The 230686-nt window shown below is 70.4% G+C and carries 210 protein-coding genes and 1 pseudogene (1 of these 211 running past the window's edge); 117 read left to right on the forward strand and 94 right to left on the reverse strand.

Features of this window, described 5'->3' with window-relative positions:
• Window positions 1-178 precede the first annotated feature (178 nt).
• Window positions 179-919, reverse strand: coding sequence for an IclR family transcriptional regulator (locus tag WA670_RS23940; protein WP_238607105.1), 741 nt, complete (start codon window positions 917-919; stop codon window positions 179-181).
• A gap of 127 nt (window positions 920-1046) precedes the next feature.
• Here WA670_RS23940 and WA670_RS23945 point away from each other — a divergent pair, with 127 nt between their 5' ends.
• Together WA670_RS23945 and WA670_RS23950 are read left to right on the forward strand one after the other, a co-directional pair.
• Window positions 1047-2228, forward strand: a complete 1182-nt coding sequence (locus WA670_RS23945) for an acyl-CoA dehydrogenase family protein (protein ID WP_238607106.1) — start codon at window positions 1047-1049, stop codon at window positions 2226-2228.
• Window positions 2228-3427 (forward strand): CaiB/BaiF CoA transferase family protein, encoded by a 1200-nt coding sequence (locus WA670_RS23950; protein WP_238607107.1) that lies wholly within the window; start codon window positions 2228-2230, stop codon window positions 3425-3427. The genes WA670_RS23945 and WA670_RS23950 overlap by 1 nt, the downstream gene beginning before the upstream one ends.
• Window positions 3428-3479: 52 nt before the next feature.
• Here the strand turns inward: WA670_RS23950 and WA670_RS23955 are convergent, their stop codons facing one another.
• The 4 genes from WA670_RS23955 to WA670_RS23970 all read right to left on the reverse strand — a co-directional run bounded on the left by WA670_RS23955 (window position 3480) and on the right by WA670_RS23970 (window position 10845).
• The gene (locus WA670_RS23955) at window positions 3480-3758 is read right to left on the reverse strand and encodes a hypothetical protein (RefSeq protein WP_238607108.1); all 279 of its coding nucleotides are present in this window, start codon (window positions 3756-3758) and stop codon (window positions 3480-3482) included.
• A 24-nt stretch (window positions 3759-3782) separates the two neighbouring features.
• Entirely contained in the window at window positions 3783-7667 is a 3885-nt protein-coding gene (locus WA670_RS23960) for a Pls/PosA family non-ribosomal peptide synthetase (protein ID WP_336158920.1), read from the reverse strand.
• Between the two features lie 272 nt (window positions 7668-7939).
• A complete protein-coding gene (locus WA670_RS23965) occupies window positions 7940-9373 on the reverse strand; it encodes an LCP family protein (protein ID WP_336158921.1) in 1434 nt (477 codons plus the stop codon).
• A gap of 134 nt (window positions 9374-9507) precedes the next feature.
• A complete protein-coding gene (locus tag WA670_RS23970) occupies window positions 9508-10845 on the reverse strand; it encodes an MFS transporter (RefSeq protein WP_336158922.1) in 1338 nt (445 codons plus the stop codon).
• 97 nt (window positions 10846-10942) lie between these two features.
• On the opposite strand from WA670_RS23970, the gene WA670_RS23975 reads away from it, so the two are divergent.
• The 7 genes from WA670_RS23975 (at window position 10943) to WA670_RS24005 (ending at window position 17605) form a co-directional block, all read left to right on the forward strand.
• A complete protein-coding gene (locus tag WA670_RS23975; RefSeq protein ID WP_037819777.1) occupies window positions 10943-11428 on the forward strand; it encodes a MarR family winged helix-turn-helix transcriptional regulator in 486 nt (161 codons plus the stop codon).
• Window positions 11429-11489: 61 nt separating this feature from the next.
• Window positions 11490-12410 (forward strand): hydroxymethylglutaryl-CoA lyase, encoded by a 921-nt coding sequence (locus WA670_RS23980; RefSeq protein WP_336158923.1) that lies wholly within the window; start codon window positions 11490-11492, stop codon window positions 12408-12410.
• A gap of 21 nt (window positions 12411-12431) precedes the next feature.
• Complete coding sequence (locus tag WA670_RS23985; protein ID WP_037819786.1) at window positions 12432-13148, forward strand: enoyl-CoA hydratase/isomerase family protein; 717 nt, start codon at window positions 12432-12434, stop codon at window positions 13146-13148.
• Window positions 13145-14335, forward strand: coding sequence for a CaiB/BaiF CoA transferase family protein (locus WA670_RS23990; RefSeq protein WP_037819787.1), 1191 nt, complete (start codon window positions 13145-13147; stop codon window positions 14333-14335). Before WA670_RS23985 ends, WA670_RS23990 begins: the two co-directional genes overlap by 4 nt.
• Window positions 14335-15075 (forward strand): enoyl-CoA hydratase/isomerase family protein, encoded by a 741-nt coding sequence (locus WA670_RS23995; RefSeq protein ID WP_134731913.1) that lies wholly within the window; start codon window positions 14335-14337, stop codon window positions 15073-15075. Before WA670_RS23990 ends, WA670_RS23995 begins: the two co-directional genes overlap by 1 nt.
• Window positions 15072-16643 (forward strand): AMP-binding protein, encoded by a 1572-nt coding sequence (locus WA670_RS24000; RefSeq protein WP_336158924.1) that lies wholly within the window; start codon window positions 15072-15074, stop codon window positions 16641-16643. Before WA670_RS23995 ends, WA670_RS24000 begins: the two co-directional genes overlap by 4 nt.
• Complete coding sequence (locus tag WA670_RS24005; protein ID WP_336158925.1) at window positions 16640-17605, forward strand: NAD(P)H-dependent flavin oxidoreductase; 966 nt, start codon at window positions 16640-16642, stop codon at window positions 17603-17605. The genes WA670_RS24000 and WA670_RS24005 overlap by 4 nt, the downstream gene beginning before the upstream one ends.
• A gap of 29 nt (window positions 17606-17634) precedes the next feature.
• Here WA670_RS24005 and WA670_RS24010 read toward each other — a convergent pair whose 3' ends face one another.
• Both WA670_RS24010 and WA670_RS24015 read right to left on the reverse strand, forming a co-directional pair.
• Complete coding sequence (locus WA670_RS24010) at window positions 17635-18516, reverse strand: SDR family oxidoreductase (RefSeq protein WP_037819800.1); 882 nt, start codon at window positions 18514-18516, stop codon at window positions 17635-17637.
• Between the two features lie 31 nt (window positions 18517-18547).
• Window positions 18548-20176 carry an AMP-binding protein gene (locus WA670_RS24015; RefSeq protein WP_442893122.1) on the reverse strand — a complete coding sequence of 543 codons (1629 nt, stop codon included), beginning with the start codon at window positions 20174-20176 and terminating at the stop codon, window positions 18548-18550.
• A gap of 213 nt (window positions 20177-20389) precedes the next feature.
• On the opposite strand from WA670_RS24015, the gene WA670_RS24020 reads away from it, so the two are divergent.
• Entirely contained in the window at window positions 20390-21220 is an 831-nt protein-coding gene (locus tag WA670_RS24020) for a LuxR C-terminal-related transcriptional regulator (RefSeq protein ID WP_336158926.1), read from the forward strand.
• Between the two features lie 90 nt (window positions 21221-21310).
• On the opposite strand, the gene WA670_RS24025 is transcribed toward WA670_RS24020, so the two are convergent.
• The 15 genes and pseudogenes from WA670_RS24025 to WA670_RS24095 all read right to left on the reverse strand — a co-directional run bounded on the left by WA670_RS24025 (window position 21311) and on the right by WA670_RS24095 (window position 45882).
• Window positions 21311-22312, reverse strand: a complete 1002-nt coding sequence (locus WA670_RS24025) for a 3-deoxy-7-phosphoheptulonate synthase (protein WP_336158927.1) — start codon at window positions 22310-22312, stop codon at window positions 21311-21313.
• Window positions 22313-23623 (reverse strand): DHA2 family efflux MFS transporter permease subunit, encoded by a 1311-nt coding sequence (locus WA670_RS24030; RefSeq protein ID WP_442893127.1) that lies wholly within the window; start codon window positions 23621-23623, stop codon window positions 22313-22315.
• 41 nt (window positions 23624-23664) lie between these two features.
• Window positions 23665-33498 carry an amino acid adenylation domain-containing protein gene (locus WA670_RS24035; RefSeq protein WP_336158929.1) on the reverse strand — a complete coding sequence of 3278 codons (9834 nt, stop codon included), beginning with the start codon at window positions 33496-33498 and terminating at the stop codon, window positions 23665-23667.
• A 16-nt stretch (window positions 33499-33514) separates the two neighbouring features.
• Window positions 33515-34291 carry an ABC transporter ATP-binding protein gene (locus tag WA670_RS24040; RefSeq protein WP_336158930.1) on the reverse strand — a complete coding sequence of 259 codons (777 nt, stop codon included), beginning with the start codon at window positions 34289-34291 and terminating at the stop codon, window positions 33515-33517.
• On the reverse strand, window positions 34288-35310 hold the full coding sequence (locus WA670_RS24045) for a FecCD family ABC transporter permease (protein ID WP_134731925.1): 1023 nt from the start codon (window positions 35308-35310) through the stop codon (window positions 34288-34290). The genes WA670_RS24040 and WA670_RS24045 overlap by 4 nt, the downstream gene beginning before the upstream one ends.
• The gene (locus WA670_RS24050; RefSeq protein ID WP_037819824.1) at window positions 35307-36290 is read right to left on the reverse strand and encodes a FecCD family ABC transporter permease; all 984 of its coding nucleotides are present in this window, start codon (window positions 36288-36290) and stop codon (window positions 35307-35309) included. Before WA670_RS24050 ends, WA670_RS24045 begins: the two co-directional genes overlap by 4 nt.
• A complete protein-coding gene (locus WA670_RS24055; protein WP_336158931.1) occupies window positions 36287-37288 on the reverse strand; it encodes an ABC transporter substrate-binding protein in 1002 nt (333 codons plus the stop codon). The genes WA670_RS24050 and WA670_RS24055 overlap by 4 nt, the downstream gene beginning before the upstream one ends.
• A gap of 27 nt (window positions 37289-37315) precedes the next feature.
• Window positions 37316-38170, reverse strand: a complete 855-nt coding sequence (locus tag WA670_RS24060) for a siderophore-interacting protein (RefSeq protein WP_134666576.1) — start codon at window positions 38168-38170, stop codon at window positions 37316-37318.
• Window positions 38167-38409: a phosphopantetheine-binding protein gene (locus tag WA670_RS24065; RefSeq protein WP_134666574.1), complete on the reverse strand. Its 243-nt coding sequence runs from the start codon at window positions 38407-38409 to the stop codon at window positions 38167-38169. The genes WA670_RS24060 and WA670_RS24065 overlap by 4 nt, the downstream gene beginning before the upstream one ends.
• Window positions 38406-39068 carry an isochorismatase family protein gene (locus WA670_RS24070; protein WP_043833362.1) on the reverse strand — a complete coding sequence of 221 codons (663 nt, stop codon included), beginning with the start codon at window positions 39066-39068 and terminating at the stop codon, window positions 38406-38408. Before WA670_RS24070 ends, WA670_RS24065 begins: the two co-directional genes overlap by 4 nt.
• A 3-nt stretch (window positions 39069-39071) precedes the next feature.
• The gene (locus WA670_RS24075) at window positions 39072-40670 is read right to left on the reverse strand and encodes a (2,3-dihydroxybenzoyl)adenylate synthase (RefSeq protein WP_336158932.1); all 1599 of its coding nucleotides are present in this window, start codon (window positions 40668-40670) and stop codon (window positions 39072-39074) included.
• A gap of 207 nt (window positions 40671-40877) precedes the next feature.
• On the reverse strand, window positions 40878-42251 hold the full coding sequence (locus tag WA670_RS24080; protein ID WP_336158933.1) for an isochorismate synthase: 1374 nt from the start codon (window positions 42249-42251) through the stop codon (window positions 40878-40880).
• Between the two features lie 152 nt (window positions 42252-42403).
• Complete coding sequence (locus WA670_RS24085; protein WP_238608372.1) at window positions 42404-43165, reverse strand: 2,3-dihydro-2,3-dihydroxybenzoate dehydrogenase; 762 nt, start codon at window positions 43163-43165, stop codon at window positions 42404-42406.
• A gap of 246 nt (window positions 43166-43411) precedes the next feature.
• A pseudogene (locus tag WA670_RS24090) lies at window positions 43412-43570 on the reverse strand (SDR family NAD(P)-dependent oxidoreductase); the annotation flags it as partial.
• A gap of 77 nt (window positions 43571-43647) precedes the next feature.
• Window positions 43648-45882: a heavy metal translocating P-type ATPase gene (locus tag WA670_RS24095; protein ID WP_134731931.1), complete on the reverse strand. Its 2235-nt coding sequence runs from the start codon at window positions 45880-45882 to the stop codon at window positions 43648-43650.
• A gap of 189 nt (window positions 45883-46071) precedes the next feature.
• Here WA670_RS24095 and WA670_RS24100 point away from each other — a divergent pair, with 189 nt between their 5' ends.
• Complete coding sequence (locus WA670_RS24100) at window positions 46072-46305, forward strand: hypothetical protein (protein WP_134731933.1); 234 nt, start codon at window positions 46072-46074, stop codon at window positions 46303-46305.
• A gap of 159 nt (window positions 46306-46464) precedes the next feature.
• Here the strand turns inward: WA670_RS24100 and WA670_RS24105 are convergent, their stop codons facing one another.
• Together WA670_RS24105 and WA670_RS24110 are read right to left on the reverse strand one after the other, a co-directional pair.
• On the reverse strand, window positions 46465-48342 hold the full coding sequence (locus WA670_RS24105; protein ID WP_238607126.1) for a cytochrome c oxidase assembly protein: 1878 nt from the start codon (window positions 48340-48342) through the stop codon (window positions 46465-46467).
• Window positions 48343-48811: 469 nt separating this feature from the next.
• Window positions 48812-49381, reverse strand: coding sequence for a sigma-70 family RNA polymerase sigma factor (locus WA670_RS24110; RefSeq protein ID WP_106961353.1), 570 nt, complete (start codon window positions 49379-49381; stop codon window positions 48812-48814).
• A 100-nt stretch (window positions 49382-49481) separates the two neighbouring features.
• On the opposite strand from WA670_RS24110, the gene WA670_RS24115 reads away from it, so the two are divergent.
• A complete protein-coding gene (locus WA670_RS24115; protein WP_051729750.1) occupies window positions 49482-50222 on the forward strand; it encodes a zf-HC2 domain-containing protein in 741 nt (246 codons plus the stop codon).
• Between the two features lie 510 nt (window positions 50223-50732).
• Here the strand turns inward: WA670_RS24115 and WA670_RS24120 are convergent.
• Both WA670_RS24120 and WA670_RS24125 read right to left on the reverse strand, forming a co-directional pair.
• On the reverse strand, window positions 50733-51236 hold the full coding sequence (locus tag WA670_RS24120; RefSeq protein WP_336158934.1) for a DUF5134 domain-containing protein: 504 nt from the start codon (window positions 51234-51236) through the stop codon (window positions 50733-50735).
• 101 nt (window positions 51237-51337) lie between these two features.
• Complete coding sequence (locus tag WA670_RS24125; protein ID WP_336158935.1) at window positions 51338-53056, reverse strand: PepSY-associated TM helix domain-containing protein; 1719 nt, start codon at window positions 53054-53056, stop codon at window positions 51338-51340.
• Window positions 53057-53247: 191 nt separating this feature from the next.
• Here WA670_RS24125 and mftA point away from each other — a divergent pair, with 191 nt between their 5' ends.
• Genes mftA through mftD form a run of 7 tightly spaced genes read left to right on the forward strand, consistent with a single transcriptional unit; the run spans window position 53248 to window position 58897 of the window.
• Window positions 53248-53352 (forward strand): mycofactocin precursor MftA, encoded by a 105-nt coding sequence (gene mftA / locus WA670_RS24130; RefSeq protein ID WP_037819541.1) that lies wholly within the window; start codon window positions 53248-53250, stop codon window positions 53350-53352.
• Window positions 53342-53635: a mycofactocin biosynthesis chaperone MftB gene (gene mftB, locus WA670_RS24135; RefSeq protein WP_043833371.1), complete on the forward strand. Its 294-nt coding sequence runs from the start codon at window positions 53342-53344 to the stop codon at window positions 53633-53635. Before mftA ends, mftB begins: the two co-directional genes overlap by 11 nt.
• Window positions 53635-54828, forward strand: coding sequence for a mycofactocin radical SAM maturase (gene mftC / locus WA670_RS24140; protein ID WP_043833372.1), 1194 nt, complete (start codon window positions 53635-53637; stop codon window positions 54826-54828). The genes mftB and mftC overlap by 1 nt, the downstream gene beginning before the upstream one ends.
• A gap of 1 nt (window position 54829) precedes the next feature.
• The gene (mftE, locus tag WA670_RS24145) at window positions 54830-55519 is read left to right on the forward strand and encodes a mycofactocin biosynthesis peptidyl-dipeptidase MftE (protein WP_336158936.1); all 690 of its coding nucleotides are present in this window, start codon (window positions 54830-54832) and stop codon (window positions 55517-55519) included.
• Window positions 55516-56304 (forward strand): mycofactocin-coupled SDR family oxidoreductase, encoded by a 789-nt coding sequence (locus WA670_RS24150; protein WP_336158937.1) that lies wholly within the window; start codon window positions 55516-55518, stop codon window positions 56302-56304. The genes mftE and WA670_RS24150 overlap by 4 nt, the downstream gene beginning before the upstream one ends.
• Complete coding sequence (gene mftF / locus WA670_RS24155; RefSeq protein ID WP_336158938.1) at window positions 56301-57728, forward strand: mycofactocin biosynthesis glycosyltransferase MftF; 1428 nt, start codon at window positions 56301-56303, stop codon at window positions 57726-57728. The genes WA670_RS24150 and mftF overlap by 4 nt, the downstream gene beginning before the upstream one ends.
• Entirely contained in the window at window positions 57725-58897 is a 1173-nt protein-coding gene (gene mftD, locus WA670_RS24160) for a pre-mycofactocin synthase MftD (RefSeq protein ID WP_336158939.1), read from the forward strand. The genes mftF and mftD overlap by 4 nt, the downstream gene beginning before the upstream one ends.
• 11 nt (window positions 58898-58908) lie before the next feature.
• Here the strand turns inward: mftD and WA670_RS24165 are convergent, their stop codons facing one another.
• From WA670_RS24165 to WA670_RS24175, 3 genes are all read right to left on the reverse strand, one after another.
• Window positions 58909-59661, reverse strand: coding sequence for an alpha/beta fold hydrolase (locus tag WA670_RS24165; RefSeq protein WP_336158940.1), 753 nt, complete (start codon window positions 59659-59661; stop codon window positions 58909-58911).
• Between the two features lie 65 nt (window positions 59662-59726).
• Window positions 59727-60311 (reverse strand): nuclear transport factor 2 family protein, encoded by a 585-nt coding sequence (locus WA670_RS24170; RefSeq protein WP_336158941.1) that lies wholly within the window; start codon window positions 60309-60311, stop codon window positions 59727-59729.
• Window positions 60312-60375: 64 nt separating this feature from the next.
• A complete protein-coding gene (locus WA670_RS24175; protein WP_037819530.1) occupies window positions 60376-61068 on the reverse strand; it encodes a helix-turn-helix transcriptional regulator in 693 nt (230 codons plus the stop codon).
• Between the two features lie 269 nt (window positions 61069-61337).
• Between WA670_RS24175 and WA670_RS24180 the strand changes: the two genes are divergently transcribed.
• The 3 genes from WA670_RS24180 to WA670_RS24190 all read left to right on the forward strand — a co-directional run bounded on the left by WA670_RS24180 (window position 61338) and on the right by WA670_RS24190 (window position 63551).
• Entirely contained in the window at window positions 61338-62165 is an 828-nt protein-coding gene (locus WA670_RS24180) for a MerR family transcriptional regulator (protein ID WP_336158942.1), read from the forward strand.
• Between the two features lie 83 nt (window positions 62166-62248).
• Complete coding sequence (locus WA670_RS24185; RefSeq protein WP_037819528.1) at window positions 62249-63178, forward strand: hypothetical protein; 930 nt, start codon at window positions 62249-62251, stop codon at window positions 63176-63178.
• Between the two features lie 7 nt (window positions 63179-63185).
• Window positions 63186-63551, forward strand: coding sequence for an RNA-binding S4 domain-containing protein (locus tag WA670_RS24190; RefSeq protein WP_199818137.1), 366 nt, complete (start codon window positions 63186-63188; stop codon window positions 63549-63551).
• Between the two features lie 83 nt (window positions 63552-63634).
• Here WA670_RS24190 and ctaD read toward each other — a convergent pair whose 3' ends face one another.
• The 4 genes from ctaD to WA670_RS24210 all read right to left on the reverse strand — a co-directional run bounded on the left by ctaD (window position 63635) and on the right by WA670_RS24210 (window position 66913).
• Window positions 63635-65341, reverse strand: coding sequence for an aa3-type cytochrome oxidase subunit I (gene ctaD / locus WA670_RS24195; protein WP_336158943.1), 1707 nt, complete (start codon window positions 65339-65341; stop codon window positions 63635-63637).
• Window positions 65342-65444: 103 nt separating this feature from the next.
• Window positions 65445-65696, reverse strand: coding sequence for a hypothetical protein (locus WA670_RS24200; protein WP_037819525.1), 252 nt, complete (start codon window positions 65694-65696; stop codon window positions 65445-65447).
• A 5-nt stretch (window positions 65697-65701) separates the two neighbouring features.
• A complete protein-coding gene (locus WA670_RS24205) occupies window positions 65702-66124 on the reverse strand; it encodes an SPW repeat domain-containing protein (protein ID WP_336158944.1) in 423 nt (140 codons plus the stop codon).
• A gap of 24 nt (window positions 66125-66148) precedes the next feature.
• Window positions 66149-66913: an acetate uptake transporter family protein gene (locus tag WA670_RS24210; protein WP_205670122.1), complete on the reverse strand. Its 765-nt coding sequence runs from the start codon at window positions 66911-66913 to the stop codon at window positions 66149-66151.
• 199 nt (window positions 66914-67112) lie between these two features.
• Between WA670_RS24210 and WA670_RS24215 the strand changes: the two genes are divergently transcribed.
• The 4 genes from WA670_RS24215 to WA670_RS24230 all read left to right on the forward strand — a co-directional run bounded on the left by WA670_RS24215 (window position 67113) and on the right by WA670_RS24230 (window position 70546).
• The gene (locus WA670_RS24215) at window positions 67113-68207 is read left to right on the forward strand and encodes a calcium:proton antiporter (RefSeq protein ID WP_037819523.1); all 1095 of its coding nucleotides are present in this window, start codon (window positions 67113-67115) and stop codon (window positions 68205-68207) included.
• A gap of 203 nt (window positions 68208-68410) precedes the next feature.
• Window positions 68411-68701: a hypothetical protein gene (locus WA670_RS24220; protein WP_134666550.1), complete on the forward strand. Its 291-nt coding sequence runs from the start codon at window positions 68411-68413 to the stop codon at window positions 68699-68701.
• Complete coding sequence (locus WA670_RS24225; RefSeq protein WP_336158945.1) at window positions 68698-70137, forward strand: MDR family MFS transporter; 1440 nt, start codon at window positions 68698-68700, stop codon at window positions 70135-70137. Before WA670_RS24220 ends, WA670_RS24225 begins: the two co-directional genes overlap by 4 nt.
• 4 nt (window positions 70138-70141) lie before the next feature.
• Window positions 70142-70546 (forward strand): hypothetical protein, encoded by a 405-nt coding sequence (locus WA670_RS24230; protein ID WP_336158946.1) that lies wholly within the window; start codon window positions 70142-70144, stop codon window positions 70544-70546.
• Between the two features lie 594 nt (window positions 70547-71140).
• On the opposite strand, the gene WA670_RS24235 is transcribed toward WA670_RS24230, so the two are convergent.
• The 3 genes from WA670_RS24235 to WA670_RS24245 form a co-directional block, all read right to left on the reverse strand.
• Window positions 71141-72733: an FUSC family protein gene (locus tag WA670_RS24235; RefSeq protein WP_336158947.1), complete on the reverse strand. Its 1593-nt coding sequence runs from the start codon at window positions 72731-72733 to the stop codon at window positions 71141-71143.
• An 839-nt stretch (window positions 72734-73572) separates the two neighbouring features.
• The gene (locus WA670_RS24240; RefSeq protein WP_336158948.1) at window positions 73573-75735 is read right to left on the reverse strand and encodes an ATP-binding protein; all 2163 of its coding nucleotides are present in this window, start codon (window positions 75733-75735) and stop codon (window positions 73573-73575) included.
• 62 nt (window positions 75736-75797) lie between these two features.
• Entirely contained in the window at window positions 75798-75941 is a 144-nt protein-coding gene (locus WA670_RS24245; RefSeq protein WP_205670120.1) for a hypothetical protein, read from the reverse strand.
• Window positions 75942-76348: 407 nt separating this feature from the next.
• Here WA670_RS24245 and WA670_RS24250 point away from each other — a divergent pair, with 407 nt between their 5' ends.
• The gene (locus tag WA670_RS24250) at window positions 76349-77308 is read left to right on the forward strand and encodes a hypothetical protein (RefSeq protein ID WP_107051229.1); all 960 of its coding nucleotides are present in this window, start codon (window positions 76349-76351) and stop codon (window positions 77306-77308) included.
• A gap of 282 nt (window positions 77309-77590) precedes the next feature.
• On the forward strand, window positions 77591-78241 hold the full coding sequence (shbA, locus tag WA670_RS24255; protein ID WP_336158949.1) for an RNA polymerase sigma factor ShbA: 651 nt from the start codon (window positions 77591-77593) through the stop codon (window positions 78239-78241).
• Window positions 78242-78358: 117 nt separating this feature from the next.
• Here shbA and WA670_RS24260 read toward each other — a convergent pair whose 3' ends face one another.
• Complete coding sequence (locus tag WA670_RS24260) at window positions 78359-78775, reverse strand: STAS domain-containing protein (RefSeq protein ID WP_009076775.1); 417 nt, start codon at window positions 78773-78775, stop codon at window positions 78359-78361.
• A 258-nt stretch (window positions 78776-79033) separates the two neighbouring features.
• On the opposite strand from WA670_RS24260, the gene WA670_RS24265 reads away from it, so the two are divergent.
• Window positions 79034-79741, forward strand: coding sequence for a S1 family peptidase (locus WA670_RS24265; RefSeq protein WP_037819510.1), 708 nt, complete (start codon window positions 79034-79036; stop codon window positions 79739-79741).
• Window positions 79742-79790: 49 nt separating this feature from the next.
• Here the strand turns inward: WA670_RS24265 and WA670_RS24270 are convergent, their stop codons facing one another.
• The 4 genes from WA670_RS24270 to WA670_RS24285 are packed head-to-tail and all read right to left on the reverse strand — an operon-like array spanning window position 79791 to window position 85861.
• The gene (locus WA670_RS24270; protein WP_336158950.1) at window positions 79791-82988 is read right to left on the reverse strand and encodes an ATP-binding protein; all 3198 of its coding nucleotides are present in this window, start codon (window positions 82986-82988) and stop codon (window positions 79791-79793) included.
• A complete protein-coding gene (locus WA670_RS24275) occupies window positions 82985-83617 on the reverse strand; it encodes a hypothetical protein (protein ID WP_238607136.1) in 633 nt (210 codons plus the stop codon). The genes WA670_RS24270 and WA670_RS24275 overlap by 4 nt, the downstream gene beginning before the upstream one ends.
• A gap of 60 nt (window positions 83618-83677) precedes the next feature.
• Window positions 83678-85282, reverse strand: coding sequence for a tyrosine-protein kinase family protein (locus WA670_RS24280; protein ID WP_336158952.1), 1605 nt, complete (start codon window positions 85280-85282; stop codon window positions 83678-83680).
• Between the two features lie 3 nt (window positions 85283-85285).
• Complete coding sequence (locus WA670_RS24285; protein ID WP_336158953.1) at window positions 85286-85861, reverse strand: TIR domain-containing protein; 576 nt, start codon at window positions 85859-85861, stop codon at window positions 85286-85288.
• Between the two features lie 180 nt (window positions 85862-86041).
• On the opposite strand from WA670_RS24285, the gene WA670_RS24290 reads away from it, so the two are divergent.
• Entirely contained in the window at window positions 86042-86995 is a 954-nt protein-coding gene (locus WA670_RS24290) for an SEFIR domain-containing protein (RefSeq protein ID WP_336158954.1), read from the forward strand.
• A gap of 278 nt (window positions 86996-87273) precedes the next feature.
• On the opposite strand, the gene WA670_RS24295 is transcribed toward WA670_RS24290, so the two are convergent.
• Together WA670_RS24295 and WA670_RS24300 are read right to left on the reverse strand one after the other, a co-directional pair.
• The gene (locus WA670_RS24295; protein ID WP_275291823.1) at window positions 87274-88179 is read right to left on the reverse strand and encodes a serine hydrolase; all 906 of its coding nucleotides are present in this window, start codon (window positions 88177-88179) and stop codon (window positions 87274-87276) included.
• Window positions 88169-89107 (reverse strand): LysR family transcriptional regulator, encoded by a 939-nt coding sequence (locus tag WA670_RS24300; RefSeq protein ID WP_442893128.1) that lies wholly within the window; start codon window positions 89105-89107, stop codon window positions 88169-88171. The genes WA670_RS24295 and WA670_RS24300 overlap by 11 nt, the downstream gene beginning before the upstream one ends.
• Window positions 89108-89212: 105 nt before the next feature.
• On the opposite strand from WA670_RS24300, the gene bla reads away from it, so the two are divergent.
• The 8 genes from bla (at window position 89213) to WA670_RS24340 (ending at window position 94445) form a co-directional block, all read left to right on the forward strand.
• On the forward strand, window positions 89213-90109 hold the full coding sequence (gene bla / locus WA670_RS24305) for a class A beta-lactamase (protein WP_336158956.1): 897 nt from the start codon (window positions 89213-89215) through the stop codon (window positions 90107-90109).
• Window positions 90106-90627, forward strand: a complete 522-nt coding sequence (locus WA670_RS24310) for a D-alanyl-D-alanine carboxypeptidase family protein (protein WP_336158957.1) — start codon at window positions 90106-90108, stop codon at window positions 90625-90627. The genes bla and WA670_RS24310 overlap by 4 nt, the downstream gene beginning before the upstream one ends.
• Window positions 90628-90765: 138 nt before the next feature.
• Window positions 90766-91530 (forward strand): hypothetical protein, encoded by a 765-nt coding sequence (locus WA670_RS24315; RefSeq protein ID WP_336158958.1) that lies wholly within the window; start codon window positions 90766-90768, stop codon window positions 91528-91530.
• Between the two features lie 143 nt (window positions 91531-91673).
• Window positions 91674-91931, forward strand: coding sequence for a hypothetical protein (locus WA670_RS24320; RefSeq protein WP_051729747.1), 258 nt, complete (start codon window positions 91674-91676; stop codon window positions 91929-91931).
• Between the two features lie 108 nt (window positions 91932-92039).
• Window positions 92040-92774, forward strand: coding sequence for a hypothetical protein (locus WA670_RS24325; RefSeq protein WP_134666524.1), 735 nt, complete (start codon window positions 92040-92042; stop codon window positions 92772-92774).
• A 40-nt stretch (window positions 92775-92814) separates the two neighbouring features.
• Window positions 92815-93540 (forward strand): maleate cis-trans isomerase family protein, encoded by a 726-nt coding sequence (locus WA670_RS24330; protein ID WP_134666522.1) that lies wholly within the window; start codon window positions 92815-92817, stop codon window positions 93538-93540.
• A 65-nt stretch (window positions 93541-93605) separates the two neighbouring features.
• Window positions 93606-93968 carry a VOC family protein gene (locus tag WA670_RS24335; RefSeq protein WP_336158959.1) on the forward strand — a complete coding sequence of 121 codons (363 nt, stop codon included), beginning with the start codon at window positions 93606-93608 and terminating at the stop codon, window positions 93966-93968.
• A gap of 21 nt (window positions 93969-93989) precedes the next feature.
• Window positions 93990-94445 carry a MarR family winged helix-turn-helix transcriptional regulator gene (locus tag WA670_RS24340; RefSeq protein WP_308196559.1) on the forward strand — a complete coding sequence of 152 codons (456 nt, stop codon included), beginning with the start codon at window positions 93990-93992 and terminating at the stop codon, window positions 94443-94445.
• Here WA670_RS24340 and WA670_RS24345 read toward each other — a convergent pair whose 3' ends face one another.
• Entirely contained in the window at window positions 94446-95042 is a 597-nt protein-coding gene (locus WA670_RS24345) for a hypothetical protein (protein ID WP_336158960.1), read from the reverse strand.
• Between the two features lie 117 nt (window positions 95043-95159).
• On the opposite strand from WA670_RS24345, the gene lexA reads away from it, so the two are divergent.
• Window positions 95160-95813 (forward strand): transcriptional repressor LexA, encoded by a 654-nt coding sequence (lexA, locus tag WA670_RS24350; RefSeq protein WP_043833424.1) that lies wholly within the window; start codon window positions 95160-95162, stop codon window positions 95811-95813.
• A 44-nt stretch (window positions 95814-95857) separates the two neighbouring features.
• Here lexA and WA670_RS24355 read toward each other — a convergent pair whose 3' ends face one another.
• Both WA670_RS24355 and WA670_RS24360 read right to left on the reverse strand, forming a co-directional pair.
• Entirely contained in the window at window positions 95858-97117 is a 1260-nt protein-coding gene (locus tag WA670_RS24355; protein WP_037819491.1) for a Bcr/CflA family multidrug efflux MFS transporter, read from the reverse strand.
• A 105-nt stretch (window positions 97118-97222) separates the two neighbouring features.
• On the reverse strand, window positions 97223-100360 hold the full coding sequence (locus WA670_RS24360) for a GH92 family glycosyl hydrolase (protein ID WP_336158961.1): 3138 nt from the start codon (window positions 100358-100360) through the stop codon (window positions 97223-97225).
• Between the two features lie 210 nt (window positions 100361-100570).
• On the opposite strand from WA670_RS24360, the gene WA670_RS24365 reads away from it, so the two are divergent.
• From WA670_RS24365 to WA670_RS24385, 5 genes are all read left to right on the forward strand, one after another.
• Window positions 100571-100879, forward strand: a complete 309-nt coding sequence (locus WA670_RS24365) for a cupin domain-containing protein (RefSeq protein ID WP_336158962.1) — start codon at window positions 100571-100573, stop codon at window positions 100877-100879.
• A 79-nt stretch (window positions 100880-100958) separates the two neighbouring features.
• Window positions 100959-101786: a hypothetical protein gene (locus WA670_RS24370; protein ID WP_037819487.1), complete on the forward strand. Its 828-nt coding sequence runs from the start codon at window positions 100959-100961 to the stop codon at window positions 101784-101786.
• Window positions 101787-101843: 57 nt separating this feature from the next.
• Window positions 101844-102662: an LLM class flavin-dependent oxidoreductase gene (locus WA670_RS24375; protein ID WP_336158964.1), complete on the forward strand. Its 819-nt coding sequence runs from the start codon at window positions 101844-101846 to the stop codon at window positions 102660-102662.
• 59 nt (window positions 102663-102721) lie between these two features.
• Complete coding sequence (locus tag WA670_RS24380; RefSeq protein ID WP_238607147.1) at window positions 102722-102949, forward strand: hypothetical protein; 228 nt, start codon at window positions 102722-102724, stop codon at window positions 102947-102949.
• Between the two features lie 70 nt (window positions 102950-103019).
• Window positions 103020-104042, forward strand: a complete 1023-nt coding sequence (locus WA670_RS24385; protein ID WP_238607148.1) for an NADPH:quinone reductase — start codon at window positions 103020-103022, stop codon at window positions 104040-104042.
• Here WA670_RS24385 and WA670_RS24390 read toward each other — a convergent pair.
• Entirely contained in the window at window positions 104035-104889 is an 855-nt protein-coding gene (locus WA670_RS24390; RefSeq protein ID WP_336158965.1) for an SDR family NAD(P)-dependent oxidoreductase, read from the reverse strand. The genes WA670_RS24385 and WA670_RS24390 overlap by 8 nt on opposite strands.
• Window positions 104890-104956: 67 nt before the next feature.
• On the opposite strand from WA670_RS24390, the gene WA670_RS24395 reads away from it, so the two are divergent.
• Entirely contained in the window at window positions 104957-105565 is a 609-nt protein-coding gene (locus tag WA670_RS24395; RefSeq protein ID WP_051729751.1) for a TetR/AcrR family transcriptional regulator, read from the forward strand.
• Here WA670_RS24395 and WA670_RS24400 read toward each other — a convergent pair.
• Window positions 105549-106115, reverse strand: a complete 567-nt coding sequence (locus tag WA670_RS24400) for a TetR/AcrR family transcriptional regulator (protein ID WP_037819484.1) — start codon at window positions 106113-106115, stop codon at window positions 105549-105551. The two genes, WA670_RS24395 and WA670_RS24400, sit on opposite strands and share 17 nt — an antisense overlap.
• 83 nt (window positions 106116-106198) lie before the next feature.
• On the opposite strand from WA670_RS24400, the gene WA670_RS24405 reads away from it, so the two are divergent.
• Window positions 106199-107116 (forward strand): NADP-dependent oxidoreductase, encoded by a 918-nt coding sequence (locus tag WA670_RS24405; RefSeq protein ID WP_336158966.1) that lies wholly within the window; start codon window positions 106199-106201, stop codon window positions 107114-107116.
• A 335-nt stretch (window positions 107117-107451) separates the two neighbouring features.
• Entirely contained in the window at window positions 107452-107880 is a 429-nt protein-coding gene (locus WA670_RS24410) for a DoxX family protein (protein ID WP_037819481.1), read from the forward strand.
• Window positions 107881-107892: 12 nt separating this feature from the next.
• Here WA670_RS24410 and WA670_RS24415 read toward each other — a convergent pair whose 3' ends face one another.
• Window positions 107893-108918 (reverse strand): LacI family DNA-binding transcriptional regulator, encoded by a 1026-nt coding sequence (locus tag WA670_RS24415; protein ID WP_238607150.1) that lies wholly within the window; start codon window positions 108916-108918, stop codon window positions 107893-107895.
• 118 nt (window positions 108919-109036) lie between these two features.
• Between WA670_RS24415 and WA670_RS24420 the strand changes: the two genes are divergently transcribed.
• From WA670_RS24420 to WA670_RS24435, 4 genes are read left to right on the forward strand one after another with little or no spacing between them, the layout of a single operon-like run.
• Entirely contained in the window at window positions 109037-110473 is a 1437-nt protein-coding gene (locus WA670_RS24420) for a purine-cytosine permease family protein (RefSeq protein ID WP_336158967.1), read from the forward strand.
• Between the two features lie 20 nt (window positions 110474-110493).
• Window positions 110494-111558 (forward strand): C45 family autoproteolytic acyltransferase/hydolase, encoded by a 1065-nt coding sequence (locus WA670_RS24425; protein WP_238607152.1) that lies wholly within the window; start codon window positions 110494-110496, stop codon window positions 111556-111558.
• Complete coding sequence (locus tag WA670_RS24430; protein ID WP_238607153.1) at window positions 111555-113147, forward strand: amidohydrolase; 1593 nt, start codon at window positions 111555-111557, stop codon at window positions 113145-113147. The genes WA670_RS24425 and WA670_RS24430 overlap by 4 nt, the downstream gene beginning before the upstream one ends.
• A 32-nt stretch (window positions 113148-113179) precedes the next feature.
• Complete coding sequence (locus WA670_RS24435) at window positions 113180-114037, forward strand: LLM class flavin-dependent oxidoreductase (protein ID WP_037819562.1); 858 nt, start codon at window positions 113180-113182, stop codon at window positions 114035-114037.
• A gap of 266 nt (window positions 114038-114303) precedes the next feature.
• Here the strand turns inward: WA670_RS24435 and WA670_RS24440 are convergent, their stop codons facing one another.
• From WA670_RS24440 to WA670_RS24465, 6 genes are all read right to left on the reverse strand, one after another.
• The gene (locus WA670_RS24440) at window positions 114304-114762 is read right to left on the reverse strand and encodes a MarR family winged helix-turn-helix transcriptional regulator (protein ID WP_037819471.1); all 459 of its coding nucleotides are present in this window, start codon (window positions 114760-114762) and stop codon (window positions 114304-114306) included.
• Window positions 114759-116117 (reverse strand): MFS transporter, encoded by a 1359-nt coding sequence (locus WA670_RS24445; RefSeq protein WP_336158970.1) that lies wholly within the window; start codon window positions 116115-116117, stop codon window positions 114759-114761. Before WA670_RS24445 ends, WA670_RS24440 begins: the two co-directional genes overlap by 4 nt.
• A gap of 141 nt (window positions 116118-116258) precedes the next feature.
• Window positions 116259-116813: an SMI1/KNR4 family protein gene (locus WA670_RS24450; protein WP_238607155.1), complete on the reverse strand. Its 555-nt coding sequence runs from the start codon at window positions 116811-116813 to the stop codon at window positions 116259-116261.
• A 60-nt stretch (window positions 116814-116873) separates the two neighbouring features.
• The gene (locus WA670_RS24455; RefSeq protein WP_238607156.1) at window positions 116874-118187 is read right to left on the reverse strand and encodes a M14 family zinc carboxypeptidase; all 1314 of its coding nucleotides are present in this window, start codon (window positions 118185-118187) and stop codon (window positions 116874-116876) included.
• A gap of 109 nt (window positions 118188-118296) precedes the next feature.
• Window positions 118297-118956: a hypothetical protein gene (locus tag WA670_RS24460; RefSeq protein ID WP_037819464.1), complete on the reverse strand. Its 660-nt coding sequence runs from the start codon at window positions 118954-118956 to the stop codon at window positions 118297-118299.
• A 149-nt stretch (window positions 118957-119105) separates the two neighbouring features.
• On the reverse strand, window positions 119106-119963 hold the full coding sequence (locus WA670_RS24465; RefSeq protein WP_037819461.1) for an NAD(+)/NADH kinase: 858 nt from the start codon (window positions 119961-119963) through the stop codon (window positions 119106-119108).
• 64 nt (window positions 119964-120027) lie between these two features.
• Here WA670_RS24465 and WA670_RS24470 point away from each other — a divergent pair, with 64 nt between their 5' ends.
• Complete coding sequence (locus WA670_RS24470) at window positions 120028-121269, forward strand: FAD-binding protein (protein ID WP_336158971.1); 1242 nt, start codon at window positions 120028-120030, stop codon at window positions 121267-121269.
• A 35-nt stretch (window positions 121270-121304) separates the two neighbouring features.
• On the opposite strand, the gene WA670_RS24475 is transcribed toward WA670_RS24470, so the two are convergent.
• Entirely contained in the window at window positions 121305-122651 is a 1347-nt protein-coding gene (locus tag WA670_RS24475; protein WP_275291845.1) for an aminotransferase class I/II-fold pyridoxal phosphate-dependent enzyme, read from the reverse strand.
• 187 nt (window positions 122652-122838) lie between these two features.
• Between WA670_RS24475 and WA670_RS24480 the strand changes: the two genes are divergently transcribed.
• From WA670_RS24480 to WA670_RS24490, 3 genes are read left to right on the forward strand one after another with little or no spacing between them, the layout of a single operon-like run.
• The gene (locus WA670_RS24480) at window positions 122839-123669 is read left to right on the forward strand and encodes an ABC transporter ATP-binding protein (RefSeq protein ID WP_336158973.1); all 831 of its coding nucleotides are present in this window, start codon (window positions 122839-122841) and stop codon (window positions 123667-123669) included.
• 28 nt (window positions 123670-123697) lie between these two features.
• Window positions 123698-124708, forward strand: coding sequence for an iron-siderophore ABC transporter substrate-binding protein (locus tag WA670_RS24485; RefSeq protein ID WP_336158974.1), 1011 nt, complete (start codon window positions 123698-123700; stop codon window positions 124706-124708).
• 4 nt (window positions 124709-124712) lie between these two features.
• Entirely contained in the window at window positions 124713-126806 is a 2094-nt protein-coding gene (locus tag WA670_RS24490) for an iron ABC transporter permease (RefSeq protein WP_336158975.1), read from the forward strand.
• On the opposite strand, the gene WA670_RS24495 is transcribed toward WA670_RS24490, so the two are convergent.
• Window positions 126803-128218 (reverse strand): FAD-dependent monooxygenase, encoded by a 1416-nt coding sequence (locus tag WA670_RS24495; RefSeq protein ID WP_336158977.1) that lies wholly within the window; start codon window positions 128216-128218, stop codon window positions 126803-126805. The genes WA670_RS24490 and WA670_RS24495 overlap by 4 nt on opposite strands.
• Before the next feature lie 59 nt (window positions 128219-128277).
• On the opposite strand from WA670_RS24495, the gene WA670_RS24500 reads away from it, so the two are divergent.
• Both WA670_RS24500 and WA670_RS24505 read left to right on the forward strand, forming a co-directional pair.
• Window positions 128278-128898 (forward strand): TetR/AcrR family transcriptional regulator C-terminal domain-containing protein, encoded by a 621-nt coding sequence (locus WA670_RS24500; RefSeq protein WP_336158978.1) that lies wholly within the window; start codon window positions 128278-128280, stop codon window positions 128896-128898.
• 75 nt (window positions 128899-128973) lie between these two features.
• Window positions 128974-130176, forward strand: a complete 1203-nt coding sequence (locus WA670_RS24505) for an FAD-dependent oxidoreductase (protein WP_336158979.1) — start codon at window positions 128974-128976, stop codon at window positions 130174-130176.
• Window positions 130177-130495: 319 nt separating this feature from the next.
• Here the strand turns inward: WA670_RS24505 and WA670_RS24510 are convergent, their stop codons facing one another.
• Window positions 130496-132034 carry a choice-of-anchor A family protein gene (locus WA670_RS24510; RefSeq protein ID WP_336158980.1) on the reverse strand — a complete coding sequence of 513 codons (1539 nt, stop codon included), beginning with the start codon at window positions 132032-132034 and terminating at the stop codon, window positions 130496-130498.
• 187 nt (window positions 132035-132221) lie between these two features.
• Between WA670_RS24510 and WA670_RS24515 the strand changes: the two genes are divergently transcribed.
• Window positions 132222-132893 carry a FadR/GntR family transcriptional regulator gene (locus WA670_RS24515; RefSeq protein WP_336158982.1) on the forward strand — a complete coding sequence of 224 codons (672 nt, stop codon included), beginning with the start codon at window positions 132222-132224 and terminating at the stop codon, window positions 132891-132893.
• On the forward strand, window positions 132890-133696 hold the full coding sequence (locus tag WA670_RS24520) for an ABC transporter ATP-binding protein (protein WP_134734599.1): 807 nt from the start codon (window positions 132890-132892) through the stop codon (window positions 133694-133696). The genes WA670_RS24515 and WA670_RS24520 overlap by 4 nt, the downstream gene beginning before the upstream one ends.
• 76 nt (window positions 133697-133772) lie before the next feature.
• On the opposite strand, the gene WA670_RS24525 is transcribed toward WA670_RS24520, so the two are convergent.
• Window positions 133773-134996, reverse strand: coding sequence for an MFS transporter (locus WA670_RS24525; protein WP_336158983.1), 1224 nt, complete (start codon window positions 134994-134996; stop codon window positions 133773-133775).
• A gap of 107 nt (window positions 134997-135103) precedes the next feature.
• Here WA670_RS24525 and WA670_RS24530 point away from each other — a divergent pair, with 107 nt between their 5' ends.
• The 3 genes from WA670_RS24530 (at window position 135104) to WA670_RS24540 (ending at window position 137314) form a co-directional block, all read left to right on the forward strand.
• Window positions 135104-136009: a LysR family transcriptional regulator gene (locus tag WA670_RS24530; RefSeq protein ID WP_037819436.1), complete on the forward strand. Its 906-nt coding sequence runs from the start codon at window positions 135104-135106 to the stop codon at window positions 136007-136009.
• Between the two features lie 79 nt (window positions 136010-136088).
• Window positions 136089-136586 carry a peptide-methionine (S)-S-oxide reductase MsrA gene (gene msrA, locus WA670_RS24535; RefSeq protein ID WP_043833708.1) on the forward strand — a complete coding sequence of 166 codons (498 nt, stop codon included), beginning with the start codon at window positions 136089-136091 and terminating at the stop codon, window positions 136584-136586.
• Window positions 136583-137314, forward strand: coding sequence for a DUF427 domain-containing protein (locus tag WA670_RS24540; RefSeq protein ID WP_336158984.1), 732 nt, complete (start codon window positions 136583-136585; stop codon window positions 137312-137314). The genes msrA and WA670_RS24540 overlap by 4 nt, the downstream gene beginning before the upstream one ends.
• Here the strand turns inward: WA670_RS24540 and WA670_RS24545 are convergent, their stop codons facing one another.
• A complete protein-coding gene (locus WA670_RS24545) occupies window positions 137315-140221 on the reverse strand; it encodes an MGDG synthase family glycosyltransferase (RefSeq protein WP_442893123.1) in 2907 nt (968 codons plus the stop codon).
• Between the two features lie 16 nt (window positions 140222-140237).
• Window positions 140238-141221: a DMT family transporter gene (locus tag WA670_RS24550; RefSeq protein WP_235146774.1), complete on the reverse strand. Its 984-nt coding sequence runs from the start codon at window positions 141219-141221 to the stop codon at window positions 140238-140240.
• A 98-nt stretch (window positions 141222-141319) separates the two neighbouring features.
• On the opposite strand from WA670_RS24550, the gene WA670_RS24555 reads away from it, so the two are divergent.
• Together WA670_RS24555 and WA670_RS24560 are read left to right on the forward strand one after the other, a co-directional pair.
• Entirely contained in the window at window positions 141320-141985 is a 666-nt protein-coding gene (locus WA670_RS24555) for a VC0807 family protein (RefSeq protein ID WP_037819429.1), read from the forward strand.
• On the forward strand, window positions 141985-142734 hold the full coding sequence (locus WA670_RS24560) for an SDR family NAD(P)-dependent oxidoreductase (RefSeq protein WP_336158985.1): 750 nt from the start codon (window positions 141985-141987) through the stop codon (window positions 142732-142734). The genes WA670_RS24555 and WA670_RS24560 overlap by 1 nt, the downstream gene beginning before the upstream one ends.
• A 123-nt stretch (window positions 142735-142857) precedes the next feature.
• On the opposite strand, the gene WA670_RS24565 is transcribed toward WA670_RS24560, so the two are convergent.
• A complete protein-coding gene (locus WA670_RS24565; protein ID WP_051729736.1) occupies window positions 142858-144054 on the reverse strand; it encodes a PucR family transcriptional regulator in 1197 nt (398 codons plus the stop codon).
• A gap of 150 nt (window positions 144055-144204) precedes the next feature.
• Here WA670_RS24565 and hpnC point away from each other — a divergent pair, with 150 nt between their 5' ends.
• The 9 genes from hpnC to WA670_RS24610 all read left to right on the forward strand — a co-directional run bounded on the left by hpnC (window position 144205) and on the right by WA670_RS24610 (window position 155729).
• Window positions 144205-145071: a squalene synthase HpnC gene (gene hpnC, locus WA670_RS24570; RefSeq protein ID WP_442893124.1), complete on the forward strand. Its 867-nt coding sequence runs from the start codon at window positions 144205-144207 to the stop codon at window positions 145069-145071.
• A gap of 5 nt (window positions 145072-145076) precedes the next feature.
• Complete coding sequence (hpnD, locus tag WA670_RS24575) at window positions 145077-145937, forward strand: presqualene diphosphate synthase HpnD (protein WP_107051225.1); 861 nt, start codon at window positions 145077-145079, stop codon at window positions 145935-145937.
• Window positions 145934-147271, forward strand: a complete 1338-nt coding sequence (gene hpnE / locus WA670_RS24580) for a hydroxysqualene dehydroxylase HpnE (protein WP_336158987.1) — start codon at window positions 145934-145936, stop codon at window positions 147269-147271. Before hpnD ends, hpnE begins: the two co-directional genes overlap by 4 nt.
• The gene (locus WA670_RS24585) at window positions 147268-148299 is read left to right on the forward strand and encodes a polyprenyl synthetase family protein (protein WP_336158988.1); all 1032 of its coding nucleotides are present in this window, start codon (window positions 147268-147270) and stop codon (window positions 148297-148299) included. Before hpnE ends, WA670_RS24585 begins: the two co-directional genes overlap by 4 nt.
• Window positions 148299-150203, forward strand: coding sequence for a squalene--hopene cyclase (gene shc, locus WA670_RS24590; protein WP_336158989.1), 1905 nt, complete (start codon window positions 148299-148301; stop codon window positions 150201-150203). Before WA670_RS24585 ends, shc begins: the two co-directional genes overlap by 1 nt.
• Window positions 150200-151669, forward strand: coding sequence for a 4-hydroxy-3-methylbut-2-enyl diphosphate reductase (gene ispH, locus WA670_RS24595; RefSeq protein ID WP_336158990.1), 1470 nt, complete (start codon window positions 150200-150202; stop codon window positions 151667-151669). Before shc ends, ispH begins: the two co-directional genes overlap by 4 nt.
• A gap of 3 nt (window positions 151670-151672) precedes the next feature.
• Entirely contained in the window at window positions 151673-152674 is a 1002-nt protein-coding gene (hpnH, locus tag WA670_RS24600; RefSeq protein ID WP_037819406.1) for an adenosyl-hopene transferase HpnH, read from the forward strand.
• A gap of 234 nt (window positions 152675-152908) precedes the next feature.
• Window positions 152909-153934 carry a phenylalanine--tRNA ligase subunit alpha gene (locus WA670_RS24605; protein ID WP_336158992.1) on the forward strand — a complete coding sequence of 342 codons (1026 nt, stop codon included), beginning with the start codon at window positions 152909-152911 and terminating at the stop codon, window positions 153932-153934.
• A gap of 13 nt (window positions 153935-153947) precedes the next feature.
• Window positions 153948-155729, forward strand: coding sequence for a hypothetical protein (locus tag WA670_RS24610; protein WP_336158993.1), 1782 nt, complete (start codon window positions 153948-153950; stop codon window positions 155727-155729).
• Window positions 155730-155732: 3 nt separating this feature from the next.
• Here the strand turns inward: WA670_RS24610 and WA670_RS24615 are convergent, their stop codons facing one another.
• Both WA670_RS24615 and WA670_RS24620 read right to left on the reverse strand, forming a co-directional pair.
• Window positions 155733-156155, reverse strand: a complete 423-nt coding sequence (locus WA670_RS24615) for a PPOX class F420-dependent oxidoreductase (protein ID WP_336158994.1) — start codon at window positions 156153-156155, stop codon at window positions 155733-155735.
• The gene (locus WA670_RS24620; protein ID WP_336158995.1) at window positions 156155-157357 is read right to left on the reverse strand and encodes an MFS transporter; all 1203 of its coding nucleotides are present in this window, start codon (window positions 157355-157357) and stop codon (window positions 156155-156157) included. Before WA670_RS24620 ends, WA670_RS24615 begins: the two co-directional genes overlap by 1 nt.
• A gap of 84 nt (window positions 157358-157441) precedes the next feature.
• On the opposite strand from WA670_RS24620, the gene WA670_RS24625 reads away from it, so the two are divergent.
• Window positions 157442-158374, forward strand: a complete 933-nt coding sequence (locus WA670_RS24625; RefSeq protein ID WP_336158996.1) for a LysR family transcriptional regulator — start codon at window positions 157442-157444, stop codon at window positions 158372-158374.
• A 350-nt stretch (window positions 158375-158724) separates the two neighbouring features.
• Here the strand turns inward: WA670_RS24625 and WA670_RS24630 are convergent, their stop codons facing one another.
• A complete protein-coding gene (locus tag WA670_RS24630) occupies window positions 158725-159150 on the reverse strand; it encodes an Ohr family peroxiredoxin (protein WP_037819396.1) in 426 nt (141 codons plus the stop codon).
• Between the two features lie 276 nt (window positions 159151-159426).
• Between WA670_RS24630 and WA670_RS24635 the strand changes: the two genes are divergently transcribed.
• The 3 genes from WA670_RS24635 to WA670_RS24645 all read left to right on the forward strand — a co-directional run bounded on the left by WA670_RS24635 (window position 159427) and on the right by WA670_RS24645 (window position 163048).
• On the forward strand, window positions 159427-159996 hold the full coding sequence (locus tag WA670_RS24635) for a CGNR zinc finger domain-containing protein (RefSeq protein WP_078870763.1): 570 nt from the start codon (window positions 159427-159429) through the stop codon (window positions 159994-159996).
• 1172 nt (window positions 159997-161168) lie between these two features.
• A complete protein-coding gene (locus WA670_RS24640; RefSeq protein ID WP_134669873.1) occupies window positions 161169-161687 on the forward strand; it encodes a lytic polysaccharide monooxygenase auxiliary activity family 9 protein in 519 nt (172 codons plus the stop codon).
• Between the two features lie 188 nt (window positions 161688-161875).
• On the forward strand, window positions 161876-163048 hold the full coding sequence (locus WA670_RS24645) for a glycoside hydrolase family 64 protein (protein WP_238607179.1): 1173 nt from the start codon (window positions 161876-161878) through the stop codon (window positions 163046-163048).
• 40 nt (window positions 163049-163088) lie between these two features.
• Here the strand turns inward: WA670_RS24645 and WA670_RS24650 are convergent, their stop codons facing one another.
• Together WA670_RS24650 and WA670_RS24655 are read right to left on the reverse strand one after the other, a co-directional pair.
• Window positions 163089-164216 carry a mandelate racemase/muconate lactonizing enzyme family protein gene (locus WA670_RS24650; protein WP_134734296.1) on the reverse strand — a complete coding sequence of 376 codons (1128 nt, stop codon included), beginning with the start codon at window positions 164214-164216 and terminating at the stop codon, window positions 163089-163091.
• A complete protein-coding gene (locus tag WA670_RS24655; RefSeq protein ID WP_134734295.1) occupies window positions 164213-164848 on the reverse strand; it encodes a TetR/AcrR family transcriptional regulator in 636 nt (211 codons plus the stop codon). The genes WA670_RS24650 and WA670_RS24655 overlap by 4 nt, the downstream gene beginning before the upstream one ends.
• An 80-nt stretch (window positions 164849-164928) precedes the next feature.
• On the opposite strand from WA670_RS24655, the gene WA670_RS24660 reads away from it, so the two are divergent.
• On the forward strand, window positions 164929-165822 hold the full coding sequence (locus WA670_RS24660; protein WP_336158997.1) for an NAD(P)H-binding protein: 894 nt from the start codon (window positions 164929-164931) through the stop codon (window positions 165820-165822).
• Window positions 165823-165828: 6 nt separating this feature from the next.
• Here the strand turns inward: WA670_RS24660 and WA670_RS24665 are convergent, their stop codons facing one another.
• Window positions 165829-166548 carry a TetR/AcrR family transcriptional regulator gene (locus tag WA670_RS24665; RefSeq protein ID WP_336158998.1) on the reverse strand — a complete coding sequence of 240 codons (720 nt, stop codon included), beginning with the start codon at window positions 166546-166548 and terminating at the stop codon, window positions 165829-165831.
• 83 nt (window positions 166549-166631) lie between these two features.
• Between WA670_RS24665 and WA670_RS24670 the strand changes: the two genes are divergently transcribed.
• Window positions 166632-167474, forward strand: a complete 843-nt coding sequence (locus tag WA670_RS24670) for an alpha/beta fold hydrolase (RefSeq protein ID WP_037819385.1) — start codon at window positions 166632-166634, stop codon at window positions 167472-167474.
• A gap of 506 nt (window positions 167475-167980) precedes the next feature.
• On the opposite strand, the gene WA670_RS24675 is transcribed toward WA670_RS24670, so the two are convergent.
• Window positions 167981-168718: a TetR family transcriptional regulator gene (locus WA670_RS24675; RefSeq protein WP_336158999.1), complete on the reverse strand. Its 738-nt coding sequence runs from the start codon at window positions 168716-168718 to the stop codon at window positions 167981-167983.
• An 86-nt stretch (window positions 168719-168804) separates the two neighbouring features.
• Here WA670_RS24675 and WA670_RS24680 point away from each other — a divergent pair, with 86 nt between their 5' ends.
• Window positions 168805-169263, forward strand: a complete 459-nt coding sequence (locus tag WA670_RS24680; protein ID WP_336159000.1) for a hypothetical protein — start codon at window positions 168805-168807, stop codon at window positions 169261-169263.
• Between the two features lie 1059 nt (window positions 169264-170322).
• On the opposite strand, the gene WA670_RS24685 is transcribed toward WA670_RS24680, so the two are convergent.
• On the reverse strand, window positions 170323-171237 hold the full coding sequence (locus tag WA670_RS24685) for a hypothetical protein (RefSeq protein ID WP_336159001.1): 915 nt from the start codon (window positions 171235-171237) through the stop codon (window positions 170323-170325).
• A 50-nt stretch (window positions 171238-171287) separates the two neighbouring features.
• Window positions 171288-172157, reverse strand: a complete 870-nt coding sequence (locus tag WA670_RS24690; protein WP_336159002.1) for an EamA family transporter — start codon at window positions 172155-172157, stop codon at window positions 171288-171290.
• A 69-nt stretch (window positions 172158-172226) separates the two neighbouring features.
• On the opposite strand from WA670_RS24690, the gene WA670_RS24695 reads away from it, so the two are divergent.
• The 3 genes from WA670_RS24695 (at window position 172227) to WA670_RS24705 (ending at window position 174957) form a co-directional block, all read left to right on the forward strand.
• Window positions 172227-173108, forward strand: coding sequence for a LysR family transcriptional regulator (locus WA670_RS24695; protein WP_037818684.1), 882 nt, complete (start codon window positions 172227-172229; stop codon window positions 173106-173108).
• Window positions 173109-173366: 258 nt separating this feature from the next.
• Complete coding sequence (locus tag WA670_RS24700) at window positions 173367-173834, forward strand: HNH endonuclease (protein ID WP_336159003.1); 468 nt, start codon at window positions 173367-173369, stop codon at window positions 173832-173834.
• 22 nt (window positions 173835-173856) lie between these two features.
• Entirely contained in the window at window positions 173857-174957 is a 1101-nt protein-coding gene (locus tag WA670_RS24705) for a helix-turn-helix domain-containing protein (RefSeq protein WP_336159004.1), read from the forward strand.
• Window positions 174958-175006: 49 nt separating this feature from the next.
• On the opposite strand, the gene WA670_RS24710 is transcribed toward WA670_RS24705, so the two are convergent.
• The 3 genes from WA670_RS24710 to WA670_RS24720 all read right to left on the reverse strand — a co-directional run bounded on the left by WA670_RS24710 (window position 175007) and on the right by WA670_RS24720 (window position 176490).
• A complete protein-coding gene (locus tag WA670_RS24710; RefSeq protein WP_037818677.1) occupies window positions 175007-175954 on the reverse strand; it encodes an alpha/beta hydrolase in 948 nt (315 codons plus the stop codon).
• Window positions 175955-176071: 117 nt separating this feature from the next.
• A complete protein-coding gene (locus tag WA670_RS24715; protein ID WP_205669949.1) occupies window positions 176072-176215 on the reverse strand; it encodes a hypothetical protein in 144 nt (47 codons plus the stop codon).
• Window positions 176212-176490 carry a hypothetical protein gene (locus tag WA670_RS24720; RefSeq protein ID WP_043833512.1) on the reverse strand — a complete coding sequence of 93 codons (279 nt, stop codon included), beginning with the start codon at window positions 176488-176490 and terminating at the stop codon, window positions 176212-176214. Before WA670_RS24720 ends, WA670_RS24715 begins: the two co-directional genes overlap by 4 nt.
• Before the next feature lie 67 nt (window positions 176491-176557).
• On the opposite strand from WA670_RS24720, the gene WA670_RS24725 reads away from it, so the two are divergent.
• The 4 genes from WA670_RS24725 (at window position 176558) to WA670_RS24740 (ending at window position 180954) form a co-directional block, all read left to right on the forward strand.
• Entirely contained in the window at window positions 176558-177193 is a 636-nt protein-coding gene (locus WA670_RS24725; RefSeq protein ID WP_275295771.1) for a TetR/AcrR family transcriptional regulator, read from the forward strand.
• Between the two features lie 62 nt (window positions 177194-177255).
• Window positions 177256-177696 carry a Fur family transcriptional regulator gene (locus WA670_RS24730; RefSeq protein ID WP_037818672.1) on the forward strand — a complete coding sequence of 147 codons (441 nt, stop codon included), beginning with the start codon at window positions 177256-177258 and terminating at the stop codon, window positions 177694-177696.
• Window positions 177693-179219, forward strand: coding sequence for a catalase (locus tag WA670_RS24735; RefSeq protein WP_037818670.1), 1527 nt, complete (start codon window positions 177693-177695; stop codon window positions 179217-179219). The genes WA670_RS24730 and WA670_RS24735 overlap by 4 nt, the downstream gene beginning before the upstream one ends.
• 115 nt (window positions 179220-179334) lie before the next feature.
• Window positions 179335-180954: an ABC-F family ATP-binding cassette domain-containing protein gene (locus tag WA670_RS24740; RefSeq protein ID WP_336159005.1), complete on the forward strand. Its 1620-nt coding sequence runs from the start codon at window positions 179335-179337 to the stop codon at window positions 180952-180954.
• On the opposite strand, the gene WA670_RS24745 is transcribed toward WA670_RS24740, so the two are convergent.
• Window positions 180951-181448, reverse strand: a complete 498-nt coding sequence (locus tag WA670_RS24745; RefSeq protein ID WP_238607192.1) for a putative immunity protein — start codon at window positions 181446-181448, stop codon at window positions 180951-180953. The two genes, WA670_RS24740 and WA670_RS24745, sit on opposite strands and share 4 nt — an antisense overlap.
• A 94-nt stretch (window positions 181449-181542) precedes the next feature.
• Between WA670_RS24745 and WA670_RS24750 the strand changes: the two genes are divergently transcribed.
• On the forward strand, window positions 181543-181806 hold the full coding sequence (locus WA670_RS24750; protein WP_336159006.1) for a hypothetical protein: 264 nt from the start codon (window positions 181543-181545) through the stop codon (window positions 181804-181806).
• 4 nt (window positions 181807-181810) lie between these two features.
• Here WA670_RS24750 and WA670_RS24755 read toward each other — a convergent pair whose 3' ends face one another.
• Complete coding sequence (locus WA670_RS24755; RefSeq protein WP_078870726.1) at window positions 181811-182863, reverse strand: YeiH family protein; 1053 nt, start codon at window positions 182861-182863, stop codon at window positions 181811-181813.
• A gap of 97 nt (window positions 182864-182960) precedes the next feature.
• Between WA670_RS24755 and WA670_RS24760 the strand changes: the two genes are divergently transcribed.
• Entirely contained in the window at window positions 182961-183737 is a 777-nt protein-coding gene (locus WA670_RS24760) for a GntR family transcriptional regulator (RefSeq protein ID WP_051729615.1), read from the forward strand.
• Window positions 183738-183769: 32 nt separating this feature from the next.
• Entirely contained in the window at window positions 183770-184150 is a 381-nt protein-coding gene (locus WA670_RS24765) for a hypothetical protein (RefSeq protein WP_037818664.1), read from the forward strand.
• Window positions 184151-184159: 9 nt separating this feature from the next.
• On the opposite strand, the gene WA670_RS24770 is transcribed toward WA670_RS24765, so the two are convergent.
• Window positions 184160-184951, reverse strand: a complete 792-nt coding sequence (locus WA670_RS24770) for a thioesterase family protein (RefSeq protein ID WP_238607194.1) — start codon at window positions 184949-184951, stop codon at window positions 184160-184162.
• Window positions 184952-185156: 205 nt separating this feature from the next.
• Here WA670_RS24770 and WA670_RS24775 point away from each other — a divergent pair, with 205 nt between their 5' ends.
• Genes WA670_RS24775 through WA670_RS24785 form a run of 3 tightly spaced genes read left to right on the forward strand, consistent with a single transcriptional unit; the run spans window position 185157 to window position 187219 of the window.
• Window positions 185157-185555, forward strand: a complete 399-nt coding sequence (locus WA670_RS24775) for a YciI family protein (protein WP_336159007.1) — start codon at window positions 185157-185159, stop codon at window positions 185553-185555.
• Entirely contained in the window at window positions 185555-186796 is a 1242-nt protein-coding gene (locus WA670_RS24780) for an RNA polymerase sigma factor (RefSeq protein WP_336159008.1), read from the forward strand. The genes WA670_RS24775 and WA670_RS24780 overlap by 1 nt, the downstream gene beginning before the upstream one ends.
• Window positions 186797-186826: 30 nt before the next feature.
• Complete coding sequence (locus WA670_RS24785; protein WP_336159009.1) at window positions 186827-187219, forward strand: Imm1 family immunity protein; 393 nt, start codon at window positions 186827-186829, stop codon at window positions 187217-187219.
• 21 nt (window positions 187220-187240) lie between these two features.
• On the opposite strand, the gene WA670_RS24790 is transcribed toward WA670_RS24785, so the two are convergent.
• Entirely contained in the window at window positions 187241-188074 is an 834-nt protein-coding gene (locus tag WA670_RS24790) for an SDR family oxidoreductase (protein WP_336159010.1), read from the reverse strand.
• A 172-nt stretch (window positions 188075-188246) separates the two neighbouring features.
• On the opposite strand from WA670_RS24790, the gene WA670_RS24795 reads away from it, so the two are divergent.
• The 3 genes from WA670_RS24795 to WA670_RS24805 all read left to right on the forward strand — a co-directional run bounded on the left by WA670_RS24795 (window position 188247) and on the right by WA670_RS24805 (window position 193009).
• Window positions 188247-189455 (forward strand): hypothetical protein, encoded by a 1209-nt coding sequence (locus tag WA670_RS24795; RefSeq protein WP_336159011.1) that lies wholly within the window; start codon window positions 188247-188249, stop codon window positions 189453-189455.
• A 494-nt stretch (window positions 189456-189949) separates the two neighbouring features.
• The gene (locus tag WA670_RS24800) at window positions 189950-190708 is read left to right on the forward strand and encodes a S1 family peptidase (protein ID WP_336159012.1); all 759 of its coding nucleotides are present in this window, start codon (window positions 189950-189952) and stop codon (window positions 190706-190708) included.
• 1104 nt (window positions 190709-191812) lie between these two features.
• The gene (locus WA670_RS24805; RefSeq protein ID WP_336159013.1) at window positions 191813-193009 is read left to right on the forward strand and encodes an MFS transporter; all 1197 of its coding nucleotides are present in this window, start codon (window positions 191813-191815) and stop codon (window positions 193007-193009) included.
• Between the two features lie 47 nt (window positions 193010-193056).
• On the opposite strand, the gene eno is transcribed toward WA670_RS24805, so the two are convergent.
• Window positions 193057-194331, reverse strand: a complete 1275-nt coding sequence (gene eno, locus WA670_RS24810) for a phosphopyruvate hydratase (RefSeq protein WP_037818651.1) — start codon at window positions 194329-194331, stop codon at window positions 193057-193059.
• A gap of 295 nt (window positions 194332-194626) precedes the next feature.
• Between eno and WA670_RS24815 the strand changes: the two genes are divergently transcribed.
• The 3 genes from WA670_RS24815 to WA670_RS24825 all read left to right on the forward strand — a co-directional run bounded on the left by WA670_RS24815 (window position 194627) and on the right by WA670_RS24825 (window position 197747).
• Window positions 194627-196162 carry a fibronectin type III domain-containing protein gene (locus tag WA670_RS24815; RefSeq protein ID WP_336159014.1) on the forward strand — a complete coding sequence of 512 codons (1536 nt, stop codon included), beginning with the start codon at window positions 194627-194629 and terminating at the stop codon, window positions 196160-196162.
• Window positions 196163-196315: 153 nt separating this feature from the next.
• Window positions 196316-197536, forward strand: coding sequence for a cytochrome P450 family protein (locus tag WA670_RS24820; protein ID WP_336159015.1), 1221 nt, complete (start codon window positions 196316-196318; stop codon window positions 197534-197536).
• Between the two features lie 46 nt (window positions 197537-197582).
• Window positions 197583-197747: a hypothetical protein gene (locus WA670_RS24825; protein WP_205669951.1), complete on the forward strand. Its 165-nt coding sequence runs from the start codon at window positions 197583-197585 to the stop codon at window positions 197745-197747.
• Here the strand turns inward: WA670_RS24825 and WA670_RS24830 are convergent.
• Window positions 197744-198838, reverse strand: coding sequence for a CaiB/BaiF CoA transferase family protein (locus WA670_RS24830; RefSeq protein WP_336159016.1), 1095 nt, complete (start codon window positions 198836-198838; stop codon window positions 197744-197746). The two genes, WA670_RS24825 and WA670_RS24830, sit on opposite strands and share 4 nt — an antisense overlap.
• A 208-nt stretch (window positions 198839-199046) precedes the next feature.
• Here WA670_RS24830 and WA670_RS24835 point away from each other — a divergent pair, with 208 nt between their 5' ends.
• Window positions 199047-199481 (forward strand): antitoxin, encoded by a 435-nt coding sequence (locus WA670_RS24835; protein ID WP_336159017.1) that lies wholly within the window; start codon window positions 199047-199049, stop codon window positions 199479-199481.
• A gap of 576 nt (window positions 199482-200057) precedes the next feature.
• Here WA670_RS24835 and WA670_RS24840 read toward each other — a convergent pair.
• The 4 genes from WA670_RS24840 to WA670_RS24855 are packed head-to-tail and all read right to left on the reverse strand — an operon-like array spanning window position 200058 to window position 202493.
• On the reverse strand, window positions 200058-200690 hold the full coding sequence (locus WA670_RS24840; protein WP_336159018.1) for a class I SAM-dependent DNA methyltransferase: 633 nt from the start codon (window positions 200688-200690) through the stop codon (window positions 200058-200060).
• 32 nt (window positions 200691-200722) lie between these two features.
• Entirely contained in the window at window positions 200723-201835 is a 1113-nt protein-coding gene (locus WA670_RS24845; protein ID WP_336159019.1) for a DUF1648 domain-containing protein, read from the reverse strand.
• Window positions 201832-202101: a hypothetical protein gene (locus WA670_RS24850; RefSeq protein WP_336159020.1), complete on the reverse strand. Its 270-nt coding sequence runs from the start codon at window positions 202099-202101 to the stop codon at window positions 201832-201834. Before WA670_RS24850 ends, WA670_RS24845 begins: the two co-directional genes overlap by 4 nt.
• On the reverse strand, window positions 202098-202493 hold the full coding sequence (locus WA670_RS24855; RefSeq protein ID WP_336159021.1) for a GntR family transcriptional regulator: 396 nt from the start codon (window positions 202491-202493) through the stop codon (window positions 202098-202100). The genes WA670_RS24850 and WA670_RS24855 overlap by 4 nt, the downstream gene beginning before the upstream one ends.
• A gap of 57 nt (window positions 202494-202550) precedes the next feature.
• Here WA670_RS24855 and WA670_RS24860 point away from each other — a divergent pair, with 57 nt between their 5' ends.
• Genes WA670_RS24860 through WA670_RS24870 form a run of 3 tightly spaced genes read left to right on the forward strand, consistent with a single transcriptional unit; the run spans window position 202551 to window position 204561 of the window.
• Window positions 202551-202898: a hypothetical protein gene (locus tag WA670_RS24860; protein WP_336159022.1), complete on the forward strand. Its 348-nt coding sequence runs from the start codon at window positions 202551-202553 to the stop codon at window positions 202896-202898.
• Entirely contained in the window at window positions 202895-203776 is an 882-nt protein-coding gene (locus tag WA670_RS24865; RefSeq protein WP_336159023.1) for an ABC transporter ATP-binding protein, read from the forward strand. Before WA670_RS24860 ends, WA670_RS24865 begins: the two co-directional genes overlap by 4 nt.
• Window positions 203773-204561, forward strand: a complete 789-nt coding sequence (locus WA670_RS24870; protein ID WP_336159024.1) for an ABC transporter permease — start codon at window positions 203773-203775, stop codon at window positions 204559-204561. Before WA670_RS24865 ends, WA670_RS24870 begins: the two co-directional genes overlap by 4 nt.
• Here the strand turns inward: WA670_RS24870 and WA670_RS24875 are convergent.
• Window positions 204554-205459, reverse strand: coding sequence for an ornithine cyclodeaminase family protein (locus WA670_RS24875; protein ID WP_336159025.1), 906 nt, complete (start codon window positions 205457-205459; stop codon window positions 204554-204556). The two genes, WA670_RS24870 and WA670_RS24875, sit on opposite strands and share 8 nt — an antisense overlap.
• Window positions 205460-205530: 71 nt before the next feature.
• On the opposite strand from WA670_RS24875, the gene WA670_RS24880 reads away from it, so the two are divergent.
• The 3 genes from WA670_RS24880 (at window position 205531) to WA670_RS24890 (ending at window position 211004) form a co-directional block, all read left to right on the forward strand.
• Window positions 205531-206169: a GntR family transcriptional regulator gene (locus WA670_RS24880; protein ID WP_037818639.1), complete on the forward strand. Its 639-nt coding sequence runs from the start codon at window positions 205531-205533 to the stop codon at window positions 206167-206169.
• Window positions 206166-207389, forward strand: a complete 1224-nt coding sequence (locus WA670_RS24885) for an MFS transporter (protein WP_336159026.1) — start codon at window positions 206166-206168, stop codon at window positions 207387-207389. Before WA670_RS24880 ends, WA670_RS24885 begins: the two co-directional genes overlap by 4 nt.
• Window positions 207390-207632: 243 nt before the next feature.
• Complete coding sequence (locus WA670_RS24890; RefSeq protein WP_336159027.1) at window positions 207633-211004, forward strand: S8 family serine peptidase; 3372 nt, start codon at window positions 207633-207635, stop codon at window positions 211002-211004.
• A gap of 60 nt (window positions 211005-211064) precedes the next feature.
• Here the strand turns inward: WA670_RS24890 and WA670_RS24895 are convergent, their stop codons facing one another.
• Window positions 211065-212009 carry a LysR substrate-binding domain-containing protein gene (locus WA670_RS24895; protein ID WP_336159028.1) on the reverse strand — a complete coding sequence of 315 codons (945 nt, stop codon included), beginning with the start codon at window positions 212007-212009 and terminating at the stop codon, window positions 211065-211067.
• Entirely contained in the window at window positions 211985-212938 is a 954-nt protein-coding gene (locus WA670_RS24900; protein WP_336159029.1) for a LysR family transcriptional regulator, read from the reverse strand. Before WA670_RS24900 ends, WA670_RS24895 begins: the two co-directional genes overlap by 25 nt.
• A gap of 227 nt (window positions 212939-213165) precedes the next feature.
• Between WA670_RS24900 and WA670_RS24905 the strand changes: the two genes are divergently transcribed.
• The 6 genes from WA670_RS24905 (at window position 213166) to WA670_RS24935 (ending at window position 222223) form a co-directional block, all read left to right on the forward strand.
• Window positions 213166-213849: a tRNA-dependent cyclodipeptide synthase gene (locus tag WA670_RS24905; protein ID WP_134663441.1), complete on the forward strand. Its 684-nt coding sequence runs from the start codon at window positions 213166-213168 to the stop codon at window positions 213847-213849.
• A complete protein-coding gene (locus tag WA670_RS24910; RefSeq protein ID WP_442893126.1) occupies window positions 213846-215528 on the forward strand; it encodes a cytosine permease in 1683 nt (560 codons plus the stop codon). The genes WA670_RS24905 and WA670_RS24910 overlap by 4 nt, the downstream gene beginning before the upstream one ends.
• A 10-nt stretch (window positions 215529-215538) precedes the next feature.
• Window positions 215539-216003, forward strand: coding sequence for a thioredoxin family protein (locus WA670_RS24920; RefSeq protein ID WP_037818633.1), 465 nt, complete (start codon window positions 215539-215541; stop codon window positions 216001-216003).
• A gap of 61 nt (window positions 216004-216064) precedes the next feature.
• A complete protein-coding gene (locus WA670_RS24925) occupies window positions 216065-217234 on the forward strand; it encodes a S8 family peptidase (RefSeq protein WP_336159030.1) in 1170 nt (389 codons plus the stop codon).
• 359 nt (window positions 217235-217593) lie between these two features.
• On the forward strand, window positions 217594-218748 hold the full coding sequence (locus WA670_RS24930; RefSeq protein ID WP_336159031.1) for an MFS transporter: 1155 nt from the start codon (window positions 217594-217596) through the stop codon (window positions 218746-218748).
• Window positions 218749-218923: 175 nt separating this feature from the next.
• Window positions 218924-222223, forward strand: a complete 3300-nt coding sequence (locus tag WA670_RS24935) for a protease pro-enzyme activation domain-containing protein (protein ID WP_336159032.1) — start codon at window positions 218924-218926, stop codon at window positions 222221-222223.
• A 45-nt stretch (window positions 222224-222268) separates the two neighbouring features.
• Here the strand turns inward: WA670_RS24935 and WA670_RS24940 are convergent, their stop codons facing one another.
• Together WA670_RS24940 and WA670_RS24945 are read right to left on the reverse strand one after the other, a co-directional pair.
• On the reverse strand, window positions 222269-223186 hold the full coding sequence (locus tag WA670_RS24940; protein ID WP_336159033.1) for an XRE family transcriptional regulator: 918 nt from the start codon (window positions 223184-223186) through the stop codon (window positions 222269-222271).
• An 83-nt stretch (window positions 223187-223269) separates the two neighbouring features.
• On the reverse strand, window positions 223270-224331 hold the full coding sequence (locus WA670_RS24945; protein ID WP_336159034.1) for a TetR/AcrR family transcriptional regulator: 1062 nt from the start codon (window positions 224329-224331) through the stop codon (window positions 223270-223272).
• 52 nt (window positions 224332-224383) lie between these two features.
• Between WA670_RS24945 and WA670_RS24950 the strand changes: the two genes are divergently transcribed.
• From WA670_RS24950 to WA670_RS24960, 3 genes are all read left to right on the forward strand, one after another.
• Complete coding sequence (locus WA670_RS24950) at window positions 224384-225565, forward strand: cytochrome P450 (RefSeq protein ID WP_336159035.1); 1182 nt, start codon at window positions 224384-224386, stop codon at window positions 225563-225565.
• Between the two features lie 88 nt (window positions 225566-225653).
• Window positions 225654-226247 carry an HdeD family acid-resistance protein gene (locus tag WA670_RS24955; RefSeq protein WP_336159036.1) on the forward strand — a complete coding sequence of 198 codons (594 nt, stop codon included), beginning with the start codon at window positions 225654-225656 and terminating at the stop codon, window positions 226245-226247.
• A 44-nt stretch (window positions 226248-226291) separates the two neighbouring features.
• Window positions 226292-226837: a DUF6069 family protein gene (locus WA670_RS24960; RefSeq protein WP_037818625.1), complete on the forward strand. Its 546-nt coding sequence runs from the start codon at window positions 226292-226294 to the stop codon at window positions 226835-226837.
• Window position 226838: 1 nt separating this feature from the next.
• On the opposite strand, the gene WA670_RS24965 is transcribed toward WA670_RS24960, so the two are convergent.
• From WA670_RS24965 to WA670_RS24980, 4 genes are all read right to left on the reverse strand, one after another.
• On the reverse strand, window positions 226839-227585 hold the full coding sequence (locus WA670_RS24965; protein WP_336159037.1) for a hypothetical protein: 747 nt from the start codon (window positions 227583-227585) through the stop codon (window positions 226839-226841).
• Window positions 227582-227746: a hypothetical protein gene (locus WA670_RS24970; protein WP_158714566.1), complete on the reverse strand. Its 165-nt coding sequence runs from the start codon at window positions 227744-227746 to the stop codon at window positions 227582-227584. Before WA670_RS24970 ends, WA670_RS24965 begins: the two co-directional genes overlap by 4 nt.
• 16 nt (window positions 227747-227762) lie before the next feature.
• Window positions 227763-228119 carry an ArsR/SmtB family transcription factor gene (locus WA670_RS24975; RefSeq protein WP_037818621.1) on the reverse strand — a complete coding sequence of 119 codons (357 nt, stop codon included), beginning with the start codon at window positions 228117-228119 and terminating at the stop codon, window positions 227763-227765.
• 88 nt (window positions 228120-228207) lie between these two features.
• Window positions 228208-229059, reverse strand: a complete 852-nt coding sequence (locus WA670_RS24980; protein WP_336159038.1) for an NAD(P)H-binding protein — start codon at window positions 229057-229059, stop codon at window positions 228208-228210.
• Window positions 229060-229147: 88 nt separating this feature from the next.
• On the opposite strand from WA670_RS24980, the gene WA670_RS24985 reads away from it, so the two are divergent.
• Both WA670_RS24985 and WA670_RS24990 read left to right on the forward strand, forming a co-directional pair.
• The gene (locus tag WA670_RS24985; protein WP_134663452.1) at window positions 229148-229555 is read left to right on the forward strand and encodes a winged helix-turn-helix transcriptional regulator; all 408 of its coding nucleotides are present in this window, start codon (window positions 229148-229150) and stop codon (window positions 229553-229555) included.
• Window positions 229556-229599: 44 nt separating this feature from the next.
• Window positions 229600-229938 (forward strand): hypothetical protein, encoded by a 339-nt coding sequence (locus WA670_RS24990; RefSeq protein WP_336159039.1) that lies wholly within the window; start codon window positions 229600-229602, stop codon window positions 229936-229938.
• A 110-nt stretch (window positions 229939-230048) separates the two neighbouring features.
• Here WA670_RS24990 and WA670_RS24995 read toward each other — a convergent pair whose 3' ends face one another.
• Window positions 230049-230686 carry the 3' portion of an acyl-CoA dehydrogenase family protein gene (locus WA670_RS24995; protein ID WP_336159040.1) on the reverse strand. The gene runs 517 nt beyond the window's last position, so 638 of the gene's 1155 nt are visible here — the last part of the coding sequence; the start codon falls outside the window, past its right edge; the stop codon is at window positions 230049-230051.

A 230686-nucleotide genomic window follows, 5' to 3' on the forward strand; every position in this document is an offset into this window, starting at 1 on the left:
GGAACTGGGGCACAGGCGAGCGGAAGCCAGCCGGCGCGCGCCGTTGCGTGCGTATTTGGGAACGCATGATGCGTATATCCGGATGCTAAGAGGCCGCAGGGTCGGCGGTCAAGGGGGTGGATCGAGGGTCGTGCGTGTTGATCACGGTTCTAGCCGCGCCCAACACGCACGCGGTGAGTCAGCTCTGGCGCGCGGCTTCCCAGCGCTTCACGACCGCTGCGGTGATGCCGGCGAGCGCGTCGCCGATCTCCGGCAGGCGGCCGGAAATCCGCGTGGTCGGGCCCGCGACCGCGATCGCCGCGACGACCTCTCCGTCGACCAGGATCGGCCGCGCCGCCGCGCTCACGTCGGGCAGGGTTTCGCCGCGGTTGAGCGCGACGCCCTCGGCGCGGACGGTGTCGAGTTCGTCCATCGCGGCCCGCACGCGCTCGGCGTCCGGGAGCACTGACTTCAGGTACGCCTCGCGCCGGCGCGCCGACCAGTACGCGAGAACGATCTTGCCCGCGCTCGGCGGATACAGCGGTCGCCGCGTGCGGAGCGGTGCCGAGTAGCGGATCGGCTGCTCGGACTCGACCGCGTCCACGTAGATGAGCGAATCCCCGACCTCGGCGCCGAGCATCACCGTCTCGCCGAACCGGCGGCGCAGCTCCTCCAGGGCGGGCCGGGCCGCGGTCGCGATGCCGGGCAGGCCGCCGGTGAGCAGGTTCCCCAGCGCCGGGCCGAGCCGGTAGGCACCGTCGGCCTCGACCAGGTAGCCGGTTGACACCAAGCCTTTGACCAGGCCGAACACCGAGGATTTGGGCGCGTCGAGAGCGACCGACAGCTCGTGCAGCCGCATCCCGGGCTGCCGCGCGACGCACTCGAGGATGCTGGTGACGCGGCCGACCGTCCGGTGCGCCTTGGCGCTCGACTCGGTCATGACAGCCTCCCCTGCGTTCGCAGATACGAACCCTATCGCGCCGACCGCCCGGAACGGCGCTTGACCCGAACCGCGCGCCGCCTTACGTTGGACGTATATCCGAACTTAGCGTTCTCATATACGCACGATGGAGAGCAGCACTGTGGACTTCCAGCTGAGCCAAGACCAGGAGGACATCCGGCGCGCCGTGCGCGAGCTGGCCGCCCGGTTCCCCGACGAGTACTGGGCCGAACGCGACGAACGGGCCGAGTTCCCGCGCGAGTTCTACGACGCGTTCGCCTCCGCGGGCTGGCTCGGCATGGCGATCCCGGAGCAGTACGGCGGCGGCGGGCTCGGCATCCTCGAAGCCGCGCTGCTGCTGGAAGAAGTGGCCGCGTCCGGGGCCGGGATGAACGGGTGCAGCACGATGCACCTGACGATCTTCGGGCTGAACACGATCGTCAAGCACGGCAGCGAGGAAATGCGCCGGGAGATCCTGCCCGGCGCGGTCGACGGGTCGCTGCACGTCTGCTTCGGCGTGACCGAGCCGGACGCGGGCACCGACACCACGCGCATCTCCACCTTCGCCCGCCGCGACGGCGATTCCTACGTGGTGCACGGCCGGAAGGTCTGGATCACCAAGGCGGGCCAGTCGCAGAAGATGGTGCTGATCGCCCGCACCACGCCGCGCGAAGAGGTGGAGAAGCCGACCGACGGCATGTCCCTGTTCGTAGTGGACATCGAGTCCGACGCGGTGCAGCTGCGCGCGATCCCCAAGCTCGGCCGCAACGCGGTGTCCTCCTACGAGGTGCTGATCGACGGGCTGCGGGTGCCGGAATCGGCGCGTGTCGGCGAGGAGGGCAAGGGCTTCCGGTACCTGCTCGACGGGCTCAACCCGGAACGCATCCTGCTCGCCCACGAAGCGCTCGGCATCGGCCGCGCCGCCCTGCGCCGCGCGGTTCGCTACGCCGGGGAACGGCAGGTGTTCGGCCGTCCGATCGGGCAGAACCAGGGGCTGGCGTTCCCGCTGGCCGAGGCCGCGACCCGGCTCGACGCGGCGGAGCTGATGGCGCGCAACGCCGCCTGGCGCTACGACCGCGGTCTGCCGGCCGGCAAGGAGGCGAACATGGCGAAATGGCTGTGCGCGGACGCCGGGTTCCAGGCCGCCGACCAGGCGATCCAGACCCACGGCGGGATGGGCTACGCGCGGGAGTACCACGTCGAGCGCTACTTCCGCGAGGCGCGGCTGCTGCGGCTCGCGCCGATCAGCCAGGAAATGGTGCTGAACTACGTGTCCCAGCACGTGCTCGGGCTGCCGAGGTCCTACTGATGGGCGCGCTCGACGGGCTGCGGGTGCTGGACCTGTCGCGGGTGCTGGCCGGGCCGTACTGCACGCAGATGCTGGCCGACCACGGGGCCGAGGTGATCAAGGTCGAATCGCCCGCCGGGGACGAGACGCGGGGCTGGGGTCCGCCGTTCCTGTCCGAAGGGACCAGCGCGTACTACGCGAATCTCAACCGGGGCAAGAAGAACATCGTGCTCGATCTGTCCGGTCCGGACGGTCGTTCGCTGCTCGGCACCCTGCTCGCGGGAGCCGACGTGGTGGTGGAGAACTTCAAGGCGGGCACGCTCGCGCGCTGGGGCTGGCCGGACGAGACGATCCGGGCGGAGTATCCGGCGCTGATCCATTGCCGCATCACCGGGTTCGGCACGGACGGACCGCTCGGCGGGCTGCCCGGGTACGACGCGGTGTTGCAGGCCTATGGCGGGCTGATGAGCGTGAACGGCGAGGCCGACGGGCCGCCGTTGCGGATCGGCGTGCCGGTGGTCGACGTGGTGACCGGGGTGCTCGGGTTTTCCGGGATCCTGCTGGCACTGCACGAGCGGGCGCGGTCCGGGCTCGGGCAGCTGGTGGATTGTTCGTTGCTGGACACGGTGATCAGCTTGCTGCATCCGCATTCGGCGGCGTGGCTGGCTGACGGCGCGGTGCCGCAGCGGACAGGGTCCGCGCATCCGTCGATCGCGCCTTACGAGACTTTCTCGACGGCGGACGGGCTGTTCTTTGTCGGCGCGGGGAATGACCGGCAGTTCGCGGCGTTGGTCGACGTGCTCGGTGCGCCTGGGCTGGCTTCCGATCCGCGGTTTGCTTCGAATGCCGACCGGGTCAGCAATGTGGGTTCGTTGCGGGCCGAGCTGAGTGTCCTCATCAGACAGTACAAACGGGACTCCTTGACCGAGTTGTTGCTGGCGAAGGGAGTTCCGGCTTCGCCGGTGCACGATATCGCGGAGGCGATGAACGCGCCGCAGGTACGGCACCGGGAAATGGTCGTGGAACGGGACGGGTATCGCGGGGTCGGGGTGCCGGTGAAACTCGGCCGTACGCCGGGGTGCGCCGCGGAATCGCCGCGACCGCCGGGAGCGGATACCCGGGAGGTGCTTGCCGCGGCGGGGCTGTCCGCAGAAGAAGTCGATGCCGCGCTCTCCATCGGTGCGGCGCATACGCAGCTCAAGCCGCAGCGGTCTGACTGAGTGGTGGCAGTTCGGCTTCACCCGCGATGCCAGGGCTGGGCTTTGCGCCAGGTCAGGTACTCGTCGAAGATGGCCGCCGTCCCGCGGGGCTGAGCCTGCTTCTCGAAGAACTCGTCCAGCAGCGAGAAGAGCAGGTCGTTCGCGGTGTCCCGGCCCGCACCGGCGGCTTCGTCGCGCCAGCCCTCGTGCGGTCCGGGAAGCCTGTGAGCAGCTGCCCGCCGTTGCCGGTGTCGACGCCGAGGAGGAACGTGCAGTAGTCGTGATAACTGCCGTCCAGCCCGTAAAGCCCCGGGTATCGGCGGATCTCGCCGAACAGTTTCCGGTAGTCCATGGTCCGCCCAGGCTAGTGGTTGGCTCACCGCCAGGGACGGACCGGCGTCCCCCGCCATCGGGTGCGTGGCGGGACCGTCTCCCCCGCCATCACCAGCGAACCCGAACCGACCGTCGCGCCGTCGGAAATTCCGCTGCCCGGCAGTTGGAACGCGCGCGGCCCGAGGGTCGCTCCAGCACCGAGGCGCACCGGATCCAGCCGCATGACGCGGTCGTGGAACAGGTGTGTTTGCAGCACGCAGCCACGGTTCACCACGGCACCGTCGCCGAGGTGGACGAGGTCCGTTTCCGGCAGCCAGTAGCTCTCGCACCAGACGCCGCGGCCGATCCGGGCACCGAGGGTGCGCAGCCACCAGTTCAGCACCGGCGTGCCGAGGAACGATCCGGCGAACCACGGCACCGCGAGCGTCTCGACGAACGTGTCGTACAGCTCGTTCCGCCACACGAACGCGCTCCACAATGGATGCCGTCCCGGCCGGAACCGGCCGACCAGCGTCCATTTCATCAGCGTCGTCAGCAGCGCGGCGAAGAGACCGGCCGAGACGAACACCGCGGGCGCGAGCGCGGCGGCGATCCAGAAGCCGTCCGCGATGTCCACTCCGGTCAGTACCGCGCTCACGGCGAGCCCGAGCAGGCCCGCGATCAGCAGCGGCGCGATCCGGCAGGATTCGACCAACGCGCGGGCGAGTTTCAACCGGCGCGGCGGCGCGAAGGTGCGGGCGGGATCGGCGGTGTCGGCGGTCCGGCGCAGCTCCAACGCGGGGCGGCCGAGCCAGGACGTGCCGTCGGGGACGTCTGCCGGGGTGTCGGACAGGACGCCGACCAGCGCTGCCGAACCGAGCGTCCGGTCCGGGCCGACGACGGCGGAGTTGCCGACGAACGCGCGTTCCCCGACTTCCGAGACGCCCAGCCGGACCCAGCCGCGGTCCAGTTCGTACGGTGCGGCGAGGACGTCGTCGGCCAGGAACGCGCCGTCCCGCACTCGCAGCAGTGACGGCAGACTGAGCACAGTGGACAGTTCCACGCCGCGGCCGATTCGGGCGCCCAGCAGTCGCATCCAGACCGGCGTCGCCAGCGCGGCGTAGAGCGGGAACAGCTGCCGCCGGGCGATTTCCAGCAGTTCGTGCACGAACCAGGCCGACCAGCCCGCGCGGCTGAGCACCGGATAAACCCCCGGTCGCACGGCCAGGCTGGCCAGCCGCACGAGCAGGACGATCGTCAAGGCGTACACGACGATTCCGGCGAGGACGAGCAACGGCGTCCACGGCAGGATCGCCAGTGCGGCACCGCGCGGATCGTCCGCCGCCGGAATCAGCAACAATGCGACCACGATCAGCGGGATCGCGGACACCAGCATGAACATCGATCGCACCGTGCCGCCGAGCGCGAAGGCCAGCGAATACCGCTTCGCCCGCGGTGCCGCCACGGTCGGCCGCGATGGGCGTTCGCCTGAGGGCCCGGCCGGGGAGCCGCCCCAGACCGCGCCGTCCGGTACGCGGGTGTCGAGTGTCGAGCCCGGCAACAGCACCGATCCGGTGCCGAGATCCGTGCCCGGCAAGAGCGTGCTGCGGCCACCGACGCGGGCACCGGCTCCGACCCGGACGCGGCCGATCCGCAGCACCGGGCCGTCCAGCCACCATCCGGCCAGGTCCGCTTCGGGCTCGATCGCGCAGCTGTCGCCGAAGTCGGCGAGGCCGCTCACCGGGGGCGGCGAATGCAGGTCCACACCTCGGCCGACCCGATTGCCGAGCAACCGCGCATACGGCGCGGCGAGCGGGGTTCCGGCGACTCCGGGCGGGCCGGCCACCGCGGCGAACCGTTCCGCCGTCCACAGTCGCATGTGGACAATGCCGCCGCGCCGGTACTCCCCCGGCGCGAGCTTTCCGCGCAGCACCCGCACGCCGCCCGCGGCGAGCAGCATCCGGCCGGGCGGGCTCAGCAGCACCAGCCACGCGGGCACGAGGATCCACCACGACATTCGCGGCAGCCACTGCAACGGCAGCCCCAGCGAAACCAGCGAGCCAAGCAGCGACACCGAAAGCAGCCACCGCGTTCCGGACAGGGCCAGCAAAACCAGCTGCACCCCGGCCTGCCACCAGCCGCTGCCGCGCACCGGAGCGACCTGCGGCTCTTCCGCCGCGACGGTTTCGACCGGCGCTCCGGCGAGGCGTTCGTACAGCTCCCGCGGCGTCGGGCAGGAGTACACATCGGACACTGCCGCGCTCGGATACCGCTCGCGCAGCACGGAAACGAGCCGCGCGGCGGTCACGCTCGAGCCGCCGAGGTCGAAGAAGTCGTCGTCCGGACCGGCCGTGGTCCCGAGGTGTTCGCTCCACACCTGCAACAGCCAAGCCAGCTTCGGATCGGACGGCACCACCGGCACGGCGGCCGGTTCCTCCAGCGGCCACGGCAACGCGTCGCGGTCGAGCTTGCCCGACGCGCGCACCGGCAGACCCGGGACCAACGCGAGCCGGGGCACCAACGCCGCGGGCAACCGGTCCCGCAGAAGACTGCGCGCTGCGGTGCGATCGAGGCTCTCGCCCTCCGGCACCACGTAGCCGACCAGCACCTGCGCGCCGCTGTCCGTGCGCTGCACGACCGTCGCGGCGGCCGCGACACCGGGCAGCGCACGCAGCGCGGCGTCGATCTCGCCCAGTTCGACGCGTCGTCCGCCGATCTTGACCTGGCCGTCCGCGCGGCCGACGAACTCCAGCCCCTCCGGCACCGCGCGCACCAGATCGCCGCTGCGGTACGCGCGGCTCCAGCCGAGCCCCGGCAGCGGCACGAATTTCTGCGCGTCCTTCGCCGCGTCCAGGTACCGGGCGAGGCCAGCACCACCGATCACCAGTTCCCCGCTGCGGCCCCACGGCACCGGGATGCCCGCCGGGTCCTCGGGGTCGACGACCGCGAGTTCCCAGCCGTCGAGCGGCAGCCCGATCCGCACCGGTTCGCCCGCGCGCAGCCGTTGTGCGCACGCGACGACGGTGGTTTCCGTTGGGCCGTAGGTGTTCCAGATTTCCCGTTTGCCGTCGTCGAAGCGCGTCACGACCTCCGGCGGGCACGCTTCGCCGCCGAGGATGAGCAACCGGACGCTGGCCAGAGTGTCCACTGGCCACAGCGCGGCGAGCGTCGGCACCGTGGACACGACCGTGACGCCCCGCTCGACCAGCCACGGTCCGAGGTCGGCACCCGCGCGGACGAGCGAGCGCGGCGCCGGGACCAGGCACGCGCCGTGCCGCCACGCCAGCCACATCTCCTCGCACGACGCGTCAAACGCGACACTCAGCCCGGCCAGCACACGATCGCCCGGGCCGAGCGGCCGTGCGGTGCAGAACAGCCGGGCTTCAGCGTCCACAAAGGCCGCAGCCGCGCGATGCGTGACCGCGACGCCCTTGGGTTTGCCGGTGGAGCCGGAGGTGAAGATGATCCACGCGTCGTCCTGCGGCTGCGGACGGACTCGCGGCCACTGCGGTCCACGCGACGCCGGCACTCCCGCATCGGTCAGGACCAGGCTTATCTGAGCTTCCGTCCACACGGTCTCGGCGCGGTCGGCCGGATCGTCGGCGTCGACCGGGACATAAGCCGCGCCAGTGGAAAGAACGGCGAGAATGCTGCGGTACAGAGCCGCCGTGCCGGAGGTCATCCGGATGCCGACGCGGTCGCCCGGCATGACCCCGGCGGTGCGGAGGCGTCCGGCGAGTTCTTCGACCTGTGCGGCGAAATCGCGGTACGTCGCGCGCTCGGTTCCGTCGTCCAGTGCGAGCGCGTCCGGGTGGTTGCGCACCGTTTCGGCGAAAATGTCGTAAAGCGTGCGCACGGCGGGCGCGGGGCCCGCCTGGTAAACCGCCGTCGCCTTTTCGGCGAGCCTCTCGGGCGCGACGATGCGCGCCCGATCCGCGTCCAGCGTCACAGGAAAACCTCTTTCCAGGAGAACACGAGTCACGAAACCGGCCGGAAACCACTCAACAATGGGCGGCGTGAGGCCGGGCTGAAGCAGCAGCGCCGTTCCCGGACGCTGAAATCGGAACAAGAACAGATATCGGGCAATCCCCCCGGCCGCTGCTGTGCGGCTCGTCACGCGAGTCCGGACATTAGCGGACGCAGTGCCGCCGGCGTCACTCGGCAGAGTTAATTTCGGAATTCGTTCTCAACCGGTTCACAGGATCTTTGTGCTTCTCCCGTTCACCGCACGCAGGGCACCCCGCCTCCGGACAATTCGTCGGCGGGCGAAACCGGGGCGACCGGCACCGGAACGGCCTCGCCGGCCTTTTCCCGGAAATCAGTGCCCAGCACCAGCTTCAACTCCCCCGCCGCCAGCGCGCCGTCGTAGCCCACGCCGTACCCGCCGCCGAGGGCGGCCACGAGCTTCGCCGCCGACGCGGAATCTCCGCGCCCGTAGCGGACGACGGTGCGGCGCGTGTGCCGCGCGTTGGACGTGCGCCCGGCGCGGTATCCCCGCGACGGGAGAGTCTTCAGCACCCGAGCGGCCGCGCCCTCACGGCCGCTCGCGTTCACCACGTCCACCGCGGGCCCGGCCGTCGCGGCGGGCGGCGGCGGGACGGTCCGGCCGAGCAGCCGGGCCGCGGCGGCCCGTATTTGCACCGGATCGACGATATTGACGTCTTCGCCGCGCGCGTCTTTTTCGAACCGTTCGACTGGAAGCGACGCCAAGGTCAGATCCCCGCCTGCGAACGATTCCGCCTGCCGCGCCAGCGCGTTGAGGTCGAGCCCGGAATCGATCGCGACATTCTGCCGCGCGACCGAAACCAGCTGCCCGAGTTTCCCCGGGTCGCCGAACACCCCGCCTTCTTCCAGCTGATGCGCCAGCGAAACGAGAAACGCTTGCTGGCGCCGTTCCCGGTCCAGGTCGGTGAACTCGTGCTGCGAATCGCGCCGCTGCCGCACGAACGCGAGCGCCTGCGCCGCGGAAATCGACTGCTGCCCGCTCGGGAAATCCGCGCCCGAGTAACTGTCGTGGGCGGCCTCGGTCAAACACACCGTGATCGGCTGCACGACCTGCGCCAGCTGATAGAACGCGACCAGGGTGACTTCGACGAAATGGTCCACCGCGACTCCGCCGAGGAACTGGCGCACCGTAGCGACTTCTGCCGCGCGGCCGGCGTCCCGGGACCTCTGTTCGCGAGCCGCCTTCTCGGTGACACCTTGCGCGGCAAGACGTTTGGCTTCCGCGGCGAACGCGTACCCGTAAGCCTCCTTGATCCGGCCCTGGCACACCCCGTCCGGACAGCCGGCGAGATCGGTGTAGTCGTCGCGCGGGATGGAGATGACCGTGGGATGCCCGCCGTCCGCCGGAACGTGCAGCAGCATCAGCACATCGGTGTTGTACCCGCCGACGTGCTGGTCTCCCGCGTGCAGCTGTTCGTACAGCTCGGCGGGAAGCGGTTCGCCCCGTTCGTCGAGCCGCGAATCGAGTCCCATGACGAGGATGTTGGTGTCCCCGCCCGGCCGGGCCTGCCCGTCGAGCGCGGTCGACGTGGTGACCCCGGACAGCAGCGCGCGCAGCTCGGCCCACCCGTAGGCGGCCCCGCCCAGCAGGACCGCGACCAGCGCGACCACGCCGATCCGTTCGGCCCAGTGCCCGTTCGCGCGCTCCATCGCTCACCGCTCCTCCCTCCGGCGGCACCCGGTCTACTCCAGGGTTCCTGTGAGAGCGATGAGAGAGAGGACCGGCCGGGCAGCCCGCCGAGGTCGGACGGGCTGCCGCGTGCCGAAAGGCACACTTTGGAGGGTCAGCGCCGCCGTTCGCGAAGATCGCCGGGGCGGACGCCGACCAGCAGCACCACGACGGCGAGCAGGATGATGCCCGCGCTGATCTGCAGCCCCAGCGACAGGCTCCCGGTCGAGGATTCGATGAACCCGAGCAGCGACGGCGAAGCGGCGGCGGCGAACGAGCCCATCGACGTCACGACCGCGATCCCGGTCGCCGCGGCCCGGTCGGTCAGATAGATCGACGGGATCGAGTAGAACACCGTCAGCCCCGAGTAGTGCGCGGCCGCCATCACCGCGAGCAGCAGGATGACCACCACGACGTTGCCGCCGGACACCGAGATCGCCAGCATCGCGAACACCGCCACGATCCAGCTCGTCGCCGCGTGCCAGCGCCGTTCCAGGGTGCGGTCGGAATGCCTGCCGACCAGCAGCATCACCACGATGCCGAGCAGCGGCGGGATCGCCGAGAAGAAGCCGAGGTTCAGCACGTTGCCGACGCCGGCGTTGGCGATGATCCGCGGCGTCCAGTACGAGACGGCGTTCGCCAGGGTGTACGCGCCGCACGCGCAGAGCCCGAGGATCCAGACCTTCGGGTCGCGCAGCGCGAGCAGCAGTCCGCTGTGCTTCTGCTTCGTCTCCCCTTTGTCGCGCAGGTCCGCGTCGAGGTCGGCGCGCACGGCGGCCTTCTGGTCCGCGGTGAGCCACTTCGCCTGCTCCGGGCCGTCGGTGACGAAGAGCAGCACGAGCCCGGCCAGCAGGATCGGCGGGATCCCTTCGATCAGGAACAGCCACTGCCAGTCCGCGAGCCCGCCGACGCCGCCGAGCGAGTGCATGATCCAGCCCGACATCACCGACCCGAGCGCGCCGGACACCGGGATGCCGATGAAGAACACGGCCGTCATCCGCGTCCGCCGCGACGACGGGAACCACAGCGACAGCAGGTACAGCGCGCCGGGGAAGAACCCGGCCTCCGCGACGCCGAGCAGGAAGCGCGCGGCGTAGAACATGATCTCGTTCTGCACGAACAGGGTCACCACGGTCATCACGCCCCAGGTGGCCATGATGCGGGCGAGCGTCTTGCGCGCGCCGATGCGGGCGAGCAGCGCGTTGCTCGGGACTTCGAAGAGGATGAAGCCGACGAAGAACAGCGTGACGCCGAGCCCGTACACCGCCGGGCCGAAGCCGAGATCCCGTTTGAGGCCCTGCTGCGCGATCCCGATGTTGGTGCGGTCGATGTAGCTCACGACGTAACACAGCACCAGCAGCGGCATGACGCGCCGGGCGATCGTGCGATAGGTCGCTTTGCGGTCGACGGCGGCGGTTGCCGGAGCGCCGGTGACAGCGGATGGTTCGGCCACGGCTGAGACTCCTTCGTCCGGATCGGGCGAGTGGCAGTCTCCGCATCGAGTGTTGAGTTTGTCAACACCCAGCGGGTAACGGCTACGATGCACGGCCATGGCCGAACGCGCAGACGGACACGACCTGGTCCCCATCTCCGGACTGCTGTCCTACCGGCTCTCGCGCACGTCGTCGGCGATGTCGCGCAGCGCCGCGGTGCGCTACCGGCGGGACTTCGACGTGAGCCTCGGCGAATGGCGCGCGATCGCGCTCATCGCGGCCGACCCGACGCTCACGCTCAACCGGCTGGCCCGCCGCGCCGGACTCGACAAAGCGCAGATGAGCCGCGTGGTCAGCCGGCTGACCGACCGCGGGCTGGTGAACCGCACCGCCGGGTCAGGGCGCACGTCGCAGCTGGCGCTGACCGCCGAGGGCACCCGGGTGTACCGCGGCCTGATCACCGCCGCCAACGAGCGCGACGCGGACTTCCTCGCCACCCTGACCGGCGAGGAGGCGCGCGTGCTGGACCGCGCGCTGGACAAGCTGGCCGAGCACGCGCTGGCCGTCGAGGAGAGTGAGCGGGCTCACCCGGCCGCCGAGTAGTGTTGACTTTATCAACACCCTCGCGTACTTCTGGATCCACCGACGAGGAGGTGGGCCCAGGATGTCCGACGCCGTCACGATCTGCGAGTGCTTCGCCCGCGACGGGCTGCAGCACGAGCCGGAGCCCGTGCCGACCGCGACGAAGATCGCGCTGCTGAACGCCTTCGCGCGCACCGGTTTCCGCCGGATCGAGGCGACCAGCTACAGCCATCCGGCGCGGGTGCCCGGGTTCTCCGACGCGTCCGAGGTGCTCGCCGGGATCGACCGGCACCCGGGCGTCGCGTTCAAGGCGACCTGCCCGAACCCGCGCGCCGTCGAACGCGCGCTCGCGGACCTCGAGGCCGGGCACGGTGCCGAAGAGCTGAGCCTGCTGGTGTCCGCCACCGAAGCGCACACCGAGCGGAATCTGCGCACCACGTGCACTGGTCAATGGGAGCGCGTGACCGAGATGGTCAAGCTCGCCGACGGCCGGTTTCGCCTGGTCGGAGTGGTTTCGGTGGCGTTCGGCTGCCCGTTCGAGGGCAAGGTCGACCCGGGCCGGGTGGCCGAGGACGTCGCGCGGTTCGCCGACCTCGGCGCGAGCCTGGTGACCTTGGGCGACACCACCGGCGTCGCGACCCCGGGTTCGGTGCGCGCGCTGTACACCCGGTTGTCCCGCGAACACCCGGACCTGCCGCTGGTCGCGCACCTTCACAACACGCGCGGGACCGGCATCGCGAACGCCGTCGCCGCGCTGGAAGCCGGGTGCCGGCATTTCGATTCCGCGATGGGCGGTGTCGGCGGGCATCCGGCGAAGATCGGCTACGGGGCCGGGCTCACGGGCAACGTGTGCACCGAGGACCTGGCCAGCCTGTTCGCCGCGATGGGCGTCGAAACCGGCCTCGATCTCGACCAGCTCGCCGCGGCGTCCGCGGCCTGCGAAGAAGCGCTCGGCCGCCCGCTGCACAGCATGGTCGCCCGCGCCGGCTTCGCGTCCGCCTGACTTTTCTTTGGGGAGAAACCTGTGCTGCTGACTGAAAATCACGAGGCCGTCCGCGTCCTCACGTTGAACCGGCCGGACAAACTCAACGCGCTCGACACCGCGCTCACCCGGGCGCTCGACACCGCGCTTGACGAAGCCGGCCGAGACCCGCGCGTCCGCGCTGTCGTTTTGACTGGGGCCGGGCGCGGGTTCTGCGCCGGGGCCGATCTGAACGAGTTCTCGTCGCTCACGCCGGACCAGCCGGAGGCCGTTCTCGAGCGTGCCGCGCTCACCGCCCGGTTGCAGACGCGCATGCAGCAGCTGCCGGTTCCGGTCGTCAGCGCGGTGCGCGGGGCGGCGGTCGGCGGCGGTGCCGGTCTCGCGATCGGAGCGGACCTGGTTGTCGCCGGGTCGGACCTGAAATTCGGCTACCCCGAGCTGAAGCATTCGATCGTGCCCGCGCTGGTGATGACCGGGCTGGTCCGGCATCTCGGCCGGAAGCTGGCGTTCGAGCTGGTCAGCACCGGGCGGCTGCTCACCGCCGCGGAAGCCCTGTCGTACGGGCTGGTGAACCAGGTGGTCGAACCCGCCGAGATCGTGCCCGCCGCGCTCGCCGTCGCGCAGCGCTGGGCCTCGGTCGAACCTCGGGCGCTCGCTGCCGCGAAGGACCTCTTCTACCGCGTCGCGGACCTGCCGACGGACGCCGCGATGCGCGCCGGCCAGGACGTCAACGCCCTGATGCGCGGGTTCCGCTCATGACCGGCCCGCTCGCCGGAGTCACGGTCCTGGACCTCTCGCGGGTCCTCGCCGCGCCGCTGGCCACCCAGATCCTCGCCGAACTCGGCGCGACCGTGATCAAGGTCGAACGCCCTGGCACCGGCGACGAAACCCGCGGCTTCGAACCCCGGCTGCCGCACGGCGAGAGCGCGTACTTCTTCGCGTTCAACCGCGGCAAGCAATCGGTCACTGTGGACTTGAAGGACCCGCGCGGCCGCGACGTCGTCCGGAAGCTGGCCGCGCGCGCCGACGTCGTCGTGGAGAACTTCCTGCCCGGCACGCTCGACCGGCTCGGCCTCGGCTACGCGGAATTGTCCGCGGCGAACCCGGACCTCGTGCTGGTGTCCGCGACCGGCTTCGGCCAGACCGGGCCGGACGCGCACCGCAAGGGCTACGACACGGTGTTCCAGGCGCTGTCCGGCGTGATGGCGATGACCGGCGATCCCGCTGGTCCGCCCGCGAAAACCGGGGTGCCGGTGGCGGACCTGACGTCGGGGCTGTGGGTGGTGATCGCCGTGCTGACCGGGCTCGCCGGGCGTTCGTCCGACGGTCGCGGCCGGCACCTCGACGTGGCCATGATGGACGTCCAGCTCAGCCTGCACGCCTTGAACGCGGCGCGGCTGTTCGCGCTCGGCGAGGACCCGGTCCGCACCGGGACCGAGCATCCGGGGCGGGTGCCGTCGGCGGCGTTCCAGGCCGGGGACGGCGAATGGCTGCACATCAGCGGCAGCGACCAGCATTGGCAGCCGCTGTGCACCGTGCTCGGATTGTCCACTTTGGCCGCTGACCCTTCGCTGGCGCACAACGCGGGTCGCGTCGAACATCGCGCGCGCGTCATGAAGGCGCTGCGCGGGGCGATCGCCCAGCACGACCGGGATCAGCTGGTCAAAGAACTACAGGCGGCCGAGGTCCCCGCTGGCGCGGTGCGTTCGGTCCGCGAGGCGCTGGCCGATCCGCACGCCGTCGCGCGCGGGGTCGTCGGGGAGTTCACGCATCCCGTCGAAGGCTCGTTCCCAGCGCTGCGCACGCCGTTGCGCGAGACTTCCGGAGACGCTCCGGCACCGGGAACGCCTCCGGTGCTCGGCGCGGACACCGACGTCGTGCTGCGCGACCTGGCGGGACTGTCGGACGACGAGATCGAGGGCCTGCGGGCCGCGGGAGTGATCTGATGAACGAACGCGTGACGCTGGATGTCACCGACGGAATCGCCCGCGTCGAACTGGCCCGCCCGTCGGCGCGCAATGCCGTGGACCTCGCGATGTGCCACGCGCTGAAGGAAGCCTTCGACGCCGTTGACATCTCAGACGCCCGGGTTGTTCTGCTCAGCGGTGCCGGTCCGGTCTTCTGCGCCGGGGCGGACTTGAAGGAACGGACCGGCAAGGACGCCGCCTGGGTCCGCCGCCGCCGAGTCGCGTCCTTCGCGGCTTACGCGGCGATCGAGGCCTGCCGCTGTCCCGTTGTCGCGTTGGTGCACGGAACTGTCGTCGGCTCCGGCGGGGAAATCACCCTCGCCGCCGACTTCGCCCTCGCCGCCACGGGCACCGTTTTCCGGTTCCCTGAACCGCATTGGGGCACGGTCGGCGCGACCCAACGGCTTCAGCGAGCCATCGGCAAACGGCGGGCCAAGGAACTGTTGTTCACCAACACGCCTTTGCCCGCCACAGAAGCCGCTGCGCTCGGCCTGGTCAACCGCGTCGTCCCCGACCTCGCTGCCGCCGGAACCGAGGTCGCCGCCGCCATCGCCGCCGCCCCGCCCGGCGCGATCGCCCTGACCAAACGGGCGGTGGACCTGGGTTCGGAAACCGACCTGGACCGCGGCATCCGGATCGAAATGTCCGCCATCGAACAGAACCTCGCCGACGGCAGCTGGCGCGACGGCGTCGCCCGGTTCACTGGAGAGACCCGATGACCGACCTGCGCACCGACTGCCCGCTCACCGTCCAGGACGCCCTCGCCCGGGCCGCGCTCCTGGCCCCCGACGTCGAGGCCGTCGTCACCGCCGAGGCCCGGATCACCTACCGGGAACTGGCCACCGAGGTCGCCCGGGTGCGCGGCGCGCTGGCCGCCGCCGGGATCGGCCGGGGTTCCCGCGTCGGGCTCTGCCTGGGCAATACACCCGAGTGGGTCACGCTTTTCCTGGCATTGGGCTCTCTTGGCGCGCTAGTCGTCCCGGTGAACACGCGCTTCACCGCCGACGAAGTGCATTACACGCTTGCGCACTCCGGCGTCAGCACACTGTTCGCCGCCGAGCGCGTCTTGAACGTCGACTTCCCCGCGCTGTTCTCCGACGCCGGTATTGAACCCGGCTGCGCGACTCTGCCTTCTTTGCAGCGGATCATCATCCTGGGCCAAGACAGCTGGACCGATTTCCTGGCCGCCGGTTCTCCCGCTGAACCCGTTGCCACGCCGGACGATCTCCTTCTCGTGCAATACACCTCCGGCACGACGTCGCGTCCCAAAGGCGTCCTCCTGACCCACCTCAGCATGTGCGCCGACGCTTTCTTTTCCGGCGCCCGCATGGGTTTGCGCCCCGGCGACCGGTTCCATTCCGCGCGCCCGTTCTTCCACGTCGCCGGAAGCACCCTGTCGGTGCTGGCTTCCCTGCAGCACGCCACCACCTTGGTGACGATGCCGAAATTCGAGCCAGCGGAAGCGTTGCGCTTGCTGGAAGCCGAGCGCTGCACGCACTTCTCCGGCAACGACACCATCGCCCTGCTCCTGCTCAACCACCCCGACCGCCCGCGCCGCCGCCTCTCCCTGCGCGGCGCGTGGGTCGCCGCGTCCCCCACCGTCGTCCGTCGCGTCATCGACGAACTCGGCGCGCGCGAATGCGTTGCCGGATACGGACTTTCCGAGGCGTCTCCGAATGTCGCCCAATCCGCGTGGTGGGAACCGGAAGAAATCCGCGCCTCCGGAGCCATGGCCCCCGAACCCGGCGTGGAAATCCGCATCCGGTCCCTGGACGACACCCGCGACTGCGCCCCCGGCGAACCCGGCTCGGTGCTGGTGCGGGGCTGGAACGTCATGCAAGGCTACCTGGACGACCCCGTACGGACCGCCGAAACCATCGACGCCGAGGGTTGGCTGTCCACCGGAGACGTCGGTCTGCTCGACGACTCGGGCCGGTTCCATTTCACCGGCCGCACCAAGGAAATCATCCGGGTCGGCGGGGAGAACGTCGCGCCCGCCGATGTCGAGGACGTACTGCACCGGCATCCCGCTGTCCGCCAGGCCGCAGTCGTCGGCGTCCCCGACGAGCGATTGATCGAAGTGCCCTTCGCTTTCGTTGTCCTGACTGCGCCGGGCGTTTCGGAGGACGACCTGCTCTTATGGGCGAAAGAACGTTTAGCAGGCTTCAAAGTCCCACGGCATCTGCGCATTGTGGACGGTTTCGAGGCGATCGGCATGACCGCCAGCGCCAAGGTGCAGAAGAACCAACTGGCTCGCTATGCCCGAGCCCTGCTGGAGAACTCATGACGCGGCTGCGTACTTCAGTCACCGATCTGCTGGACCTAGACCTGCCCATCATCCAAGCTGGCATGTCGTGGGCCTCGTCGTCCTCGGCGCTCCCCTTGGCGGTGTCGAACGCCGGAGGCCTGGGCGTCGTCGCCGCCGGTCCGATGCGCTTGCCCGATCTGGCGCGGGTACTGGACGAAATGGCCGCCGGAACCGACCGTCCGTGGGCAGTGAACCTGCCGCTCTACCGGGCTGGCGCCGATGAGGTGATCAACCTCCTGCTCGCGCGCCGCCCTCCAGTGCTGATCGCCTCCCAGGGCGGCCCGCGGCGGTATCTCGATCGGTTCCACGCTGTCGGCACCCGGTGCCTGCACGTCGTCGCCGGGGTTTCGCATGCCTTGAAGGCCGCTGCCGCCGGTGTCGACGGTTTGGTGGTAGTCGGCGCCGAGGCGGGCGGACACCCGCCGCCGGGGATGGTCACGACGCAGGTTTTGGTGCGCGCTGTGGTCTCGGCCGTGCCTTCGCTCCCCGTGATCGCCTCCGGCGGGGTCGCCGATGGCGCCGGTCTGGCCGCGATGCTGGCTTTGGGCGCCGGTGCGGCCCAGTTCGGAACCCGGTTCCTGGCGAGTTCCGAGGCTACTGTGCACCCTGCTTATCAGGAGGCCGTGGTGGCTGCCGGTGTCGATGACACGCGGACGGTTGGTCATGGGCTCGGGGTGATTCGCGCACTGTCGAACGATTTCACCGCACGGATGGCTGAGCTGGAAGCTTCCGGTGCTGAGGAGGAATTGCGGCGCAAGGTTTTTCAGGCTTCGTCGTTGAAGGATGCCGCCCTGCACGGTGATGTCGCCACGGGGAAGGTGGAGGCCGGACAGTCGGCCGGGCTGATCACGGAAATCCTTCCGGCGGCCGAGATTGTCTCGCGGATCGCGGAGGAGTATGCGGCCGTAGTGCGCGGCCTGCCGAGACTCGCTGGTGCCTGACCGCCACCGGATCTGGTGTCGTGAGGATGTCACCAGCTGTCCGGCTGCCGCCCGTCCACATCCGTCACCCCGTACTCCCGCGCCAGCTCCGCCGAACTCACCGACCGCTGATTCCACCGTTCCCGCGCCGGATCCGCCGCCATCGCCGCCACCCCACGCCCCACATACCGCGGCGATTCCGACTCCGCGAACCCGGGAGGAGCCCCCGTCGCCAAAGCCGAGCGCCAGTTTTCCTCAGTGACCCCGTAAGCGTCGAGCATCATCTCCGACCGCAGCCACCCCGGCGTCACCGCGACAGCCGTCCCGCCGTAAGCGGCGAGTTCATGGCCCTGCGAGAACGCCAGCCGGTTCACCGAAGCCTTTGCCAGGTCGTAAAACACCGAAATCCGATAGCGCGAAGCATTGTGCGCCGAAGTCCCGTCGGTCACCTCGACCACCAGCCCGGCCGGCTCGCGGATCACCAGCGGCAGCAGGAAATGCGACGTCACGAGATGCGTCTCGACCCCCAGCCGCAGAATCCGCAAACCCGCGTCGAGATCGTGTTCCCACACCGGCGTGTTCCAGTCCGCCGGGCCGCCTTTGAGCCGCTCCGCGCCCCAGATGTCGTTGACCAGCACGTGAAGCCGTCCGTATTCAGCACGGACGAAAGCGGCCAGCCGGCGGACGTCGTCGTGGTCCAGGTGATCGGCGACGAACGGAACGCCGACCCCGCCGAGCTGGGATACCAGTGAAGCGGTTTCCTCGACCGTCTCCGGCCGGGCGTAATCCGAGCGCCTCAGTTCGAGACGGCTGCTGCGTCCGGTGCAGATCACGGTCGCACCGGCCTCGCCGAGCGCGGCGGCGATGCCCCGCCCGGCACCGCGGGTCGCCCCCGCGACGAGGGCGACCCGGCCGTGCAGATCAGGCGGCATCGGGCCAGTGTGGCACCGGCCGCCGGAAAACTCAGCTCGAAGCGGTGCTCAGCTCCCGGCCTCGCAAGGCGAAGCGCTGGATCTTGCCGCTCGGCGTCTTCGGCAGTTCCGCCACGAAGTGGATGCGCCGCGGATAAACATGCGCGGCCAGGCGGGTTTTGACCGTCTGCTTCAGCTCGTCGACCAGCTCGTCCGACGCCTCGGCACCGGGGTTCAGCACGACGTAAGCCACCACCAGTTCCCCGCGCAGCTCGTCCGGCGCGCCGATCACCGCGGCCTCCGCGACGGCCTCGTGTTGCGTCAGCGCGCTTTCCACCTCGAACGGGCCGATCCGGTAGCCCGCCATGAGAATCACGTCGTCGTCGCGGGAGCCGAAGGTCAGGTAGCCGTCGCGGTCGCGGGCGGCGATGTCGCCGGTGTAGTACCAGCGGCCGTCGGCGCTGAAGCGTTCCGCGGTCCGCTCGGGGGCGTCGCGGTAGCCGGAGAACGGCATCAGCGGACTGGCGGACACGTCGATCGCGACGCGGCCGGTCTCGCCGACCTCCGCGATCTCGTCGCTGCCCGCCTTCAGGACCTCGACGGCGAACCCGGGCAGCGGCCGTCCCATCGAGCCGGTCTTGACCGGCGCGATCAGGTGCGGATGCCAGGCGTTGCCGACGACCATGCCGGTTTCGGTCTGGCCGTAGTGGTCGCGCACCGGGCAGCCGAGGACCTCCTCGGCCCAGGTCACGACGTCCGGCGTCAGCGGCTCCCCGGCCGACGAGCAGTGCCGCAGCCGCAGGCCGGCCGGCACCGGCAGGCCCGAGCTGCGCAGCGCGCGGTACACCGTCGGGCCGGCGGTGAAGTTGGTGACGCCGAAGCGCTCGAGCACCTGCCAGGTCAGTTCGGGGCTGAACCCGGCGTGCAGCAGGATGCTGCGCCGTCCGGTCGCGAGCGGGCCGAGCAACGCGAAGTACAGCCCGTACGCCCAGCCCGGGTCGGCGGCGTTCCAGAAGACGTCCTCGTCGGTCTGGTCGAGGCCGAACTCCTGGTAGGAGTGGATTCCGGCGAGCCCGCGCAGCGGCACCGGCACCGCCTTCGGGGTGCCGGTCGTGCCGGAGGTGAAGATCTCCACCAGCGTGCCGTCGCCGCCGACCGCGACCGGGTCGGGCAGCGGGTGCGGTTCGTCCAGCAGCGCCTCGAACGACAGATCGCCGCCGGACGCTTCGCCGGTCGTCACGATGATCCGCGACGGGTCGGCGGGCAGGTCGTCGCTGGGGTCGAGTTTGGCGCGCTGACCTGCGTCGACCACGACGACGCGGGTCCCGTTGCCGACGATCCGCTGCGCGATCGCGGGCGGCGCGAACGCGGTGAACAGCGGCACGTGGACCGCGCCGAGCCGCCAGATCGCGAGCAGCGCGGTGACCAGTTCGGCGGACTTGCCCATGAGCGTCGCGACCCGGTCGCCGGGCCGCACGCCGTGCGCGGCCAGCGCGGCGGCGAACCGGGCGGAAGCGGCCTCGAGCTGGCCGTACGTGAGGTCGCGGCTGCTCAGGTCGGCCTCGACCAGGGTGAACGCGACGGCGTCGGCCGGATGCCGCCCGCACAGCAGGCGGGTCGCGTCCGCGTCCGGCGCGGCATAGGTCTGCAACAGGTCGAACATGGTGCGTTCAGGGCTCACGGGGCTGCTCCACGGTCATCGTCGGCCGGTGTCGGCACATCGTCACCGCAGGTCAGCCAGCCGACCACCCCCGAACAGGGGTGGTCGCGCCAGCCGGCGCGCCGGTGCTCTGACCAGGCGTTTCGACCCGTGGACGGCGACAACGGCGGTGCCGCTGGGTAGAATCGCACCTCCTGCCGGAGCCTCCCGTGCCGCCGAAGTGGGGTGCCTGCCGTGACGAGTGCCGCCGAGACCACCGCCGAAGTGCGCCGCGCCCTGGCCCGGCTGCGCAGCGCGGCGGGCGTGCCGCTGTCGTTCGGCGGCGAGGTCGTGGACGGCAAGCGGCTGCGGATGACCGAACTGCTCGGCAACACCACCACGTCGCTGCTCGGCCTCGTCGTCGCGGAGGGCAAGGGCCTCGGCGGGCGCGCGATCGGCGTGCGGAAACCGGTGGTGCTGCCGGACTACTACACCAGCGACGCGATCAGCCACCACTTCGACCGGGCGGTCAAGGCCGAGGGCGTGCGCTCGGTGATGGCGGTGCCGGTGATCGTGCACCGGACCGTCCGGGCGGTGCTCTACGGCGCGGTCCGCGAGCACGTCCGCTTCGGCGACCGGTCGGTCACCGCGATGGTCGAAGTGGCCCGTGACCTGGAGCAGGAGCTGGCGGTGCGCGCCGAAGTGCGCCGGCGGCTAGAGCTGCTCGCCCCGGAGCCGGAAGCCGCGCCGTCCGGGAAACCGGCCGAGCTGGAAGCGCTCCGGGAAAGCCACGCGGAGCTTCGCCGGATCGCCGCCGCGATCGCAGACCCGGAACTGCGCTCCCGCATCGACGCGGTGTGCCAGTCCCTGACCGGCGACCCAGTCCGCGGGCCGTCCTTGTCGGCGCGCGAATTGGATGTCCTCGAAGGGGCCGCGGCGGGGCAGACGAACGCGGACATCGCGGCGGCGCTCGGCTTGGGCCCGGAGACGGTGAAAAGCTACCTGCGCAACGCGATGCGGAAGCTGGACGCGAAGACCCGCCTCCAGGCCGTCAACGCCGCCCGCCGAGCCAATCTGCTGCCCTGACCCGCCCGGCCGCGCGAAAGGTCCGTGAAGGACTCCTTGGGGGAATCTGATTCCCTCAAGGAGCCCTTCACGGACCGTCCTCCGCGGCGTTCACACCCGTACTGCCCGATCGCGGGCGGCCAGAGCCAGCGTCTCCAGCAGCGGCACCGTCCGCTCCCACCCGAGACAAGCGTCCGTCCGGCTCACCGCGGGGTCGGCGGGCACCCGTTCCGGATCCTGTGCCCCGTCCCGCAGATACGACTCGATCATCACCCCGGCCACCGCCGCCCCGTCGCGCACCTGTTCCGCCACGTCGGCCACCACGCCGGGCTGCCGGTTGTGGTCCTTCCCGCTGTTCCCGTGCGAGGCGTCGACCACCGCTCTTCGCGGCAAGCCCGCCTCCCCGAGCACCTTCATCGCCTCGGCCACCGACGCCGCGTCGTAGTTCGGCGCCGGGCCTCCGCGCAGGACCAGGTGCGCGTCCGGGTTTCCGGTGCTGCGCAAGGTTTTCATCCGTCCGTCGACGCCGAGTCCCGGGAACGCGTGCGCCGCCCCGGCCGCGCGGATCGCGTCCGCCGCGGGGCCCAGCCGTCCGGACACGCAGTTCTTCATCCCGATCGGCATCGGCAACCACGACGCCAGCTGCCGGTGCGGCTGGCTGGCGACCGTCCGCGCCCCGATCGCGCCCCAGCTCACCGTGTCCGCGACGTACGGCGCCAGCACCGGATCCACGAACTCGTACGCCAGCGGCAACCCGGTCGCGGCCGCGTCGAGCAAGAACTGCCGTCCTAATCGGACCCCGGTGGCGAGATCGCCTTTGCCGTCCAGCGTCGGGTCCGGCAGGAAGCCGGTCCACCCGGTCACCGACCGCGGTTTCTCCAGATATGCCCGCAACACCACCACGAGATCGTCGGCGTACCGAGCTGACATACCAGCGAGCAGCTCCGCGTATTCCAGCGCCGCCGAGGGATCGTGCACCGAGCACGGACCCACGATCACCAGCAGCCGCGGATCGCGCCGGTCCAGCACCGCCGAGACCGTTTCGCGGTGCCGGGCGACGTCCGGCGCGACCCCTGCCGTCACCTCCACCGGGCTGGGCAACGTGTCCTGCATCTACCGGCTCCTTTCCTTGGGCAGCCTCGCCGCCCCGGCAACCGCCACCACGACCAGCCCGAGCACCCACCAGAACGTGTCCGCGAAGGCCGCCGCGACATCCGCGCCCCGTGCGGCCAGCCGGTTCTGCAATACCAGCGCGAGCACAGCGGTCCCGACCGAACCGCCCAGAGTGTTCAGCAAATTCAACGCACCAGCCGCTTTCGGCAGCTGGGTTTTCTCCAGGCTGCGATACACCAGCGCCAATACCGGCGCACTGATCATCGCCGCCCCGAATCCCCGCAGCAACAAGGAAATGACCAACACGACATCCGGAAGTTCGGGACCCAGCTGCGTGAATGCCGCGGTTCCGAGCGCCACGAAGCCGATTCCGGACACCACGAGCGTCCGCGGTGCCAGCCGATCCACCAGGCGATGCACCAGCACCGACCCCGCGGCGGCACCGATTCCCTGTGGTACCAACAGCAATCCGGTGTCCCACGCGCCCAATCCGGCACCGCGGCGCAGATACAACGGCAGCAGGAACATCGTCCCGAACACCGAAGCGCCCAGCACGACCAGCGCCAGCGCCGCGGCTCCGAATGGCGGCCGCGTAAACAGACGCGGGTCCAGCAATGGTGCCCGCACTCGCAATCCGTGCCGGACGAACGCAGCCAGCATCAGCAAACCCAGCACGACCGCCGTGGTGGAAAGCCATTGCGGATATCCGTCGGAGAATCCGGTCAGCCCGAACACCACGGCGGCCAACCCCGGGGAAAGCAAAGCGGCGCCACGGAAATCGAACGGCTCTCGCGGATCAGTCGGCTCGTCCGCCGCGACATACCGCAGCCCCAGCAGAACAGCGACGGTGCCGACCGGCAGGTTGACGTAGAACAGCCACGGCCAGTCCGCGACGTCGAGAATCGCCCCGCTCGCCAGCGGGCCCAGCACCGGCGACAGCAACGGCACCACGCCGACGACGCTGATCAGCCGCCCGATCCGCTCCGGCCCGGCCGCGCGCGCCAGCAGCGCCTGTCCGGTCGGCGGCAGCAACCCGCCTGCCAGCCCTTGCAGCACCCGGAACGCGACCAGCATCGGCAGCGAACCCGCCATCCCGCACAACAGCGACGCCGCCACGAACACGACCACCGCGGTCAGCCAGGTCCGCCGCCCGCCGAACCGCGCGGCCAGCCAGCCGGACGCGGGCACGGCGGTCACCACCGCGAGCAGATACGCCGTGGTGACCCACTGGACCTCCGTGACGGACGCGTCGAACCGCTCCGCCAGCGTCTCCACGCCGACCGAGACGATCGTGCTGTCGAGCGTCGCCATGAACGTGCCCAGCACGAGCACGAACGCGGTCCGCCACAGGTTCAGCGCAGCCACTCGGCCGCGTCCTCGTCCAGCCGCGCCGGAAGCTCGCCGAGGAACCGCAGCAGGTCCGCGACCAGCGACTTGGCTTCCGCGGCCGAGAGAATCCCTGCCTGGTAACCGAAAATGCCGGACCAGCCGCCCGCGAGTTCGGGGACCACGGTGACTGTCATCGGGTAATGCGTGCGCTCGCGGAACCGGGTCCCGGTGATCGCCAGCCCGGGAGCCGGTTCACGCAGTTTCGCCGGGTCCACCGGGTAGTTCTCGAACACGACGAGGCTGTCGAACAACCGGTCCTGACCGGTCAAGGCAGCCAGCTCGGCCAGTCCGACGTGCTGGTGCGCGAGCAGTTCCTGTTGCCGGGCCTGGGTTTCCACCAGGGTCTCCCCCACGGTTCCGGCGAACCGCACCCGCACCGGAACCGTGTTGGCGAGCAGCCCGAGGATCTCCTCGACACCGTCCACTTCGGACGTCCGACCGGAAACCATCGCGCCGAAAGCAACATCGGTGACCCCGGCCCGAGCCGCGAGCACTGCAGCCCAAGCGCCCTGTAACAACGTTCCTGCCGTGACCCCGTGTCGGGCACCGGCTTGCGTCAACGAAGCGACGAGCGCAGCGTCCACAGTGAACAGTTCCGGCTCGACCGCCGCGGGCTGCCCGGTCAGGAGTTTCCGCGACGGCAGATCAGCCAGTTCCGTCCGCCACGCGTGCCCGCTGACCGCGTGGTCGCGCACCGCGAGCCACCGCGTGTACCGCGACACCGGCACCGCCTCCGGCAGCGGCTCGCCGGAGTACCCGGCGAACAACTCGGCCAGGATCCGCGGCGCCGACCAGCCGTCCGACAGCAGGTGATGGCTGGTGAGCACGAGTTCGTGCCGGTCCGGACCGTGCCGGAGCACGGTGACCCGCAGCAGCGGCCCCGCAGCGAGGTCGAACCGCTCGGCGAGGTCTTCCGCGAGCAGCTGCTCGACGTTCCCGGACACCTCGCGCACCCGGAAGCCGACCGACGGTTCCGCAGGCAGCACCTGCACCTCGTGCCCGTCCGGGAAGACCGCGCCCAGGTTCGGATGCCGCCGCACCAGCGCGTTCGCCGCGGCCGCCAACGCGGCCAGGTCCAGCGCTCCGGCCAGCGAAAACGCCGCCTGCACCGGGTACGGATCCTCGTCGGCTGCCCGCGATTCGCGCAGGATCAGCTCCTGCAGCGGCGTCAACGGCAGCAGCTCGCCAGCCGGTACCTCGGCGGCCAGCGCCGCGAGTTCCGCCTGGAACGCCGCTCCCAGCGCCGCGATCTCGTCCGCGCTGAACTCCGAGGACGGCCAGGTGAACCGCGCCGCCAGCCGCTCGTCGCGCACCATCGCGTTCACCATCAGCGCGTGCCCGAGCGGCCCTCCCGCGGAGCCGAGCGGATCGGCGTCCGGCGGCCGCTGCCACGGCGTCTCCGCCTGCGGCGCTGCCTCGAAGCGGCCAAGGTAGTTCCAGCTGACGTCCGCTCCGGTCGAGGTTCCGCCGAGGATCCCGAACCCGAGCCCGTCGCCCGCGGCCCGGAGCTGGTCGCGGACCGCGGCGATCGCCGTCTCGCCGGCAGGCGGCGCGATCCGGGCGGGGTACATCGCGGTGAACCAGCCGACCGTCCGGGACAGATCGACGGTTCCGGCGAAGTCCGGCGTGTGGTCCGGACGGCCGTGGCTCTCCAGCGCGACCAGCAACTCCGAACCGCGCCAGGCACGGTAAGCCCGCGCGAACGCGGTGAGCAGCACCGCGTCCGGACCCGTCCGGTACGCGCTCGGCAACGTCGTCAGCACCGCCTGCGTGATCTCTTCCGGCACCTCGATCTCGTGGTGCCGCGCAGTCCCGCTGACCGGGCGGGCCGTCGCCGCGATCCGTTGCCAGTGCAGGCTTTCCACCTGCCGCGCCGGTTTGGCCGCGACGAGCGCGCGTGCCCAGCCGAGGAACGACGGTCCGCGATCCGGGAGCTGGCGGCCGAGATACGCCTGTTCGAGGTCGTCGAGGAGGATTCGCCACGACACCGCGTCCACCACGAGATGGTGCGCGACCAGCGCGAGCCGTCCCGGCCGCGACGGACCGGCGTCCACCCAGACCGCCCGCAGCATCGGCCCAGTTCGCGGATCCATCGCGGACCGGACAGCCGCGATCTGCTCGTCCAGCAGCGCCCGCAGATCCGCGTCCTCGCCCGCCGGGACGACCATCAGTACGTCCGCCCCGGTCACTGTGCATGGTTCCGGAACGCGCAATACGTCGCCGGCCAAGTGCGACCGCAGCACGTCGTGTCGTTCGAGGACCGCGTCGAGCGCCGCCCGCCACTTCGGCACGTCGCCGCCGGACGGCACGCACACTTCGACCCACTGGCAGAAGCTGTCGGCGTCCGAGCCAGCGCGTTCCAGCAGCTGACGCATGATGGGCGTCAGCGGCGCGTCCCCGACCGCAGGTGTGAGATCCGGCGACACCACCACGGTTTTCTCGCTGCACCGCGCCGCGATCCCGGCGATCGTGCCGCCCTCGAAGACGTCCCGTGCGGTCAGGTGCAGGCCCTCGCGGCGAGCACGCGCGACCAGCCGGAGCGACGCGATACTGTCGCCGCCGGCGTCGAGGAACCCGTCGTCGATCGTGACGTCCGGGCCGAGCAGCTCCCGAACTACCTGCAGCAACACGGTTTCCGCTTCCGTCGCCGGTTGCCGCGCCGCGGCGACATTCCGCGGACCGGGCGCGGGCAGCGCGGCCCGGTCAAGCTTGCCGCTGGGCCCGAGCGGCAGCCGTTCCAGCGAGAGCACCGCCGACGGCACCATATGCGCGGGCAGTTCGGCAGCCAGGTACTCGCGCAGCGCGGCGGGATCCGGGTCCGCGCCGTCGACCGGCACGACATAGCCGACCAGCCGCCGGTCCCCCGGCCGGTCCTCGCGGACGAGCACGACCGCGGCCCGCACGTCCGGATGCCGTGCCAGCGCCGATTCGATCTCGCCCGGTTCGATCCGGAAGCCGCGCAGTTTGACCTGGTGGTCGGCGCGGCCGAGGAACACCAGTTGCCCGTCCGGCCGCCAGCGGACGAGGTCGCCGGTGCGGTACATCCGGTCGCCGGGCGCGCCGAACGGGTCGGCGACGAACCGTTCGGCGGTCTGTCCCGGCCGGTTCACGTAGCCGCGGGCGAGCTTCGGCCCGGCGAGGTACAGCTCGCCGGTGACGCCGGCCCCGACCGGCCGCAGCCCCGCGTCCAGCACATACGCCCGCACCTGCGGGTCCGGCCTTCCGATCGGCAGCGGACCCGGATCGTCGGCGGAGTACACCCAGGTCACGGAGTTGATGGTGACCTCGGTCGGACCGTAGGCGTTGAACAGCGCGCGCCGGTCGCCCCAGCGGTGCGCTAGCTCCGGGTCGAGCCGTTCGGCGCCGACCACGAAGAACACCTCCGGGTCCACCGTCGCGTCGTCCGGCATCGCGGACAGGAACGACGGCAGCAGGTTCAGCCCAGTCACGCGGTGTTCGGCGGCGTAGGCGAGCAGATCGTCGCCGGACCCGCGGACCTCCTCCGGCGCGATCACCGAGGTGCCGCCGGACAGCAACGGCAGGAAGAACTGCCAGTAGGAGACGTCGAAACTCGTGGACGCGAAGTGCAGGTACCGCTCGCCGTGCCGGATGCCGACGATGTCCTCCTGCAGCGCGACGAGGCTCGGAATGCCGCGATGGGTGACCGCGACGCCCTTCGGCTTTCCGGTGGTGCCGGACGTGTAGATCACATACGCCAGCGAGTCCGGCGACGGAACGACGTCGTCCCAAGTAGACGGTCCATTGAGGACCCCCGGATCGATCATCGGGATGCCGAAGCCGGGATCCGAAGTGGACACCACCGCGGCGGGCGCGCTGTCTTTCACCAGATGTGCCAGGCGTTCCGCGGGGTACGTCGGGTCCATCGGCACGTGCACCGCACCGGCCTTGAGCACGCCGAACAGCGCAAACACCAGGTCGATGTCGCGTTCCAGCAGCACCGCGACCGGGTCCTGTTCCCGCACCCCGGCAGCGCGCAAGGCGTGCGCGAGCTGGTTCGCCTTCCGGTCCAGTTCCGCGTAAGTCAGGCGGCGGTCTCGGCACACGACGGCTTCGGCGTCCGGAGTTTCCCGCACCCAGCGGGCGAATTCCTCCAGACAGGTACCGGCTTCCCGCCGCGGCTCAGGTCCGGTTCCTTGCCGCAGCAGAGCCGCTTCCTCTTCCGTGTCAAGGGAACGCAGCCGCGCGACCGGTTGCTGCGGGTCGGCCACGAGCTCGTGCAGCAGCGTCGTCAGCCAGCGGCCGTAGGCCTGCACAGTCAGCTCGTCGAAGGCCTGCGGCTGGTAGCCGAGGCCGATCGAGATCTCGTCGCCGGGCAGCACGATCACGGTCAGCGGATAGTGCGTCGCGTCGGTGATGTCGACGCCGGCGAGGTCGAGCCCGGGCGCGAGCGGTTCGCGTTCCCGGCTGGAGAGCGGGAAGTTCTCCATGACCAGCATCGTGTCGAACAGATCGCCGACGCCCGCCGCGCGCTGGATGTCCGGCAGCCCGAGGTGATGGTGGTCGGTGAGCCGCGCGTTCTCGTCCTGCACGCGCGTCAGCACCGCCGACGCCGGATCCGACGGGGCGAACGCCACGCGCACCGGGATGGTCGTGCCGAGCTGGCCGATCATCGCTTCCACGCCCGGAACGTCGGACGGACGGCCGGACACCGGACAGCCGAACACCACGTCCTGGCGTCCGGTGAGCCGCGCCAGCAGCACGCCCCACGCGGTCTGGAACACCGCCGTCGGCGTCACGCCGCGTTCCCGCGCGAAGCCGCGCAGCCGTTCGCTGAACTCGGCGCCGAGCCCGACCCAGATCCGTTGTGGACGGTCCGAAGCGGACTCCGCGGTCGCCGGGGCGAGCCGCGTTCCTTCTTCCAACCCAGCCAACGCGGTCTGCCAAGCCTCGACCGCCGCGTCGTGATCGCGGGCGGCCAGCACCCGGTGGTACTCGGCCAGCGGCGGCGCGACCGGAGCGGCCGGTCCGCCGTCCAGTCCGGCGTAATTGGCCAGCAGGGCGCGGCCAACGAGCGGCATCGACCAGCCGTCGAGCAGCGCGTGATGGATCGTCAGCACCAGCCGATGGTCGGCCGGGCCGAGGGTGAGCAGCAGGAACCGGATCAGCGGCGGTACCGCCGGGTCGAACGGCCGGGCCAGCTCGGCCGCGCATTCGTCCTCGGCGCTCTCCGGGTGCTCGACGTGCCGCCAGTCCAGGTGCACGTCGGCAGGCACGACCTGCACGACCTCGCCCGCCGCTGTCGTGTGCAGGTGGACGCGCAGCGCCGGATGCCGTCGCAGCAGCTCCGCGGCGGCGGCTCGCATCCGTTCCGGAGCAAGCCGTCCTTCGAGGTGGGTCACCGCTTGCACGGTGTAGACGTCGGGCCCGCCCCGCGTCAGCGTGTGGAACGACAGCCCGGCCTGCAGGGGCGTCGCGGGCAGGACGTCGGCGACCGGGCCCTGCTGTTCAAGCGCGTCGATATCGTGCTGGGTGAGCGTGACGAGCGGAAGGTCCGACGGAGTGAGCCCGCCGGTGTTCTCCCGCGCGTGCGCCGCCAACGCGGCCAGCGCGGTCGACCAGGCTTCCTGGAGGCGTTCGACCTCTTCCGGCGGCAAAACCCGGCTCGCGGCGGTCCATTCGACGGCGATCCGCGGCACGCCTTCCTCGCGGACGAAGCAGTTCAGCGCCAGGACCTGCTCCAACGCCTTGGCGGGCGGCTCGATCACGGCGAACGGATCCTCGTCCGGCAGCTGCCAGCCGCCGGACAGCGGACTGAACCGGCCGAGGTAGTTGAGCAGGACGTCCGGCATCTCCGGCGCGGACCCGGCCCCCGGGTCCAGGTACCGCAGGATGCCGAACCCGATCCCGCCGTCCGGCACCGCGCGCCGCGCTTCCTTGACCGCGCGCAGCAACCGGTCGAGCGTGTCCACACCGGACAGCTCAATGTGGACCGGGTATTCGGCGGTGAACCAGCCGACGGTCCGGGCGAGGTCCAGCCCTTCGCGGCCGTGGCCCTCCATCGTGACGGTGAGCACGTCTTCGTCGCCGCGCAGGGTCAGCACGAGCGCGGCGAGCAGCACCTCGTCGACACCCGCACGGTAGGCGGCGGGCAGCGTCGTGAGAATCGCCGCGCTTTCCTCTTCGGTGGCGACGGTGACCGAACGATGCGCGGTGGTAACGGTGTCGCGCGTCGGGTCGAGCTTGCTCTTCCGCGTCGACCGCCAGTAGTCGAGTTCACCGCGCCGCGCGCCACTCGTCCCTTGTTCAGCGAGCGCCAACACGTGTCGTCGCCAGGAATTGCGCACGGGCTCGAGCACTCCACCCTCGCACGCCGTCTGCAGATCAGGTAGCAAGATGCGCCACGAAACCCCGTCGATCGCCAGGTGGTGCACGACGATCACCAACTGGTCCCCGACCAGCGCGACGCGCAGCATCTCCCCGGCGCGCGGGTCCAATTCGGACGCCAGCCGTTCGGCTACTTCAGCCGGACTCCCTGTCGCCTCGCTGACCGACGCCGAGACTGCGCCCCGCGGCCGGATCACCAACGATCCATCAGGTTCGACGCGAAGCCGCAACACGTCGTGGTGGTCAAGAATCGCCTGCACGCCTTCGCGCAGCCCCGGCACCGGGCCGTCCACGCGGAGCACTGTCCACTGTGCATAGCCGACAATCGCGTCCAGATCCGGATTCAGGTCGAACAACGTCCGCACGATCGGCGGCGCCGGAACCTCGCCGATCGGCTCGTCCGGTTCACTGTCCGGTTCGGACAGATCCCGGCTCGCCGCCGCCAACGCCGCGAAACTGCGCCGCGCCAGCAAATCCCGCGGCCGGAGGTCCAGCCCGTGCGCCCGCAGCCGGCTGCTCACGCTGATCGCGGTGATGCTGTCGCCGCCGAGGGCGAAGAAATCGTCGTCGACCGCGACCCGCTCCACGCCGATCACCTCGGCGATCGCCGCGCACAGCAACCGTTCCCGTTCGGTCCGCGGTTCCCGTCCGCCCTCGGCCGCCGCAGGCGCGGGCAGCGCGGCCCGGTCGAGTTTTCCGTTGCTGGTCACCGGAAGTTCGTCCAGCACCACGACCGCGGCCGGAACCATCGCCTCCGGCAACCGCTCCGCGAGCGTCGCCCGAACGTCCTCCGCAACCAGCCCTGAGCCCACGACATACCCGACCAGCCGGGGTCCGCGCACCGCCGCCGCGGCCGCCCGCACGCCGGGAACCGCACCGAGCGCGCCCTCGACCTCGCCCAATTCCACGCGGTGGCCGCGAATCTTGACCTGGCCGTCGCGCCGCCCCAAATACTCCAGCCCCCGGCCCGGCACCCAGCGCACGACGTCGCCGGTGCGGTACATCCGTTCCCCGGGCGGCCCGAACGGATCGGCGACGAACCGCTCCGCCGTCCCGCCCGGACGACCCAGGTAACCACGCGCCAGATGCGGTCCGGCGAGGTACAACTCGCCGCGGCTGCCCGGCAGCACCGGCCGCAGCGCGGCATCGAGCACGTACGCCCGCGTCCCGGGCACCGCGAACCCGATCACCGGCTCGTCTCCGGTGATCGGCGCACTCGCACCGTCCACAGTGGCCTCAGTCGGACCGTAGATGTTGCGCGCGCGGATTCCGGACGAAGCGACCCGCTGCCACAACGCCGGTGACGTCGCCTCGCCGCCGAGCACCAGCAACGCCGGGTCGAGCGACCCCGCGTCGAGCAACGGAGCCGCCATCGACGGCGTCGTGTCGATGACGTCGATCTGGTCGCGCACGAAAGCGGCGTGCAGCGCATCGACGTCGCGCGCGGTTTCCGTGTCGTAGACGTGCAATTCGTGCCCGCACAGCATCCACAGCAGCTGTTCGATCGCCGAGTCGAAGGCGAAGGAGTACGTGTGCGCGACGCGGAGCCGCCGCCCCTGCGCGGTCTCGGCCACCGTGGTCGCGCGATGGTTCCGCAGCAACGTCTCCAGCCCGCCGGACCGGACCAGCACGCCCTTCGGCTGCCCGGTGGAACCCGAGGTGAAGATGACGTACGCGAGGCTTTCCGGATGCCGGTCTACCTGCTCCCCCACCGCCGAGTACCCGGCGATTTCCTCCCGTACCGCCGGATCGTCCAGCCGAAGCTGCGGCACGTCCGGCAGCAGGTCCGAATCCGTCACGGCGAGTTTCGGGGTCACCTCGGCGACCAGCGAGCGCAGCCGTTCCGCCGGATGCGCCAGGTCCAGCGGCAGGAACGCCGCCCCCGCGTCGAGCACCGCCAGCAGCGCCACCACCAGATCGACCGACCGCGGCAACGCCAGCGCCACCACGTCGTCCGCTCCGACGCCCCGCGCCCGCAACGCCCGCGCCAGCCGGTGCACCCGGTCCCGCACCTCGTCGCCGGTGAGCCGCTCGTCCCCGCAGACCAGCGCGGTCTGCCCGCCGAGCCCGTCCAGGAACCCTTCTCCGGTCGGGGAAACCGCGGGAGTCGACCATTCGGCAAGCAAGGCGTCGACGTCCGGCACCAGGTCCACCCCGCCGACCACCGGCGCGTCCGCACTGGTGAACGCGGAGATCATCGCCTTCAACGCGGTGAGCTGCGCGTCGACGCCAGCCTGGTCCTGCGAACGCGCGTCGACCTCGAAGCCCAGCAGCAGCCCGCCGCCAGCGGTCGGGAGCACGCTGAGCCCCATGTCCTCCGGCGGCCCGCCCGCGACGTTCCGCATCGTCCCGCGCGCCTCGCCGAACGCCAGCTCCAGATCGAACGCCTTCAGGTTGATCCCGCGCCCGTGCAGCAGCGCACCCGCGCCGGGCACCGCCAGATCCTGCGGCAGATTTTCGCCCCGGTACCGCTGGTGCGCGCGCATCTCCCGCAACGCCTGCGCGACCCGCGCGGTCAGCTCCTCCGGACGATCGCCCGGCTGCACCTGCACCCGCAACGGCAGCACGTTGACCGCCATCGCCGGGGTCCGCAACGCCGCGCCGACCCGGCACATCAACGGCACCGCGAACACGACGTCCGCCGTCCCGAGCACCCGGTGCAGGAACGCCGCGTAACACGCGATCAGCGCGTCGCCCCAGGTCGTCCCCGCGCGCTTCCCCAGTTCGCCCAGCCCGGCGACCTCGTCCGCGGTGAGTTCGGCGCGCGCGGTGAACGTCGCTTCCGGCAGCCCGGCCGCGCTCGCGTCGTCGGCCAGCTCCGGCATCGGCGTGAACCGATCGCACCAGTACGCGCGGTCCTTGGCGAACCGTTCGCTCATCCGGTACTCGCGGTCGGCTTCGACGAGATCCGCGAACCGGCCGAACGTGGACGGCGACGCCTCTTCGCCCCGCACCGCCGCGGTGTACCGGGCAGCCGTGCGGCGAGCGAGCATCGCGGCGGTGTAGCCGTCGAACACCAGGTGGTGGCCGAGCTGGGTGAACCACACTTCCGTGTCGGAAAGCCGGAGGATCACGTGCGAGAACAACGCCCGGTCCAGCATCCCGCGGCACGCCTCGGCCACCCGCTGCCGCTCCGCCGCGACCCGCGCGTGCGCCGCGGCGAGCGGATCCGGTTCCCCTTGCAGATCAACGACTTCCGGCAACGGCACCGGCTCAGCGGACACGGTTTGCCGCGGCCCGTCCGGGGTGTCGTGCACCCGCAGCCGCAGGCTTTCGGCCTCCTCGGCGGTCGCTCGGATCGCCTCGGCCAGCGCCGCGAGGTCGACCGGCGTGCCGGAGATTTCCACGACGTCGCCCACGACGTAGTACGGCGAATCCGGTTCCAGCCGCTGCGCGTTCCAGATGCCCAGCTGGGCGCTGGTCAGCTCGAGAGCGGCGAGTGCGGTGCTCAACTGGTGACTCCCGGGGTCAGAGCGACGGCACGACCATCGGCGTGCCGGTGACCGGATCGGGCACCACGACGCTCGGCAGGTCGAAGACTTCCTTGATCAGCGCGGCGTCCACGACGTCGCCGGGCTCGCCCTCGGCCACGACCCGGCCGTCGCGCATGGCGACGACGTGGTCGGCGTACCGGCAGGCCTGGTTGATGTCGTGCAGCACCGCGATCACCGTGCGGCCCTCGTCGCGCAGCCGCTTCAGCAGCTCCAGCACCTGGTACTGGTGCGCGATGTCGAGGAACGACGTCGGTTCGTCGAGCAGCAGGTACGGCGTGCGCTGCGCGAGCACGACCGCGATCCACACGCGCTGCCGCTGCCCGCCGGACAGCTCCTGCACCGGACGGTCGGCCAGCCCGGCGACGCCGGCCGCGGTCATCGCGCCGACCACCGCGGTCTCGTCCTCCTCCGACCACGACGACAGCAGCGACTGGTGCGGGAACCGCCCGCGCGCGACCAGCTGCCGGACGCGGACGTCCTCCGGAGCGGACGGATCCTGCGGCAGGAAGCCGAGTTCCCGCGCCAGCGCCTTCGCCGGATACGCCCCGACCTCGCGGCCGTCGAAGGTCACGCCGCCGTCGGACGGGCGGAGCAGCCGGACGAACGCGCGCAGCAATGTCGATTTGCCGCACGCGTTCGGGCCGACCACCGCGGTGAACGCGCGGTCGGGCACGTCGAGCTGCAACTGCGTCGACACGACGCGGTCGCCGTAGCGCAGGGTGAGGTCCCGCGCGGTCAAGCGGGCGGTCACTTCCGCCGCACCTCCTTGGTGAGCAGCCAGATCAGGTAGCAGCCGCCGATCGCCGTGCTGACCACTCCGACTGGCAGCGAGACCGGGGCGAGCAGCATCTGCGCGACGAGGTCGGCACCGGCGAGCAGCAGCGCACCGGTCAGTGCCGCGGGCAGCAGCGGGATGCCGGGCGCGCGGGCGAGCCTGCGGCCGATCTGCGGCGCGGCGAGCGCGACGAACGCGATCGGCCCGGCTACCGCGGTGACCGTCGCCGTGCAGGCGACGCCGATCACGACCAGCTGCAGCCGCAGGGATTCGTGCCGGACGCCGGTCGTCACCGCGAGTTCCGTGCCGAGCGCCGCTTGGTGCAGCGCGGGCGCGCGGGTCAGCAGCACCGCGAACAGCACGGCCAGCACCCCGAACGGCACCGCGACGTCGCTCCAGCCGATGCCGTTGAGCGAACCGGCGCTCCAGCCGACCGCGGCGATCGCCACTTCGAGGTCGGCGCGCAGCACGATCCACGAGTTCAACGCGGTCAGCATCGCGTTGATCGCGATCCCGATGACGATCAGCCGCAACCCGGACCGGCTGCCGCCCATCGACAGCAGATAGACCGCGGCCGCGGTGATCAGCCCGCCGACCACCGACGCGAACGTCAGCTGCGCCGACGACCCGGACAGCACCGTCATCGCGATCAATGCGCCGGTGTAAGCACCGGAGTCGAGACCGATCACGTCGGGGCTGCCGAGCGGATTCCGCGTGACGTTCTGAAAAATCGCCCCGGCCAGCCCGAGCGCGGCCCCGAACACCAGCCCGGCCGCCACGCGCGGCAACCGCCATTCGCGGATCACCACGCCCGGTCCGCCGCCGGACCCGCCGAGCGCGGCGAACACCCGCGCCGGACTCGCCCAGGCCGCGCCGTAGCAAAGCCCCAGCAACGCGAGCCCGGCGAGAACGACGCCGAGCACGGCGACGAGAACGACCGTGCGACGCTCGACCCGCAACGAAATCCGCCCTCGGCGGAACACGAACGCGGTCATAACGCGGCCGTCCCGTACTTGCGGACCGCCCAGATCAGCACCGGGCCGCCGACGAACGCCGTCACGATCGCGACCGGCACCTCGCCGGTCGGCAGCAGCACGCGCGAGCCGATGTCCGACACCAGCAGCAGAATCGGGCCCAGCACCACCGCGAACGCGGTCAGCCACGGCACCGACGCGCCCGCTGCTCGGCGCGCGAGATGCGGCACGATCAGGCCGACGAACAGAATCGGCCCGGCCACCGCGGTCGCCGCTCCGGCCAGCAGGGTGATCAGCAACAGTGTCACCGCACGGATCCGGGCGACGCGCGCGCCGAGAGTGTGCGCGACGGTGTCGCCCAGCGCAAGCGCATTCAACTGGCGGCTCAACAGGAACGCCGCGACCACGCTCACCGCAATGACGATCAACGGAACCGTCAGCGGAGCCTGTTCCCGACCAGCCAGCGAGCCGACCGCCCAGAACCGGTACCGATCGAAGGTGTCCGGCAGCAGCAACCGCAGCCCAAGCGAAACGCCGCTGAGCACGAACGTCAGCGCGGTGCCGGTCAGCACCATCCGCAACGGCGACCGCCGGCCGACCGCGTACACCAGCAGGGTCGCCAGCACCGCGCCGAGCACCGCGAACAACAACTCCCCCGACGCGGAAACGGCGATGCCGAGCGCGGAACCGATCGTGATGGCGAACCCAGCCCCGGCGGTCACCCCGAGCACACCAGGTTCGGCCAACGGGTTGCGAGACAACACCTGGACGAGCACCCCGGCCACCGCCAGCGCCGCGCCGACCCCGACCGCCAGCAGCGCACGCGGCGCGCGGACGTCGCGCACCACCGCCTGATCCGCCGGATCGCCGTGCCCGAAGATGGCCTGGAGCACCTCCGCCGGCGCGATGCCGTGCGCGCCGACGCCCACGCTGACCACGGCCACCGCCGCCAGCAGGACGACGGCGGCGGCCAGCAGCGCGGTCCGGCTGCGCGCGGTCACTTCTTCAGCAGCGGCGCGAACGCCTGGTCCACCGCGTCCAGCGTCTTCATCGCCGCCCGGTAGGTGGCCGCTTCGGTGTAGCGGAAGGCGAAGGTCTTGCCCGCCTTCACTGCGGGAAGTTCCTTCCACAGCGGCGAATCGAGCACGTACTTCACCGCGGGCGGCACCGAGCCGTCCGGCTTCACCGAGTAGGTGATCGCGTCCGCCTGCGCGAACTCGGTCGGCAGCTCCTCGATCGACGGGTACTCGCTGACGTCCTTCGAACCGCCGCCCTTGACCTTCACCTGGCCGAAGTAGTTCGCGCCGATGTCCTGCGCGACGTTGGTGCCCCAGGAATCCTTGAACTCGCGCTGGAAGTTGCCCTTCGCGACCTCGCCGTACGCGCCGACGTGCCCCAGTTTCAGCTGCGGCAGCACGGCTTTGTACTTGTCCGCGAGCTGCTTCGCCTTCGCCTCGTACTCCTGGCGCGCGGCGTCGAACCCGGCCAGCGCGCCGGCCGCGTCGGACTGCTTGCGCGAAAGCTCCCGCCACGCCGACGGCACCGACGGGCCGATCGCCACGACCGGCGCGATCTCCTGCAGCCGCTTGACGTCGATGTCCGCGAGCACCGGCTTCGGCACGCCGATCACGATCAGGTCCGGATCGGCCTGCGCGATCGCTTCGTAGTTCGTCTCGGCGGCCTGCTCGCCCGCGACCTTCGGCAGCTCGTCGTACTTCTTGCGGTCCTCGGTCGTCATCATCGGCAGGCCGCGCTTCCACGTCGAGATCCCGACGAGCGGCGCCTTCGCCTCGAGCAGCGCCGGAACCGCGTAACCGGTCGCGATCACGCGCTTCGGCTTGACCGGGATCTTGATCTCGCCGTTGTCAGCGGCGAACACGCGGGTCGGGGCGTCGCTCCCGCTGCTGCTCTGCGCGTCGCCGGAGCCGCAGCCCGCGACGACGGTGAGGGCGACCGCGAGCGCGGCGGCAGCGAGACGGGTCTTTCTGGTGACGGTCATGCGAGGGTCCTTGCTGTTGCTGATGAATCAGTGGTCGTGCTCGTCGTCGAAGTCCGCGACGCCGCGTTTCCAGTAGCCGGTCACGTCGTAGTCCTCGCGGGCGAGCCCGAGGTCGTCGCGCAGCCAGCGGCGCAGCGGCTTGATCGCGCCCGCTTCCCCGGCGATCCACGCGTAAAGCCGTTCGCCTTCCGGCACTTTGACTTCGCGCACGGCGTCGGCGAGCAGCTCGACGCTGCCCGGTGCGGCGGTTCCGCGGTGCAGCCAATGGACTTCGACGCCGTCCGGCGCGTCGAGGTCTATCTCCTCGCTCGCGTCGGCGACCTCGGCGAACGCCCAGCCCGCAGCGGTCCGCGGCAGTTCCTCCAGCCAGCGCGCGAGGGCGGGCAGCGCCGTGATGTCGCCGGCGAGCAGGTAGCGGTCGTAGTTGTGCGGCACGATCAGCCCGCCCGGCGGACCGGCGACGTGCACGGTCTCGCCCGGCCGCACCGCGCGCGCCCAGTCCGAGCCGAGACCGCCGTCGTGCAGGGCGACGTCGAGGTCCAGCTCGCCGGACGCCGGGTCGTAGCGGCGGACGGTGTACTCGCGCGAGACCGGCGACGGCTTCGGCCAGCGGAGCATGTCGCCGTTCGCCTCGGGCAGCCGAAGCTCGCCGTCGGCGTCCGGGAAGAGGATCTTCACGTGCTCGTCCGGCGAATGCGCCTCGAACCCGGCCGTGCCCGGCCCGCCGAGGGTGACGCGCAGCAATCCCGCGCCGACCGCGCTGGTTCGCACGACCTCGGCGCGCCGGATCCGGATGGGGTACGGCACTTTCTCGGCCTGCCGCCCCGCGCGGACCTCCGCGATCCGGGCGGTGTGGCGGTGCCGGTGGGTATCCCGGCTCACTGCGAGCCGCCGGTGAGCAGCTTCGTCCAGTGCCCGAGCCGCGGGTCCTCGGCGAGGTCGGCGAACTCCAGCTGGGGCGCGCCCGCGCCGCGCCACTTCTCGACCAGGCTCATGATCCGCATCGAATCGAGGCCGAGGTCGGCGAGATCGGTGTCCGGGGTCAGCTCGTCGAGGCCGCAGCCGAGCAGGTCGGCGACGTCGGCGTTGACCTGCTCGGCAGTCAGTCCGGGGGTGCTCATCGAGGTGCTCCTGCGGGAATCGGCGCCGACAGCGCGGCGAGCGCGTCGGCGGTGGTGGTGACGACGCCGCAGCGTTGCGCGACGTACTCGCACGCCTGGTCGTGCCGGGAGCGGTCGAAGTCCGCGACCGCGTCGCTGATCAGGAACGGCCGGACGTCGCGCATGAACGCCTCGACCGCCGTCGTCTGGCAGCCGATGTGCGCGTACACGCCGGTGATCAGCAACTGGTCGCGGTCGCCGAGCTGCTCGCGGAAAGAGCTGCGCTGGAACGCGCTGTAGCGCCATTTGTCCAGCACGGTGTCGCCCGGCCGCGGAGCCAGCTCGTCAACGATGTCCGCCGCGCGCGGGTCGTCGTCGATCACCGCGCCGATGCCGTCGCCCCAGAATTCGGTGAGCAGCCCGCGATCGGCGGCGGGCTGCTTGCCCGGCTGCGCGGTGTAGAACACCGGCATGCCGTAGCTCCGCGCCTTCTCGGCGAGCTCCGCGATGTTCGCCACCATCTCCGGAATCGGCGAACCCTCGTACGGGGCAAGGAAATACCGCTGGACGTCGTGCACGAGCAAAGCCGCCCGCGCCGGGTCGGGCCGCCACCCGACCCGGCCCGCGGGCAGGTCCGCCGCCGTCGGCAGCGGGTACGCCCGGATTCTCGGCAGGGACACGCTTCACCTCTCCTTCGCCAGGGCGGCCAGCGCCGCCCGCAGTTCGCGTTTGCTGGTCTTGCCCACGCCGGTGACCGGGAACTCCCCGACCACCTCCACCAGATCCGGCACCTTGAACGCGGCCACCCCGCGCCCGCGCACGAACCGGCGCAGTTCCGCCGCGCTGGGCTGCTCCCCGTCCGCCGGAACGACGTACGCACAGGTCCGCTCGCCGAGGTACTCGTCCGGCACCGCGACGACGGCGGCGTCGAGCACGCCCGGATGCGCCATCAGATGGTTCTCGACCTCTTCCGCAGCGACCTTCTCCCCGCCGCGGTTGATCTGTTCCTTCGCCCGCCCGACGACCTCGAGGTGCCCGGATTCCTTTTGCCGCACCAAATCGCCGGTGCGGTAAAACCCGTCCTCGGTAAACGCGGTCTTATTGTGCTCAGCGGCGTTGTAGTACCCGCGAATCGTGTACGGCCCGCGCGTAAGCAACGCACCGATTTCGCCCGGCTCGACAAGATCGTCCGACTTCGCCAGCGGATCGTCCGGGTTCACGACGCGCACCTCGTCGTCCGGCGAAATCGGCCGCCCCTGGGTGCTGAGCACGAGGTCCGCCGGATCGTCCAGCCGGGTGTAACAGACGAGCCCCTCCGCCATGCCGAACACCTGCTGCAGCCGGCACCCCAGCGCCGGACCGATGCGTTCCGCGAGCTCCCGGCCGCACTTGGCCCCGCCGACCAGCAGAACGTCCAAAGAGGACAGATCCCGCTGGGTCCGCGCCGCCGCCTGCACCCAAGCCGCCGCCAACGGCGGAACGACCCCGCTGATCGTGACGCCCTCAGCCTCGATCAGCCGAAACGCGGTGTCAGCGTCCGGCCGTGGCGCCATCACCGTGGCCGCCCCCGCGTGCAGCGCACCGAGCAACCCAGGCGAACTGAGCGGAAAATTATGCGCGACAGGCAACGCCGCGAGATACACGCTTTCCTTCTTGAGCCCGCAAATCCGCGCACTTTCCCGCACGCTGTACAGATAATCGTCGTGCGTCCGCGGAATCAGCTTCGGCAACCCAGTGCTGCCACCGGACAGCTGCAGAAACGCCATCCCCTCCGAATCCGGCTCCGGCAACTCCCGCGGCGCGGTCTCCGCCAACGCCGCGAATTCCGGTTCCCCGACGACGAAGACTTTCCGCTGCTGCGCGACTTCCCGCGCCATCTTCGCGTGATCATGCCCAGCATGCTCGCCGACGGTAAGGATCGCTTTCGCGTCGCTCTGCTCGGCGAAGTGCCGCAACTCGCTGTCCCGATGCGCAGGCAACGCGAACACCGGCACCGCCCCGGCCCGCCACAACCCGAAGACGACCGACACGAACTCCGGAATATTCGGCAACTGCACGACGACCCGATCGCCCTGCCCGATCCCGCTCGCGACAAACCCGGCGGCCAACCGATGAGCCCGCTCGTCCACCTCGGCGAACGTCCAGCGCTGCCCTTCGCCGACCACCGCCGTGCGGTTCGCGTACGCCTCCTTGAGCGAGGTGAGCAAGGCTCCGAATGTTTGTCCCCGCCAGTAGCCACTGGCCCGGTACTGCGCTGCGGTTTCCTCTGGCCACAAGCTCATGCGTCGCCCTCCGCGCTCAGCAACGTCCGGTCTCGTCGACACCCGCTTGCCGCGGCTTCCCGCCACAAACTCACGCGACTTCCTCCGCACCCAGCAGCGTCAGCCCTCGCAGACACCTACTCGCCCGATACCGCGCCGCCGTCTCCTCCGCGCTCAGCAACGTCCTGCCTCGCCGACATCCGCTCGCCGCGGCTTCCCGCCACAAACTCACGCGACCCCCTCCGCACCGAGCGCACGCAGCAGCGTCCCGAACTTCGCACTGGTCTCCGCCAATTCCGCCGCCGGATCAGACCCGGCGACGACCCCCGCCCCCGCGAACAACCGCGCGGTCTTGTCGGACACCTCGGCACACCGGATCGTGACGACCCATTCGCCGTCCCCCGCGAGATCGGTCCACCCGACCAGTCCCGCGTAATACCCGCGATCCTCCGGCTCGAGCCGCGCAATCGTGTCGCGCGCCAGACCGACCGGCACCCCGCACACCGCGGGCGTCGGATGCAACGCCTCAGCCAACTCCAACGACGACGGCCCATCCGCCCCCACGCGCCCGGTGATCCGGGTCGAAAGGTGCCACATCGTAGGCGTGCCAATCACTTCCGGCTCTTCCGGAACGTCCAGCTCGGTGCAGTAGCGCCCCAACACCTCCGCTACCTGCGCGGCGACGAGGGCATGCTCATTGAGGTCCTTTTCGGACACTCGCAGCTCCGAAATCGCCTGCGCGTCCTGCGCCGGATCCCCCGTCCGCCGCCGCGACCCGGCAAGCGGATTCGCGGTCACGACGTTCCCCTTGCGAGACACCAGCAACTCCGGACTGGCCCCGACGAGCGTCCGCGGCGCCGGATCCCCAGGCGCACTGACGTCGACAGCAAAGGCATGCGCCGCAGGATCCGCCACGACGAGGTTGCGGAGGAGTTTCCGCACGGAAACCCCTTGCTCGCCCACGAGATCCAGTGCCCGGGCGAGGACGACCTTACGAAGTTCCCCGTCACCGATGAGATTGACCGCCCGACGGACGCTTTCGGCATAAACCTCGGGCGCTGGCTGCGGGATTACGGTCCAGGAGGTGGCGGCATCGATGCCGTCGACGCCTGAACCGCTACGCGATCCGGCGACGGCCGCACTCTGGTTCCCATCAGGCTCCACCGCACTGCTCGCCACCTGCGAACGCCCGCCTGCGTTCCCGCCGAACTCGGCCGCCTGCGAACACTCACCCGCGTCCCCGCCGGACTCCGCCGCATCGCCCACGACCCGCGAACTTTCCCCCATTCGCAGGCCGCCGTCGCCCGGCATCTCGGCCCGCCGCACCACCGCGGGCACGATCAAGCTGCTCCCGGAATCCGGCCGGAACCCGATCGCCCCCACCACGACCGGATTCGCGACCCCCGCCAGCACCGCGGCTTCCAACGCCTCGGCAGCCGCCGCGGCCCGGTTGCCCGTCGTGCCGCGGACGTGCGAGTGCACCCCGTCGGCGAGCAGCACCCCGCGGGCCGACGAGTAGTAGAACGACCCCGGCAGGTACGCGGCCAGGAGATCCGCCGCCCGGTGGACCGGCCGCGGACGGGCCGGAGCAGGTGAGGACACGAGGTGAATTCCCTTTCGCACACGCGCAGGCGGCCGAGCCGCCCCGTCCGTTCCTGCACAAGGTCCGGACCTTGACTGTTCGGTTAGCCTAACCTAATGGACAGTAACGTATCCGGACGAAAAGGAAAAGCCGCCCGGCGGATCGACCCGGGTCACGCGCGAAGCGTGGCCCCGCCGTCGACGTAGAGGTTCTGCATGGTGATGTGCCGGGCCCGGTCGGACGCGAGGAACAGCACCGCGTCCGCGATGTCGGCGGGATCGGCGATCCGCCCGAGCGGAATCCCGACGCGGAACTGCTCCGGATTCCCTGCGATAACCCGGTGTTCGCCGGAGTCGTCCGTCCACAGTAGACGTTGCATGTCGGTGTCCGTCGACCCCGGCGAGACGATGTTGCACCGGATCCCCGACCCGGCGAGCTCCAGCCCGAGACAGCGGGTGAGCATGGTCGCCGCGGCCTTCGAAGCCGCGTAAGCCGCCATCCCGGTCCGCGGGACACCGGCCGCGTTCGACCCGACGGTGACCAGCGCCCCGCTCCCCCGCGGCTGCATCCTCCGGGAGATCTCGCGCAGCACAGTGAAAACCCCGGTCGAGTTGACCGCGAAGGTCGCCGCCCAGTCCTCGTCGCTGGTCTCCCCCACCGACCCGGGCCGCAGCACCCCCGCGACCGAGACCCCGATCCCGATCGGCCCCAACTCCCGCTCGACGTCCGCCACGACCCGCGCGACCGCCGCCGGATCCCCGACATCCGCCACGAACGGCACCACGTGCCCACCGGCCGACGGCTGGACGTCAACCGGCCGCCCGGCGTCGCCAGCCGCGTGAGCCCGCGCCGTATCAACGCCGCCGTCGGCTACCAGCGCAGCGACCACCTCCGCTGCCCCATCAGCAGAAGTCGGCACTGCACCGCTCGACAAATCCCCTTCAGCCGCAACCCCGGAAGGCCGTGCGCCATCGCCACCCGCCGCCGCAGAACTCCCGGCGACGTCGCCACCCGCGAGTGTCCCCGCCGGGACACCCCCAGAAACTCGCTCGCCAGCACGCGCCGCGGACGCTTCCACCGCAACAGAAGCCCGCACAGTATCTTCACCGGCGCCGGCGTCCGAATCACCTCGGACATCCGCCCGGCCCAGCCCCGCGCCGTAGTCCCGCGCCGCGACCTCCCGCAACCCCTCCTCGTCGATGTCCACCGCAGCCACCACGGCACCGGCTCGGGCGAGCGCCCCCACGACGGCCGCCCCGATCCCGCGCGCACCGCCGGTCACCAGCGCGATCCGCCCTTCGATCCCGGCTCCCGCGTCCCGCGTCACCGCGCACCTCACCCTCCGTCGCCGACTGATTAGGCAAACCTAACCTAATCGAGTGAGCGTCGGCCAGGGTGATCCCGCCCACCCCGGGCTCAGCGACCCGGCGCGAAGTTCCGCAATCGCAGGCTGTTGGCCACCACCAGCACCGACGACAGCGACATCGCCGCCCCCGCGATCAGCGGGTTCAGCAGTCCGCACGCGGCGAGCGGCAGCGCGGCCACGTTGTACCCGAACGCCCAGACGAGATTCCCCCGAATGGTGCGCAACGTGCGTTGCGCGAGACGGATCGCGTCCGGAAGCACCGAGAGGTCGTCGCGGACGAGGATGATGTCGGCTGACCGCAAGGCGAGATCGGTCCCCTCGGCGACTGCCAGCCCGAGATCAGCGGTCGCCAGCGCCGGAGCGTCGTTCACCCCGTCGCCGACCATCGCCACCCGATGCCCCTTGTCCTGCAACGCAGACACCGCCGCCGCCTTCTCGCTCGGCAAGACTCCGGCGAGCACGTCGGGAATCCCGACCTCCGCGGCGACCGCCTGGGCCGTCACCTCGTTGTCGCCGGTCAGCAGCACTGTTTTCAACCCCAGCCGATGCAATTGCGCGACCGCCGCCCGCGCCGAAGGCTTCACCTCGTCCCGCACGGCGAGCATGCCCGCGACCTGACCGGCCGCCGACACGAGCACCACCGTCGCCCCGCCGGCCTCCGCCGACGCCACCGCGGCTTCGACCTCAGGGCCAACCGAAATCCCTTCGTCCGCCAGCAACCTCGGCCGCCCGACGACCACCGCCGTTCCCTCAACCACACCGCGGGCACCCAGCCCGGGCAGTGCCTCGAATTCAGCAGCCGGAAGCACCGCCGGGCCAGCAGCGACAATCGCCGCGGCAATCGGGTGTTCTGACGACGCTTCGACCGCGGCCGCGAGATGAAGCACCTCCGTCGGCGAGAACGATCCGAACGCCCGGGTCTCGGAGAGAGTCATCCGCCCCTCCGTTACGGTGCCGGTCTTGTCCAGCACGACGGTGTCGACCGTCCGGCTCGCCTCGAGAGCATCCGGCCCCTTTACGAGGATCCCGAGCTGGGCACCCCGCCCGACGCCGACCATCAGCGCGGTCGGCGTCGCGAGCCCCAACGCGCACGGGCACGCGATGATCAGCACGGACACCGCCGCGCCGAACGCGTCCCTCACCGGATTCCCGGTGAGCAACCACCCCGCGAGGGTGAGCACCGCCAACGCCGACACCACCGGGACGAAGACCGCGCACACCCGGTCGGCCAGCCGTTGCACCGCCGCCTTCCGCTCCTGCGCGCGCTCGGCGAGCGCACTCATCTGCGCCAGCTGCGATCGCGCTCCCACGGCCTCCGCACGCACCACCAGCCGGCCGTTCAGGTTGATGCTCCCGCCGATCACCCGGTTTCCCGGCCCGACCTCCGCCGGAACGGGTTCGCCCGTGATAGCGCTGACATCCACTGTGGACAGACCGCTGTCGACGGTTCCGTCCGCGGCGATCTTCTCCCCCGGTCGCACCACGAACCGGTCACCTACCGCCAGTTCGCCGATTCCGACCAGCTCTTCACCGTCCGCGCGCAGAATCCGCACGTCCTTCGCCGCCAGCGCGTCCAGCGCGCCGAGCAGGTCCGCCGCACCACGCCGGGACCGCGCCTCGAAGTACCGGCCGGCGAGCAAGAACGTGGTCACTCCGGCCGCGACGTCGAGGTACACCGAATCCGCGCCCGGCGCGGTCGCGCCGAACCCGATCCAGTAGCCCGCCTCACTGCCCGATCCGATCAGCACCGAAACCGCCGACCACAGGTAGGACGCCAGCATGCCCAAGGAAACGAGCGTGTCCATACTGGACGACCGGTGCCGCAGATTGCGCAGCGCGGCCCGGTGGAACGGTGCCGCCGACCAGAACACGACCGGGGTCGCGAGCAGCAGGCACACCAGCTCCCACAACGGGAATCGCAGCGACGGCACGAGCGCGAGCGTGATCGAAAGGTTGCCGAGCGGGACGGCCAGCACCGCCGCCACGATCAGCCGGCGGCGCAGGTCGCGGACCCGCGCGTCGCGGTTTTCCGGGGTCGCTTCGCCGCGGACAGCCGCGGTGTAGCCCGCGCGTTCGATCGTCGCGACCAGCGAAGCGGGGTCGAGGTCAGGCGGATAGTGGACAGTCGCGCGTTCGGTCGCGTAGTTCACCGTGGCGCGGACGCCGTCGAGTTTGCCAAGGGATCGCTCGACGCGCGCCGCACAGGCGGCACAGGTCATCCCGCCGACGGCGAGATCGAGTTGACGGGTCGGGGTCGCCGCGGGGGCGGCGGTCTGCGTAGACATGGTTCTCCGGATTCCAGGACGGGCACGAAGTCGGTGGCAGTGCCGGGCCGGGGAAGGCGGACCGATTTCCATCGTACGCCTGTTTTTCCGCCGCCACTCCTTCGGGTGACTTGGGAACCTTTCGGCTCTCCCCGACGACTATCCGGATGGTGGCAGTGCCCGACCCAACCCGATCAGACAGGAGCGAAAATGTCCGAAACCCTTGGCTCAGCAGGAAACCTTCAGCACGTGACCACGTTCTGCGGCAACTGCGACTGCGGCTGCCCGGAGCTGTTCCTCGACGACGCCGCCCCGCCAGAGCGTCGCGTCGTGCTGACCGACGACTTCGGGCAGCGAGTGCAGATGAGCTTGGCACAGCTGAAAGTTCTCGTCGACGACGTCAAAGGCGGAGCCTTGGACAAGGTGGTGACTGCGGTGGTCTAGCGGCGGAATCGGCTCGGTGCAACGAGATCTTCGCCGCGAGCGGCAACGCGGGCACGAGATCTGCGGGCGGCCGGATTCAGCGGCCGACGGACCGATGCCGGTCGTGTGGAACTCAGGGGCGGCCGACCCTGATCCGCACCGGCGGGCATCGGGCCTCGGTTACTGCCTTCTGGCCGCCAGGTTGGCGAGCATCGCGTTGTAGGCGGCGAAATCGTCGTCGTCGCCTTGGTCGAAGCGGCGGTCCAGCCGGGCGGCTTCGCGGTCGTCGTGGCGGCCCCACTGCACCAGCAGCGCCACGACGACCACGATCATCGGGATTTCCCCGGTGGCCCAGGCGATTCCGCCGCCGAGACGTTGATCCGAAAGGAGGTCAGGCATCCACGGCAGGGAGAGGTAGCGGTAGAACGTCTCGGCGATCACGGTCTGCTTGTTCATCAGGATCACGCCGAAGAACGCGTGGAACGGCATCACCGCGAACATCATGCCGAGCCGCGCGAGATGCGGCATCGAACGCGGCGGGCGGTCGACGCCGATCACCAGCCAGAAGAAAACGTAGCCGGACACAAGGAAATGGAGGTTCATCAGCTGGTGCGCCCAGTGGTAGCGCATCGCCTCGCCGAACAGACCCGAGAAGTACAGCGCGTAATACGAGCCGACGAACACCACAGACGCCACCAGCGGGTGCGCGACCAGGCGCGTGAACCGCGAGTGCAGCAGCACCACGAGCCACTCGCGCGGACCGTCCGGTCCTTTGCCCGCCACCGGCAAGGCACGCAGCGCGAGGGTCACCGGTCCGCCGAGCACGAGCAGCACCGGGGCGAGCATGGCCAGTGTCATGTGGATGACCATGTGCAGGCTGAAGGTTCCGGACGAGTACGTGCCCAGACCGGACGACGTCGCGATCAGCACCGTCGCCCAGCCGCACGTCCACGCCCAGAACCGGCCGCGAGGCCAGTCGTCGCCGCGATTGCGGAGACGCCGTGCCCCGACTGCGTAGCCCGCGACCGCAAGCACCGCGACGACACCGAGGAGCAAGTCCGGACGCCAATCGAGAAAGAGCCGAGCGAACGAAGGAGGATCAGGCAGGTCGTACCCGAGCACGGTCTCGCCGACTGTTGCCGGATCGTCCACGAACGCCGGCGGCACCAGATGCGCCAACCCGGCCGAGACGCCCATCGCCCCGGCCAGCACCACGACCTCCGCCACGAGAGCCGCTGTGCCGCCACGCCAATGGCCGCGCGTGACGGCGATCAGCACCGCCAACACCACCGTGACCACGACCTTCACCCCGAGGAGAAAGCCATACCCAGTAAATAATCCAGCCGGACGGGCAAGCGCCAGACCGTCGACGATTCCGGATGCGGCGAGCACGACGAGACAACACGTCGCCAGCCGTCGATACCGGCGGAGCGCGATTTCTCGTGCCGCGCCTGAGCCGCGGTGGACCAGCAGCGCAACCAGCGCACCGGTCCACAACGCCGCCGCGATCACGTGCCACACCAAGGCATTCGTGGCCAGGTCGTGCCACGCGCCGATGGAGACGTGCCCGGCGATCGCCCTCGGCAGCAACCCGACGAGGGCAAGGCCGAGCCACAGCACCGTGGTGCGCCAGGTCAACGTGCGCCAAACGCCGATCGCCACCACGGCGGCTACCGCGAGGACGCAAAGCCACGCCTTGGGTTCCTCCATGGCGTCAACGAGGACGGCCAGCTTCGCCAGATGCAACGCCTCGGAAATCGGCCGCCCTGATGCGTCAGCGGCGTCGAACGGCACCAGCATCGCGGCTGCTAGCGCCCAAACGCCCGCAGCAGCCGCCGCGGTGCGGGTCGCCGCGTAACCGTCCGGGGAGAGCCGGCCCGCTTCGCCCGGCCGGCTCAGAAACGCCGCGAACACCAACCCGCCGACGCAGACCACCCCGGCCGCGTCGGCAACCAACCGAAGCAAGGAGGTACCCAAGGACGTGACCGGACCAGGAGCCGGGTTGCCGAGAGCGGCATAGACATCGCCCGCCGCGGCGACCACCACCACGACGGCCACCGCGGCAACCCCTGCCGCGGCAAGCAAACCCCGCCGGTGCGGGGTCGGAATAGTGCGCACACCAGAGTGGTCGGAAGGAGGTGGGGGCGAGTTCCCGCGACGTGGATCACGTCATGATCCAGTTCGCGCGGAACGACGGCCCGCCGGACCGACGATGGCTCTGCTCTGCTCTGCTCTGCTCTGCTCTGCTCTGCTCTGCTCTGCTCTGCTCTGCTCTGCTCTGCTCTGCTCTGCTCTGCTCTGCTCTGCTCTGGAAGGGAGCAAATCACCAGCCCCCGCGACCTATCACCGCCCGCCCCGGACGATCACTGTCGAGCGAGCAGCCACCACCCGACGAAGCTAACCGTCCAACCAACCCGCCGGTTACCTGACGCGAACAGCACCCTGCCCACCAAGCGGACCGCCTCGCCGCCGAACGACCCCGCCCCAACCGACAACCGCGCAACCTGACGAAGAAACGGACCCCGCGTCACATCGCGGTGTCGTTCTCCTCCTGGGCGCGCAGCAGATCGTCGCGGGCGCGGGACACCCGGGAACGCACCGTGCCGACCGGGCAGCCGCACACCTCGGCCGCCTCCGCGTACGACAGGCCCAGGAATTGGGTCAGCACCAGGGCTTCTCGGCGGTCCTCGTCGAGAGTGTCCAGGAGCAGGCCCAGTTCGATCAGGTCTTCGAAGCCCGCGGTGCGCGTCCGGGCGGACTGTTCCTCGGCCGCGCGCTGCCAGTCGGCGGTCGTGGATTCGCGGGGGCGGACCGAGCGCGCGCGGATGCGGTCCACGACGACGCGGCGGGCGATGGACAGCAGCCACGTCCTCGAGGACGACCGGCCCGCGAACCTCGGCAGCGAGCCGAACGCGCGCAGGTACGTTTCCTGGGTGAGGTCGTCCGCTTCGGCCGGGCTGGCGCGGTGGGCCAGGAACCGCCACGCGTCGGCTTGCGTCGCGCGGACCCAGGCTTCCAATGCGGCCCGGTCGCCGCGGCCGGCGGCGAGGGCCAGCGCGGTGATCCGCTCGTCGTCGTTGTCGCGGCCGGTGGACACGGACATCACGGTAGTCCATGCCCGTCCGGGACAGTCGCCTGACCAGGCCGGAGAAAAATCGCCGGACCCGCCGGGAACCGGGACGCGGATCCGAGCGACTATGACAGACGTGAGCTGTGAAATCTTCCGCGAAGCGCTGTCCGCGCGACTCGACGGCGAAGCGGGCCCGCTGCCCGAACCGCAGGTCGACCAGCATCTCGAGACCTGCGCGGCGTGCCGGACTTGGTACGAGCGGAGTGCGACGCTGCGCCGTGCCCTGCTGGTCCGCAGCGCGCCCGAGGTGCCCGACCTCACCGGCCGGATCCTCGCCGAAACCCCGGCCCCGCCGCGGGAAAAATGGGGGCTGCGGGTCGCGCTGGGACTGGTCGGCCTGGTCCAGTGCGGACTGGCGTTCGCGCAACTGCTCGGCATGGACAACGCCCACGGCGGCGGCGGTTTCATGGAAGGCCACCTCATCAACGAAAGCGCGGCCTGGAACCTCGCCGTCGGCGTCGGACTGCTGTGGGCCGCCCTGCGCACCCGCGCGGCGGCCGGGCAGCTGCCGATGATCACCGGGTTCGTGCTCGTCCTCGCAGTGCTCACGACCAGCGACCTGATCGGCGACCGGGTGACCGTCGCGCGGGTGCTGTCGCACGTCTTCCTCGTCGTCGGGCTGGCCTTGCTCTACGCCGTCCACCGGCAGCACCGCCTCCGGCACCAGCCCGGCCCCGACCTCGCCGACACCGCCGACGACCCGGACCACACCACCGTGCCGACCCACGGTGCGCTCGCCCTGGTCCGCCCGCATCCGAAGCGAGGCCGCGACTCCCAACGCCCGACCGGACGGCACCGCGCCGCCTGACGCCCACCCGGGGTTCCGACTGGACAGCTCACCCAGCCGGAAACCCGCGGTGCGAGCACGGAATCCGCTGCACGATCACAGGGACAGCGAGCGACGCGAAGCGCACCCCAAAGAGGCGGGCGCAGCCTGGAGCCGCTGGCGCAGCGCGAGGCCCAGCCTTGAACTGCCCGAAAGCTGTCTTTGGCGAGACCATTCACAAAGCCCAAATCGAACCCGCGAAGTTCTCCGCTCGCAGACCGGACTGCGGGGCAACCGCCCTCGTGGCTAACGCCAATCCAGCGAGGACACATCCGCTCAGCCCAATAACGGACACCGCGGAATCTGTCCCACCCGCCCAGAACCAGCCAGTCGAGTCAGATCCGTGAAGCCCGCCTCGCGAAACACAGCTCGCTCGACGACAGGCTCAGTGAGTTCTGGCTGTGCAGCCATAACAAAGGCCCCGGCTGCGAGACGCGGCCTGAAACCCACCTCAATCTCAGAAGGCAGCGCATCCGAACCACCCCGCAGGGCTCAGATCATCGCAACCGCCATCACCGCCATCCCCAGGCTCATCACGCCTTCCATCGCGAGCCCGACCTCCCGCCGTCCGGGGCGGGCGACCGTCCGGGCGTGATCGATCGCCCGGGCCAGCCACGCGATCCCCGCCACCAGGAAGACCACCGCGAGCACAACCGCGACCACCACGACATGCGCAGGCGCGTGCCCGGTCATCGTCATGCCAGCGTCGCCCATGTCCATTCCGGCGTGCTCGCCGCCCATCGCGGTCGCGGACATCGTCATTCCCGCCATCGCCGACGGCATCACGAACGCCATCCACGCCATCCCGGCCATCATCAGCGCGTGGTGTGCTCCGGGCAGGCGTCCGTGCCCGAATCCCAGCGCCGTGCTGACCGCGAACCATCCGGCTGCCGCCGCGAACAGCACGACCTGCGGCATCCGGGCGAACGTCATGGTCGCAGGCCAGGCCATCGTGACCATCCCGGCGCACATCGCCGCGTGGAGTGCGTCGGCCACTCGTCCGCTGAAGCCGGGGCGCCGCGCGCATCGGTACAGGCAGAAGGCCCCACCCGCCGCGAACAGCAGCGTCAGGATCCACCTCAGACCCGGTTCGGCGATCATCGGACGGCGTCCCGGCGCAGGCCCAGCAGGCAGTCCACCGCCAGGAATCCCAGCAACGACACCCCGAATACCGGCAGGAACCAGCCCACCACCGCCAGTCCGACCAGGACCGGGGCCAGCACTCGACCGGGGATTCGCCGCCATGCGCCACGCACTGGCAAGCGGCCAAAACGGCTCCTGCCTCGCGACCTAGCGGATCGAAGCTCGCGCGTTGGTGCCTGGCATGCCGACTCCGCTAAGGGCTGGGCCGAGGAAGCGTCGACGCGCAACCCTGCGCCATCCGAGGACAGCCGAGCGGAGCCAGCCGCACCCTCCATCGGCGCCTCGCCGCATACCGATTCGATGCTCATCAAGGACTCACTCGAAGCAGCGTTACGCACCCGCGCACGATCCGGTCGACCTGGATCAGCCTCCCTGCCCACCGAAACCTCGCCACCCACCGGCTCAACGCCCACCAACGACCCACCCGGAGCAACGTCACGCAGCCCCGCGCCCCGACCGGCAAGCACCTCCGGTAACTGACCGCCAGCCGCCGCCAGTCGCACAGAGCCTCCGCTGCCGCGCAGCCGCTCACCAGGCCGGTACCGCCCGGAACGGCCCCGCAGCCACCACATCCGGTACCCCCACAAGACAACACAAACCAACGCCGCCCCGAGCAGCGTCAGCAGCACCTGGTTCGCCACCCCGAACAACAGCCCCATATGCGCGTCGATCCCCCACCGGCTCAGCTTCGCGGCGAGCGGGTAATCAGCGAACCTCAACGTCCCGGTGATCTTCCCCGTCCCGGGATCAACCGACATCGAGTCCTGTTTGGACGGCCAGCTCCGGCCGACCTGCTGCACGACGTAGCCGCCGTCGGAAGGCGGCCGAATCTCAATGGGGTCGGACAATCCGGCGCGTGCGGTCGCGTCCCGGACCGCCTGCCAGCCGACGTCGCCGGGCGACGGGGCGGCCGACGAGACCGACGGTGTCGTCCAGTCCAAAGTGGACCGGAGGTCGGTGATGTTCGCACCGGCGTGCAGCGACCACGTCAGGCCGGTCGCGGAAAGGAACAGCAAACCGGCCGCGATCCACAGGCCGGTCGAGCCGTGCCAGGAACGCAGCCGTCCCCGGCCGGGTTTGCCCGCGGACGGCAGCAGCACCGCGCGCAAGCGCCGGCGGCGGCCGAGCCACAAGGCCGCTCCGAGGAGGGTGATCACCCACAGCCAGCTGGCCGCGAGTTCGCTGTACAGGCGGCCGAAGTCGCCTAGATGGAGGTTGCGGTGGAGGGTGTCGATCCAGCCGCGGACTGGCAGCGCCTGTCCGGAACCGTAGGTCTCCAGTGCGCCGCGGACCTCGCCGTCGTGCGGGTTGACGAACACTGTGTACCGATAGCTCGGCTCCAGACCCGGACGGTCGAAGATCACCTGGGTGGTGTCGGTCGCGGACGGCGCCGGGCGGACGCCGATGACCTTCCCGTCCGGGACCTGACCTCGCGCGACAAGGACCTGCTGGTCCAGCGGGACGTCCCCAGCAGCGGCCGGGACGTGCAATTCGTGCGCGTAGACAGCCTGCTCCAACTGCGGCGTCCACACGTACGCGATCCCGGTCAACGCAGCGACCAGGAGGAACGGGCCGACGAACACTCCGGCGTAGAAATGCAGCCGCAGCACTAACGGCCGGACTGCCGCCCACCCCGCCACCCGTGTGGGTTCCTCGTCGATGCCGATGGCCATCCTGCTCCCTTCGCGTGGTCCGCCTCCTGAGGAGTCGGACCGGCGGGGCAGTCGGTTCCCGGCCGCGGCGAACGCCCGTTCAGGTGCCTCGCACCGGCGAGGCATTGCTTCTGGCACTCGGTGACAGTATTGTCGTCCTCACATTCGACACGAAGTGTCAAATATCGCCGCCACGAGACAAGGGAGTCACGATGAGCGAGACGACAACCGCCGCCGAGACGAAGGCCGAAGAGGTCGTAGCCGACGAATTGCTCGTCGAGGAGGTCTCCATCGACGGAATGTGCGGTGTCTACTGATCGCAGCGCCGCGGCGTTCGATCTGGACGGTGCTTGGGAACTGGACAGCCGGGTCTCCATCCGGCCGGAGCGGTTCGGCGCGCTGCTGTACCACTTCGGCACTCGCCGGCTGTCCTTTCTCAAGAGCCGCACCATGCTCGCCGCGGTGCAGGCGCTGACCGACCACCCCTCCGCCCGCGCCGCGTGCGCGCAGGCCGGGGTCGCGCAGGCGGAACTGCCCCGCTACCGCGCCGCCCTCGCCGCACTCGCGGCGTCGGACATGATCCATCCGAGGAGCGTGTGATGCCGCTTGTCGACGAATTCCAGTTCGGGCTCGACGCGCCGATCTGCCTGACCTGGGAGCTCACCTACGCCTGCAACCTGTCCTGCGTGCACTGCCTCTCCTCGTCCGGCCGCCGCGACCCGCGCGAGCTCAGCACCGAGGAGTGCAAGGCGCTGATCGACGAGTTCGAGCGCATGCAGGTGTTCTACGTGAACATCGGCGGCGGCGAACCGACCGTCCGGCCCGATTTCTGGGAGCTGGTCGACTACGCGACCGAGCACCACGTCGGGGTCAAGTTCTCCACCAACGGCATCAAGATCACCGAGGACGTCGCGAAACGGCTCGCCGGCAGCGACTACGTCGACGTCCAGATCTCGCTCGACGGCGCCACCGAGGAGGTCAACGACCACGTCCGCGGCCCCGGCTCCTACCGCACCGCGATCCGGGCGATGGAGAACCTCGCCGCGGCCGGGTTCGGGAATTTCAAGATTTCTGTCGTGGTCACCCGGCAGAATGCGGGACAGCTCGACGACTTCAAAGCCATTGCCGACCGCTACGGCGCCCAGCTGCGGCTCACCCGGCTCCGCCCGTCCGGCCGCGGCGCGGACGTCTGGGACGAGCTGCACCCCACCGCCGCCCAGCAGCGGGAGCTGTACGAGTGGCTGGTGAAACACGGCGAAAACGTGCTCACCGGCGACTCGTTCTTCCACCTCGCGGGCTACGGCGACGGCGGCCTGCCCGGGCTGAACCTGTGCGGCGCGGGCCGGGTGGTGTGCCTGATCGACCCGGTCGGCGACGTCTACGCGTGCCCGTTCGCCATCCACGACACCTTCCTCGCCGGAAACACCCGCGGCGAAGGCGGATTCACCAGCGTGTGGCGGGAATCCGAGCTGTTCGCCGAACTGCGCAGCCCGCAGAGCGGCGGAGCCTGCACGTCGTGTTCGGCCTTCGACGCCTGCCGCGGCGGGTGCATGGCGGCGAAGTTCTTCACCGGGCTGCCGCTCGACGGCCCGGACCCGGAATGCGTGCGCGGCCACGGCGAACGCGCGCTGGCCGGGGTCGCCGCGGGCAGCGTGCCGAAACCGTCGCTGGACCACTCGCACCGCACCCGCAAGCGCGAACCGGTGCCGGTGACCATCGGCATGCGCCGTCCGCCGGACCGGGCCTGCGACGAAAACCCGCTCGCCGGCTTCGCCCCGGCACCGGGCCGCTGAAATGCGCCTGGCCGATCTGTCGTCGCCGGACGTCGCGGAACACGCGGCGTCCGGCGCGATCCTCGCCGTGCCGCTCGGGGCCACCGAGCAGCACGGCCCGCACCTGCCGCTGAGCACGGACACCGACATCGCGACGGCGTTGTGCGACCGGCTCGCCGCGGAGCGACCGGACGTGCTGGTCGCGCCGGCCGTGCCGTACGGGTCGAGCGGAGAACACGCGGGCTTCGCCGGGACGCTGTCGATCGGTCAGGCGGCCACGGAACTTCTGCTCGTGGAACTGGGCCGGTCGGCCTCCGAAACCTTCCGGCGGCTGCTTTTCGTGTCCGCCCATGGCGGAAATGCCGCTTCGGTGACCCGTGCGGTCGCGACTTTGCGGGCCGAATCGCGGGACGTTTCGGTGTTCGAGCCGCGCTGGCAAGGAGATCCGCACGCCGGACGGCCGGAAACCGCTCTGCAGCTGAACCTTCGGCCGGACAAGGTGCAGATGGGCAAAGCCGTGCCGGGAGACGGCCGTCCACTGAGCCAGTTGCTCCCCGCACTACGCAAAGGCGGTGTCAAAGCGGTGACTGACACCGGAATCCTCGGCGATCCCACCGGCGCGACGGCAGACGAAGGACGGGATCTCCTCGACGACCTGACGGCGCAGTTGCGAGCGCACGTGCGCGACTGGACTTCGGTAGGCACGCCATGAAAGCCGCCCTCGTGACCGGCGCCGCGCGCGGGATCGGCGCAGCCACTGCGATAAAGCTGGCTGCGCAAGGCTGGGCCGTGCTCGCGGTCGACATCGCCGAAGACGACCCAGCTCTCCCCTACCCCATGGGAACCGGCGAAGAACTGTCCACAGTGGTCGAGATAATCCGCGAAACCGGCGGCATCGCCGAGGAATTCCGCGCAGACGTCCGCGACCGCGCCCAACTGGCCGCAGCGGTCGCAGAAGCGGAACAACGCTGGGGCGGCCTCGACGCGGCCATCGCGGCCGCCGGGGTGATCGCGGGCGGAGTACCGCTGTGGGAAATGCCGCCGGAGCAGGAAGAAGCGGTCCTCGACGTCAACCTCCGCGGTGTCCTCAACCTCGCGCACGTCGCGATTCCCGCGTTGCTGCGCCGTCCGAAACCCCGCTCCGGACGGTTCCTGGCTGTCGCGTCCGCCGCCGCCACGCGCGGGTTGCCGATGCTCGCCGCGTACTGCGCCGCGAAAGCCGGAGTCGCCGGGCTGATTCGCGCGCTGGGCACGGAATTGGGCGACTCCGGCGTCACCGCGAACGCGGTCAGCCCCGGCTCGACCGACACGCCGATCCTCGCCGAGAGCGCCCGCCTGTACGACCTTCCTTCGGCACAAAGCTTTGCCGCGCAACAACCTGTGCAGCGATTGCTCGATCCCGCCGAGGTCGCCGCCGTCCTGGCGTTCCTCGCCAGCCCGGAAAGCAGCGCGACGACCGGCGCGGTCATCCCGGTGGACGGAGGGCTGGCGCTGTGACCACCCCGCTGCCCGCCGGATTCCGCCTCGAGATGGACCCGAGCGTCAAACGGCTCTCCGATGGCCTCCTCTTCGGCGGCTCCCCCGCCCGCGTACTGCGCCTCACGAAAGCCGGACGGACGGCGTTGGAACGCCTGGCGGACAATCCGGTCGAGACCTCGGCAGAAGGCGTCCTCGCCCGGCTGCTCACCGACGCCGGGTTCGCACACCCCTTGCCACCAGCCAAAACCGCCGACGCGACCGTCGTCATCCCGGTCCGCGACCGCGCCGAACTGCTCGGCCGCTGCCTCGCCGCACTCGACGGCCGATACCCCGCGCTGGTCGTCGACGACGGATCCGCCGACCCCGCAGCCATCGCCGCCGCAGCCTCCGCACACGGCGCGAAACTCGTCCGCCGCGACGTCAACGGCGGCCCTGGCGCGGCCCGAAACACCGCGCTGGAGCACGTTTCCACCGACCTGATCGCTTTCCTGGACAGCGATTGCGTCCCGTCGCCGGACTGGATCGACCGGCTGGCCGGGCATTTCGCCGACCCGCTCGTCGCCGCCGTCGCCCCCCGCGTCCGTCCCCTCGCCCCCGATACCTGGGCCGGCCGCTACACCCGCGCCGCCAGCAGCCTCGACCTCGGCACCGCCGCCGCCCGTGTCGCGCCCGGCACTCGACTGTCCTATGTGCCCACTGCGGCACTCCTAGTCCGCCGAACAGCACTGGAATCCGTCGCCCGCGACGGCGCGGTCTTCGACCCGGCAATGCGCGTCGGCGAGGACGTCGACCTCGGCTGGCGACTCCACGACGCCGGTTTCCGGATCCGATACGACCCGTCCGCGCACGTCGACCACCACGAACCCACGACCTGGCGCGCGTTGCTCAGCCGCCGCGCCAGCTACGGGACTTCCGCCGCGCCGCTCGCCCTCCGCCGCCCAGCCGCGATGGCTCCGCTCGTCCTGCACCCCTGGCCGACGCTGACCGTCGCCGCTCTCCTCGCCCGCCGTCCGCTTCCGGCCGCCGCCGCGTTCGCGGGCGCGGTGCTGACCATGACCCGAGTACTGCGCAAAAGCGACGTGCCAACCCGCGGCGTCGCCCAGACGATGGCCACCGCCGTCGGCCAAACCTGGCTCGGATTCGGCCGCTACAGCACGCAATTCGCCGCTCCTCTGCTCGCCGCGCTCCTGCTGCCCGGCGGGCGGAAACGCTGGGGACGCCGGGCCGCGGTCGCGTCCCTGCTCGCCGGACCGCCGCTGACCGCCTGGCTCCGGCACCGCCCCGGCCTCGACCCGTTCCGCTACACCACCGGCGCGATCGCCGACGACCTCGCGTACGGCGCCGGGGTGTGGGCGGGCTGCCTCAACCACCGCACCGCGGTCCCGCTGCGGCCGCGCGTCACCTGGCGCCCTCTGCGCGTCGACCCGAAGGGAAAACGATGAGCACCACCTGGTTCGAATCCGTCGCCGAAGCACAGCGGCGGGCGAAGAAGCGCCTGCCCGCGTCCGTCTACTCGGCACTGATCGCCGGTTCGGAAAAAGGGCTGACGCTGCAGGACAATCTCGCCGCGTACGACGAACTGCGCTTCGCCCCGCGCACCGCCGGGCTGCCCGGCGAACGCGATCTGAGCACGAACGTCCTCGGCCGCGACGTCGCGCTGCCGGTGCTGATCTCGCCGACCGGCGTCCAGGCCGTGCACCCCGACGGCGAGGTCGCGGTGGCTCGCGCAGCCGCGGCGCGCGGGACGTCGATGGGGCTGTCGTCGTTCGCGAGCAAGCCCGTCGAGGAAGTAGTGGCCGTCAACCCGAACACGTATTTCCAGGTGTACTGGACCGGCAGCCGCGACGACATCCTGCGCCGGCTCGACCGGGCCAGGTCGGCGGGCGCGGTCGGGATCATCCTCACGCTCGACTGGTCGTTCTCGCACAGCCGCGACTGGGGCAGCCCGCACATCCCGGAAAAGATGACGCTGCGCGAACTGATCCGCTTCGCGCCCGAGGGCATGATGCATCCGCGCTGGCTGCTGACCTACGCCCGCACCAAGAAGCTGCCCGACCTCAGCGTCCCGAACATGGCCGAGCCCGGCACGCCGATTCCCACGTTCTTCGGCGCGTACGGCCAGTGGATGCAGACCGCGCCGCCGACCTGGGAAGACGTCAGCTGGCTGCGGAAGCAGTGGGACGGGCCGTTCCTGCTCAAGGGCGTGTACCGCGTCGACGAGGCCCGCCGCGCGGTCGACGCCGGGGTCAGCGCGATCTCGGTGTCCAACCACGGCGGCAACAACCTCGACGGCACCCCCGCCACCATCCGCGCGCTGCCCGCGGTCGCGGAGGCGGTCGGAAACGAGGTGGAAGTGCTGCTGGACGGCGGAATCCGGCGCGGCAGCGATGTCGTGAAGGCGCTCGCGCTCGGGGCCCGCGCGGTGCTGATCGGGCGCGCGTACCTGTGGGGCCTCGCCGCGGGCGGACAGGCCGGGGTGGAGAACGTGCTGGACGTCCTGCGCAACGGCATCGATTCGACGCTGCTCGCGCTGGGGCACCGCAGCGTGCACGACCTGAGCCGCGACGACCTGATCGTGCCGGAGGGATTCGAGCGCCGGATCGGAGCCTGACCGAATGTCTACTATGGACTTTCGCCCGCGAAGAACTTCGCCGCCGCAGCGGTGAACTCCGGCGCGGCCGACGCCCCGTAGTGATTGCCGGGAATCGCGGCGAACTCCGCGGTCAGCAGCCGGGCGAGCGGCTCGCCGTCAGCGTGCCCCTCGTCCTCGCTGCCGACCACGACCAGCGCCGGGATGTTCAGCGCGGCGAGTTCGCGCATCGGCACGACCGAATGGAGAACGAGCAGCAGCGCCCGCGGGTCGGCGCCGAGACGGCCGATCCAGTGCGCCGTCTGGGCGTCGGCCCGTTCCACCGTCCGGCCCTCGGCCAACGCCGTGAGCACCCGGTGCAGCGGACCGCCTCCACCACCCCGCTGCATGGCGGCAAGTCCTTGCCCGCCAAGGAGTATCCGGGACGGCCGCGCTCCCCGCACGACCATGCGGAGCGCGACTCGCGCGCCGAGCGAATACCCGCCCAGGGCGTATTCGGTCAGGCCGAGCTGCTCGGCGAACGCGAGCCCGTCGTCGACGAGCACGTCCGGCGGATAGCAGGCTGGATCGCCGGGCTGCGGGCTCGCGCCGTGCCCGCGGAAATCCGGCAGCAGCACGCGGAACCCGCGTTCGGCGAGCTGCTCGGCCAACCCGCTGCGCAGCCACGCCTCGCCGGACGAGGTGAATCCGTGGAGCAACACGACCGGCGTGCCTTCGCCGAGTTCGCGGTAAGCCAGTTCGAGCCCGTCGTGCGCGCGGAACCGGTGGACGGGCAGTTCGATCACGGGCTCCACTATGGCACGAGCCCGCTGGTCCGTACGCACTGTTGACGCACGGACCAGCGACTCGCTCACGGCAGCGGACGCGTCCCCGGCACCACCCATTCCCGGTCGACCCGGCCGTCGACCGCGACCAGCACCGCGATCCCGCCGCGCGAGCCGTCCGACCAGGTCCCGGCGATGGTCTGCCGCTCCGGGTCGAGCACCAGTTCGCCGTGCCACGGGTGCGCGTCCTTGGCGAGCACCCGCAATTCCTCGCGGTCCAGATCGCCTTCGCCCGGACCGTCCGTCAGCGCCGACCGGCCGTCCGGCGAGGGGATCGTCCAGTTCCGCGAGACCTTTCCGCCGGCGAGCACGCACAGGTCGGCTCCGGTGATGACCACGCCGTCGCGCCGGGTGACGTCCCAGGTGAAGGCGAGCCGTTCGGTGCCGTCGACGACGAAAGTGCGCGGGACGAACACGTTTCCGACGTCGCGCTGGTACTTCGCGATGAACGCCTCGGCGTCCGCCGGGCCGACCAGCGGGTCGAGGCCGGGTTTGGTGCCGGACCACTGGCGGCCGTCGGCGGTGAGCAGCCGGTGCGCGAGCGAGGCGTCCTCGTTCCACATGCGGCACCAGAGAGCGGGGATTTCTTCGGGGTTCAGGTCGTTTGCCATGCGAGAACGATCGCGGCCGCCGGCGACACCGTCCTGTCGGTGTTTCCCCGCCGCGTGGCGCACGTCACTCGCCGAGCGGGCGGGCGGAGATCCGCGCGAGTTCGGCGTCGAGGTCGACCTCGCGGCGCTCGACGCGGTCGCCGGTCAGCGCGAGGGCGCGGATCCGGTCCAGCAGGAAGCCGCGGACCGCGTCGCGCAGGCGGCACCAGCCGAGCACGTACCAGCCCGCCGGGCCCCACAGCAGGCCTAGCGGCTCGACGTCGCGTTCGGTCTCCTGGCCTTTGGCGTCCACATACGACAGCCGGAGGACGCGCCGCGCGGCGAGAGCGGTCAGGATCAGTCCGCTGTGGACAGCGGGCGGTTCGGGCTCGCCGACTCGGTGCAGCCGCGCGGCGAGGTGCTGTTCCGCGTCGCGGACGTCGGACGGCAGCCGCGCGAGCACCTTGCGCGCCGCCGACTCCGCCGCGCCCGCGAAGGGCGAACCGGCGGCCGAACGCAGCGCGACGGTGATCGCGATGGCTTCCTCCGGCGTGAGCGTGAGCGGCGGCAGGGTCCGTTCGCGGTCGAGCCCGTAGCCGCCGGTCCGGCCGGTTTCGGTCCAGATCGGGACGCCTGCCTCGCGCAACGCGCCGAGGTCGCGCTCGACCGTGCGCACGCTGACCTCGAACCGGGACGCGAGCCACGCCGCGGTCCGGGTGCGCGGCGCGACCGCCCGGAGTTCCTCGACAAGTGCGTACAGCCGGTCCGTGCGATTCACCCGGCCAGCCTACGGACCTGCGGATCCTCACCCGATCGGGTGGCTTTGCGGGCGACTGCCGTCACGAAGGCGGACCTGCGCTGTTCCGTTCGCGGGAGCCGCGACCGGCGCCGGTCCGTCCTGTGGAGGGCGGCGGACCGGCGAGGTCCCCTCGTTCGTCGGGGGACGAGGGGGCCGCCGGGGCGGGTCGGCGCAGGGGGCCGGCCCGTTCCCGGTCCGGCGGGGACACTTGACTCTCACACCGTGTCAGAGCGTGTGCTGGGGAGGTCATGTTCACCATCGGAGAATTCGCCCGCCACGGCCGGGTTTCGGTTCGCATGCTGCGGCACTACGACGCGCTCGGCCTGCTCCGGCCCGCCGAGGTCGACCCGTGGACCGGCTACCGGCGCTACACCGCCGGGCAGCTGGCCGCGCTGAACCGGATCGTCGCGCTCAAGGAGCTCGGCTTCGGGCTCGGCGAGGTCGCCGCGCTGCTGGACGAGCAGATCCCGCTCGACCAGGTCCGCGGCATGCTGGCCCTGCGCCGGGCCGAGCTGGCCGAACGCGTCGCCGCCGACCGGCTCCGGCTGGCCGAGGTCGAGGCGAGACTCCGCACGCTGGAAAGCGAGCACGCCATGCCGGACACCGAAATCATCGTCAAGGACCTCCCCGCCGCGCGCGTCGTGCGGCTCACCGCGACCGTCGAGAGCTTCTCCCCCGAGGCGATCAGCCCGGTCCTGCGCCCGCTGTGCGCGGAACTCGGCCGCCGCCTCGAAGGATCCGACGCCGTCCCGGCCGGGCCGTTGACCTGCTACTACGAAAAGCCCGCGGGCGAAGACGATCCCGTCGTCGTGCACGCGGCCCTCCCGGTGTCCGGGGCCGTCGCCCGGCCGAACGGCCTCGAGGCAGCCGAACTGCCCGCCGCCCGCGCCGCGACGCTGGTCCACCGCGGGCCGGCGAGCGGATTCCTCGACGGCTACCAGCGGCTCGCCCGGTGGACCGACGAGCACGGGTTCCGCGCGGACGACTTCCCCCGCGAGGTCTACCTCCACACCTCCGGCGACGAGCGCGAATGGGTCGTCGAACTGTGCGAGCCGTTCGTCGAGGAACCGCGCTGACCGGCCAAGACCCGACCTTCGACGGGTTGCGCCGCCGCTCGTTCCGGACGCGAATGGGTGGGGACGACCCGAGGAGGACGCAGGTGTTCTCGACAGGTCCCGGCACCCAGCCGGACCGGCTCGCCGACGCGCTGGCGGACGGGCCGTTCAGCCGTGCCCTGACCCTGGCCATCGACCGCAGCGGGCTCGGTCTCGACCGGCTGCGCGACCGGCTCGCCGCGGCGGGCGCGGCGGTCAGCACCACGACTCTCAGCTATTGGCGGACCGGCCGCACCGTGCCCGCCCGCGCCCGTTCGCGCGTCGCCGTGCGGATTCTCGAGGGCGTGCTCGACCTGCCGCCAGGCTCGCTGACCGGGCTGATCGAACGCGATCCGGAACCGCCGCCGGTCCCGGTCGTGCGCTGGGAACGGCTGTGGGGACGCCGGAACGCCGTGCTGCGCGTGCTGAACTCGTTCGAGACGGCATACCGGACGTCGCTGGTGGTCGTCAGCCTCCACGAGGCCGTGCACGTGGGCCCGGACCGGCGGCTGCACCGGCTGGAAGTGCGCGAGGTCGTCCGCGCGACCGAGGACGACACGCACATCCGGCTGGTCACCGCGCACGGCGTCGGTCCCGGCTGCCCGCCGCGGCTGGTGCGCACCCGCTACTGCTCGCCCGGGCGCACGGAAACCCTCGCCGAAGAAGGGTTCACGGTGTGCGAACTTGTCCTGGGCCGAGGGCTGGACCGCGGCGAAACCGCGATCGCCGAGTACGAATTCGAGTTCACCGACGACCGCCCGGACTGGTCCTACGAGCGCCGGTTCCGCAACGCCGTGCACGAGCACCTGCTCGAACTGCACTTCGCGCCCGGCTTCGAACCGCGGGCCTGCCACGCCTACCGCCTCGACTCCCCCGCCGGGCCGGAGACGACCGTCGCCGAACTGCCGATCACCGAAGGCCTTCCCGCGCACGTCGTGTCGGCCGAGGTCACTCCGGGGATCCTCGGCCTGCGCTGGCAGTGGGACCCGCCATGATGGACCCATGGAATCGACGCGGATCGACCGCTGGCTCTGGGCGGTCCGGCTGACCAAGACGCGCGCCGACGCCGCGGCCGCCTGCCGCGGCGGGCACGTGCGCGTGAACGACCGCCCGGCGAAACCCGCGACCACGGTCGTGCCCGGCGACGAGGTCCGTGCCCGGATCGGGACGACGACCCGCGTGGTCGAGGTCGTGCAGGTGATCCAGAAACGGGTCGGCGCGGCCGTCGCGGCCACCTGTCTCATCGACCGCACCCCCAAGCCGCCGCCGGAAGCCGCGATCCCGGTCGCCCGCCGCGAGCGCGGCGCGGGCCGTCCGACGAAGCGGGAGCGCCGGGTGCTGGACGAGTTCCGCCGTCAGCAGGGCTGATCGCGCAAGGGCTCTCGGCCGGGCTCAGGTGCGTACCTTGTGCGCGTCCGAGATCCGGGCGTCCGCTGATGTGGCTGGCCTGATCAGGCGTCCGATTCCGCCTTCGCCCGCTTGCCCCAATGGATGTGCTGCTCCTCCCGCATCCGCTCGACCATGTCGGGATAGTGCAGTTCGAAAGCGGGCCGTTCGGAACGGATCCGGGGCAGTTCGGTGAAATTGTGCCGCGGCGGCGGGCTCGAGGTGGCCCATTCCAGGGAATTGCCGAAGCCCCACGGGTCGTCCACGTTGACCTTCTCGCCGTAGCGGTAGCTCTTCACCACGTTCCAGATGAACGGCAGCACCGAAGCGCCGAGAATGAACGCGCCGATGGTCGAAATGGTGTTCAGCACGGTGAACCCGTCGCTGCGGAGGTAGTCCGCGTACCGCCGCGGCATTCCTTCCGCGCCGAGCCAGTGCTGCACCAGGAACGTCGTGTGGAAGCCGATGAACGTGGTCCAGAAGTGCCATTTGGCGAGCGATTCGTCGAGCATCCGTCCGGTCATCTTCGGGAACCAGAAGTAGATCCCGGCGAACGTGGCGAACACGATCGTGCCGAACAGCACGTAGTGGAAGTGCGCGACGACGAAATAGGTGTCGGTGATGTGGAAGTCCAGCGCGGGCGCGGCCAGCAGCACCCCGGTCAGGCCGCCGAGCAGGAACGTGACGAGGAATCCGACCGACCACAGCATCGGCGATTCGAACGACAGCGTCCCCTTCCACATCGTGCCGATCCAGTTGAAGAACTTCAGCCCGGTCGGCACCGCGATCAGGAAGGTCATGATCGAGAAGAACGGCAGCAGCACCGCGCCGGTGGCGAACATGTGGTGCGCCCACACCGTCGCGGAAAGCCCGGTGATGCCGACCGTCGCGAACACCATCAGCCGGTAGCCGTAGAGCGGTTTCCGGCTGAACACCGGGATGATCTCGGTGACGATCCCGAAATACGGCAGCGCGACGATGTACACCTCGGGATGGCCGAAGAACCAGAACAGGTGCTGCCAGAGGATCGCCCCGCCGTTCGCCGGGTCGAACACGTGCGCGCCGAGCCTTCGGTCCGCCTCCAGCGCGAACAGCGCGGCGGTGAGGATCGGGAACGCGATCAGCACGAGAATCGCGGTGAAGAAAATGTTCCAGGTGAAAAGCGGCATCCGGAACATCGTCATTCCCGGAGCCCGCAGGCACAGGATCGTGGTGGTCATGTTGACCGCGCCCAGAATTGTCCCCAGACCGGACACGATCAGGCCCATGATCCACAGGTCGCCGCCGACACCGGGACTGTGGACGGCGTCGGACAGCGGCGTGTAAGCGGTCCAGCCGAAGTCCGGAGCCCCGGCCGGCGTGAGGAACGCGCTCAGCACGATCAACCCGCCGAAAAGGTACAACCAGTAGGAAAACGCGTTCAATCGCGGAAACGCGACATCCGGAGAGCCGATCTGCAGCGGCAGCACGAAATTGGCGAAGCCGAACACATTCGGCGTCGCGTACAGCAGCAGCATGATCGTGCCGTGCATGGTGAACAGCTGGTTGTACTGCTCCTGCGACAGGAATTGCAGCCCCGGCTGCGCCAATTCGCCGCGCATCAGCAGCGCCATCGCGCCGCCGACCAAGAAGAACGCGAACGACGTGCCGAGGTAGAGCAGCCCGATCTGCTTGTGGTCGGTGGTGCGCAGGATGCCCAGCAGCACCGAGCCTTTCTTGCCCCGGTGCGGCGCGGCGGCGATCACCACTGGCCGGGGCTTCAGCTGTGTCATGACCGACCTCCCGCGCACCCGACGATCGCCGGGCAGCCCGCGGCCGCCCGGCCTCACCCGGGGCGGGTAACCGGCCGGGACCCGCGGCAAACCCCGGCTTGTGTCAGCTGTCCCGGTGATACGGCAGCTGCCCGTTCGTCAGCGCCGCGCCGAACACGACGGCCGCGCCGACCACCAGCAGCACCGCTCCGGCGGCGGGCGCGGACGCCCACCACACCACGCCCGAAGCGGCCACCAGCCAGGCCCCGACAAGCGCTTCCTTCCGGGCCGGCGGCGTCGCCTTGCGCGCACGCAATCCCGCGCTGCCCAAAGCGAGCACGCCGATCGCGAGCACCGCCAGCACCGGCCAGTACACCCTCCTCACTCCCGGAACTCGCCGCTGTGCCTGCGATAGGCGACAGTCACCGAGATCACCGAGAAGATCGCCAGCAGCACGCCGACGATCAGCGAATTCGTGCGGATCGCGTCGCGGTGCCCGTCGACCGGGTAGCCGAACGCGAACGGCGCGGCGATGAGCCAGAACCCGATCGCGACGTTGACCAGTCCCAGCCAGCGCGCGCGTTCCGGCAGGCCGAACCGGACCAGCGCGACCGCCGCCACGGCGATCCCGCACGCGAGGCTGTTCCAGAACCCGGCCGTCGCGGACAGCGTGAACGAGTAGCTGTACGCGAACGCCGCGAACACCAGCCACGCCCCGGCCAGGAATTCGGCGGTGAGCGGCAGCCTGCTTTCCCGCAGCTTCCGGTCCCGCGGCGTGAACGCGGTGAGCGCCATGCTCTTCATCCGGTGGTCACCTCCTCGCCGGGGCTACTGCCCGGCCTTGATTCCCGGTTCGCCGTGATCGAACTGGATCGCCTGGTGCAACGGCACCGTCGTGGTCCGGGCGGAGCGCGGGACGCGCAGGCCCATCGGCAGGACCACCCGGTGGTGCGCCGCTTCGAGGACCATCGCGCTGCACGCGTACCAGGCCAGCACCGCGGACACGAGCAGGAAGTAGGCGGCGATGGTGCGCACGACGCCGACGTCGCCGATCAGGCCGATCGCCAGCAGCGTCGACGCGGCGGCGAGGACCGCGAGCAGCGCGCAGAGCACGAGGCTTTCCGCCAGCGCGGCGAGCGCGCCGGTCCAGGTGATCGCCGCGAGCCCGATGAACCAGAAGCCGATCGCGGCCGCCGCGACCGGGCTCGCCGCCGTCGACGGCAGCCCGCCGAGGCCGACGAACAGCTGGTAGACGCCGAAGCCGATCCAGAACGCGCCCCACGCCCCGTGGATCACCGTGGCGAGCGCGTCCCGGGCCCGGTAGGACCACATCCCGGCGAGGAACTGCGCGACGCCGCCGAAGGCGAACGCGAAGGGGGCGAGCAGCAGGGGCGTCGTCGTGCTGTCGCCGAACCAGCCGGCCATGTTGGCCGCCACCATGAACGTGGACACCGCGAACCCGGCGAGTCCCAGGATCGACGGTGCGGCCACCGGACTGAGATTGATGTGCGTGTGCTCGCGCCAGAAGGAATACTCCGCGCCGTCGCCGCCTGCCGGCATCGCGCGGTCGGCCATCTTCATTTCCCGGGTCATCCTCGGCTCCTTTCCGCGCCGACCACCCCTGTCCGCCGCGCGTACCCCGCCGCCGACCTGCGGAACCCTGCATTCGCTAGGCCGAACGAGTGAATTTCGTGCCCGGCCGGGCAACGGGCAGTGTCCATTTCGGACGCGACACTCCCCCGCGCGGGCCGGATGCCCGGCGACCAGGGGTCCGATATGCCAGGGTGTGCGCATGGCGAGCGTCCGCGGTTATCTGTTGTCCTGGACCACTTTGCTGCCGCTGCTCGCCCTGGTCCTGCTGGCGCTCACTTGGGGACGCACGCTGGGTCCGGTGCCGGTCGCGCTGGTCGCGATCGCGCTGGCGGGCACGGTTCTCGCCGCGGTCCACCACGCCGAGGTCGTGGCGCACCGGGTCGGCGAACCGTACGGCTCGCTGGTGCTCGCGGTCGCGGTGACCGTGATCGAAGTCGCGCTGATCGTCACGATGATGGCTTCCGGCGGCGACAAGGCCGAAACCCTGGCGCGCGACACGGTGTTCGCCGCGGTGATGATCACCACCAACGGCATCGTCGGGCTGTCGCTTCTCGTGGGTGCGCGCCGGTACGGGGAAACGCGCTTCCACCCCGAAGGCAGCGGCGCGGCCCTGGCGACGGTCGGCACGCTGGCGACGCTGAGCCTCGTCCTGCCGACGTTCACCGCGAGCACGCCCGGACCGGCCTTTTCCGGGCCGCAGCTGGCTTTCGCGGCCGGTGCGTCCTTGGTTCTCTACGCCACTTTCGTGATGACGCAGACCGTCCGCCACCGCGATTTCTTCCTTCCCGTCGACCATGACGGCGAGACCCGCGAGGAGGAGCACGCGGAACCGCCGAGCGCCCAGAAGACCTTGGTGAGCCTCGTTCTGCTGCTGATCGCGCTGGTCACCGTGGTCGGTCTGGCGAAGGTCGAGTCCCCGGCGATCGAGGCCGGCGTGCGCGCGGCCGGGCTGCCGCAGTCCTTCGTGGGCGTGGTGATCGCCCTGCTGATCCTGGCCCCGGAAACGCTCGCGGCGGTCCGCGCGGCACGGCGCGACCGGATGCAGATCAGCCTCAACCTCGCGTACGGCTCCGCGATCGCCAGCATCGGCCTGACGATTCCGGTCATCGCGCTCGCATCGGTGTGGCTGAAGGGCCCGTTGCTGCTCGGTCTCGGGCCGACGCACATCGTGCTGCTGGCGCTCACAGTGGTGGTCAGTGTGCTGACGGTGGTGCCGGGGCGGGCTACGCGGCTTCAGGGCGGGGTGCATCTGGTGTTGCTGGCGGGATTCCTGGTGCTGGCGATGAATCCGTGACGGTGTGCTGGCGGAACGCTCCACAATGGAGCTTCTGCTGACCGCTTCGCGCGCGGTGGCGAGGGCCGTGAAGGACGCCTTGCGGGAATCCAAGTCCGTGAAGGAGCCCCTCACGGACCTCGGCGGGAGAAGAGCCGCCCGGCGATCCTGTCACGCCGAGCCCGCAGACGAGATTCCCGATTCGCTTATCGTTGCCGCGGCTGGTGACCGACCGCTGGTCGAGCCGCTTTTTCCGCCGCTTCCCGAGGCTCTTCGCGGGCCGCCGCCGCGGTCCGCGGGAGGAAAAGGCCGCCGGTTTTGTCGGTGCTTCTCCGTATCCTGGCCAGGTGAAGATCCAGCAGTCCCCAACCCCGTCCGCAGCGGCCGGTGAAGCCGCGCGCAGAGCTTTCCCCGGCAGCCTTCCGTCGGCCGGCGCCCGCTTCGTTCGCGCCGCCGACCTCGTGCCCGCCGCCTTCGCGAGCGCCCTCGCCTCGGTCAGCGAGGTGCGCCGATGAGCGGCGTCTCCTCCCCCGCCACGGAAGCACTGGAGCGCCCGGCCGCCAAGCCCGGCCTGCTGATCAGCGTGCTCGTGCTGTCGGCGTTCGTGATGATCCTCAACGAGACCATCCTGAGCGTCGCGCTGCGCGACCTCACCGTCGACCTGGCCGTCCCGACCACCACGATCCAGTGGCTCACCAGCGGTTTCCTGCTCACCATGGCGGTGGTGATCCCGACGACGGGGTTCCTGCTCGAACGGTTCACGCCGCGGCAGGTGTTCGTCTTCTCGCTCGCCTCGTTCAGCCTCGGCACGCTGCTGTGCGGCGTCGCGCCCGGTTTCGGCCTGCTGATGGCGGGCCGCGTCGTGCAGGCGTGCGGCACCGCGGTGATGATCCCGCTGCTGATGACCACCGTCATGCGGCTCGTGCCCGCACAGCGCCGCGGCGCGACGATGGGCACGATCAGCATCGTCATCGCGGTCGCGCCCGCGATCGGCCCCACGATCGGCGGCGCGGTGCTGTCGTCGCTCGGCTGGCGGTGGATGTTCTTCATCGTGCTGCCGCTGTCACTGGCCGCGCTGGTCACGGGGATGCTGCAGCTGCGGATCGACAGCGAAACCCGCGCGGTCCCGCTCGACGTGCTCTCGGTCGTCCTGTCGGCGATCGGTTTCGGTGGAGTCCTGTACGGCCTGTCGTCCGCGGGCGAATCCGCCGAGACCGCGCTGGTGCCGCCGTGGCTGCCGATCGTCGTCGGCGTGGTTTCGCTGGCGGTGTTCGGCTGGCGGCAGCTTCGCCTGCAGCAACGCGACCGCGCCCTGCTCGACCTGCGACCGTTCACCCACCGCAGTTTCGTCGTCGCGCTGGGGCTCAGCGCGTTGCTGTTCATGTGCCTGATCGGCGCGGGCGCGATCCTGCTGCCGCTGTACCTGCAGACCGTCCTGCACAAGTCCACCTTCGTCAGCGGCCTGGCCGTCCTGCCCGGCGGTCTGGTGCTGGGCCTGCTCGGCCGTCCGGTCGGCGCCCTGTTCGACCGGGTCGGCGCGCGCCCGCTGGTCCTGCCCGGCGCGCTCGCGATGGCGGTCTCGCTGTGGCTGTTCTCGTTGCTGGGCCCGGGTTCGCCGCTGATCGCGGTGATCGGCATCCACATCGTCCTGATGGCCGGTCTCGGCCTGATGATGACGCCGCTGATGACCGAATCGCTGGCAGCGCTGCCCGACCACCTCTACTCGCACGGCAGCGCGATCCTCTCGACACTCCAACAGGTCGCCGGTGCGCTGGGGACCGCCGTGTTCATCAGCGTCGCGACCCTGAGCAGCGCCGACCACGCGGCAGTAAGCCCCGATGCCGACGGCCTGCACATGGCGTTCCTCGTCGCTGGCTGCATCGGTGTGGCCGCGGTGATCGGAGCCTGGTTCGTCCGGTCGCCCCGCCCGGAACAACCGGAGGAGGCCTGATCCCGTGGACTCAGAGCGGCTCGACGCCGTAGCCCGCACCTACACCGCGCCGATGACCAGCATCCGCGGCCGACGCGTCCACCGCCTGATCACGCGCCGGTTGGCAGGCTACGACCACGTCCTGCCAGCCACCACCGCCGACGGCACCCCGGCGCTGCTGGCCCTATCCGCCGACGGCCGAGCCGCCTTCTGCCACAGCGACGGCCGCGGCCCGTCCGCAGACGTCGTCACCTGCGGCCCGACGCCCGGGGTCACCGTGACGTCCGCACACGACCTCACGAAGGACTCGCTGCCGGTGCTGAACTGGACCGTCCGGCACCCGGGCCTGTTGGAGGTCGCAGGCCCACTGACGATCGTCCCCGGCGAGGCGGAGCAGGAGGAGGTCGAGGCAGCCCTGCGCCCTCGATGACTGGACCGTTCCGGAACGAGCGGCTCGGGGCCCGCGCTGACGACCGCAGTCCGGTCGTCGCCAGGCCTCGAACTGCTCGGTCCGGAGGCGGATGCCGGGCCGCGGCGAAATCGCGACCTAGCGCGCCGAGGTCAGCGCCCACTGCCCGCGGGGCAACCACACGCAGGTCCGCGGCGATGGCTGCGCAACCCCGTGGAGCGTCCGCGATGCTCCGATCAGCCTCGCGCTCGCGACGATCGGACCGGCGCTCTCGCCGAGCACCTGCGCAATCGTCGGGCAGCAGCCCATCCCCTCGCCAGGCCGCGCCGCCATCCAGCCGGACAGGCGCCCTGATCTCACCGCCCGAACGCACACTCCCCGCCTCCCCCACACCGCGCCACCATCCAGCCAAGCAGGCATCCCGATCTCACCGACCGAACGCACGCCCGCGCCCCACCACACCGCGCCGCCGTTGGGCTGGGCAGACGTCCCGGTCTCACCGGCCGAACGCACGCTCCCGCCTCCCCCACACCGCGCCACCATCCAGCCAAGCAGGCATCCCGGCCTCACCGACCGAACCCACCCCCACCATCCAGCCGGGCAGGGGTCCCGGTCTCAGCGGCCGAACGCACGCTCCCACCGTTCGACGTCCCGCACCCTGCCGTCCGGCGCGGACCAGCAGGCTTGGAGCAGGTCGTAGCCGTCGTGGACCAGGGCGGCGTGGGCGGGCCAGCGCTCGGCGGCCCAGCCGGGCTCGTTGTGCACCGAATCCACCCCGGCCCGGGTCGCGCCTTCCAGCTCGAACTGGAGGTCCCGGCGCGCAGCCGCCCGCGGAACCGGCGCACCGGCCAGCACCGCACGCGCGGCGGCACGCACTCGAGACCCGGTCCAGTCCAACGTCTTCCGGTGCGCACGCGGCGCCACCGCATACTGCACAGCCACCGCCACCACGACCCCGATCGCCGTCTGCGCGAAACGGTCCGCCACCGCGGGCCACACCGGCCCCGGCTGGCTCGCCACCCCGGCAGCCAGCAGGGCGAGCGGCGTGATGACGACTGTCGCCACCGCGTAATTCCGCGGCACCACCAGTTCCACGCAGAACTGCAGCACCGCCAGGATCAAAATCAGCACCACCCCGGACGGCGCGACCATCATCACCAGCCCAAACAGCACAAGCCCAGCCGCGGTCCCGACAAACCGGTGCAGCGCACGCACATTCGCCCGCCGCCGGTCCAACCCCTGCTGCAGCACCACCAACGCACTCAGCACCGCCCAGTGCGGCCGTCCAAACCCGACCGCCACCGCCAGTTCCCCAGCGACCACGCAACCGGCACCGACGCGCAACGCCGTCAAAGCGGCATGCGACCGCAACGGAACCGCCCGCCGCAGCCGGTACCCGAGGTTCGGCCGCGGCAACGGCAGCTTCCCCGGCGGCAGCTCGACGGACTCGCCCGGCGAAGCGTCCGCGAACCGCCGATGGGCAGCAAGCAACGCCGCCACCAGGTCCGGTTGCGTGCCCCGGCGCGGATGTCCCGCGTCATGCAGGGAAGTCCACGCCGCAGACACCGCGGCACCGGCAGCGTGCCGAGCCTCCGCCGTCTTCCGCTCAGCCGAGATGAAGGCGTCGACAGCCCGCACCGCACGCTCGACGGCCGTCCGCTCCGGTTTCGTCCGGTCGGCCAGCACCCCGGCCATCGACACCACAACCGACGATCCGACCCCCGCCGCAGCGCACCCCAGCACCACCCACGGCCGGGCCCCAGCCTCGACCGCCGCCTGCGCACCCGCGCACACGAGCGCAAAGAACAACGGCCCCGGCGGCCCAAGCCGCAACGCGTCGACGACGTAAGTCGCCAGCACTGCGACCACAGAGACCACCAGCACCGACACCGGCCCCGGCGGCACCACGGTCCCCACCGAAGCACCCAAGGCAGCCGCCGCGAGCAACCCGGCGCCAGCAGTAGCCACGACACCCGCCCGAACCCGGTACGGTCGCCCTTCGCCGTACAAGACCGCGAACGTCCCCAGCGTGACAAACAACGCCGAGGCCGAGGCCCCCGCCAACACCAGCGCGATCCCCGGAACGGCCACCGCCGCCGCTGCCCGCAACCCCGCCGACCACCTCCGCCCGACCGGCGGCAAGGCGAACATCAGCGCCCGAAAACCCGCCACGCGAGGCAACTGCTCAACCGGCTCGGGCGACTCCATCCGCCCATCCCAACACGCCGCCACCCACCCCGAAAGCCCGGCCACGGCTGGCAGAGACCGCGAGCACACTCCCGGTGCCGGGTTCGCTCCGGGATCGAAACGCCTGGCCCGCGGACGGAGAGACACTGCCCGGCCCACCGGACGCGGCTGTCCCCCGCCTCGCCGCTCACCCTCAGCCCTCGGGCTCTGCTCACGAACCCCGCGGGCAGAGGACGACCGCCAGCCCCGCGAACACAGTCGTCACTCCAACCCACCGCGACACCCAGCCCTCGGGCTCCGCTGGCTAACCCTGCGAGCAGAAGACAACCCAGCCCCGCGAACACAGCCGTCACGCCAGCCCGCCGCACCCCGCCCACCAATTCCGGCGGACAGAAAACGACGGCAACCCCGCCGAACGCGGCCCGTCGCTCGTGCACCACGCCAGCCCTCGTGCATCGCAGCAGCGAGCTCTCGTCTCTCGGCGATCGAGCCGCCGTACTCGTCCGCTGCCCGCCGAGCAGCGGTCACTTCTCGCTCTCTTCGACCGATGCTCCGGCCCGCACCCCTCATGAGCCAGACCTGAACTCGACAGACCCGCCGCGCCGCTCTCAGCCCAGGCGGATCCGGAGTCAGCTGAGACTCCGCTATCGCACACGGATTGTCAGGCCCGGTCAGGCGACGGCCAACGCCCGCAGAACAGCGATCGCTTCTCACCGCTTCGACCGGCACACCCAGGTCCGCAAACCTCCCGAGCAAGATCAGCGACCGGCATTCACGCAACCGCCCCGGCCTGAACTCGACAAACCCGGCTCACCGACCTCAGCCCAGCCGCCCCGGAGAAGCCAGCCCCCCTCCGTCGCTCACCGGAACTCTGCCCGCGCAGCCGCCTCCCCCACCGTCACCGGGTCGAGATCCGGGTGGGTCGCCTCGGCCCGTTCCCACTGCGTCGCAGCCTCATCCGCAATCCCCTGCGCCGCAGCGGCATTTCCCAACCCCAGGTGAGCCCGCGCCGCCTCGTGGGTGCTGCCGCAGGTCTCCGCACGGGTGGCCGCTTCCCGGTACGCCGACTCAGCACCCGGATGATCCCCGGCGCGGAATCGTGCCCAGCCTAGGCAGTTCAGTCCCATCACGACGTCCAGTTCCAGCCCCAGTTCCTCAAAAACCGCCAGCGTTTCCTCGACCAGGCGGGCGGCTTCGGCAGGCCGTCCCAGGGCCGTCAGGACCAGGGCGACACCTCGCGTCGTGATCGCGCCGCTGCGTCGGTTGCCGGTCAGGGCGTAGAAATCGGCGGCGGAGCGCAGGTCGCGCAGGGCTTGTTCGTGGTTGCCCCGATAGTGCTCGGCCCACGCGGCATGCGCCAGGGCGGTCGCTTCGCCGTGGCGGTCGCCGATTTCCCGGTACTCCCGCAGGGCCTGGCGGTAGCACCGGGACGCCTCGTCCAGATCGCCGCGGTCGACGTACGCGATTCCCAGGTTCGCGGTGGTCGTCGCGGCGGCCCAGCGGTTGCCGACAGCTTCGGCGGCGGCGCGGGCCCAGCGGTGTGTCGCGATCCACGGGTCCCACAGTTTGGTCAGGTAGAAGAAGCCTCGCAAGAAGAACGCCAGCTGCCAGCATCTCTCGGACTCCCCGGTCCGGCGGCAGAGCGCGACCAGGTTCGGCCATTCGGCGCGGAACCAGGCGATCGCGCTGTCCTGATCCGGGAATTCCACGTCGGGCAGGCCGGGCGGATAGGTCACCTCCGGGCGGTACCGCGGGCCGCTCAGCGCTCGGTCGGCGCGTTCCGCGGTCGCGACCGAGAAATCGGCCAGGCGGCGGAGCGCGTCCTCGCCGGGCACGTCGGAGGCGGCGAAAACCCTTACCAGGTCATGGAAACCGTACCGGCCCAGTTCCGGCTGGGTCAGCAGGTACGCCTGGTGCAGGCGGTCCAGCAGGCGCTCGGCCGCCACCGCGTCCAGGGAGCCGAGCGCTTGCGCTGCGGTGACGTCGAAGTCGACGCCGGGGTGCAGGGCCAGCAAGCCGAACAGCCGTGCTTCCGGCTGCTCCAATTGGCGGACTGACAACCGAAAGGCGGCGGCCAGGCTTCGTTCGCCGTCGTCGAGTTCGCCCAGGCGGCGGGTTTCGTCGGCCAGGCGGCGTTCCAACTCCGCGACGTCCCACGCCGGGTGGGCGCGCAGGCGGGCGGCGGCGATGCGGATCGCCAACGGGAGGCGGCCGCAGCGGTCTGCGATGCGCAGGGCAGCATCCGGGGGCGCCCCGGTCAGGGCGGCGACCAGGGCGGCGGCGGAAGCGGACGGGAGGACGCCCAGCGAGACGTGCTCGGCTTCGTCCAGTGCGGGCAGGCGGCTGCGGCTGGTGATCACGACCCGGCATTTCGGTTCCGCGGGCAGCAACGGGCGCACTTGACCGGTGCTGCCCGCGTTGTCCAGCACCAGCAGGAAACTCCGGCCGCGCAGGCAGGTCCGGAAGAGCGCCGCGCGGTCGTCGGGATCGGCCGGGATCCGGTCGGCGGGCACCTCGAGGATCCGCAGCAGACGGTCGTGGGCGTCGGCGGGCGTGACCGGTTCGTCGGAGGTGCCGCGGAGATCGAGAAAAAGGCTGCCGTCGGCGAAGGACGCCTCCAGCCGGTACGCGCACCGCACCGCCAGTGCCGTCTTGCCGGCTCCGCCCATGCCGGAAATGACGCAGACTCCGCCGTCGGACTCGAGAATCTCGCGCACGGTCTGGGATTCCGCGTCGCGGCCGGTGAAGTCCGCGGTTACCGGAGGGAGGCCGGACGGGCGGACGTCCGGCCGGGTCCGGCGTTTTCCGGTTTCCGCGGGAACCAGTGCGGCAAGGGCTCCTGGAGTGCCGAATTCGGCTTCACACAATGCCGCGAGTGTGGAATTCGGGGCAGCGAGGCCGGTTTCGACCTTGCTCAGGTACCCCTTGCTGTAATGCACCCGTCCGGCCAGTTCGGCGAGCGACAGCCCGGCCGAGGTGCGCAGCCGCCGCAGTTCCGCCCCGAACGTCGCGCGCGCTGTCATCCGCCCCCACCTTCTTCTCGCTCCCAGTATGACTGTCCGGCAGACGCCGGGACGGGGTTTCGTCACGGCGCGGTCCGCACCGACACCGGCGGCGCGACCGGAGCCGGTCCGCCCGGATGGCCGAGCGCGACTCCGGACACGAGCGCGGCCGCGGCGAGCCACAACGCGGCGCGCACCAGCAGAGAAAACGAACAGACGACCTTCACGACAAGCTCCTTCCGAGGATTTCCGCCTGCCTGATCAGCGGCTTGTCCCGAGAATGCGGGAGCGCGCGGCAATCGGGGAAGGAGTTTCCCGTTTCCACCTTAATCGCGTGAACGGGGAACCGGAGGCAACGCGGCGAAAGGCATTCCGCTCCGATGAGCAGGGTGCCAGCCCCGGTCGCGGGATCGAAAGCGGCGCAGCTGTCCCCGACTGGAACAGTCACCCGCCGTTTCGGGAAGGAGCCATCCGAGCGAATTTCCGCCCCGGATAAACCCGGCCGCACCAGCCGGACGCGGGAATGGGAAATCATTCCGGTCACAGTCCGTGCGCCGGGCCCGGGCGAGGCTGGACATCCGCGCCCGCATTGCGGAACAGTGGCTGCGGGCGGGGAGACGCGAGGGAGGAACGGGTGGAACCGAACGCGGCGGACTTGGTCGCGGAATTGAAAGTGCTCCGGAAGGGGCGCGGCGTTTTCACCACTCCGCTCGGGATTCGGGTCGGCCCGGTCCTGCGCGAGGTGTGCGGGATTCCCGACAACGCGGAAAACGTCGAGATCCGCGACCGGCTCGCGCACGTGCTGGAACCGCTGGCCAAGACGCTCCCGGACGACCTCCGGATCGCCGTGCTCGCGGCGTTCGCGATGCACGAACCGGCACGCAAGCCGTTCTACCAGGAGCGGGTGCACTGGGCCGCGCGCGAGCTCGACCGCGACGACCGCACGATCCGGCGGCGCATCGACGAGGGCATCGAGCACGTCGCGCACCTCGCGCTCGCCGGCCCGCGCGAGGGCGGCGGGCGGCCCGCGCCCGAGGGCAGCTGGCACACCGAACTGCTGCGCGTGTCCCTTGCCCTGGACCAGGAGCGGCCCGAGGTGTTCGAGTTCCGGCGGATCGTCGCCGACGCCGACGACCTCGCCGAACTGGACCTCGCGCTCACCCTCACCACCACGTCCACGGCGTCCGGGCCGGTGCGGGAAAGCGATCTGGACGTCGACGTCTTCCACGGCGGCACGCTGGTCCGCCGCGCGATGGAGTCGAACGACCGGGTCGGGCTGGCGCTGCAGCTGGCCGAACCGTTGCCGCGCGGGAAAACGCACGACCTCGCGCTGCGGTTCCGCGCGGAGTTCCGGCATCCGCACTACGTGTGCGTGCCGCGGCATCCGGTCGACCGGTTCGACCTGCACGTGCGCTTCCCGGCCGCGCCGCCGACCGAAATCGTGCGGCTGGACCGCGTGTTCCAGGACGACGCACGCGATCTGGGCGCGCGCGGCGACGTGGTGAGCCCGGACGGCTCGGGCGAGGTGCACCTGCGGTTCGACCGGCTCGCGCCCGGGTTCGCCTACGGCATCCGGTGGAGCCCGGCCGGCTGAACCTCCCCGGCCGGGCCCGGCGCCGGTCAGTGCGTGATCATCGCGATTCCCCTTCCCGCTCGGGATTTCTCCGACCGCACCGGGATCGGCGCCGCGCCGCGCCGCGCTACCCGCCGGCGGAACCTGTCCAAGATCTGTCCAGGTCCGTGCGGATTCCGTTGCCGCGCAACGGACAGAAGCTGGACAACACCTGCGCGGGCGCAACACCGGCGCCCGGGCGGCCGATTCCCGGATCGAGCGGGCGAGACCACCGCGGCCGCCCGTACGAAAGGAACGACCCCTATGTCCACCGCCACCGTGCCCGAACCGGTCGAAGGCTATGTCCCGCTGTCCGCGCTGCCGCGTCTGTCCGAGCTGGCGCAGCGGCTGGAAACCGTGGTCCGCGCGGCCCGCGACAAGGTCCCCGGCGCGGCTCCGGAACTGCTTGCGCTGCTGAAACCGGTGATCGCGCGCTACTGCCGCGCCCGCATCGGCGGACGCGACCTGTCGTACCTGTCCGCCGACGACGTCGCGCAGGAGGTGTGCATCGCGGTCCTGCAGGCCGTCCCGGGCTACGAGGACCGCGGCGGATCGTTCCTGCACCTGGTGCGCGCGATCGCGGCGAACAAGGTGGCCGACGCGTTCCGCGCGGTGTCGCGCGACCGCTCGCGGCCGGTGTCCGACGTCCCGGAGAACCCCGACCTGGGCGACGGCCCCGAATCGCACACGATGACGGCCGACCTCGGCGCTTCGCTGGGCAGGCTGATGGCCGGGATGCCGAAGCTGCAGCAGGAAATCCTGACGCTGCGCGTCGTCGTCGGCCTCACGTCGGCCGAAACGGCGAAGGCGCTGGGGATGTCGCCGGGCAACGTCCGGGTGACGCAATGCCGCGCGCTGGCGAAACTGCGGGACTCGATCCAGGAGCAGGGACTCGCCGAAGCGCTGCTGGCGTGAACTCGCAACATCGCCGGAACTGGTCCGGACCACTGGAGAAAAAAAATCCCCGAAGTTCACCCGCTCGGGCCACTTCGGCGGCGCGGGCGGGCCCGGAACGCCCGGGTCCGGACCGGCTCAGCCCGCGTCGAGCCGCCGTTTCATCCGGCGCAGGAACGCGATCCGGTCGGTCTCCACGCGGACCGCCGTGCGGTCCGGGTAGATGTCGAACACGCCGGTCATCCCGGTTTCGGCCAGCCTGCGGCCCGCCGCGCCCGAGGGATGCGCGAGCAGCCGCAGCACCACGCCCTCGGCGGCCGCGCGGTCCTGCGCGGCCCGCAGGACGTGCACGCCCGCGTCGCTCAATTCGGTCAGCCCGGTCAGGTCCAGCACCAGCGCCATCGGGCGCTTGGCCAGCGCGAACGTCACCGCCCGCACCACCACCAGCGCGGTGCCGGCGTCGAGTTCCCCCGCCAGCAGCAGCGTGAGCACGTCGAGGTCGTCGTAGCGGTACGACGACTTCAGCCGTGCCGATCCCTGTGAGCCGGCTTCCATCCGCGTGCAGCACTCCCTGTCCAGGCGGGGCCCGTCGCGCCCGCTCGTCCACCCGACACCATTCTGGCCCTCCGGGCACGGTGACCGCGCTCACAGTCCTTGTCGGCGGCTCGTCAACGCGCGCTGGTCCGCTTGTCCCACGACGAAAGTCGGGAACTGAACCGCCCCGACCTTCGGCGGGTTCCGTCATTTACCGACATTCACGACGGTGGGTCAGTACCTGACCACACTCCCCGTACCCACCGGAGATGATCACCAGTGCGAATCGCGCGTACCGCCGCAGTCCTGTCCGGCCTGGCCTTCGCCGCCGTCGCCGCGGCGGCCCCGGCCACCGCCGCCCCCGCCCAGCCCGCCATCATCGACGGCAGCACGGCCGACTCCCTGCACGCCGCCGCCCGGATGTTCGCCGGCGGCCAGGAGCTCTGCTCGGCCACGATCATCGCTCCCGACTGGATCCTCACCGCCCGGCACTGCACGCAGGGCGCGGGCGGCAAGCAGATCACCTTCCACGTCGGCAGCCTCGACCAGACCCAGGGCACCGAGGTCTCCGCGACGTCCGTGCACGACTCCCCCGACGCCGACATCTCGCTGGTCCAGATCGACCAGAAGGTCCAGACCGAGTACGCGCCGCTGGGCACCGCGAGCGACGTCAACGTCGGCGACACCGCGCAGGTCTACGGCTGGGGCGCGACCTGCACCGACCAGCCGGAGATCAACTGCCAGTCGCAGGTGCTGAAGGTGGCGAACGTCCAGGTCACCTCGGTCGACTGCCCGGACGGCGCGGCCGGCGTCTCGGTGTGCGCCAACCGCGGCGACGGCATCACCGCCGGCGGCGACTCCGGCGGCCCGATGTACGCGAACGGCAAGCAGGTCGGCGTCGCCTCCACCAGCGACCGCCAGTCCTACACCGCCTACATCAACGTCACCCAGTACCGCGACTGGATCCAGTCGGTCGCGGGCGTCTGATCGCGGGCGGCCCGGACCCGGACGGATCCCCGGGTCCGGGCCGCTTGTTTCACCCCTCCCCGTCCCTGGCCCGCGCGAGCACCTCCTCGAGCCGCAGCGGGCTCGCCGGGTGGTGGCTCAGGCACAGCGGCGTCGACACCCGCCGGAACCCGAACGCCTCGCCGGACACGTAGAACTGGGCCCGCTCCAACCGCGAGATGTCCGCCACCGGACTCCCCTTCGCCCGCGCCATCTCGTTCGCCGCGGCGATCTGCGCCGGGCTGTTGAGCCGCCCGAAGAACTGCGTCATCGCGTTGCCGGCGATCTGGTTGTGCAGGCCCTTCGGGGCTTGCGTCGCGAACAGCAGCCCCAGCCCGTACTTCCGGGCCTGCGCGGCGAGCACGATCGTGCTGCGCGTGCTCGCGGTGAGCGACCCGGACGCCGCGAGCGTCTGCGCCTCGTCCATCACGAACAGCGCGCCCAGCGGCCGGTCCCCCGCCGGATTCCGCTTGATCCACGCGAACAGCTCCATCTGCAGCTGGTTCACGAAGCTCTGCCGCTGCGCCTCGGCGGGCAGCCCGGCGAAGCTGATCACCGAGATCCGCGCCCGCTTGCCGTCGGCCGGGGTGAGCAGCACCGCCGGGTCGGCCGGGGTGCCGGCTCCGGCGAACAGCGGGTCGTTCACCATCGCCGCCTTGAGCAGCTCCGCGACCTCAGCGGCGATTTTCCGGCCGCCGTTGAGATTCGTGACGCCCTCGGGGAGGTCTTCGAGGACCTCGATCAGCTCCGGCAGGCTCCGCGACCCGGTGCGGGCGTGGTGCACGATCGTCTGCCGCAGCACGGCCAGTCCGATGTCCGCCTTCGCGGTGCTGCCGGTGAGCCGGGCCTGCGGCGCGAGTGCCGCGACCGCCACCTCGACTGCCGCGGAAAACTCGTCCTCGTCGTCGAGCACCCCCGCGAAGTCCGGCAACGGCTCGAACCCGAGCGGCCGCCCGGTGGCGCGGCCCGGCGTCCAGACGACGACGTCGGTTTCCTCGAAGTAGCGCTCGGCGAGCTGGGCGTCTTCCGGACCCCAACCGCTCGGCGGACTCGGCCACGCGTCGCCGAGGCGGGCGAGGTCGTTGTTCGGGTCCAGCACGATGGACGACACGCCGAGCAGCGCGCATTCTTCGATGATCCGGCGCAGGAGCACGGTTTTCCCCGACCCGGAACCGGCGAAGACGGCGGCGTGCTTGCGCAGGGCGGAGAGTTCGATGCGGATGGGTTTGCCGGAACCGGTTTCGGTGCCGAGGGTGAGGGCGCCGTCGGGCGGCGGGTGGGTTCCGTCCGAACGCGGGGCTTGGGCGGTTCCGTTGCGGCTTGAGCGCGGGGTCTGGGTGAAGAGGGAGGGCTGAGCGGCGGGTGCCGGGTGCACGGGTCGCTTATCTGCTGGCAGCGGGGCTGGGCTCGCGGGGCCGCCGGAGCGCACCGCGGCATCAGGGAGGACTCCGGAAAGCAGCTGGGAGCGCCGCGCGGGCCTGCGGTCGATGAGCCATTCGTGGACGTCCGGGCCGCCCTTGGCGAACATCTCGTCCAGCGCCCAGAACGTGCGGACGTCCGCTTCGGACATCTTGAGCCGCTTCCCTCCGGCGGCTTCGAACGCCCGGATCTCGGCCTGCGTCTTTTCCCCTTTGGACCACGAGGAGTTCCGGATCAGGACGAGGTGGCGGTTGTCCGCCCCGGGCCGCAGTCCCGCGGCCGAGCGCGCCTTGCGGAACCGGTTGAGCACCGCGAGCGGATGCCGCACGGAGATCGCCCGGAACGCCCAATGTTCCTCCAGATCGGAATCCTCGTCGAGGGTGTGGGTGAGCCACGCGTGCAGTTCGTCCTCGCTGCCGCGGGCGTCCCACTCCATTTCGTCGTCGCCGACCTCGGTGATCCAGCCGCGCAGCGCGGCCGACAGCAGCCGGGGCATCACCTCGTCTTCCACTTTGTGGTCGAGCAGCGCCGACGGATCCGCGGCCGCGCGCAGCTGCTCGAACCAGGCGTCGAGTTCGGCGAAGCGGTCCGGCTTCGGTTCCGCGCGGGCCGAAAGCACCGGTGGCGCGTCGGTGTCGAAGCTGGTCAGCTCCTGCACCCGTTCCGCGCGGACGCAGGCGTCGATGTGCGCGCCGATCCGCTTCAGCAGTTCGCGCGGGGTGTACTCCTCCCACGGCCCGTCGAACGCGGAAGGCGCGACCGGCCAGGTCGAATGCGGCGGGGTGAAATCCATCGCGGCGTAAGCCACTCCGAGCCGCCGCTCCACCAGCCGCCGTCCGACCTCGGCGTCGAGCACCCGGCCGAGCGTCAGCGTTTCGCGGAAACGGTCCGGAACGGTGTCCGAGGCCTTGTCCTTGATCAGCATCCACGTCGTCGGGAGGCAGGCGAGCACGGTCAACGTCCGCCGGGTGACCTCGCGCAGTTCCATCAGGCCGTCGGCGATCTGGGCGACGAGGAAGTCTTCCTCGCCGCGGTGCCCGATTTCGCGAGCCTGCAACGAAGACCGGGCGATGAGCGTGTCGAGCTGGTCGACCCCGATCACGAGCGGACCGGTGAGCGCGAGCAGCCGCGTGATGTCGTGCACCTGCCCCAGCGCGGACTTCGCCTTCGCCCGGATGCCCCACTTCCGGCGGACGCCGGATTTCGATTCCTCGGAACTGCCGAGGTACTCGTCGCCGATCTCGTTCTGGGTCAGGTCTTCCGCGGCGTACAGCACCAGCGCGCGGGCCGTGTCCGCGCATTCCACGGCGACCTGGCGGTCGAGCTTGCGCAGCCCCAGCACGAACGCGTCGAGGTGCGCGCGAGTCAGCGCGCCCGTGCCCAGCAACGCCGAGGTCGCTTCCCAAGACACGTCGCCGCGTTCGCAGACCCGGCGCACGAAACTGCGCAGCTGCGTCTCCCCGGAGTCGTCGGTGCGCAGCAGGCCGCGGCGCAACGCGTCGGCCGTGTTCTCCCAGAACGCGTCGCCCGCGGTGAGGTCGTCGAGGAAGAAGTACCCGCCCGCGCGGTGCGCCGCCCGCCGGACCATCCCGAGGAGATGGGTCTTGCCGACGCCCTTCATCCCCTGCATGACCAGGCCGATCGGGCTCGGCCCGTCGCTCGCCGCCGCGTCGCGGATGCCGACGTCGATCGCGGCGATCACGTCCGCGTGCAGCCCGTCGACGTGGTACGGCGAATCGCGCCACACGTGGTCGGGCGTGTCCGCCCAGTCGAACCGCAAAGTCGCCAGCACGGCCAGATGTTCGATCATGACGCCTCGATGGACAGCATGTGGTTCTCTTCACCGCCGATGCGCACAGCCGCCGCCCGGTCCGCCGCGGTCAGCACCTTGCGGTTGGATTCCGGCACCAGTTTCGCTTGCCCGGTACGGCTCAGCTCCTTGAGCACCGCGTCGACCTCGGCGGTCTCGGCGTCGCCGAGCGACGACCGCAGATCGGCCAGCCCGACCCAGCCCCGGGGCTCGCGAGCGAGTTCGCGGTAGGCCTTGACGATCATTTCCTTGAGGTTGACCGCCTGCGGCGCGTTGCCCTCCGCGCCGCCGAAAACCTCCTTGAGCGAAACGTTGTGCAGCCGCAGGTACTCGAAGAACTTGTTCAGCGCCAGGTAAGCCACCACGGTCAGCGTGCTCCGCACCGGTTGCGGCGGGGACAGCGCGGCCAGTTCCTCCGCGCACCAGTCCCAGCCGGCGTCGGTGAGCTGATGCGCGAACGCGCGGCCGGATTTCCTGCTGCTGACGTAGCGCTGGTTGAGCTTGACCCGGTCCTTCCCGTCGAGCGCGAAGCCCGCGGCGTCTCGTAGTTCCGGGTTCGTCATCTCCTTGCCGTGCACCATCAGCGCGATCATCGCCGCGGACTGCTTGTGGCTCAGTCGTTCGTGCATCCGCCGTCCTTCCTCGGGGCATCCCGGCCGCGGGCGCGGGCGGGTGTCTGGCTGGTGCGGCTAGTTGCCGTTCACCCGCACGTCGAGCACTTGCTGGGCCCACGCCAGGGCCTTCTGGACCGGCACTGGCGGCGGTATCGCGCCGTTGTCGTGGCGCGGGCGCAGCACCACAGCCAGGTCCGCGCCGAGCTCCTGCGCGCGCACGCTGTCCCCGGCTCCGACGACGGCGGGCAGTTCGCTGGCGAACTCGCCCACGAGGTCCCACAGTTCCGGACGCAGCCGGACGTGTTCGGCTTGCCGCAGCAGGGAAACCAGGTCCGCTTGGCCGGTGTCGACCAGGGCCCGCCCGGCGCCGATCTCGTCGGCGAGGCTCCGCGCGACCTTCGCCGGGCCGTTCAGCGCGCTGAGGCGCAGATGCCGCAGGTTGCCGAGGTAGCCGGACAGCTCGCGCGAGTCGGTTCCCTCGGTGAGCACCGGGATCAGCCTGCGGTCCTGGCCGAGCGTGCGGTGCAGGAACAACTCGACCTCCGCCAGCTGCCACCGGCTCGCCTTGCCGTCGATCACCAGGCACAGGTGCCGGGCGTCGGTTTCCGCGCGGCCGAGCCAAGAACGGTCGCCCGACAGCGAACGGCCCACCCGGATGCCGAGAGTCTCCAGTTCCGCCACCAGCTCCCGGGAAACTTCGAGGTTCGACCGGGGCATGCTGACCTGGATGTCGTAGGCGAAACTCTGCGTCCGGGTGCGCACCGCGGCCACGTACGCGTCGCGGTTTTCGGCCAGCAGTTCGGTCCGGTCGAAGGAATGCGCGATCACCGCGGCGACGGTCTCGAGCGCGAACCCGATCTGGTCCGCACCCGGGCTTTTCTCCAGCAGCACCGGAAGTTGCTCGCCGAAGGTCCAGTACGAGACGTAAGGCAAGGTGAGGTGGCGCGCGATCACCGCGGGCGGAACGTCCTGGTCAAGCCAGCTGTCGAACAGGCTCCGCGTCTCCTTCAGGCAGATCTCCCGCCAGCTTTCCGACCGGTCGTACTCCTCGCGCGTGTCGAACCGCGAAAGCACCGGCAGCACGGGAAGCTGCGGACGGTCGTACGGCAGGGCGTTCCGCGCGACATTCGCCCGGCGCGCGACGTCGACCGCGCCGCGCACGCTCTGCATGTTCGCGGTGTAGAGGACGACCAGCCGGTCCGGCAGGTGCGCGGTGCAGATGCTGCCGACGTCGGAGATTCCCGTGCGGCTGTCGAGCAGGACGTAGTCGTACTCCGAGGTCCAGGCTTCCCGGCAGCGTTCGAGATACTCGCCGAATTCCTCGTCGTACAGGCCTTCCCAGTCGATTCCCTGCACCTGTCCCGGATACTCGGGGCCTTCGCCGCCCGCGGCGAGAAAGTCCAGCGCGCCGGGCACGTTGTCCAGGCGGACCGGGAGGACGTGCCGGTTCGGCCGGACGGTGCCCGCCCGGAAATCGGCGACGAGATCGACTACGCCGCCTTGCGGATCGTGGTCCAGCTTCGGCCGGAAGTACTCGTGCAGACCCGGTGCTTCGAGGTCCCAGTCGATGCACAGCACGCGGTGTCCCCAGCGGGCCAGCAGCACCGCGATGTTGGCCAGCGTGAAGCTGCGGCCGACGCCGCCCTTGTAGGAATAGAAAGTGATCACGACGCCCGTCATCGCTCAGAGCCTCGGGAACCGGGAAGCGGGCGGGACGTCCGGCCGCGGAGTCAGCACCGGCCAGTCCGGCCGCCACGCCGGGGCGGCGCTGAGCAGTTCTTCGATCTCGGTCGCGATGCGGTTCATCTCGTCGTGGAAACCGATGTATTTGGCCGAGACCTGGAATTGCTCGTACGGATGATTCCACTCGGTCAGGTTCTTCATCCGGCGCTGGTGCGCGTACGGCGGGAAGTTTTTCGAATCGCAGTAGATGACCGGGTAGATCAGGGTCGCCGGGCGGTCCCGTCCGGCGAGTTCTTCGCGGCGTTCCATCGAGGCCCATTCGGCGAGGCACCACTCGTTGTAGAAGTACTTCGGCGAGCACACCGGGACCAGGATCCTGGTGTGCCGCAACGCGGAGCGCAGTTCGTCCGGCCACTTGCCGCCGACCTGCACCGACCCGTCGAAGAACACCTGGACGTCCCGGTCGAGGTTGCCGTCGAGCAGTTCGCACAGCCGCGGGTGGAAATGGTTGCGGACCCATTTGGAGATGGCCTCGGCGCGCCGTTCGTAACTGATGAAAACGTCGTAGTGGTACACCTGGGCAGCGCTCCCCGTCGATTTCCGCGTCCTGGCGATCCCGTCCTCGGACCACGACGATACCTTTGGCGAAGACCCCGGCAAGGGACAGATTCTGGACACTTTGTGGCCGAAAACCCGCTGCCGCCGGCCGGACCCGAGACTGGACCGGTCGCTGCCGCCGGAAATTCGAGGAGCCCGATGTCCGCCCCCGCCGCACCCCGGATCTTCATCAGCTACGCCCACGACACCGCCGCCGAGCACTACCGGCAGGTCGGGACCTTCGCCACCTTCCTCCGCGCCAAGATCGGCCTCGACGTCCGGCTGGACCAATGGGACGACGCCTCCCGGATCGACTGGTCGGCCTGGGCGATCCGGAACATCCACGCCGCCGATTTCGTGCTGGTGATCGCCTCGCCGAACTACCGGCGGCGCGCGGACGGCGAGGCGCCCTTCGACGAGGGCCGCGGCTCCCAGTTCGAGGCGCGGATCATGCGCGACGCGCTCACCCGCGACCTGGAGCGCGAGACCAGCCGCATCCTGCCGGTGGTGCTGCCCGGCGCTTCGGTCGAAGACATCCCGGCGTTTCTCACCCCGTATTCCACCACGCATTTCCGGATTCCCGAATTCACCGACGACGGCGTCGCCGGGCTGATCTCCGCGATCACCGGGCGCAGCCAGAATGAACGTCCGGTGCGCGGGATCTGGCGCGGAGCAACGGATTCCGCGCCAGGGCCGGTACTGGCGACCGAACTGCCGTGGCGCGACAAGAGCGCGGACATCACCGCGGGCTCAGCGCGGATCGACGGGATCAGCTACGAGCACAGCGTCGTTTTCCGCACCGCCGGGCCGACTTCCGGGGCGTGGGCGTTCGCGGAAATCGACCTCAGCGGCTCCTACGCGCATTTCACCGCGGTCGCCGGAGTGCTCGACGACGCCGAGGACGCGGATTTCCAGATCGGGCAGTTCTGCGTCCGGCTCGACGGCGAAATCCGGCACCTCGACCATTCCGCGTCCGGCAGTCCGCGGCACACCGAACTCGACGTCACCGGCGTCCGGCGGCTGCGGCTCGAGATCCGCCGTCCCGCGGCGGGCCCGGCTGCCCGCACCACCCGCCCGGCCGCGCTGGCCTGGGGAAACCCGACACTGCGCTAGGCGCGCGTTTCCTGCTTTCGAGGAAACAGGAAACGCCTTGTCCGCACCCGTTCCCGGATCGCATTCTGGGTGCACGCCGCTCGTTCCGGGCGGTTCGCCGAGAATCACGGAAAGCCGATCAGCCGCGAAAGAGCACTATTTCGCGGCCGGGGTTTTCCGTGCCTGGATCCGGGAGGGAGGTGCGGGAAAATGCAGACGCACGGAATCGTTCTCATCCTCACGCTGCTGGGCCTGGCCTGACGCGGAACGGCCGGATTCGCCGCGAGGGCGGATCCGGCCTATCCGCGGGCCCGCAGGTGGTCCCGCAACGCCCGCGCGACCCGCGCCATCAAGATCTCCGCTTCCGGCTGGATCGCCGCGGGCACCCGGGATTCGGTGAGCGCGGCGACCGCGAACGCCTGGCCGTCCGAGTGCTCCACCACCCCGATCTCGTGCCGCAGGTTCACCAGCGTCCCGGTTTTCGAGGACCACTTCGCGGAATCGGACGCGAAATCCGGGGCCAGCCGTTGGCGCAGCAGGTTTTCGCCCATCAGCTGCCGCACCCGCGCGGACACGTCCGGGTCGATTTTCGACGGGGTCCACAACGCGGTCAGCAAATCGGTGAACGCGCGCGCCGAACCGGAACTCGCACGCGAAACGTCCAGCTGCCGCACCGGATGTCCCTGTCCCTCGGTCACCGCGCCGATCGCCAGCGAATGCGCGAGGTGCACCTCGGCCGCGCCGAACCGTTCCACCGGCGTGTCGCTCAGCTCGCTCAGCGAATGCCGCACCGAGATGCCGGTGATGCCCCAGTCCCGCACCGTCCGGGTGACCTCCGCGGGCGAGGTGAGCGCGAACAGTTCGTCGGCCGCCGCGCTGTCGCTGATCGCGGAGGCCAGGTACATCAGGTCCTCGACCGAAACCCGCGCCGGATGCCGGAACCGCGCCAGGCCGGTCGGCCCCGCGCTCTCGGCACGCCCGGGCTCGACCTCCACCTGCCGCGCGCCGTCCAGTTCGCCGCGCCGGATCCGGTCCTGCGTCACCGCGACGAGGGGGACCTTGACCAGCGACGCGGTCGCGAACTCCAGGTCGGGCTCGATCCCGATCTCGCGGCCGGACCCGAGATCGCGGACGAGGAACGAGCCTCGCAGCCCGCCCTCGTCGAGTTCGTCCCGCAGCCGTGCCAGCAGCGCCTCAGTGTTCACGGCGCCAGTCTGCCGCACCGCCCGCGCCAGGACGGCGAGCGCGCTCCCCCGTCGCGACCTCCGCCCCCAGGCACCGCGCGATCGCGGCACGCAACGGCGTCCGCACCCGGTCGACGTCGTCGCCCAGCCCCGCCGCCACGTCGTACCCCCGCGCGAGCCGCACACCGCCCACCGGACGCCACGCCAGTCCCAGTTCCCGCGCCTGGTCCGCCGAGCACAACAGCAGATCCGCCGACCCGATCACGCTCGCCGCGGCCGTCGTCAGCGTCCCGGCGACCTCGACCTGCGCGGGCAGCAGCCCGGCCGCGTCGCGGGCGCGGAACACGCGGTCGCGGACATGCGGCACGTCGTCCTCCGGCTGCACCCACACCCGGCGGCGCGCCCCGCGAGACCGGCCCGCGCGCAGGGTTTCCAGGTGCACCACGGCTTCGTCCGGCTCGGCCTCGCTCGCCAGCCCGAGCGGCACCGTCCACACCCCGTCCTCCGGCGGCACCGCCACGAGTGCGGCCCGCACCTCCTGAGTCCGCACCAGTTCGGCCCGCTCGGCCGGCCCGGCGACGCGGAACTCCAGGAAGACCTCCACCGTCCGCGCTTGCGCCTCGAGTTCGGCGAGGTCGCGGGTGGTCGACGTGTCCGGGACCGCCAGCCGCAACGGCCGCCGACGCGCGCGCTGGGCGTCCGATTCCATCGCCTCGGCGAGCCGGACCAGGCGTTGCGCGGACGGCAGCAGGTCCCGGCCGAACGGCGTGAGCCGCGCCCGCCGCGTCGACCGGTCGAACAGCCGCTCCCCCAGGTGCTTCTCGAGCGCGGCGATCCGGCGGCTCGCCACCGGCTGCGGGATCCGCGCGACCGCCGCGCCGCCGGTGAAGCTCCCCGCTTCGGTCACGCTCACGAACGCTTTGCAGCAGCCGACCAAGTCCACGACCAGAGCTTATGCCAGATTCGCATCATGTCGCACGGAAGTGTCTTGGACCGCATGAACCGGACGCGGGCACGCTGCTGGGGAGTTGATCGACTTCGGAGGGAGAACCCCGTGTTCCGCAGGCTGACCCTGGCCGCGTTCGCATTGGTCGCGCTAGCCTCATGTGCCACACCAGCACCACCGGACGCCCCGGCGAGTTCCGCGCAGTCCGCCGCGCCGGCGGCGGCCAAGACGGTCGCGCAGCCGGATTTCGCCGCGCTGGAGAAGGCTTTCGGCGCCCGGCTCGGCGTCTACGCGATCGACACCGGCGACGGCCGCGAGGTCGCCTATCACGCGGACGACCGGTTTGCCTACGCTTCCACGCACAAGGTGTTCAACGCGGCAGCGATCCTGCACCGCGGGGATGATCTGACCCGCACGGTCACGATTCGGCAAAGCGATCTCGTGCCCAATTCCCCGATTACGGAGAAGCACATCGGGGAGCAAATGTCGTTACAGAGCGTCCTCGACGCTGCGCTGCGTTACAGCGACAACACGGCGGATAACCTCATGTTCCGCGAAATCGGGGGTCCCGCCGGGCTGGCTGCAGAGCTGCGCCGGCTGGAGGATACGGTCACCCACGTGGACCGCATCGAGCCCGCTCTCAACGAGACGAGCCCTGGTGACGTCCGGGACACGACCACCCCGCGCGTCTGGGCCAAGGACCTGCGCGCCGTCGCGCTCGACTCGGGACTCCCGGCGGACAAACAGGCCGTGCTGACCAAGATCATGCGCGCCAACACCACCGGCGCGCACGTGATCCGCGCCGGCGTGCCCGCGGACTGGCAGGTCGCGGACAAGACCGGGTCCGCCGATTACGGCACGCGCAACGACATCGCCGTGCTCTGGCCGCCGCACCGCGCGCCGATCGTGCTCGCCGTGCTGTCCGATCGCCCGCAGAAGGACGCGAGGACCGACGACAAGCTGATCGCGCAGGCCGCCGCCGCGGTCGTGAAGGCGTTGCAGTGACCGGAATCTACCGAGTGGTCACCCACGTGCTCGCGGTGCTTTTCGTGCCGGTCGCGTGGGTGGTCGCGCGGGGCCGGGCACGGCACGTCGCGTGCCAGTGGGCGCTGGGGGCCCGCTATCCGGCCGAAAACCTCGCCGGGCTCACCCCCGGCACGCACGCCGCGTTCACCGCGGCGCGCACCGAAGCGTTGTGGCGGCACGGAATCCTGCTCGGCCTGACTTCCGGTCACCGGGACGCGGCGACGCAGGCCGACCTGTTCCACGCCGAAGTCCAGCGCGCCGGTTCGCACGAACTCGCCCTGCACCTCACGCTCCCGCCCGCGCAATCGCAGCACGTGCGGGGCGTCGCGCTCGACGTGCGGCCCTACGAAGGCGCGCAGTGGCTCGAAGTCCACGGCGGACGGTTCGGCCTGTACCGCGTGTACGACAACGAATGGTGGCATTTCGAGTACCACCCGGACGGCCGCCCGCAGCGGCTGCCGCATCCCGGTTTCGCCGCCACCCGCGCCGCCAGCTGAACCTGGTTCGTCCACTGTGGACCAGGCCGTGAGTCACGGATATGTGACGAAACCGGACAAGCGGTAACGAAAGCCTGAGCCGGGCGAATAACCGGATGTGCCCGGGGGCGTCCTGGGCCTGTCCCGAACGGAAACCGCATGATTCGCCCGGTCTCGAACCGTCTCCTCCTGCACTGGGGCGCCGTAGCGGCCGCCGCCGCGCTCGCGTGCACCGCCTGCTCCGGCTCCGGCTCCGGCGGGAACGCCGCCCCGCCGCCCGCCGCCGGCGCTGCCGCGAGTTCGCCCGCCGCGCCCGCCTCGCCGTCCGCCGCCGCGCCCGACGCCGCCACCGTCGGCGCGACCGTCAAGGCCGCGATGAAGAAGTCGACCGCGGTCCACGTCAAGGGCACGAAGAGCGAAGACGGCAAGATGAAGGTCGACATGCAGTTCAACAAGGACAGCGTGAGCGGCTCGATCGAGAAGGACGGCGTCGAGGTGCCGGTGCTGCGCGTCGGCGAGAAGGTCTGGATGCGGTTCAGCAAGTCGCTGGTCAAGGAGACCGGGATGCCCGCCGAGGCCGCGGCGATGGTGAACGACAAGTGGGTGTCGCTCGACTCCCCGCTCGCCCAGGGCATGGGCGAGGTCTTCAAGCTGTTCATGGACTTCGACGTCTTCATCGGCTCCATGGCCGACGACGTCGACAAGCCCGGCTACTCCGCGGCCGAGCCCGCCGACGTGGCGGGAACCCCGGCGCTGCGCTACAAGAACGGCAGCCGGACGATCTTCCTCGAAGCCGAGGGCTCCCACCGCCTGCTGCGGCTCGAGTCCCCCTCGGAAGGCACGATGGAATTCAGCGGCTGGGACCAGCCCGTCCCGGCCCAGGCCCCGCCGGCCGCCGAGATCTACTCCGGCCCCGGCTCCTGACCGGACGGCCTCGCGTTCCCGCGCCGTTCGGGAGCGCGGGGCCTTGCGTCCACTGTGGACCGCAGCGTCACGAATCCGCTTTGGGCCGAGATAAGCCGTAACGGACCGCCGACCCGCTCGACCCCGCGGCCATCAAGGCGGCGATGAAGAAATCGACCGCGGTCCACGTCAAGGGCACGGTCAACAGCGGCGGCGACATCAAGATCGACCTGCAGCTCAACAAGGACAGCGTCAGCGGCTCGATCGAGAAGGACGGCGTCGAGGTCCCCGTGCTGCGCGTCGGCGACAAGATCTGGATGCGGTTCAGCAAGTCGCTCACCAAGAAGGCCGGACTGCCCGCCGAGGCCGCCGCGATGGTGAACGACAAGTGGGTGTCGCTCGACTCCGGTCCCGGTTCCTGACGAGACAGCCTCGCGTCCACTGTGGACCACAGCCGTAACGAACCGCCGGACCGGGCGATAACCGGATGCGCCCGGGGGTGTCCCGGGCCTGTCCCGAACGGAAACCGCATGACTCGCCCGGTCCCAAACCGTCTCCTCCTGCGCTGCGGTGCCATTGCGGCCGCGCTCGCGTGCGCTGCCTGCTCCGGTTCCGGAGGGAGTCCAACCCTGCCGCTGGTCAGCGCGGCGGCGAGTTCGCCGGTCAAGCCGTTCGACGCGCCGCCCGATGCCGCGACGGTCGGGGACACCGTCGCGAACGAACTGGGCATGGCCAGGGCGGTCCACCTCAAAGGCACGAGCGCCGACGGCCTCACCGTCGACCTGCAGCTCAACCACGACAGTGCGAGCGGTTCGATCGAGAAGGACGGCGCGCCGCTGTCGCTGGTGCGCGTCGGCGACAAGGTGTGGATCAAAGTCACCGCCGCGCTGGCCAAGATCACCGGACTGTCCGCCCGAGCCATGTCGACGATGGACGGCAAATGGCTGCCGGCGGACGCTCCGCTGCTCCACGGCCGTGGCGCGAAGTTGAAGGACCTCCTGGACTGCGACTCCTTCCTCGACTCCGCCGCCGACGAGCTCGGCCAGCCCGGTTACTCCGCGGGCGAACTCGTCGACCTGGAGGGCACTCCGGCGGTGCGCTACCGGAACGGCAGCAAGGCGATCTACCTCGGGCGCTTCGGGACGACCTACTCCCTGATGCGGTACGAGTCCCCGCGGGACGGGGCGCTGGACCTCGACCTGGGCGACCCCCACCCGGCCAAGGCCCCCTCCGCCGACGAGATCTACTCCGGTCCCGGCTCCTGAAGTTCTGCCGTCCGGGCGAACGAGTGCGACACTGCCCGAGATGATCGGTCTGCTGTATCCCACTCGCGATTGCGCCGAGGACGACTTCACCGCCCTCGCCGGATGCCTGGACGCCCGGCCCGGCGTGGAGTTCGCCTACGTCCCCTGGGCGCGGCGCGTCGTCGAGCGGGAGAACGTCCAGACCGCCGTGCGCGAGCTGAGCGAGCCGGACCGGCTGGTCCAGACGGCGGCGAAGTTCACGACGTCCCCGCGCGTGGTCAGCTGGGCGTGCGCGAGCTGCAGTTTCCTCGACGGCGTCGCCGTGGCCAAGACGCAGACCGGTGCCCTGACGGACGCGCTGGGCGTCCCGGCGAGCAGCACGTCGCTGGCGTTTCTCGCCGCCGCGCACCGGCTCGGACTCAAGCGGATCTCGCTCGCCTCGGTGTACGCGCCGGACATCACCGACGCGTTCTCGGCGTTCCTTGCCGAGGAAGACATCGCGACTGTGCACGCCGTGTCGGCCGATGCCGGTTCGGACCGCGATCTGGCGGCGTGGGACAGCGGCCGCATCCGCGAACTGGTCGATTCCGCGGCCTCGCCGGACGCCCAGGCCGTCCTGCTCCCGGAGACCGCCCTGCACACCGCGCCGCTGCTCGCCGAACTCGAAAACCGGGCGGGCAAACCCGTGCTGACCGCGACACAGGTGACGCTCTGGCACTGCCTCACCCTGCTCGGCCGGCCTGCCGCCGGACCGGGTCTCGGCACGCTGCTCGCCCACCCGCATTGACCGTCCACTGTGGACAAACAAGATCCCGGGCATAACCGCGGCCGATCGCGGGTAATTCCCCGATCATGAGCAGCCACCTGATCGCCGTCACCGTCGACTGCCGAGACGCCGACGCACTCGCCGAATTCTGGCGGGAAGCGCTGGGCTACCCGCCTGCCGAGCGGTGGCCGGACAGCCACGGACTCACCTACGTCGAACTGAAAGCGCCGGACCGGCCGTCGCTGCTGTTCCAGCCGGTGCCCGAGGGGAAGACCGTCAAGAACCGGCTGCACCTGGACATCGCGCCGGACACCGTGGAACAGCGCGACGAAGTGGCCCGCCTCGTCACCCTTGGCGCGAAAGTCGTGGAAGATCCGGAGAACGACCACTGGATCGTGCTGAAAGACCCCGAAGACAACGAATTCTGCATCCTCCCCCGGCGGTCCTGACCCCGCGCTACGATCGCCGCCGTGCCCGACCCCCGAATGCCCGCGCACCCCGACCTCGGCATGCTCGCCGGGCGGTTGCTGTTCGCGGTGCAGCGGGAACTGTTCACCGCGCTGGCCGCCGAGGGTTTCGCCGACCTGAGCCCCCGGCACGGCGCGGTGCTCGCCTACCTCGGCCCGGACGGCGCCCGCGCGACCGAACTGTCCCGCCTCTCCGGACGGCGCAAGCAGGTCATCGGCACGATGGTCGACGAACTCGCGACGCTCGGCTACGTCGAACGCCGCCCCGACCCGGCCGACCGGCGGGCGAAACTCGTCTGCCCGACCGAACGCGGAGAAGCCATGATCGCGGCCTCGACCCGCATTCTCGCCGGGATCGAGGACCGGCACGCCCAGCGCCTCGGCCGGGACGAGTACGCCGAGTTCAAGCGGGTGCTCACCGAGGTCACAGACGAGCAGCGGCACTTCGCCGGACAGTGATCACTGGCCCGGCCAATTCTGCTGCGGCGGGCCGGAGGCGGGCCATTGCCCCGGCATCGGCTGCTGCGGATACGGCCGCTGGGGATACTGCGGTTGCTGCGGGTACTGCTGCGGCATTCCCGGAGCGCCGTACTGCTGCGGATACTGCTGCCCCGGATACTGCGGCATCCCCGGAACCGGTGCCCCGTAAGGCATTCCGTATCCCACGGGCGGAGGCGTCTTCGCGGACACCGCGGGCAGCCACAGCACCACCGCCAGGATCGTGATCACGCCGAACGCGACGCTCGCGTCCCAGGAATGGACATCCACGAGCGAGACGAGCGCGCACAGCAGCTGCACCGGCGCGGCCCAGAGCAACCTCCGCCCGACCGCTTGCCGACGCGCGAAAATCATCCCCACGCCGACCAGCACCACAATCGCCAGCAAGCCGTACAGCCCCGACGCGTAAGTGGCGACACCGGCGTGTTTTCCGCCGCTCGCGAGATGGAAGATCGACCACAATCCCCCGCGTGCCGCGTAGATCTCCAGCAGTGCGAGGACCACCGCCACCGCGATGCCGATCCCCGTCACCTTCGGCCGTACTGCCGGCTGAGTCATCCCCGGTCCCCTCCGTCACCCTCCGGAGGGAACACTCTACCAAGCGCAGTCACCGTCCACAGTGGAACAACCGCCCCGGCCCCGGCGACCGGCCCGCCCGCCGTCTACGATCGGCCCGTGACCGCCTACGACGACGTCTTCGACGACCTGGACGCTTCGGCCCTGCCCGAGCGGCAGCAGCGCATCCTCGCCACCATCCGGGACTGGGTGGGCAGGCACGGATACTCGCCGAGCACGCGCGAGATCGGCGAAGCGGTCGGGCTGCGGTCGACGTCCTCGGTGTCGAAGCATCTCGCCGCGCTGGAGGACAAGGGGTTCCTGCGGCGCAGCCCCACCGTCTCCCGCCCGATCGACGTGCGCGCCTTCCTCGGCGACCTGCCCACGCGCGAAAGCAGCGACTCCGTGCCGGTGCCGGTGGTCGGCGACATCGCGGCGGGCACGCCGATCTCCGCGCAGGAGCACGTGGACGACGTCATGCAGCTGCCGCGCGGGCTCACCGGCCGCGGCACCGTGTTCGGGCTGCGCGTGCGCGGCGATTCGATGGTCGACGCGGCGATCTGCGACGGCGACATCGTCGTGGTCAAGCAGCAGCCCGAGGCGCATTCGGGCCAGATCGTCGCCGCGATGATCGACGAGGAGGCGACGGTCAAGGTCTACCGCCGCCGCGACGGGCACGTCTACCTCGAGCCCCGCAACCCGGCCTACGACGTGATCGACGGCGACCGGGCCACGGTGCTCGGCGTGGTCGTCTCGGTGCTCCGCAGCATGTGAGCGGCGATGCCGGGGCGCACCGGCATCGCCACCCACGAGCCACCTCAGTCGACGGCCACCGGGACCCGGGTGTCGGCCAGCACCTCCGGCTCGGCCGCCCGGCCCTGCCACGGCCGCGCGACCAGCCACAGCACCAGGCCGGACACCACCAGTCCGCCGAACATCACCGTGGCCATCGCGACCGCGTTGTTGCCCAGCAGGCCGACCACCGGCGACACCGCCGCGCCGACGCCGAACTGCACCGCGCCCAGCAGCGACGCCGCGGTCCCGGCGTTGTCGCCGTGCGCGTCGAGCGCGACCGCCGGCGCGTTCGGCAGGATCAGCCCGGCGAAGAACAGCACCACCCACACCGGCACCGCGACGCCGAACATGCCGCCGAAGCCGGTCAGCGCGGTCGCCAGCAGCACCGCGGCCGAGGCCGCCGCCGCGACGCTCGCGAAAAGCAGCACCTGGTGCGGTTCGAACCGGTTCATCAGCCGGGCGTTGACCTGCGTCGCGGCGATCAGCCACACCGCGCTCGCCCCGAACATCAGGCCGAACTGCTGCTGGTCGAGTCCGTACTGCTGCTGGAACACGAACGATCCGCCGCTGACGAACGCGAACAGCCCGGCCATCGCGAACCCGGCCACCAGCACCAGCCCGACGAACGAGCGGTCGGTGAACAGCGTCCGGTAGGACCGCATGGTCGCCCGGACCTTGAACGGCTGCCGCCGCGCGGGTGGCAGGGTCTCCGGCAGCGCGAGCGCCGCCGCGACGCCGCTAGCCAGCCCGATTGCGGCCAGCGCCACGAACACGCCGCGCCAGTGCGTCCACGCCAGCAGCGCGCTGCCGAGCGTCGGGGCCAGCACCGGAGACACGCCCATCACCAGGATGAGCTTGGACAGCAGTTTCGCCGCGGCGCGATCGGTGTAGAGGTCGCGCACCACGGCCAGCGCCAGCACCGCGCCCGCCGAGGCGCCCAGCCCCTGCAGCACGCGCGCCGCGCTCAGCAGCTCGACCGTCGGCGCGACCAGGCACAGCAGCGACGCGAGCACGTGGATCGCGCTTCCCGCGACGAGCGGGATCCGCCGCCCCATCGCGTCCGAGAGCGGGCCGGCGATCAGCTGGCCCAGGCCGAGCCCCAGCACCGTTCCGGTGAGGGTCAGCTGGATCGTCGACTCCGTCGTCAACAGTTCGCGGGTGATGTCCGGCAGAGCCGGCAGATACATGTCGATGGACAGCGGCCCCAGTGCCACCAGAACGCCCAGCACGAGCACCAGCTTCAGCTGGCTCCCGGCTTTCGGCGCTTCGCGTGTTTCGTTCACGCCACTCCCCTTCGTCGTGAGCACGCCAGTGACTTACGACGAAGGGGGCCGAGAAATTCCGGAACCCCCGAACAGATCACACCCTGGGAATCCCGCTTGACAAACTCAGCCGAGGCCGAGGGCGAATACGTGGAGGTCCGGATCGGACGGGAGCGTCACCGTCGCGATCTTCTTGCCCGCCGGGATTTCCAGCGGCGACGTCGCGTAGACCGAGGCGCCGATTCCCTGGCCGCCGGGCTGATTCCGGTACGCGGTGCGGGCCACGAGCGTATTGCCGAACACTGGTTCGGTTTTTCCGCCCGGCAACACCCAGTCACCGAACGAAAGATCGGCGGTCGCCGTCGTGCCGTCGGTGAACGCGACCGTCGCGCTCCCGCGATGGTCTCCGTTCGTCGCCGAACCGACGAAAAGCAGGCGGGCGGCTGAAGTTCCACCTAGATCGAGCTTCTGCCCGGACGGCACCGCGTTGTCCGGACGGCCGGACGGCGCGGCGGGCCAGACGAACGTCGTGCCCGCCGCGTGTCCGGTCGAACCCGGAGCGAGACCGGCGTCCGCCAGCGCTTTCCGCGAATAGCTGTTCCCGGCGCCGTCGAAATTCGCCGAACCGCCGTCGCCGTCGTCGGAAATCCCGGCATTGCCGAAGGTCGCGGCGAGGCTTCCCTTCGGCGCGACCAAAACAATTACCGAGGAAGAAACGGTATGTCCGGCTCCGCGCAATGTCACCGGCACTTCGTAGTAACCCGCGGGAGTGCCCGCCGCCGCGGTCACGGTCAGGTCCGTTTTACCGCCGCCGGTGTGGTTGTCGAGCCACACCGAACGCGGTCCGGACACGGTGATCCCAGCGGGCGCCGACGTCGAGAGGTTAAGCGAGCGCAGGTGCCCGCCGAGCCGCTGGCCGTTCACCACGACGGTGCCGGAGCCGCCCGGTTCGAGGGTCACCTGGTTGGCCACCGAGCCGACGAACGGTTCCTCGTTGTCCCGATAGGACGGTGGTTGCGTGTTCGCCGCCCAGTTCCGGTCCGGCTGCGCGGACAGCGCGAAGTCGAGCCGACCGCCGTTGCGCGCGAGATCTTGCGGCAGCGACGTCCGGTCCCACCGGTGCCCGTTCAGCGCGAGGCCGTGGACGTACTGCGTGGTCGTCGAGGCTCCCGGCGCGCGGATGTCCAGCGTGCGGCCGCCGGGCAGGGTCAGCACCGCGCGCTCGAACAGCGGGCTGTGCACGGTGAGGTCCGGCGTGCCCGGAGTCGACGGGTACAGGCCCAGCGCGGCCCAGACGTACCAGGACGATTGCGCGCCGAGGTCGTCGTTTCCAGGCTCTCCGTCCGGCGTAGCGCTGAACAGCGTGGTCGCGATCCGGCGCACCACCTCTTGGGTCTTCCACGGCTGGCCGACGTGGTTGTACATCCAGGGAACGCCGAAGTCGGGCTCGTTGCCCGCCCACATGTACGGCTCGTTCGGGCCGACGTTGAGCTTCTGGAAGAACGTGTCGAGCCGCGCGGACACCGCCGCCGGACCGCCTATCGCGGTCACCAGCCCGGCCGTGTCCTGCGGCACGAGCCAGGTGTACTGCGCGGCGTTGCCCTCGTCGAAACCGTCCTGGCCGAAGGTGCCGGGCGCGGGCGGCTGGTAGGCCGGGCCGTCCGGGAACCGGCCGTCCTGGCCGCGCGGCTGCAGGTAGCCGGTCGCCGGGTTGAACAGGTGCTGCCAGTTCTGGCCGCGTTTCGCGAAGTCGCGGGCGACGCCTCGGTCGCCGATCGCGCCGGCGAACTGCGAGATGGCGAAGTCGTCGATCGCCCATTCCAGCGTGATCGAGGCGCCGACGCGGGCGTGGTCGCCGCGGGAGGCGTCGTTGTTGGGCAGGTAGCCGCGGGCGAGATAGTCCGCGATCCCCCGGCGTTCCTGGTACGCGCCGGGCGTCTCGTCCACCGACGTCGCACCCTTGACCAGGTACTTCAGCGCGGTCTTGACGTCGAAGTCGCGCGCGCCGAAGGCGTAGAGGCTCGACAGCAGCGCGACCGAGCTGTCGCCGGTCATCTGCCCGGTGTAGCCGTTGGCCATCGGCCAGCGCGGCCACCAGCCGCCCTGGACCGCGTCGTTGGTCAGCGACTGCGCCATGTCGCTGGCTTCCTTCGGGAACAGCATGCCGTGCAGGGGCGCGAGCGAGCGGTAAGTATCCCAGTCGGAGAAGTTGGCATACTGCGAATGCCCGGCCGGGAGCGTGCGGACCTGGTTGTCGAAGCCGAGGTAGCGGCCGTCGGCGTCGTTGAACGTGTTGGGGTGCATCAGGCCGTGGTAGAGCGCGGTGTAGAACGTTTTGAGCTGCGCGGAGTCCTTGCCCGCCACGCGGATCCGGCCGAGTGCGTCGCGCCAGGCGTCCTTGGTGCCCTTGCGCATCGCGGCGAAGTCCCAGCCGGGGGTCATGTTCTTCTTCGCGCCCTGAACGTCCACATAGGACATCGAGACCTTCGCGTGGACCACGCCGGCGTCGCCGAACGTCAGGTACGCCCCGGCTTTCGGCGCGTCGACCTGGTCGCCGCCGGGCTGGACGGTTTTGCCGTCCCAGGTGCCGTGCGCGGTGAACGGGCGGTCGAAGGTGATGTCGTAGTAGACGGTGTACGTGTTCGGCTTCCCGCAGAAGTGGCCGGTCGTCGCCTGGCTGCTGACCTCGCGGTCGCCGGTGATCCGCAGCCCCGCCGCGGAGTTGCCCGCCAGGCTCGCGCCGCCCTTCACGAGCACCTGCGCGTTCTGCCCCGCCGGGAAGGTGAACGCCGCCATCCCCGTGCGGGTGGTCGCCGTCAACTCGGTGCGCACGCCGGAATCGGGGAACGTGACCGCGTAATAGCCGGGTTCAGCCTGCTCGCCGTCGTGGGTGAAGCGCTCGACCCGGTCCCACGGTTTCGCCCCGACGTCGCCGGTGACCGGCAGGATCGGGACGTCGCCGAACGCGTTGCAGCCGACCGACGCGTGGTCGAGGCTGAAGCCGCGGATCTTGTCGCTGTGGTACTGGTAGCCGGCGTAGGACCCGTCGGTGTCCGGCGAGAACTGCATCATCCCGAACGGCGCGGCAGGCCCGGGAAAGTTGTTGATCTCGCCGACGGAGGTACCGCCGCGGCCGGTCCCGATGAGCGGATCCACGTACACCGCCGGATCACCGGCCAGGGCCGCCTGCGGCGCGGCCGCCGCGACGGTCCCCGCTCCGACGACCGCCGCCGTCGCCAACGCTGCCACGACTGAGTACCGCACGGCACCTCCCAGACCTCGTGTTGTCCGACCTTTCCGGCTCGCGGGCGGCGAGGTCAACCGGATGACAGAGATCTGGCCGGTTTCGACCGGACAGACATCCGACCGGCGGCACGGCAGACTCCTGCGGAGGTCCGTACGGGAATCAGATTCCGTCCGGGGTTTCCGCACAGACCTGCGCTTCGCGTGCCTGCCGGGCTAACCTCGACGGACATGACAGAACCTGCCACCCGGGACGTCGAGGGCCACGAGGTCGGCTCCGGCGTCTCCGTCATCCGCGAATACGCCACCGAGCCCGGCACCGGACCGCGGCTGCACCGGCATCCCTACCGCGAAACCTTCGTCATCCAGCGCGGGCGCGCGTTGTTCACCATCGGCGAGGAGCAGCGCGAGGGCGTCGCCGGGGAGGTGCTCGTCGCTCCGGCGAACACCCCGCACAAGTTCGTTTCCCTCGGTCCCGAACCCTACGAGGCGGTGCACATCCACGAGAACGACCGGTTCGTCACCGAGTGGCTGGAGTGAGGTCGAGCCGCATTTGTACGTCCCGTGTATCCCGTTCGGCGATGCTCGGCCCGGACCGACCAGGACCGGGAGGACACGGATGCTCAGGAAACTCGCAGTGCTCACCGCCGGAGCCGCGGCGGCGGCCACGGTCGCCGTCGCCGTTCCGGGCGTAGCCGCGGCGCTGCCGGCGGCGAACATGGAGGCCGTGCTGCTCGCGGCCCAGATCGACCCGCAGCGCGCCGACAGCACGCAGACCCCGGGCGCGCACGACAGCGTCCTGCTGGTCGAGAAGGCGCTGCAGGCGAAGGGGCTGCTGGACGCCAAGTACGTCGACGGCTACTTCGGCACCACCACGATCGACGCCTACTCGAAGTACCAGAAATCCCTTGGCTACACCGGAATCGACGCGTCCGGCCTGCCCGGCAAGACGTCGCTGGAGAAGCTCGGCTCCGGCAAGTACACGGTGTCGAACGTCGTGTCCGCGGGCAGCCACGTGACTTACCACGGCGTCACGCTGAACACGCGCACCAAGGCGATGCTCCAGGCGGCGGAGAAGCTGTTCGGCAAGGACGTCGGCCTCACCCAGGGTTCGTACAACCCGGGCGGCGTCGGCGCGTCGGCCGGAACGCACGACGGCGGCGGCGCTTTCGACGTTTCGGTGGCGAACATGTCCTCGGCGACCCGCACTGAATTCGCCAAGGATCTCCGGAAAGTCGGGTTCGCGGCCTGGGTCCGCACGCCGTCCCAGGGCGACTGGGGCTACCACATCCACGCGATCGCGGTGAACGACCCGGATCTGTCCTCGGGCGCGCAGCACCAGGTCGGAGCCTATTACCTCGGGCAGAACGGCCTCGCCAACCACGGCAAGGACGACGGTCCCGCGGTCAACCCGAAGCTGACCTGGGAGCAGTACCAGCGCGGCTGACTCACCCGGCTGCCGCATTTGCTGGCGCGAGTGCGGCAGCCGTGGTTTTCTGGTGCCATGGCGGGAAAAACATTTCGGTTCGGGGTGGTCGCGGCAGCGCAGGAGGGCGGCGCGAAATGGCGCGAAACGGCCCGTCGCGCGGAGGACCTCGGATATTCGACCCTGCTGTCGCCGGACAATCTCCGCCTCCCCACTCCGACCGCGGCGCTGGCCGTCGCGGCGGCGGTGACGACCGAACTGCGGGTCGGCACGTTCGTCTACGCCAGCCCGCTGCGCACGCCGCGCGCGGCCGCGTGGGAGGCGCACAGCCTCAGCGTGCTCACCGAGCGCCGGTTCGAGATGGGGATCGGCACCGGGATCCCGCCGATGCGCGAGGCGGCCGCCGAACTGGGCCTGCCGTACGGCACCGGCCCGGAGCGGCTCGCCCAGGTGTCGGACACGATCTCGCACCTGCGCCGCCTCGACGGTGAAGCGCACACGCCGGTGATGGTCGCCGCGGGCGGACCGAAGGCCCGGCGGCTGGCCGGGGAACGGGCGGACATCGTCACTCTCGCGGGCAGCGTCCTCGCGAGCCGCGCCGAGACCGCGGAATACGCCGCCGAGATCCGCTCGGCGGCGGGCGGCCGGGACGTCGAACTGGCGCTGAACATTTTCGTCGTCGGGGAAGAGATCCCGCCGTGGATCCGCGGTTTCATCGGGCACGACCACGAAACCCTCGTCGAGCACGACTCCCTCACCCTCCTGCGCGGCGGACCGGCCGCGATGGCCGACGAGCTGCAGCGGCGGCGGGAGGAGCTCGGAGTGTCGTACTACAGCGTGAACGGCGCGTTCATCGAGGACTTCGCGCCGGTGATCGCGCGGCTCGCCGGGCGCTGATCCGCTCCCGTGAAGCTGCAGCGGGTCGCCCGGCGGGAATAGCCGCGCCGGCCAGGGCATTGCACCGAGTCGGCGAAGAGATCCCGCCATGGATCCGCGGTTTCATCGGGCACGACCACGAAACCCTCGTCGAGCACGACTCCCTCACCCTCCTGCGCGGCGGACCGGCCGCGATGGCCGACGAGCTGCAGCGGCGGCGGGAGGAGCTCGGAGTGTCGTACTACAGCGTGAACGGCGCGTTCATCGAGGACTTCGCGCCGGTGATCGCGCGGCTCGCCGGGCGCTGATCCGCTCCCGTGAAGCTGCAGCGGGTCGCCCGGCGGGAATAGCCGCGCCGGCCAGGGCATTGCACCGAGGGTGAAAGCTGTGACCTACCGCCAGTTCGGCGGCCCGGAAGTGCTGACGTTGTCCGAACTCGCCGTGCCCGAGCCGGGGCCGGGCGAGGTGCGCGTGCGGATCGTCGTGTCCGCGGTGAATCCGACCGACTGGAAGGCGCGTTCCGGCTCCCGCTTCGGCGTCGAGGCCGAGTTGTCCGTGCCCAACCAGGACGGGGCGGGCGTCGTGGACGCGGTCGGCGCCGGGGTGGACGGATTCTCCGTGGGCGACCGGGTGTGGCTGCTGCTGGCCGCCGCGCACTCGCCGACGTCCGGGACCGCGCAGGAGTACACCGTGCTTCCGGCGGACCGGCTCGTCCCGCTCCCCGACGAGTCCGGGTTCGACGAGGGCGCCGCCTTCGCGATCCCGGCGCTCACCGCGCACCGCGCGCTCACCGTCGCGGAGGACGGACCGCAGCGGCTCGCTCCGAATGCGTTGGCGGGCAAGACGATTCTCGTCAGCGGCGGCGCGGGCGCGGTCGGCAACGCCGCGATCCAGCTGGCGCGCTGGGCCGGAGCGACCGTGATCGCCACGGTCAGCACCGAGGACAAGGCAGCGCTCGCGCGCGCCGCCGGTGCGCAGCATGTCGTGCGGTACACCGAAGGAGACGTCGCCGCCGCGATCCGGGAAATCGCGCCGGACGGGGTCGACGTGATCGTGGAGGTCGCCGTCGGCGTGAACGCTCCCCTGCACGCCGCGGTTCTCCGCCCGCGCGGGGTGGTCGCGGCCTACGGCGACGACCGCGGCACCGGGACCGTGACTGTCGATTTTGGACAGAACGTCTTCCTCAACAGCCGCTACCAGTTCCTGGTGCTCTACACCGTCGGATGGGACCGGCTGCGCGCCGGCGCGGAAGACCTGAACGCCGCCCTGCGCGACGGCGGGCTCCGGCTCGGCCCGGATCACGGACTCCCCGTGCACCGGTTCCCGCTGGCGGAAACCGCACGTGCGCACGAGGCGTCGGAGAAGGGCGTCACCGGGAAGGTGCTGATCGACGTCAGCTGAACACCGGCTCGACCCCGGTCAGCTCCACGCTCGCCGCCCACACCCGGGCGGCGGCTTCGGGGTCCGCGTACGGCCCGCGCACCGGCTCCGGCCGGGGCTTTCCCTTGAGCCCGAACACCCGCGGACCCCAGATCTGACCACTGTGGACATCCGGACCGGCCGCCGCCCGCACCGCTGGCCGCGCGCCGCCGTCCTTGCCCTGCAAGGCAATGCGCGCGAGGCTCAGCTTCCTGCTCCGCACATGCAGCGGCGGCCGGTCCGGCGTCAGGCTGTCCAGCGCTCCGCCCGGATGCGCGACCACACTCAGCCAGCTGCTGCCGGACGCCCGCAGCCGCCGATCCAGCTCCAACGCGAAGAGCGTTTGCGCGAGCTTCGACCGCTCGTACGCGGTTTTCGGCTGGTAATCCCGCTTGCTCTGGAGATCGTCGAAATCGAGCTTCGCTGATTTCGCCGCGAAACTGCCCATGGTCACGATCCTCGCCCCCGGCATCAACCGGTCCTGAAGCGCCGCGGTCAGCGCGAAATGCCCGAGATGATTGACCCCGAAGGTCATCTCGTGGCCGTCCTTGGTCTCCCGCCGCTCCGGCCCTTCGAGATACACCCCCGCGTTCAGCACGACCGCGTCGAGTTCCCCGACCTCGATCCCCTTCACCGACGCCAGATCGGCAAGGTCCAGCCGCGCCCACGACGCGCGCACCCCCGGGACCCGCTCGCGCAGCACCCGCAGCGCGACCTCCGCCTTGGCCGCGTCCCGGCTGCCGAGGACCACTTCCACCCCCGCCTCGGCTAACTGCTCCGCGACGAAGTAGCCGATCCCCGCGTTTCCCCCGGTCACCAGCACCGTCATGACACCCTCCTAAAACTGAAGTGACTTCAACTTTAGACCCATTTCAGCTTTGGGGTACCCTGGGGTGGTGGTCAACACAGGACGACGCGAACGCCGCAAGCTCGAAACCCGCCGCAGGCTGGACGAGGTCGCGCTGCGGCTGTTCCTGAAGCACGGCTACGACGGGGTGACCGTCGCGCAGATCGCCGAAGAGGCCGACCTCTCCGTCGCGACCCTGTTCGCGCACGTCCCGGACGGCAAAGACGCCCTGATCTTCGACGACGGCTCGGAACGCCGAGCCGGAATCGTCGCCGCGGTCCGGGATCGCGCCCCCGACGAACCGGTTCTCACCGCCCTGCACAAATTCTTCGCCGCCCGCGGCCCTTACTCGACGGACATCCCGCCGGAGCACGCCCCGAAACGGGACCTGATCGTGCAGACGCCCGCCTTGCGCGAGTACGCGCGCCGCCTATGGCATTCCTGCGAACCCGAACTGACCGCCGCACTGGCCGACGAAAGCGACTTGCCGCCAGACGACCCGGCAGTCCGGGCTTTGGCACGGTTCGTGCTGGAGATCCCGGATCTCACCGGTACCGCACCGGATCCCGCTGCCGCTTTGGCGTCGGTATTCGCGCTGCTGGAATCCGGATGGCCGCCGCGGTCTCAACCCGCGGACACCCTCACCAAGCAGCACTGACCTCGCGCACTTCGGCGAGCACTTCCCTTGCCAGCGAAGCGAAATCCGCGCCGCTTGTCCCGATCCATTCGTCGTGCGCGATTTCCCAGGCGAGCCCGCCCAGTTTCGCGGCCACCTGCGCGGTCCGGCCGGGGACGCCGCGGCGTCCTAGCGCCTCGATCATCGAATCGACCAGACCGATCCGTTTGCGCGCTTCACGTTCCCGCAATTCCGGATTGGCGTCCAGCACCGCCTGACGCCGGGCGCTGAACTCGCGCCGGTCGCCGGCGAAGAACTCGTTGCCCAGCACGTCCAGCGCGTGCGTCACCGCCTCGAGCGGCCCGGCCGAGGGCGGCGCCGCGGCGATCGCGTCGACGAGCAGGCCGGTCAGCGCGCTTCCGCCGAAGAGCACCTCGCGCTTGTCCGGGAAGTGCCGGAAGAACGTGCTCTTGGTGAGGCCCGCGCGCTCCGCGATCTCGATCACGGTCGTGTTCTCGTAGCCGCGCTCCTCGAACAGGTCGAGCGCCGCGGCGGCGAGCCGTCCTGGTGCGTCGGGTTGCCAGCGAGCCATGGGAGCAGTCTACGGGACTTGGTCTCGTCACTGCGGTACGGTTGATGAGACCAAGTCCCATCACTGCCCGAGGAGAACCCCCGATGAGCAAAGCTGTCCGTTACCGCCGATTCGGCGGACTCGACGTCCTCGACCTGGAGGAGGTGCCTGAGCCGCACGCCGGACCGGGCGAGGTCCGCGTCCGGGTCACGTCCGCCGGGCTGAATCCGATGGACTGGCAGATCGCCGCCCGGCCGGAAATGGCGGCGCGGTTCGGCATCACCCTGCCCGCCGGGTTCGGCAGCGATTTCGCCGGAGTAGTGGACGAAACAGGAGCCGGAGCCTCCGGTTTCGCCGTGGGCGACCGGGTGTTCGGGGGCGCGATCGGGCGATCCGTCGCCGATTTCGTCCTGGTCAAGACTCCCGCCACGACTCTGTGGCGCACCCCGGAGGGCATCAGCGACGAGGTGGCGAGCACGCTTCCGGTGGCCGGTCTGACGGCCTCCGCCGCACTCGCCGCGATCGGGCTTCACACCGGGGACACCGTCCTGATCGGCGGGGCGGCGGGCGGCGTGGGCATTTTCGCCGTGCAACTGGCGAAACTGGCCGGTGCCTGGGTGCTCGGGACTGCTTCCGAGCGCACGTTCGGCTTCCTGCGCGAACTCGGCGCCGAACCCGTGGCATACGGCCCCGGCCTCGCGGATCGGGTACGCGCCTTGGCGCCCGAAGGGATCACCGCGGCGACCGACCTGTTCGGCAGGGAAACGGCCGAGACCGCCCTCGAACTCGGCGTGACTCCCGAACGGATCTCCACCGTCGCCGACGGTCCTGCGCTGCCAGGCGTGCGCGCGACGGGTGCGTTCGATGCGGAATCCGGTGCCCTCGAACGAATTACCACCGCGATCCGCAGTGGCGAGCTCACCGTGCCGATCGCGGCGGCCTTTCCGGTCGAGCAGATCCGCGAGGCGGTGACGATGCAGGCCGGACGGCACGTTCACGGCAAGATCGTGGTCGCACTGTGAACCGTTGACGCAGCACCGAAAACCAAGTCCGGACTTGGTTTTCGGACCGCCGCCCGCCACCGGGCGTCCGGCGCACTCCTCGCCAGCAGACGCCGGAAACGCCGTTCCCCCCAACGGACCCGCCGCTTCCCCGAACCGGACGCCGTCCCCTTCACCAGCCGTTACCACACGCCGCGGATCGGGCGGAACCTGACTTTCGCAGGTATCGGAGAGACTCCGGTCACCGGTATACCTTGACACCGGTCCAGGAAAGGTCTGGACCACTCTGCGGACCGGTACTGGTGTCCGAACGGACGTCTCCGCCGTCCGCCCGAGTCGTCCTATGTGGAGGCATCATGCACCGGCTGGACGCGGCACAGGATTACGCGCTCGGTTTGTTCCGCATCGTCGTCGGGTTCCTCTTCGCCTGCCACGGCGTGAAATCGCTGTTCGGAGTGCTCGGCGCGCACAGCGCGGCGCAGGTCGGCTCCTGGCCGGGCTGGTGGGCCGCGCTCATCCAGCTCGTCGCGGGCGGGCTCGTCCTGCTCGGCGCCGCCACCCGCGTCGCGGCGCTGATCGGATCGGGGTCGATGGCGTACGCCTACTTCTCCGTCCATCTGCCGCAAGGCATTTTCCCCATCGAGAACGGCGGCGAAGCGGCCGCGATGTTCTGCTGGGCGCTGCTGCTGATCGCGTTCACCGGCCCCGGCCGGCTCGCGCTCAGCGGGGCGCTTTCGGCGCTGCGGCCGCGGGATTCGCGCGTCGGAGCGGTCCCGCACGCCTAGCCGGACAACCGCCTATCCCCGGGTCGACCCGCGCACGATCAGCTCGTACTCCGCCGGCCCGGGGACCGGCGGCTCGATCCCCTCGACCCGATCGGCGAGCACCGCGACCGCGGTCCGGGCCAGCTGCACCGGCCGCAGATCGACCGCGGTGATCGGCGGGACGCCCGACCGGGTGTGCTCGGAATCGGAATCCGCGCCGCAGGCGATGCGCACGTCGCCGGGCACCGCCAAGCCCCGCGCCAGCGCGGCGGCCCGCACCCCGGCGGCGTGCCGCCCGGTCTGGCAGTACACCGCGTCCGGCGGCGAAGCCAGTGCGAACAGTTCCTCTCCCGCCTCGCGGCCGCCCGCCTCCCCCGCGACCTCCGCGCGACGCACCGCCAGCGGCTGCTGCCCGCGAGCGCGAACCCAGTCCAGATAAGCCTTTTCGGCGTCCAGGTTCCATTCGTTGCGGTCGGTGCCCAACACCGCCGCGACCCGCGTCCCGCCCGCCGCGGCCAGGTGGTCGAGCACCTCGGCGACGATCCGCCCGGTGCCGAGGTCGAGGTAGTCCGGCGACGCGGGCCGCGCCGGGTCCCGCCCGACGCCGAGGAACGGCACGCATTCGCGGTCCAGCATGGTGATCAGCGGATCGTTCTCGACCGGTTCGGTGATCAGGAACCCGTCGCAGGCGAGCCCGACGGCGGGCGCGTCGGCGCGCGTCGGGTCCGGCACCAGCATCAGGCCGTACCCGCGTTCCACCGCGGCCAGCGCGGCCGATCCGGCGAACCGCAGGAAGTAGTCGACGCCCTCCAGGAACGCGGTGTCCGACGGGTCGAGCGGCCGCACCACGAGCCCGAGCACCCCGAGCCTGCTGGACCGCAGCCCGCGTGCGACCGTGTCCGGCCGGTAGCCCAGCTCGCGCGCCGCCTCCCGCACCCGCTCCGCGGTCTCGGCCGCGACCGTCCCGTTCCCGCTGAAGGCATGCGACACCGTCGTCGGCGAGACCCCGGCGCGGCGGGCGACGTCCTTGATGGTCGCCCGCGTTCTTTTCCCGGCCATGACGCAGCAGCCTAACCTCGCCCAAATCGTTTTGGAACCTCGCCTGCGGAGAGCATTGCCCAAATCGATTTGGGTCCTTACCGTGGCCCGAGTCGATTCCCCGGTCCGGAGGTTCGCCATGACCGCTCCCGCCACCCCGCCCGTGTCGCCCGGCACGTCCGCCCCGCCCCCGCCCCGGTCCGGGCGCGGCCCGCGGGTGGAGGCCCACGGCATCGACGTCATCGGCGACGACGAACGGCACGGCCGCGCCCGTGACCTGTTCGGGGTGTGGGCCGCGCCCAACGTCAGCTACCTCAGCCTGGTCGTCGGCGGCGCGCTGGTGCTCAGCGGATTGAGCCTGCTGCAGGCGCTCGCGGTGATCGTCGCGGGCAACCTGTGCTGGGTGCTGGTCGGGCTGGTCTCGGTCAGCGGCCCGGCGGCGGGCGCGCCGAGCGAGGTCATCATGCGGGCGATGTTCGGCACCCGCGGCAACCGCTTCGTGATCGGCCTGAACGGCTGGCTCGTTTCGGTCTGCTACGTGGCGTTGAGCTGGTCCGCCGCGTCAGTGACCGCGTTCAGCCTGTGCGCGCGGCTCGGCATCGAGCTGAACACCATGGGCAAAGTCCTCGTGATCGTCGCGATCGCCGCCGCGACGCTGGTGATCAGCGTCTACGGCCACTCCGTGATCGTGCGCCTCTACCTGCCCCTGGCGATCGTGACGACCGCGGTTTTCCTGGTACTGGGCGGATTCCTGATCCGGCACACCGCGTGGAGCTACCAGCCTCCGACGCCGCTGCACGGAGTCGCGCTGTGGGCGGCGCTGGCCGGCGGCGTCGCGTTGGTCGCGTCGGCTTCCTTGTCCTACAACAACAGTGCGGACTTCGCGCGGTATCTCCCCCGCGACACCAAACCGTTCGCCGTCGCCGCCTGGACCGCCGCCGGAGCGTTCCTGCCGAGCATCGTGTTCACGGCGCTCGGAGCGTTCGCGGCGACCACTTTGGACATGAGCGATCCGCAAGCCGCGCTGGAATCCGTGCTGCCGCCGTGGTTCACGCCGATCTTCCTGATCGCGGTGATCCTCGGCGCGATCGCCAACAACGCGATGACCGTGTACAGCTCCGGCCTCGCGCTGCAGGCGATCGGCGTCCGCCTGCGCCGCTCCCGCAGCGTTCTGCTGGACGGCACCGCCGGCGTGCTGCTGACCCTGTACGCCTTGCTCGTGTCGGATTTCCTCAAGGCAGTCAACGACATGATGCAGCTGATGGTCGTCGTGCTCGGCCCGATGATGGCGATCTACGTGACCGACCTTCTGCTGCGCCGCAACCGCTACGACGGCCACGCCCTCGCCGACGAACGCCGCGGCGGCCCGTTCTGGTACGTCGGCGGCGTGCACTGGGCCGGAATCGCCGCGCTCGTCCTCGGTGCGACCGCTTCGGCGTCCTGCCTGGCCGTTCCCGGGATGTACACCGGGTTCCTCGCGAGCGCGGCCGGCGGCATTGACTTCTCGCTGCCAGCGGGAATGCTGATCGCTGCCGGTGTCTACCTGCTCGCCGGCCGCCCCCGCGCCACCGCCTGACCTCGACCGCAAGGAAAGCGATGCACCTGCTCGTCAACGACCCGGACCCGCACGCCCGCGGAGTTTCCCGCGGCGCCCAGCTGCGCGAGGGCCTGACCGATGCGCTGGAGCTGTATCTGCGCTGGTTCGCCACCCTCGGCCGCACCGAACAGCAAATCCGCACCGACGCGCTCCGGCTGCTGGACAACGTCGCCGCCTGGCGGAGCCGCTACGCCGACGAGATCGCGGGCATCGCCGCGGGCGCCGGGATCGAACTGTGGCAGGCGGCCGCGCTCAACGGGCGCACCGAGATCATCGCCGCCGCACCGAGCACCCAGCCGGAATGCTCAACCCTCGTGCGCGTCCCCGATGCCGGCGCCCCGTACGGCATTCAAACCTGGGACTGGCACATCGAGCTCGCGGAATGCTGGCACACGCAGGAAGTGCGCGGCACGCGGTACGCCTTCGCCGGGATCACCGAACACGGCATCCTCGGCAAGATCGGCGTCAACAGCGCCGGACTCGGGCTGTTCTTCAACATCCTCGGCCACCAGGACGACTCCGCCGAGGGAATCCCGGTCCACGTGCTGGCCGCGGCCGTCCTCGGCGAAGCAGGCAGCGCCGCCGAAGCCCTCGACCTGCTGCGAACAGCCCCGATCCGCACGTCCGGAGCCTTCACGCTGCTCGATCCCGGCACGGCTGTCTGCGCCGAGCTGAGCCCGGCCGGAGTAACCACCCTCGACCCCGAAGCAGGTTTCCTGGTGCACACCAACCACTTTCTCGACCCCGACGCCGCCGCCCGCGAGAAGCGCGGACTCTTCGAACCGGATTCCCAGCTGAGGCACGCCATGATGACCACCCGGTCGCAGGATTACCCGACGCCCGCGCACGCCGTCGCCCTCGTCGCCTTCCTCCGTTCCGAACCCGGCGAACCGAAGCTGTGCTGCGTCCCGGACGCGGATGCCGCATTCGGTGACCGGTGGGCGACGCTGGCCACCGTCCTGATCGAACCGGCCGCCCAAACCGTGCGCGTGCACGCGGGCAGCCCGAACACGGTGACCGACTGGCGCCCGTTCGTCGCGGCGGAGACGGTGGTGGCCCGATGACGGCAGTGCACTACCGCGGCGGCCGGATCTTCACCGCGAGCGCGTCCGGCTGGGCGGAATCCATGGTCGTCCGCGGCGAAACCATCGAATACGTAGGCAGCACCGCCGAAGCTGACCGGATCGAAGCGCGGGTGGTCGACCTGGGCGGGGCCTTCGTGCTCCCCGGTTTCGTCGACGCGCACACCCATCTGGTCATGATGGGCGAAGCGCTGGAGCAAGTAGATCTGTTCTCCGCCACTTCGCCCGAGGACATCCAGCACCGGCTCGCCCGCGCCGCTGCGGACGATCCGGCCGCACCCCGGATCCTCGGCCGCAGCTGGCTTTTCGACGCGCTCGGCGAGCAAGCGCCGCACCGGAACCTGATCGACGCGGTGGTCCCGGACCGTCCGGTCTACCTCGCCGCCAACGACGTCCACTCCGCGTGGGTGAACAGCGCCGCGCTGCGCGAGCTGGGCATCGACCGCGACACGCCCGACCCGCTCGACGGCCGCATCGGGCGCGACGCGTCCGGCGAACCGGACGGCATGCTCTACGAAACCGCTGCGCTGCAACTGATGCGGCACTTCCTCGACGAGCAGACCAGCGACGCCGACCGCGACCGCGCACTGGCATCGGCGTTCACGCACTACCTCGCGGACGGCGTCACGACCGCGGTCGACATGGCGCTCTCCGAGAGCGAGCTCGCCGCGCTGGAACGTGCTCTCGACGGCGGGCGGCTTCGCCTGCGCGTTGCCGGCCACTGGCTGATCGAGCGCACCGGGAACACCGAGGACGACCTCCGCCAGGTCGAGCGCGCGGCGGAGTTGAGCGCGCGGTTGTCCGGACCGTGGCTGCGGGTGGCCGGGATCAAGGTGATGGTCGACGGAGTCATCGACACTTGTACCGCGGCGATGAAAAAGCCCTTCGCGGACGGCAGCCACCCCGGCCCGTTGTGGCCGTTGGAAGCACTGGCCCCGGTCGTCGCGGCGGCGGACGCGGCCGGGTTGCAGGTCGCGATGCACGCGATCGGCGACGAAGCGTCGGACATCGCGCTGTCCGCGCTGGAGCACGCGATCGAGGTCAACGGCCCGCGCGACCGGCGGCATCGCCTCGAACATCTGGAGACCGTGGCCCCGGAAAACGTCAAGCGCCTGGCGAAACTCGGTGCGGTCGCGTCGATGCAGCCGGTGCACGCGGACCCGGCGATCCAGGACAACTGGCGCGCGATGCTGGGCGACGACCGCGTACAGCGCGGCTACCCGTGGACGGAAATGACCGCCGCCGGCGCCGTCCTCGCGTTCGGCTCCGACGCCCCGACCGCGCCCCATCCGCCGCTCCCGAACATGTACGTCGCGACGACCCGACGTTCCGCGCTGAACCCCGATCTGGAACCCAACCTGCCGGAATACGCCCTGCCCCTGGCGGAAGCCCTCGCGCACGGCACCCGCGACGCCGCGTACGCGTGCCGATGGGAGGGCTTGACCGGACAGCTCGCGCCGGGCTTGGCTGCGGATTTCGTTGTGCTGGACGTCGATCCGTTCACCGAAGCACCGGACGCCCTGCTGCGGGCCCGGGTGCGCCAGACGTTCGTGGCGGGCAAATCCGATTGACGGCTTCGCCGGAGGTGGGCAGGGTGGTGATCATGCGGTTTTCGATCTGCATCCCCAACTTCGGCGATTTCGCCGATCCTCGCGCGGTGGCCAAGGTCGCCGCGGCGGCGGAAGAGGCGGGCTGGGACGGCCTGTTCGTCTGGGACCATGTGGTGCTGGACAAACGTCCCGGCCGTCCCTTCGGCGATCCGTGGATCCTGCTCGCCGCCGCGGCCTTGGCCACCAGCCGGGTCCGGCTCGGCCCCATGGTCACGCCGGTCGCGCGGCGCCGTCCGCAGCAGCTCGCCCGTCAGGTGTCCACTTTGGACCAGCTGTCCGGCGGCCGGGTGGTGTTCGGCGTCGGGCTGGGCGCGCCGCTCGACGCGGAGTACGCCGACTTCGGCGAATCCGCCGACCCGAAGGTGATCGCCGAGAAGCTGGACGAGGGCGTCGACCTGATCGCCCGCTTCTGGACCGGCGAACCGGTGACGTTCTCCGGCAAGCACTTCACCGCCCGCGACATCACGCTGCTGCCGACGCCGGTGCAACGCCCGCGCCCGCCGGTCTGGGTGGCGGGCCGGTGGCCCAACCGCCGCCCGATGCGCCGCGCGGCCCGCTGGGACGGGGTGGTGCCGATCTTCGAATCCGCCGGCCCGACGGGTCTGCCGGAACTGGCGGAGGTGCGGGACCTGATCGCCTATCTCCGGAGCCAGCGGGAGACCGACGCCCCGTTCGACGTGGTCTTCGGCGGAACGAGCCCCGCCGACCCGGCCAAGGCGCGCGGGGTGGTCGAGCCCTTCGCCGAGGCGGGGGTTACGTGGTGGGAGGAAAGCCTGCCGTTCGGGAGCGCGGAGGAGGACAAGCTGGAACCGGTGCTGCGCCGGGTGGAGGCGGGTCCGCCTGCGCTGTAGGGCCGGGGGTTGGGATCGCGGTCGGATGTCGCTGTCCGAGATTGCGGTGCCGGGCTGCCGTTGGATTGGCTGAGCCTCGCCCGGTTCAGTGCGATCGACCGCCGCTCGCTCGTCAACGCAGCCGAATGCCGCCGCCCCGCCCGCCCCCGCGACCGCCCAACGCGAATCGCCGACTCCCCCTGCCAAGCAAAGCCAACCAGGGCGGCCGCGGCATAAACCTCGCCAGTTCAGCGCACCGGACCGAACTCCGTCAGCCCCGGAAAGCCTCAGTGCGACTGGCCCGACTCCGCCAACGCGTCGATCGCCCCCACCAGCTCGTTCAACGCGGGCACCGCGGCCGCGATCAAATGCCGCCACGCCGGATGCACCCCGTCCAGCGCCGCGGCCAAGATCGCGGCGTTGTGCCCCTGCCACCGCTCGACCGCGGCGCGCCCGGTGTCGGTGAGTTCGAGCGCCACGGTCCGCCGGTCGTCCCCGCCGCTGGTGCGGGTGACCAGGTCCCGCGAGCGCAGCCCGGTGACCATCGTCGTCACCGAATTCGGCGCGAGCTTCAGCAATTGCGCGATCCGGCTCGGCCGCGCACCCGGGTTCTCGAACAGGCAGGACAGCAATTCCAGCTGCGCGACCGACAGCGTGTTGTCCGGGTCGGCAGTACGCGCGGCCCGCCGCATGGCGCGGCGGAGGCGGGCGACGACGTCGGCGAGGGCGGGTTCGGGCGCGGTCACCGGGTCTGCTCCGGGCGGGCCGCCAGTCCGGTCGCCGCGGCGAGGACGCCCGCTCCGGCCAGCACCGCGAGCGCGGCCGTTTCGCCGCCGGTGTGCAGGCACAGTGTCACAAGTGCCACGCCGAGCGCCGTCCCCAGTCCGCGCGCCATGTTCACCAGTCCTCCTCCGGTGGCCGACATCCGCGCCGGGATCGCGCTCATGACAGCCGAGTTGTTGGCCGGAATGAACACTCCCAGACCGAGCCCGGCCACCACCAGCGACACGCCCACCTCCCAAGGAGCGGACGCCGGCCCCAGCGCCGCGCAGCCAGCCGCCGCGACGAGCGCGCCCAGCACGGTGCGTCCGCGGGAACCGAGCCGCGCCGGGAGGACCCGGTCGGCCAGCACCGCAGCCACCGCGAACCCGGCGGGAAGACACGTCAGCACCGCACCGGTTCCGCCCGCAGTGCCGAGGACCTGCGGCAGCAACGTCAGCGGCCCGAACAACACGAGGTAGCCGCACAGCGCCCCGGCCAGTCCCAGCGAAACCACCGGCGGCCGCAGCACCGAGAGTTGCAGGATCGGGCTGCTCGCCGCCTTCTCCCGCAGCACGAACCCGATCGCCGCGCAGACCGTCGACGCGGCCAGCGCGATGAGCAGCCACCCCGGCATGTCCAGCCCGGACACCCCGGAAATCACCAGCAGCAAGGCCGTCGACGCGGTCGCGAGCAGTCCGACGCCCGCCCCGTCGAACCGGCCCAGCGGCGTCCGCTCGCGAGTGCGCGGCAGCAGGTAGCGCCCGGCGATCAGCCCGGCCAGCCCGACCGGCGCGTTGACCAGGAAAACCCACCGCCAGCCGACGGTGTCGACCAGCAGCCCGCCCACCGCGGGCCCGAGCGCGAGCCCCAGCGCCTGCGCCGCCGCCTGCACCCCGAGCGCGGCGCGCGCCCGGTCCTCGCGGACGCTGCGCACCACCAGCGCGACGCTGTTGGCCTGCAACATCGCCGCCCCGATCGCCTGCACGACCCGGAACGCGACCAGCCAGCCGAGCGTCGGCGCGAGCCCACACGCCACCGACGCGACGGTAAAGACACCGAACCCCTGCACGTAAGTGAGCTTCCGCCCGACCGCGTCAGCCACCCGCCCGACCGCGGCCAGCAGCCCCACCAACGCCAGCAGATACGCGAGCGACACCCACTGGACGGCCGCCAGCGGAGCCCCGTACTCGTGCTGCAGCGCGGGAAAAGTAAGCGTGACGATGCTGGCGTCGAGCTGCCCCATGAACGCGCCGAAACACACCGCGCCGACGGCGAACCACCCGGCGTTCGGATGGTCCCGCACCGCCGCCGGCCGAGCCCGCTCCAGGCCGATCGTCACTGCCGCCTCCCGCTTAGTTAGTTCTGTTGCAGAACTACTGTACGGGATGTACGTACATATGGCAGCCCCGGGATGGTGGCGTTTACCTGAGCGACGGAGTGAGATAGGTCGCCCGACGAGTTAACTGAAGGTAACGAGCCGTCACATGACGGGAAGTTCCTCGTCTTCGTCGTCCTCGTCCGGCTCGTCGCCGAAGGCCCGGGCGATCTGCAGAAGGCGGGCCAGGAAATCCGGGATGTCCTTCGCGATCTCGCCCGGCCCGATGGAGTCGATCGAGCCGTCGTAGACCTGGTCCACCACGCCGCCGACGGGAAGCCGGAACACCGTTCCGCTGCGGTATCCGACCGCGAACGTGCGTCCGCCGCCGTCCGAGGCGAAGACGGCGAGCCGCTCGTCGGTGGCCTCGGGCGCCCAGGCGGGAATGTCGGGGCGATGCAGGCTGTCCAGCACCCAGGCGAGGGAGTGAATGAAGTAGGCGTTGTGCAGATTCGCGAAGCTGGCTTCCCGGATGGACGCGTACAACTCGAGCAGCGACGGCGGCAGGCCGGACTCCGCGGCTATCCGCAGCGCGGCCTCATCGACCTCTTCCGTCACCGTGTCCGGCTCAAGCTGGATCCCGCGGAAGATGGCCTGCATGCGGGACATGTAACGTTCGATCGCTTGGCGCATGTCTTCGCACCACTGCCGGTAATCCACGCGGATACGCTACCGGCGACGCGGCGGGGCCAGACGACACGCGCCTGGCCCCGTCGCACCTCACTGCTGATAAGGAGCCGCCGCCGATTGGGCAGCCGTGATCAGCGCGCCTTTGTTCTTCGGCCAGAATGTGCTGTCCACGCACGAATACCGCGGCAGGAACCCGCCACAACTCCCGCTCTGGCCGCCGACCTCGAACGTGTAGCTGGCGACTCCCAGCGCGCCATAGGTGAAGTCATCCGTCGTACCGCTGGTCGAATAGCCGACGGTTTCCGTGTTGGTCCCCACCAGATACCCGTTCGAATCGCTGAACTTCGCGCCGAGCTTGCGCAGCGCGGCGTCATTCGGCGCGGGGTCGGAAGTGAAGCCCCACGGGACAATGATGTCGTTCCCGTAGCTGTGCAACGTGATCATCGTGCCGCGCGTGGTGTCCGGAGCCGGGTCGTTGTCGCCGCTGCCGCGCTGTTCCGGGTAGATCGAGCGGAAAAGCTTCTCCAGCGCCTGGACCTCAGGTTCCGATCCGGCACTCACCCCTTGGTACGTCTCGGCGCACGGCGAATCCGAATCCGCGCCCCAGCGGAAGGTCGAGTTGCGGTTCAGGTCGATGCCGATGTTGGTGCCGCTGCAATTGCCCCGGCTGGTGTTCGCGTTCTTGCGCTGCAGTTTTGGCGAATTCCCGCCGGAGGCGACGATGTCGACGCCGTCCGGGTTCGAGATCGGGACCACCCACACCTCGGTGGTGTCCAAAATGGACGTCGCGGTGGCGTCGCTGCCGTACCCGTCGGCGAGGTAGTCGATCCAGCGCCAGGCGAGTTCGCCGGTCGAGATTTCCCGGGCGTGGATCTGCGCCATCAGCGCGAATTTCGGCTTCGGCGATGTCGTGGACAGCGTGCAGTCGCCGTCCTTTTTCTTGGTCAGGCAGATCGCCTTGATATCGTGGCCGCCCTTGCCCTGGGTCTTCCGCCACGACTGGCCGATCGTGTACTCGGTCGCCAGATCCGGGTGCGCAGCCGCGACTTTCGCCAGGTGCGCTTCCTGTGCCGCGACAGTGCGATAGCCGCCATAGAACGTGTCGCCGGCGGCGCGCGTGGTCACTCCTTTGTAGACAGTGTCGAAGAATTCCGGCGCGTAGCCGCGATTCCGCAATTGCCCGGCGACCGACTGGTTCCCGATCACATAGGCCACCCCAGGGCTGGTCCCGGCGACGTCGAACCCAGCACGGGCCAAGGAAGCCGCCTCGGCGGGCGTAGCGGGGACGCGCCACGAGACCGGATCGTCCGGCGCGGCAGCGGCTGCGGCGGTCGTGGTGCCGCCGAGTGCGACCAGCACTCCGACGACGCTGAGGGTGAGCCGGATCGAGAACCTGCCCGCCATCGGAGCTCCTCACGCAGCGAAGGAAGGCCACCCCGTGCGGACGGTGACCACTCGGCAGCGCACAGTGTGCTCTTCGGGACGAATCCGGCCCACCTCCGAAAGTCGGGTGTCAGCAGGTGACCGAAACCTTCGCGCCGCGCTCGAACGAAACGTGGACGTGGTCGAAGTGGTTCGCGGTCTCGCCGCCGCGGTCCTCCATCGCCGACCAGCCGCTGCCGTCGTTGTAGCGCTGCTGCCAGATCACGTACTTCGCGCCGAGCTCGTCCTGATGCGCGAGAACGTAAGCGGCCAAGGCGTTTCCGGTCTTCGTGTCGACCATGAAGTCCAGCGCGAGACCGGCGGGATGGTCGCTCGCGCCCGACCGTCCGGCCCGGCCGCCGACCGTGTCCACCGAAAACTTTTCCTTGAGGAAATTACCCGCCTGGGCCACCGAGGGCTGCGTTCCGGCCAATGTGGACGAACACGCTTTCGCCGCCGGAGTCACCGAGGTACGAGAAGTCGTTTTACTGGTCGGCGAAGACGAGGACGACGTCGTCGTCGGGGCAGCGCTGGAAGACGTCGTGGGCGGCGTCGAAGTGGTCGACGGAACAGTGCTCGAGGGCCGTGGCGCGCTGAACGCGTGCATCTCCGCGGCCGCGGCCGGGAACTGCTCCGGTTCGACCGAACTGGCGGCCAGCCACACCGGCACCGCCAGCGCGCCGACGGCCAGGGCGCCCGCCGCGGCAGGCAGCCGCCACGACTTCGATCCGTCCCGATGTCTACCGGACACCTCGCACCACCATCTCCTCGTTCGGGTCGCAAAGCCGCCACGACATTACGAACAGGACACGGAAATGTCACCGACAAGTGACAGCAGGCACAGCGCTAGCAGGATCACCGCAGGTCAGCGCGCGATTACCAGACGAACGCGCGCCCTGCTCAGGACAGCGGAATCTCCGCCGAATCGGTGAGCCGCAGCTTGCGCCTGGCCCGCTGGTAGAAGGTCGTCATGCCGAGCCGCACGACGCGGGCCGCGTTCGGCCGGGCGTGCAGGTCGATCGTTTCGCCGGGCCCGACGTACCCCGCCACCTGGCCGTCGACCTCCACCGCGAGCCGCCCGCTCGACGGCAGCACCTCCAGCGTCACGGTGTCCTGCACCGACAGCACGACGCCGCGGCTGTACGCCGAATGCGGCGCGGCGGGCGTGACCAGCAGTGCTTCCACCGCCGGGCTCGTGATCGGCCCTCCGGCGGAGAAGCTGTACGCGGTGGAGCCGGTCGGCGTCGCGACCACGACCGCGTCCGCGGCGTAGCTCACGAACTGCTCGCCGTTCACCAGCACCGCGACCACCGCGCTCCCGTCGCCGGGCACGCGCACCACCGCGACGTCGTTGAACGCGGTCTCGATCCGGCCGCCGAACCGCGCGTCCACGGCCAGCCGCGGCTCGACGGTGAACTCCTCGCGGTCGATCGCGGACAGCGCGAGCGGCAGGTCCGGCACGTCGACCTCGGCGAGGAAGCCGAGCTTCCCCAGGTTGACGCCGAGCACCGGCGCGTGCTGCCCGTCGGCGAGCCGCATCGCGCGCAGCATGGTGCCGTCGCCGCCGAGGCTGACCACCAGATCCGATCGTTTGCCCAGTTCAGCGGGCTGGACGGCGGTCGCCGAACAGTCGACCCTGGCGATCTCGTCGTCGATGCCGAGGATCTCGATCCCGCGCCCGGCGGCCCAGTCCAGCACCGCGTCGACCGCGGCTTTCGCATCGCGGCGCGGGTGCAGGACGAGTCCAGCGGAATGCATGCGGGGTCTCCTCGGTCGGCCTGTCCCCAGTCTGCCGTGCCGGAGCCGATTAGGCTCGGCCCTCGTGATCGAAAACTGGGCTGGCAATCTCACCTACCGCGCACGCGAGGTCGTCGCCCCGCGCACGCTGTCCGAAGCGCAAGAGCTCGTCGCCGGCTCGGCCCGGATCAAGGCCCTCGGCAGCCGGCACAGCTTCAACACGGTCGCCGACAGCCCGGACGGCCGCCAACTCGACCTCTCCGCCGTCAACATTGCCCCGGAAATCAACGACGCGACGCTCACCATCGGCGGCGCGACCCGCTACGGCGACGTCGTCGCGCAGGTGCACGAAGCCGGGTACGCGTTATCCAACCTGGCGTCGCTCCCCCACATCACCGTCGCGGGCAGCGTCGCGACCGGCACCCACGGCTCCGGACAGCGGCTTCGCGGACTGGCTTCGGCAGTGTCCGCGGTCGAACTCCTCACCGCCGACGGCTCCCTCCGCACCTTCTCGCGCGCCGACGCCGAATTCCCCGGAGTAGTGGTGAACGTCGGCGCGCTCGGCGTCCTCACCCGGCTCACCCTCGACCTGGAGCCGACTTTTTCGGTGCGCCAAGACGTTTTCGACGCCCTCCCCTGGTCCGCCGCCCTGGAGCATTTCGACGAAATCCAGGCCGCGGGCTACAGCGTCAGCCTGTTCACCAACTGGACGCGCGACGTGATCGACCAGGTCCTGCTCAAGAACCGCGTCCCGGCGGAGATCCCCGATGCGCTGTTCGGCGCACTTCCCGCCGACGGCCCGCGCCACCCCGCGCACGCAGCGGGCATTTCGGCGGAAAATACCACTGTGCAAGGCGGGATTCCCGGACCGTGGTACGACCGGCTGCCGCATTTCCGCCTGGAATTCGCGCCGAGCGTCGGAGCGGAATTGCAGAGCGAGTACTTCGTGCCGCGTGCGCACGCGACCGCGGCGTTCGAGGCGTTGCGCAGCCTGGGCGACCGGATCGCGCCGCTGCTGGTGGTGTCGGAAATCCGCACCGTCGCCGGCGACGAACACTGGCTGAGCCCGGCGTACGGCGGCGACCGGGTGGCGATGCATTTCACCTGGCAGCAGCGGCAGCCGGAGGTGGAAGCGGTGCTGCCGTTGATCGAGGAGAAACTCGCGCCCTTCGGTGTTCGCGCCCATTGGGGAAAGCTGTTCCACGGCGCGGCTTTGGATTTGGACCACCACGGGGTGCGGCGGTTCCGGGAGCTGGCGGCCGAGCTGGACCCGGCCGGGAAGTTCCGCAATCCGTTCCTGGACCGGCACTTGCTCCGGAGGTCGTGAGTGTTTGTGCCGGTGAGAACCGGCATCGCCGCGCCCTACCGCCGAGATGCCCGCGCGATCATCCGCGCCAGATCCGCCACCAAAGCCGGATCATCGGGCAGCTGCCCAGTCGCCACCCGGATATGCGGCGTCCCCGGATTGCCCGCCCGCGTCCCCGACCCGGCGGAAACCCCATTGGCCGCCAGCGTCATCAACGTCCGCGACTCCTCCGGAACCGGCACCCACAGCGTCAACCCGTCCCGCGCGCGCACCGAAATCCCGTGCTCCCGCAACGCTTCCGTCAAAGCCGCCCGCCGATGCGCGTACCGATTCCGGGCCCGGTTCAGCAATTCCGCACTGCCGGGATCGGTCAGCAGAAACGCCTGCGCGTCCTGAAGAATGCGGCTCGACCACACCGACCCCGGCCCGCGCTGCTGTCGCACCCGTTCCACCAGCACCGCCGAACCGCCGATCACGCAACTGCGCAACTCGAGCCCGAACGCGGTGCAATACGACCGCACCAGCAACACCCGGCCAGGCAAAGACGCGCCGAGACTCACCGAAGGAGCCGAAGCCAACGGCCCGAAATCATCGTCCTCGATCACCGCGATGTCCTCTTCGGACAGTACCGCGGCGAGTTCCGCGAGCCGGTCCGCCGGAACCGAATGCCCGAGCGGCGACTGCGCACGCGGCTGATAGACGAACGCGACCGGCCGATGTTCCAACGCCGCGGCCAAGGAAGACGGCATCGGCCCGTCCTCGTCGCACCGCACCGGCACCACGTGGATCCGCGACCGGCGCAGCAGTTCGCGCAGCCACGGCGTCGTCGGCGCCTCCAGCGCGATCACGTCGCCCGGCCGCGCGACTGCCTGGCAGGCCAGCAACATCCCGTCCTGCCCGCCGGCCGCGACGGTCCACGATTCGGCGGCGAACGGCCACGTCGGCTTCACCGCGGCACGCAATTGCGGCGTGATCGAGTTCCTCACCGGACCGCCGAACCGTTCCGTGTGGACACCCGCCGCGACGGCGTCCTCCAGCGGCGGCAACAGTCCGGGATCCGGGAGGCCGTGTTCCAGGTCGACGGTCTGCCAGCCGGAAAACGCGCGTTCCGGCGGCGGGCTCGACGGCGGTTCCAGCACTATCGTGCCGCGCCGCCGTCCCGTGCCGATCAGCCCGGCCGCGCGCAGTTGCGACCACGCTTCGGCGATCGTCGTGGGACTGACCGAAAGCTCCGCGGCCAGCGCCCGCACGGTGGGCAGCCGCGTGCCCGGCGGCACCTCCCCGTCGCGGATCAGGCCGGACACCGTCCCGGCCACGCCGCGCGCCGTGCGCTCGCCGATGCGGGACCCGAGCCAGCCCGCCCCGACCGGCAGCGTCGTCGTCGCGAGTTCGCCCGTGGCCACGCACCGGCTCCCCTCGTCACCCGGAAATCCGAAAACCTCTGACCCGATCAGAAGCTAGAGCGGCAACGGCACGCGGCAAAGGCGTTTCACATCCTGGCGGGCCCGCCCGGTACAAACGCCCGTGACGTCCGACACCGCCGCGATGTCCGCTTTCGGATTATCCCTCGATCAGGTTAGGCTAACCTTCATGAGTCACTCCTGGCCGGAAGCACCGGCGCTCGCCGGCACCGGGCTCGCTCTCGGCTACGGCGCGAAACCGGTGGTCCAGGACGCCGAGATCGTCCTGCACGCGGGCGCGGTCACCGTCCTGGTCGGCCCCAACGGGTCCGGCAAGTCGACGCTGCTGCGCTCGCTCGCCCGGCTGCATCCGCTGACCGCGGGCGACGTCACCCTGGCCGGGCAAGACGCGCTCGCCTTGTCTCCCAAGGAGTTCGCCCGGCACGTCACGCTGCTGACCCAGTCGCGCCCCACTCCCGGCGGCGTGCGCGTGCGCGACGTCGTGTCCTACGGCCGCCATCCTTACCGCGGCCGCTTCGGCTCCGGCGATCCCGAGGGACCGGAGCTGGTCGAGCGCGCGATGCGGCACACCGGCGTCGACGGAATGGCCGAGCGCCCGGTGGACGAACTGTCCGGCGGCGAACTCCAGCGCGTCTGGCTGGCGACCTGTTTCGCCCAGGACACCGGCGTCGTCCTGCTCGACGAGCCGACCACCTTCCTCGACCTGCGCTACCAGATCGAAACGCTGGACCTCGTCCGCGATCTCGCCGACGAGCACGGCGTCGCGGTCGGCGTCGTGCTGCACGACCTCGACCAGGCCGCCGCCGTCGCCGACGAGGTGGTGCTGCTGTGCCGCGGGGCCGTCCGCGCGACCGGCCGCCCGGCCGACGTGCTGACCGCCGGCCTGCTCAGCGACGTCTACGGCCTGCGCATCGACGTCCACGTCGACGACGAGGGGCACGTCCGCACGCGCCCGGTCGGACGGCACACCTCCCGGCCGCGGCCGGTCCGCTCAGCTTGACCTGTCCCCTAGTTCAAAGGAAAACCCCGTGTCCAGTGTGTTCTCTCGTCCTGCCCGAAGGACGGTCCTGACGACCGCGGCGGCAGCGCTCGCGGCCTTCGCGCTCGCCGCGTGCGGCACCACCGAAACGCCCGCGGACCAGGGAGCGGCTGCCTCCGCGAAACCCTCCGGCCCGGTCCACCTGACCGACGAGCGCGGCAAGGTCGACCTGCCCGCGCCGGCCGCGAAGATCGTGTCGCTGGAATGGGGCCTCACCGAGAACCTGCTGGCGCTGGGCGTGAAGCCGATCGGCGCGGCGGACGTCAAGGGCTACAACACCTACGACAAGGTCATGCCGCTCGCCGCGTCCACGCCGGACGTCGGCACCCGCGGCGAGCCGAGCCTCGACGCGATCGCCGCGCTGCACCCGGATCTCGTGATCACCACCACCGACCTGCCGGACAACGTCATCGCGCAGCTCTCGAAGCAGACGAAGGTGCTGACCCTGCGCGGCTCCGATTCCGCCGACCCGATCGGCTACCTGCGCAAGACCGTGACCACGCTGTCGGAGGCGACCGGAACTCAGGAGCAGGGCCGCAAACTGCTCGCCGAATTCGACACGAAGGTCGCCGAGGGCAAGAAGAAGCTGGCGGACGCGGGCAAGTCCGGGGCCAAGTTCGTCATGGCCGACGGCTACTCGACCTCCGGCACGGTCACCGTCCGGATGTACACGAAGGGCTCGTTCCTCGGCAGCATCGCCGGCCAGCTCGGCGCCGCCAACCAGTGGACCGGCGAGGGCGACAAGGTCTACGGCCTCGCCTCCACCGACGTCGAAGGACTGACCAAGATCACCGATCCGGCCACGTCCTTCGTCTACGCCGCCAACGCCGCCGAATCCGACGTCTTCACCCAGGACCTCGCGGGCAACGCGGTGTGGAAGCAGCTGCCGTTCGTCAAGGGCGCGAAGCTGCACCGGATCCCGGACGGCATCTGGATGTTCGGCGGCCCGAAGTCCGCGATCGCCTACGTGGACGCGCTCACCAGCGCTCTGACGCGCTGATCCGATGACCGCACCAGCCCTCGCACCCGCCCGGCCGTGCGCCGCACGGCGCACCGCGTCCGCCGTCTTCCTGAGCGGGCTCGTCGCGCTGCTCGTCCTCTCCGCCGTGCACCTGCTGCAAGGCACGTCGCACGTCGGGCTCGGCGAACTCCTGCGCGCCGTTTTCCCGGGCACGGACGACGACGCGCGCAGCCAGGCGGTGGCGGTGCTCGTGGCCAGCCGGCTGCCCCGGCTGGCCGCGGCGCTGCTCGTGGGGCTGGCACTCGGGTTCGCGGGCTGTGTGCTGCAGTCGGTGGCACGGAACCCGCTCACCTCTCCGGACACGCTCGCGGTCAACGCCGGTGCGTACGTCTCGGTGGTCGGCGTCGCGGCGTTCGGGATCTCGCTTCCCTTCTACGTCAACGGAATCGTCGCCTTCGTCGGCGGTCTCGCGGCGGCCGGGCTGGTGCTGCTCGTCGCGCGCAGCAGCAGCGGCGGAGCGGCCCGGCTCGTGCTCGCCGGGTCCGCGATCGCGCTGGCGCTGACCGCGCTCACGTCGGTGCTGCTGATGTTGTTCCAGGAGCGGACCGCGGGCCTGTACGGCTGGGGCAGCGGCACGACTGTCCAATCCGGACTGAACCAGGTTTCCCTTGCCGCACCGGTGATCGCGGTCGGCGTCCTCGCTACCCTTCTGCTCGCGCACCGGCTCGACGTCCTCGGTCTCGGCGACGACCACGCGCGCGTGCTGGGCATCGACGTCCGCCGCACGCGCACTTACGCCGTCGTCGTGGCGGTGCTGCTCTCGGCGGTCGCAGTGACCGTCGCCGGGCCGATCGGGTTCGTCGGCCTGTGCGCACCGGTGATCGCGCGGTTGCTGGCCAGCCGGGTGCCCGGGCTCGGCAAACATCCGCTGCTGCTGCCGCTTTCCGGGCTGACCGGGGCACTGGTCGTGGTGGCCGCCGACGTCCTGCTGCGCGCGCTCGTGCCGGCGGACAAAGCGGTTTCGGTGCCGACCGGCGTCGTGACGACTCTTGCGGGCGCGACCGTGCTGGTCTGGCTGGCACGACGGCAGCCGTCCGGAACACCGTCCGCGCGCGGCACGCACGGCACCGTCCGGTCGCGCCGCTGGGTGGCCGGAACCGGTGTCGTGCTGGCGATCGCGCTCGTCGCCGCGGTGATCGCTGCACTCCTGCTGGGCGACCGGATCGTGCTTCTCGGCGATGTCCTGAACTGGCTGCGCGGCGTGTCCGGCACCGAGGTTTCGTTCGCGCTCGACCTGCGCTGGCCGCGGATGCTCGCGGCGCTGCTCGGCGGCGCGGCTCTGGCCGTCGCGGGCGCGCTGGTGCAGGCGATCTGCCGCAACCCGCTGGCCGAGCCGAGCCTGCTCGGCGTGACTCCGGGTGCGAGCGTCGGCGCGATCAGCGTCGTGCTTCTGGTGCCTGGCATCGGAATCTGGCCGATGATGGGTGCCGCGACCGTCGCCGCGTTCGCGACGTTCGCGCTGGTGCACTGGCTCGCCACCGGCCGCGGTTCGAGCGGCCGCGGACTGTCCTCGGACCGGCTGGTGCTGGTCGGCATCGGAGTCAGCGCGGGCGCGCAGGCGATCACGACGCTCGTCGTGGTGCTGACCTCGCCGTGGAACGCGCATCTGGCGCTCACCTGGCTCGCCGGATCGACCTACGGTCGGGAGTTCAGCCAGGTCCTGCCGGTACTGTTGTGCCTGGTCATCGCCCTGCCGATCGCCTTGTCCAGCGCACGGACGCTCGATCTGGTCTCGCTGGACGAGGACGTGCCGCGGGTGCTCGGCGTCCCGCTGGACCGGTCCCGCCTCGCCTTCGCCGCGCTCGCCGCGGTGCTCACCGCCGCAGCTGCGTGTGCGGTCGGCGCGCTGGGATTCGTCGGGCTCGTGGCCCCGCACGCCGCGCGCGCTTTGGTGGGCTCCCGCCACTCGCGCTCGCTGCCGGTGGCGGCCGCGCTGGGAGCGGTGCTGGTGTGCGTCGCGGATACGTTGGGGCGCACCGTCCTCGCCCCGACCCAGATCGCGGCGGGCTTGGTGACCGCGCTGATCGGGGCGCCGTACTTCGGCTGGCTGCTGTGGCGGAGCCGCGCGAACGCCTAGTCGAACCAGGTGTCCAGCGCGACTTTCAACTCGGCTTCACCTCCGGCCCAGGCGATAACTCCGTCCGGCCGCAGCAGAAACGATTCGGTATTCGTCACCGGCACCACCTCGACCCGTTCTCTTGCCAACGCGGCGAGATCGCGGCTTTTCGGATCGAGCACTAAGACACCGCGTCCAGCGCGAGTGTGCTCCGACAGCCGGGTGATCCGTCCGTCATCGTCCACAAGGGACCGATCCGGACCGTGCAGCCCGACTGGTTCTTCAGCGGGATAAGGGAGTTCGTATCGCTCCGCCACGCCGGACAGCAGATCCGAGAAGTACCGGTTCGCCTGCGGCAGATCCATCAACTCGGCGACAATCTCGCGCAGCGCGTCGACGTGCGGCCCCGGCGCGAGCAACGCCGACTGCGCCCGCGTATTGCGCAATACCGCCGCGCCGACCGGGCCGCGTTCGCGGAAGTAACTGTCCAGCAACGTTTCCGGCATTTCCCCGCGCACGACCGCAGCCAATTTCCAGCCGAGGTTCGCCGCGTCCAGCAGCCCGAGGTTGAGCCCTTGCCCGCCGCTCGGCGAGTGCACGTGGGCGGCGTCGCCCGCGAGCAGAACCCGGCCGCGCCGGTAGTCGTCGGCCTGGCGCGCTTGGTCAGCGAACCGGCGGGAATCGCGTACCTCCGTCACGACGACCTCCTCGCCGGTCACTCGTCGGATGGCCGCCGCCAATTCCGCCGGAGTGACCGGACCGTCCGGCTCGCCGTCGCGGGCGAACTCGGTGACGCCAGCCATCCTGCCGCCGTGCAGGAAAGTCCCGCCCGGGTAGCGTCCGGCGGGCGACACCGGCCCGTCGAACCGGACTTGGCCCGCGATTGTCCGCAGCAATGGCGGCGTGCCCGGGAACCCGAACCCGGCGAGACTGCGGACCTTCCCCCGGCCACCGTCGCACCCCACCAAGTAAGCCGCGGTGATCCGCTGTTCTCCTTGCGGGGTATCGACAATCGCCGTCACACCGTCCACATCAGACTCGATTTCCGTGACCCGATGCGCCCGCCGTACCGGGACGCCGAGCGCGTCCGCGTGTCCAGCAAGCAGCCGCTCCAACTCCGGCTGCCAGATGTGCGTACGCGGTCGGTCCTCGTCCGGCAGGAGCTTGTGGATGTTCGCGAAGTGGCCGAGCGAACTGCCGTGATCACGGGCGAAGTCGCGCATTCCCTCCTCGTGCGCCGCGGCCAGCTGCGGTCCGAGTCCGCGCCGGGCCAGCGCCTCCGTCGCGAGCACGCCGATGCCGCGTGCCTTCCGTTCCGTCGCGGGCCGCGCAAGCCGCTCGAGCACCAGCGGCCGGATCCCGCCGAGCCGGAGTTCAGCGGCGAGGAACAACCCGACCGGACCCGCTCCGACGATTACTACGTCTGCATCCATGACTCTCCTTAACTTGTTAAAGACTAGACTGCCCTGAACTAGTTAAGGAGGCAACCGCCGTGCCGATCGAGATCCCCGCCGCGGTCCGGACCGCACTCGCCTTGGTCGACGCCGACGGCCTCGACAAGCTGACCGTGCGCCGCCTCGCCACCGAACTCGGCGTCAAAGCACCCGCGTTGTACTGGCATTTCAGCAGCAAACGGGCTTTGCTCGACCACCTCGCCGACGCCCTCGTCGCCCCAGTCCTGGACGACCTCCCTCCGCTCGACACCCCGTGGCTGCCCTGGCTGGAACAAGCCGGCACCGCCCTGCACGCCGCCCTCCTCGACCATCGAGACGGCGCACGCATCGCACTCGGCGCAGACCTCCGGACCGCCCGCTCGCTGGGCGAATTCGCCGAGCAAGCCGTCGACGTACTGCACCGAGCGGGGTTCCTGCTCGCCGACGCGACCCGCTGCGCCGGGGTGTACGTGCACTTCATCCTCGGCCGCGCCGTCGAGGACCAGACCTGGCCGGACGATCTCGAGGCAACCCTCGAAAGCATCCCGTTTCCGCTGATGGCCGCGGGATTACGGGAACGACAGGCAGCCGGAAGCACGGTCGAGGACGACTTCGGCTACTCACTCGGCATCCTGCTAGCCGGTTTAGCAGCGACACTTCAAGGTGCAATGACTCACTAAGTTGTACTGTTGCACTTTTTGCATGGTTGCACCTATGCTCGATGCCAGACCACACCGGCACGAGAGGGGAAGACCATGAACGAGACACCGCGCACCGCCATCGTCGGCGGCGGCCCGGGCGGGCTGCTCGCCGCGCACGTCCTGCACGGCCACAGCATCGCCGCGACCGTGTACGACGCCGACACCGCCGTGGACTCGCGAGATCCCGGCGGCACGCTCGACCTGCACGCCGACAGCGGCCAGATCGCCCTGGAAGACGCCGGGCTGCTGCCGGCCTTCCACGAACTGGCCCGCGTCGAAGGCCAAGCCATGACCAGACGCGACCACCACGGAACCCTGCTGAAGCAGTTCACCCCCACCGACGACGACACCGCCGCCCCGGAAATCGACCGCGGCCAGCTGCGCAGGATGCTGTACGAGCGGCTCGCACCCGGCACCGTCCACTGGGGACACAAACTCACCGACCTGACCACCGAAAACGGCGTCCACCGCTTGCACTTCGCCAACGGCTCCACAGTGGACGCCGACGTCGTAATCGGCGCGGACGGCACCTGGTCAAAGGTGCGCCGCCGACTCACCGACGCCCATCCGGAATACCTCGGAGTGTCCTTTTTGGACGTCCGATTCGACGACGTCGAAACCCGGCACCCGGAAATCGCGGCCTTGGTGGGCAACGGACAACTGTTCACCGCTGACGGCGCCGGCCGCGCAGTGATCGTGCAGCGCAACAGCAACGGGGTGATCCGCGGCTACGTGGCTTTCCGCGCCGAAGAGGACTGGGCCGCACGGGAAGGCGTCGACCTGACTGACCGCACGTCGGTCCGCGATTACCTGCTGCGCGAATTCCGCGGCTGGGGTTCGAAGGTGCTCCCGCTGCTGACCGACAACGACGGCGATTACGTGGCACGCGCGTTCACCGCGCTGCCCGCTCCCCTGACCTGGGAACGTGTCCCCGGCATCACCGCAATCGGCGACGCCGCACACGCAATGGCCCCGTTCGGCGGGCACGGCGCGAACCTGGCATTGCTCGACGGTGCGGAATTGGCGCACGCACTGCACGAGGAGCCGGATGTCGAAGCCGCGTTGACCCGCTACGAGACCGCGATGTTCGCCCGGACCGGTCACCTCGCCGCCTCCGCGAACGCCGCACTGCGCGGCTTCTTCGCCGACCAGCCGGAGGGTGGCGCGCAGGACGTTCCGGATCGGGAGGAAGAACTCCGCGCTTACGAGGCGCGGGCTGCTGAGTACCGCGCTTCACGCACGCCCGCTGCTCGCTAGCCCCGCTCCCCTGTTACGGAGTTTCCTATCGCTGGCCGCCAGTCACGGAACACCCCACCGCCGAACACTCGCCACGCAACTCCCCACCGCCGCCGAACGCCCCGCCTCGGAACACCTCGCGCCAAACGCCGTGAGGGGACCCCTCAGGGAATCTGATTCCCTCAGGGGATCCCTCACGGACCTTCCTACGGCGAGGATTTCTCCCGCTCCACGGCTGCCGCCGGAGTCCCCCACGAACCTCGCGGCCGCCCGGGCCGACTGTCCGTGAAGGGCTCCTTGCGGGACTCAGATTCCCTCAAGGAGCCCTTCACGGCGTTCGTCAGGAGCGCTTGCGGCGCACCGCCACTGCCGCCACCAGCGCACCGCCGATGAGCAGCAGCGCGCCGCCTCCGATCAGGTAGCCGCGGATGTCCGCGCCGGTCGACGCGAGCGGGCCCTGGTCGGACGGGCCGGTTCCCGGGGCCACGCCGCCGGAGTTGTCGCTCGTGGTCGTGATCGGGGCCGGGGCTTCCGACGACGAGCTGGACGTCGTCGGGCTCGTGGTGCCGGACGAGGACGTCGGCTGTGAGCTCGAGGACGTCGGCGCGGTCGAGGAAGACGTCTCCGACGGGCTGGTCGAGGTCGTGGTGGAGCTGGTCGAGGTGGCACTCGACGAAGTCGTGCTGGACGACGTGCTGCTCGTCGGCTCAGTCGTCGTGGAAGAAGTCGAGCTCGTCGGCTCAGTCGACGTCGTAGTGCTGGACGAAGTCGTGCTCGTCGGCTCCGTGCTCGACGTCGTGGTGCTGGAGCTAGTCGCACTCGTCGGCGCCGTCGAACTAGTAGTCGGAGCGTCGCAATCCGGCAGATCGCCAGTGAACGGATAAGCGTGGAACTCCTGCCCGCCTGCAGCGCCCTCCGACGTGTGCAGCAGGTTGCCCGCGGTGAAGAACCGGCCGTTGGTGCCCGAGGCGGTGACTGTCGTGTCGCTGGCCGGGTTGCCGACCAGCACGCTGCCCTGGAACTGCGCCTGCCCGGCGATCTTCACCTTCGACGCGTCCGGGAAGTTCCACAGCAGCTTCTCGCGCAGGTGGTTGATCGGGTCCTGGTCGGCGAGGTCGCCGGTGTAGGTGTTGATCACCCGGTTGCCGCCGACGAGGTTCACCAGGACCGTCGCGCCCGCCGGGATGCCGGCGAATTCCAGGCCCTGCATGCCTCCGCCGCGGTTGGTGAGGTCGAAGTCGACGTTGAACACCTGCAGCGCGGACTTCCCGTCTCCGGTGAACAGCGTGCGGTAGCCCTCGTTCTTCGCCGTCCCGGTCGCCGCGGATTTGCTGTAGCAGGTGCTGGCTTCCTGCAGCTGCGGCCGGAGCTGTTTGTACGGGTCCGCCGCGTTCGGGTCCTGCTTCAGCGTGCCGGTCACGGTCCCGGTGACGGTGCCGCCGTAGCGCACGACGCCGCCGTCTGCGAGGAGCCGCTGGTTCGGCGCGACGGTGACGTTCTTGCCGGTGGTGAGGAAATCGGCGCCGTCCGGCGGGGGCACGCGCGAGCCGACGCCCGCGATGCCGACGTTGTAGACCGCGGACGCCCCGGCCCGCTTCGCCATGTCGAACCCGCCGAGCACGACGACCCGGCCCTCGGCCTCGGCCGCGCCTTCGCGCACGAGGAAATCGCCGCCGGCGAAGACGTTGATGCCGTTGTCCCGTCCCGCGAACGGCCCGTTGTTGACCGGCGGGTACTTCTCCGGGCAGGCGTCGCCGACGCACGGGCCCAATCCCCCTGGCAGCGGAGCGGCGCTCGCGCCCGGACCGGCCACGAACGCCACCGCACACACCGCCGCGGCGATCGCTCCGCCGACGACGGCCATTTTCCTGGCACGCATGCGGCCGATCCTCACCCGGACCGGGCAGAATACGGCACTCGAAACACCGTAACCCACCCGAACGGGTCAGAAAATCCCCGACTCCTCAGACAAGTAGACTAGTGACGCTCCACACTCGACACCCCGCCGGAAGAATGTCCCGCAGTAGCCTCGCTCCTGCCGCCCCGTCCGACCAGAAAGCCCTCCGATGCCCCCTCTCGTGCACCGGCACCCGCTCGCCGCGCAGGCCGCCGAAGTCCTTCTCGGACGCATTCGCGCCGGCGAATGGCCGCTCGGCCACAAATTGCCCGGGGAAACGACTTTGGCCGCGCAACTGGGCGTCGGCCGGTCGACGCTGCGCGAGGCGATCCGCGAATTGGCGGGCAAAGGCGTGCTGGATTCCCGCCAGGGTTCCGGGGTTTTCGTGACCGCGCTGGACGTCGCCGAGGATTGGGACGCGGTGCTGCGCCGCGCGACCGTCGGCGCGGTGATCGAGGCGCGCATCGCCATCGAAGCGGAAGCCGCCGCCCTCGCCGCGCACCGGCGGACGCCGACGGACCTACGCGCGATCCGCCGCGCGCTCGCCGCCCGCGCGATCGGCGACCCGGACGTCGAACGCCTGGTGGACACCGACACCGCGTTCCACCGCACCGTGCTCGTCGCCGCGCACAACGACGTGCTGATCGAATTGTTCGACAGTTTCGTCCCGCGAATCCACCGCGCCATGACGGACATGCTGCGCGCCCGGCCGATCACCGCCCCGGAAGAAGACCAAGCCGCGCACCTGGCGCTCGTCGAGGCGATCGCGGACAAGGATGCGTCCGCCGCCGCGGAACTGAGCCGGGCGCACCTGACCGCCTTGAAGGAGGCACTTTCGTGAGCGAGGTCGTGCTGCAGCTGACCGACGTCGTGTTCCGCAGGCAGGGCAAGGAAATCCTGCACGGCGTGAACCTGACCGTGCGAGCAGGCGAACACTGGGCGCTGCTCGGCCCGAACGGCGCCGGCAAAAGCACGATCCTCGGTTTCTGCGGCGCGGTCACGCATCCGACCACAGGCACCGTCGACGTCCTCGGCGGACGGCTCGGCCGCGTTGAACTGCAGGCGCTGCGCCGCAGCATCGGGCACGTCGACCCGCGGCATCCGCTGCGTTCGCCGCTCACCATCCGGGAGGTCGTGCTGACCGGCGTCACCGGGAGCATCGACACGCCGCCGCGCTGGCAGCCCACCGCCGCGCAGCTCGCCCAGGCCGACGAACTCGTCGACCTGCTCGGCCTGGCCGGCAAGGCGGGCGAACGCTGGCCGACGCTGTCGCAAGGCGAACGCGGCCGCGCCCTGATCGCCCGCGCGCTGATCAGCGACCCCCGGCTGCTGCTGCTCGACGAGCCGTCCACCGGGCTGGACGTCGCGGCCCGCGAGCAGCTGCTCGAAACGATCGACCTGCTCACCCGGACCCATCCCCGGCTCGCCTCCATCGTGGTCACCCACCACCTGGAAGAACTGCCGGAAACGACGACGCACGCGTTGCTGATCGCGGACGGTTCGGTGGTTTCGTCCGGGCCGATCGACCAGGCGGTGACGACGGCCAGCATCAGCCGGGCGTTCGGCCACCCGATCCGCGTGGACCGCCACGACGGCCGGTGGAGCGCCCGCGCCGCCCGGACCCGCTCCACCGAGGTCGCCTGACCCGGGCCACTGTCCGTGAAGGGCTCCTTGCGGGAACCAGATTCCCTCAAGGAGCCCTTCACGGACTTCCGGCGGCTCAAGCGGTCCGCAGCACCCGCCAAGCCGAGAACCCCAGCAGCACCAGCTCCGCCGCCGAAAAGCCGACCAGCGCGAGCGGGCTCGGCACCCACAGCAGCGTCATCCCGACCAGCAGCACCGGCACCACGAGCCCGGCGTAAGCCGCCAGGAAGATCCCGGCCAGCACCTCGCCCCGGGACAGCGGATCAGCCAGCGCCGCCACCGTCCCGACCGCGGCGCGGAAGCCGAGCCCCATCCCGCTCCCGGCGATCACCGAGCCCGCCAGGAACAGCGCCAGCGAGGGCAGCAGCGCCGCCGCCGAAAGCACCGCCAGCCCGATCGGCATCAACACGAAACCCAGTCGCAGCTGCGCCCGCGACGCCATCGACGCGAAGACCACCTGCGCCACCGCCGCCGCACCCAGCATCGAGCCCGCGGTGACCCCGGCGAGCATCCGGCTGTGCTCGTGCAGGCCTTCGGCGAGCAGGGTCGGCGCGAGCGACATGAACAGCCCGGTGATCGCGAACGCGGCGAACACCCCGATCGCCGCGCCGACGAACGCCGGCCGCGCCCCGGCGGGCAGCGACACGCGCTGCGGCCGGTAAGCCGGGCGCTCCTCGCGCCGTTCGACGGTCTCCGGCACCAGGCACACCGCGAACGCCGCCACCAGCAACACCACCAGGAACACGACGAACGTGCTGGTCAGCGGGCCGTCGATGTACTGCGCGAAGACGCCGCCGACCACCGGGCCGAGCCCGAGGCCGCCCATGTTCACCACGGTGGCGATCAAGCCGGAGCGGCCCAGGTCCTGGTCCGGCCGGGTCACCGCCCGCAGCTCGGACAGGTGCGCGGTGGCGGTGGCCGTCAGCGCGCCGATGCCCACGCCGCAGACGAACCGCGCGATCAGCAGGCCCGGGACCTCCGGCCAGAGCAGGAACAACACCGCCGACAGGGCCTCGGCGAGCGTCGAAGCGAGGATCACGCGGCGGCGGCCGAGCCAGTCGCTGACGTGCCCGGCGAGGTAGAGGCTGGCCATCACGCCGACCGCGTACGCCGCGAAAATGACGGTGACCAGGAACGTCGGGAACCCGTCCCGCTGCTGGTAGAGCGCGTACAGCGGGGTGGGCACGGTGGAAAACGCGAGGCACGCGGCGAACGCGAAAGCGATGATCCGGAACCCCCAGCCGTGGCTGACGCGCCATCCGGCCGGGGCGGTGAGAGCGGGCGGAGCTGTGGTGACCATGTCGACCTTCCAAGCGGGAACCTACCCCTGAAACGATCCCCCGCCCCACTCATCAAGTCCAACGAAAAGTGTTGGTCATAGTTATCGTGATCCGCGATAATTGGGACATGGAGACGCGGCAGCTGGAGTACTTCGTGGCGGTCGCCGAGGAGCTGAGCTTCACGCGGGCGGCCCAGCGGCTGTTCGCCACGCAGTCCACGGTCTCGGCGACGATCCGCGCGCTGGAGACCGACCTCGGCGCGACGCTGTTCGACCGGTCTACCCGCCGGGTCGCGCTGTCAACCGCGGGCGCGCTCTTCCTGCCCGAGGCGAAAGCCGCGCTGGAATCGGTGGAGCGGGCGCGCGAGGTGGTGCAGCAGGCGTCCGCCGGTCTGCGCGGAAGCCTCCGGATCGGCACGCTGACCAGCATGAACGCGTTCGATCTGCCGGTGCTGCTCGGCGCGTTCCACCGCAGGCACCCGCTGGTCGACCTGCATCTGACGGTGTCCCTCACCGGTTCGTCCGGCCTCGCCGACGACGTCCGTCACGGCAGGCTCGACGTCGCGTTGCTCGGCCTCTCCCGGGCCGAACTGGGCGGCCTCGACGCGACGCAGCTGGCCAGCGTGCCGTACTACGCCGTGCTGCCGGACAGCCATCCGCTCGCCGGACGCGAGCAGGTCCGGCTGCCGGAGCTGGACGGCGAACTGTTCGTCGACTGCCCGCGCGGCTTCGGGAACCGGCTGGCGGTCGACCGGGAGTTCGCCGCGCTCGGGCTTACGCGCCGGGTGACCGCCGAGGTCGCCGACCTGCGGACGGTGCCGCGCTACGTCGCCGCCGGGCTCGGCGTCGCCGTCCTGCCCGGCACCGCCCGGCTGGACCATCCGGGCGTCGTGTCGATCCCGCTCGCCGACACGTCGCTGACCTGGCCGCTCACCGTCGTCGTCTCCGCGAAGCGCCCGTCGTCGCAGGCCCTGCGGACGCTGCTGGACCTGTTCGTCGCGGCCGCGGCGGAGGGAGATATTACGGAGTTCTGACCGGGCCCCCGGCCACCGGAATAGCGACCGGCTCCGCGGCGTCATCCTGTACACGGAATCCCCGATGGGAGAGAAGGAAATGACGGAAAAAGCGATCCTGGCCGGCGGATGTTTCTGGGGCATGGAGGAGCTGTTCCGCCACCAGCCCGGCGTGACCGCGACCCGCGTCGGCTACAGCGGCGGCGACGTCCCCCACGCCACCTACCGCAACCACGGCACCCACGCCGAAACCATCGAGGTCACCTACGACCCGGAGCAGACCGACTTCCGCGCCCTGCTGGAGTTCTTCTTCCAGGTCCACGACCCCAGCACCAAGAACCGCCAGGGCAACGACATCGGCACCAGCTACCGCTCCGCCATCTTCTACACCACCGACGAGCAAAAGCGGATCGCCGAAGACACCATCGCCGACGTCGACGCCTCCGGACTGTGGCCCGGCAAGGTCGTCACCGAGGTCACCGCGGCGGGCGACTTCTGGGAGGCGGAGCCGGAGCACCAGGACTACCTGCAGCGTTATCCGCACGGCTACACCTGCCACTTCCCGCGCCCCGGCTGGAAACTCCCGAAGCGCGGATGACCGATTACCCAGCGGCGGCAGTCCAGGCCGGACACGTCGAACCGGTCCCCCGGCGAGTGCGCGGAGTGCTCGCCGGGAAGACCATTGCGGACAGCACGCGGGCCAAATACGTCTGGGAATGGCCCTACTATCCGCAGTTCTATTTCCCGCTCGACGACGTTCTCCCCGGCGCACTGGTCTCCGGAGACGACGGGCGGTTCTCGCTGCGCGTCGGCGAGGTCGAAAAGCCTGCTGCCGCTTGGGCAAACGACTCTGTCCTACCTGGACACGTCCGGTTCGACTGGGACGCGCTGGACGCCTGGTTCGAAGAGGACGAACAGGTTTTCGTCCACCCGCGCAATCCGTACACGCGAGTGGACGCTTTGCGCTCGACGCGACATGTCCGCGTGCGGTTGAACGGAGTGACGCTGGCGGAATCGTCGTCGCCGGTGCTGCTGTTCGAAACCGGACTCCCGACCCGGTATTACTTCAACCGCACCGAAGTCGATTTCACGCATCTCGTTGCCGAACCCGGCATGGTCACCGCCTGCCCGTACAAGGGCGAGACGTCCGGCTACTGGTCCGTCCGCGTCGGCGACGTCCTGCACGAGCACCTCGCGTGGACCTACGCCTACCCGGCCGCGGCCGTCCAGCCCATCGCCGGACTCGTGGCGTTCTACAACGAGATGATGGACATCGAAGTCGACGGCGAACTTCTTCCCCGCCCGCGCACGCACTTCTCGCAGTGACTACACCCGTCCGAACGCCTCCACGACCGCAGCCGCCAGCCGGTCCCCGCGCGCCTCTTGTCCGGCGGGCACCGTGATGCAGACGGTGAACCGGTCCGCCCACGTCATGATGCCGACCGCCACCGGGACTCCGGGAGCGAGCGACAAGACCGGGTAGACAGTGCGGACGAGCGCCCCGTTGAGCACCACCGGCGACCGAGCGCCGGGCAGCACCGAGGCGATGACGCTGAACCACGTGCCGCGGTAGACGAGCTTGGCCGCCCGGCGATGCAGCGCCGGCGGCAGAATCCCGAGCACGCGCACGACAGCGTTGCCCGCGCGGGGCGCACCGTGGCCGACCTGGTCGGACAGCATCCGGTCGGTCGCCCGCACCCGTTCCGACAGCGACATCGCGCCGGTCGGCAGGTCCACCGAAGCCGCGCCGGTGTGGTTGCCGAGCTGACGGAAGGTCCCGGTGTCGCGGACCGACATCGGAATCAGCACCCGAAGCCGCTCCGGCGCGGTCCCGCCCAGCTCGCGATGCAAGGCCTCGGCGACGAGCGCGAGAACGAGGTTGGTCGTCGGCACCCCCGCCCGGCGCGCGGCCTTGCGGACTTCGGGGGCGGAGAGATGCGCCCGGGCGAAATGCCGTCGAGGACTGTCGATCCGCTTGTCCCAGCCGACTCGGGGCGCGGCGCCAGCGCGGGCGAGAGTCCAAACGCCGCGCGCCAACTCGGCGGCTTGGCTGCGTTGGCTCGGCTTGGCGCGCGCGGACTTGGCGGTGCCGGAACGACTGGCCGGTTCCGCTGGCCGCTCAAGCCGGTGCCACACGGGGCTCGCCGCGCGAGCGAGCGCGGCGCGCACCGGTGCCGCCAGGCTGGCAAGTGCCGCCCGCACCGCACTCCGCTCGGGGTGGGACCCATTGCGCCCCAATGTGGCGTTGGGTGCATGCGACGCACCCAACGCGGCATTCGGTGCGCCGGACGCACCCAAAGTGGCGTTCGGTGCATGAGACTCACCCAACGCGGCATCCGCAGCGCCCGACGCACCCAAAGCGGCGTTAGGCGCGTGAGACTCACCCAACGTGGCGTCCGCTGCGTCAGACGCACCCAACGCGGCGTTCGATGCGTGAGACTCACCCGAAGTGGCATTCGGCACGCCAGACGCACCCGACGCGGCATTCGGCACGCCAGACGCACCCGACGCGGCATCCGGCACGCCAGACGCACCCAACGCGGCATCCCGTGCGCCCGACGCACCCAATGTGGCATTCGGTGCGTCAGATGCACCCAATGCCACATTGGGGCGACGCCACCACCCCCGCCGCCGAGGCACCGGCACCGGCGTCAACGGTTCTTTCCCCCGAGCCTGCCCCACCAGCGCGCTGATCACCGCGATCCCGTCACTCGCCGCGTGGTGCAGCGCGATCAGCAACGCCCCCTGCTCCCCCTCGATCCCGGTCACCAGCCGGGCCCGCACGGGATGTTCCGGGGACACCGGTTCCGAGAAGAACGCGTCCATCTCCCGCGTCAACGCCGCGTCCAACGGCGCTTCCGGGCCGATCCGCACGGAAGTCAGCACGTCCGCGGACGTCCGGCCCGGGTCCTCCTGCCACCGTGCGCGCCATAACCGGCTGCCGGGCAGCAAGCGCGTTCGCAAGCCGGGGGTCGCGGCGAGCAGATGCTCAGCGTCCACGTGGGTGACCGGTGTGCCGTCCGCCTTGGGATCGAACAACAAGACCGCACCGACCTGTTGCGGCACCTCCGGCGTGGCCACGTGCACGAACAGCGCGTCCTCCGGCCGGAGCCGCTGCGTTGGCGGGTTCAGCGGCGCGGAAACGAGCGATTCCAGCGCCTCCACCAGCGGAGTGGCCGTTTCGCAATGCCGCGCGACCGCTTCCGCCATCTCCTTGAGCCGTTCCGGCTCCGCCAGCAGACCGCGCACGGTCTCCGCCAGCTCACCGTCCTTTGTGGACACCAGGGCGAGCCCGGCGGCGGCCATCAACCGGGCGTTCGCCTTGCCATGCGCGGCTATCGGGCGATGCATCAGCACCGGGCGCCCGCACGCCAGCGCCTCCAGCGAGGTCGCCCCGCCCGCGTTCGTCACCACGACGTCCGCCGCCAGCGTGTACCGCTCCGGCTGGTCCGTCCACCCGACTACGTGCAACCGCGGTTCGCCCAGGGCGCGCAGCCGGGCGGCCGCCGCGTCGTTGCGGCCGCAGATCGCGATCGGCGCCACCGACGGATCCGCCGCCAGCAGTTCGCGCACCGTCGTCTCGATCTCGCCGAAACCCAGTGAGCCGCACGAAACCAGCGGCACGAACGCGTCCGGCGGCAAGCCCAGTTCGTGGCGCGCCGCGGTCTGGTCGCCTGGCCGGAACACCGCGCGCACCGGCGGCGCGGACACCCCGACGTGCGCCGACGGCGACGAGCGCAGCGCGGGCGCGACCGCGACGTCGTGCATCACCATGGTGAGATCCGCCGCGCCGTAAACCCAGAACGGATGCGGAGCGAAGTCCGAAACCCACGCACCGATCGGCGCCGGCAATTTCCCTTTGCGGCGCAGCCAAGCCAGTCCCGCAGTGCCCATCGGATACGTCGACAGCACCAGATCCGGCGCGAATTCGGCGATCGGTTTCGCGAGCCGCCTGCCGCACCACGCGGCGGTGAACCAGCGGGACGCGGCGGCGAACCACGGAATCCGCCAGATCGCGGCGTAAAAGAACTCGTACAGCCACGGGACGCTTTCCACATTGGCGACGTAAATCCGCTGGAAAAGCCCCTCGAAACCGGGACCGAGCCGTTCGAGCGCGTTGACCCACCGCACGGTCGCGTCCGGCCATCGCTGCCGTATCGCGTCCTCGAGCGCGCGCCCCGTCGCGTTGTGCCCCTGCCCCATGTTCGCGGACACGATCAGCACGCGCTCCAACGCTGCCCCCTTCTCGCTAACAGGCGGTCCCGGCGAGGCCGTACCCGTCGTCCGGGTCCGAATCAGGCCGTTCGCCGGGTTCTTCCGATGCGGTTTCCTCTTCGCCGGACGGCATATCCGATTCCGCCGACAAATGCGACGCCCTGGTCGACAGCAGGGCGATCCCGACCACGATCACCAGCCCGGCGAGCGCCTCGCCGAACAGCGCGAGCGGCCTCCCGTCGGCCGATTCGCCCATCCACGACAATCCGATCGCGACGCCGACCAGCGGATCCAGCGCAGTAATGACAGCGAGCGCGGGCGTCAGGTACCGGCCCTGCTGAAACGTGTTCTGGCTCAACAGGAATCCCAATGGCCCCACCACGCACACCAGATACAGCGTCCAGTGCCGGAACGGTTCGTCGATCCCCGCCCGGAACTGGCCCGCGACCACCTTCATCAGCCCGGCGGTGAGGCCGTACAGCACGCCGGTCGCGACAGCCAGCCCGAGCACCCGCCAAGATCCGGAATTCGTTGACGCAGCAACAACAAGGGACGCCAGCGTGACCACCGCGAGCGCGATGCCGAGCGGCAGCAGGTCGCCGCCGCTGACGAGCGTCTCGCTGTTGCCGCTCGGCCGGGCGATGACGAGGAACGCGGCGAGCCCGGCCACGCACAGCAAGCCGCCGGCACTCATCGTGCGGTCCGGGCGGCGGCGCTCCAGCCGCGCGGACGCCAGGCCGGCGAACATGAGCGACGTCACGAGCAGCGGCTGGACCAGCAGCAACGGCCCGAACGCGAGCGCCACGAGCTGCAGGACGAGCCCCAGGATGGTCGCGGCGATCCCGATGAGCCACAATGGTCGTCCGACGAGCCGCTTGAAGAGCGTCAGGTCGAGCGGTTTGCCGGTTTCCACCTCTTTGGTCGCCCTGGCCTGCGCTGCGCTCGCGAGTCCCATGCACGCCGCGCCGGCGACGGCGGCGGGGACAGCCACGACCAGCGACATCCCCGTAACTGTCACGGACTCTTCACCTCACACCGTCCCCATCCGCCGTGCTTATGCTCAAGCCTTGTCCGAGGCCGAGTCGCCCGGTTGGCACCGGAGGCAGCAGAACCCGCATGCGACACCCCCATACGATCGACCTCCCCTCGTTCCGCAATCTCGTCGTGGACGGGGGCCGGCACCTGCTCGAGTCGACGCTGGTCCCGGCCGGCCTGTTCTATCTCCTGCTGACCCTGGTGAGCTTCGACAGCGGGGTCATCGCCGCGCTGTGCTGGTCGGTCGCCGTGGTCGGCACCCGGCTCGCGCTGCGCAAGAAGATCCCCGCCGTGCTGCTGCTGACCACGGCTCTGCTGGTCGCGCGCACTGTGCTGGGCCTGGCCACCGGCAGCGCATTCCTGTACTTCCTGCAGCCGACTCTACAGAATTTCCTCGTCGCCAGCCTGTTCCTGATCTCCGCGCCGTTCAACAAACCGCTGCTCGCGCGGCTGGCGGGCGATTTCTGCGCATTCCCCGATTCGCTCTCCGGACACCCCGGAATGCGCCGGTTCTTCCAGCGCGTTTCGGTGCTGTGGGGACTCGTCTTCGCGGTGAACGGCGGCGTGACGCTGCTGATGCTCGCGCGGGAAACGGTCGGCAGCTTCCTCATGGTCAGCACCGCGGGCTCGTACTCGGTCATCGGGCTGGCCATCGCCGGTTCGCTGTGGTGGTTCCGGCGTTCGCTGCGCTCGGCGGGCATCACGCTGCGCATGGGCCACCGCCCGGCCGCGCTGCCCGCCGCCTGATGGCCCGCACCGCGCTGGTCACCGGCGCGTCGTCGGGCATCGGCGCCGCCACCGCGCGGCTGCTCGCCCGCTCCGGCGTCCACGTGCTGCTGCACGGCCGGAACGAGGACCGGCTGGCCGCCCTCGCGAAGGAAACCGGCGGCACCGCGCTCGCCGCCGACCTCGCGGAGCCCGGCGCCGCGGCGGAGCTCGCCGAACGCGCGCTGGCGGTCACCGGATCGGTGGATCTGCTCGTCAACAACGCCGGTCTCGGCTGGGCCGGTCCCCTGCCTGAACTGTCCGAGGAACGGCTGCGACACCTCGTCACCGTGAACCTGACCGCGCCGCTCGACCTGACGCGCGCACTGCTCCCCGCGATGCTGGAACGCGACCGCGGGCAGATCGTTTTCGTGTCCTCGATCGCCGGACGCACCGGCGTCGCCGGGGAAGCCGTGTACGCCGCGGCGAAGTCCGGTGTGGACGCTTTCGCCGACAGCCTCCGATTCGAGTTGCACGGCACCGAAGTAACCGTCGGAATCGTAGTTCCCGGCGTGGTGCGCACGGAATTCTTCGAACGTCGCGGCCGTCCTTACACCCGCAGCACGCCCCGTCCGGTGAGTGCCGAACGCGTGGCCGCCGCCGTGGTGCGCGCCGCCGCGCATCCGGGCGATTACTACGTGCCGCGCTGGCTGCGGATCCCCGTCGCGCTGCGCGGCACGGCACCCGGCCTGTACCGCGCGCTCGCGGCGCGATTCGGCACCGAAAGCTGACGGCTCCACGCACACCTCCTCCCCGGGCGCCTCGCGAGCGGCTCTCCCGGTTCCCGCCGGGGTACCCCCGCTTACGCGACCCAAGCATGTCCTCCGCACTGCCGCATCAGGGAAATTCCCCGATCAGGCGGTTTCGTCCGCTTCGCCGGGCGGTCCCCAGGCCAGCGCCAGCACGAGCGTCGCGCGCACGGCCGGGTCGTCCAGCGACGGCCCGAACAGGTCGTGCAGCCGGCCGAGCCGGTACGACACCGTCTGCGGATGGATGTGCAGGTCCTCCGCGACCGCCTTGCGGTCCCCCAGATGCAGCAGCCACGACGTGAGCGTGGTGGACAGCCGTTCCCGCGCGGATTCGTTCAGCTCGTCAAGCGGGGCAAGGGCTTGTCTTCGCAGCACGTCGAGCAGCCGGTCGTCGCGGTGCACGATGATCGCGTCGAGGTGTTCGTCGGCGAACACCGGATCGTCGCTGAGCAGGTGGTCCCGGCGCAGCCGCGCGGTCACCTCGGCGATGCGCAGGCTGGCCGGGAGCCGGTCGAGCGGCACCGTCGCGCCGACCACCGCGCCGCCGCCGCGCAGCGCGCGAGCCAGCCACGCGCGCCTGCCGGGACCGCCCGGGTCCGGCACGATCGCCACGACCACACCCGGCCTGCGCAGCCGCAGGCAGCTGTCTTCGAGGCGGAACACCAATTCCCGGCCCAGCTCGTTGTCGTCCTCCACCAGCACGACCGCGGCGTGCTTCGGCAACCGCCAGTCCGCACGCGCCGCCGCCGCGCGCACCGCGGCCTTGTCCGCCCGGTCGGACAGCAGCAGCGCGGTCAATTCGTCGCGCAGCCGTTCCCGAGCGCGCACCGCGTCCGACTGTTCCTGCAAGTAACCGCGCAGCGACGATTCCGAAAGCTGGTCCACGAGAGCGAACACAGTGGTGGCGAGCGAGGCGAACAGTTCTGCGGGCACCTCGAGATCGAGCGCGGCTTCCGAAACGTGCCGCCACGCCACGCGCGCGCCGACCCGGTAAGCCGACAGCAGGCTCGTGACGCGCCTGCCCTGCTGGTATTGCGCGCGCCCGATTTCCTCGAACACCGTCTGCTCGACGCCGGACCCCAGCCCCGGCAGCCGCTCATCGGGGTCGGCCGCCATGTCGATCAGCCGCCGGACGAATCCCGCGCTGGCGGCGACGAGGTCGGCGAGTTCTTCGGTCAGGAATTCCGCGTAGTCGGGGTGCTCGTCCGCGAGCTGGTCGCGGACCTCGTTGAGCATGGCGGGCAGCCGGCGGGTCACCACCGTCTCCAGTTCGTCAAGCCGGGTCACCTGATCTGGTCCCATGTGTCCGGGAGTCCTTCCGTCGCAGGCCGCGGTCTCGGGTCGCCTCGGGACATCCTGGCCCCACTTTGGCCTCTCGTGCCAAGTCGAAGCCACCGAAATTCGCTTTCCGGCGGCAGAAGCCGCCCGTCCGGGGGCGCGACACTGGCGAGGATGAGATCCACAGCGGGTGTCCGTCACGCTCCGGATACGTCAGGACTGCGAGAGAAACGGCGCGCGGAAAACTTTCCGGTGGCCCTGCGGGTGCTGCCGGAACGGCTGCGCGCCGACCTTGTCGCGGTCTATTCCGTCGCGCGCACTGTGGACGATCTGGGCGACGAGGCCGAGGGCGACCGGGTCGCGCAGCTCGAGGCGTTCTCGGCGGACCTGTCCGCCGCGTTCGGCAACGGGGAACCGGAAGATCCCGCTGTCCGTGGACTTCTCCCCGCGATCCGCGCCGGACGGCTGACCGAGGAACCGTTCCAGCGGCTCGTCCAGGCGAACATCCAAGACCAGCGCGTGCACCGTTACCCGGTCTTCGCGGACTTGCTGGCGTACTGCCAGCTTTCCGCCGACCCCGTGGGGCGGATCGTGCTCGACCTGCTCGGGGTGGCCGACCCGGCCGCCGCGGTGCTGTCCGACCGGATCTGCACGGGGCTCCAGCTCGTGGAGCACTGGCAGGACGTCGGCGAGGACTACCGCAACGGGCGGGTGTACCTGCCGCAGGAGGATCTCGCCGAGTTCGGCGTCGCCGAGGAGGAATTGGGCGCCGCGCACGCGTCGCCCCGGATGAAAGCGCTGATGCGGTGGGAAACCGGCCGCGCCGCCGCCCTGCTGGGCGGCGGCGCGGATCTGCTGGGGCACCTGTCCGGCTGGGGGCGGTTCGCGGTGAGCGGCTTCCTCGCCGGCGGGCTCGCCGCGGTCGACGCGCTGCGCGCGACCGGCGGCGACGTGCTGTCCGCACCGGTCCGGCCGAGCCGGGCCGGGCTGCTGAGTTGGCTGGGGTGGCTGCAAGTCGGCACGAGGAGGCGGTCCGGATGACGGCAATGGGCACTGTGGACGAGGCCTACGCGCATTGCGCGGCGGTCACCAAGGAACAGGCGCGCAATTTCTATTACGGAATCCGGTTGCTGCCGCCGGACAAACGCGCGGCACTGTGCGCGGTGTACGCGCTGGCCCGGATCATCGACGACATCGGCGACGACACCGAAGCGTCCGCCGAGACCAAGCTGCAGGGGCTCGCCGGGGTCCGGAAATCGCTCGGCGACCTTTCCGCGACCGCGGATCCGGTGTACGTCGCGGTCGCCGACGCGGCGCGCCGGTACCCGATTCCGCTCGGCGCGTTCGAGGAACTGCTCGACGGCGTCGAGATGGACGTGACCGGGCGCGAGTACGTGCGGTTCGAGGAACTGGTGGAGTACTGCCGGTGCGTGGCGGGTTCGGTCGGCCGGCTGTGCCTCGGGGTGTTCGGCAGCCGTCCGGAGCCGAACGCGCCGGTGTACGCCGACGAGCTCGGGATTGCCTTGCAGCAGACCAACATCCTCCGCGACATCCGCGAGGACCTGCTCAACGGCCGGGTGTATCTGCCCAAAGAGGACCTCGACCGGTTCGGCGTCGAACTGTCCGTCGGACCGGACGGGAAGCTGGCCGACCCGGAAGGCGGGCTCACTGCGCTGATCCACGACAGCGCCGCGCGGGCCCGCGACTGGTACTCCCGCGGTCTCCGCCTGGTGCCCTCTTTGGACGGTCGCAGCGCCGCGTGCTGCACCGCGATGTCGGGCATCTACCGCACCCTGCTGGACCGGATCGACGAACAGCCCGCGCGCGTGTTCGACCGCAGGCTTTCGTTGTCCGGCCGGGAAAAGGCGGTGGTGGCGTTCCGGGCGCTGACCGGGATCGGCCGATGACCGCCCCGGTCGCGGTGGTCGGCGGCGGGCTCGCGGGCATCGCCGCCGCACTCGCCTGCGCCGACGCCGGCCGGCCGGTGACACTGTTCGAGGCGCGGCCGCACCTGGGCGGGCTCACGCATTCCTTCGCTCGCGGCGAGCTGCGGGTCGACAATGGACAGCACGTGTTCCTTCGCTGCTGCACCGCTTATCGCGCGCTGCTGGACCGGCTCGGCGTCGCGGACCGGGTGACGCTGCAGCCCCGGCTGGAAATCCCGATCCGCCTGCCGGGCGCGGCCGCGCCGACCTGGCTGCGCCGCGACGACCTGCCCGCGCCGCTGCACCTGGCCACGTCGCTGCTGCGCTACGACCCGCTGCGTCCACTCGACCGGGCCCGGTTCGCGCTCGCCGCGCTCGCGTTGCGCCGGGTGGACCCGAAGGCGGACCGCACAGACCGGCAGTCCTTCGGGGAATGGCTGCGGCGGCACGGACAGAGCGCGGCGGCGATCGAAGCGTTGTGGGATCTGGTCGGCGTGGCAACGCTGAACGCGACGGCCGACGACGCGTCGCTCAGTCTCGCCGCGACAGTGTTCCAGGAGGGCCTGCTCACCGACCCGGCCGCCGCCGACATCGGCTGGTCGCTCGTGCCGTTGCGGGAACTGCACGGCGATCCGGCGCGCCAACGGCTGACCGAGGCGGGGGCGGACGTCCGGCTCGGCACGAAGGTGCGCGCGATCAGCGAAGGCTGGCGGGTCGTCACCGATCGCGGCGAGGAGGAGTTCAGCCAGGTCGTGCTCGCCACTCCCCCGCCGGTCACCGAACAGCTCGCGCCCGCCGGGGCGATCGGGCTGCCGCCGGGCTGGTCCGGCGGGCTCGGCAGCTCGCCGATCGTGAACGTGCACGTGGTGCTCGACCGGAAAGTGCTCGACGAACCGTTTGTCGCGGGCGTGCGCACGCCGGTGCAGTGGGTGTTCGACCGAACGCGGCAGTCCGGTTTGGACTCCGGGCAGTACCTCGCGATGTCGCTGTCCGCCGCGGACGCGCAGATCGACCTGCCCACCGCGAAACTCCGCGAACAGTTGCTGCCCGAGCTGCTGGCGCTGCTGCCCGAAGCACGCGGCGCGCAAGTGCTCGACTTTTTCGTCACCCGCGAGCGGCACGCGACGTTCCGGCCCGGTCCCGGCACCGCCTCGCTGCGTCCGCCCGCGCGCACCGCGCTGCCCGGGCTGTACCTGGCGGGTGCGTGGACCGCGACCGGATGGCCCGCCACGATGGAGGGCGCCGCGCGCAGTGGCGCAGCCGCGGCCGCCGCCCTTCTTCAGCACAACGGTAAGAGGGAGGGAGTCGGAGCATGACCGCCAATCTGTTTTCTGCCGAGAAAACGCGTTCAGCGGCGCCGCCGGTGCTCGGCAGCGCGCGGGACGTCGTGCAGCCAGCGTTGCGCGCCGCCGTCGACCGGCTGGACGACACCAGCCGCGCGATCAGCGCCTACCACCTCGGCTGGACCGACCCGAACGGCGTGCCGGTCCAGGGCAACGGCGGCAAGGCCGTGCGTTCGGCGCTCGCCTTGGTGTCCGCGCGGGCCGCGAGCGCCCCGGTGGAAGTGGGCGTGCCCGGCGCGGTCGCGGTGGAACTGGTGCACAACTTCTCGCTCGTCCACGACGATCTGATGGACGGCGACACCGAGCGCAGGCACCGGCCGACGGTGTGGGCGCTGTGGGGGTCCGCGAGCGCGATCCTGACCGGGGACGCGATGCTCGCCCTCGCGCAGGAAGTGGTGCTGGACAGCGGTTCCCCGCACGCGGTCGCGGCCGGGCGGCTGCTCACCGAGACCACGCGACGGCTCATCCACGGCCAGTTCCTGGACGTCGCGTTCGAGCAGCGCGACGACGTCGTGCTCGCCGAATGCGTGACGATGGCGGCCGGGAAAACCGGTGCGCTGCTGTCCGCCAGCGCCGCGATCGGGGCGGTGCTCGCCGGTGCACCCGCCGAGGTGGTCGACGCGCTGGCGGTGTTCGGCGAGGAGATCGGCCTCGCGTTCCAGCTCGTCGACGACGTGCTCGGCATCTGGGGCGATCCGGCGGTCACCGGGAAATCGGTGTACTCCGACCTGCGGGCGCGCAAGAAGTCGCTGCCGATCACCTACGCGACCACGCACGGCGGCGCGGCGGGCCGCCGGCTGGCGGAGTGGCTCGCCGGAGACGACGACACCGACCTCGCGCGGATCGCCGCGCTGGTGGACGACGCGGGCGGCCGCGAGTGGGCCGCCGCGGAAGCGGCGCGGCACGTCGCCGCCGCGGAGCAAGCGCTGGCCGCCGTCCCGCCGGGCCCGCGCGACGACCTCGTCTCGATCGCCCGTTTCATCGCCGGAAGGGAAGCGTGATGACCCAGACCGTCCCCCGCACGTCCGCGCCCGCCGCCCGCACCGCCTCGGACACTGTCGCGGCGGCCGTCGAGTTCCTGCGCCGCGAGCAGGACCGCGCCGGATGGTGGAAGGGCGAACTCGCCACCAACGTCACGATGGACGCCGAGGACCTGCTGCTGCGGCACTTCCTCGGCATCCTCACCCCGCAGATCGCCGAGGAGTCCGCGCGCTGGATCCGCTCGCAGCAGCGCGCCGACGGCACCTGGGCGAACTTCCCGGACGGCCCGGCCGACCTGTCCACCACGGTCGAGGCGTGGGTCGCGCTCCGGCTGGCCGGCGATCCGGCGGACGCCCCGTGGCTGGCCACGGCAGCGGAGTGGATCCGCGAGCAGGGCGGGATCGAGGCGACGCGGGTGTTCACCCGGATCTGGCTCGCGATGGTCGGCCAGTGGTCGTGGGACGACCTGCCGAGCCTGCCGCCCGAGCTGATCTTCCTGCCGTCGTGGTTCCCGCTCAACGTCTACGACTTCGCCTGCTGGGCCCGGCAGACCATCGTGCCGCTCACCATCGTCGGCACCCTGCGCCCGGTGCGGAAGCTGCCGTTCGATGTCACCGAATTGCGCACCGGCAAGCGTCCGCCGAAGATGCGCGCGCCGTGGACGTGGGACGGCGTGTTCCAGAACCTCGACACCGCACTCCACGCCTACGCGAAGCTGCCGCTCAACCCGGTGCGGAAGCTCGCGATCAAACAGGCCGCGGAGTGGATCCTCGCGCGGCAGGAAGCGGACGGTTCGTGGGGCGGGATCCAGCCGCCGTGGGTGTACTCGATCCTCGCGCTGCACCTGCTCGGCTACTCGCTCGACCATCCCGCGCTCAAGGCCGGGATCGCCGGGCTCGACGGGTTCACCATCCGCGAGAAGACCGAACAGGGCTGGGTGCGCCGCCTCGAAGCGTGCCAATCTCCGGTGTGGGACACCGCGTTGGCGATGACCGCGCTGCTCGACGCGGGCGTCTCCCCCGGCGACCAAACCCTGGTTCGCGCGGCGGATTGGATGCTGGGCGAGGAAATCCGGGTGCCGGGCGACTGGGCAGTGCGGCGGCCCTCGCTGAAGCCGGGCGGGTTCGCGTTCGAGTTCGCGAACGACGGCTATCCGGACACCGACGACACCGCCGAGGTGGTGCTCGCGCTGCGGCGGATGGGCAAACCGGACCACCTGCGGATCCGCGAGGCGGTCGACCGGAGCGTCGCGTGGCTGGAGGGGATGCAGTCCAGCGACGGCGGATGGGGCGCGTTCGACGCGGACAACACGCAGGTGCTCACCACCCGACTGCCGTTCTGCGATTTCGGCGCGGTGATCGATCCACCCTCGGCGGACGTGACCGCGCACGTGGTCGAAATGCTGGCCGCGGAAGGGAAATCCGGCAGCCGCGAATGCCGTCGCGGGATCCGGTGGCTGTGGGACAACCAGGAAGAGGACGGCTCGTGGTTCGGCCGGTGGGGCGCGAACTACGTGTACGGCACGGGCGCGGTGGTGCCCGCGCTGGTCGCCGCCGGGGTCCCTGGTGCTGACCCGCGGATCCGGCGTGCGGTGAAGTGGCTGGCCGAGCACCAGAACGACGACGGCGGGTGGGGCGAGGATCTGCGGTCCTACGACGACCGGGCGTGGGCCGGGCGTGGTGACTCGACGCCGTCGCAGACCGCGTGGGCGTTGCTGGCGCTGCTGGCTGCCGGGGAGCGGGAGTCCACTGTGGCCACGAGGGGCGTCCAGTGGCTGGTCGAACGGCAGCGGCCGGACGGCGGCTGGGACGAGGACAAGCACACCGGAACCGGATTCCCCGGCGACTTCTACCTGTCGTATCACCTGTACCGCGTGGTGTTCCCGCTGTCCGCGCTCGGCCGGTACGTACGGGGCGGATCATGACCCCGATCGTCTGCACCCCGTTGCGGATCGAGCAGGCCGCCTTGCGCGGTCCCGGTCCGCGAACGGTCCACACCGGACTCGGGCCTCGCCGGGCCGCCGCCGCTGCGGCCCGGCTCCCGTCCGGACCGCGGATCGTCGCGGGGATCGGCGGCGGGCTCACCCCGTCGGTACGGCCGGGGGACGTGGTGGTCGCCACCGAGGTGCGCGGTCCGTCCGGAGTGGTGCCGGTGCCGTCCGCGCCGTTGCTGGCGGGCGCGTTGCGCCGTCTCGGGCTCACTGTCCATCTCGGACCCGTGATCGGCAGTTCGCACGTGGTGCGGGAGCGGGAACGCGCTTCGCTGGCTTCCAGTGGTGCGCTGGCGGTCGACATGGAATCCGCGTGGCTTGCGGCGGACGGTGAACCGTTCGCTGTGGTACGCGCCATTGTGGACACTGTCGGTGCGCCGCTGCTGCGTCCCTCGACGGTCTCGAATGGACTCGCCGGGCTGCGGAGTCTGCGCCGGGCCGCTCCCGCGATCACTGCGTGGGCTGAAGCCGTGGGGCCGCGATCGGTGTTGCTGGCTAGTCCGCGATCGTTCTGTGCCGGGGTGGAGCGGGCGATCGAGATTGTCGAGCGTGCGCTGGAGAAGCACGGCGCGCCGGTGTACGTGCGTCGGCAGATCGTGCACAACACCCACGTCGTGCACCAACTGCAAGGGCGCGGCGCGGTGTTCGTGGACGAGGTGGAGGAAGTTCCGGAAGGCGCGACGCTGGTGTTCGCCGCCCACGGAGTCTCCCCGGCGGTCCGGCGTGCCGCAGCGGATCGCGGGCTGTCCGTAGTGGACGCGACGTGTCCGTTGGTTACCAAGGTGCACAACGAGGTCCGCCGTTACACCGGTCGCGGCGAGACTGTGTTCCTCATTGGACATGCCGAGCACGAGGAGGTCGAAGGAACCGTCGGGGAAGCGCCCGACAATGTGGTGGTCGTCGGCGATGTCGCAGCCGCCCGGACGGTCACCGTGCGCGACCCGTCGCGAACCGCCTACACCATGCAGACCACGCTGGCGCTCGACGAGGCCGAAGAGATCGCGTCCGTGCTGCGCGAACGATTCCCCGGCCTTTCCTCGCCGCGCAAGGACGACATCTGTTACGCCACCACCAACCGGCAGCAGGCCTTGCGCGCGATCGCCCGCGACGTCGATCTGGTGCTGGTGGTGGGTTCCGGGAACTCGTCCAACTCGCGGCGGCTCGTGGAGGTCTCCGAACGGCAGGGCACCCCGGCGGTGCTCGTGGACGGCTGCGGCGACGTCGACCTGCGCCGGCTCGCCGGTGCCGGGCGGATCGGGCTCACCGCGGGAGCGTCCGCGCCGCCGCGTCTGGTGTCCGAAACAGTCGAGGCCCTTCGCGGATTGGGTCCGGTCAGTGTCGCGGAAAACGCGCTGACAGAAGAAGAAATGACGTTCACCCTACCTCGGGAGGTGCTCTGAGCGATGGCCATGCCGTTGCGCCAGTCTCTTCGGCTGGGCGGTTACCTGATGAAGCAGAAGCTGATGCGCAAGGAGAAGTTCCCGCTCCTGGTCGAGCTGGAACCGCTCTTCGCGTGCAATCTCAAATGCGGCGGCTGCGGCAAGATCGCGCAGCCGCACACCCTGCTGAAACAGCGGATGCCGGTGGAGCAGGCGGTCGGGGCGATCGAGGAGAGCGGCGCGCCGATGGTGTCGATCGCGGGCGGCGAACCGCTGATGCACCCGCAGATCGACGAGATCACCCGGCAGCTGCTGGCCCGCAACAAGATCATTTTCCTGTGCACCAACGCGCTGCTGCTGCCCAAGCACATCCACAAATTCAAGCCGCACCGCAATTTCGCGTGGATGGTGCACATCGACGGCCTCGAAGACCGGCACGACGCGTCGGTGCGCAAGGAGGGCGGTTTCCAGGCGGCGGTCGACGCGATCAAGCTCGCCAAGGAAAAGGGCTTCCGCGTGATGACGAACACGACGTTCTTCACCGGGGACACCCCGCAGGACGTCATCGACGTGCTCGACTACCTGAACGACCTCGGCGTGGACAACATGCAGATCTCGCCGGGGTACGCGTACGAGAAGGCCCCGGACCAGGACCACTGGCTCGGCGTGCAGCAGACCCGCGAACTGTTCGCGAAGGCTTTCGGCGGCGGCAACCGGAAACGCTGGCGGCTCAACCATTCGCCGGTGTTCCTCGATTTCCTCGAGGGCAAACGCGACCTGGAATGCACGCCGTGGGGCATCCCGTCGTATTCGCTGCTCGGCTGGCAGCGTCCGTGCTACCTGCTGGACGACGGCTACGCGGAGACCTACCGGGAACTCATCGAAACCACCGAATGGGAGAACTTCGGCCGCGGCAAGGACCCGCGCTGCTCGAACTGCATGGCGCACTGCGGCTACGAACCCACCGCGGTCATCGCCACCCTCGGCTCGCTGAAGGAGTCCGTCCGGGCCGCCGTCGGCCACTGACCCGCTGTCTGTGAAGGGCTCCTTGAGGGAAGCTGATTCCCTCGAGGGGCTTTTCATTTGCCGGACGGACAGCCGGCGTGCCATGATGAGCGCATGCGTGCACAGCGATTTCTTCGCCCCCGGGGAGTGCCCGGGGGCTGCGCGTGCGCGCCGGGTTCCGCCCACTAACGTTCACGTCTCCCCACACTGCCCGGGGGTGAAGTCCAGCACTTCACGACCCGAAGGCAGGAACCCGTGGACCCCCTTGACCCCGTCTCGATGCTGCGCCGGATCACCGCGCTGACCGAGGCCGCGCTCGCCGATCTCGCCCAGGCCAGCACGCCGACCGCCGTCGCTGACGTGCGCCGTTCCGTGCTCAGCAAGTCCAGCCCGCTCGCCGCCGTCCGTCGCGAGCTCGGCCGCTGCGACCCAGCCGCCCGAAAGCAGCTCGGCCTCGCGCTTTCCGAAGCGCACCAGCGCATTACCGCCGCGCTGGAGGAAAAGCACGCCGCGGAAAGCGCGCTGGACCGCCCGTTCGACCCCACCATTCCCGGCCTCCCGCCGCCGACCGCCGGGCTGCACCCGGTCACCCAGCTGAGATACGACCTCGACGACGCCTTCCGCGCGCTCAACTTCGCGATCGTCGAAGGCCCGGAAATCAGCTCGGCGGAAATGGAATTCGACCGGCTGAACTTCCCCGCCGACCATCCGGCGCGCGAAAGCATGGACACCTACTGGTTGGCCGACGGCCGCTGCCTGCGACCGCACCTGACCGGCATGAGCGTCCGATACCTGAGCACGCACGAACCGCCGATCCGGATCGCCTATCCAGGCCGGGTTTACCGCAACGAAAGCACCGACGCCCGGCACGAACGCGCGTTCTTCCAGTACGAGGTGCTGGTGGTGGACGAAACCGTCCCGCTCGCCACCGCCCGGTTCCTCGTCGACACCATTCTCGGCACGGTGTTCGGCGAACCGGTGCGGACCCGGATGCGTGCCGGGTACTTCCCGTTCGTAGAACCAGGTTTCGAGATCGACATGCTCTGCCGGGTGTGCGCCGGACGCGGCTGCCGGACCTGCGGGCGGACCGGCTGGCTCGAGGTGATGCCCGGCGGCAGCCCGCATCCGAACGTGTTGCGCGCCGCCGGACTCGACCCCGCGCGGTGGTCCGGCTGCTATCTGAACGTCGGCCTGGACCGGCTGGCGATGATGCGCTACGGCATCGACGACGTCCGGCTGATGCACAGCGCCGACCTGCGCTTCCTCTCCCAATTCGCTTGAAAGGCCCGCTGTCGTGAAGATTTCCCGGGACTGGCTGACCGACTACGTGCCGCTGCCCGGCCGTTCGCCGGACCAGCTGGCACACGACTTGACCTTGAAGACCGTCGAAGTCGAGGGTTACGACGTGATCGACGACGACGTCGTCTTCGAGATCGACAACAAATCCCTCACCCATCGCCCCGATCTGTGGGGGCACTATGGCATCGCCCGAGAGCTGTCTGTCCTCTATGGACTACCGCTGACTCCGCTCCCCCGGGTCACCCGGCCGCCTAACGCCACCGGCCTCACCCTGGCTGATCCCGCTTGGCACCGGCGGATGCTCGCCCTGCAGTGCACAGTGGACAGTTCCATCCCGGCTCCGGCTTTCGTCCGCGACCGGCTCCGGCGCATCGGCGAACCAAGCCGGGACCTGTGCACCGATCTGAGCGCGTACGTGATGTATGCCGTCGGACAACCGAGTGACGTCCGTGCTTCCAGTGCCTCAGTCGTGCTGGAAATCCCGACCCTGCTCCCCAGCCGAGCCCGCCGCAGTGCCCGGACCGAAGCTTCGGTACGCCAAGAGAAAGGCCTCGATACTCAACGCGCCGACCAAGCCGCCGAGCTCTTCCTCCACCTCCTGACCGAAGCCGACCCGTCGGCCACAGCACTCGGCGTGGAAGACATCGTCCTTGCCGCCACCCGACGAGCCGAAATCGAGATCAGCATCGCGGAAATCGAACGCCGGATCGGCATCCGGCTGCCCCCGGACGAAATCCTGCGCATCCTCCGCGCCCTCGGCTGCACCGCCGAAATCACCGGCGAGCTGGTGCGCATCGTCGCTCCGTCGTGGCGTTCCACCGGCGATCTCTCGCTGCCCGTGGACATCGTCGAGGAGCTGGCCCGGATCCACGGCTTCGACGCGCTGCCCGCGCCGCGGCCCGTCGTGCAGCTGGCCCCGCGCCCTCGGCTCCCCTTGAACCGCCAGGTCCGGGAAGTGCTCGCCGCTCGCGGCGGGGCAACCGAAGTGCTGACCTACCCGTGGTCCGCCGATCACCTGCTCGCCGCGTGCGGACTCGACGCCGACCTCACGATCGACCACCCGCCGGCGCCGGATCGCGCCCGGTTGCGCCCGTCGCTGATCCCGAACCTGCTCGAAGCCGCGGCCGCCAACCTGCGCTACTGCGACGAGTTCAGCCTCTTCGAAGTCGGCACCGTCTTCGCCGCGGGCGAGCGGACGTCCGCCGGAATCCTGCTCGCCGGACCGGACGGGGCCGACCTGTTCCGCCGGGCCAAAGGGCTGGCCGAGCTGATCCGCCGGTACTGCCATCTCACCGCCCTGGACCTGGCCGGCACCCCCGGCCCGGCCTGGACGGACCCGTCGGCCCGGCTCGCGATCCGCCCGGCCGGGACGCTGGCGCTGGTCCGGCCTGCGGTGCTCCGGGCGGCGGGCATCGACCGGGGCGCGATCGCCTGCGTCGAACTGGACCTCGACGCACTGCGGACGCACCCGTCCCGCGAAAACCGCTACACCCCGGTAGGCGACCTGCCCGAATCGGACTTCGACCTGTCCGTCCTCGCGTCCGACACCGTTCCGTGGTCGCTGGTCGCCGAGACCGCGACGCAGGCCCACGCCTTGGTGCAGCGAGTGGCGTACGTCGGCGAGTACCGGGATTCGAGAATTCCGGCCGACCACCGTTCGCTCACCTTGCGGGTCACCCTCCGCCCGAGGTCCGCGACGCTGACCGCGGGCGAAATCGCCGCCGCCCGCTCCGAAGTGCTGGCTGCACTGGAGCGGGCGGGGGCGCGGTTGCGGTGAGCCTCAGCCGAGACCAGATTGGGCGATGACGTGCACGATGCTGATCCGCACCGCGGTAAATCCACTGTGGACGAACGAATCGGCAAGGTCCACTGCGGACTGACCCGGGTAGTAACGCTCGGCGATCCCCGCCGCGACGCGCCTGATCTGGTCCGGCTCGGCAGAAACCCGAGCCTGCCCTTCGACAGTCACGAAGCTGTACGGCTGCCGCTCGTCGCTGACGCAGACCGCGACCCGGCCGTCCCGCGCAAGGCTTTTGCCCTTGACACTTCCCGGCGACAGGGCAAAGGCAAGTTCGTCGCCGTCGAGGACGAAGCAGATCGGCGTGACGTGCGGACGTCCGTCAGCACGAGTGAGGGCCAGGTGCGCAAGCCTCGTACCCTCGGAGAGGAAGGCGCGCCATTCGCTGTCGGTCGTGGTCGTCATCAGTGGGTTCCTTTCTCGGTTGACTGCCGCTCGCGAAGTCGTCCAGCGACAGCTTGCTGGGCAAGGAAAAGCAGAGTTCCAGCGGCGAAAGCCACTACACCCAGCAAAGTTCGACCAGCTTGCTCGAGCAACGCCGTACCGAGCATCGGGCCGAGAACCGCGCCAAGGCTCCACGCACTCGACGCGACGCCCATGTACCCGCTGCGCAGATCTGGCGGCGCGAGAGCAGCGAACGTCGCGCCAAACTGGACCGCCAACCCGATCTGTCCGAGGCTGAGAACAAGAATCGCGACGGCGTAGCCAGCAATGCTTTGCGACACGGCGGCCAGACCGCCGCCAACGCCCGCCAGCAACATCGAGGTAGCAAGCACTGTCGCACGGTCGCGATTCGCCAACACCGCGGCAGCGAACGGTTGCAGGACAACGATGGCGAACCCGTTGAGCGCCAGCACGGAACCGTAAGTCGCGGAACTGAACTGCTGCGCGGTCATCAACAACGGCAATGTGGCGAACGCCTGCATCAACAACGTGAAACAGCCGACGTGGATCAGCGTCATGGTCCTCATGAGACGGTCCGCTCGCAACACTGGCAGCAGCGCGCGTCGCCCATGGCTCGGTCCCGAATGAGTCTCCGGAACCGCAGTCACCACGATCGCCGCGGCAAACAGCATCGCGACCGCGTTCAACCAGAACAGCAGCCCGTAGCCGCGAGCCGCCAACACCCCGGAAACCGTTGCCGCGATGGCATATCCGAGGTTCGCCGCCCAGTAAAGCAGACTGTACGCACGCACCCGCTGCTCCGGCGGAAGGTCCGCCACAGCTGCCGATCCCGCCGGACGGAAGAGCCCAGCAACGAGACCGTAGCCCACCGCCGTTGCCCAGATGACCGGCGTCGCGGCGGCGGATCCCAAGGCGGCCAACGCGATCGCCGTCCCGAGAAACCCGAGGAGCATCGTCCTCCGCCGCCCGATCCGGTCCCCCAGCCAGCCTCCGAGCAGCTGCGACCCGAAGTCGCCGATGCCCACCGCCGCTACCACGGCGCCCGCCGCCGTCGGGGTCATCCGCTGTTCCTGCGTCAGGTACAGCACCAGCATCGGCTGCACGAACGCGCCGCCCCGGGCGACGAGGTGGCACGCCCCCAGCGTCCACGCGAGCGACGGCAGCTTGCGAGTTCTCCCGGCGGCGATCGTTGCGACTGTCATGGCAACGACGCTAAGAGTGCCAGGAGATTAAGAAAAGCGATTGTTTACGATCGAATCCATCGTGAACAGTAATATACTGGGCTCATGGCCGACTTCGACCTGCGCCAGCTGACGACGATGCTCGCGATCGCCGAAGAGGGAACGTTCTCCCGGGCGGCGACCCGGCTGGGCTACACGCAATCGAGCGTGAGCCAGCACATCGCTGCCCTGGAACGAACCCTCGGCGGCGCGGTCTTCGATCGCCCGGGCGGCCCGCGCCCCGTGCGGATCACGCCGCTCGGCGCCGTGGTGCTCGAACACGGCCGGGAGGTACTGGCGAAGGCCGAAGCGCTGGGCCAGGCGGTCGACCGTTTCAAGGCCGGTGAAGGCCGCATCGACGTCGGCACCCTGCAGAGCGTCTCGCACGCGATCCTGCCGACCGTGCTGCGTCTCCTGCGCGAGGAACACCCCCGCTGCGAGATCCGGCTATCGGAACCCGACGAGCCTCGGCTCGGCGAACTGGACCTGCTGTTCCACGACGGTCTCATCAGCGAAGACACGGACCACGTCCTGCTGATGGAAGATCCCTACCTGGCCGTCGCACCTCCGGACACGCTGCCGGCGGGTCCGGTGCCCGCGCGGGAACTGGACGGCAAGCCGATGGTGGCCTGGCCGTCGACCTGCGACCAGCCCAGGCTCGAGCACTCCCTCGCGGAGGCCGGGGCCCGCCCGCGCATCGTGTTCCGCTCCGCGGGCAGCGAGACGATCCTGTCGATGGTCCGCGCCGGAATGGGCCTCGCGGTCCTGCCCTGGCTGGCGATCCACCAGGTCGTCTGCCGCGACTGCGGCGCGATCCACGGCCCCGAGGGATGGCCGGATCTGCAGGTCCACGACCTCGACCCGAGCCCGGCGCGCTCGATCTACCTCCACTGGCCCCGCGGGCGGGACGCCGAGTCGCCCCTCGCGGCACGGACCATCGAGACGGCCGCCGAAGTGGCGCGGGAGCTGGCTCGGCAGGCTCCTGCCGTTCGTTCCTGACCCGGCGGGTGTTCCGAACGGCCTCGGACTGCCCGGCAATTCGCCCGCGAACTGACCGAGCACGCCCACGCCCAGCCGGATACGGCTTTCCGCATCCGCGACCGAACCGCCCGACCTTGAACGAACCTTCCGCACCCGCGCCGCCCGCGGCTAACTTGACCGCGCCTTCCGCACCCGCACCGCCCGGCAACCCGGTGCCGTCGGTTCGCAGGCATCTTCCGCATCCGCGACCGAACCGCCGCCCCGCCCGACACCGCCGGATCGAGCGCGCCCTCGACAGCAGGCATCGCCGAAATCCCGCGCGAACCCGCCCCGCACCACCGACTCAAGGGCACCCCCACCGTTCGGGGTCAGGCGACCGTCGCGTCCACCGTGACCTCGATGCTCCCGCCCAGCGCCTTCGAGTACGGGCAGGTCTGGTGCGCAGCCGCGGCCAGCGTGTCGGCGGTCTCCTGGTCGATCCCCGTCAGCTCCAGGTGCAACGCGGCGCTGAGCCAGAAGTTCGCCTCGTCGTGATGCAGGGTCACGTCCGCGACCACCGCGAGGTCGGCCAGCTTCACCTTCCGCTGCGCCGCGGCGATCCGCACCGCGCCCATGAAACACGACGACCAGCCGGCCGCGAGCAGCTGCTCCGGGTTCGTCGCGCCGCCGTTGCCGCCCAGTTCCTTCGGGATGGCGAACTTCAGGTCGAGCGCACCGTCGGACGAAACCGCGCGTCCCCCGTTGCGGCCTTCGCCGGTGGTGGTGACGACGGCGGTGTAAGTGGTTTCAGACATGGCTTTCCCTTTCCAGAACTTTTCAGAATCCGCTGAGGACGGTGCCGGTCAGCGCCGCCAGTGCACCGAGAACTTCGCGGAACGCCAGGGTGATCGAGTCCATCGGACGTGACCTTTCAGCAGGAGACCGGGCCGGTCTCGGCGACGAGAGAACCTTCGCACGCACATTCGTCACCGGTCAAGACGGTTACGTATTTCTGTGATCCGCTACTCATAACCCCCTAGACTGGTTAGAGTTCCTTGCGTGGTGATTCATCACCTGTCAGACTGGTGCGCATGGAGCACGCCTTCCCCTGCGGGAACCCGGCATTGGACTTCGTCGGCACGCTGCGGGCCCGCCGCAACGACGAGCCGGCCGAGATGCTGGGGTCGCCGCGCAGCCTGGACGCCTGGTTCCGCGAGTCGGGGGTCACCGGCGCCGATCCGGGGAGCACGGCCGCCGACCTGGCGGGGGCGATCGCGGTCCGGGAAGCGATCTACGCCCTGGTCGCGGCCCGGCTCGTCGGCCACGAGTACGACCCGGAGGCGTTGACGCTGCTCAACGAGGCAGCCGCGCAGCCGGACGCGGTCCCGCAGCTGACCCGGACCGGACGACAGGTCCGGGCGACCGCGGCGCAGGCGTTGTCCACCGTGGCCCGGGCCGCGATCACGATCCTGGGCGGTCCGGACGCGGACCTGCTGAAGGAATGCGGACGACCGGAATGCACGCAGGTTTACCTGGACCATTCGCGCGGATCACGGCGCGAATGGTGCGCGATGGCCACCTGCGGAAACAAAATGAAGGCCGCGGCTTACCGGGCACGACGGCGAGGAAATCCGCCGCTGACGCCCTCCCGGCAATCCTGACCCAGCCAGCGAAGCGAACGCCTCCCGGCAGATCAGCACTCGCCGGTCCGGCACACCTGGCTTCCGGATGCCGAAGCACGTTCCGTCCCCCGGCTGCTCCCGTTCCGCCCGCCAACGCCCGAATTCCTCGCCCTGGGCAGGAGATTCCGCGATGAGGTCCCCATCGCCGCATCGTCCCGATGCTTCGCCCCAGCCGCGCAGCCACCTCGCGTTGCGCTGAGCCGGGAACAGCGCGGGCAAATCCACCAGCAGTCGCGTCATCGGTTCCAGGCGAGGATGTCGCAGCGGTGGTTCAAGCACCATGGCCGGGCGCGGGGAAACTCGGCCGAGGGCTCCGGCTCGGCGGCAGCCGGTTAGTCCGCTGAACGGGACTGCCGCTGAGCCCGTAAAGGCAACTGCGCTCGCCGGGACCGCCCCCACCGATGCTCACGTCTCGTCGAGCGCGACCTGCTCCCGATGGCCCACGAGACGGGCATGATCCCCGGCTCCCCACTGGCTGGCGGCGTCCTGACCAGCAAGCACACCCGCGCCGACCTGGCCGCGGCCACCCCCGGCGAGAGCGACCCGCCCTCGGCGCGGTCACCGAACGCAACCTGGCGCGGCCCGGCATCCCACGCGACATGCTCGCCAGCGCCCCCATCCGCACGGCGACCCGGCTGCCGAGGACCGCCGGGCCATTACCAGCCGCGCGAAAGCTGCCTCGCCCCCGCGAACACCTCAACCATTCAGTTGAGCATTTCCGGTCGAATACCTTCAACCCTCCGGAAGTCGGGGATTTCGACGACCGGGCAGAATCGCTGCACCGGACCACCCCGCCCGGCCGCTTTCCGTGCGCTCGCGCAGGTTCGCAATGTCCACTATGGACAGTCCAGAGCGGACGAAATCACGCAGGGTGGCCATGATCCGCATCAGGCCACCCGTCCGGCGCAATCAACGGAAAGCCTTCCGGTAAAACCACAAGCGAGAGTGGTCCGGGGTGACAACGTTGACGGATAACCACTGCCCCGCCTTTCTTTGCCAGCTGTTGACCTTTCCCGAGCGCCGGGCGTATGGTCTAGACCAAGAAGCCCACCCCCTTCGCTCACCCCCCGTGCGGGCCGGCTCCCGGAAAGCCGGTGCGTCGCTTTGTCGTACCCGCACGGGGAAACGAGCATTCCCCGAAGGAGCTGCCCATGAAAGCGAACCGGAAACTCGTCGCGGCCGCGGTCGGCACGGCGATCGCCCCGGTGCTCGTGCTGATCAGCCCGGCAGGCATCGCCAGCGCGCACGGGTACGTCAACGCGCCGGCGAGCCGGCAGGCCCAATGCGCGCAAGGAACCGTTTCCTGCGGCCAGATCAAGTACGAACCGCAGAGCGTCGAAGGGCCGAAGGGGCTGCACAGCTGCAGCGGCGGCAACGCCCAGTTCGCCGAGCTGAACGACAACAACAAGGGCTGGAAGGCGTCGCCGGTCGGCTCCTCGGTGGCCTTCACCTGGAAGTTCACCGCCCGGCACCGCACGTCCAACTACGAATACTGGATCGGCAACGACAAGATCGCCACCGTGGACGGCGGCGGCCAGCAGCCCCCGGCGACGGTCACCCACAACGTGAACCTCAAGGGGCACACCGGAAGGCAGACGGTGCTCGCCGTCTGGAACATCGCGGACACCGCGAACGCCTTCTACGCCTGCATCGACCTGCAGGTGAGCTGACCCGGAAAGTCCACACCGGACACTGAGGCACGGGCCGTGGCGGCGGCCCGTGCCTCGGCGTGCGTCCGGGGAATTCGCCGGGAATGACAAAACCAGCCAATTTCTCCCGCATTCGTTGACCCGCTTTCCCGCCCGTGACTAGCGTGCCGGTCACCGGAAAAGGGCACGACTCCAGGAGGCGGTTTTCCTTGATTTCCCGGCGAGTATTCCTCGGCGCATCCGCGGCAGCCGCGACATTTCCACTCTGGAACTCCGCGTTCGCCTCCGCGAGCACCCCCGACACCGCGAAGGTCGCTTTCGACGACCGGTCCGGCGCGGGCCAGACCTACGCGTACATCACCGGCACGACGCTGGACAACCGGCTCGTCATCCTGAAAGCCGATGGCACGCCGTACTATCCGCCGTCCCCGGGCAGCGACCACACGCCGCTCGGCGAGGACTGCGCGATCCCGCTCAAGTCGCTTTCCCAGGTCACCGTCCCGAAAATGTACGCGGCCCGGATCTATGTCGCGCTCGACAGCAAACTGGACTTCTTCGTCAACAAGGGCCCGGCTCTCGTGCACCCGAGCTTCCTGGCCGCCGACGACCCGAACTACAACCGGAACTGGTCGTTCTGCGAATTCACCTTCAACAACGACGTGCTGTTCGCCAACATCAGCTACGTCGACTTCGTCGCGATCCCGATCGGCCTGCACCTCACCACGACCGGCTCCGGCGACCAGACGGTCCCCGGACTGCCCGCGCGCTCGCTCGACCCGATCTGCGACGCCCTCAACGCCCAGGGCGGCAAATGGGGCACGCTCATCGAAACCGGCGGCGACGGAAAGCCGCTGCGCGCACTGTCCGCGCATTACCGCGCCGACCAATTCGGCGGATACCTCGACGGCTACATCGACGAGGTCTGGAAGAAATACGCCAGCGAGACGCTCACCGTCGACACCCAGGTGCCCGGCCTCGGCGCGTTCACCGGCCAGGTCGGCGCGGACGGCGTGCTCGCCTTCAACAACGGCGAGCGCTTCGACAAACCCGCCACGCCGGACGTATGGAGTTGCGACAGCGGACCGTTCGCCATCAAACAAGGCGACAGCGACGCCCGCAAGGCGATCATCCCCCGGCTCGCGGCGGCATTGAACCGCACCACCCTGCGCGACAATCCGAAACAGCCGACCGGCGAGGATCCGGCGAAGTTCTACCAGAACCCGGAAACCAACCACTACGCGCGAATCGTGCACAGCAAACTGCCGGACAACCGCGGATACGCCTTCCCGTACGACGACGTCTCCCCCGGCCCCGACTTCAGCGGCGCGGTCCAGGCCGGCGACCCGGACACGCTCACCATCACCGTCAACGCCTTGCGCTGAGCCAAAGACGTGCCGCGGTCCTTTTCGGACCGCGGCACGGTCATCCGGTGAGATCGCCTTCCCGCTCGTTCTTCGCCGCGTAGAAAGCCAGCTTCTCCTCGTCCACTTCCACGCCGAGCCCCGGTCCGGTCGGCACCGGCAACCGTCCGCCGGAAAGCCGCAGCGGTGCGACAATGTCGTCCGCGTGCAGGTAATACATGCTGTCGATCGCCCGCGACAGCACCGGCGTGCTGGCGACCACCGCCAGATGCGCCGCGGTCGCGATCCCGAGTTCGCCGCCGCTGTGCAGATTCATTCCGAGCCCGAACGTCTCGCAATGCGCCGCAAGCGCTTTCGTCGCCGCGATGCCGCCCCACTTGTAGACGTCACCGTGGATCACGTCGACCGCACCCAGCCGTACCGCCGGAGCGAACTCCTCGAACCGGACCACGCACATGTTGGTGCACAAGGGAATCCGCACCTTCGCGCGAACCTGGCTCATCCCCTCGATGCCCGCGCACGGGTCTTCGAGATACTCCAGGTCCAGTTCCTCCAACGCGATCCCAGCCCGGATCGAATCCGGCACCGACCACGCGGCATTGGGATCGACCCGCAACTCGATCTCCGGCAACGCCCTCCGCAGCTCCCGCAGAATCCGGACATCTCCCCGAACGTCGCGCGTACCCTTCAATTTCACCGCAGAGAAGCCGCCCTCGGCGACCACTCTCGCCGCATGCTCGGCCAACCCTTGCGCGAGTTCTTCCCCTTCCGCACCAGGCGCGTCGGCACGGGTGATCAACGCCGTGATCGGCACCTCGGTCCGCACCGCCCCGCCCAGCAGGTCAGTGACGGACTGTCCAGTGACCCGTCCGATGAGATCCCAGCACGCGACGTCCAGCCCGGCTAGCGCCGCATATCCCAGATAGCCGTGGAAAAACGGCACCATGTGCTGCCGGCGATGAAACGCCTCGAGCGCGAACGGACTGGTCCCAATCATGTCCGCGCCCAGTTTCCGGGTCAGCTCCGCGACCGGCCGACCCCACATCGTCTCGCCCCAGCCCTCGGCCCCGGTGTCCGTGCGCAGCCGCACCACCGTGCGGGTCTCGCCGATCTTGGTCTCGAACGAACTGGTGAACGGATTCGTCAACGGCAGATTCACGACCCACACGTCAACACTGGTGATCTTCATGCGCGCTGCCCCAAGGCCGCCGAAACGACCCGCCGAATCGGTTCCAGTTCGACGTTGTCCACCGCCGCCTCGGCCCCCGGCATTTCCTCGATCGCCGGCTCGGCGTTCAGCAACACCCGAAACACCCGCGGCAGCACCGTCCGCCCGACGAGATCCTCCGCGAGCGCCCCCGCTTCCGTGCTGTCCATTGTGTACTGTGCAGCCAGATATTCGGCGAGCCGCGCGTACATCACCGCGAACATCGCGTCGTAGTACGCCTTCGCGCTGTCCGGCAACCGCTCGGCAGCCGCGATGCAAAGCCGGCACGTCCGCGCCTGCGACTCCCAGGTCAGCAACTGCTGGAACCGCCCGCAGAACAACGCGACCGCCTCGACCGGGTCGTCCGCATACGCGTCCGGGGTCATCAGCTTGCCGAGGTACAGCTCGCGGACCAGGTCGAGCACCGCGAGGAACAGCTTGTCCTTGCTCTCGAAGTGCGCGTACAGCGACCGCTTGGACGTCCCCGCGCTGGCCGCGACCGCGTCCATCGACGCCCGTTCGAACCCGGTTTCGAGGAACACGTTCTTCGCCGCCAGCAGGATGTGCTTGCGCAACTCCGCACCCCGCAGCTGCGAACCGCCTTCACGCGCCATCCTTGCCTCCGCCAAAAGTAAACGGTACGGTGGAGTTTACTTCCTGCTCCACCTCTTCGACAGTCTCCTGGAGTGCCCGCATGATCGTCGTCACCGCCCCCACCGGGAACATCGGCAGCCGCGTCCTCGCCGCGGTCGCCGACGGAGCCAATCCCGTCCGCGCGATCGTCCGAGATCCCGCGAAACTGCCCGCTGACCTGCGCGAACGCATCGACGTCCAGGTCGGTTCACACGGCGATCCCGAGGTCCTCGCCCGCGCCTTCGACGGCGCTGACACCGTGTTCTGGCTAGTCCCGCCCGACCGGCGAGCCGCGAGCGTCGACGAGGCCTACTCCGGCTTCGCGCGCCCCGCCGTCGAGGCGATCCGCACCCACGGCGTCCGCCGGGTGGTATCGGTCAGCGCACTCGGCCGCGGCACCGCCTCCGCCGAACGAGCCGGACACGTCACCGCCACCCTGGCGATGGACGACCTCATCGCCGACACCGGCGTCGCCTTCCGCGCGCTGGCGAATCCGACCTTTATGGACAATCTGCTGCGCCAAGCGTCGGTGATCAAAGCACAAGGCACCTTCTACGACGTCCTGCCGCCGGATTACGCCGCCCCGACCGTCTGCACGCGCGACATCGCCGCGGTCGCTTCCCGGCTGCTGCTCGATCCATTGTGGACCGGCCGGGAAGAGGTCCCCGTGCTCGGCCCGGAAGACCTTTCGCCCGACCAGGAAGCCGCCATCATCAGCGAAGTGCTGGGGATTTCGGTCAAGTATCAGCAAATCCCGGTCTCCGCACTCGGCGCGCAGGTCCTCGCGAACGGTCACTCCGAGGCGATGGCACAGTCCATGATGGACATGGCGACCGCGAAGCTGAACCATCTGGACGAGGGCGTGGTCCGAACTCCGCAGCATGCCGTGGAAACGCCGACGACTTTCCGGCAGTGGTGCGAAGAATCCCTCAAGCCCGCGGTGAAAAAGGCCTGATCCGTCCTACCGCCCGCTGTGGGCAAGCCCGGCCAGGATGTGCTCCAGCCCGCGGCGAAAGGTCCGTTCGTAACGATCATCGGCATGCGGCGTTTCCGCTTCGACCATGATCCGGCTCAGATGCGGATAATCGCCGCTGCCGATGATCAAATCGCCGTACTGCGCCTGCGCCGCCAACCAGGTCGGCATGTCCGTTCCGGACCGCCGGGCCGTTTCCTGTTCGGCCAGTTCGTCGAGGACGTGGCCGCGGACGAACGTCAGCACCGTGCCCACCTGGGCCAAGACCTCGTCCGCGGCCAGGCCCAACTTGTCCACCGTCGCGTACGCCGCGTCCAACCACGCCAGACTGTTCGGCCCGAGCGCCGGACGAGTCGCGGGCATCGCGCCCAACCAGGGATGCCTTACCACCAGAGCCCGGTACTCCCAGGCGACCGCGCGCAGGTCCGCCCGCCAGTCCCCAGTCGGCGTCGGCGGTTCACGCTCCCCGAAAGCGGCGTCGATCATCAAGTCGAACAGCTCGTCTTTGGTGGCGATGTAGCGGTACAGCGTCGTCGTTCCGGTGCCCATCTCCGCCGCGACCCGGCGCAAAGACACGGCCTCAAGACCTTCCGCGTCAGCGACCCGGATAGCCGCAGCCGCGAGATCAGCCCGGCTGTGCGCCGGACGCGGTCCCCGGGCCCCGCGCTCCGGCCGCAGCCAGATCGGCGGCCGCACGTCGTCAACCATGGCCGACATTATTGCGAACACTGTGCGCGGTTCGCTAGAGTCGCCTTTATGCGAACACTGTGCCCGGGTAATCAGGCAGACCAGTGACCGAGTACCGCACCGGCTCGGTCACCTCCGCCGACGGAACCGTCATCGGATACCGCCAACTAGGCAGCGGTCCGGCCGTGCTCCTTCTGCACGGCGGCATGCAGGCAGCGCAGCACCTGATGAAGCTCGCGACCGCGCTTGCGGACGAATTCACCGTCTGCGTACCCGACCGGCGCGGCCGCGGACTCAGCGGACCGCACGGTGCCGAGTACGGAGTCGCGCGGGAGACCGAAGACCTGCGCGCCCTAGCTGAAGAAACGGGCGCGGCACGGGTTTTCGGCCTCAGCTCAGGCGCACTCATCGCTTTGCGAAGCGCCCTTTCCGTTCCCGAGATCAGCGCGGTCGCCCTGTACGAACCACCGCTCTCGGTCAACGGTTCGGTGCCGCTGGAGTGGGTGCCGCGCTACGAACGCGAACTCGCCCGAGGGCGGCTGTCCTCCGCATTGGCGACGGTTTTGAAGGGATTGGCGATCGAACCGGCGCTCAACCGGATCCCCCGCTTCGCACTGGTACCCCTGATGGCGATCGGCTCGCGCCTGCAACGCCGATCCAGCGCCGACGTGCCGATCCCAGCGCTCATCCCGACCCACCGCTTTGACATACAGTTAGTCGAGGAATTGGCTGACACCGCAAGGGATTACGCGGACTTGGGGGCGCGAGTCCTGCTGCTCGGAGGGAGCACAAGCCCGGCGTTCCTCCGTGTCGCACTGGACGAACTCTCCGCCACGATCCCGCACGCACAACGAATCACGTTCCCCGGACTGGGCCATTCCGGCCCAGACGACGACGGTTCCCCGGACCGGGTCGCCGAGGCTTTGCGCACTTTCTTCGCGGCTTGACTGCCCCGCCGCCAACCCTCGGCAGGCATCGGAAAGCGATGCAGCACCCGTGCCCCGCGGCGGCTCCCCTTCTCGCGCCGATGCGCTACGACCCCGCCTCCGCCCCCGCCCCCGCCAACGCGACACGGCTCGGCTCGGCTCACTAACGCGAGGCTGGTCTGCTCCTGGCAACGCGACAGGGGCTCGGCTCGCCAACGCGAGACTGCCGTGTTCCTGGCAACGCGACACGGCTCCACTCACCAACGCGAGACTGGCTTGTTCCTGACAACGCGACAGGGGCTCCACTCGCCAACGCGATACGAGCCCATCCGCCGACACGACCCCGTCCGGCAGCACGCGACACCAGCCAGTCCCGGCAAGGCGACCGGAGCCCGCCCTGGCGAAGCGATGCGTGCCCCGTCGCGGATCGGATCGCAGCCGAGGCGGTCACCAACCCGGCTCTCCCCCGCACGCCGCACCGCCCTCAATGGCACTCAGTGCACTTCACTTGCCGACCGGCAAGCGTCTCACCTGGGTTCGGCGTCGCGCAGCGCAGCGCCGATCCGGGTCACCACCTCGTGCAACGGCGTCGCAGTGCTGAGCACCGCCACCACCGTGCCCGGCTCCGTCTCGCCGGATGACTTCGCGCCGGACGTCCGGAACGCGTCCGCGACCAGGGTGAACGCCTCCGTCGCCGCGGCCTCGATGTCGTCGCGGCCGCCGCTGCGCAGCCAGCGTCGCAGAACATGGTTGTTGGCCGCCGCGATCGCCGCTGCGGCCACGGCGGCTCGGAGCGTCGCGGTCTCGTCGCCAGCCGCGGCGAAGCGGTCCTGGAGGTAGCGCGCGAGGACGCGCTGATAGCGGTCGACCGTCGCGACTTCCTTGTCCCGCAACGACGGCACCGTGCGAGTGAGACTGAATCGCTTGAGCGAGACGTCCAGCTCCGCGGCATAAGACTCCAGCACGAGCGACACTGCCGCGGTCGCCACTTCGATCGGGTCACGCGCCGGATCGGCGGTCTCGAAGACCTGCTCCATCTCGGCGACGATCTCGTCGTGATTGGCGAAGAGGACGTCGTCCTTGCTGTCGAAGTACCGGAAAAACGTCCGCCGCCCGACGCCCGCCGCCGCGGCGATGTCGTCGATGGTCGTCGCCTCGTACCCGTTGGCGGCGAAGAGATCCACGGCCGCCGTAGCGAGCGCACGACGCAACTGCCGCCGCCCGGCCGGCGTGGCCCCGACCCGGGTGCGCGGCGTCTCCGTCATTCCCGAACGGTAGCAGCCCGGGTTGCTAGTGGCACTGAGTGCCGTTAGCATGGGCAGGCACCCCATGCGAGCGGAAGGCGTCGACGATGACTCTCGACCAGCAACTGCGGCCCGACCACCACACCGGCCCAGACCCGGCAGACGCGTATTACGGCGGGGTGTTCGGCTGGTCCGTCCGACGGCAGGGCGGCGCGCGCCTGTTCCTGGCTTTGGAAAACGGCCTGTGCGCGGTGACCCTGCCGAAACTCACCTCGGGCCCGGTGCGCAACCACCTGTCCGCCCTGGGCTGCGAAGGCCCGTCCCTGATCCTCCCCACCCAGCACGGCCCGCGCCTGGCCATCCTCGCCGAAACCGACGGCGAACTGCTCCTGCGAGGCACCCTGCCGCCAGACGTAACCGTCCTGGACAGCGGCGCGCTCCTCCCCCTGCCGACCGGTCAGCAAGCCCCCGGAATGGGCCCGGAATGGCTGACCGCCCCCGACCCGAGGCACCGCTGGCTGCCGAGCGTGAGCGCAGTACTGGCCGGGGTGCGCCAGCGCCCCTGACCCTTCCCGCTCGCACGGCCTTCCCGCGAGCACGGTGCCAGAGACTCCGCCCACTCCCTCTCACGACACCTCTTCCGCGAGCTCCTTCCGCGCCCCACCTCACCTCGATTGAAGTCAATGAGGGGACCCCTCATTGACTCTGATTCCGTGAGGGTTCCCCTCACGCACCTCCCGCGCGCCGTGAAGGAGCCCTTCACGTACCTAGATTCCCTCAAGGAGCCCTTCACGGCCCCGCCCGCACCCCCGCTCGCACCTGATGCAGGATTTCGGCGCACCCACCGCACCCAACGCGGCATTCGGTGCATCCCACGCACCCAATGTGGCATTCGGTGCGTCACATGCACCCAATGCCACATTGGGGCGCTAAAACCGCCACCGCGAACCCGCCGCAACAACCCACCCAAGCCGCGTCCCGCCCGCCCCACCGCAGCCGATGCACCCAACGAGCCAAGGCACCCACACCCCCGCAACCCCGATACGCAGCCAAAAACACGGCGCGGGGGTGCTTGTCAAGGCATCTTTCCCGCCTTGACAAGCACCCCCGCGCCGTAGTCACAATCAGGCTGAGGGGTGGTGGGCCCCACCGAGAGCGCAATGTCGCCGCCAGGCGACGAGCCGAACGAGCCGCCCCAGGAAGCTCAAACACAAACCCCACCCAGGACAGCCGCAGCCTCCACAACCATCCCGTCCACCTCCCCCGCCAACCGCTCAATCTCCCCCCACCACCGCGAATCCCGCCCCGAATCCGGAATCAGCGAAGTCCCCACCAGCAACAACAACGTATCCACCTCGTACGCCCGATCCGCCAACCGCAACAACGGCACCGGATCCCCACCGGAATCCCCGGCAGCAAAACGACAAGCCGCATGCCCCAGCTCCCGGCACACCGTCCGCAACCGTTCCCGCACCGCGTCCGCGCGCGGGTCCGCTCGAGGACCGCCGGTCCGGATATTCCACGCCACCGAAAGCAGACAGCGCCCGGCATCGTCCATCGCCGTGTTCGTCACCGGGCGAGTCTGGAAGCACCCTCCCCGCCGCGGGTGACCCGACACGCGCGGCTCACCGCATCGAGTGAAGCAACCGCACCGTCGCGTCGAGCGGCAGGCGATCGTCCGCGGCGCGCGCGAGGAAATCCTTGATCCGCTGGCCATCCGGGGTCAGCGAATCCACGTCGTTGACTTCCGCGCTCGCCGCTTCCAACGTCCCCAGCCCGGCATTGTGGTGTGCGTCCCGGACCGCGTTCCGCAGCACCGCCAGTTCCGCCGCCGACGGTCCCCGCTTCTCCGCCCGCAGCCGCTCGACGATCCGGAGCACCTGCGGCGAATGCGCGGCCAGCGACTGCCGTCCGGCGAAGGACGCGACCATCCGCGGCGTCGCCCGCGTCTCGGCAGGCGGCGGTGGCACCTCGACCGCCTCGCCGACCACCCGCAGACTCTCCAACGCCGCAGCACGCCGGCGTTCACTCTCGCGCACGCGCGCGAGCGGATCCTTCCGCCGGGACGCGGCGATCGAGCGCGCATCCGCCCGGGCCCGCTCCCCCACGTCGGTCAGGCGCGAGCGCCGTTGGTACGTGCCCTCGTCGGCGGCCTGCTTGCGCCGGTTCGCGAGCCAGGCCTCGAAGGTCTGCCCGCGCCGGGGCGGCTCGCGCACCTCAGCCATGTCGGCGGCCGACTCGTCGGCGAACCAGGCCTTCATCCGCGAGCGGAGAAAGTCGCCCGGCTTCTCGCTCGCGCGGCGCGGCCGCTGCCGGGTCCCGTCCGGCAGCGCGCTCATCGCGATCAGCAGTGCGTCCGGGCAGTATCCGTTGGAGTACCAGAACTCCAGCTGCCGCTCGACGTCGTCGCGTTCCTCCCGCGTCAGCCGCTCGGACACCCAGCCCATGCGGCGGACCAGCACGCCCGTCGACTGGGCGCGTTCGCGCGCGTCGGCGGGCACGACCGTGGACGGCCACTCCTGATCCGCGATCCGCACCATGCCGCACCTCCCTTGCCGACGACGCCTACGTTATCCCCCCGCACCGACAATTACCCGGCCCGCCGCAGCACCGCCACCGTGTTCGCCGCCACGATCACCCCGATCGCCGCCCACGCGACGGCGTCGAGCCGCTGGTCCAGCAGCACCAGCCCGACGAGCGCGGCCATCACCGGGTTGACGCTCATGAACGCCCCGAAGAACTGCGTCGGCACCCGGCGCAATGCCATCAGATCGACGAGAAACGGCAGCGCCGACGACAGCAGCCCGGCGGTGAGCGCCGCCGCGAGCGCGCCGGGCATCGGCGGGTGGTGCAGCATCGCGAACACCCCGATCGGCACGTACAGGAGACCGGACACCCCGGCCGCGGCAGCCGAACCCGCCGCCCCGGGCAGGCGACGGCCGACGGTCCGGTTCAGCAGGATGTAGCAGGCCCAGCACGACGCGGCGACCAGCGCGAGCCCCATCCCGAGGTAGTCGGTGCTCGGCTGCGGCCGCATCAGCGCGCCGACCGCGACCGCGGCGGCCACCGCGCACGCCAGGTCCGTCCGGCGCCGGGAGCCGGCCAGCGCGATCGCCAGCGGGCCGAGGAATTCCAGCGTCACGGCCAGTCCGAGGCCGATCCGGTCGACCGCAGTGTAGAGAGACAGGTTCATCGTCGCGAACACCGCGGCCAAGGCGAGCACCGGCCACCACTGCCGCGCGGTGAAGGTCCGCAGCCGCGGCCGTCCGACCGCGAGCAGCACCACGGCCGCCACCCATTGGCGGACCGCCACCACGCCAGGCGGGCCGAGCACCGGGAACGCGAGCGCCGCGGTCGCCGCGCCGACCTGGTTCGACAGCGCGCTTCCGAGCAGCATCGCGGCGCCGGCCGCCCGGGCGTCGCCGCCGCGCGTGCGCGGAGCCAGTTCCGTAGTCGCCATGCGGTCGAGCATGCGACCGGCCGATCCATGCGCAAAATGCATTGACCGCATCAGCGATACGCTGGACGCATGGATCTGGAGCTGCGCCAGCTGCGCTGCCTCGTGACGATCGTGGACGCGGGCACGTTCACCGACGCCGCGCTGGAACTCGGCGTCTCGCAGGCGGCGGTATCCCGGAATCTGGCGTCGCTGGAACGGGTTCTCGGCGTGCAGCTGCTGCATCGCACCAGCCGGAGCCTCGAGCCGACGACCGCGGGCGTCCAGGTGCTCGCCCGCGCCCGGCATCTGCTCGCCGAGGCCGACGACCTCGTCCGCGAAGCGACCACCGGGCACACGCGGCTGCGCATGGGCCACGCGTGGTCGGCGATGGGCAGGCACACCGCGGAGTTCCAGCGTCGCTGGGCCGCCCGGTACCCGGACGTCGAACTGCTGCTCGTGCGCGCCAACACCGCGACCGCCGGGCTGGCAGAAGGACTCGTCGATCTCGCCGTGGTGCGCCACCAGGTGCCGTCGGGCAAGTACGCGCACGCGGCGGTCGGCCGCGAGGACCGCTACTGCGCCATGGCCGTCGACGATCCGCTCGCCGGACGCCGCACCGTCACGCTCGCCGATCTCGCGTCGCGGCTGCTGGTGATCGATCCGCGCACCGGCACCACTTCCGCCGAGCTGTGGCCGCCGGAAGCGCGCCCGCGGATCGAGTACACGCACGACGTCGACGACTGGCTGGCCGCCATCGCCACCGGCCGCTGCGTCGGCGTCACCCCGCATTCCACGGTGACGCAGTACCGCCGCGACGGCATCGTGTACCGCCGGGTCCGCGACGCGCCGCCGGTGCCGGTCCAGCTCGCGTGGCGCGCCCACGATCCGCATCCGGCCACGCACGCCGCGGTGGCGTTGCTCGGCGAGCTGTACCGGAAGCCGCCGAAAACCGCTTCCGCGCGCCCGCGATAGTCCACTGTGGATCTTGAACCCGGGGCGATCATTTTCCGTTGACGCGGCGGCGCGGGGCGGCAATGATGAAGTCGTCCAGCCACGAAAGGAACCACGGAATGCCGCGTCGCACCGAACGCATGCACCTGTCGGGCATTCCCGGCTCCGCGCCATGACGTGGCCTGCCACGCCGTGAGCGAGGAGCCGCCCGCCGGAACGCCGGCCGGGCGGCTTTTGCGTTCGCGGCCCGTTCAGCCCCGAAAGGAGGTGCCCGTCGCCATGGGAGTCCTGGTTCTCAATGCCGGCTACGAGCCCCTGCACACCGTCTCACTCCCCCATGCCATCCGGATGCTGGTCCGCCAGGTCGCGGTCGTCCACGAAAGCGACGGGCCGGACCTCGGCGTCTTCCCGCGGCCGAAGGTGGTGCGGCTGCTGCGCTACGTCGTGATGAAATGGCGCTATTCCGGGCCGCCGCGCTGGTCGCGTACCGGCGTGCTGCGGCGAGACCGGCACACGTGCGCCTACTGCGGGCGCCGGGCCACCACGGTCGACCACATCACGCCGGTGTCGCGCGGCGGTCCGCGCACGAGATGGCTCAACACCGTCGCGGCCTGCGGCGGATCGGCGCGCAGCTGCAACGCGCGCAAGGCCGACCGCACGCCCGCCGAAGCCGGGCTGACGCTGCGTTTCCCGCCGCGCGTCCCGCGGTGGGAGGAGCTGCATCCGCTGGCCGGACTGTCCACATGAGACTCACGCTAGGCTGTACCCCGTGAAGGGCTTGCTGCTGCGGCTGTCCGCGGTCGATTCCGGCGCGGAAACGGCGGTGCGCGTCATCGCGTATTTCGACGAGCTGATCGCCCGGCGCGCGACGCTGCCGGATTTGCTGCGCGCTACGGCTTTTCTCGCGGAATGCGCAGCCGGGATTCGCCGTGCGGACGGAACCGTGCTCCGGTACCGGCCGACCGGCGAACCCGGCGGCGACGGCCCGGTTCCGCCCGGCGCGGTCGTCGCGGACCTCGACGGCGCCGGGCGGGTCTGGCTGGAACGCGCGGGAGAACCGGGACCGCTCGACGACCTCGTGCTCGAACGGCTCGCGATTGCGGCGAAGGTGCTCAACCCGGTCGAACCGCCGCCTGCCGCACCGCATCTCGCCGACCCGGCGCTGGTCGAGCTGGTGCTGGGAGAACAGGCGGCGGACGAGGACCGGGCGCGGGCGCTGACCCTGCTCGGCCTGGACACCGCGCGCCCGCTGCGAGTGGTGGCGGTCGCTTCGGGCGAGGGTCGCGATGCCGGCGCGGACGCGGTCGCGCTCGTCGCCCGCGGCAAACCGCTCGGCGCGCGGGTGGCCGTGGTCGGCGGGGTGGCCGCGGTGCTGGTGCAACCGCGCGAGGGTCCGGATTCGGTTGTCCCGACGCTGAACGAGACGTTGGCGTTGCGGGCCAAGGACCGCACGCTGCCCCGGGTGGGAGTCGGCGACGCGGTGGACGGCCTCGAAGCCCGGCGATCGTGGCTGCAAGCCCGTCTGGCACAACGATTCGCGGCGACCGCACGGCCGTTGATCGTGCACGAGGACCTCGGCGCGGTGACGCTGCTGGCGGAGATCCCGGTCGAGCACCTGCGCGCGCAGCCGGACGTGCTGGCGTTGAACGCGCTCGCCGAGAGCGGCGATCTGGAAACGCTGGAAGCCTTCTGCCGCACGGGTTCCCTCCGCCAGGCGGCGATCGCGCTGCACCGGCACCACAGTTCGGTGGCGGCGCGGCTGGCGCACGTGGAGGACGCACTGGGATGGTCCCTGGACGACCCGGCGGGACGATTCCGGGCGCGGCTGGCGTTGGCGGCGCGGAGGTTGGCGAACAGCGAGATCTCGTGAGTGTCGATGCCGGTTCTCACCGGAACAGACACTCACGAGAACCCCGGCCTCAGCCCTCCTCGACCCCCAGCACCCGGGCCAGCACCGCCCGTCGCTCAGCGGTCTCCCGGCGGCTCACCGTCGCGTGCTGGATCACCCCGGAACCGTGGAATGTCCCCGGGAACAAGTGCAGTTCCGTAGGCACCCCAGCCGCCAAAAGGCTTTGTGCGTAAGCGATTCCCTCGTCGCGCAGCGGGTCGAACTCCATCACCGACACATAAGCAGGCGGCAACCCCGAAAGATCCGTCGCCCGGGCGGGCGCCGCATAAATCGGGACGTCCGAACCGCCGCGCTTGACCGCTTCGCCGAGGTAGTAGTCCCAGCTCGTCTCGGCGGCTCCGCGGTGCCAGATCGGCGTGTCCGCGAACCGGCGCATGCTGCCGGTCTCGAGGCGGTCGTCCAGTTCGGGCACGGCGAGGAACTGGAACGCGATCGCCGGGCCGCCGCGGTCGCGGGCCAGCAGGGCGAGCGCCGCGGCCAGTCCGCCGCCCGCGCTCACGCCGTACAGCACCACCTTTTCCGGGTCGATGCCCAGTTCGTCCGCGTGCTTGACCGACCATTCGAGCGCCGCGTAGCAGTCCTCCAGCCCGGCCGGGTACGGATTCTCCGGCGCGAGCCGGTACTCGACCGACACGATCACGACGCCGAGGTCCCTGGCCAGTTCGAGGTTGGCCGCGTGGTCGACCTCCAGGTCGCCCAGCGCGAAACCGCCGCCGTGGATGTCGAACACCAGCGCCTTCGTCGCGACGCGATCGGGCGTGTACACGCGGATCGGGATGTCGCCTTCGGGACCGGGCACGGACTCGTCGCGCGTGCTTACTCCGGTTTCGTCGAAGTCGCCCTGCATCGTGGCGATCAGCTCGGCCATGCCCGCCCGCGCGGCAGCGATGTCGTGAAGGTCGACCTCGGGCAGCATCGGGACCGCGGCGGCGATTTCGGGATCGAACGGATAACTCATCGACGGCCTCCGTCTTCCAGGGGAAGACTCCATCGTGCCGAAATCCCGGACCCGGCGGGCACCGCCACGCGTCGCGTACCGAACGCGTTCCTCCCGCCGACTGGCGCGTGCCCCGCCTCAGCGCCCCACTTTCTTCCAGATCACCACGATCCCGACGACCGCCACCAGCACCGCCCCCAGCACGATCAGCCCCTTCACGAACAGATCGTGCACGAGGTGCTGCAGCATCTCGTCCCCGTCGGCGAGCAGCACCGCGTTCACCGGCCGGACCGCTTCCGGCCCGGGTCCTCGTCCAGCCACCGCGCGGCGTGGCGCACGACCTCGCCGCCGACCCGCCCGCGCACTCCCCGCGCCCCGCGCCGGTCCATCGCCCTGGCCGCGGATTTCGCCAGCACCGCCGCGCCTTCGCGCACGCGCTCCCCCTTGCCGCGCCGCCTCAGCGAAACGATCAGCGCGAACGCGCCCAGCCCGACGACCACGACGATCCCGGCGATGATGCCGAACCGGATCAGCAGGATGTTCAGCACCGTCTCCACAGCGCACCCCTTTCTGTCACACCTGTGATACAAACCGTTTCTATCACGGCTGTGATATAAAAGTCCAGTGCCTAGAGTGGTGGACGGGGAAGAGCGGCGCGCGCACATCGCCGACGCGGTGCTGCGGCTGGCCGCGAAGGACGGGCTGCACGCGGTCTCGCTGCGCGCGGTGGCGGCGGAATCGGGCCTGAACATCGGTTCGGTGCGGCATTACTTCGACAGCCAGCACGCGCTGATGCGGTTCGCGATGCGCACCACGATCGACCGGACGACCGCGCGGCTCGTCGAACGCCGCGAGAAGATCGGTTCGCTGTCGGAGCTGCCGCCGGACGAGGCCGTCGACCAGCTCGCCGAGTTCCTGTCCGAACTGCTGCCGCTGGACGAACGACGGCGCACCGAGGTGACCGTGCTGGTCGAATTCCTGATGGCCGCGCGCGCCGACCCGGGTCTGGACGACCTGGCCCGGGAAGCGGTCCAGGGCACCGTGACGCTGGCCCGCCGCATCCTCGACGCCCAGGTCCGGAGCGGCCGCTTCGAGCCGAAGGACCCGGAAGTCGAGGCGCCCCGGCTGGCCGCGCTGCTGGACGGGCTCGCGTTCCGGGCCGTGCTGCAGCCGGGACTCACCTCGCCGGAGGAGTGCGTCGCCGTCCTTCGCGCGCATCTCGCCGAACTCGTCCGACCGGTGGGTGACACCCAGGTGTGAGCGGCGCGGAGACCGGGTAACCGGCGGAACTGGAGCGGTTCCAGATCCCGGGGAGGACTCCGATGCCGGACTCGGCGGCGACGCTGCGAGCGGCGGGCCTGCGCGTCACCAAACCGCGGCAAGCCGTGCTCGGCTGGCTCGGCGAGCATCCGCACGCGACGGTCGAGGCGATCGCCGCGGGCGTGCGCGAAAGCCTGGGCAGCGTGTCGATCCAGGCGGTCTACGACGTGCTCGCCGCGTGCGGCGACGCGGGTCTCGTCCGCCGGATCGAGCTGTCCGGGCATCCGGCGCGGTTCGAACGGCGGACCGGCGACAACCACCACCACGTGGTGTGCCGCCGCTGCGGCCGGGCCGAGGACGTCGACTGCGTCCGCGGCGAGGCCCCCTGCCTCACGCCGCACGACCGGCGCGGGTTCGCCGTCGACGAGGCCGAGATCGTCTTCTGGGGTCTGTGCCCGGACTGCTCCGGCGTTTCCGACCACCACGAGGAGCTCGCGAGATGACCGAAGAACCGAAACCCCCGGCGACCACCACGGACTCCGGGATCCCGGCCGAGAGCGACGAGCATTCGCTCACCGTCGGACCGGGCGGCCCGATCCTGCTGCAGGACCATTACCTGATCGAGCAGATGGCGCAGTTCAACCGGGAACGGGTGCCGGAGCGGCAGCCGCACGCGAAGGGCAGCGGCGCGTTCGGGCACTTCGAGGTGACGAACGACGTCAGCCGCTTCACCAAGGCGGCGGTGTTCCAGCCGGGCACGAAAACCGAGATGGCCGCCCGGTTCTCCACGGTGGCCGGCGAACGCGGCAGCCCGGACACCTGGCGCGACCCGCGCGGGTTCGCGCTGAAGTTCTACACCTCCGAGGGCAACTACGACCTCGTCGGCAACAACACCCCGGTGTTCTTCATCAAGGACCCGCTGAAATTCCAGCACTTCATCCGGTCGCAGAAACGCCGCGCGGACAGCAACCTGCGCGACCACGACATGCAGTGGGACTTCTGGACGCTGTCCCCCGAATCGGCGCACCAGGTCACCTGGCTGATGGGCGACCGGGGGATCCCGCGCACGTGGCGGCACATGAACGGCTACAGCTCGCACACCTACATGTGGGTCAACGCCGCGGGCGAGAAGTTCTGGGTCAAGTACCACTTCAAGACCGACCAGGGCGTCGAGCACTTCACCCAGCACGAGGCCGACCAGATGGCGGCCGCGGACACCGACTACCACACCCGCGACCTGTTCGAGGCCATCGCGCGCGGCGACTACCCGAGCTGGACCCTGCACGTCCAGGTCATGCCGTTCGAGGACGCGAAGACCTACCGGTTCAACCCGTTCGACCTGACGAAGGTGTGGCCGCACGGCGACTACCCGCTGATCGAGGTCGGGAGGATGACGCTGAACCGCAACCCGACCGACCACCACGCCGAGATCGAGCAGGCCGCGTTCGAGCCGAACAACATGGTGCCCGGCATCGGCCCGAGCCCGGACCGGATGCTGCTGGGCAGGCTGTTCGCCTACGCCGACGCACACCGGTACCGGATCGGCGCGAACTACAAGCAGCTTCCGGTGAACGCCCCGCACGCGCCGGTGCACAGCTACAGCAAGGACGGCGCGATGCGCTACACGAAGGTCTCCGACCCGGTGTACGCGCCGAACTCCAAGGGCGGCCCGCGCGCGGACACCGAACGCTACGGCACGCCCGCCGGCTGGCACGCCGACGGCGAGATGGTCCGCTCGGCCTACGTTGACCACGCCGAGGACGACGACTGGACCCAGCCGGGCACGCTCGTGCGCGAGGTGCTGAACGACGCCGAGCGCGAGCGGCTGGTCGACAACATCGTCGGGCACCTGCTCAACGGGGTGACCGAACCGGTGCTGAAGCGGGCCTTCGAGTACTGGCACAACGTGGACAAGGACCTCGGCGACCGCGTCGAGTCCGGCGTGCGCGCGAAGCAGGACGAGAAGGACCCGAAGGCAGCCGAGCAGGCGAACCCGGCCCGGGAGAGCATGCAGCGCAAGGCATAAGGCGATCCCGAAAGCGGCGGTGCCGATTCCGGCCGGCGCCGCCGCTTTTGTGTCCTCTGTGGACAGCCGAAAAACCGTGCGGCGATTCGCGGCCGCCTGGGTAGAGTGCGCGGACATGGGGCATTTGGAGGCCGCGCATCTGCGCCACGTGCTGCCCGACGGGCGTCCGCTGCTCGGCGACGTCTCGTTCCGGGTCGGCGAGGGCGCGGTCGTCGCGCTGGTCGGCCCCAACGGCGCGGGCAAGACCACGCTGCTGCGCATGCTGTCGGGAGAGCTGAAGCCGGACGAGGGCTCGGTCACGGTGTCTGGCGGGCTGGGCGTGATGGCACAGTTCGTCGGGTCGGTGCGCGACGAACGCACGGTGCGCGATCTGCTGGTTTCGGTTGCCCCGCAACGGGTTCGCGACGCCGCACTGGCGGTCGACGCGGCTGAGGAGCGGCTGCTGGAGGTCGACGACGAGGCCGCGCAAATGCGGTACGCGCAGGCGCTCAGCGACTGGGCCGAAGCCCGCGGATACGAGTTCGAGACCACGTGGGACATGTGCACCACCGAGGCGCTCGGCGTGCCGTTCGACCGCGCGCGCTGGCGGCTCGTGCGCACGCTCAGCGGCGGCGAGCAGAAACGCCTCGTGCTGGAGGCGCTGCTGCGCGGGCCGGACGAGGTGCTGCTGCTGGACGAGCCGGACAACTATCTGGACGTGCCCGGCAAACGCTGGCTCGAAGCCCGGCTGAAGGAAACCCGCAAGACCGTCCTGTTCGTGTCGCACGACCGCGAACTGCTCGCGCGAGCGGCGGACAAGATCGTGAGCGTCGAGCCTGGCGGCGACGGCGCGGACGCCTGGGTGCACGGCGGCGGTTTCGCGACGTATCACGAGGCGCGGCAGGAACGCTTCGCCCGCTACGACGAACTGCGCCGCCGCTGGGACGAGAAGCACGCCCAGCTCAAACGGCTGGTCCGGGACATGCAGCAGTACGCCGCGCGCAGCGACGAAATGGCGTCGCGGTACAAGGCGGCGCAGACCCGGCTGCGGAAGTTCGAGGAGGCCGGGCCCCCGCCGGAACCGCCGCGGCCGCAGGACATCCGGATGCGGCTGCGCGGGGGCCGCACCGGCGTGCGCGCGGTGACCTGCGAGAACCTCGAACTCACCGGGCTGATGAAGCCGTTCTCGCTGGAGATCTTCTTCGGCGAGCGCGTCGCGGTGCTCGGTTCGAACGGCTCCGGGAAGTCGCATTTCCTGCGGCTGCTCGCGGGCGGCGACGTCGCGCACACCGGCGGATGGAAGACCGGAGCCCGCGTCGTGCCCGGCCATTTCGCGCAAACGCACGCGCGTCCGGAGCTCACCGGCCGCACGCTCGTCGACGTGCTGTGGACCGAACACGCGGCCGACCGCGGCGCGGCGATGGCGGCGCTGCGCCGGTACGAACTGCACCGCCAGGGCGAGCAGGCGTTCGACCGGCTGTCCGGCGGACAGCAGGCGCGGTTCCAGATCCTGTTGCTGGAACTGGCCGGAACCACCGCGCTGCTGCTGGACGAGCCGACCGACAACCTCGACCTGGAATCGGCCGAGGCGCTGCAGGACGGGCTGGAGTCGTACGAGGGCACGGTGCTCGCGGTCACCCACGACCGCTGGTTCGCGCGCTCGTTCGACCGCTACCTGGTCTTCGGCTCGGACGGCGTGGTGCGCGAGACTCCGGAACCGGTCTGGGACGAGCGGCGGGTGGAGCGGGGTCGCTAACCCTTGCGCAGCAAGGCATCCAGCTCGCGCACCAGCTCCCCCGCCCGGCCCCGGCCGCCCGGAGCCGCCGGGTACCGCGACAGAACCCGCACTACCACGGGATCAGCCGCCGGATGCTGCGGGGTCAACCCGGCCAATTCGCAGGCATACGCCGCATGACCGGCCGAGCCGAGGATGTGCCACACCTGGGTCGCCTTCGCGAGCGGATGCAGATACGCCGCACCGGCAGCGGCGACCGCGGCCCGGGCAGCCTCGCTCGCCGCGGCCTGACCGGCGTCGCGGGCTTCCTGATACGCCCGCTGCGCCGCCCACGCACCGTCGCGAATCGCCTTGCCGCGCTGAGCTCCCTGAGCAAACGCCCGGGCGGCATCGATCGCCTCGTGCGGACGCCGATCGCCTGGACGGGCTTGTTCGAAGATCGGCAGCGCGGGTTCCGCACAAGCCACCGCGTAGGCCGTCACGGCACGAAGCTCGGAGAGGTCGAGTTCGATCATGTGCTTGAACTGTATCGTTGAACCGCCGGTTGGCAGTTCGACGCGACTTCCGGCAGGAATGCCCAGCAGAACCCTCAACCGGGGAAGGACGGCAGTGGACGAGCGGAGGGCGTGGTCCGAAGCCGACAAGGCGGCCTACCGCGAGTTCGTGCGCACCCACCACCCGGACGTCGGCGGCGACCCGGACGAGTTCGCCGCGGGGCTCCGCAAGTTCCGGCGCGATGAAAACGCCGCGGGGACCGAACCGGTCCCGCGCGGCGAATCCTTGGTGTTCGTGCGCCGGAGCCGAGGGCTGCCCCGGCTCCTCGACGCGTTGACCGAGCGCAGGCGGCGGAAGCGGAATCCGCGCGTGCGCTAGCGCGTCACATCCCGCCGGTCAGCGCCTGCAGCCCGAGGCTCGACGCGGCGACCGCGATCCACAGGATGGCTCCCATCAGCAGCGGCTTGTGTCCCGCCTTGCGCAGGTCGGACGGCTTGAGCGCGAGGCCGATCCCGGCGAGCGCCATGGTGATCAGGAAGGTGCCGAGCGTCGACAGCGGCGCGTGCCACGATTCCGGGATCCAGCCCGCGCTTTCCACCGTCGCGGCGGCCAGGAAGCCGATCAGGAACGGCGGCACCAGCCGGTGCCAGGGCATGGCGCGCAAGGAAACCCGGCCGCCGGACTGCTTGCGCGCGGCGAGCACGGCGAGGAACAGCACGATCGGGATCAGCGTGAGCGTGCGGGTGAGCTTCACGACGAGGCCGTACGAACCGGCGTCGCCGCCATACGCGTAGGAAGCCGCGACGACGGAAGACGTGTCGTTCACCGCGGTTCCGGCCCACAGGCCGAACGCGTGCGGCGACATCCCAAGCGCGTGCCCAAGCGGCGGGAACAGCAGGACCGCGGCGACATTGAAGGTGAAGATCGTGCCGAGCGCGTAAGCGATGTTGGCTTCCTTCGGCTTCAGCACCGCACTGGTCGCCGCGATCGCCGACGCACCGCAGATGCCGGTGCCGACGCCGATCAGCGTCTGCGTGTCCCCGCGGACGCCGAGCAGCCTGCCGAGCACCCACGCGCCGCCGAGCGCGACCGCCAGGGTGCCGAGCATCACCGGCAGCGACTGCCCGCCGACGTGCACGACCTGCTGGATCGAGAGTCCCGTGCCCAGCACGACGATCGACAGCTGGAGCACCGGCCGCGACGCGATCGCGTAGCCCGGGCTGAACCGCCAGCCGCGCAGCCCCGGCACGACCGCGCCGGCGACCGCGCCGAGCAGGATCGCGAGCACCGGCCCGCCGACCACCGGAACGAGCTTGCCGCCCGCCGTCGCCACCGCCGCGACCAGCAGCGCGACCGCGAGCCCCGGCACCGGGCGGGCGAGCTTGGCCCGCCACTGCACCGTCGCGCGCGTCGCTCCGAGCGTCGCGCCGGTCACCGGTTCACTCCTGTGCGCACTACTGGCCTCCTCCGTAATGTACGTACATTTAATCTAAGAGCTGTCCGTACATTTGGCAAGCGGTAGTGTTCCCGGCATGGGCGAGGCAGAGCTGGTCCGCACCGGCGGACAGCCGCTGTGGCGGCAGTTGCAGCAGCGACTGCTGGTGCGCATCCGCGCCGGGGAGTTCGACAGCGCGTTCCCCGGGGAGCTCGCGCTCGCCGACGAATACAGCGTCAGCAGGCAGACCGTCCGGCAGGCGCTGCGGGAACTGCGCGCGGACGGCACGCTCATCGCCGAACGCGGACGCCAGCCCCGCGTCGCCGCGGCCGCGGAGATCCAGCAGCCGCTCGGCGCGCTCTACAGCCTCTTCGCCGCGGTCGAGGAGGCCGGGCTCGACCAGCACAGCGTCGTGCGCCGGCTCGACATCCGCGCGGACGCGGTGGTCGCCGAACGGCTGTCGCTGGAGGGCTCCACTCCCCTGCTGTACCTGGAACGCGTGCGGCTGGCCGGAAACGACCCGCTGGCCGTCGACCGGGTGTGGCTGCCCGCCGACCTCGCCCGGCCGCTGCTGGAAGCGGATTTCCAGCACACCAGCCTGTACGGCGAACTCCACCGCCGCACCGGCGTCCGGCTCGACCACGGCGAGGAGCAGATCCGCGCCGTCGTGCCGACCCGGGCCGAACGCACCCTGCTCGGCTGCGGCGAAACCGTCGGCGCGTTCTCCATCGGACGCCTCGGCACCAGCGCGGGCAAACGGATCGAATGGCGGCACACGCTGGTGCGCGGCGACCGGTTCGCGCTCACCGCGGAGTTCTCCGGGCGCACCGGGTACCGGTTGGTCACCACGGGGGCACTTGCCGGAACCCGCTGACCCGGCGGGCGCCGGGTCGCTACGCTCCGCGCATGTCGATCTTCGCGCGGATTCTGCAGGTCTTCTTCATGGTCGCCGGGCTGGCGAGCATCGGTGTCGGGCTGATCATGGTGCTGATCGCCAAACCCCATTGGTACTGCGAGGTTTCTCGCAACGGGGAGGCGACCACCTGGTGCTACGAGAACGACCTCGAGGCGCTGACCAGCTATCACCTGTTCTGGTTCGTGCTCGGCCTCGCGCTCGAGATCATGGCCGTCGCGGTCGTCGCGGGCGCACGCCGCAGGACCGTCGAAAACCTGCTGATGTCGATGAACTCCCCAGCGGCCGCGCCGACGTTCTCCAGCTCGCTGCCGCCCGCCCCCGGTCCGTACCCCGGCTACCCGCAGCAGCAGCCGCCGTACCCGGGGCAGTAGCCCAGGAACTCAGCCGATCCGGATCCCGGCCAGTTGCGTGCCCTGCGCGACCAGCGTCCCGGCGCTGTCCCAGACGTGGCAGGACTCGTCGACCCGCCCGTCGCCGATCAGGTGAGCGCGGTGCAGCACGCGCACCGGGCCGGGTGCCGGATGGGCCCGCACGTAGGCGGTCAGTTCGAGCGTCGGCACCCAGCCGGACGGCGCGACGTCGAGGGTCGCCGGAGGCAGGGCGTCGACGGCGAACAGCAGGCTGAGCGGGTCGAACGGCTCGTCGCCGGGCAGCGCCAGCAGGGCGCGCAGTTCGCCGCGGCCGCTGGGCCCGTCGGCGAGCGGGCGGTCGAAGTACACGTCGATCTCGTCGCGGATGGCGATCGGGATGCCGGACGACAGCACGTCCGGGCCCCACGGCTCCTCCGGGAACGGCCCGAACTCCGGCTGCGGCACGCCGTCCTGCCAGAACGGTTCGGCCGCGCCGAGAACGCCCAGCGTCAGCAGGGCCTCGACCTGCGGCACGCCGTCCTTGAGCAGCCGTCCGCGCAATTGGGTCGCGGACCGGCCGGTGCGCAGCACCTCGACCTCGATCTCCGCCGGCCCCGGTTCGGGCGAGCGCAGGTAGTGCGCGCTGGCGGCGAGCACGTCCGGATGCCCGGAAACGACGGTCGCCGCGCGCGCGATGGTCGCCAGCAGGTATCCGCCGTTCGGGCGGCCGCCGATGGTCCACGCCGGGCTGAGGTCGACGCTGAACTCGGTGTCCGAACGCTGCTTGACCGCCGACACCGCGGCGAAGGTCGTCGTGCTCACGGGTCCCTCCAGGTGAGTTGCTTCCCGCAACCTACCTGCTAGGCCGTTCGGACGTCCCGGGCACTGAGACTCACGCCACCCGTTCTGTCCCCGCTCGCCGAATTTCCCGGCAAGATGACGCGAAACGTGTCGAGGACGGCGCGCGGGTTCCGTTCCCTTGATGAGCCCGCCCGGAAGCGGCGAGCCGGAACCTGGAGGAAACGTTATGCCGAAGTACATGCTGCTGCAGACCTACGCCCAGGGCGAAGACTGCGACGCGCCGCTGCCGGAATGGGCCCCGGAGGACATCCGCGCGCACATCCAGTTCCAGCACGTGCTGAACGCCGAGCTGACCGAGGCCGGGGAACTCGTCGAGGCGGAGGGTCTGGCCGGGCCGGAAGCGGCGAAGACCGTGGTCGCGGACGGCAAGGGCGGCGCGGTCGTCACCGACGGCCCGTTCGCGGAGGGCAAGGAACTGCTGGCCGGATACCGGGTGGTGGACGTCGAGTCGGAGGCGCGGGCGCTGGAGATCGCGACCCGGGTTTCGGCCGCACCCGGCCCCGAAGGCGCGCCGCTGCGGGTGCCGATCGAGGTGCGCCAGGTCATGAGCGCACCGGAGGTGTGATGCCGCGGGCCGAGGTCGAGGACCTGGTGCGCACGCTCGCGCCCCAGGTCCTCGCCGTCCTCGCGCGCCGGTCCGGCGATTTCGGCGCGGCCGAGGACGCGACGCAGGAAGCCCTCCTCGCCGCGGTGCAGCACTGGCCCGTCGAGGGGATTCCGGAGAATCCGCGCGGCTGGCTGCTGCAGACCGCCAGCCGCCGGATCATCGACATTTTCCGCAGCGACCAGGCCCGGCGGCGGCGCGAGGACACCGTCGCCGCCGAGCCGCCAGGCGCCGAAGTGCCGGACCGGGACGACACGCTGACGCTGTTGTTCCTGTGCGCGCACCCGTCGCTGACGTCGGCGTCGGCGATCGCGCTGACGTTGCGAGCGGTAGGCGGCCTGACGACCGCGGAGATCGCCAGCGCGTTCCTCGTGCCGGAAACCACGATGGCGCAACGGATCAGCCGGGCGAAGGCGAAGATCAAGAAGTCCGGGCTGCCGTTCCGGATGCCCGCCGCAGACGAGCGGCAGGCGCGGCTGCGGTCCGTGCTGCACGTGCTGTACCTCGTGTTCAACGAGGGCTACACGAGCAGCGGCGGCCGCCGTCTGCACCGCACCGAACTCTCCGCCGAGGCGATCCGGCTGGCGCGGCTGCTGCACGCCGCGCTGCCGGACGACGGCGAAGCGGCCGGTTTGCTCGCCCTGATGCTGCTCACCGACGCCCGCCGGCCGGCCCGCACCGGACCGGACGGCGACCTCATCCCGCTCGCCGACCAGGACCGGTCGCGGTGGGACCGTTCGCTGATCCGGGAAGGCGTCGCGCTGATCACCGCCGCGCTGACCCGCGACGGCATCGGCGAATACCGTCTCCAGGCCGCGATCGCCGCAACGCACGACATCGCGTTGCGGGCCGAAGACACCGACTGGCCGCGCGTGCTCACGCTGTACACGCGGCTCGAGGCGCTGACCGGCAATCCGGTCGTAACGCTCAACCGCGCGATCGCGACTGCGATGGTGCAGGGACCGGACGCCGGGCTGACCATGCTCGCCGGACTCGACGACCGGCTCCCTGACCACCACCGCCTCGCCGCCGCCCGCGCCCACCTGCTGGAGCTGGCCGGCGAACGGGAGGAAGCCGTCCGGCACTACACCGCGGCCGCCGCCCGTACCGGAAACACCGCTGAACAGCGCTATCTGACGCTGCGCGCGGCCCGTCTGCGCGCCGGCCATTCCACAAGTCGCTCGCCGATCGGCACCGAGTAGTATCAGGACACTTCACGAGCGGAGCGCACCATGGCGAGCATCGAAGACGCCCGTCGCCGGACCGGGTACGACGTCACCGAGACGACTGTCGACGACGTGCTGTCCGCCCTGCGCTCCGCCGAACCGCCCGTGCCGGACGCCGGGGTCGTCTGGTGGCTGTACGCGGGCCGGAAGCCGCGGACGCCGTACCTGGTCGCCGGTGTGCGCGGTGCGCGAGGAAGCCTGGCGTGGCACGAAAACGGCGAGACTTTCCTGCCCGCGGACGGCGTCGGCGAGGAGCCGGTCGACTATTACAGCCTGCAGGGAGCGCACTTCCCGCAGCCGTCCGGCAGCGAGGTTTCCGCCGAGGAAGTGCTGCGCGCCGTGCGGGAACTGTGCGAATCCCAGACGCGACCTGCCTGCGTTTCCTGGAAGCCCGCGTAACTTCTGTCCACAGTGGACTGCTTAGCGGCGTGCGAAGTCGACCTGGTGCGCCCGCGCCCACTCCCGGAATGACGTCGCTCGCCCCGTGAACCGTTCCGCCGTGTTGTTCACCGGCGCAAGACGGCCCACTGCCGCCTCCTCCACGTCCATCAGGTGCTCCAGGACCGCTGCGGGCATCCACTCCGGACGCCGCGCCAGCGCCTCACTCCGCGTTTCGGTCGCCACTTCGATCGAGCGACCCAGCTCCTCCGCCAGGGTCTCCACGATCGCACGCAGCGTCATCGACTCCGGCCCGGTCACCGTGAGCATCCGCCCTGGATAGCTACGCTCTGTGAGCAGTTTCGCGGCCACTGCCGCCACGTCCGCCTCGGCCGTCGGCGTGAACTGCGATTCCGGGGAGACGAGCCGCACCGGTCCCCCGTCCCGGATCGCCGCGCCCCAGTCGCGCCGGGTGTTGCCCATCAGCCAGCCCGGGTACAGCACCGTGAACGGCAATCCGGACTCCGCGACCGCCGTCTCCGCGGGCAAATGCCCCCGCCGGATCGGATTGTCCGCCGCCCCCTCGTAGACGTCCGGTGACGACAGCAGCACGACGTACGAAACTCCGGCTTTTCTCGCTGCCGCAAGGAAATCCGCCGCACCATTCGGTCGCGTCGGATACAGGAAGATCGCGTCCACGCCGCGCAGCGCGTCCTCGAACCCGCCCTCCGCCGCGAGATCCACTGACACCGCGTCTGGCAGATCGAGTGTGGCCGCATCGCGCGCCGACCCGCGCACCTCGTGCCCGCCCTCGCGGAGCACCCGGACGACCTCGCTCCCGACATTCCCGCGCGCCCCCGTCACCAGGATGGTCATCCCACACTTCCTTTGCTGTTAAATTAACTTTGTTTGCAAAGCTATAGCCGTGACTCAGTGCTGTCAACCTCCCGCGTCCGGTACACGACCGGGCGAGATCGTTGTATGGATCGTGTACGGATCCCCCCGACACTCCGGCAGTTCGATTCGGACGAGTGAAGGGAGATCCGTCGTGGTCGGGAATGTGACGGTCCGGCGCACGGTCGCCGCACTGCTCGCCGCGGGGGCGGTCACCGCAGTCGCGACGCCGGTGAGCGCCGCCGAAGCCACCGCCTGGCGAGCCGATCTGTCCTCAGTGGACAGTGACGACGTCAACGTCGCGGCGGCCAGCGGCGCACTCACGCTGCGAGACGCCGCGTGGAGACCCGCCGACCGGGCCGCGGGCAGCGAGGGCTACCTGCTCTCCGCAGAACGACGCCTGCCCGCGCCGGTGAACCGAGTAGCCGCAGAGATCTCCGCCGACGCCCCGCAGGGCACCACGGTCGACGTCGACGTCCGCGGCCGCTCCGGCGCCGACGACTGGACCGAATGGACCCCCGCCGGCACCGCACTCCCGCGGGCGGTGAACGTCGTACAGACCAGGATCACGCTGTCCAGCACCACCGCCGCCCGCCCCACCGTGCGCGAGGTCGACCTGACCGGTTCGCTGTCCCCGCAAGCGAACGCCATCGTCGCGTCCACCCCGCTGACCTACACCATCTATGCCACCCGCGAAGGCCTCACCGGCCACACCACCGCGAACGGCCACGTCATCGCGAGCAACGACCACTTCGTCGCGCTGCCGTCCGGAAAAGCCTTGTCGCCCAAGGGAACCGGCAACTACACCGTGCGAGTGTGCAAGACGGACAACAGCCGCTGCGAATACGCGCCGGTCTGGGACGTCGGCCCGTGGAACACCAAGGACGACTACTGGAACCCGTCCTCGGTGCGCGCGGAGTACAAGGACCTGCCGCAAGGCCAGCCCGAGGCCTACGCCGCCTACCACAACGGCTACAACGGCGGCCGCGACGATCTCGGGTACAAAGTGGGCAACCCCGCGGGCATCGACCTGGCCGACGGCACCTTCAACTCGGGAGTCGGCCTGGGCGACAACGGAAACGTGAAGGTCACCTACCTGTGGACGGGCTCCGCCGCGGCGACCGGTCTGGTGCAGACGGCAGGCGACCCGGTGAACGTCCGGTCGGGCGCGCACACGACCTCGTCGGTGAAGGGCCTGGCGGCGAACTACGCCAAGGTGAACATCGAATGCTACGTCAACGGGGACTCGGTGACCGGGAAATTCGGGACGAGCAAGATCTGGGACCGGATCGGGCCTGGGCACTACATCTCGGACACGTATGTGAAGACCGGCTCGGACAAGCCGGTGGCTCCGCTCTGCTGAGGTCCTGGGGGTGCCGGTGCGGGGTCTGGGGCTGACTCCGCACCGGTGGCTCCCGTTCGCGTGTCCGTTCTGCCGAATTGATCGCGGGTTGCCGGTGGACTTCAGACCGGGTCGCGCCAAACGGCTCTGGCCAGGCCTTCCCGCAGGCCATCGATCGAGCACTCCGCTCCTGGGCAGTTCCTCGCCAACGACCCCGCCGTCGCCAGATTTCGCTCCGAGAACCCCGCCTGCTTCCCTCGCTCCCGGCGGGTCGCGTCTCCGAATTCCGTTTCCCTGAGCCGTTCTTCGCCCTGTTCCCGTCTCTCCGCAAGCCTTCTCTCCACGCACCGTCCGCGATCCCTTGGCCCGAGCCGTGTTCGGGAAGCAATCCCCCTCAGCCGCCGCGGGAGTCCGGATCCGGGCTCCCGCGGTTTCCACCCGGTTCAGCGACGGTTTTCCCCTCAACCGCCGGTTAAAGTGGTCTTCGTGCGCTGCCGCAGCCGAGGGGGTCCGCCATGCCACGCCGATTCGCATTCATCGTCGCCGTCGTCCTGTCCGTCATCAGCCTGAGCACATCCGCTGCCGGGGCCGTACCGACCGTCATCGGGGGAGAAAAAGCTTCCCTGGCACAGCATCCGTACGCGGTGTACTTAGTGGACAGTCACGGAACCCAGTTCTGCGGCGGCGTCATCGTCAGCCGCACCGCGGTCGCGACCGCCGCGCACTGCGCCGCCACCGTTCCGATCGGCGAGCTCCGCGTAGTCGCCGGACGGGAAGACAAACGCAGCCAAGACGGAGTCGTCCGCGCGGTGTCCGCCGCCTGGCAACACCCGGATTTCCGTACCCCGCAACAAGGTTCGGACATCGCCGTCCTGACCGTCCGCGGCTCGCTCCCCTACCGCCCCGCCGACTTGGCCCGCGATCCGAGCCGCTACCCCGCCGGAACCAACGCCACCGTCCTGGGCTGGGGCCGAACCGCCGACGGCGGCGACCGGTCGGACTACCTGCGTCAAGCCACCGTCCCCGTGGCCGACGACTCCTTCTGCCACACCGCGTACCCGGAATACTCCGCGACGAGCATGCTGTGCGCCGGCTACCCGAACGGCGGCATCGACGCCTGCAAAGGAGATTCCGGAGGCCCACTGGTAGTCGGCGACACGGTAGTAGGCATCGTCTCCTACGGCGACGGCTGCGGAAAGCCCGGCAAACCCGGGATGTACACCAGGGTGACGTCCTTCGCTGACGACATCGCCGCCCACGCCGGACTCAGCTGAACCCGCGCGCCCAACCGACACCCCGTTGCCCGGACCGACGCTCCTGTCCGCCACGGCGAAATTGCCGGTGCGCGGAAACCGCTCATGCGACACCGCAGCAAGTCCATTCTGAGGCAGGTTGTCCACCGTCTGTCACACGTCGAACGCACGGCCCCGGCGATCGCCACAACCCCGTGACGCACACCGACGACCGGACCGGGTCGCTCCACACGGAAGGAACAGCAGAACCCACGCGACTCCCTGAGCACGGCAAGGTAAAGTCCAAGACATGACGTCGCCGAAGGCCAGCAGACGGTAGCCGCCCAGCAGCAAGCTGGGCGGCGGAGTGACGGGTGCCGGACTTGCTGCGGATTGGGCTGACCAGCTAAAGCTTCACCACAAACGCCGTGCTGTTGGGTTGTGCCCTGAGCAGGTTCTCGTGAGTGTTGCCGCCGGTTCTAACCGGCATCAACACTCACGACTGCCAAGCGCACCGACGGCAAGGTCTGCCAGCCAGCGCCAAGCCTGCGCGCGGTGGCCATACCGTGGTGAAGTCTGACGCCGCAGGCAAACCTCGCCGTTCGATACGCGTTCTGGCGAACGCTTGGGCACAGCAGAGCTGCTGGCAAAGCACACTCGGCCCCACGGCACCGCCAAGCGGGCTCAGTGCCACGGCACCGCGGGCAAGGCACTCTCGCACGCGGAGCACCGCTGGCAGAACGTGCCTGGCACCGCGGGCAAAGCACACTCGGCACCGCAGCACCGCCGAACGAGATCGGCACCGCAGCACCGCTGGCAAACTCGCTCGGCATCACAGCACCGCCGAGCGAGTTCGGTGCCGCAGCACCGCCGAGCGAGCTCGGCATCGCGGGCAAAGCACGCTCGGCACTGCTGCACCGCCGACCGAGTTCGGTGCCGCAGTACCGCGGGCGAAACGCGCTCGGTGCCACAGCACCGAGTGAGCTCGGCACCACGGCACCGCAGGCAGAACGCGCTCGACACCGCAGGACCGCTGGCCGAACACGCTTGGCACCGCAGCACTTGGGCGAAGCCTGCTCACGATCCGTCCCGCCGCGGCAAAGTTTCGCCCCGCGCAACTGCAGCCAAGCGCCCAGCCCACCGCGCGTGCTGCTGCCCGCGAGCCCAAGGCACCCCACTCCGCAAACGAACCGTCCTCAATCCTCTGGCGTCCTCGACGCCAACAGCCGTTCGGAGTCGATTCCCTTGCCTCCCATAATTTTCCTCCTAGCGAGCGCAGTCTTCGCCCAAGGCACCTCGGAGTTCGTCCTCTCCGGGCTCCTCCCCCAGATCGCCGCGGCCACCGGTGTCTCGCTCGGCACCGCCGGGTTGCTCACGTCTCTCTTCGCGGCCGGAATGGTCGTCGGCGCGCCGGTTCTCGCGATGCTTGTCAGCAAACTCGCGCGCAAGATCGCGCTCATCGCCTTCCTCGGGCTCTTCGCAGCAGTCCACGTAGTCGGTGCTCTCACCACCGACTTCCCGCTCCTCCTCGTAACCCGCGCCCTCGCGGCATTCGCCAATGCTGGGTTTCTCGCAATAGCGCTTGCGTCGCTGCCGTCGCTCGTCGCGGAGGACGCTGTCGGGCGAGCGACTTCCGTGTTGCTGTCCGGTGTCACGCTCGCGTGCATCGTCGGCGTTCCGGCCGGGACGGTGCTCGGGCAGTACGCCGGGTGGCAGGCCGCGTTCTGGGCGATCGCGGCGATCACGGGCGTGGCCGCCGTCGCGCTAACAGGAGCGAAGTTCGACAACCCGCCAGCAACAAGTCCGGTGTATCGCGAGTGGCGGGTTCTGGCGCAGCCGCGCGTCGTGGCTACCGTCGGCAAGGGGGTTCTCGTCAACGGCGGCACCTTCGCGGCCTTCACCTACCTCGGCACGATGACCGCCCCATCCGAATGGGTTCCGGTCGTGCTGGCGGTGTTCGGGGTGGGGTCGTTCGTCGGCGTCACGATCGCGGGCAAGGCGGGGCCGCGGATCCTCAAAGCGGGCACGGTGGTGCTGACCGCCGGATGGGTGGCGGCGTTCTTCGCGGCGCAGAGTCTTCCGGGGCTCATCGCCGCCGCGTTGCTGACCGGGGCGATGGCGTTCGGCGTCGGGTCCGCGTTGATCGCTGCGATCGTCACGTCTGCCAGCAATGACGCGCCGCGAGTAGCCGGGGCGATCGCGACTACTGCGTTCAATCTCGGCGCGGTGGTCGGGCCTGCGGTGGCGGGGGCCGTCGTCCTCGATGCGGCGCATGCGCGTGCGGCGTTCTGGGTCAGTGCGGCCTTCACTGCGGCGGCGGTGTTGCTGAGGGTCAAGAAGTAGAGAAAGGCGGCCCGGGCGAGAGGGCCCGGGCCGCCTCAAAAACCAGCTCAGCGCAGGGTGTCCCAGCCTGCGTAGCGAGCCTCGGTGCCCAGCTCCTCTTCGATTCGGATCAGCTGGTTGTACTTCGCCGTGCGGTCCGACCGCGACAGCGAACCCGTCTTGATCTGGCCGCAGCCGGTCGCTACCGCGAGGTCGGCGATCGTGGTGTCCTCGGTCTCGCCCGAACGGTGCGACATGACCGCCGAGTAGCCAGCCTTGTGCGCGGTGTCGACCGCGGACAGGGTCTCGGTCAGGGTGCCGATCTGGTTGACCTTGATCAGGATCGAGTTGGCGATGCCGCGCTTGATGCCGTCGCGCAGGATTTCGACGTTCGTGCAGAACAGGTCGTCGCCGACGAGCTGGACGCGGTCGCCGATGCCGTCGGTCAGCTGCTTCCAGCCGGCGTAGTCGTCCTGGGCGAGACCGTCCTCGATCGACACGATCGGGAAGCGCTCGGTCAGCTCGGTCAGATACGCGACGTGCTCCTCGATGCTGCGCTTGCGGCCCTCGCCGGTGTAGTCGTAGACGCCGTCGCGGTAGAACTCCGACGCCGCCGGGTCCAGCAGCAGCGCGATGTCCTTGCCCGGCTCGTACCCGGTCTGCTCGATCGCGCGGACCACGAACTCGAGCGCCTCGTCGGCCGACCCCAGCTGCGGCGCGAACCCGCCCTCGTCGCCGACATTCGTGTTGTGTCCCGCGTCGTGCAGCGATTTCCGCAGCGTGTGGAACACTTCCGAGCCCATCCGCACGGCATCGGCAAACGTCTCCGCGCCGACCGGGCCGATCATGAACTCCTGGAAGTCGATCGGGTTGTCCGCGTGCGCGCCGCCGTTGATGATGTTCATCATCGGCATCGGCAGCAGATGCGCGTACACCCCGCCGACGTAGCGGTACAGCGGCAGCGTGTTCGCCGCGGCGGCCGCCTTCGCCACCGCCAGCGAAACCCCGAGCGTCGCGTTCGCGCCCAGGCGGGCCTTGTTCTCGGTGCCGTCGAGGGCGATCAGCGCGCGGTCGACGTCGGCCTGCGCCTCGGCCTCCATGCCGACCACGGCGTCGGCGATCTCGCCGTTCACCGCGTCGACCGCCTTGCGCACGCCCTTGCCGTGGAACCGCTTCGCGTCGCCGTCCCGCAGCTCAACGGCCTCGCGCGTGCCGGTGGAGGCCCCGGACGGCACCGCCGCCCGGCCCGCCGACCCGTCCGCCAGCACCACGTCGACCTCGACCGTCGGGTTGCCCCGGCTGTCGAGCACCTCACGGCCCCGGACCCGGACGATGCCTGTCATAACGCTCCTCGGAGGTTCGAGCCGAAGCACTCAGCGCACGCTCCGTGAAGCGCCCCGGCAGCAACGCGGCACCACGGCGAGCCGCACGTCACCCCGGAGGCTAGCAGAAGGATTCTGAATCGATCAGGCTGAGCCGGGAGAATCCACTTCGGACAGTCCGGAACCCGTTTCCCGGCAAAGGGAACGAACCGGAACCGGCGGAAAGGACGCTTCACGCCCCGGACAGCTCGCGTTCATCGGCGGGCCGCGCGGCCGGCATAGCTTCGCTTCCGCCGGGGAGCCGGAGGAGGCCGCCATGTCCAGCACCGTCAGCCGTCGAGGAGCACTGGGTCTCATGGGCGCGAGCGCTGCCGTACCACTGCTCGGCACTGGTACGGCAGCCGCCGCTCCGCTCATGCCGACGCCGGGCGGTGGCGCCACCCCGGTGCAGGGTTTGCATCTCACGTTCGGCCGCGATCCCGCGCGGCAGATGGTGGTTTCGTGGCTCACCGACGGTCCGGTCGGCCGTCCTCGCGTCCGCTACGGCACGATCGACGACGGCTTCGGCTCGTCCGCGCCCGCAGTCACCCGCACCTACCTCGACGGCGCGTCCAACCGCACGGTCTGGGTGCACCACGCCGAGATCGACCGCCTCTGCCCGAACACCGAGTACCTCTACGTCGCCCAGCACGACGGCGCCACACCCGACGCGGGCACGTTCCGCACCGCGCCCAGCGGCCGGTCCGCGTTCACCTTCACCAGCTTCGGCGACCAGTCCGCGCCGCAGGTCACCTGGGATCTCAAGGGCGCGCCCGCGCTCGACTTCTTCTCCACCCCGGCGACGAAGGACATCGTCACCGGCATCGAGACCGTCGCGCCGCTGTTCCACCTGCTCAACGGCGACCTCTGCTACGCCAACCTCGACGTCGACCGCGTGCGCACCTGGAACAACTTCTTCACCAACAACACCCGCTCGGCGCGGTACCGGCCGTGGATGCCCGCCGCGGGCAACCACGAGATCGAGAAGCAGAACGGCGCGATCGGCATGGACGCCTACCAGGCGTACTTCCAGCTGCCCTCCACCGAAACCGACCCCGAACTGGCCGGGCTCTGGTACGGCTTCACCGTCGGCTCGGTCCGGGTGATCGTGCTGCAGAACGACGACAACTGCCTGCAAGACGGCGGGGACGTCTACGTCAGCGGCTACTCCGGCGGGCGGCAGCTCGCCTGGCTGGAGAAGGAACTCGCCGCGGCACGGGCGTCGCGCGACGTGGACTGGATCGTCGTCGCGATGCACCAGGTCATGATCAGCACGTCCGACGCGAACGGCGCCGACCTCGGCCTGCGCGAGAAGTACGGCCCCCTGTTCGACCGCTACGGCGTCGACCCGGTGCTTTGCGGACACGAGCACGACTACGAACGCTCCCTCGCCGTGCACGGCGTCGTCGCGGGAAGCGAGACGCTCACGCCGAACCCGGTCTCCGACGCGACCGACGACATCGACGCGACGCACGGCACCGTGCACATGGTTCTCGGCGGAGGCGGCGTCTCCGGCACCACCAACGGCAGCTTCTTCAGGGACGGCACGGGAAAGGTGCTGACCGCCGTCGCGGACAAGCGGGATCCCGCCACGGGCAAGCGGAAACCGACCTACGTGCGCGAAAAAGCGGTGTGGAGCGCGGTGCGCGACCTCGACCACCCCTACGGTTTCGCCGCGTTCACCGTCGACCCCGGACGCCGACCGGGCGGCACGACGACCATGCACGTGACCTACTACAACGTCACCAAGCCGACCGGCGAGCTGTCGGTGTTCGAACGGTTCTCGTTGCACCGCAAGCGCGCCGACGGCTGACGTCAACCCCTTCTCCCGCCCCGCCCGGACCACCCCTCAAGCCGGACAAGAGAATCCTTAGCCGCACTACGCTTGTCGCGGACCCGGCGGCCGCAACGGACACCTCCCCCATCGTCCGTCCATTGTGGACCACCGGGCCGCGAGGGAGCGCCCATGGACCACGCCGTCACCCCCTTCGTGCTGGACCCGGCGGCGCCGGACGTGCACGGCGAGGGCGCCCGGCTGCGCGCCCGCGGACCGCTGACCGTGGTCGAACTGCCGGGCGGCGTGCTCGCCTGGTCGGTCACCAGCCTGCCGCTGCTGCGCGCCCTGCTCGCCGACCCGCGGGTGTCGAAGGATCCCCGGCGGCACTGGCCCGCCTACCGGGACGGCGAGATCTCGTCCGACTGGTCGCTGCACATCTGGGTTTCGGTGCAGAACATGTTCACCGCCTACGGCGACGAGCACCGGCGGCTGCGGTCGCTGGTGTCCAAGGCTTTCGCGCCCGGACGGATCGCCGCGCTGCGCCCGGTGGTCGCCGAAATCGTCGACGGCCTGCTCGACGAGCTCGCCGCCGGACCGTCCGAAACCGACCTGCGCGAACAGTACTGCTACCGGCTGCCGATCGAGGTGATCTGCCGGCTGGCCGGCGTCCCCGAACAAGCGCGGCCGGGCCTGCGCACCGCGGTGGCCGGGGTCTTCGCGACGTCGGCGACCGCGGAAGAAGCGACCGCGAACGTCGAGCTGCTGTACGGAATTTTCGCCGACCTCGTCTCCCAGCGGCGCGCCGAGCCCGGCGACGACCTCGCCAGCGCGCTCATCGCCGCCCGCGACTCCGACGGCTCCCGGCTGAGCGAAGAGGAGCTGGTGGACACGCTGATGCTGGTGATCACCGCGGGGCACGAGACGACGGTCAACCTGCTCGACCAGGCCGTGACCGCGCTGCTCACGCATCCCGCGCAGCTGCGCCAGGTCCGCGACGGAACGCGCACCTGGTCGGACGTGGTGGACGAGACTTTGCGCTGGCAGGCCCCGATTTCGCACCTGCCGCTGCGGTTCGCGAGAGAGGACATCGAGGTCGAGGGCACGGTCATCCGCGCGGGCGACCCGATTCTCCCGTCCTTCGGCCCCGCCGGACGCGACGAGGCCCACCACGGTCCGGACGCGGACGAGTTCGACTTGGCCCGCAAGGACAAATCAGCGCTCGCGTTCGGCTACGGCGTGCATTACTGCCTCGGCGCGCAGCTCGCCCGGATGGAGGCGGAGCTGGCGCTGCCTGCGTTGTTCGGGCGGTTCCCCGATTTGGTGCTGGCAGTGGCCGGGGAGAAGCTGGAACCGGTGCCGTCGTTCATCACCAACGGGCACCTGACGCTGCCGGTCCGGTTGCGGGGCTAGGCCTTCCAAGCTGCGCGAAAACCGCGGCGCCGGAGCGGGCTGGACAATGCCGTCGAGCGCGACCAGGCTCGACCGGGCCGAGCTGACGCTGCCTGCGCTGTTCGGGCGGTTCCCGGAGTTGGCGCTGGCAGTGGCGGGAGAGAAGCTGGAGCCGGTGCCGTCGTTCATCACCAACGGGCATCTGACGTTGCCGGTGCGGTTGCGGGGCTAGGCCTTCCAATCGGCGAGGACGTCCTCGGTGTCCGCGCCCGGCACCGGCGGCGGCGTCGGCACATCCGTCGTGCTGCGCGAAAACCGCGGCGCCGGAGCGGGCTGGACGATGCCGTCGAGCGTGACCAGGCCGGACCGGGCGGCGATGTGCGGGTGCTGGGGAGCCTCGTCGGGAGCGAGGACCGGCGTGACGCACGCGTCGGTGCCGTCGAAGACCTCGGCCCATTCGTCGCGGGTGCGGGTGAGGAAGGCCCGGGTGAAGGTGGCGCGGAGGGTGGGCCAGCCGTCGCGGTCCAGTTGCGCCGGGAGGTCTTCCGCGGCGAGGCCGAGGCCGTTCAGGAGAGCCGCGTAGAACTGCGGCTCGAGGGAACCGACGGCGACATAACGGCCGTCCGCGCAGACGTACGTGTCGTAGAACGGCGCGCCGCCGTCCAGGAGGTTCGTGCCGCGTTCGTCGGACCAGGAACCCAGGCCGCGCAATGCCCACATCATCTGGGACAGCACGTTCACGCCGTCGACCATCGCCGCGTCCACGACCTGCCCGCGCCCGGTCCGGCCGCATTCCCACAGCGCCGCGAGCACGCCCGCGATCAGGAACATCGACCCGCCGCCGAAGTCGCCGACCAGGTTGAGCGGCGGCACCGGACGCTCGCCCGCGCGGCCGATCGCGTGCAGCACGCCGGTGAGGCCGAGGTAGTTGATGTCGTGCCCGGCGCGCTGGGCGAGCGGGCCGTCCTGGCCCCAGCCGGTCATCCGGCCGTACACCAGGCGGGGATTGCGCGCGAAGCAGTCGTCCGGGCCGACGCCGAGCCGTTCGGTGACGCCCGGCCGCAACCCTTCGATCAGCACGTCCGCTTTCGCCGCGAGCCGCAGGACGAGTTCGCGGCCCTCGGGGGTCTTGAGGTCCGCGGCGACCGAGCGGCGTCCGCGCAGCAGCGGGTCCGGCTTGCCGCCGCTGAGGTCGAGCGATCCGGAAGGCCGTTCCACCCGGACGACGTCCGCGCCCAGGTCGGCGAGCACCATGCACGCGTGCGGCCCCGGCCCGATCCCGGCCAGTTCGACGACCTTCAGCCCGCTCAACGGTCCCGCCACGTGTCCTCCTCGGCTCCGGCGCCTGCCGCGGCGACCCTACCGGCCGGTCCGGTCCGCGTCCGGGCGTGTGGGGTAACCCACCCGTGGCCCGACCCGGGCAGAACCGGCGCCGGGCCTCACCCGAACCGGGGACTGGCGTCTCGCGGCCGCGCCCTTCGGGTACCCGGCTGGTATCCATGGGTCACGAATAGATCAAGGAGGATTTTCGATGAGCTTTTTCGACCAGGCCAAGGACAAGATCCAGGAATTCGCGGGCAACAACCCGGACAAGGTCAGCCAGGGCATCGACAAGGCCGCCGAATTCGCCGACGAGAAAACGGGCGGCAAGCACGGCGACCAGATCCGCCAGGGCGCGGACAAACTGAAGGAGAACTTCGGCGGCGGCCAGGAAGGCGGCCAGGAACAAGGCGGCGGGCAGCAGCAGGGCGGCTTCGACCAGGGCGGCCAGCAGGGCGGTCCGCAGGGTCAGCAGGGCGGCTTCGGCCAGGGTGACCAAGGCGGATTCGGCCAGGGTGAGCAAGGCGGCCAAGGCGGCTTCGGCCAGGGCGAGCAAGGCGGACAGGGCGGCTTCGGTCAAGGCGAGCAGGGCGGCTTCGACCAAGGAGGCCAGCAGGGCGAGCAGCAGTGGGGCAACCAGCAGTAACCACGGCTGTTCCGGCCTGAGTTCCCGCGCCGAGGGCGGACCGCGCACGTCTGTCCCGCCGAGAACCGGGAAATCGTTGGTGGCAAAGGAACTGCGCGAGTCGGGAGACAGCCACGCAGGCGAACCTCGCGCGAAATCAACTGCCACCGGAAGTCCGCAGATCGACCGCGGCGAGCGAACCGCGCAAGTCAGGAGCCTCGGCAACCAGCCGGGGCGAGAGAGCTGTGCGCGTCGGCAACCGCGGTCGGCTGCGGGAATCTGTCGCAACGGCCAGCCTCCGCGGCGAAACGAGACCAGCCGCCGCGAGCGAAAACGAGCCGTGAACGTCGGCGGCCGCGGGTGCAACAAACTCAGCTTGCAAACCTCGCGAATCGGTCGCCGTGAGCAAACCATGGTAGCCCCGCAATAATCCGGTCTCAGCAGGGATTGTTGAGACCAGCAGCGACGAGCGGGCGGGGCGGTGTTTCAGCGCAGTTTCCGGCGTGTTCACCCGGACCGCGCGAAAATGCCGCCCCGCTTTCCCGTGCCGCATCCGCATCGCTGAATTTCTTTCACAATTCCGTGTCCCGGAGCCGCTCAGCCGGGTTTGCGGGCCGCGATCAGCAGGTGGTCCTCCGGCTCCGCTCCGGGCTTGTCCGGGGCGAACGTTTCCGTCCTGGTCCCGGTCACTTCCAGTCCGGCCGCGCGGACCCGGTCGGCCAGCGCGTCCGCCGGGAAGCTCGTCACCCGGATCGTGTGGCCGAGGAAGTCGACCGGGACGTCCTCGACGTCGGCGGGCACCGTGATCAGCGCGAACATTCCTCCCGGGGCCAGCCAGCCGGCGATCCGGCCGAGCGCGCGCTCCGTTTCGGCCCGCGGCAGCTGCAGGAACGGGAAGAACGCGCACACCGCGTCCCACGTCCCCGGTTCCGACTCCCATTCCCGCACGTCGGCCTGCACGAACTCGGCCCCGGGCACCTGCTCGCGGGCGATCCGCACCATCTCCGCGGACACGTCGATCCCGGTCACCCGGTGCCCGGCGGCGACCAGATCCGCCGCTACGGGGCGGCCGGTCCCGCTGCCGACGTCGAGCACCCGCGCCGACGGCGGCAGCACCGTGAGCAACTCCCGCACCGCCGCGTCCACCACCGGCGGGCGGCCGAACGCGTCCTCGTACCCGGCGCCGATTGCGTCGAACAGTTCCGCCGCGGTGGTCAGTTCCTCGGACATCCCAGTTCCCCTCGCCGTCGAAGGAGCCCAGGCTATCCGCTGCGGGAAGGCAGTTCGACGACGCCGAATCCGGCCAGCGCGGCGAACGCCGCGAGTGCGGCGAGGAGCGCCCAGCTGATCGGGTGTCCGAGGTTGAGCGTCCAGGCGACCCCCGAGCGCCGGTGCACGAGAAGGGCCGGGTCGCCGCGGTTCGCGTAGACCATGCCTGCGAGGTGCCAGTACCGGTCGTCGTCGCGCTGTACGCGGCCGGAATCCTCTTCGTCCGCAGGCAGCCGGTGCCCGGCATCACCCACCCGGAACGCGAACGCTACCCACGCGACCACCGCGCCAGCGAGCGGGACGTAGCTGACGACAGTCGCGCCGGTCGTGGCCGGGACGATTTCCCACACCTCCAGCGACGCCACCAGCAAGCTCGCGGCCACGCATCCGGCGGTGCCGAACAGCAGCCGCAGCACGCCGGCGAGGTAGTCGCGGTACCGGGCGGCGGAGGCGGCGGGCTGCGCCGCGTCGAGTTCCGGCCGGGCACGCGGCAACGCGATACCCAGCAGAGCCACGAGGACGATGATCAACAGCTGCGCGGTGACGGTCGCGAACGCACGGCCTACCGTGGTCGCGCCGCGCAGGGCGGAGTCGACGGTCATTCCGTTCGGCGTCGGCAGTGTCGCGGGCAGGTCGCCGTAGCGCCACGCCCCGATCGCCGCGGTGATCGCGAACAGCACTGCCGCCGGAGCCAGGAAAATCCACTGTGGACGGACCGGGTCGGTGCGGAGCGAGGTGTCAGTCGCGACTGCCTGCCGGGTGCCGGAGTACCAGTCGCCGGAGCGTTTCGCGGCGGCGACCGTGCGGTGCGCCTGGTAGCCGAGGCCGCAGCAAGCAGCCGCGAGAACCGGTGCGGCGAACGCGGCCGCCGGCTCCCAGCGCAGTCCGGCCGAGGCGAAAGCGACCAGGACGAACGCGAGAGTGCCGACCACCAGCACCCCGCGCGCATAGCGACGATGCGCACGGACGATCTCCGGTTCGGCGACGCGCGCCGCCGGCACCCGCACGCCGAACGGAAGCGTCGGCCGGGCCAGCGCGGGTGCCGCCCAGAACACGGCGGCCAGCAGCGCCACCAGCGCGAGATCCACGTAGACCGACGACGTCACGACGCCGCCTTGACGCGGAAGGATTCCAGCACCGAGCCGCACCGGGCCGGCACCTCGTCGGCGACCAGGACGAACGCGAGAGCGCCGACCACCAGCACTCCCCGCGCGTAACGACGGTGCGCACGGACGATCTCCGGTTCGGCGACGCGCGCCGCCGGCACCCGCACGCCGAACGGAAGCGTCGGCCGGGCCAGCGCGGGCGCCGCCCAGAACGCCGCGGCCAGCAGCGCCACCAGCGCAAGATCCACGTAGACCGACGACGTCACGACGCCGCCTTGGCACGGAAGGACTCCAGCACCGAGCCACAGCGGGCCATCACCTCGTCGGCGTCCAGCCCGAGCGCGACGGCCTCGGCCAGGAGCGTGTGAAGCCGTTCCTGCCATTCGTCGGCGTACCCGGATTCGGCGGGGCCGGATCGGGCGTCGCGGCGGATCACCGCGCCGCTCTTGCGGTTGATGCGGATCAGGCCCTGCGCGCGGAGCAGGTCGTAGGCCTTGTTCACGGTGTGGAAGTTGATGCCGAGGTCGGCGCCGAACTGCCGGGTGGACGGCAGCGCGTCGCCCTCGCCGAGGTCGCCCTGGGCGATCGCCTCCACGATCCGGTCGCGGATCTGCAGGTAGATCGGCGTCTCGCTGTCGAGATCCAAAGTCAGCAGCACCCGTCCAGGATATCTGCTATACATCTAATAGAACAGATAACGCAGGGGGTGAAGGCAATGGCGACAGCCGAAATCGTCGGCGACGGGCTCCGGGTGCGGTTCTCCCGCTGGGAGCGGATCGCCGTGTGGCGAGAAGAGATCACGGTCCCGCTGGCTCGCATCCGGACGGTCGAGGAGATCGGGAATCCGCTGGCCCGCACGCGCGGCGGCCGGATCGGCATGCTGGTCAGCGGGGTGGTCAAGGTCGGGATCTGGGGGCTGGGCACCGGGACGCGCCAGCTGGTGTCGGCGCGCCGGTCCGGTCCGGCGCTGCGGATCGTCCTCGACGGCGGGGAGTTCGGCGAACTGCTGCTCAGCCTGCCCGACGCGGCCGAGCTGGCCGAAGCGCTCAAGGCCCGCGCATGAGCATCGCCGTCGAGAACCTGACCAAGCGGTTCGCCGCGACGCCCGCGGTCGCCGATCTGACGTTTTCCGCCGGTCCCGGGGAAATCACCGGTTTCCTCGGGCCGAACGGTTCCGGGAAGACCACCACGATGCGGATGCTCCTCGGCCTGGTCCGGCCGGACGCCGGGATCGCGACGATCGACGGCGTCCGGTACGCCGAGCTGCCGCATCCGGTCCGCACCGTCGGCGCGGTGCTCGACGGGGCCGACCCGCATCCGTCCTGTTCCGCGCGCGAGCATCTGCGCATCTACGCCACGATGGCCCGGCTGCCGCGCCGGCGCGTCGACGAGGTGCTGGAGCAACTGGAAATGACCGCCTTCGCGGGGCGGCCCTCGCGCGGTTATTCCACCGGCATGCGGCGACGGCTCAGCCTCGCGACCGCGCTGCTCGGCGACCCGCGAGTGCTGGTGCTCGACGAACCGGGCAACGGACTGGACCCGCAGGGCATGGCGTGGCTGCGCGACCTGCTCACCGGGTTCGCCGCGACCGGCCGGACCGTGCTGGTCTCCAGCCACGTGCTCAGCGAACTGGAGCAGATCGCCGGGCAGGTGGTGGTCATCCGCGACGGCCGCCTCGTCGCCACCGGCACCCTGGCGGAGCTGTCCGTCTCGACCGCACCCGCCGCGCTCGTCCGCTCGCCCGACGCCGACGACCTCGCTCGAACGTTGAGCGGGGCCGCCGAACGGATCGCGCCGGATCTTCTTCGCGTCTCCGGCCTCAGCACCGCCGCGATCGCGGACCGGGCGGCCGCGGCCGGACTGCGAATCCACGAGCTCACCCCGGAAAAGCCCGGCCTGGAACAGGTTTTCCTCGCCCTCACCGCAGGAGAACGCCGATGATCGCCGCGGAACTCCGCCGGCTGCGCTCCACCCGGCTGTGGCTGTGGGCGCTCATCGCCGCCGCGGTGTGCGGCGGCGGCCTGGTCGGGCTGATCGGCGTGATCGGCCCGGAGCACGTCCAGCCGCCGATGCCCGGCCTCGACACCGCCGCCGGGGTGCGGAACGTGCTCGGCATGGCGACCGTGACGGTCCTGTTCCCCGCCGTCTTCGGCACCGTCGCGATGACGTCGGAGTACCGGCACCGCACGATTTCCGTCACGTTCCTCTTCGCACCGCGCCGCTGGCGGATCCTCATCGCGAAACTCGCGGCGTTCGCCGTCGGCGGCCTCTGCTACGGCGTCGTCACCGCCGTCGCCGCCGGGCTCGCGCTCTACGGCAGCGCCGCCCTCCATGGGGTGACCGTCGGCCTCGCCCCGGCGACAGTCGTCGAGCTGCTGCTCCGGATCGCCGCCGCGATGACGATCTACACCGTGCTGGGCGTGGGAATCGGTGCGCTGCTGCGGAATCAGGTCGCCGCGCTAGCGGTCGTGATCGGGTACCTGTACCTGGTCGAAATCGCGCTGCTCGCCATCCCCGGCGTGAACACGATCTATCCCTACCTTCCCGGCGGAGCCACCGCCGCGCTCACCGAATTCGGCTACCTCACCGACGCGCTCGCCCAGCAGACCGGCCACGCAGGCGGACACCTGCTGCCCACCGCGGGCGGCGCGCTCGTTCTCCTCGGATACGCACTGGTCGCGGCCGGGCTAGCAGTCGCGTTCCCGCTGCGCCGGGATGTCACATGACAGCTTCATAGGCCGCCGCCGCGACCACCAGATCCTCCCAAGCCATTCCGACGCTCTTGAACAGCCGGGGACCCGACGCCACCGTCCTCCCCTGTGCCAGTTCCGCGAGCGGCACCAAGTCGTCCGCCGCGAGGACGCCGGATTTCATTGCCAGCACTACATCTCCGGCCTCGCGAGTAGCCGCACCGATGCCTTCTACGACCACTGTGGACCGTCCAATGAGGACATCGTCGACTTCCCGGGCGTCGGGTTCGTGTGAGCCGACGGCTACGACGGTGGCGTGCTCGGGGACTTTCGCGCCGTCGAACACGGGGGTTCGCGACGAGGTGCAGCAGGCGATCAGATCAGCCGAGGACACGTCGTCCGGCGTGCCTACCCGGGCGAACGGGTACTGCGCGGCGAGAGCTTGCGTGCGCTCCGCATTCCGGCCGACGACCACCACCTCCCGCACCGGCCGCACGGTGCGGAAGGCTTCGATGTGGCTCTGCGCCTGCGGGCCTGTCCCGAACACGACCAGGCGTTCCGCGTCCGGCTCGGCCAGGAGGTCGACCGCCACGGCGGAAACCGCCGCCGTGCGGACCGACGTGAGGGCGATGCCGTCCAGGAGCGCCTTGGGGGTGAGCGTCGGGCCGTCCATCAGCAGGTAGTGGCCTTGGATCCGCGGCAAGCCGCGAGCCGGGTTGTCCGGGGCGACGGAGGCGACCTTGACCCCGGCGTAGCGGTCCCAGAACGCGGGCATCAGCAGAAACTGCCCGGTGGGCACCGGTACGACAGACCGCGGCGGGTCTTGGTCCGGGTCCAGGCCGCCCGTCAATGCGGAACGGATGGCGTCGACGGCTTGGCGGACGGTCGGCGGGGCATCGAGGAACAGCACGCCGACGAGCATCGCACACGGCACCGACAGAACCGATTGAGCCGCAGGTCACAACGCCTTAGATACAAGCTAGGATGCATGCTAGCGTCCCACCTGTGAACGCGTTGAAACCCGCCGCCGACCGCGCGTACGAGCTCACCAAGGAGCTCGTGCTCACCGGCGAACTGCCCGGCGGACACCTGTTCAGCGAGGGCGAGATCGCCGAGCGGCTCGGGGTGAGCCGGACGCCGGTGCGCGAGGCGTTCCTGCGGCTGCAGGTCGAGGGGCTGCTCAACCTGATCCCGAAGCGCGGCGCGATCGTCGTCCCGATCACCCCGGGCGAGGCCGAGGACGTGCTCGAAGCCCGCGAGGCCGTCGAAAGCGCGGCGGTACAACGGCTGGGCAGGCGTCCGGAGTTGATCCCGGCGGCGCTCGAGCAGCTGCGCGCGGTGCTGGCTGTCCAGCGGCAGCACGCGGAAGCGGGCGACGTGCCGGCGTTCGCGGAAGCCGACGCGCTGTTTCACCGCACGATCGTCGAGGCGGGCGGCAACGCGCTGCTGCTCAGCTTCTACACCACGCTCGCCGACCGGCAGCGCCGGATGAACGTCCACGCGCTCGCGCCGATCCCGGCTCGGCTGCCCCAAGTCGTCGGCGAGCACGAAGACCTCCTGAACATCATCGCGGAGGCGGAGACGAAGGCTGACACCTTCGCCCCGGCCCTGCGAGCACACCTGGATTCGGTGCACCGTCGATGACCACTACTGCTGACCGCGCTCCCCTGCCCGGAACACCCGAGACAACCGCCCGTCCGGCCTGGTTTCCGGCCGCCGCCGCGGTGTTCGCGTGCGGCTGGGGCGGCAACCAGTTCACCCCGCTGCTCGTCATGTACCACGCCGCTGGCTACTCCGCGTTCACCGTCGACGCGCTGCTCGGCGCGTACGTCGTCGGTCTCGTGCCGGGGCTGCTGCTGTCCGGCGGACTGTCCAATCGGTACGGTCGCCGCCCGGTGATGTTCGCCGGCACCGTGGTGTCGCTGCTGGCGAGCGTGCTGCTGGCGCTCGGCCCGGTCGGCGTCGGATGGATCGCCGCCGGCCGGTTCCTGTCTGGCATCGCGGTCGCGGTCGCAATGGCCGTGGGCTCCACCTGGATCAAGGAACTCGCCGACGCCGACCCGCACAGCGCGGCCGACACCGGCACCCGGCGCGCCGCGCTGTGCCTGACGCTCGGACTGGGCATCGGCCCGGGCGTCGCCGGAGTGCTCGCGCAATGGGGTCCGTGGCCGATGGTCCTCCCCTACCTGGTCCACATCGGACTCGCGCTGGTCTCGCTGCTCGCGGTCACGCGCAGTCCGGAAACGCTCACTGTCCGGACCGAATCGATCCGCGCCGCCTTGCCCGCCACCGCGCGGCATCCGCGGTTCCGCCGGGTGATCCTGCCCGCCGCGCCGTGGATCTTCGGCTCGTGCGGCGTGGCGTACGCGATCCTGCCGCAGCTCGTCGAGCATCAGACCGGGTCGTGGGCGCTGGCCTACTCCACCTTGCTCACCGTCTGCGCGATCGGCGCGGGCGTGGGGATCCAGCCGATCGCCAAGCGGGTCGACCGCGCCACCAGCGCCCGGGCGGTGCTCACCGGGATGGCGGTGCTCTGCGCCGGACTCGTCCTGAGTGTCTTCGCCGCCGCGCAGGAATCGCCGTGGATCGCCCTCGGCGCGGCGATTGTGCTGGGCGCCGCTTACGGCATCGTGGTGGTGTCCGGACTGCTGGAATTGCAACGCCTCGCCCGGCCGGGCGAAATCGCGGAACTCACCGGCGTGTACTACGCGCTGGCTTACATCGGATTCCTGCTGCCGTCAATTTTGGCCGCCCTGAACGGAGTAGCGGGCTACCCGGTTCTGCTCGCCTGCGTCGCGCTGGTCGCCATCGCGGGAACCCTTGTGGTGACCCGGCACTCGCGCCGGCACCTTCCCCAGGACTGACCCCGATTCCGGCAAACGGGACCGAATGCGCGACCGCGCGGAAATTCGGTCCCGTTTGCCGGATTTGTTTCCCACTATTGTCGCTTGTGGATCGTGCGGGAGTCGGAAAGAGTTCTGCTATCGGGAAATCGAGCGCGGCACGAGTGCGCCCGATTTCGTCGGGGCCGGTAACTCACGAACCCTTCTAGCAGGAAGTGGGAACTGCACATGGGGCGTTCCTCGCGATCCGTTCGCGCCCTGGTCATGGCTGCGACCGGCAGCCTGGTGCTGGCCGGGGCGACCCAGCCGGCGCAGGCTGCCGCACCGGCCGCCGCGGCGGACACCGCGCCGCAATCGGTGATCGTCGTCCTCGCGGACCAGCTGCCCAGCGCGCCGCCCACCAAGGCGGCCTCGGGCACTCGCCGCGCCAAAGCCACCCAAGAACAGGACTCGGTGCTCGCCAAGCTCTCCGGCGCGGCACCGGCCAAGGTCAAGCACTTCGCGCTGGGCAACGCGTTTTCCGCCACGGTCACGCCCGCGCAGGCCGCACAGCTCGCGCACGACCCGGCGGTCGCGCAGGTGCTGCCGGACAGCAAGGTGACGCTGCCGGACGCCAAACCGGGCGCACCGGCCGCCGCGCCGAAAGCAGGCGGACCGGCCGCGGAGTCCACGCCGAACGCGACCTGCCCGGCCGACCCGGCTAAACCGTTGCTGGAGCCCGAAGCGCTGACGTCGATCCGCGCGTACAGCACCACCGGCGGCAAGAGCGCGTCCGATCTGGCCAACGGCGCGGGCGTGAAGGTCGCGTTCCTCGCCGACAACATGGACCCGAACTACGCGGACTTCATCCGTCCCGACGGCAGCCACGTGTTCTCGGACTACCAGGACTTCTCCGGCGACGGCCCGAACACGACCGACTCCGGGGCCGAGGCCTTCGGCGACGCCTCCTCGATCGCCGCGCAAGGCGTCGTCGTGCACGACCTGTCGAAGTTCGTCAACGAGAAGCACCCGCTCCCGGCGGGCTGCAACATCGTCGTCAAGGGCGTCGCGCCGGGTGCGAGCCTGGTCGGGCTGAACGTCTTCGGCAAGACCGCCACGAACTCCGCGGTGCTGCAGGCGATCGACTACGCGGTGACCGTCGACCACGTCGACGTGATCAACGAGTCGCTCGGCCTCAACCAGTACCCGGATTCCAGCTCCCGCAACCTGTTCCAGGTCTTCAACGACCAGGCCGTCGCCGCGGGCGTCACGGTGACCGCTTCCAGCGGCGACGCGGGCACCACGTCCACGATCGGCAGCCCGGCCACCGACCCGCTGGTGATCTCGACCGGCGCGACGACCGACAACCGGCTGTACGCGCAGACCGGCTACGCGGCTTTCCCGTTCTCCAACGGGAAATGGGTGAACGACAACATCTCCGCGCTGTCCTCGTCCGGCATCACGCAGAACGGCCGCACCATCGACCTCGTCGCACCCGGCGAGGGCAACTGGGCCGACTGCTCCCCGGCGTACTCGGAATGCCGCAACTTCAAGACCGTCCCGGAAGGCACGGACCTCGAATCCTTCGGCGGCACCAGCGAATCCGCCCCGCTGACCGCGGGCGTCGCCGCGCTGGTGATCCAGAGTTACCGCAATTCCCACCACGGTGCGTCGCCGACGCCCGCACAGGTGAAGCAGATCATCACCAGCACCGCACGCGACCTCAACCTCCCAGCCGACGAGCAGGGCGCGGGCCTTCTCGACGCTCGCGCGGCGGTCGAAGCGGCGCTCACCGCTCCGGGTTCGACCGGGGCACCGGCGGGCGTCTCGTCGAACATCACGCTGTCGGCCGACCAGTTGACGCTGGAAGGCGCGCCGGGCAGCACGCAGCACGCGTCGGTCAACGTCACCAACTCGGGCACCAAGCTGCTGACGGTCAGCACCGGCACGCGGACGTTCGCGCCGATGGGGACGCAGACGCAGACCACTGGGTTCGACTCGACCAAGCTGCCGACGTTCCCGTACTTCAACGGCACGAACTGGGCGTACAAGAAGGTCACCTTCTCCGTGCCGAACGGCGCGCAGCGGCTGCTGGCGCGGATGGCGTGGCAGGGCAGCCCGAAGACGGTCAACGGCCAGTCCGTCACCCCGGTGGTGCGGCTGACGCTGCTCGCTCCGGACGGCACCTTCGTCGCCAACAGCCGTCCGCAGGGCGGGGCCGCGACGGCGAACTACGCCAACGTGGACGTCACGCGCCCGGCCGCGGGCACGTGGACCGCGGTGCTGTACTCGGCGTCCGGGCAGGCCGGCTACACCGGTGACATCCAGCTGGCGACCACCGCGCAGCGGGCTGTCCCGTACGGCCAGGTTTCGCCGCAGATCCTGCAGCTCAACCCCGGTCAGACGAAGCCGGTGCACGTCGCGCTGCAGACCCCGGCCAGCGGCGGCGACGCGGACTACTCGATCACCTTCGGCAGCTCCGACGGACACCAGACCACGGTGTCGGCCGTGCTGCGCGCGCTGATCCCGACGAAGAACGGGCCCGGCGCGTTCGGCGGCACGATCACCGGCGGCAACGCCCGCGCGGTGTCGCCGGCGCAGACCTTCTCCTACGAATTCGACGTTCCGCGCGGCAAGCGGGACCTCGACGTCGCGGTGAAGCTGCAGGACCCGGGCACGCTGCTCGACGGCGTCCTGGTCGACCCGAACGGCGAACTCGCCGACGTGAACAGCAACGCCTACCTCGATTCGGCCACCACGCTGAAGCAGGGCACCGCGTTGCAGCTCGTCGACGCGAACCCGCTGCCGGGCCGCTGGCACCTGGTGCTCGTCGTGCAGAACCCGGTGACGGGCAAGCAGATCGACCAGCCGTTCACCGGAACCGTCGGCTTCGACCAGGTCTCGGCCAGCGCGCCCGCGCTGCCGCAGTCCGCGTCGCTCGCCGCGGGCAAGGCGGTGACCGTGCCGGTGACGGTGCGCAACACCGGGATCGAGCCGATCGCCATCGGCGTCGACGCGCGCACGAACGCGAAGCAAACGCTGCAGCCGCAGCCGATCCAGGGTTCGACCGAGGTCGACCTGCCGGAGCTGAACGCGAACGCGCCGGTGTACTCGATCCCGCCGGAGACGAGCAAGTTCACCGTCGCGACGTCCTCGACCGTGCCCGCGCAGGCAGAGATCCAGGGTTCGGCGGCGGGCATCGACGTGCTCGGCGACCTGAAGTCCGCGCAGAACGGCAGCACGGTGTCGGTCGCGACGATCGGCGAGAAGACCGGCTACGTCACCAAGGGCGTCTGGTTCGCCGACGTGCAGGAGATCGGCCCGTTCGGTCCGGAAGGCGCGCCTGCCGGGCATTCGAGCTACACGGCGTCGATCCAGACGGCGGGCTTCGACGGTTCGGTGACGTCGTCGACCGGCGACCCGTACGGCCAGTCGGTGGACCCGAACGGCACCGGCGGCACGCCGCAGCTGGTGAAGCCGGGCGAGACCGCGACGATCCTGGTGACGATCACGCCGTCGGGCAACCGCGGGCAGAAGGTGGCCGGGCACTTGAACATCGTGACCGTGCCGTCGCTGCCGACCGGCGTGACCGGTCTGCCGCAGGTCGGAACCGGTGAGGTGCTGGCGACTCTGCCGTACAGCTACCGCATCGGCTGACGACCGTTCTGAAGTCCGTGAAGGACTCCTTGAGGGAATCTGATTCCCTCAAGGAGTCCTTCACGGACGGCTATGGAGCAGTGCGCGAAGGTGTTCGGCGTGCGCGCGCGTCATCGCCGCCCGGACGCGAGGGAGGCACCCGGCGAGCAGTCCGTGGTCCGTCCAGGCGAGCACCAGGGTCGAATTCGTGGCCGCGCAATGCAGCGGCCGGTATGAGGTGTCCGGCATCGGTCTCGTCGGCGGCGCTGTCACGGTCAGGATTCCGGCCCCGTAACCGAGACACAGCACTGCCCATTCGCTGTCCGCGTAGCAAAGCCGCGGATCAGCACCGGCGTCGGCGAAGGCCGCGAGCAGTGCCTGCGTACGCGGTTGCACGGTCTGGTCAAGGAGAACGCAGCGCTGGCGGGACAGCGCGGCCGGGGTGAGCGAGTCCGGGACGCCGAGCGGATGTCCGAGCGGAATGCCGACCACCAGCGGTTCCGTGGCCACCGAAACCCATCCGAGAGGGCGTTCCCGCACGGCGTCCTGGCGCAGCAGGCCGAGGTCCAGTTCCTCGCGCAGCAGCGCTTCCGCCAGCTCCGCAGCCGATTCGGCGGTCCGGATCACCAGCCCGGCATCGGGATTGCGCACCCCCACCTCGCGGATCAGCCGCGGCAGCACGGGTGTCGGCACCGAGCCGATCCGGATCTGCGCGACGGGGCGCTCCAGCCCGGCGCGGGCGGCGGTCAGCATCCGGTCGAACTGCGGCACCACCGCCGAGGCGTGTTCGAGGAGGAGTTCGCCGGTCTCGGTGAACAGCTTCCCGGCCGGTTCCGCGGCCAGCAGCGCGCTGCCGATCATCCGTTCCAGCCGCCGGATCCGCAGGGTGAGCTTGGCCGGGGTGGTTCCGAGCACGGCCGCGGCGGCCGCCACGCTGCCCGCCTCGGCGACCGCGACCAGCAGCTTCAGCTGCCGCAGCTCGAGGTCGGCACCGGAACGGATCAGCTGGTCCGGGCGGTCAGCCACGGCAGTTCCCCCGGAATCGCGCGCGGGCCGTCGAAGCCGCCCTTGTGGTCGTGATAGGCGTCGAGGATCAACCCGGCGAGCAGGCTGACCCGCGCGGCGACCGGACTGTCCTCCCGGTACAGCAGGAAATGGCTGGTCCGCGCCCGCAGTCCGGGAACCGGCCGGTGCACCACTCCCGGGGCGAGCGGGCGGGAGGCCTGGACAAGCGTGACGTCGCCCTGGTAGCGGACGATCTCGTCGCGCGGGCCGGAGACCGGCACGTAGTGGGCGATCACCGGGGCGAAGCCGTACGGGCCGCACACCCGGGCGAGGAACTCGCGGCAGCGGTCCGGCCCGGTCGAGGAGATCCACCGCTCGTGTTCCAGCTCGGCCAGGTCCACCTCGTGCCGGGCGGCGAGCGGATGCCAGTCCGGGAGCATCATCAGCAGCGGGTCCTCGGCGAGGTCGATCCGGCCGGTGTTCGGGGGCAGCGGCACCGCGCACTGTTCGGACAGGACGGCGAGGTCGAGTTCGCCGCGGCCGAACCAGCCGAGCATCTCCGCGGTCGACTCGGCGGTCCGGATCTCCGCCCGGTCGCCGAGCCCGGTCGTCTCCAGCGCGCGGAGCAGCGGGCCGGACAGGACGGTTTCCGACCAGCCGACCCGCAACGCGCTTTCGCGCTGGGCGCAGTGCTGCGCGAGGGCCGGGCCGATCCGGGCGGTGCGCGCCAGGATCCCGTCCGCGTAGTCGAGGATCAGCTGCCCGAACGGCGTGGGCCGCACCCCGGCGCGGGCGCGTTCGAACAGCGCCCGGCCGAGCAGTTCCTCGATCCTGCGCAGTTCGCGGCTGAGGGCGGGTTGCGGCAGCACCAGTTCGGTGGCCGCGCGGTTGAGGCTGCCCGCTTTCGCGATCGCCTGGAGGTGGCGCAAATGCTTGAGTTCCAACTCCACGAAAGTTCACGATATGACGCCCGCCGGCGCGAGTGCACCGGCGAAAGTGTGGCAATCGCCCGACCAAAGTAGGAAATCCTCTTTCCGAACCGCCGGCCTCGCCGTCCCGCGACGGCATAACCGGCAGGCATTACCCGCGCCGCCCGGATCCCGGCACAGTGATCCGCACCAGTCCCGCCCCGCCGGGAGAAACGCGGAATCGAGACGAGAAAAGGTGGAGGATTTCCATGTTCGACGCGACTCCGCTGTCTTCCGGCTGCGCCCGCCTGTATCCGGACGTCCGGCACGCCTGTGTCGGAGTGAGCCCGTTCAACGGCTATTTCACCGCGGACCGGCTGACCCGGCTCGCCGCGTGGACCGCGGAGCACTTCGCCGAGTTCTGCTTTTTCGTCCCGGACGAGGTCACCGCCTACACGCTCGAAGCGCTCGGATACCCGCCGGCCAGGGCGAAACAGAAAGCGCACCGGCAGTCCTGCCACGTGCACAACAAGATCGCCGCCGCACTGCGCGCGCTGGACGTGCCCGACCCGGAGAGCCGGATCCTCGGCATGGCCCGGCTGCGCGAACTGCCCGCCTATCGGCGGCTGCTGGCGGCGGCGGAAAACCACTTCGAAACCGACAGCGCATTCCGGTCCGCCTGCTACGGCGCTTCCACCTGGGTGCTGCAGGGCCGGACCGGAAACGTGCCGGACGAGGGCGCGCTGCGGCTCGCGGTGCGCTACTTCCTCGCCGAACTCCCGTTGTTCGCCGGTTCCGGGCTGATCACCGGAAATCCGCGGTCGATGTTCGTCTACCACCAGCGGGTGCCGTTTCTGCGGAAGTTCTTCGACCGGGAATTCGCGTTCCGGCCCGAGCCGGGCCAGGGTTTCCTGGTCGTCGCCGAAGCCGCGCTGGAAGCGACCGGCCGATGAGCGACCGCCACGACGACTATTCGCTGACCCGCGTCCCGGACGCCGCCCGCCGGTCCTGGCCCTCGGTCGCGGTGCAGCGGTTCGGGCAGGTGTCCTCGTTCCAGCAGTTCATCGTCGGCGCGCTGCTGGGCTACGGCATGACGTTCTGGAACGCGGTGCTGGCCATCACGATCGGTTCGGTGCTGCTGGAGGTCATCACCGTGCTGCTCGGCATCGCCGGGGTGCGGGAAGGACTGTCCACCTCGGTGCTGGCCCGCTGGGCCGGGTTCGGCCGGAAGGGGTCCGCGCTGGTCGGCCTGCTGGTGGCGGTCAGCCTCGCGGGCTGGTTCGGCGTGCAGAACGGGGTGTTCGCGCACGGGATGCACGCGCTCGGCGGCGCGGTGCCGGAATGGGGCTGGGCGCTGGTCGGCGGAGCGGCGATCACCGTGATCACCGTCTACGGCTTCCGCCTGATGGCCTGGACCGCCTACCTGACCGTGCCCGCTTTCCTGCTGCTGGCCGGGTATTCGGTGCTCGACGCACTGCACACGCACTCGCTGGCGGACTTGGTTTCCGCTCCCCCGCCGGGACCGCCGCTGTCGCTCGGCGCGGCGACCACGCTGGTGTCCGGGGCGTTCATCCTCGGCGCGCTGATGACCCCGGACATGACGCGGTTCAACCGCACCCGCGCCGACGTCGTCAAGCAGACCGTGCTCAGCGTGACGCTCGGCGAGTACCTGATCGGGCTGATCGGCGTGCTGCTCGCGCACGCCGCCGCGACCTCGGACGTCGTCGGCATCGTCACCTCCTCCTCGGGGCTGCTCGGCACCCTGGTGCTGGCCACCGCGATCCTCAAGATCAACGACTGGAACCTGTACTCCTCCTCGCTCGGCCTGGTCAACGTCGTCGACGTGCTGTTCGACCGGAAGGTCGGCCGGGTGCGCGTGGTCCTGGTGCTCGGGGTGTTCGGCACGGCGGCGTCCGCGCTCGGGATCGCCGACCACTTCGCCGGGTTCCTGACCGCGGTCGGCGTGCTCGCCCCGCCGGTCGCCGGGGTGCTCATCGCGGAGTACTTCGTGCTTCGCCGATGCCGTCGGGTTTTCGCCGCCCTGCGCCGGGGACAAGCGGTCGCCGGGCGCGACTGGGAGCTCGCGGCGCTGGTCAGCTGGGCGCTCGGGACGGCTTTCGCGCTCGTCTTCGATTTCGGGATTCCCACGATCAACTCGGTGGTCGTGGCGTTCGTCAGTCACCTCGCGGCGGGCCTGCTTGCCCGCCGCCGGAACCCGGGAGGAACCGGCATGCTGCCGCTGATCGGCCGCGAAGAGCTGAAAACCGCGATGGACGAGGGCACGGTGATCGTCGTCGACACCATGCCGCCCGACTACTACGCCCGCGAACACCTTCCCGGCGCCCGCAACATCCCGGGCTTCCCCTACGAGCAGGCCGCGGCGTTCACCGACGAGCACGCGCCGCGGGTGGTCCCGGACAAGGACGCGGCGATCGTCGTCTACTGCGCCAACACCCCTTGCCGCAACAGCGAATTCGTCGGCGCCCGGCTGCTCGAGCTCGGATACGCGGACGTCCGCAAGTACCGCGAAGGAATCGAAGACTGGGTCGGCGCCGGTCATCCCACCGAAACCGGCCCCGCCCCCGAAGCCCCGGCGCGTCCGGCGCCGGTGCCCGTCACCCACCCCGAATAGAGGAGAGAACATGGGAACGAGAATCCGGATGTTCGCGGCCGTCGCGGCGATGACGGCGGGAGTCCTCGGCGGCGCCGCGGCGACGCCGGCGAGCGCCGCCCCGGCGTCCTACGTTTCGCTGGCCCCGCAGGACGAGACCGTCGTCGACGTCACCTCGGCCAACTACGACCAGGTGATGGAGATGTCCAAGACCAAGCCGGTCGTGCTGGACTTCTACGCCAGCTGGTGCGGTCCCTGCCAGAAGATGGCCCCGTACCTGGAGAAATACCACACGGCCGACGGCGGCAAGTGGATCTGGGCGAAGGTGGACCTGAGCGAGCAGGGCCAGAACAAGGACATCGCCGACAAGTACGGCATCGAGTACATCCCCACGCTGATCGACATCTCCGCCGGACAGGAGAAGGGCAGCCGGGTGGTCGGCTTCGACGAGGGCAGCGGCCCGGACGACCTGCGCACCTGGCTGAACAACCTCTGACCGCGCCCGCCTCCGCCGGGATTCCCCGGGATCCCGGCGGAGGCTCCCCGAAGGGACGACCATGAAACGCACCCCGAAAGCCGTCGTGCTGGCGGCCCTGCTCTCGGTCGCGGCCGGCGTGCTGCCGGCGGCGGCCTCCGCCGCGCCGGACGACACCGCGGTGTACATCGTGCGGCTCAAGCCGATGGACAAAGACAAGGACAAGGTCACCGCCGCCGCGAACGCGCTGATCGCCAAGTACGGCGGCACGCTGCGCCGGGTCTACTACTCGGTGTCGCAGGCGTTTTCGCTTTCCGCGACCCGGGAACAGCACGACAAGTACCTCACCGACGCCGCGGTCACCACGGTCGGGGACAACCAGGTCTACACCGCGGCCGGGACCCAGGACGACCCGCCTTCGTGGGGACAGGACCGGATCGACCAGGCGGACCTCCCGCTCGACGGCAGCTACACCTACCCGAACACCGCGGCCAACGTGCACGTGTACGTGCTCGACACCGGGGTGCGCACGACCCACCACGACTTCGGCGGACGCGCCCACGCCGCGTACGACGCGGTCGACCCCGACGCGGACCAGAGCGGAACGGACTGCAACGGCCACGGCACCCAGGTCGCGGCCGCCATCGCGGGCCGCCGTTACGGTGTCGCGAAAGAGGCTTCGGTCGAATCGGTGCGCACCCTCGGCTGCGACGGCACGGGCACGTCCGAGGAGATTCTGTCCGCTTTGGACTGGGTGAACCTCAACGCACAGCGCCCGGCCGTGCTGAACCTCAGCTTCGCCGGCCCCAGCGGCACGGTCCTCGACATCCAGCTTTACAAGATGACCCAGAACGGCCTCGCCTACACCGTCGCCGCGGGCAACGGCACCGGCGGCGCCGGAGTGAACGCCTGCGACATCACGCCTGCCCGGCAGACCACCGGGATCACCGTGGGCGCCACCGATCAGGCCGACCACCGGGTGCCGTCCTCGAACTTCGGCAGCTGCGTGGACCTTTACGCGCCCGGCAAGGACATTCCGACGGCGGGCAACACCGGCGATTGCGCGTCGAGCGTGGTTTCCGGCACGTCGATCGCCTCCGCGGAAGCGGCGGGGGTGGCGGCGATGTTCCTGTCCGCGCATCCGGACGCGACGCCGGACCAGGTGCTCAAGGGCATGACCGACGCGGCGACGAAGGACAAGGTCGTCGATCCGGGCGAGGGATCGCACAACCTGCTGCTGCACACGACGTAACCGCGCGCGGCCGGGCGCGTCGCCGCGACGCCACGCCCCCCACCATGGACGTCGCGGCACCGCCCGGCCGCTCCCCCGAAGGCCGCGCCCACAGCGCATAGCCGACTCGGCCGCCACAGTCCCCGGCCCCAGCCCCGGAAGCGCCCCACAGTGCGTAACCGGCTCAGCCGCCGCAATCCCCAGTCCCAGCCCCGCACCTCGCAAACCCGAGCACCCCGCAGCGCATAACCGACCCGGCCGCCACACTCCCCGGCCTCAACCCCGCACCACGCAACCCCGCACCGCATAACCAGCCGAGCCATCAAGCTCCCGCCCCGCACAACCGACGCGGCCGACCGCCACGACCCCAAGGACCCGCCATGGACGTCACCGCGCCGCCCGCCCGCACCGCGCTTCCCCTGCCCGCTCTGCTGGCCTTGGCCGCGTCGGTGTTCCTCGGCTGCCTGACCGAGATCGTCCCGGCCGGGATCCTGCTCCCGGCCGCGGCCGATCTCGGCGTGTCCCCGGCCGCCGCGGGGCAGCTGGTCACCGTGTACGCGATCACCACCGCCCTCACCGCGCTGCCGTTGACCGCGGCGTCGGCCCGGATGCCCCGCCGGAAACTCCTGCTCCTGCTCGTCGCCGGGTTCGTCGCGACCAACCTGGCGATCGCGCTGTCCCCGTGGTTCGCGCTGGTGCTCGTGGCGCGCGTGGCTTCAGGAGCGCTCACCGGAATCCTGTGGTCCCTCGTGGCGAACTACGCCATGCGGCTCGTCCCCGCGGAACGGGCCGGTCGCGCGCTCGCCGTCGCGATGGCGGGCACCCCGGTCGCTTTCGCGTTCGGGGTCCCGGCCGGGGCCGCGCTCGGCGAACTCGTCGGCTGGCGCTGGGTGTTCGCCGGGATGGCCCTCGTCGCGGTGCCGCTGCTGTGGTGGATCGTGGCGGTGGTTCCGCCGCTGTCCGGCGAGGAACCGGGGGCCCGGGCAAGTCTCCGCGCCGTGCTGCGCACGCCAGGACTGCGCCCGCTGTTGCTGCTGGTGATTGCGTTTTCGTTGGCGCACAACATGTTCTACACCTATCTCGGACCATTCTACGCCGCTCGCGGGCATCTCCCGTTGTTGAGCGCCGGGCTGTTGCTGTTCGGCACCGCGACGGTGGCCGGGCTGTGGCTGGTCGGACTCGCCCTCGACCGGCATCCCCGCGCGGTGCTCACGTGCTGCGCCGCCGTCACCGCCTGTTGTTTCGGCATACTGGTCTTCGGCGGCCGCGAACCGGGACTGCTGCTCGTCGCGTGTGCGTTGTGGGGCTTGGCTTTCGGCGGCGCGCCAACGTCGTTCCAAGCGGTCACCGCGGTACTCGCCAGCTGTCGGGCCGACATCGCGCAGTCGCTGACCATCGCCAGCTGGAACGGCGCGGTCGCCGGTGGCGCGCTGACCGGCGGAGTTCTGCTCGGCACAGGCGCGCTGCCCTGGACCGCCATCGCATTGATGGTCGTGCCGGTTTTCCTTTCCCGTTTCGTTCTCCCGACACGGTGAACCAGCTCGCCATTCTGTGGAAAACTGTTTCACCTCACCCCTTCTGACCAGGGAAAACGTCGTCGTTCAGAATGATCGTTGAACGTCGTCGAACGTTCAGCGAGCACGATTCGCAGACCGCCACCGCGGCTAGCCTTGGCCGGCTGTTTCTTCTCCGCTTCGCTTTGGAGGAATCGTGCTCCCTCGTTCCCTGTGGGCGAGACCGGCCGCCGCGGCAGCCGGTCTCGTCCTGACGGCCGCCCTGGCGATACCGGGTTCGGCCGCCGCCCAAGAGCCCCGGACGCCGCTGGCGCCCACCGGCTCCGCACCGGCCGGCGCACAACGGCTCGGCGCCACCGATCCCGGCCGGGAGATCCCGATCGCGCTGTCGCTGCGGCCGCACGACGAAGCCGGGCTCGCCCAGTTCGTCGCCTCGGTCAGCGATCCGCGTTCGCCGGACTACCGGCATTTCCTTTCCAGCGCGGACTATTCGGCCCGCTACGCGCCGCGAGAGTCCGATGTGGACGCTGCCAAGGCGTACCTGGAGAAACAGAGCCTGCGGGTCACTGACGTCTCGGCCAACCGCCAGGTGGTCGACGCGGTCGGGACCGTCGGACAGGTCGAGGCAGCGTTCGGCACCCGGCTCGGCGACTACGCCGACTCCGCCGGAAAGCATTTCTACGCCAGGGAATCCGCGCCGAGCGTGCCGTCCTCGGTCGCGAAGATCGTGCGCACGGTGACCGGTCTGACCAACCGGCCGATCGCGCACCGCGCCTCCGCTCCAGCCGGTCCCGGCGGCCCGGGCGGCGGCTACACCCCCGCCCAGTTCCGCACCGCCTACAGCATGAAGCAGCTCTCCGGCTCCTACGACGGATCCGGGCAGACGGTCGGGCTGATCGAGTTCGACTCGTTCAAGCAATCCGACATCGACGCCTGGACGAATTACTTCAAGCAGCCCTCGGTCAAGCCCCAGGTGGTTCCGGTGGACGGCGGGGTTTCCCAGCCGGGCAGCGGACAGCTCGAGGTGACGCTGGACATCCAGGCGGTCGCGGCCACCGCGCCCGGCGCGAGCCAGATCGTGTACGAAGCGCCCAACAGCGACAAAGCCTGGGTCGACGAGATGGCGAAAATCGCGAGCGACAACGCGATCACGATCCTGTCGGGCTCGTGGCTGCTCGGCGAGAAGTGCGAGTCCGACCCGATCGCCGCCTCGCACGATTCCTACTCCCAAATGGTCGCCCAGGGCGTCACGCTGCTGTCGGCCTCCGGGGACTGGGGAGCCACCGGCTGCGGCTACAACGGCGACAACTCCACCGTGCAGGCCGACTACCCGGCCAGCGACCCGCTGTTCACCGGCGTCGGCGGCACGCAGCTGCGGACGAGCGACAGCGCGGGCACTTACCAGTCGGAATCGTGCTGGAACCAGGGCGGCACCGGCAACACCCGCTCCGGCGGCGGGTATTCGGCGGTCTACAGCAAGCCGGATTGGCAGCCGGGCAGCAGCAAATACCGTTCGGTGCCCGACGTCGCGCTCGACGCCGACTACGGAGCCGGCGCGCTTTCGGTGTACATGAACGGCGGCTGGCAGGACGTCGGCGGGACGAGCCTGTCCTCCCCGTTGTGGGCCGGATATCTCGCGATGGTCAACCAGAAAGCGAAAAGCGCGGGCAAGAGCAACCTCGGTGCCATCAACCCGACGGTGTACTCGATCGCGCAGTCCTCGCAGTACTCCTCGGCCTTCCACGACGTCGTCTCCGGCAACAACGGCACCTACGACGCGGGCACCGGCTACGACCTGTGCACCGGCTGGGGTTCCATGCAGGGCGACACCCTGGCGGACCCGCTGATCAACGGCGCGACACCGCCCGCGGCCAACGACTTCTCCCTCGCCGCGGACCCGGCCTCGCTCAGCGTCGACCCGGGCAAGTCGGCGACCACGAAGATCACCACCAAGGTCGTCAAGGGGAGCGCACAAAGCATCGCGTTGTCGGCGAGCGGGCTCCCAGCCGGTGTCACAGCAACATTCGACCCGTCTTCGGTAACCGCAGGCGGCGCCTCCACCCTCACGCTCGCGGCGTCGGCGTCGGCCTCGCCAGGGCAGACAACCGTGACAGTGACCGGAAAAGCCACGGACGCCACGCACACGACCCCGGTCACGCTCACCGTCAACGGCTCCGGCCAAGGCGATTTCTCACTCAGCGTCGACCCGGCTTCGGCGTCGGTCAACGCCGGGCAATCCGCCACCGCCACCGTCTCGACGACCGCGGTGAACGGTGCCGCGCCGTCGGCGAGCCCGAGCGTGATCAACGGGCAGACGACCACCGTCGCCAAGTACCCGTTCATCATTTCCGAACACCGCACCGGCGGGGTGCGCCCGCAGGAGCAGTCCTGCACCGGCAGCGTGGTCGCCAAACGGGCGGTGCTGATCGCGGCTCACTGCAAGTTCGCCGACGGCGACCCGAAGTACCTCATCTACGGACGGGACGACCTGAACGACACGAGCAAGGGCACCCGGATCGAGATCGCGGAATTCCGGATCCACCCGGACTACAGCCCGCAAAGCGACCAGGGCTGGCGCAACGGCAACGACGTCGCGATCATCTTCACCAAGACCGACATCCCCGTTCCGGCGGGCATGACCTACCCGAAGATCGCGTCCTCCGCCGACAATCTGCCGCTCGGCACCCAAGGCACGGCCATCGGCTACGGCAAGACCGACGCCAACGACGCCACCAAGAACACCAAGCTGCGCGAGGTCGTACTGCCCACAGTGGACGGTTCGAACTGCAGCACCATCGATTCGTCAGTGTTCAAGCCGGAGTACATGTTCTGCGACGGCTACGGCGACGGCAGCAAGGGCCTGTGCCAAGGCGATTCGGGCGGGCCGTACTACTACAACGGCAAGATCTACGGCGTCTTCTCCTGGCTGCGCACCGACTGTGCGTCCTACAACGCGCACGGAAAGCTGTGGGGCTCGATGGGCGACTGGGCCAACCAGCAGATCGGCACCACGCCTCCGTCCGGCGGCGACATCGCGTTGTCGGCCAGCGGATTGCCCTCCGGGGCGAGCGCGACGTTCGATCCGGCGTCAGTCAACGCGGGCGGTTCGGCGAAGCTGACGATCGCCACCAGCGCCTCCACCCCGCAGGGGACGTACAAGGTGACGATCACCGGCAAGAACACCACGGCGAGCCACGACACCACGTTCACGCTCACTGTGCAGGGCGGTTCGTCCGGTCCGGTCACCGTGGCCGACCCGGGCTTCCAGGCGGTGCCGCACGGTTCGCCGGTGCACCTGGCGATGCGCGCCTCCGGCGGCACCGGCAGCTACTCCTGGAGCGCCGCCGGACTGCCCTCGGGGCTGACCATCGACCGCGCCACCGGCGTGATCTCCGGAAACCCGCAGACCACCTCGGGTCTGCTGAACTCGACGATCACCGCCACCGACACGTCAGGCACGGCGGGGAAGGTGCAGGTCCCCTGGTTCGTCTACTGACCAGGTGAGCAGGGGCTTGACCGGCGGTTCCCGGAAAACCGCCGGTCAAGCCCATTCCCAGGACAGGCCCGCGATGCCCGGCCGGACGTCGGTCAGCACCAGGTGCGCGGTCCGGGAGGCCCCGATCCACAGCGGCGGACCGGGCCGCCGCGGCGCCTGCACGCTGTTCTGGCGGAACGGCACGCAGGTGGCGGGCGGGGCGCCGGCGAACTCCGCCTGCAGCAGGTACTGCCGCACCGGGCGGGTGAACCGGTGGTGGTAGAAGGTCAGTTCCGGGCCGGGCGGATAGACCGCGGTGTACTCGAGCACGCTGCGCTCGCCCGTCGCGAGCCGCTGGTCCAGCAGCAGTTCGCAGACCGTCGCCCCGGCTTCGGCGTCGACCCGGACCCGGCCGGGTCGGCAGTACCGGACCTCGGCGGGCAGCGCCGGGGCGGACTGCTCGGCCCACAGGAACACCACGCACCGGTCGACCCGGTCGGCCATCGCCTCCACGACCAGCCGGGTGTGCACCCGGGTCAGCCGCCGGTGCTCGTCCACCCGCAGGTGCTCGTGCACGTCGAGGCGGCGCACCAGGCTGTCCGGCGGCAGGTCCAGCTCCGCCAGCAGCGGCCGGTGGCCCGGCCACAGCCGTTTGCGGTCGATGGCCCCCGGTTCCGCCGCCGCTCCCCTGCCCCGCGGCCGGGGCGGGCCGAGCAGCGCGACCAGCGATTCCGGCGGAAGCCCGAGCACCGCCTCCAGCGCCTGCACCGCGCGCAGCGATTCGGCCCGTTCCGGACGGCTGCGGCCGTGGCGCCAATAGCTCAGCGCCGCCCGGCTGACCCGCACTCCCCGTCCGGCGAGCCGCTGCCGGACCTGTTCGAGACTGAGCCCTCGGATGTTCAGCGCGTGGTCGAGGACCTGCGCGAACGTGCCGTGCCGCAGCAGGCTGCGCAACTGCCGGTCCACCGGAGCGATTTCGGCCATCGCCGCCCCCTTCGGCCGATCTTCGCTCCACTATCTGCCGCGATGCCTGCCCTGTCCACCGACGTCGGAAGGGTTTGCGCGGCTTACTGGGTTTCCGCGGGGACGATGCTCGTCGCGGCGGCGTGGCAGGCGCCGAAGCCCTCCGCGCGCAGCACAATCTGTCCATTGTGGACCCGGATCGCGGTCTCGGTCGCGTCGCTGACCGCCGAGACCCCGGCCGCGGCGGCCACCGCGCCGGTCTCGTCGACGAGCACGCGCACGTCCGGCCACGCCGATCCCGGACACGACCGCTTCAGCAGACCGCGCAGATCCGCCAGCACCAGATTGGTCAGCGGCACCAGCTCTCCCGGCTGACCCGTCACCACGACCAGCGTGACATTCTTGGCCGCACGCAAGGCTTCTTCCACCGCGGACAGCCGGTGCAGCCCGATCACCGCGACCACTCCGTCGCCGTCGATGCGGACCGAACGCTCGCGCAGGGCGTCGAAAACCTCCGGCGGAGCCCAGGTTTCCCCGACTGCTTTCGCTTGCGGCACGATCGGCGGCTCCGGCCAGGTGTCGGCAAGTCCCAGCGCGGGCAACGCTTCGCACGCGCGCACGACGTTGAACGGCTCCCCGAAACCGGGTGCCGCGGCTGCGAGCTGACTCGCCCCGTGCAACATCGTCAGCGCCGCTTCCGCCACCCGCACCAGCCGTCCGGACGACGGCGAAAGGCGCTCCAGCACCAGGCCGAGCACGATCGCGTCGAACCGCAGCAACTGGGCGTACGGCCGGTGGGTGAGTTCGTCGGCGAGGATTTCCGGGAGCAGGTCGACGCCGAGACGCGCGTCCGGATCGGTGGCCAACGGCAGCCGCGCGACCCACGCGCGGGCGAACGCGCCGAGCGCCTCGGCGGGGGTCAGGCCCGGGTCCGGTTCAGGCGGCTGGGCGGCGAACCGTTCCGCTTCGGCGGCGAGCACGGCGAAGTAGAGCGCGCGTTTGCCGGGAAAGTTGGAGTAGACCGCGCCGCGGGTCAGCTCGGCGCGCTCGGCGATCACGTCGATCTTGGCGTCGCGGAAGCCGCGCTCGGTGAACTCCTCGCGGGCGGCGGCCAGCACTTTCGCCCGGTTGCGCTCCTGCGTCTGCGCCCTGGTCAGCCGCGCCATCGTGAGTCCTCCCGGTCCGCTTCCTTGCCAAGATACCGTCACCATTCATATGATGAGATCATCTGAACTCACCATCTGGAGGCCGTCCTTGTCCCCCGCGCTCCCCGTTCCCGAGCTCGACCTGACCGATCCGGCCGTCACGAGCGACCCGTTCACCGCCTACGGAGCCGCCCGGGAGCAGGGCCCGCTGGCCAAGCTCACCGGCCCCGGCTTCCCGCCGATGTGGGTCCTGACGCGGCACGCCGAAGCCCGCGCGATGCTCACCGACCAGCGGTTCGCCTTGAGCGAGGCCAGCTATCAGCGTCCGGACGTCCCCGAGCACTGCCGCCCCTACCTGCGGACCATGCAGGAGATGGAAGGCGCCGAACACGCCCGGCTGCGCCGTCTCGCCACGCCCGCGTTCGCCGCCCGCCGCGCGCTGGATTTCCGCCCGGAGATCGAGAAGATCGTCGCCCGCTACCTCGACGCATTGCCCGCGGACGGCCCCGTCGACCTGCTCGCCGAGTTCGCCTGGCCGCTGCCGATGGAGGTCATCTGCGCGCTGGTCGGCGTGCCGGAAGCCGAACGGCCGCGCTGGCACGAATACGGCGCGGCGGTCGTGCAGGTGTCCGGCGAGGGATTCGCCGCCGCCGTGCCCGGGATCATCGACAGCTCGCGGACGCTGGTCTCGCGTCCGGACAGCGCGATGCTGGCGCATCTGACGAGTGCGGGCCTGACCGAAACGGAAGCCGTCGCGCTGGTCTGGCAGCTCGTGCTGGCCGGGCAGACCCCGGCGAATTTCATCGCCAACGCGGTGGAAACCCTGCTGTCGCACCCGGATCAGCTCGAAGTGCTGCGCCGGGAACCGGAGCTGTGGCCGGGCGCGGTCGAAGAATTGATGCGCTGGTGCGGTTCGCAGCTGCTGACGATTCCCCGGCGGACGACCGAAGACCTGGAATTGCACGGCGTGCAGATCCGCCAGGGCGAGCCGGTGACCGCGTCGATCGCGGCGGCGAACCGGGACCCGCGCGTCTTCGCCGACCCGGACCGCTTCGACGTCCGCCGCTCGGCAGGCGCACACCTCGGTTTCGCGCACGGGCCGCATTTCTGCCTCGGCGCGTCGTTCGCGAGGGTGCAGGCGGAGGTGGCGCTGACCGCGCTGCTGGACCGGTTCGCCGGGTTGCGTGTCCTCGAGGCGAAGCGGGTACCCGACCCGGGGACGTGGCGGCTCGCCGGATTGACCGTCGCCTGGTAGCGCCCTCGATCGGGTGAGGTCCCGGCGGTGCTGCCCTGGTCCGGCTACCGTTTTGCCAGGTCAGCACCACACCCCCGGGAGGCCCTCGATGTCCACGCCCATTCCGCCCGTCCTCGGCTTCGCGGTGCTCGACCCGCGGCGCGCGTGGCCGCTCGTGCTCACGCGCGGGATCCTGGGCGTCCTGTTCGGCGTGCTGGCGCTGGTGTGGCCGGGGATCACCGTGCTGGCGCTGGCTTTCCTGTTCGGGATCTACGTGCTGATCGACGCGGCCGGCGCGATCGTGCAGGCGTTCCGGCCGGGCGACGGCGCGCACCGGATCGCGTATGCGGTGCTCGGCGTGGTGGGCCTGGTCGTCGGCATCATGACGCTCGTGTGGCCCGGGGGAACCGTGCTGGTGCTGGCGACGCTCGTCGGGGCGTGGGCGGTGGCCACCGGGATCATGGAAATCGTCGCCGCGATCCGCTTGCGCACGCAGATCTCCGGCGAGGCGTTCCTGATCGCGGCGGGCGCGCTTTCGGTCATCGCCGGGGTGCTCGTGCTGTTCCACCCGATCGCGGGCGCGTTCGGCGTCGCGCTGCTGATCGGGATTTACGCGGTGATTTACGGGGTAACCCTGGTGGTCCTGTCGTTCCGGCTGCGCTCGCTGGCGAAATCCGCCGATCCGGCGGAACAGCCTCGGTAGGGCGACAATCGAAGCGACCGCATGCGCGAGGGAAGGACCGCCCGATGGTTCAGCAGTACCCCGGCAATTACGGGGAGGACACCCGGCCAGGCATCGACGCAGCGAGGTTGTGGGCAGGCGGCGTGGCCACCGCGGTGGTCGCGGCCCTCGTGGCGGTAGTGGGCCTGCTGATCGCGCGAGGCATCTTCGACGTGCCGGTCCTGGCCCCGAAGGGTGACGGCCTGTGGGGCAAGGCGAGCACGCCGACGTACGCGATCTCCGCCGCTGCCGTCGCCCTGCTGGCGACTGGACTGATGCACCTGCTGAGCGTGGCGACCCCGGCGCCGGGCCAGTTTTTCGGCTGGATCATGGTGCTGGTGACAGCCATCGCGGTGGTCCTGCCGCTCACCCTGACGGTGGGCCTGGAAGCGAAAATCGCGACGGCGGCGATCAACCTGGTGATCGGGCTGGTGATCGCCTCGCTGGTGAGCAGCATGGCGGCGAGTGCCCGGACGTTGCATCGGCGGAAGCGGAACAGCCGGGCGGAGCAGCAGCCGCCTCCGCCTACGCGGCAGTGGCCGGAGGGGCCGACTACGTATTACGACCGCTGAGCTAACGCTTCCGAGGCGGCCGAACCGCCTCCGCGATCGCGTCCAGCACCCGGGTCGCCAAATCCGGGTCTGACAGTTCCGGCAGCGGCTGATCCACCGGCGCGAGCGTCGTCAACGCGTGCGCGCAGGCCCGATGCACGTCCACCGGATCAGACCCGGCCAGCCCCCTCCGCAATGCTGCGAACAACCCCGGCAGCGGCAGCAAGAGCGCACTCCGTTCCGGGGGCACCAGCGCGGAGCCCTCGAACTCCCCCACCGCATCGACCACCACAGTCGCGTTCCTCGCGACTTCCCGCAGCGGAAAACCGGCAGCGTCGTCGCGTCGCCAAGCCACCACATCGCCGACTCCGGACGCCACCAGCAGCGGCACCAGCAACGGCATCGCGTCCGAACCGGCCACGACCACCTTCGCGTCAAACGGCGCGACCTGCAGCCGTCGCGACCGGATCAGCACCGCTGCGGTCAGTACGATCGCGGCGGCTTCCTCCTCGGTGACGACCGGAAGCGTCGAAGCCAGTTCTCGTTGTGCCACACGGGCTTTCGCCGGTTCCACCCCGGTCAGATACACCACCGAGACCTCGTCCGGCAACGAGCGCAAGGCCGCCGCCAGCTCCGCCGCGTCGCGCGAACGCACCGTGAACGCCGACGTCGGCACGCCGGTGTGCTCCTGGATCGCCCGTGCGTCCGCCTGCAGCCGCGACGGCCCGTCCTCCGCGACGATCGCCAGCCCGGGACGCGTCCAGCTCATCGACCGGACTCGCCGAGGTCGACGTCGTTCTGCTGCGCGATCTCCCGCAGTTCGGCCAGCCTCTCGCGATGGCCCTCCGCCTCGTCCTCGCCGGCGTGCTCCAGCGCCTGCTGCGCGGCCGCGATCCCCCGCTTCAGTTCCCGCACGAATTCGCTCGTCACATCGCCTCCGTTGGTCTCAGCCGCGCGGGGAACGCGAGCTGTCCGCGTGCGCGGTGCGCAGGTCGTCGAGCAGTTCGACCTGGCCCGACAGGACGCCGGTCAGGATCTCGCGCGCGACCGCCAGCAACTCCGCGACCTGCGGGCTGATCAGCGAGTAGTAGACGCTCGACCCTTCCTTGCGCGTGGTGACCAGCCCCATCCGCCGCAGCACCGCGAGCTGCTGCGACAGGTTCGCCGGCTCGATCCCGACCTCCGGCAGCATCTCCGCGACCGCGTGCTCGCGCTGCGACAACAGCTCCAGCACCCGGATCCGCGCCGGATGGCCGAGCGTCTTGAAAAACTCGGCTTTCAGCTGGTAGAGCGGTCTGCTCACGAGTGCCGCCTTCGGTCCGGGTCCGCCCTCTTGACCGGACGGGTTCAGCAATTGCAAATATTAGCAATTGCTGAACCCGCGGGGCCCGTCAGCTTCCCTCCGGAGCGAACTCGGCCGCATGATCGGCCACCCACTGGGCGAAAGTCCGCGCCGGAACCCCGGTGAGGTCCTCGACCGTCGTCGTCGGCCGGTCGGGTTCGCTGCCAGCCAAGCGGGCGAACGCGTCGAGCATGGCGTCCGCGTACTTCGCCGGAATCCGCTGGAGCAGAAGTTCGCGCGCAACCTCCCGCGGCACCTCCTCCCAGCGGGTCTCCCGGCCGATCACCTCGCCGATCACTCGGACCTGCTCGACCTGCGTAAGCGCAGCGGGCCCAGTGAGGTCGTACTTGGCCCCGGCGTGCCCTTCGGAAGTCAGCGCAGTCACCGCGACCGCCGCCATGTCGGCTTCGTGGATGAGCGTGGAGTACACCGAACCGTAAGCCCCGCGCACGACGCCGTCCTCGCGAATTTGCGATGCCCAGCCCAGGGTGTTGGTCGCGAACCCGTGCGGTTGAAGGAACGTCCACTCCAGACTGGTCCGCTCGATCGCCTTCTCCACCGCACGATGAACCTGACTGATCGCGTCATCCGAGTCCCCGCGCGCCGCGGCCGACGAGAGCAGCACCAGCCGACGAGCACTGCCCGCGACGGTGTCCGCGATTGCCTCGGCCGGGTCCCCGGAAATCAACGGCCACATCAAGAAGACCGAGTCCACCCCTCGCAACGCGGCCCGCAGACTGTCCAAATCAGACAGATCGCCGGGAACGACTTCAACGCTGGATGGCAGATCGGCCTTCTCCGGCCGCCGAGCCAGCGCACGCACCGAAAGACCGCGCTCGGCCAACTGGACGGCCACCTGACGGCCGACGTTGCCGGTAGCGCCGATCACCAAAACAGTCACGGGTCGTACCTCCTTGTGTCGCAGTGAAGCTCACCGTAGGTTCTGGGCTAACTTTTGGTAAGGACGCACCGTGGGGTAAGCTCCAGACATGGGAGTAGGCACCGAGGCAGGACGCCGCACCGCCCCGGACCCGGGTGACGCGTTCAACAGCGACTGCCCCGGCCGGACGGTGCTCGACCACGTGTGCAGCCGCTGGGGCACGCTGATCCTGCTGTCCTTGCGCGATCGTCCGGCGCGCTTTTACGAACTGCGCGACACGATCGGCGGAATCAGCGAGAAGATGCTGTCGCAGAACCTGCGCACCCTCACCCGCGACGGTTTGATCCATCGCGAGGTGGAGCCCGCTACGCCGCCCAAGGTGACGTACTCGCTCACGGAGCTTGGGCAGGAGTTGGCGACGCCGCTGGAGGGCTTGCTGGAGTGGGTCCGCGTGCGGGCGGTGGATGTGGTGAAGGCGCAGCGAAGGCATGATCGGCAGCACAAGCCTTCGACCTGACTGCGTGCTCGCTGGGGCAGTGCTGGCTCAGTAGGATCTGCGGTGTGACAGCTGCATCGGGGAAACGGCCGAAACCCATCGCTCAGTGCCAGGACGTGCACGAGGTCCTCGACGAGATCCGGCTTCGCCCGGGAATGTGGCTTCGGCAGCGTTCTCTGCAGGACTTGCAGAGCATCCTCTTCGGTTACAGCGTCGCCCTGGACGTGCACGGGTGCGATGAGGAGTTCGCGCTGGGGCCTGCCGGCCCGTTCGCGCAATGGATCGAGGCTCGCTACGGCTGGCCGATGGCCGCGGGATGGGCGGTCGCCATCGAAGGGCACGCCGACGACGAGGAGCCGCTGAACGTGTTCTTCCGGCTCCTCGACGAGTACCGGACCCGCTGAACTCCGTGAGCCCGATCGAGGCGGCGTTCAGACGACCTGGCTGCTCTGACGGCCCGCAGAAGGCCTGATCATTAGCAGCCAGAGCCGCCCGAACTACCGGGGCGGGAACATCAGCCCTTCAGCAACTGCCGAGCCATCACCAGGCGCTGGATCTGGTTCGTGCCCTCGTAAATCTGCGTGATCTTCGCGTCCCGCATCATGCGTTCCAGCGGGAAGTCGCGCGTGTAGCCGTACCCGCCCAGCAGCTGGACCGCGTCCGTCGTCACGCTCATCGCCACATCCGACGCGTGGCACTTGGCCGCCGCGCCGAAGAACGACAGGTCGTCGTCGCCTCGTTCGGACTTCGCGGCCGCGGTGTACACCATCTGGCGCGCCGTCTCGACTGCCATCGCCATGTCCGCCAGCATGAACTGGATGCCCTGGAAATCCGCGATGTGCTTGCCGAACTGCTTGCGCTCCTTGACATATCCCAGCGCGTGGTCCAGCGAGCCCTGCGCGATGCCGACGGCCTGCGCGGCGATCGTCACGCGGGTGTGGTCCAGCGTCTTCAGGGCGATCTTCAAGCCCTGACCCGGCTCGCCGACCATGCGGTCGCCCGGGATGCGGACCTGGTCGAACAGCAGTTCACGCGTCGGCGAGCCCTTGATGCCCAGTTTCTTTTCCTTGGCGCCGAAGGAGAACCCCGGGTCCGACTTCTCGACCACGAAGGCGCTCACGTTGGCGCCGCGGCGGCCGTCGGGGTCGGTTA

Origin of the sequence: Amycolatopsis sp. VC5-11 (genome assembly GCF_037034185.1) — a bacterium.
GTDB lineage: Bacteria > Actinomycetota > Actinomycetes > Mycobacteriales > Pseudonocardiaceae > Amycolatopsis > Amycolatopsis nivea.

What these genes read in the sequence shown, in the direction of transcription:
- WA670_RS24030 (WP_442893127.1), bottom strand. Translation starts at nt 23,623, where the DNA reads ATGGCGACGCTCGACAGCACGATCGTCTCGGTCGGCGTGGAGACGCTG.
- WA670_RS24775 (WP_336159007.1), top strand. Translation starts at nt 185,157, where the DNA reads ATGCCGAAGTACATGCTGCTGCAGACCTACGCCCAGGGCGAAGACTGC.
- WA670_RS24985 (WP_134663452.1), top strand. Translation starts at nt 229,148, where the DNA reads ATGGGAGTAGGCACCGAGGCAGGACGCCGCACCGCCCCGGACCCGGGT.
- WA670_RS24320 (WP_051729747.1), top strand. Translation starts at nt 91,674, where the DNA reads ATGAAGAAATCGACCGCGGTCCACGTCAAGGGCACGGTCAACAGCGGC.
- WA670_RS24745 (WP_238607192.1), bottom strand. Translation starts at nt 181,448, where the DNA reads ATGATCGAACTCGACCTCTCCGAGCTTCGTGCCGTGACGGCCTACGCG.
- WA670_RS24870 (WP_336159024.1), top strand. Translation starts at nt 203,773, where the DNA reads ATGATCGCCGCGGAACTCCGCCGGCTGCGCTCCACCCGGCTGTGGCTG.
- WA670_RS24615 (WP_336158994.1), bottom strand. Translation starts at nt 156,155, where the DNA reads ATGACGACCACGACCGACAGCGAATGGCGCGCCTTCCTCTCCGAGGGT.
- WA670_RS24435 (WP_037819562.1), top strand. Translation starts at nt 113,180, where the DNA reads ATGCGGTTTTCGATCTGCATCCCCAACTTCGGCGATTTCGCCGATCCT.
- shbA (WP_336158949.1), top strand. Translation starts at nt 77,591, where the DNA reads ATGTCCACCGCCACCGTGCCCGAACCGGTCGAAGGCTATGTCCCGCTG.
- WA670_RS24865 (WP_336159023.1), top strand. Translation starts at nt 202,895, where the DNA reads ATGAGCATCGCCGTCGAGAACCTGACCAAGCGGTTCGCCGCGACGCCC.
- mftE (WP_336158936.1), top strand. Translation starts at nt 54,830, where the DNA reads ATGCGCCTGGCCGATCTGTCGTCGCCGGACGTCGCGGAACACGCGGCG.
- WA670_RS24515 (WP_336158982.1), top strand. Translation starts at nt 132,222, where the DNA reads ATGCCCCCTCTCGTGCACCGGCACCCGCTCGCCGCGCAGGCCGCCGAA.
- WA670_RS24730 (WP_037818672.1), top strand. Translation starts at nt 177,256, where the DNA reads ATGCCGGACTCGGCGGCGACGCTGCGAGCGGCGGGCCTGCGCGTCACC.
- WA670_RS24125 (WP_336158935.1), bottom strand. Translation starts at nt 53,056, where the DNA reads ATGGCCATCGGCATCGACGAGGAACCCACACGGGTGGCGGGGTGGGCG.
- WA670_RS24465 (WP_037819461.1), bottom strand. Translation starts at nt 119,963, where the DNA reads ATGCATTCCGCTGGACTCGTCCTGCACCCGCGCCGCGATGCGAAAGCC.
- ctaD (WP_336158943.1), bottom strand. Translation starts at nt 65,341, where the DNA reads ATGACACAGCTGAAGCCCCGGCCAGTGGTGATCGCCGCCGCGCCGCAC.
- WA670_RS24635 (WP_078870763.1), top strand. Translation starts at nt 159,427, where the DNA reads ATGGAGCACGCCTTCCCCTGCGGGAACCCGGCATTGGACTTCGTCGGC.
- WA670_RS24235 (WP_336158947.1), bottom strand. Translation starts at nt 72,733, where the DNA reads ATGGAGTCGCCCGAGCCGGTTGAGCAGTTGCCTCGCGTGGCGGGTTTT.
- WA670_RS24480 (WP_336158973.1), top strand. Translation starts at nt 122,839, where the DNA reads ATGAGTCACTCCTGGCCGGAAGCACCGGCGCTCGCCGGCACCGGGCTC.
- WA670_RS24930 (WP_336159031.1), top strand. Translation starts at nt 217,594, where the DNA reads ATGGACGTCACCGCGCCGCCCGCCCGCACCGCGCTTCCCCTGCCCGCT.
- WA670_RS24365 (WP_336158962.1), top strand. Translation starts at nt 100,571, where the DNA reads ATGACAGAACCTGCCACCCGGGACGTCGAGGGCCACGAGGTCGGCTCC.
- WA670_RS24260 (WP_009076775.1), bottom strand. Translation starts at nt 78,775, where the DNA reads ATGGAAGCCGGCTCACAGGGATCGGCACGGCTGAAGTCGTCGTACCGC.
- WA670_RS24655 (WP_134734295.1), bottom strand. Translation starts at nt 164,848, where the DNA reads ATGGCGCGTGAAGGCGGTTCGCAGCTGCGGGGTGCGGAGTTGCGCAAG.
- WA670_RS24210 (WP_205670122.1), bottom strand. Translation starts at nt 66,913, where the DNA reads ATGACCCGGGAAATGAAGATGGCCGACCGCGCGATGCCGGCAGGCGGC.
- WA670_RS24400 (WP_037819484.1), bottom strand. Translation starts at nt 106,115, where the DNA reads ATGGCTCGCTGGCAACCCGACGCACCAGGACGGCTCGCCGCCGCGGCG.
- WA670_RS24240 (WP_336158948.1), bottom strand. Translation starts at nt 75,735, where the DNA reads ATGACAGCGCGCGCGACGTTCGGGGCGGAACTGCGGCGGCTGCGCACC.
- WA670_RS24345 (WP_336158960.1), bottom strand. Translation starts at nt 95,042, where the DNA reads ATGACTCAGCCGGCAGTACGGCCGAAGGTGACGGGGATCGGCATCGCG.
- WA670_RS24170 (WP_336158941.1), bottom strand. Translation starts at nt 60,311, where the DNA reads ATGGCAAACGACCTGAACCCCGAAGAAATCCCCGCTCTCTGGTGCCGC.
- WA670_RS24495 (WP_336158977.1), bottom strand. Translation starts at nt 128,218, where the DNA reads ATGGATGCAGACGTAGTAATCGTCGGAGCGGGTCCGGTCGGGTTGTTC.
- WA670_RS23990 (WP_037819787.1), top strand. Translation starts at nt 13,145, where the DNA reads ATGACCGGCCCGCTCGCCGGAGTCACGGTCCTGGACCTCTCGCGGGTC.
- WA670_RS24540 (WP_336158984.1), top strand. Translation starts at nt 136,583, where the DNA reads ATGACCGATTACCCAGCGGCGGCAGTCCAGGCCGGACACGTCGAACCG.
- WA670_RS24390 (WP_336158965.1), bottom strand. Translation starts at nt 104,889, where the DNA reads ATGACGGTGCTGGTGACCGGGGGAAACGCGGGGATCGGCTACTTCGTC.
- WA670_RS24945 (WP_336159034.1), bottom strand. Translation starts at nt 224,331, where the DNA reads ATGGCGCGGCTGACCAGGGCGCAGACGCAGGAGCGCAACCGGGCGAAA.
- hpnH (WP_037819406.1), top strand. Translation starts at nt 151,673, where the DNA reads ATGGCCATGCCGTTGCGCCAGTCTCTTCGGCTGGGCGGTTACCTGATG.
- WA670_RS24180 (WP_336158942.1), top strand. Translation starts at nt 61,338, where the DNA reads ATGTTCACCATCGGAGAATTCGCCCGCCACGGCCGGGTTTCGGTTCGC.
- WA670_RS24700 (WP_336159003.1), top strand. Translation starts at nt 173,367, where the DNA reads ATGGGAGTCCTGGTTCTCAATGCCGGCTACGAGCCCCTGCACACCGTC.
- WA670_RS24660 (WP_336158997.1), top strand. Translation starts at nt 164,929, where the DNA reads ATGATCGTCGTCACCGCCCCCACCGGGAACATCGGCAGCCGCGTCCTC.
- WA670_RS24620 (WP_336158995.1), bottom strand. Translation starts at nt 157,357, where the DNA reads ATGACAGTCGCAACGATCGCCGCCGGGAGAACTCGCAAGCTGCCGTCG.
- ispH (WP_336158990.1), top strand. Translation starts at nt 150,200, where the DNA reads ATGACCCCGATCGTCTGCACCCCGTTGCGGATCGAGCAGGCCGCCTTG.
- WA670_RS24800 (WP_336159012.1), top strand. Translation starts at nt 189,950, where the DNA reads ATGCCACGCCGATTCGCATTCATCGTCGCCGTCGTCCTGTCCGTCATC.
- WA670_RS24315 (WP_336158958.1), top strand. Translation starts at nt 90,766, where the DNA reads ATGATTCGCCCGGTCTCGAACCGTCTCCTCCTGCACTGGGGCGCCGTA.
- WA670_RS24055 (WP_336158931.1), bottom strand. Translation starts at nt 37,288, where the DNA reads ATGACCGTCACCAGAAAGACCCGTCTCGCTGCCGCCGCGCTCGCGGTC.
- WA670_RS24150 (WP_336158937.1), top strand. Translation starts at nt 55,516, where the DNA reads ATGAAAGCCGCCCTCGTGACCGGCGCCGCGCGCGGGATCGGCGCAGCC.
- WA670_RS24695 (WP_037818684.1), top strand. Translation starts at nt 172,227, where the DNA reads ATGGATCTGGAGCTGCGCCAGCTGCGCTGCCTCGTGACGATCGTGGAC.
- WA670_RS24640 (WP_134669873.1), top strand. Translation starts at nt 161,169, where the DNA reads ATGAAAGCGAACCGGAAACTCGTCGCGGCCGCGGTCGGCACGGCGATC.
- WA670_RS24630 (WP_037819396.1), bottom strand. Translation starts at nt 159,150, where the DNA reads ATGTCTGAAACCACTTACACCGCCGTCGTCACCACCACCGGCGAAGGC.
- WA670_RS24205 (WP_336158944.1), bottom strand. Translation starts at nt 66,124, where the DNA reads ATGAAGAGCATGGCGCTCACCGCGTTCACGCCGCGGGACCGGAAGCTG.
- WA670_RS24625 (WP_336158996.1), top strand. Translation starts at nt 157,442, where the DNA reads ATGGCCGACTTCGACCTGCGCCAGCTGACGACGATGCTCGCGATCGCC.
- WA670_RS24960 (WP_037818625.1), top strand. Translation starts at nt 226,292, where the DNA reads ATGGTTCAGCAGTACCCCGGCAATTACGGGGAGGACACCCGGCCAGGC.
- WA670_RS24685 (WP_336159001.1), bottom strand. Translation starts at nt 171,237, where the DNA reads ATGGTGCGGATCGCGGATCAGGAGTGGCCGTCCACGGTCGTGCCCGCC.
- WA670_RS24815 (WP_336159014.1), top strand. Translation starts at nt 194,627, where the DNA reads ATGTCCAGCACCGTCAGCCGTCGAGGAGCACTGGGTCTCATGGGCGCG.
- WA670_RS24825 (WP_205669951.1), top strand. Translation starts at nt 197,583, where the DNA reads ATGCCGTCGAGCGCGACCAGGCTCGACCGGGCCGAGCTGACGCTGCCT.
- WA670_RS24410 (WP_037819481.1), top strand. Translation starts at nt 107,452, where the DNA reads ATGCACCGGCTGGACGCGGCACAGGATTACGCGCTCGGTTTGTTCCGC.
- WA670_RS24710 (WP_037818677.1), bottom strand. Translation starts at nt 175,954, where the DNA reads ATGAGTTATCCGTTCGATCCCGAAATCGCCGCCGCGGTCCCGATGCTG.
- WA670_RS23995 (WP_134731913.1), top strand. Translation starts at nt 14,335, where the DNA reads ATGAACGAACGCGTGACGCTGGATGTCACCGACGGAATCGCCCGCGTC.
- WA670_RS24290 (WP_336158954.1), top strand. Translation starts at nt 86,042, where the DNA reads ATGTCCGCCCCCGCCGCACCCCGGATCTTCATCAGCTACGCCCACGAC.
- WA670_RS23945 (WP_238607106.1), top strand. Translation starts at nt 1,047, where the DNA reads ATGGAGAGCAGCACTGTGGACTTCCAGCTGAGCCAAGACCAGGAGGAC.
- WA670_RS23950 (WP_238607107.1), top strand. Translation starts at nt 2,228, where the DNA reads ATGGGCGCGCTCGACGGGCTGCGGGTGCTGGACCTGTCGCGGGTGCTG.
- WA670_RS24560 (WP_336158985.1), top strand. Translation starts at nt 141,985, where the DNA reads ATGGCCCGCACCGCGCTGGTCACCGGCGCGTCGTCGGGCATCGGCGCC.
- WA670_RS24650 (WP_134734296.1), bottom strand. Translation starts at nt 164,216, where the DNA reads ATGAAGATCACCAGTGTTGACGTGTGGGTCGTGAATCTGCCGTTGACG.
- WA670_RS24760 (WP_051729615.1), top strand. Translation starts at nt 182,961, where the DNA reads ATGGGCGAGGCAGAGCTGGTCCGCACCGGCGGACAGCCGCTGTGGCGG.
- WA670_RS24510 (WP_336158980.1), bottom strand. Translation starts at nt 132,034, where the DNA reads ATGCGTGCCAGGAAAATGGCCGTCGTCGGCGGAGCGATCGCCGCGGCG.
- WA670_RS24835 (WP_336159017.1), top strand. Translation starts at nt 199,047, where the DNA reads ATGAGCTTTTTCGACCAGGCCAAGGACAAGATCCAGGAATTCGCGGGC.
- WA670_RS23965 (WP_336158921.1), bottom strand. Translation starts at nt 9,373, where the DNA reads ATGGAGCGCGCGAACGGGCACTGGGCCGAACGGATCGGCGTGGTCGCG.
- WA670_RS24820 (WP_336159015.1), top strand. Translation starts at nt 196,316, where the DNA reads ATGGACCACGCCGTCACCCCCTTCGTGCTGGACCCGGCGGCGCCGGAC.
- mftA (WP_037819541.1), top strand. Translation starts at nt 53,248, where the DNA reads ATGAGCGAGACGACAACCGCCGCCGAGACGAAGGCCGAAGAGGTCGTA.
- WA670_RS24785 (WP_336159009.1), top strand. Translation starts at nt 186,827, where the DNA reads ATGGCGAGCATCGAAGACGCCCGTCGCCGGACCGGGTACGACGTCACC.
- WA670_RS24740 (WP_336159005.1), top strand. Translation starts at nt 179,335, where the DNA reads ATGGGGCATTTGGAGGCCGCGCATCTGCGCCACGTGCTGCCCGACGGG.
- WA670_RS24675 (WP_336158999.1), bottom strand. Translation starts at nt 168,718, where the DNA reads ATGACGGAGACGCCGCGCACCCGGGTCGGGGCCACGCCGGCCGGGCGG.
- WA670_RS24330 (WP_134666522.1), top strand. Translation starts at nt 92,815, where the DNA reads ATGATCGGTCTGCTGTATCCCACTCGCGATTGCGCCGAGGACGACTTC.
- hpnE (WP_336158987.1), top strand. Translation starts at nt 145,934, where the DNA reads ATGACCGCCCCGGTCGCGGTGGTCGGCGGCGGGCTCGCGGGCATCGCC.
- WA670_RS24885 (WP_336159026.1), top strand. Translation starts at nt 206,166, where the DNA reads ATGACCACTACTGCTGACCGCGCTCCCCTGCCCGGAACACCCGAGACA.
- WA670_RS24505 (WP_336158979.1), top strand. Translation starts at nt 128,974, where the DNA reads ATGAACGAGACACCGCGCACCGCCATCGTCGGCGGCGGCCCGGGCGGG.
- WA670_RS24065 (WP_134666574.1), bottom strand. Translation starts at nt 38,409, where the DNA reads ATGAGCACCCCCGGACTGACTGCCGAGCAGGTCAACGCCGACGTCGCC.
- eno (WP_037818651.1), bottom strand. Translation starts at nt 194,331, where the DNA reads ATGACAGGCATCGTCCGGGTCCGGGGCCGTGAGGTGCTCGACAGCCGG.
- WA670_RS24025 (WP_336158927.1), bottom strand. Translation starts at nt 22,312, where the DNA reads ATGCAGGACACGTTGCCCAGCCCGGTGGAGGTGACGGCAGGGGTCGCG.
- WA670_RS24190 (WP_199818137.1), top strand. Translation starts at nt 63,186, where the DNA reads ATGGAATCGACGCGGATCGACCGCTGGCTCTGGGCGGTCCGGCTGACC.
- WA670_RS24920 (WP_037818633.1), top strand. Translation starts at nt 215,539, where the DNA reads ATGGGAACGAGAATCCGGATGTTCGCGGCCGTCGCGGCGATGACGGCG.
- WA670_RS24415 (WP_238607150.1), bottom strand. Translation starts at nt 108,918, where the DNA reads ATGGCCGGGAAAAGAACGCGGGCGACCATCAAGGACGTCGCCCGCCGC.
- WA670_RS24840 (WP_336159018.1), bottom strand. Translation starts at nt 200,690, where the DNA reads ATGTCCGAGGAACTGACCACCGCGGCGGAACTGTTCGACGCAATCGGC.
- WA670_RS24455 (WP_238607156.1), bottom strand. Translation starts at nt 118,187, where the DNA reads ATGGCGGGCAGGTTCTCGATCCGGCTCACCCTCAGCGTCGTCGGAGTG.
- WA670_RS23940 (WP_238607105.1), bottom strand. Translation starts at nt 919, where the DNA reads ATGACCGAGTCGAGCGCCAAGGCGCACCGGACGGTCGGCCGCGTCACC.
- WA670_RS24890 (WP_336159027.1), top strand. Translation starts at nt 207,633, where the DNA reads ATGGCTGCGACCGGCAGCCTGGTGCTGGCCGGGGCGACCCAGCCGGCG.
- WA670_RS24905 (WP_134663441.1), top strand. Translation starts at nt 213,166, where the DNA reads ATGTTCGACGCGACTCCGCTGTCTTCCGGCTGCGCCCGCCTGTATCCG.
- WA670_RS24270 (WP_336158950.1), bottom strand. Translation starts at nt 82,988, where the DNA reads ATGATCGAACATCTGGCCGTGCTGGCGACTTTGCGGTTCGACTGGGCG.
- WA670_RS24370 (WP_037819487.1), top strand. Translation starts at nt 100,959, where the DNA reads ATGCTCAGGAAACTCGCAGTGCTCACCGCCGGAGCCGCGGCGGCGGCC.
- hpnC (WP_442893124.1), top strand. Translation starts at nt 144,205, where the DNA reads ATGAGATCCACAGCGGGTGTCCGTCACGCTCCGGATACGTCAGGACTG.
- msrA (WP_043833708.1), top strand. Translation starts at nt 136,089, where the DNA reads ATGACGGAAAAAGCGATCCTGGCCGGCGGATGTTTCTGGGGCATGGAG.
- WA670_RS24665 (WP_336158998.1), bottom strand. Translation starts at nt 166,548, where the DNA reads ATGGTTGACGACGTGCGGCCGCCGATCTGGCTGCGGCCGGAGCGCGGG.
- WA670_RS24955 (WP_336159036.1), top strand. Translation starts at nt 225,654, where the DNA reads ATGTCCACGCCCATTCCGCCCGTCCTCGGCTTCGCGGTGCTCGACCCG.
- WA670_RS24565 (WP_051729736.1), bottom strand. Translation starts at nt 144,054, where the DNA reads ATGGGACCAGATCAGGTGACCCGGCTTGACGAACTGGAGACGGTGGTG.
- WA670_RS24010 (WP_037819800.1), bottom strand. Translation starts at nt 18,516, where the DNA reads ATGCCGCCTGATCTGCACGGCCGGGTCGCCCTCGTCGCGGGGGCGACC.
- shc (WP_336158989.1), top strand. Translation starts at nt 148,299, where the DNA reads ATGACCCAGACCGTCCCCCGCACGTCCGCGCCCGCCGCCCGCACCGCC.
- WA670_RS24215 (WP_037819523.1), top strand. Translation starts at nt 67,113, where the DNA reads ATGGCGAGCGTCCGCGGTTATCTGTTGTCCTGGACCACTTTGCTGCCG.
- WA670_RS24275 (WP_238607136.1), bottom strand. Translation starts at nt 83,617, where the DNA reads ATGCACGAACGACTGAGCCACAAGCAGTCCGCGGCGATGATCGCGCTG.
- WA670_RS23975 (WP_037819777.1), top strand. Translation starts at nt 10,943, where the DNA reads ATGGCCGAACGCGCAGACGGACACGACCTGGTCCCCATCTCCGGACTG.
- WA670_RS24425 (WP_238607152.1), top strand. Translation starts at nt 110,494, where the DNA reads ATGCACCTGCTCGTCAACGACCCGGACCCGCACGCCCGCGGAGTTTCC.
- WA670_RS24115 (WP_051729750.1), top strand. Translation starts at nt 49,482, where the DNA reads ATGACAGACGTGAGCTGTGAAATCTTCCGCGAAGCGCTGTCCGCGCGA.
- WA670_RS24530 (WP_037819436.1), top strand. Translation starts at nt 135,104, where the DNA reads ATGGAGACGCGGCAGCTGGAGTACTTCGTGGCGGTCGCCGAGGAGCTG.
- mftC (WP_043833372.1), top strand. Translation starts at nt 53,635, where the DNA reads ATGCCGCTTGTCGACGAATTCCAGTTCGGGCTCGACGCGCCGATCTGC.
- WA670_RS24525 (WP_336158983.1), bottom strand. Translation starts at nt 134,996, where the DNA reads ATGGTCACCACAGCTCCGCCCGCTCTCACCGCCCCGGCCGGATGGCGC.
- WA670_RS24430 (WP_238607153.1), top strand. Translation starts at nt 111,555, where the DNA reads ATGACGGCAGTGCACTACCGCGGCGGCCGGATCTTCACCGCGAGCGCG.
- WA670_RS24950 (WP_336159035.1), top strand. Translation starts at nt 224,384, where the DNA reads ATGAGATCATCTGAACTCACCATCTGGAGGCCGTCCTTGTCCCCCGCG.
- WA670_RS24000 (WP_336158924.1), top strand. Translation starts at nt 15,072, where the DNA reads ATGACCGACCTGCGCACCGACTGCCCGCTCACCGTCCAGGACGCCCTC.
- WA670_RS24095 (WP_134731931.1), bottom strand. Translation starts at nt 45,882, where the DNA reads ATGTCTACGCAGACCGCCGCCCCCGCGGCGACCCCGACCCGTCAACTC.
- WA670_RS24790 (WP_336159010.1), bottom strand. Translation starts at nt 188,074, where the DNA reads ATGACCATCCTGGTGACGGGGGCGCGCGGGAATGTCGGGAGCGAGGTC.
- hpnD (WP_107051225.1), top strand. Translation starts at nt 145,077, where the DNA reads ATGGGCACTGTGGACGAGGCCTACGCGCATTGCGCGGCGGTCACCAAG.
- WA670_RS24375 (WP_336158964.1), top strand. Translation starts at nt 101,844, where the DNA reads ATGGCGGGAAAAACATTTCGGTTCGGGGTGGTCGCGGCAGCGCAGGAG.
- WA670_RS24910 (WP_442893126.1), top strand. Translation starts at nt 213,846, where the DNA reads ATGAGCGACCGCCACGACGACTATTCGCTGACCCGCGTCCCGGACGCC.
- WA670_RS23955 (WP_238607108.1), bottom strand. Translation starts at nt 3,758, where the DNA reads ATGGACTACCGGAAACTGTTCGGCGAGATCCGCCGATACCCGGGGCTT.
- mftD (WP_336158939.1), top strand. Translation starts at nt 57,725, where the DNA reads ATGAGCACCACCTGGTTCGAATCCGTCGCCGAAGCACAGCGGCGGGCG.
- WA670_RS24405 (WP_336158966.1), top strand. Translation starts at nt 106,199, where the DNA reads ATGAGCAAAGCTGTCCGTTACCGCCGATTCGGCGGACTCGACGTCCTC.
- WA670_RS24585 (WP_336158988.1), top strand. Translation starts at nt 147,268, where the DNA reads ATGACCGCCAATCTGTTTTCTGCCGAGAAAACGCGTTCAGCGGCGCCG.
- WA670_RS24045 (WP_134731925.1), bottom strand. Translation starts at nt 35,310, where the DNA reads ATGACCGCGTTCGTGTTCCGCCGAGGGCGGATTTCGTTGCGGGTCGAG.
- WA670_RS24925 (WP_336159030.1), top strand. Translation starts at nt 216,065, where the DNA reads ATGAAACGCACCCCGAAAGCCGTCGTGCTGGCGGCCCTGCTCTCGGTC.
- WA670_RS24075 (WP_336158932.1), bottom strand. Translation starts at nt 40,670, where the DNA reads ATGAGCTTGTGGCCAGAGGAAACCGCAGCGCAGTACCGGGCCAGTGGC.
- WA670_RS24225 (WP_336158945.1), top strand. Translation starts at nt 68,698, where the DNA reads ATGAGCGGCGTCTCCTCCCCCGCCACGGAAGCACTGGAGCGCCCGGCC.
- WA670_RS24860 (WP_336159022.1), top strand. Translation starts at nt 202,551, where the DNA reads ATGGCGACAGCCGAAATCGTCGGCGACGGGCTCCGGGTGCGGTTCTCC.
- WA670_RS24005 (WP_336158925.1), top strand. Translation starts at nt 16,640, where the DNA reads ATGACGCGGCTGCGTACTTCAGTCACCGATCTGCTGGACCTAGACCTG.
- WA670_RS24280 (WP_336158952.1), bottom strand. Translation starts at nt 85,282, where the DNA reads ATGACGGGCGTCGTGATCACTTTCTATTCCTACAAGGGCGGCGTCGGC.
- WA670_RS24965 (WP_336159037.1), bottom strand. Translation starts at nt 227,585, where the DNA reads ATGAGCTGGACGCGTCCCGGGCTGGCGATCGTCGCGGAGGACGGGCCG.
- WA670_RS24735 (WP_037818670.1), top strand. Translation starts at nt 177,693, where the DNA reads ATGACCGAAGAACCGAAACCCCCGGCGACCACCACGGACTCCGGGATC.
- WA670_RS23980 (WP_336158923.1), top strand. Translation starts at nt 11,490, where the DNA reads ATGTCCGACGCCGTCACGATCTGCGAGTGCTTCGCCCGCGACGGGCTG.
- WA670_RS24325 (WP_134666524.1), top strand. Translation starts at nt 92,040, where the DNA reads ATGACTCGCCCGGTCCCAAACCGTCTCCTCCTGCGCTGCGGTGCCATT.
- WA670_RS24420 (WP_336158967.1), top strand. Translation starts at nt 109,037, where the DNA reads ATGACCGCTCCCGCCACCCCGCCCGTGTCGCCCGGCACGTCCGCCCCG.
- WA670_RS24335 (WP_336158959.1), top strand. Translation starts at nt 93,606, where the DNA reads ATGAGCAGCCACCTGATCGCCGTCACCGTCGACTGCCGAGACGCCGAC.
- WA670_RS24555 (WP_037819429.1), top strand. Translation starts at nt 141,320, where the DNA reads ATGCGACACCCCCATACGATCGACCTCCCCTCGTTCCGCAATCTCGTC.
- WA670_RS24690 (WP_336159002.1), bottom strand. Translation starts at nt 172,157, where the DNA reads ATGGCGACTACGGAACTGGCTCCGCGCACGCGCGGCGGCGACGCCCGG.
- WA670_RS24940 (WP_336159033.1), bottom strand. Translation starts at nt 223,186, where the DNA reads ATGGCCGAAATCGCTCCGGTGGACCGGCAGTTGCGCAGCCTGCTGCGG.
- WA670_RS24680 (WP_336159000.1), top strand. Translation starts at nt 168,805, where the DNA reads ATGACTCTCGACCAGCAACTGCGGCCCGACCACCACACCGGCCCAGAC.
- WA670_RS24780 (WP_336159008.1), top strand. Translation starts at nt 185,555, where the DNA reads ATGCCGCGGGCCGAGGTCGAGGACCTGGTGCGCACGCTCGCGCCCCAG.
- WA670_RS24490 (WP_336158975.1), top strand. Translation starts at nt 124,713, where the DNA reads ATGACCGCACCAGCCCTCGCACCCGCCCGGCCGTGCGCCGCACGGCGC.
- WA670_RS24765 (WP_037818664.1), top strand. Translation starts at nt 183,770, where the DNA reads ATGTCGATCTTCGCGCGGATTCTGCAGGTCTTCTTCATGGTCGCCGGG.
- WA670_RS24100 (WP_134731933.1), top strand. Translation starts at nt 46,072, where the DNA reads ATGTCCGAAACCCTTGGCTCAGCAGGAAACCTTCAGCACGTGACCACG.